This is a genomic window from Mesorhizobium sp. C264A (assembly GCF_040324515.1).
Lineage (GTDB): Bacteria > Pseudomonadota > Alphaproteobacteria > Rhizobiales > Rhizobiaceae > Mesorhizobium.
Genome location: NZ_JAMYVY010000002.1, coordinates 1 through 230,686, shown reverse-complemented (window position 1 = coordinate 230,686; position 230,686 = coordinate 1). Strand labels below are relative to the sequence as shown.

157 protein-coding genes, 55 pseudogenes and 2 riboswitches (1 of these 214 cut by a window edge) are annotated in these 230,686 nt (G+C 58.8%); of the genes and pseudogenes, 100 read left to right on the top strand and 112 right to left on the bottom strand.

Going from position 1 to position 230,686, the window contains the following annotated elements; all coding sequences use genetic code 11:
- Both NKL04_RS20220 and NKL04_RS20215 read right to left on the bottom strand, forming a co-directional pair.
- Positions 1–70, bottom strand: partial view of a tyrosine-type recombinase/integrase gene (locus NKL04_RS20220; protein WP_023703304.1) — the 5' end (the start) only. It extends 116 nt beyond the left edge of the window; the window shows 70 of its 186 coding nt (coding positions 1–70); the start codon lies at positions 68–70; the stop codon falls past the left edge of the window.
- An 11-nt stretch (positions 71–81) separates the two neighbouring features.
- A pseudogene (locus NKL04_RS20215) lies at positions 82–378 on the bottom strand (integrase core domain-containing protein); the annotation flags it as partial.
- A 149-nt stretch (positions 379–527) separates the two neighbouring features.
- On the opposite strand from NKL04_RS20215, the pseudogene NKL04_RS20210 reads away from it, so the two are divergent.
- A pseudogene (locus NKL04_RS20210) lies at positions 528–1,815 on the top strand (IS110 family RNA-guided transposase).
- Positions 1,816–2,006: 191 nt separating this feature from the next.
- On the opposite strand, the pseudogene NKL04_RS20205 reads toward NKL04_RS20210, so the two are convergent.
- Both NKL04_RS20205 and NKL04_RS20200 read right to left on the bottom strand, forming a co-directional pair.
- A pseudogene (locus tag NKL04_RS20205) lies at positions 2,007–2,693 on the bottom strand (leucine zipper domain-containing protein); the annotation flags it as partial.
- On the bottom strand, positions 2,626–3,552 hold the full coding sequence (locus NKL04_RS20200; RefSeq protein WP_023703140.1) for a tyrosine-type recombinase/integrase: 927 nt from the start codon (positions 3,550–3,552) through the stop codon (positions 2,626–2,628). The gene NKL04_RS20200 and the pseudogene NKL04_RS20205, both read right to left, overlap by 68 nt.
- A 127-nt stretch (positions 3,553–3,679) precedes the next feature.
- Between NKL04_RS20200 and NKL04_RS20195 the strand changes: the two genes are divergently transcribed.
- Together NKL04_RS20195 and NKL04_RS20190 are read left to right on the top strand one after the other, a co-directional pair.
- Positions 3,680–4,195 carry a recombinase family protein gene (locus NKL04_RS20195; protein ID WP_352724294.1) on the top strand — a complete coding sequence of 172 codons (516 nt, stop codon included), beginning with the start codon at positions 3,680–3,682 and terminating at the stop codon, positions 4,193–4,195.
- Positions 4,168–5,526, top strand: a complete 1,359-nt coding sequence (locus NKL04_RS20190) for a recombinase zinc ribbon domain-containing protein (RefSeq protein ID WP_198029349.1) — start codon at positions 4,168–4,170, stop codon at positions 5,524–5,526. The genes NKL04_RS20195 and NKL04_RS20190 overlap by 28 nt, the downstream gene beginning before the upstream one ends.
- Before the next feature lie 36 nt (positions 5,527–5,562).
- On the opposite strand, the pseudogene NKL04_RS20185 reads toward NKL04_RS20190, so the two are convergent.
- The 5 genes and pseudogenes from NKL04_RS20185 to NKL04_RS20165 all read right to left on the bottom strand — a co-directional run.
- Positions 5,563–5,778 (bottom strand): annotated as a pseudogene (locus NKL04_RS20185) (IS66 family transposase); the annotation flags it as partial.
- Between the two features lie 382 nt (positions 5,779–6,160).
- Complete coding sequence (locus NKL04_RS20180; RefSeq protein ID WP_023703145.1) at positions 6,161–6,532, bottom strand: response regulator; 372 nt, start codon at positions 6,530–6,532, stop codon at positions 6,161–6,163.
- Positions 6,533–6,795: 263 nt separating this feature from the next.
- The gene (locus tag NKL04_RS20175; protein WP_245271489.1) at positions 6,796–8,034 is read right to left on the bottom strand and encodes a M24 family metallopeptidase; all 1,239 of its coding nucleotides are present in this window, start codon (positions 8,032–8,034) and stop codon (positions 6,796–6,798) included.
- Between the two features lie 449 nt (positions 8,035–8,483).
- Positions 8,484–8,861, bottom strand: a complete 378-nt coding sequence (locus tag NKL04_RS20170; protein ID WP_023703147.1) for a SemiSWEET family sugar transporter — start codon at positions 8,859–8,861, stop codon at positions 8,484–8,486.
- Between the two features lie 259 nt (positions 8,862–9,120).
- Positions 9,121–9,312, bottom strand: a pseudogene (locus tag NKL04_RS20165) (tautomerase family protein); the annotation flags it as partial.
- 509 nt (positions 9,313–9,821) lie between these two features.
- Between NKL04_RS20165 and NKL04_RS20160 the strand changes: the two are divergent.
- The 3 genes and pseudogenes from NKL04_RS20160 to NKL04_RS20150 all read left to right on the top strand — a co-directional run bounded on the left by NKL04_RS20160 (position 9,822) and on the right by NKL04_RS20150 (position 13,609).
- Complete coding sequence (locus NKL04_RS20160; RefSeq protein ID WP_023703149.1) at positions 9,822–10,583, top strand: SDR family NAD(P)-dependent oxidoreductase; 762 nt, start codon at positions 9,822–9,824, stop codon at positions 10,581–10,583.
- A 9-nt stretch (positions 10,584–10,592) separates the two neighbouring features.
- Complete coding sequence (locus NKL04_RS20155) at positions 10,593–11,405, top strand: SDR family NAD(P)-dependent oxidoreductase (RefSeq protein ID WP_023703150.1); 813 nt, start codon at positions 10,593–10,595, stop codon at positions 11,403–11,405.
- A 160-nt stretch (positions 11,406–11,565) separates the two neighbouring features.
- A pseudogene (locus NKL04_RS20150) lies at positions 11,566–13,609 on the top strand (hydantoinase/oxoprolinase N-terminal domain-containing protein).
- 177 nt (positions 13,610–13,786) lie between these two features.
- Here NKL04_RS20150 and NKL04_RS20145 read toward each other — a convergent pair.
- The 7 genes from NKL04_RS20145 to NKL04_RS20115 all read right to left on the bottom strand — a co-directional run bounded on the left by NKL04_RS20145 (position 13,787) and on the right by NKL04_RS20115 (position 22,195).
- Complete coding sequence (locus tag NKL04_RS20145; RefSeq protein WP_023703151.1) at positions 13,787–14,842, bottom strand: GlxA family transcriptional regulator; 1,056 nt, start codon at positions 14,840–14,842, stop codon at positions 13,787–13,789.
- Between the two features lie 203 nt (positions 14,843–15,045).
- Positions 15,046–16,566, bottom strand: a complete 1,521-nt coding sequence (locus NKL04_RS20140) for a trimethylamine methyltransferase family protein (protein ID WP_023703152.1) — start codon at positions 16,564–16,566, stop codon at positions 15,046–15,048.
- Positions 16,567–16,803: 237 nt separating this feature from the next.
- The gene (locus tag NKL04_RS20135; RefSeq protein WP_023703153.1) at positions 16,804–17,571 is read right to left on the bottom strand and encodes an SDR family NAD(P)-dependent oxidoreductase; all 768 of its coding nucleotides are present in this window, start codon (positions 17,569–17,571) and stop codon (positions 16,804–16,806) included.
- 142 nt (positions 17,572–17,713) lie between these two features.
- The gene (locus NKL04_RS20130; protein ID WP_023703154.1) at positions 17,714–18,766 is read right to left on the bottom strand and encodes a quaternary amine ABC transporter ATP-binding protein; all 1,053 of its coding nucleotides are present in this window, start codon (positions 18,764–18,766) and stop codon (positions 17,714–17,716) included.
- A 77-nt stretch (positions 18,767–18,843) separates the two neighbouring features.
- A complete protein-coding gene (gene proX, locus NKL04_RS20125; RefSeq protein ID WP_023703155.1) occupies positions 18,844–19,872 on the bottom strand; it encodes a glycine betaine/L-proline ABC transporter substrate-binding protein ProX in 1,029 nt (342 codons plus the stop codon).
- Complete coding sequence (locus NKL04_RS20120) at positions 19,856–20,872, bottom strand: ABC transporter permease (RefSeq protein WP_023703156.1); 1,017 nt, start codon at positions 20,870–20,872, stop codon at positions 19,856–19,858. Before NKL04_RS20120 ends, proX (NKL04_RS20125) begins: the two co-directional genes overlap by 17 nt.
- A 312-nt stretch (positions 20,873–21,184) precedes the next feature.
- Positions 21,185–22,195 carry a LysR substrate-binding domain-containing protein gene (locus NKL04_RS20115; protein WP_023703157.1) on the bottom strand — a complete coding sequence of 337 codons (1,011 nt, stop codon included), beginning with the start codon at positions 22,193–22,195 and terminating at the stop codon, positions 21,185–21,187.
- 151 nt (positions 22,196–22,346) lie between these two features.
- On the opposite strand from NKL04_RS20115, the gene NKL04_RS20110 reads away from it, so the two are divergent.
- A complete protein-coding gene (locus NKL04_RS20110; protein ID WP_023703158.1) occupies positions 22,347–22,625 on the top strand; it encodes a hypothetical protein in 279 nt (92 codons plus the stop codon).
- On the opposite strand, the gene NKL04_RS20105 is transcribed toward NKL04_RS20110, so the two are convergent.
- From NKL04_RS20105 to NKL04_RS20090, 4 genes and pseudogenes are all read right to left on the bottom strand, one after another.
- Positions 22,552–22,860 (bottom strand): helix-turn-helix domain-containing protein, encoded by a 309-nt coding sequence (locus NKL04_RS20105; protein ID WP_245271490.1) that lies wholly within the window; start codon positions 22,858–22,860, stop codon positions 22,552–22,554. The genes NKL04_RS20110 and NKL04_RS20105 overlap by 74 nt on opposite strands.
- 192 nt (positions 22,861–23,052) lie before the next feature.
- The gene (gene istB / locus NKL04_RS20100; RefSeq protein WP_023699544.1) at positions 23,053–23,829 is read right to left on the bottom strand and encodes an IS21-like element helper ATPase IstB; all 777 of its coding nucleotides are present in this window, start codon (positions 23,827–23,829) and stop codon (positions 23,053–23,055) included.
- 16 nt (positions 23,830–23,845) lie between these two features.
- Positions 23,846–25,398, bottom strand: a pseudogene (istA, locus tag NKL04_RS20095) (IS21 family transposase).
- Between the two features lie 171 nt (positions 25,399–25,569).
- A pseudogene (locus tag NKL04_RS20090) lies at positions 25,570–26,105 on the bottom strand (AraC family transcriptional regulator); the annotation flags it as partial.
- Between the two features lie 189 nt (positions 26,106–26,294).
- Between NKL04_RS20090 and NKL04_RS20085 the strand changes: the two are divergent.
- The 6 genes and pseudogenes from NKL04_RS20085 (at position 26,295) to NKL04_RS20060 (ending at position 33,211) form a co-directional block, all read left to right on the top strand.
- Positions 26,295–26,999, top strand: a complete 705-nt coding sequence (locus tag NKL04_RS20085; RefSeq protein ID WP_023699546.1) for a GntR family transcriptional regulator — start codon at positions 26,295–26,297, stop codon at positions 26,997–26,999.
- A gap of 38 nt (positions 27,000–27,037) precedes the next feature.
- A complete protein-coding gene (locus tag NKL04_RS20080; protein WP_023699547.1) occupies positions 27,038–28,525 on the top strand; it encodes an aldehyde dehydrogenase in 1,488 nt (495 codons plus the stop codon).
- Position 28,526: 1 nt separating this feature from the next.
- A complete protein-coding gene (locus NKL04_RS20075) occupies positions 28,527–29,414 on the top strand; it encodes a dihydrodipicolinate synthase family protein (RefSeq protein WP_023699548.1) in 888 nt (295 codons plus the stop codon).
- A complete protein-coding gene (locus NKL04_RS20070) occupies positions 29,414–30,751 on the top strand; it encodes an NAD(P)/FAD-dependent oxidoreductase (RefSeq protein ID WP_031208903.1) in 1,338 nt (445 codons plus the stop codon). The genes NKL04_RS20075 and NKL04_RS20070 overlap by 1 nt, the downstream gene beginning before the upstream one ends.
- 74 nt (positions 30,752–30,825) lie before the next feature.
- Positions 30,826–31,755 carry a DMT family transporter gene (locus tag NKL04_RS20065; RefSeq protein ID WP_023699550.1) on the top strand — a complete coding sequence of 310 codons (930 nt, stop codon included), beginning with the start codon at positions 30,826–30,828 and terminating at the stop codon, positions 31,753–31,755.
- A 443-nt stretch (positions 31,756–32,198) separates the two neighbouring features.
- A pseudogene (locus NKL04_RS20060) lies at positions 32,199–33,211 on the top strand (IS110 family RNA-guided transposase).
- Positions 33,212–34,036: 825 nt separating this feature from the next.
- On the opposite strand, the gene NKL04_RS20055 reads toward NKL04_RS20060, so the two are convergent.
- Together NKL04_RS20055 and NKL04_RS20050 are read right to left on the bottom strand one after the other, a co-directional pair.
- Positions 34,037–35,911 carry an MBL fold metallo-hydrolase gene (locus tag NKL04_RS20055; protein ID WP_023699551.1) on the bottom strand — a complete coding sequence of 625 codons (1,875 nt, stop codon included), beginning with the start codon at positions 35,909–35,911 and terminating at the stop codon, positions 34,037–34,039.
- Between the two features lie 304 nt (positions 35,912–36,215).
- Positions 36,216–37,783, bottom strand: a pseudogene (locus tag NKL04_RS20050) (NAD(P)-dependent oxidoreductase); the annotation flags it as partial.
- A 393-nt stretch (positions 37,784–38,176) separates the two neighbouring features.
- On the opposite strand from NKL04_RS20050, the gene proX (NKL04_RS20045) reads away from it, so the two are divergent.
- The 7 genes and pseudogenes from proX (NKL04_RS20045) to NKL04_RS20010 all read left to right on the top strand — a co-directional run.
- Entirely contained in the window at positions 38,177–39,148 is a 972-nt protein-coding gene (proX, locus tag NKL04_RS20045) for a glycine betaine/L-proline ABC transporter substrate-binding protein ProX (protein WP_023699555.1), read from the top strand.
- Between the two features lie 171 nt (positions 39,149–39,319).
- Positions 39,320–40,450 (top strand): alcohol dehydrogenase family protein, encoded by a 1,131-nt coding sequence (locus tag NKL04_RS20040; RefSeq protein ID WP_032997134.1) that lies wholly within the window; start codon positions 39,320–39,322, stop codon positions 40,448–40,450.
- Between the two features lie 16 nt (positions 40,451–40,466).
- Positions 40,467–41,582 carry a mandelate racemase/muconate lactonizing enzyme family protein gene (locus NKL04_RS20035; protein ID WP_023699557.1) on the top strand — a complete coding sequence of 372 codons (1,116 nt, stop codon included), beginning with the start codon at positions 40,467–40,469 and terminating at the stop codon, positions 41,580–41,582.
- A gap of 109 nt (positions 41,583–41,691) precedes the next feature.
- Positions 41,692–42,768 carry a proline racemase family protein gene (locus tag NKL04_RS20030; protein WP_084568472.1) on the top strand — a complete coding sequence of 359 codons (1,077 nt, stop codon included), beginning with the start codon at positions 41,692–41,694 and terminating at the stop codon, positions 42,766–42,768.
- Positions 42,769–43,216: 448 nt separating this feature from the next.
- On the top strand, positions 43,217–44,101 hold the full coding sequence (gene purU, locus NKL04_RS20025) for a formyltetrahydrofolate deformylase (RefSeq protein ID WP_023699559.1): 885 nt from the start codon (positions 43,217–43,219) through the stop codon (positions 44,099–44,101).
- 208 nt (positions 44,102–44,309) lie between these two features.
- Positions 44,310–44,624: pseudogene (locus tag NKL04_RS20015) on the top strand (site-specific integrase); the annotation flags it as partial.
- Positions 44,607–44,927: pseudogene (locus tag NKL04_RS20010) on the top strand (transposase domain-containing protein); the annotation flags it as partial. The pseudogenes NKL04_RS20015 and NKL04_RS20010, both read left to right, overlap by 18 nt.
- A gap of 946 nt (positions 44,928–45,873) precedes the next feature.
- Here the strand turns inward: NKL04_RS20010 and NKL04_RS20005 are convergent.
- Positions 45,874–47,206, bottom strand: a pseudogene (locus tag NKL04_RS20005) (IS5 family transposase).
- A 122-nt stretch (positions 47,207–47,328) separates the two neighbouring features.
- Positions 47,329–47,508, bottom strand: a complete 180-nt coding sequence (locus tag NKL04_RS20000) for a hypothetical protein (RefSeq protein ID WP_156951534.1) — start codon at positions 47,506–47,508, stop codon at positions 47,329–47,331.
- A gap of 312 nt (positions 47,509–47,820) precedes the next feature.
- Between NKL04_RS20000 and NKL04_RS19995 the strand changes: the two are divergent.
- The 6 genes and pseudogenes from NKL04_RS19995 to NKL04_RS19975 all read left to right on the top strand — a co-directional run.
- Positions 47,821–48,036 (top strand): annotated as a pseudogene (locus NKL04_RS19995) (transposase domain-containing protein); the annotation flags it as partial.
- A gap of 74 nt (positions 48,037–48,110) precedes the next feature.
- Positions 48,111–48,344, top strand: a pseudogene (locus NKL04_RS19990) (transposase); the annotation flags it as partial.
- Positions 48,345–48,453: 109 nt separating this feature from the next.
- Positions 48,454–49,143 (top strand): hypothetical protein, encoded by a 690-nt coding sequence (locus NKL04_RS19985; RefSeq protein ID WP_023703279.1) that lies wholly within the window; start codon positions 48,454–48,456, stop codon positions 49,141–49,143.
- Complete coding sequence (locus tag NKL04_RS19980) at positions 49,122–49,655, top strand: ISNCY family transposase (protein ID WP_023703278.1); 534 nt, start codon at positions 49,122–49,124, stop codon at positions 49,653–49,655. The genes NKL04_RS19985 and NKL04_RS19980 overlap by 22 nt, the downstream gene beginning before the upstream one ends.
- A pseudogene (locus NKL04_RS32135) lies at positions 49,562–50,251 on the top strand (DDE-type integrase/transposase/recombinase); the annotation flags it as partial. The gene NKL04_RS19980 and the pseudogene NKL04_RS32135, both read left to right, overlap by 94 nt.
- Before the next feature lie 138 nt (positions 50,252–50,389).
- Positions 50,390–50,701: pseudogene (locus NKL04_RS19975) on the top strand (ISNCY family transposase); the annotation flags it as partial.
- Positions 50,702–50,956: 255 nt separating this feature from the next.
- Here the strand turns inward: NKL04_RS19975 and NKL04_RS19970 are convergent.
- A complete protein-coding gene (locus NKL04_RS19970; RefSeq protein WP_023703276.1) occupies positions 50,957–51,184 on the bottom strand; it encodes a hypothetical protein in 228 nt (75 codons plus the stop codon).
- Between the two features lie 460 nt (positions 51,185–51,644).
- Here NKL04_RS19970 and NKL04_RS19965 point away from each other — a divergent pair, with 460 nt between their 5' ends.
- The 5 genes and pseudogenes from NKL04_RS19965 (at position 51,645) to NKL04_RS19945 (ending at position 57,296) form a co-directional block, all read left to right on the top strand.
- Complete coding sequence (locus tag NKL04_RS19965) at positions 51,645–52,862, top strand: arginine deiminase (protein WP_023703275.1); 1,218 nt, start codon at positions 51,645–51,647, stop codon at positions 52,860–52,862.
- Positions 52,863–53,086: 224 nt separating this feature from the next.
- Positions 53,087–53,971: a citrulline utilization hydrolase CtlX gene (ctlX, locus tag NKL04_RS19960; protein ID WP_023703274.1), complete on the top strand. Its 885-nt coding sequence runs from the start codon at positions 53,087–53,089 to the stop codon at positions 53,969–53,971.
- Positions 53,932–54,555: a transposase gene (locus NKL04_RS19955; protein WP_084568650.1), complete on the top strand. Its 624-nt coding sequence runs from the start codon at positions 53,932–53,934 to the stop codon at positions 54,553–54,555. The genes ctlX and NKL04_RS19955 overlap by 40 nt, the downstream gene beginning before the upstream one ends.
- 116 nt (positions 54,556–54,671) lie before the next feature.
- Positions 54,672–55,703 (top strand): IS110 family RNA-guided transposase, encoded by a 1,032-nt coding sequence (locus tag NKL04_RS19950; protein ID WP_031210015.1) that lies wholly within the window; start codon positions 54,672–54,674, stop codon positions 55,701–55,703.
- Positions 55,704–56,017: 314 nt separating this feature from the next.
- Positions 56,018–57,296, top strand: a pseudogene (locus tag NKL04_RS19945) (IS701 family transposase).
- Positions 57,297–57,398: 102 nt separating this feature from the next.
- Here NKL04_RS19945 and NKL04_RS19940 read toward each other — a convergent pair.
- Positions 57,399–58,495: pseudogene (locus NKL04_RS19940) on the bottom strand (IS630 family transposase).
- A gap of 665 nt (positions 58,496–59,160) precedes the next feature.
- Between NKL04_RS19940 and NKL04_RS19935 the strand changes: the two are divergent.
- The 3 genes and pseudogenes from NKL04_RS19935 to NKL04_RS19925 all read left to right on the top strand — a co-directional run bounded on the left by NKL04_RS19935 (position 59,161) and on the right by NKL04_RS19925 (position 61,955).
- Positions 59,161–60,795: a carbamoyltransferase C-terminal domain-containing protein gene (locus NKL04_RS19935; RefSeq protein ID WP_023703221.1), complete on the top strand. Its 1,635-nt coding sequence runs from the start codon at positions 59,161–59,163 to the stop codon at positions 60,793–60,795.
- Between the two features lie 360 nt (positions 60,796–61,155).
- Positions 61,156–61,395: pseudogene (locus NKL04_RS19930) on the top strand (ISNCY family transposase); the annotation flags it as partial.
- A 57-nt stretch (positions 61,396–61,452) separates the two neighbouring features.
- A riboswitch (cobalamin riboswitch) is annotated at positions 61,453–61,651 on the bottom strand.
- A 163-nt stretch (positions 61,652–61,814) separates the two neighbouring features.
- Complete coding sequence (locus tag NKL04_RS19925; protein WP_245271493.1) at positions 61,815–61,955, top strand: hypothetical protein; 141 nt, start codon at positions 61,815–61,817, stop codon at positions 61,953–61,955.
- Between the two features lie 621 nt (positions 61,956–62,576).
- On the opposite strand, the pseudogene NKL04_RS19920 reads toward NKL04_RS19925, so the two are convergent.
- The 15 genes and pseudogenes from NKL04_RS19920 to NKL04_RS19850 all read right to left on the bottom strand — a co-directional run.
- Positions 62,577–62,963: pseudogene (locus NKL04_RS19920) on the bottom strand (ABC transporter permease family protein); the annotation flags it as partial.
- A 21-nt stretch (positions 62,964–62,984) separates the two neighbouring features.
- The gene (locus NKL04_RS19915; RefSeq protein ID WP_023703226.1) at positions 62,985–64,160 is read right to left on the bottom strand and encodes a M24 family metallopeptidase; all 1,176 of its coding nucleotides are present in this window, start codon (positions 64,158–64,160) and stop codon (positions 62,985–62,987) included.
- 151 nt (positions 64,161–64,311) lie between these two features.
- On the bottom strand, positions 64,312–65,520 hold the full coding sequence (locus NKL04_RS19910) for an ATP-grasp domain-containing protein (protein WP_023703227.1): 1,209 nt from the start codon (positions 65,518–65,520) through the stop codon (positions 64,312–64,314).
- 255 nt (positions 65,521–65,775) lie between these two features.
- Complete coding sequence (locus NKL04_RS19905; RefSeq protein ID WP_156951531.1) at positions 65,776–66,036, bottom strand: hypothetical protein; 261 nt, start codon at positions 66,034–66,036, stop codon at positions 65,776–65,778.
- 101 nt (positions 66,037–66,137) lie between these two features.
- Positions 66,138–67,208 carry a Gfo/Idh/MocA family protein gene (locus tag NKL04_RS19900; protein ID WP_031209991.1) on the bottom strand — a complete coding sequence of 357 codons (1,071 nt, stop codon included), beginning with the start codon at positions 67,206–67,208 and terminating at the stop codon, positions 66,138–66,140.
- A gap of 51 nt (positions 67,209–67,259) precedes the next feature.
- A complete protein-coding gene (locus NKL04_RS19895) occupies positions 67,260–68,312 on the bottom strand; it encodes an aldo/keto reductase (RefSeq protein WP_023703229.1) in 1,053 nt (350 codons plus the stop codon).
- 63 nt (positions 68,313–68,375) lie between these two features.
- Positions 68,376–69,161, bottom strand: coding sequence for an aspartate/glutamate racemase family protein (locus NKL04_RS19890; RefSeq protein ID WP_023703230.1), 786 nt, complete (start codon positions 69,159–69,161; stop codon positions 68,376–68,378).
- A gap of 879 nt (positions 69,162–70,040) precedes the next feature.
- On the bottom strand, positions 70,041–70,847 hold the full coding sequence (locus NKL04_RS19885) for an SDR family NAD(P)-dependent oxidoreductase (RefSeq protein ID WP_023703231.1): 807 nt from the start codon (positions 70,845–70,847) through the stop codon (positions 70,041–70,043).
- Positions 70,848–70,963: 116 nt separating this feature from the next.
- Positions 70,964–71,728, bottom strand: a complete 765-nt coding sequence (locus NKL04_RS19880) for an SDR family oxidoreductase (protein WP_023703232.1) — start codon at positions 71,726–71,728, stop codon at positions 70,964–70,966.
- A 522-nt stretch (positions 71,729–72,250) separates the two neighbouring features.
- Positions 72,251–72,689 (bottom strand): annotated as a pseudogene (locus tag NKL04_RS19875) (transposase); the annotation flags it as partial.
- Between the two features lie 95 nt (positions 72,690–72,784).
- A complete protein-coding gene (locus NKL04_RS19870) occupies positions 72,785–73,783 on the bottom strand; it encodes a D-alanine--D-alanine ligase family protein (RefSeq protein ID WP_023703234.1) in 999 nt (332 codons plus the stop codon).
- A gap of 218 nt (positions 73,784–74,001) precedes the next feature.
- A complete protein-coding gene (locus tag NKL04_RS19865) occupies positions 74,002–74,223 on the bottom strand; it encodes a transposase family protein (RefSeq protein WP_280938729.1) in 222 nt (73 codons plus the stop codon).
- 419 nt (positions 74,224–74,642) lie between these two features.
- A pseudogene (locus tag NKL04_RS19860) lies at positions 74,643–74,858 on the bottom strand (IS21 family transposase); the annotation flags it as partial.
- Positions 74,859–74,875: 17 nt separating this feature from the next.
- Positions 74,876–75,016 (bottom strand): annotated as a pseudogene (locus NKL04_RS19855) (helix-turn-helix domain-containing protein); the annotation flags it as partial.
- Between the two features lie 235 nt (positions 75,017–75,251).
- Positions 75,252–75,485: pseudogene (locus NKL04_RS19850) on the bottom strand (transposase domain-containing protein); the annotation flags it as partial.
- Between the two features lie 306 nt (positions 75,486–75,791).
- On the opposite strand from NKL04_RS19850, the gene NKL04_RS19845 reads away from it, so the two are divergent.
- Both NKL04_RS19845 and NKL04_RS19840 read left to right on the top strand, forming a co-directional pair.
- Positions 75,792–75,971, top strand: coding sequence for a hypothetical protein (locus tag NKL04_RS19845; protein ID WP_023703238.1), 180 nt, complete (start codon positions 75,792–75,794; stop codon positions 75,969–75,971).
- Positions 75,958–78,030: a recombinase family protein gene (locus NKL04_RS19840; RefSeq protein WP_023703239.1), complete on the top strand. Its 2,073-nt coding sequence runs from the start codon at positions 75,958–75,960 to the stop codon at positions 78,028–78,030. Before NKL04_RS19845 ends, NKL04_RS19840 begins: the two co-directional genes overlap by 14 nt.
- On the opposite strand, the pseudogene tnpC reads toward NKL04_RS19840, so the two are convergent.
- From tnpC to tnpB (NKL04_RS19805), 7 genes and pseudogenes are all read right to left on the bottom strand, one after another.
- Positions 78,010–79,017 (bottom strand): annotated as a pseudogene (gene tnpC / locus NKL04_RS19835) (IS66 family transposase); the annotation flags it as partial. The gene NKL04_RS19840 and the pseudogene tnpC sit on opposite strands and share 21 nt — an antisense overlap.
- A gap of 44 nt (positions 79,018–79,061) precedes the next feature.
- Positions 79,062–79,889: pseudogene (locus NKL04_RS19830) on the bottom strand (tyrosine-type recombinase/integrase); the annotation flags it as partial.
- Positions 79,882–80,832, bottom strand: a complete 951-nt coding sequence (locus tag NKL04_RS19825) for a tyrosine-type recombinase/integrase (protein ID WP_023703241.1) — start codon at positions 80,830–80,832, stop codon at positions 79,882–79,884. The gene NKL04_RS19825 and the pseudogene NKL04_RS19830, both read right to left, overlap by 8 nt.
- Positions 80,833–80,944: 112 nt before the next feature.
- A complete protein-coding gene (locus tag NKL04_RS19820) occupies positions 80,945–81,388 on the bottom strand; it encodes a tyrosine-type recombinase/integrase (protein WP_352724274.1) in 444 nt (147 codons plus the stop codon).
- Positions 81,385–82,062, bottom strand: a complete 678-nt coding sequence (locus tag NKL04_RS19815) for a site-specific integrase (protein WP_050593622.1) — start codon at positions 82,060–82,062, stop codon at positions 81,385–81,387. Before NKL04_RS19815 ends, NKL04_RS19820 begins: the two co-directional genes overlap by 4 nt.
- 166 nt (positions 82,063–82,228) lie before the next feature.
- Positions 82,229–82,801 (bottom strand): annotated as a pseudogene (locus NKL04_RS19810) (transposase domain-containing protein); the annotation flags it as partial.
- Positions 82,802–82,870: 69 nt separating this feature from the next.
- Entirely contained in the window at positions 82,871–83,032 is a 162-nt protein-coding gene (tnpB, locus tag NKL04_RS19805) for an IS66 family insertion sequence element accessory protein TnpB (RefSeq protein WP_280938730.1), read from the bottom strand.
- 38 nt (positions 83,033–83,070) lie between these two features.
- On the opposite strand from tnpB (NKL04_RS19805), the gene NKL04_RS19800 reads away from it, so the two are divergent.
- The 5 genes from NKL04_RS19800 (at position 83,071) to istB (NKL04_RS19780) (ending at position 88,758) form a co-directional block, all read left to right on the top strand.
- Positions 83,071–83,400 carry a DUF5372 family protein gene (locus NKL04_RS19800; RefSeq protein WP_198029350.1) on the top strand — a complete coding sequence of 110 codons (330 nt, stop codon included), beginning with the start codon at positions 83,071–83,073 and terminating at the stop codon, positions 83,398–83,400.
- A gap of 123 nt (positions 83,401–83,523) precedes the next feature.
- Positions 83,524–83,985: a helix-turn-helix domain-containing protein gene (locus NKL04_RS19795; protein ID WP_023703246.1), complete on the top strand. Its 462-nt coding sequence runs from the start codon at positions 83,524–83,526 to the stop codon at positions 83,983–83,985.
- 286 nt (positions 83,986–84,271) lie between these two features.
- On the top strand, positions 84,272–86,248 hold the full coding sequence (locus NKL04_RS19790) for a recombinase family protein (protein ID WP_023703248.1): 1,977 nt from the start codon (positions 84,272–84,274) through the stop codon (positions 86,246–86,248).
- A gap of 163 nt (positions 86,249–86,411) precedes the next feature.
- On the top strand, positions 86,412–87,965 hold the full coding sequence (gene istA / locus NKL04_RS19785) for an IS21 family transposase (protein WP_023699545.1): 1,554 nt from the start codon (positions 86,412–86,414) through the stop codon (positions 87,963–87,965).
- Between the two features lie 16 nt (positions 87,966–87,981).
- Positions 87,982–88,758 carry an IS21-like element helper ATPase IstB gene (gene istB, locus NKL04_RS19780; RefSeq protein ID WP_023699544.1) on the top strand — a complete coding sequence of 259 codons (777 nt, stop codon included), beginning with the start codon at positions 87,982–87,984 and terminating at the stop codon, positions 88,756–88,758.
- Positions 88,759–88,914: 156 nt separating this feature from the next.
- Here the strand turns inward: istB (NKL04_RS19780) and tnpB (NKL04_RS19775) are convergent.
- Positions 88,915–89,124: pseudogene (tnpB, locus tag NKL04_RS19775) on the bottom strand (IS66 family insertion sequence element accessory protein TnpB); the annotation flags it as partial.
- A 207-nt stretch (positions 89,125–89,331) separates the two neighbouring features.
- On the opposite strand from tnpB (NKL04_RS19775), the gene NKL04_RS19770 reads away from it, so the two are divergent.
- Positions 89,332–90,213, top strand: coding sequence for a tyrosine-type recombinase/integrase (locus NKL04_RS19770; protein ID WP_352724270.1), 882 nt, complete (start codon positions 89,332–89,334; stop codon positions 90,211–90,213).
- A gap of 11 nt (positions 90,214–90,224) precedes the next feature.
- Complete coding sequence (locus NKL04_RS19765; RefSeq protein ID WP_023699561.1) at positions 90,225–91,424, top strand: IS91 family transposase; 1,200 nt, start codon at positions 90,225–90,227, stop codon at positions 91,422–91,424.
- Positions 91,425–91,880: 456 nt separating this feature from the next.
- On the opposite strand, the gene NKL04_RS19760 is transcribed toward NKL04_RS19765, so the two are convergent.
- From NKL04_RS19760 to NKL04_RS19705, 12 genes and pseudogenes are all read right to left on the bottom strand, one after another.
- Entirely contained in the window at positions 91,881–92,888 is a 1,008-nt protein-coding gene (locus tag NKL04_RS19760; protein ID WP_023699563.1) for a tyrosine-type recombinase/integrase, read from the bottom strand.
- The gene (locus NKL04_RS19755; protein WP_023699564.1) at positions 92,885–93,817 is read right to left on the bottom strand and encodes a tyrosine-type recombinase/integrase; all 933 of its coding nucleotides are present in this window, start codon (positions 93,815–93,817) and stop codon (positions 92,885–92,887) included. The genes NKL04_RS19760 and NKL04_RS19755 overlap by 4 nt, the downstream gene beginning before the upstream one ends.
- The gene (locus NKL04_RS19750; protein WP_023699565.1) at positions 93,814–95,052 is read right to left on the bottom strand and encodes a site-specific integrase; all 1,239 of its coding nucleotides are present in this window, start codon (positions 95,050–95,052) and stop codon (positions 93,814–93,816) included. The genes NKL04_RS19755 and NKL04_RS19750 overlap by 4 nt, the downstream gene beginning before the upstream one ends.
- A 141-nt stretch (positions 95,053–95,193) precedes the next feature.
- Positions 95,194–95,310, bottom strand: a pseudogene (gene tnpB, locus NKL04_RS19745) (IS66 family insertion sequence element accessory protein TnpB); the annotation flags it as partial.
- The gene (gene tnpA / locus NKL04_RS19740; RefSeq protein ID WP_023699567.1) at positions 95,307–95,738 is read right to left on the bottom strand and encodes an IS66-like element accessory protein TnpA; all 432 of its coding nucleotides are present in this window, start codon (positions 95,736–95,738) and stop codon (positions 95,307–95,309) included. The pseudogene tnpB (NKL04_RS19745) and the gene tnpA, both read right to left, overlap by 4 nt.
- Before the next feature lie 186 nt (positions 95,739–95,924).
- The gene (locus NKL04_RS19735) at positions 95,925–96,998 is read right to left on the bottom strand and encodes an ABC transporter ATP-binding protein (RefSeq protein WP_023699568.1); all 1,074 of its coding nucleotides are present in this window, start codon (positions 96,996–96,998) and stop codon (positions 95,925–95,927) included.
- Positions 96,995–98,011, bottom strand: coding sequence for an ABC transporter ATP-binding protein (locus NKL04_RS19730; RefSeq protein WP_023699569.1), 1,017 nt, complete (start codon positions 98,009–98,011; stop codon positions 96,995–96,997). The genes NKL04_RS19735 and NKL04_RS19730 overlap by 4 nt, the downstream gene beginning before the upstream one ends.
- Positions 98,008–98,901: an ABC transporter permease gene (locus tag NKL04_RS19725; RefSeq protein ID WP_050593513.1), complete on the bottom strand. Its 894-nt coding sequence runs from the start codon at positions 98,899–98,901 to the stop codon at positions 98,008–98,010. Before NKL04_RS19725 ends, NKL04_RS19730 begins: the two co-directional genes overlap by 4 nt.
- Before the next feature lie 2 nt (positions 98,902–98,903).
- Positions 98,904–99,842 (bottom strand): ABC transporter permease, encoded by a 939-nt coding sequence (locus tag NKL04_RS19720; protein ID WP_023699571.1) that lies wholly within the window; start codon positions 99,840–99,842, stop codon positions 98,904–98,906.
- 18 nt (positions 99,843–99,860) lie between these two features.
- Positions 99,861–101,447: an ABC transporter substrate-binding protein gene (locus tag NKL04_RS19715; protein WP_031208921.1), complete on the bottom strand. Its 1,587-nt coding sequence runs from the start codon at positions 101,445–101,447 to the stop codon at positions 99,861–99,863.
- A 127-nt stretch (positions 101,448–101,574) separates the two neighbouring features.
- On the bottom strand, positions 101,575–103,617 hold the full coding sequence (locus NKL04_RS19710; RefSeq protein ID WP_023699573.1) for a CocE/NonD family hydrolase: 2,043 nt from the start codon (positions 103,615–103,617) through the stop codon (positions 101,575–101,577).
- A gap of 632 nt (positions 103,618–104,249) precedes the next feature.
- Positions 104,250–105,023, bottom strand: coding sequence for an HpcH/HpaI aldolase family protein (locus NKL04_RS19705; RefSeq protein ID WP_023699575.1), 774 nt, complete (start codon positions 105,021–105,023; stop codon positions 104,250–104,252).
- Positions 105,024–106,176: 1,153 nt separating this feature from the next.
- Between NKL04_RS19705 and NKL04_RS19700 the strand changes: the two genes are divergently transcribed.
- The 12 genes and pseudogenes from NKL04_RS19700 to NKL04_RS32130 form a co-directional block, all read left to right on the top strand.
- Complete coding sequence (locus NKL04_RS19700) at positions 106,177–107,319, top strand: amidohydrolase family protein (protein WP_050593515.1); 1,143 nt, start codon at positions 106,177–106,179, stop codon at positions 107,317–107,319.
- 13 nt (positions 107,320–107,332) lie between these two features.
- Positions 107,333–107,791: a Rieske (2Fe-2S) protein gene (locus NKL04_RS19695; protein ID WP_352724263.1), complete on the top strand. Its 459-nt coding sequence runs from the start codon at positions 107,333–107,335 to the stop codon at positions 107,789–107,791.
- A 343-nt stretch (positions 107,792–108,134) separates the two neighbouring features.
- Positions 108,135–109,160, top strand: coding sequence for a carbon-nitrogen hydrolase family protein (locus NKL04_RS19690; RefSeq protein ID WP_023699578.1), 1,026 nt, complete (start codon positions 108,135–108,137; stop codon positions 109,158–109,160).
- A gap of 108 nt (positions 109,161–109,268) precedes the next feature.
- On the top strand, positions 109,269–110,852 hold the full coding sequence (locus tag NKL04_RS19685) for an ABC transporter substrate-binding protein (protein ID WP_352724261.1): 1,584 nt from the start codon (positions 109,269–109,271) through the stop codon (positions 110,850–110,852).
- 395 nt (positions 110,853–111,247) lie between these two features.
- Positions 111,248–112,390: an amidohydrolase family protein gene (locus tag NKL04_RS19680; RefSeq protein ID WP_050593515.1), complete on the top strand. Its 1,143-nt coding sequence runs from the start codon at positions 111,248–111,250 to the stop codon at positions 112,388–112,390.
- A gap of 13 nt (positions 112,391–112,403) precedes the next feature.
- Positions 112,404–112,862: a Rieske (2Fe-2S) protein gene (locus tag NKL04_RS19675; RefSeq protein WP_352724258.1), complete on the top strand. Its 459-nt coding sequence runs from the start codon at positions 112,404–112,406 to the stop codon at positions 112,860–112,862.
- Between the two features lie 282 nt (positions 112,863–113,144).
- Positions 113,145–114,721, top strand: a pseudogene (locus NKL04_RS19670) (ABC transporter substrate-binding protein).
- Positions 114,722–114,723: 2 nt separating this feature from the next.
- Positions 114,724–115,674: an ABC transporter permease gene (locus tag NKL04_RS19665; RefSeq protein ID WP_502903351.1), complete on the top strand. Its 951-nt coding sequence runs from the start codon at positions 114,724–114,726 to the stop codon at positions 115,672–115,674.
- 8 nt (positions 115,675–115,682) lie between these two features.
- On the top strand, positions 115,683–116,507 hold the full coding sequence (locus tag NKL04_RS19660) for an ABC transporter permease (protein ID WP_352724256.1): 825 nt from the start codon (positions 115,683–115,685) through the stop codon (positions 116,505–116,507).
- Positions 116,500–118,137, top strand: coding sequence for an ABC transporter ATP-binding protein (locus NKL04_RS19655; RefSeq protein WP_023702751.1), 1,638 nt, complete (start codon positions 116,500–116,502; stop codon positions 118,135–118,137). The genes NKL04_RS19660 and NKL04_RS19655 overlap by 8 nt, the downstream gene beginning before the upstream one ends.
- A gap of 702 nt (positions 118,138–118,839) precedes the next feature.
- Positions 118,840–120,269 (top strand): annotated as a pseudogene (locus NKL04_RS19650) (M20 family metallopeptidase).
- Positions 120,270–120,612: 343 nt separating this feature from the next.
- Positions 120,613–120,772 (top strand): annotated as a pseudogene (locus NKL04_RS32130) (ISNCY family transposase); the annotation flags it as partial.
- Between the two features lie 2 nt (positions 120,773–120,774).
- Here the strand turns inward: NKL04_RS32130 and NKL04_RS19645 are convergent.
- The 4 genes from NKL04_RS19645 to NKL04_RS19630 form a co-directional block, all read right to left on the bottom strand.
- Positions 120,775–122,196: an aldehyde dehydrogenase family protein gene (locus NKL04_RS19645; protein ID WP_023702749.1), complete on the bottom strand. Its 1,422-nt coding sequence runs from the start codon at positions 122,194–122,196 to the stop codon at positions 120,775–120,777.
- 113 nt (positions 122,197–122,309) lie between these two features.
- Positions 122,310–123,284: an aldo/keto reductase gene (locus NKL04_RS19640; RefSeq protein ID WP_031209833.1), complete on the bottom strand. Its 975-nt coding sequence runs from the start codon at positions 123,282–123,284 to the stop codon at positions 122,310–122,312.
- 144 nt (positions 123,285–123,428) lie between these two features.
- Complete coding sequence (locus NKL04_RS19635; protein WP_023702747.1) at positions 123,429–123,785, bottom strand: non-heme iron oxygenase ferredoxin subunit; 357 nt, start codon at positions 123,783–123,785, stop codon at positions 123,429–123,431.
- A gap of 21 nt (positions 123,786–123,806) precedes the next feature.
- Entirely contained in the window at positions 123,807–125,024 is a 1,218-nt protein-coding gene (locus NKL04_RS19630) for an NAD(P)/FAD-dependent oxidoreductase (RefSeq protein WP_023702746.1), read from the bottom strand.
- A gap of 377 nt (positions 125,025–125,401) precedes the next feature.
- Here NKL04_RS19630 and NKL04_RS19625 point away from each other — a divergent pair, with 377 nt between their 5' ends.
- Entirely contained in the window at positions 125,402–126,814 is a 1,413-nt protein-coding gene (locus tag NKL04_RS19625) for an aminotransferase-like domain-containing protein (RefSeq protein WP_023702745.1), read from the top strand.
- Between the two features lie 401 nt (positions 126,815–127,215).
- Here the strand turns inward: NKL04_RS19625 and NKL04_RS19620 are convergent, their stop codons facing one another.
- A complete protein-coding gene (locus tag NKL04_RS19620; RefSeq protein WP_023702744.1) occupies positions 127,216–127,386 on the bottom strand; it encodes a Y4oE-related protein in 171 nt (56 codons plus the stop codon).
- Positions 127,387–128,643: 1,257 nt separating this feature from the next.
- Here NKL04_RS19620 and NKL04_RS19610 point away from each other — a divergent pair.
- From NKL04_RS19610 to NKL04_RS19590, 5 genes and pseudogenes are all read left to right on the top strand, one after another.
- Positions 128,644–128,919: a carbamoyltransferase C-terminal domain-containing protein gene (locus NKL04_RS19610; protein WP_348529221.1), complete on the top strand. Its 276-nt coding sequence runs from the start codon at positions 128,644–128,646 to the stop codon at positions 128,917–128,919.
- Between the two features lie 13 nt (positions 128,920–128,932).
- Positions 128,933–129,043: pseudogene (locus tag NKL04_RS19605) on the top strand (IS110 family RNA-guided transposase); the annotation flags it as partial.
- A 583-nt stretch (positions 129,044–129,626) separates the two neighbouring features.
- The gene (gene glyA, locus NKL04_RS19600; protein ID WP_023702741.1) at positions 129,627–130,964 is read left to right on the top strand and encodes a serine hydroxymethyltransferase; all 1,338 of its coding nucleotides are present in this window, start codon (positions 129,627–129,629) and stop codon (positions 130,962–130,964) included.
- Between the two features lie 53 nt (positions 130,965–131,017).
- Positions 131,018–132,215 (top strand): annotated as a pseudogene (gene metK, locus NKL04_RS19595) (methionine adenosyltransferase).
- A 105-nt stretch (positions 132,216–132,320) separates the two neighbouring features.
- Complete coding sequence (locus NKL04_RS19590) at positions 132,321–133,313, top strand: adenosine kinase (protein WP_023702737.1); 993 nt, start codon at positions 132,321–132,323, stop codon at positions 133,311–133,313.
- Between the two features lie 192 nt (positions 133,314–133,505).
- On the opposite strand, the gene NKL04_RS19585 is transcribed toward NKL04_RS19590, so the two are convergent.
- Positions 133,506–133,634, bottom strand: coding sequence for a hypothetical protein (locus NKL04_RS19585; RefSeq protein WP_280938725.1), 129 nt, complete (start codon positions 133,632–133,634; stop codon positions 133,506–133,508).
- 220 nt (positions 133,635–133,854) lie between these two features.
- Between NKL04_RS19585 and NKL04_RS19580 the strand changes: the two genes are divergently transcribed.
- The 3 genes and pseudogenes from NKL04_RS19580 (at position 133,855) to NKL04_RS19570 (ending at position 137,504) form a co-directional block, all read left to right on the top strand.
- Positions 133,855–134,154, top strand: coding sequence for a Y4lK-related protein (locus NKL04_RS19580; RefSeq protein WP_023702735.1), 300 nt, complete (start codon positions 133,855–133,857; stop codon positions 134,152–134,154).
- 570 nt (positions 134,155–134,724) lie between these two features.
- Positions 134,725–135,879, top strand: a complete 1,155-nt coding sequence (locus NKL04_RS19575; RefSeq protein WP_031209826.1) for an IS110 family RNA-guided transposase — start codon at positions 134,725–134,727, stop codon at positions 135,877–135,879.
- A gap of 292 nt (positions 135,880–136,171) precedes the next feature.
- Positions 136,172–137,504, top strand: a pseudogene (locus NKL04_RS19570) (ISNCY family transposase).
- 437 nt (positions 137,505–137,941) lie between these two features.
- Here the strand turns inward: NKL04_RS19570 and NKL04_RS19565 are convergent.
- Positions 137,942–138,742, bottom strand: coding sequence for a CmcI family methyltransferase (locus NKL04_RS19565; protein ID WP_023702732.1), 801 nt, complete (start codon positions 138,740–138,742; stop codon positions 137,942–137,944).
- A gap of 1,146 nt (positions 138,743–139,888) precedes the next feature.
- On the opposite strand from NKL04_RS19565, the gene NKL04_RS19560 reads away from it, so the two are divergent.
- The 3 genes and pseudogenes from NKL04_RS19560 to NKL04_RS19550 all read left to right on the top strand — a co-directional run.
- A complete protein-coding gene (locus tag NKL04_RS19560) occupies positions 139,889–140,458 on the top strand; it encodes an SET domain-containing protein-lysine N-methyltransferase (RefSeq protein ID WP_084568616.1) in 570 nt (189 codons plus the stop codon).
- Positions 140,459–140,572: 114 nt separating this feature from the next.
- A pseudogene (locus NKL04_RS19555) lies at positions 140,573–141,686 on the top strand (IS110 family RNA-guided transposase).
- A 525-nt stretch (positions 141,687–142,211) separates the two neighbouring features.
- Positions 142,212–142,446 (top strand): annotated as a pseudogene (locus NKL04_RS19550) (IS630 family transposase); the annotation flags it as partial.
- A 41-nt stretch (positions 142,447–142,487) separates the two neighbouring features.
- Here NKL04_RS19550 and NKL04_RS19545 read toward each other — a convergent pair.
- A pseudogene (locus tag NKL04_RS19545) lies at positions 142,488–142,747 on the bottom strand (hypothetical protein); the annotation flags it as partial.
- A 140-nt stretch (positions 142,748–142,887) separates the two neighbouring features.
- Here NKL04_RS19545 and NKL04_RS19540 point away from each other — a divergent pair.
- Positions 142,888–144,166: pseudogene (locus tag NKL04_RS19540) on the top strand (IS701 family transposase).
- Between the two features lie 505 nt (positions 144,167–144,671).
- On the opposite strand, the gene NKL04_RS19535 reads toward NKL04_RS19540, so the two are convergent.
- A complete protein-coding gene (locus NKL04_RS19535) occupies positions 144,672–145,580 on the bottom strand; it encodes a LysR family transcriptional regulator (RefSeq protein WP_198029337.1) in 909 nt (302 codons plus the stop codon).
- Here NKL04_RS19535 and NKL04_RS19530 point away from each other — a divergent pair.
- Together NKL04_RS19530 and NKL04_RS19525 are read left to right on the top strand one after the other, a co-directional pair.
- On the top strand, positions 145,542–148,196 hold the full coding sequence (locus NKL04_RS19530) for a CoA transferase (RefSeq protein WP_198029336.1): 2,655 nt from the start codon (positions 145,542–145,544) through the stop codon (positions 148,194–148,196). The two genes, NKL04_RS19535 and NKL04_RS19530, sit on opposite strands and share 39 nt — an antisense overlap.
- Before the next feature lie 72 nt (positions 148,197–148,268).
- On the top strand, positions 148,269–149,858 hold the full coding sequence (locus NKL04_RS19525) for an ABC transporter substrate-binding protein (protein WP_023702724.1): 1,590 nt from the start codon (positions 148,269–148,271) through the stop codon (positions 149,856–149,858).
- A 132-nt stretch (positions 149,859–149,990) separates the two neighbouring features.
- On the opposite strand, the gene NKL04_RS19520 is transcribed toward NKL04_RS19525, so the two are convergent.
- The 6 genes and pseudogenes from NKL04_RS19520 to NKL04_RS19495 form a co-directional block, all read right to left on the bottom strand.
- Positions 149,991–150,131 carry a hypothetical protein gene (locus NKL04_RS19520; RefSeq protein WP_023702723.1) on the bottom strand — a complete coding sequence of 47 codons (141 nt, stop codon included), beginning with the start codon at positions 150,129–150,131 and terminating at the stop codon, positions 149,991–149,993.
- Between the two features lie 257 nt (positions 150,132–150,388).
- A complete protein-coding gene (ectB, locus tag NKL04_RS19515) occupies positions 150,389–152,062 on the bottom strand; it encodes a diaminobutyrate--2-oxoglutarate transaminase (RefSeq protein ID WP_502903375.1) in 1,674 nt (557 codons plus the stop codon).
- Positions 152,042–152,962 (bottom strand): annotated as a pseudogene (locus NKL04_RS19510) (ATP-grasp domain-containing protein); the annotation flags it as partial. The pseudogene NKL04_RS19510 and the gene ectB, both read right to left, overlap by 21 nt.
- Positions 152,963–153,081: 119 nt before the next feature.
- Entirely contained in the window at positions 153,082–153,534 is a 453-nt protein-coding gene (locus tag NKL04_RS19505) for a GNAT family N-acetyltransferase (RefSeq protein ID WP_023702721.1), read from the bottom strand.
- Positions 153,535–153,713: 179 nt separating this feature from the next.
- A complete protein-coding gene (gene panD, locus NKL04_RS19500; RefSeq protein ID WP_031209816.1) occupies positions 153,714–154,142 on the bottom strand; it encodes an aspartate 1-decarboxylase in 429 nt (142 codons plus the stop codon).
- 1,159 nt (positions 154,143–155,301) lie between these two features.
- Entirely contained in the window at positions 155,302–156,240 is a 939-nt protein-coding gene (locus tag NKL04_RS19495) for a LysR family transcriptional regulator (protein WP_023702719.1), read from the bottom strand.
- A gap of 90 nt (positions 156,241–156,330) precedes the next feature.
- Here NKL04_RS19495 and NKL04_RS19490 point away from each other — a divergent pair, with 90 nt between their 5' ends.
- The 9 genes and pseudogenes from NKL04_RS19490 to NKL04_RS32125 form a co-directional block, all read left to right on the top strand.
- The gene (locus tag NKL04_RS19490) at positions 156,331–157,779 is read left to right on the top strand and encodes an amidase (protein WP_198029335.1); all 1,449 of its coding nucleotides are present in this window, start codon (positions 156,331–156,333) and stop codon (positions 157,777–157,779) included.
- A gap of 23 nt (positions 157,780–157,802) precedes the next feature.
- Complete coding sequence (ehuB, locus tag NKL04_RS19485) at positions 157,803–158,654, top strand: ectoine/hydroxyectoine ABC transporter substrate-binding protein EhuB (protein WP_023702717.1); 852 nt, start codon at positions 157,803–157,805, stop codon at positions 158,652–158,654.
- Positions 158,655–158,802: 148 nt separating this feature from the next.
- Positions 158,803–159,588, top strand: a complete 786-nt coding sequence (gene ehuA / locus NKL04_RS19480; protein ID WP_023702716.1) for an ectoine/hydroxyectoine ABC transporter ATP-binding protein EhuA — start codon at positions 158,803–158,805, stop codon at positions 159,586–159,588.
- Positions 159,589–160,245 carry an ectoine/hydroxyectoine ABC transporter permease subunit EhuC gene (gene ehuC / locus NKL04_RS19475; RefSeq protein ID WP_023702715.1) on the top strand — a complete coding sequence of 219 codons (657 nt, stop codon included), beginning with the start codon at positions 159,589–159,591 and terminating at the stop codon, positions 160,243–160,245.
- 1 nt (position 160,246) lies between these two features.
- On the top strand, positions 160,247–160,930 hold the full coding sequence (gene ehuD / locus NKL04_RS19470) for an ectoine/hydroxyectoine ABC transporter permease subunit EhuD (RefSeq protein ID WP_023702714.1): 684 nt from the start codon (positions 160,247–160,249) through the stop codon (positions 160,928–160,930).
- A gap of 129 nt (positions 160,931–161,059) precedes the next feature.
- Positions 161,060–162,229 (top strand): M24 family metallopeptidase, encoded by a 1,170-nt coding sequence (locus NKL04_RS19465; protein ID WP_031209811.1) that lies wholly within the window; start codon positions 161,060–161,062, stop codon positions 162,227–162,229.
- A 67-nt stretch (positions 162,230–162,296) separates the two neighbouring features.
- Positions 162,297–163,028 (top strand): aspartate racemase/maleate isomerase family protein, encoded by a 732-nt coding sequence (locus NKL04_RS19460; RefSeq protein ID WP_023702712.1) that lies wholly within the window; start codon positions 162,297–162,299, stop codon positions 163,026–163,028.
- A gap of 183 nt (positions 163,029–163,211) precedes the next feature.
- Complete coding sequence (locus NKL04_RS19455; protein WP_023702711.1) at positions 163,212–164,396, top strand: M20 family metallopeptidase; 1,185 nt, start codon at positions 163,212–163,214, stop codon at positions 164,394–164,396.
- Positions 164,392–164,588: pseudogene (locus NKL04_RS32125) on the top strand (IS1634 family transposase); the annotation flags it as partial. The gene NKL04_RS19455 and the pseudogene NKL04_RS32125, both read left to right, overlap by 5 nt.
- A 96-nt stretch (positions 164,589–164,684) precedes the next feature.
- Here NKL04_RS32125 and NKL04_RS19450 read toward each other — a convergent pair.
- The 4 genes and pseudogenes from NKL04_RS19450 to NKL04_RS19435 all read right to left on the bottom strand — a co-directional run.
- A pseudogene (locus NKL04_RS19450) lies at positions 164,685–165,406 on the bottom strand (aminotransferase class III-fold pyridoxal phosphate-dependent enzyme); the annotation flags it as partial.
- Complete coding sequence (locus tag NKL04_RS19445) at positions 165,291–165,800, bottom strand: integrase core domain-containing protein (protein WP_352724239.1); 510 nt, start codon at positions 165,798–165,800, stop codon at positions 165,291–165,293. The pseudogene NKL04_RS19450 and the gene NKL04_RS19445, both read right to left, overlap by 116 nt.
- Positions 165,734–166,042 carry a DDE-type integrase/transposase/recombinase gene (locus tag NKL04_RS19440; protein ID WP_352724907.1) on the bottom strand — a complete coding sequence of 103 codons (309 nt, stop codon included), beginning with the start codon at positions 166,040–166,042 and terminating at the stop codon, positions 165,734–165,736. Before NKL04_RS19440 ends, NKL04_RS19445 begins: the two co-directional genes overlap by 67 nt.
- Positions 166,043–166,451: 409 nt before the next feature.
- Positions 166,452–166,529, bottom strand: a pseudogene (locus NKL04_RS19435) (hypothetical protein); the annotation flags it as partial.
- Positions 166,530–167,335: 806 nt separating this feature from the next.
- Here NKL04_RS19435 and NKL04_RS19430 point away from each other — a divergent pair.
- The 4 genes and pseudogenes from NKL04_RS19430 to NKL04_RS19415 form a co-directional block, all read left to right on the top strand.
- Positions 167,336–167,773: pseudogene (locus NKL04_RS19430) on the top strand (enoyl-CoA hydratase/isomerase family protein); the annotation flags it as partial.
- Between the two features lie 177 nt (positions 167,774–167,950).
- Complete coding sequence (locus NKL04_RS19425; RefSeq protein WP_084568613.1) at positions 167,951–168,211, top strand: CoA-binding protein; 261 nt, start codon at positions 167,951–167,953, stop codon at positions 168,209–168,211.
- Between the two features lie 96 nt (positions 168,212–168,307).
- Positions 168,308–169,495 (top strand): IS256 family transposase, encoded by a 1,188-nt coding sequence (locus tag NKL04_RS19420; protein ID WP_352724234.1) that lies wholly within the window; start codon positions 168,308–168,310, stop codon positions 169,493–169,495.
- Positions 169,496–169,828: 333 nt separating this feature from the next.
- Entirely contained in the window at positions 169,829–170,071 is a 243-nt protein-coding gene (locus NKL04_RS19415) for a hypothetical protein (RefSeq protein ID WP_156951522.1), read from the top strand.
- Between the two features lie 200 nt (positions 170,072–170,271).
- Here NKL04_RS19415 and NKL04_RS19410 read toward each other — a convergent pair.
- The 3 genes and pseudogenes from NKL04_RS19410 to NKL04_RS19400 form a co-directional block, all read right to left on the bottom strand.
- Positions 170,272–170,394 (bottom strand): annotated as a pseudogene (locus NKL04_RS19410) (transposase); the annotation flags it as partial.
- A gap of 490 nt (positions 170,395–170,884) precedes the next feature.
- Complete coding sequence (locus NKL04_RS19405) at positions 170,885–171,565, bottom strand: OmpW/AlkL family protein (protein ID WP_280938727.1); 681 nt, start codon at positions 171,563–171,565, stop codon at positions 170,885–170,887.
- A gap of 206 nt (positions 171,566–171,771) precedes the next feature.
- Positions 171,772–172,230 carry a hypothetical protein gene (locus NKL04_RS19400; RefSeq protein WP_156951523.1) on the bottom strand — a complete coding sequence of 153 codons (459 nt, stop codon included), beginning with the start codon at positions 172,228–172,230 and terminating at the stop codon, positions 171,772–171,774.
- 1,019 nt (positions 172,231–173,249) lie between these two features.
- Between NKL04_RS19400 and NKL04_RS19395 the strand changes: the two genes are divergently transcribed.
- The 4 genes from NKL04_RS19395 (at position 173,250) to NKL04_RS19380 (ending at position 178,557) form a co-directional block, all read left to right on the top strand.
- A complete protein-coding gene (locus tag NKL04_RS19395; RefSeq protein ID WP_352724229.1) occupies positions 173,250–173,633 on the top strand; it encodes a hypothetical protein in 384 nt (127 codons plus the stop codon).
- A 9-nt stretch (positions 173,634–173,642) separates the two neighbouring features.
- Positions 173,643–174,947, top strand: a complete 1,305-nt coding sequence (locus NKL04_RS19390; protein ID WP_023702961.1) for a lysine N(6)-hydroxylase/L-ornithine N(5)-oxygenase family protein — start codon at positions 173,643–173,645, stop codon at positions 174,945–174,947.
- 502 nt (positions 174,948–175,449) lie between these two features.
- Positions 175,450–176,229 carry a phytanoyl-CoA dioxygenase family protein gene (locus NKL04_RS19385; RefSeq protein WP_023702962.1) on the top strand — a complete coding sequence of 260 codons (780 nt, stop codon included), beginning with the start codon at positions 175,450–175,452 and terminating at the stop codon, positions 176,227–176,229.
- 324 nt (positions 176,230–176,553) lie between these two features.
- The gene (locus tag NKL04_RS19380) at positions 176,554–178,557 is read left to right on the top strand and encodes a class I tRNA ligase family protein (RefSeq protein WP_023702963.1); all 2,004 of its coding nucleotides are present in this window, start codon (positions 176,554–176,556) and stop codon (positions 178,555–178,557) included.
- Between the two features lie 800 nt (positions 178,558–179,357).
- Here NKL04_RS19380 and NKL04_RS19375 read toward each other — a convergent pair.
- The 3 genes from NKL04_RS19375 to NKL04_RS19365 all read right to left on the bottom strand — a co-directional run bounded on the left by NKL04_RS19375 (position 179,358) and on the right by NKL04_RS19365 (position 182,855).
- Positions 179,358–180,815, bottom strand: a complete 1,458-nt coding sequence (locus NKL04_RS19375; RefSeq protein WP_198029344.1) for an NAD-dependent succinate-semialdehyde dehydrogenase — start codon at positions 180,813–180,815, stop codon at positions 179,358–179,360.
- A 171-nt stretch (positions 180,816–180,986) separates the two neighbouring features.
- Entirely contained in the window at positions 180,987–181,250 is a 264-nt protein-coding gene (locus NKL04_RS19370) for an insulinase family protein (RefSeq protein ID WP_023702965.1), read from the bottom strand.
- 1,377 nt (positions 181,251–182,627) lie between these two features.
- Positions 182,628–182,855: a hypothetical protein gene (locus NKL04_RS19365; RefSeq protein ID WP_245260682.1), complete on the bottom strand. Its 228-nt coding sequence runs from the start codon at positions 182,853–182,855 to the stop codon at positions 182,628–182,630.
- Positions 182,856–183,226: 371 nt separating this feature from the next.
- On the opposite strand from NKL04_RS19365, the gene NKL04_RS19360 reads away from it, so the two are divergent.
- Positions 183,227–183,439, top strand: coding sequence for a cold-shock protein (locus tag NKL04_RS19360; RefSeq protein ID WP_023702967.1), 213 nt, complete (start codon positions 183,227–183,229; stop codon positions 183,437–183,439).
- A gap of 210 nt (positions 183,440–183,649) precedes the next feature.
- Here the strand turns inward: NKL04_RS19360 and NKL04_RS19355 are convergent, their stop codons facing one another.
- The gene (locus tag NKL04_RS19355) at positions 183,650–184,123 is read right to left on the bottom strand and encodes a Ros/MucR family transcriptional regulator (protein WP_023702968.1); all 474 of its coding nucleotides are present in this window, start codon (positions 184,121–184,123) and stop codon (positions 183,650–183,652) included.
- A 1,081-nt stretch (positions 184,124–185,204) separates the two neighbouring features.
- Between NKL04_RS19355 and NKL04_RS19350 the strand changes: the two genes are divergently transcribed.
- The gene (locus tag NKL04_RS19350) at positions 185,205–186,287 is read left to right on the top strand and encodes a glycosyltransferase family 10 domain-containing protein (protein ID WP_156951525.1); all 1,083 of its coding nucleotides are present in this window, start codon (positions 185,205–185,207) and stop codon (positions 186,285–186,287) included.
- A gap of 137 nt (positions 186,288–186,424) precedes the next feature.
- Here the strand turns inward: NKL04_RS19350 and NKL04_RS19345 are convergent, their stop codons facing one another.
- Complete coding sequence (locus NKL04_RS19345; RefSeq protein ID WP_023702970.1) at positions 186,425–186,778, bottom strand: hypothetical protein; 354 nt, start codon at positions 186,776–186,778, stop codon at positions 186,425–186,427.
- A gap of 909 nt (positions 186,779–187,687) precedes the next feature.
- On the opposite strand from NKL04_RS19345, the gene NKL04_RS19340 reads away from it, so the two are divergent.
- Positions 187,688–188,743, top strand: a complete 1,056-nt coding sequence (locus NKL04_RS19340) for a cytochrome-c peroxidase (RefSeq protein ID WP_023702971.1) — start codon at positions 187,688–187,690, stop codon at positions 188,741–188,743.
- 438 nt (positions 188,744–189,181) lie between these two features.
- Here the strand turns inward: NKL04_RS19340 and metE are convergent.
- The 6 genes and pseudogenes from metE to NKL04_RS19305 form a co-directional block, all read right to left on the bottom strand.
- Positions 189,182–191,527: pseudogene (metE, locus tag NKL04_RS19335) on the bottom strand (5-methyltetrahydropteroyltriglutamate--homocysteine S-methyltransferase).
- Positions 191,528–191,618: 91 nt separating this feature from the next.
- A riboswitch (cobalamin riboswitch) is annotated at positions 191,619–191,819 on the bottom strand.
- A gap of 178 nt (positions 191,820–191,997) precedes the next feature.
- Positions 191,998–192,222, bottom strand: a complete 225-nt coding sequence (locus NKL04_RS19330; RefSeq protein WP_023702972.1) for a hypothetical protein — start codon at positions 192,220–192,222, stop codon at positions 191,998–192,000.
- Entirely contained in the window at positions 192,223–193,215 is a 993-nt protein-coding gene (locus tag NKL04_RS19325) for an adenosine kinase (RefSeq protein WP_352671565.1), read from the bottom strand.
- Between the two features lie 108 nt (positions 193,216–193,323).
- Positions 193,324–194,499, bottom strand: a complete 1,176-nt coding sequence (metK, locus tag NKL04_RS19320) for a methionine adenosyltransferase (protein WP_023693516.1) — start codon at positions 194,497–194,499, stop codon at positions 193,324–193,326.
- A gap of 53 nt (positions 194,500–194,552) precedes the next feature.
- Positions 194,553–195,890, bottom strand: coding sequence for a serine hydroxymethyltransferase (gene glyA, locus NKL04_RS19315; RefSeq protein WP_023702973.1), 1,338 nt, complete (start codon positions 195,888–195,890; stop codon positions 194,553–194,555).
- Positions 195,891–196,510: 620 nt separating this feature from the next.
- Complete coding sequence (locus NKL04_RS19305) at positions 196,511–196,855, bottom strand: recombinase family protein (protein WP_023702975.1); 345 nt, start codon at positions 196,853–196,855, stop codon at positions 196,511–196,513.
- Between the two features lie 391 nt (positions 196,856–197,246).
- On the opposite strand from NKL04_RS19305, the pseudogene NKL04_RS19300 reads away from it, so the two are divergent.
- Both NKL04_RS19300 and NKL04_RS19295 read left to right on the top strand, forming a co-directional pair.
- Positions 197,247–197,542 (top strand): annotated as a pseudogene (locus NKL04_RS19300) (hypothetical protein).
- Complete coding sequence (locus tag NKL04_RS19295) at positions 197,539–198,015, top strand: type II toxin-antitoxin system VapC family toxin (protein WP_023702976.1); 477 nt, start codon at positions 197,539–197,541, stop codon at positions 198,013–198,015. The pseudogene NKL04_RS19300 and the gene NKL04_RS19295 overlap by 4 nt, the downstream one beginning before the upstream one ends.
- 782 nt (positions 198,016–198,797) lie before the next feature.
- Here the strand turns inward: NKL04_RS19295 and NKL04_RS19290 are convergent.
- The 4 genes and pseudogenes from NKL04_RS19290 to NKL04_RS19275 all read right to left on the bottom strand — a co-directional run bounded on the left by NKL04_RS19290 (position 198,798) and on the right by NKL04_RS19275 (position 202,142).
- Positions 198,798–199,292: a MaoC family dehydratase gene (locus NKL04_RS19290; protein ID WP_031203438.1), complete on the bottom strand. Its 495-nt coding sequence runs from the start codon at positions 199,290–199,292 to the stop codon at positions 198,798–198,800.
- Between the two features lie 863 nt (positions 199,293–200,155).
- Positions 200,156–200,700: pseudogene (locus tag NKL04_RS19285) on the bottom strand (thiamine phosphate synthase); the annotation flags it as partial.
- Between the two features lie 21 nt (positions 200,701–200,721).
- A pseudogene (locus NKL04_RS19280) lies at positions 200,722–200,981 on the bottom strand (thiazole synthase); the annotation flags it as partial.
- Positions 200,982–200,999: 18 nt separating this feature from the next.
- Positions 201,000–202,142 (bottom strand): porin, encoded by a 1,143-nt coding sequence (locus NKL04_RS19275; RefSeq protein WP_023702982.1) that lies wholly within the window; start codon positions 202,140–202,142, stop codon positions 201,000–201,002.
- A 434-nt stretch (positions 202,143–202,576) separates the two neighbouring features.
- On the opposite strand from NKL04_RS19275, the gene NKL04_RS19270 reads away from it, so the two are divergent.
- A complete protein-coding gene (locus NKL04_RS19270; RefSeq protein ID WP_156936069.1) occupies positions 202,577–202,972 on the top strand; it encodes a hypothetical protein in 396 nt (131 codons plus the stop codon).
- A 20-nt stretch (positions 202,973–202,992) separates the two neighbouring features.
- On the opposite strand, the gene NKL04_RS19265 is transcribed toward NKL04_RS19270, so the two are convergent.
- Entirely contained in the window at positions 202,993–203,268 is a 276-nt protein-coding gene (locus NKL04_RS19265) for a hypothetical protein (protein ID WP_023702983.1), read from the bottom strand.
- Between the two features lie 100 nt (positions 203,269–203,368).
- Between NKL04_RS19265 and NKL04_RS19260 the strand changes: the two genes are divergently transcribed.
- The 3 genes from NKL04_RS19260 to NKL04_RS19250 all read left to right on the top strand — a co-directional run bounded on the left by NKL04_RS19260 (position 203,369) and on the right by NKL04_RS19250 (position 206,202).
- Positions 203,369–203,590 (top strand): type IV toxin-antitoxin system AbiEi family antitoxin domain-containing protein, encoded by a 222-nt coding sequence (locus NKL04_RS19260; protein ID WP_348529225.1) that lies wholly within the window; start codon positions 203,369–203,371, stop codon positions 203,588–203,590.
- Positions 203,591–204,075: 485 nt separating this feature from the next.
- Positions 204,076–204,858, top strand: coding sequence for a hypothetical protein (locus NKL04_RS19255; protein ID WP_023702984.1), 783 nt, complete (start codon positions 204,076–204,078; stop codon positions 204,856–204,858).
- Positions 204,859–205,359: 501 nt separating this feature from the next.
- Positions 205,360–206,202 (top strand): N-acetylmuramoyl-L-alanine amidase, encoded by an 843-nt coding sequence (locus NKL04_RS19250; RefSeq protein ID WP_023702986.1) that lies wholly within the window; start codon positions 205,360–205,362, stop codon positions 206,200–206,202.
- Between the two features lie 568 nt (positions 206,203–206,770).
- Here NKL04_RS19250 and NKL04_RS19245 read toward each other — a convergent pair.
- The 7 genes and pseudogenes from NKL04_RS19245 to NKL04_RS19215 all read right to left on the bottom strand — a co-directional run.
- Positions 206,771–207,677, bottom strand: a pseudogene (locus NKL04_RS19245) (IS256 family transposase); the annotation flags it as partial.
- Between the two features lie 165 nt (positions 207,678–207,842).
- The gene (locus tag NKL04_RS19240) at positions 207,843–208,457 is read right to left on the bottom strand and encodes a hypothetical protein (RefSeq protein WP_156933855.1); all 615 of its coding nucleotides are present in this window, start codon (positions 208,455–208,457) and stop codon (positions 207,843–207,845) included.
- A gap of 271 nt (positions 208,458–208,728) precedes the next feature.
- The gene (locus NKL04_RS19235) at positions 208,729–208,953 is read right to left on the bottom strand and encodes a hypothetical protein (RefSeq protein ID WP_023703296.1); all 225 of its coding nucleotides are present in this window, start codon (positions 208,951–208,953) and stop codon (positions 208,729–208,731) included.
- Between the two features lie 50 nt (positions 208,954–209,003).
- A complete protein-coding gene (locus NKL04_RS19230) occupies positions 209,004–209,720 on the bottom strand; it encodes a hypothetical protein (protein ID WP_156951539.1) in 717 nt (238 codons plus the stop codon).
- A gap of 393 nt (positions 209,721–210,113) precedes the next feature.
- Entirely contained in the window at positions 210,114–210,392 is a 279-nt protein-coding gene (locus tag NKL04_RS19225) for a hypothetical protein (RefSeq protein ID WP_023703294.1), read from the bottom strand.
- Between the two features lie 41 nt (positions 210,393–210,433).
- Positions 210,434–210,892, bottom strand: coding sequence for a hypothetical protein (locus tag NKL04_RS19220; protein ID WP_156933853.1), 459 nt, complete (start codon positions 210,890–210,892; stop codon positions 210,434–210,436).
- A complete protein-coding gene (locus NKL04_RS19215) occupies positions 210,889–211,392 on the bottom strand; it encodes a hypothetical protein (protein ID WP_156951538.1) in 504 nt (167 codons plus the stop codon). The genes NKL04_RS19220 and NKL04_RS19215 overlap by 4 nt, the downstream gene beginning before the upstream one ends.
- A gap of 353 nt (positions 211,393–211,745) precedes the next feature.
- Between NKL04_RS19215 and hemN the strand changes: the two genes are divergently transcribed.
- Together hemN and NKL04_RS19205 are read left to right on the top strand one after the other, a co-directional pair.
- On the top strand, positions 211,746–213,176 hold the full coding sequence (gene hemN, locus NKL04_RS19210) for an oxygen-independent coproporphyrinogen III oxidase (protein WP_023756575.1): 1,431 nt from the start codon (positions 211,746–211,748) through the stop codon (positions 213,174–213,176).
- 165 nt (positions 213,177–213,341) lie between these two features.
- Positions 213,342–213,548, top strand: coding sequence for an isopentenyl transferase family protein (locus NKL04_RS19205; RefSeq protein WP_280800265.1), 207 nt, complete (start codon positions 213,342–213,344; stop codon positions 213,546–213,548).
- A 182-nt stretch (positions 213,549–213,730) separates the two neighbouring features.
- On the opposite strand, the pseudogene NKL04_RS19200 reads toward NKL04_RS19205, so the two are convergent.
- The 5 genes and pseudogenes from NKL04_RS19200 to NKL04_RS19180 all read right to left on the bottom strand — a co-directional run.
- Positions 213,731–214,274 (bottom strand): annotated as a pseudogene (locus NKL04_RS19200) (transposase); the annotation flags it as partial.
- Positions 214,275–214,455: 181 nt separating this feature from the next.
- Positions 214,456–214,888, bottom strand: a pseudogene (locus NKL04_RS19195) (carbohydrate kinase family protein); the annotation flags it as partial.
- 192 nt (positions 214,889–215,080) lie between these two features.
- Positions 215,081–215,272 carry a hypothetical protein gene (locus NKL04_RS19190; protein WP_023679698.1) on the bottom strand — a complete coding sequence of 64 codons (192 nt, stop codon included), beginning with the start codon at positions 215,270–215,272 and terminating at the stop codon, positions 215,081–215,083.
- Positions 215,273–216,204: 932 nt separating this feature from the next.
- Positions 216,205–218,739 (bottom strand): two-component system VirA-like sensor kinase, encoded by a 2,535-nt coding sequence (locus NKL04_RS19185; RefSeq protein WP_031210047.1) that lies wholly within the window; start codon positions 218,737–218,739, stop codon positions 216,205–216,207.
- Between the two features lie 641 nt (positions 218,740–219,380).
- A pseudogene (locus tag NKL04_RS19180) lies at positions 219,381–219,757 on the bottom strand (type IV secretory system conjugative DNA transfer family protein); the annotation flags it as partial.
- A gap of 696 nt (positions 219,758–220,453) precedes the next feature.
- On the opposite strand from NKL04_RS19180, the gene NKL04_RS19175 reads away from it, so the two are divergent.
- Positions 220,454–229,333 carry a Ulp1 family isopeptidase gene (locus NKL04_RS19175; protein WP_352724208.1) on the top strand — a complete coding sequence of 2,960 codons (8,880 nt, stop codon included), beginning with the start codon at positions 220,454–220,456 and terminating at the stop codon, positions 229,331–229,333.
- Positions 229,334–229,485: 152 nt separating this feature from the next.
- On the opposite strand, the pseudogene virG reads toward NKL04_RS19175, so the two are convergent.
- Positions 229,486–230,199: pseudogene (gene virG, locus NKL04_RS19170) on the bottom strand (two-component system response regulator VirG).
- Positions 230,200–230,278: 79 nt separating this feature from the next.
- Here virG and NKL04_RS19165 point away from each other — a divergent pair.
- Positions 230,279–230,554 carry an acyl carrier protein gene (locus NKL04_RS19165; protein ID WP_023679571.1) on the top strand — a complete coding sequence of 92 codons (276 nt, stop codon included), beginning with the start codon at positions 230,279–230,281 and terminating at the stop codon, positions 230,552–230,554.
- Positions 230,555–230,686 lie beyond the last annotated feature (132 nt).

Here is a 230,686-nt window from a genome sequence, read left to right as displayed (position 1 = left end):
TCAGGCTCAGACCTTGCGCGACAAGGTGGGTGGCGCACGCGTGGCGAAGTCCATGAGGGCCAAAATGCATCGACTGAACGCCTAGGTGTGGAGCCTCAACAGGTTGTCCTCGGTTAAGGCGAGGCGACTGATGGGTGGTTTTGACTTTAGGCTGCCGTGGGGGCGATGCCAATTATATCTGTGCAGCCAGACAGGCAGTTCGGCGGCGCGGTGGTCGGATGTCGGATAGGCAATGGCGTAGGCCCACTCCCTGAGCGCTGTCTGGATGAAGCGCTCGGCCTTGCCGTTGGTCTTGGGTGTATAGGGCCTTGTCGTGACATGCTTGAGGCCGAGATCGCGGCAGGCCTTGGCGAAGGCCTTCGACCTGTAGCAGGAGCCGTAGCACCTGCGGAATGAAGGAGCGGCGGCGGCCGAGACAGCGGTGCGCGCAGCTTTTCGCTGCAGGCGCGCACCGCTGGAGGCGGCCATGGCCAGTCAGAGTTTCTCTAGAATGTGAATGTTCACAACCCATTCCGGAGAGACCGACCATGACCACTTCAGATTCTACACCCGCCGGCGCGGTGCTGGTAGCGATCGATATCGCCAAGGTTCGCAATGAAGTTCTGATCGAAGACCCAAGCCACAAACGCCGACGCCGTCTGCAGGTCCTCAACAACCGTGCTGAGCACGACCATCTGGTCGAAGTCCTGCAGACGTACGGTCGCCCCGTGGTCTGTGGCTTCGAGGCGACGGGGAACTATCACCGGCCGATTGCATGGCGCCTGGCTGAGGCTGGTTTCGAGGTTCGACTGGTGTCGTCTCTGGCGCTCGCGCGGACGCGAGAAGCGTTGCACAATAGCTGGGACAAGAACGACCCCAAGGACGCGCAGGTGATCCTGCACATGCTCCGAATACAGGCGACGCAGCGCTACCACGATCCGCTGCGCGCCGGCATCAACGATGTACAGGAACTGTCGAAGACACATGAGGCGATCGCCAGGGCAAAGACCGAGATTCAGCACCGGATCCTGACGCACTACCTGCCGCTGTATTTTCCCGAGATCGATCGCTTCCGAGGAAACAGCCGCAGCGATTGGTTCTTCGCCTTCCTCGATGCCTTTCCGACGCCGGCAAGCATCACGGTGCTGACGAAGGAGGAGTTTGTAACAGCAGCTTGGGATGTCGTCGGCAGAAAGGTCAGCAAGTCACAGATTCTAAAGGATATTTACGAGACGGCGCGCTCATCGATCGGACTGCCGCTGCCGCTTGATGCGCCTGCCATTCGCATGTTCCGGATGGTCATTGACGAAGCACGCAATCTGATCCGGCAGCGTAATGAGATTGAAGCGCAGGCCGACGAGCTGTTGCGGCACAGCCAGGATTATCAACTCCTGCGACAAATCCCGGGCATCGGACCGATCAACGCATTGACCATCATTGCCGAAGCCGGCGATCTTCGCCGTTTCGGTCATCATCGCCAATTCCTAAAGTTCTGCGGACTGGACCTCTCGACACAGCAATCAGGCCAATATCGAGGCCAGACCCGCCTTTCCAAATTCGGCAATGCTCGGCTGCGCCGCACCCTGTGGATCGCCGGACAAGTCGCCATCCGCCAGCGGGAGAACGGCTTCCGTCATAAGTTCGAACGCTACATCGCGAGGGATCGCGACAATCCCGATCTACGCCGCAAGGCAATGACCGCTATTACCGCCAAGATGGCGCGTGTCGTGCACGCCGTCGTCAAAGGTGGTTCCGACTACCGGCCCTTCGTTGAAGGGCGGGTGCCAGGTGGAAGAACCTCTGTCAGCTAGGGCCGTGAGGGCATCGCTTCGATGACCCTGTAGATAATGTTCGGGTCTTCCGCCTGGATCAGAAGCTCGTGTTGAGGACGGTGAGGGCCGCCTGCGTGCGTACCCTGTGTTTGCTATGGACGAGACCTTTTCCCTTGCCGGTGGAAGCCGCCTGGTTCGATGACTTGACCAACGTCACGCAGCAAGAGCATGCTGACGAACAGAGAGACCTTGACTGCACGCTCCATTTCCTTCCGCTCTTAGGACGTTGTCGGTCATGACGCGGGCGATCGCGACGCCGAGGCTGGCGTAGTAGGCAACCGCCGCCTTGAGGAAGGCGATGGCGCTTTCTTTTTTCTCGTCGGGCAGGATTTGCGAGAAGGCGATGCGGGAAGCGTCGTCGATGCAGACATGGACGAACTCCCAGCCGGCGCCGCGCGACTTGCCCTTTTGCGGATCGCCGGTGATGCGATGGCCGACCTGGCTGAAGCGGCCGAGCTTCTTGATGTCGATATGGATCATCTCGCCGGGGTGCTCGAGCTCGTAGCGCCGGATCGGTTCGGCCGGTTCGATATCCTTGAGTCGCGACAGCCCGGCGCGCTTGAGAACCCGGCTGACGGTGGCGGGCGAGACGCCGACCTCCATGGCGATGTGACTGCCGGTCCAACGCTGCCGCCGCAGCGCCACGATACGCTCGGCGATCGACGTGGCGGTGGCCTGTGGCATGCGGGCAGGTCGCGAGGAACGATCGATCATGCCTTTGCTGCCCTCGGCCTTGTAGCGCTCGACCCAGCGCGCCACGATCTTGGCCGACACGCCGTAGACGCGCGCCGCATGGGCTTGGGAAAGACGCCCCTCAATGACCGACAGCGCCATCTCCTCTCGACGCAGCGGCGTGAGACGGGCATTCTTGTGGATGTTCATTCGGACCCTCCGGTGAGTGCTGCAGCGTGGTAACTCCAGTCTCCTCGGTCCGGTCCGAATGGACAACCCTCTGAAAGCTCACACCTAGGGCGCTCAGTCGGCTTGCAACCACATGGTACACGGCGCCCGCCGACAGCGGCCGGAACGGGGCCTTGAGGGTGAGGAAGACCTCATGGCGACGGCAGCGGGGGCGCGCCAGCTGAAGGTAACTCACAACAGCGTCGCCGACGGAGGTCAACAGGGGGTAGTATTGCGTCTTGCGCTGCTTGGACCGGGTCACCTTGATGACCTCTCTCGTCCAATCGATGTCTTCGAGACAAAGACCGCGGACTTCGCCGCTTCGCAGTCCGTAGATCGTGAGCAGCTTTAGAATCGCGTGGTCACGGACGTCACGCGCGGTCCTGTCCCTCGTGCTCTCAAGGAGCCGCTGGACATCGGGCCATGCCGGGCCCATCGGCAAAGCTTCTTCCCTGAACAGTCGCGGCGCGTCGATCGCTGCGGCGATTCCGGGGCAACACCATTGTCGACGCTGAGCATGGCGGAAGAACGCCCGCAGGGCGTGCGCGCTCGTCGCTACCGACACCCGAGACCACCCGTCACGACCCTTTACGTGGAGGAAAGCGTCTACGTCTGCAACGGTGATGTCGGCGATCGAAGATTTTTCGACGCCTAAATGTTCGAGGAAAGTCTCTACCTGCCAGCGTTGGTTGGCTAGGGTGCTCGCCGACAAGCCACGCTCATCATGTTGATAGGCGATGAAGTCGTCGACCTTTTCACAATGGGCCTTCGGTTCGTTGGGAGCCGGTTCGTCAAGCTGGCCAAGAAAGCAAAGCCACGCTGCGGCGACGTCGTGGAACAAACGCCGTGACCACTTCTCACCGCAGGCTCTGTTTCGCGCGTGCTGGTATCGGGCCCAAGATTGAGCGGCCGCGTCGATCTCGGCCTGCCTGACGCACCTGCCGCCGGACAGGTCCAGCCGCTCCGCAATGACCAGCAGCTCGCGGGCCGTCTACCATCCGGCGCTGTTCAATGACCGGCTATTGCTCGGGCTGAAGGGCACGATGAGCGAGGCGGAGCTCTATGTCCTGCGCGCCCGGCTCAACGGCGGTATTCGCAATAAAGCGACGCGCGGTGAGCTTCGGCGCGGTCTGCCGGTCGGCTTCGTGTGGGGCTATGCTGACAGTGAAGTTCGTTTCCACCCCGACGAAGCGGTCCGCACAACGATTGCGTCTGTCTTCTCGCGGTTCGCCGAGACCGGATCTGCGCGTCGCGTCTGCTTGTGGTTCCGATCAGAGGGCTTGCGCCTCCCGCTGCAAATGCACCAAGGATGGGAGATCCGCTGGGTAGAGGCCAGTTATACCGCCATCCACCATGTGCTGAGCAACCCCGTCTATGCGGGCGCCTACGCCTATGGAAAGACAAGGCACGAGACGATGCTGACGCATCTGGCGTCCGCAGGAAACGCGTGCGACACTTGCCGCAGTCCGAATGGCAAGTGCTGATCAAGGAGCACCATGAAGGCTTCATCGACTCGCAAACCTATGAGGCCAACCAAGCTCGGCTCGCCGCCAACACCCGCCCCGGGCCCCACAAGGCGGGCGGCGCCGTGAGGGAAGGTTCCGCGCTCTTGCAGGGCCTGGCCAGTTGCGGGCATTGCGGCCGGCGCTTGAAGACGCACTACCGCGGTCGCAACATCACTCCCGGCTATCATTGCGCGGGCAAGACCATCGTCGAGGGCCGCGGCTGCTATTGCCTCAACGTCGGCGGCGTGCAGATCGACGAGGCGGTCGCCAAGAGCTTCCTCGCCGCGCTGGAGCCGGTCAAGCTCGCCGCCACGCTAGCCGCAGCCGAGCGCCTTGAGGCCGACACCGAAGCGGCGCTCAAGCAATGGCGGCTCGGCGTCGAACGGGCGGCCTACGAGGCCAGCCGCGCGGAGCGCCGCTACCTCGCCGTCGACCCGGACAACAGGCCCGTCGCCCGCGGGCTCGAGCGCGAGTGGGCGCAGCGCCTTGTAGATCTTGAGGCCGCGAAGGAGGAACTCGCCCGCCGCCTGGAGCAACGTCCCCGCCTCCTCTGTCGGGAAGAGCGTGAACGCTTGCTCGCCTTGGGAGCTGACCTCGCCACCGTCTGGGATGCGCCGACGACCACGCCGCGCGATCGAAAGGAGCTACTGCGAGCAATCATCGAGGAAGTGATCCGCTCGGTCGACAGGGACAGGCCGGCGGCGCTTCTCACCTTGCGCTGGAAGGGTGGCGCGCTGACCGACCTGGACGTGCCCCTGCCTCGCTCAAGACCGTCGACGGTTCGAACCGATGAAGAGACGCTGGACCTCGTGCGTCGCCTGGCGACTTTCTATCCGGACACGGTCATCGCCGGCATTCTCAATCGACAGGGGCAAACGACCGCCCGAGGCCATCGCTTCGAGGCCAACCGGGTCGCGACCTTGCGCAAAAACTGGCGCATCCCGTGCTTCCAACCCAATCCGGAGGGGGCAGAAGGTGAAGTCTTGACCATCGCGGCGGCCGCCACGGCCCTCAACGTCGCACCTTCGACGTTGCATCGTTGGCTCAACGACGGTCTTATACCCGGCGAGCAAGTCACCCCGGGTGCACCCTGGCGCATCCGCCCGACCGCGGAACTGAAGGCGCGCTTCACCGAGGTGGCCGGCGAGGGCTTCGTCACCATGCAAGAGGCTACCCGCGCCCTGGGTGTGACGCGTCAGACCGGTGTTGCACCGTGTAAAGCGCGGCGAGATCAAAGCCGCTCATGTAACCAAAGGCAGGAAAATAGGCTTACGAATCAAGGTAATAGATCACCAAATCAAGCTCTTTGAACCCACTTAATAAACCTGGGGGCAGTATGAAGCGGCATCCAGCGTCTCGGTGATATCCTCACCCAGCTTGCGCAGCCGATGACCGCCGCAGCAGTGGCAAGCGGTCGGCGCCGGCTCGACCACGCGTTCGCGCGTCAGATGCTCGGGAAAGGGCTGGCGCGCCGGTCGTTTGCGCACATAAGGCGCCACCTCGGTGGTCCGGGCCGCAGCCTGCTCGGCGGCCATCTCGTCTTCCGTCGCCGTGCTCTCGACGTACCCCTCATCCGAACATTCGCGCAGGAATCGGCAATGCGCGCGTGTGGTGGCACCATCGTCCTCGCTAGTCGACTCACTAGGGCAAACATCGCAGGCCGGCCTAAAGGGGAACACGGACCAGCCCTCGTTAGTTAGATTTCGGCCCCACCTCCATCGACCTGCACTTCCTCTCTTCATTTCTCCGCATGAAGAAAGGTTTTCGGCCGTTTGAGGCGGGCGTGACCTCACCCTGTTATCAAGCCAACGATCGGACCGAAAAGCATCAGGAATGTCAGGAATACAAGGCACACGACTAAAGCAAACGCTGCTGCCCGAAGGTCTTCGAACGTCGTCGGGTAATCGTCTGACATAGTGCCTCTGATATGGTCGAAAACGGGTTTCACGCTGAAACAAGAGACTCCATCACCTCGATTAGATGAGCGATATCAATCGACTTCTTAAACCGATCAATGCCTTTGAAACTGTCAGGAATATCGGAACTATTCAGACTCTCGAGGAACACGAATGGTATTTGACGTCGCACTAGGTGCTCGGCCGCGGCGAATGTTGCCTCGCCTTGTAGGTTCACACTAAGGACCGCACCGTCTATCGATGATGAGGACATGATGACGTCGAGAGTGTCCTCGATCGTATCGGGCGGATGGATGACCTTGGCGCCTTCCGTGACAAAGGCGTCCCTCAGCTCCAACGCAAACGTATAGTCGTCCTCTGCGATCAAAATGCTGTAGTCCCGTAGTTTCGGGCCTTCCACGGGGTTTCCTCCAAGGTTGCGCATGCTGGCGTCGCGAAGGACACGAGCCTGGTTATTCCAGATTTCCCAGCTTTCCGGGGTTTCGCAGAAGTCGTCGAGTTTGATCCCTTCTCCTTGAAAAGCGGCAAGTTATTCCGAGAGAACCGCTGGCGCATCTCGTTTTCATTCCCTCAATCGGTCTATAATACCGCAGTGCAGTCCGTTGGGGTTGCGCTAGTCCGGCTGAACTATGTACAAGAGCGGTACTGGTAAGTAGGGCTGGACTAATCCAGCAGACGCTCCTCAAAAGGGTAAGTCGACAGCAGTTCATACCCGTTGGGGGTCACAAGGAGCTGCTCCTCGAGCTTAACGCCGTCTCTTTCCCCGACAGCCCCAATATAGCTTTCAACGCATATCACCATGCCTGCTTCGAGTGTCGCGTCGTACGCTATCGGACCACGGAATAACGGTTTCACTTGTGGATATTCATCGCACATACCGACCCCGTGTATAACGCAAGGGTAGGCCTGCTCTTGGAATTCTTCGGGCACCGGCCAGGCTGACGCCTGTAGACCCTTCATGCTGACGCCCGGACGGATAAGCTTCATGTTCGTCTGCAATTCGTCATAGGCCAGCCGGTACAACTGGCGCTGGCGAGCGTTAGGCCGATCCGTCCCGTAGTAGAATGTTCGTGAAACATCACAGAAATACCCAAATGGGCCTACCATATCTGTGTCGAACCCGACGAGGTCTCCCTCCTCGATGACGCGTTGGGTGGCTTCCTGGAGCCACGGATTAATTCGCGGTCCGGAAGCTAGCATTCGACCCTCATGCCAGCCGCCCTGGTTGGCGAGGTTGGTATAGTTGAGAAGTGCCCAAAGCTGCGCTTCCGTCACGCCCGGCCCCATACTCTCCTGCATACGCGCAATGCCGTGCTCGGCTACTGCACATGCCCAGCGGATGCACGCTATTTCGTCATCCGATTTGATAACCCGTGCCCCCTCCACGATGCCCACCGCATCAATTACCTCTAGACCTCGCTGCAGCAGGGCCTGGGTTAGGCTCGGGTTCACATATTCCACCGCCACCTTTCGGTTGGTGGTCCCGATTTCGCTCAGGAACCCAACGATATCGTCGGCGAAAAGCCTCGCGCCGTCCGCCAGTTCGTTGCCGCCTTCAAAAAACGAAATCGGCCTTCCTTTCCTCGCCCGGTCGGCAGATGACGCAGAACCAATTCCCTGATAAAGAGTGATCGGCCCATCAAGTGGCAAAAAGAGATAGGTGACCGGGATATGCGACTGAAACAAAGGATATGCATTGTAATCCACCGCATACCGTATGGTGATGGGGCTCACCAGCACACACAATGCGACATCAGCTTGGCGCATTGCCGTTCTTAGCCGATCTTTCCGATATCCATCGAGCCTTTTAAAATCGATATCCGGCATTGGTCGAAACCGTCGCAAGTCGCTCCAGCCGTCATTGAGGATAAGCCCATCCGGACCGGAATTGGAATTCGTCATAGAGCCCTCGGACATGCCCGACGATGCTGCTGATCAGTCACCCGGAATGCAACGCTATAGGAAGCGGCGCTCCCTCTTCAAATGAGTATTAGTAGCTGGCCGGATAACCAGGGGTCATAACTAAGTCCAAGGGGTCACAGAAGGCCGCGGGAGGCCGTTCCCGATGTTCAACGCCATGACTCAAGCTTGTCCCCGGCATGTGTTCTTAGCATTTTCAGATCGACGGGATGAAGGACCACTCTTTAGGCGCAACGAGGGAGAAGATATCCGCAAGTCCGCAGCAGCTGGCACGGAAGCAGCCTTGGTGATGGATTCAGTGCGAAGGCCCCCGCTGCAAAAAAGCCGAACGCAAAGGACGCCTGTCGGAAGGCATCCGTTTCTTCTGCCACCCAGCGCTCTTGGTCGTCGACGAGATGTGCATGAGAAGTCGGCCATTGACGCGGTTCACGTCAAAGATTGCGATGCCCGTCATCTCGACCGTCTGCCTCTGGACCGGCCATACGTGCCCGCCTAACACACGGCTCATTGCTTGAGGAGGCCGGGTCGAGAGCATCCGCGATAGCATCTTTCTTCGCGTGAGGGAGGAGTGTCATGGCGAGAATGAAGGCCGAAAGCGCCAGGATCAAGACGTTGGTGATGATAAGCGCCCAGTCGTTCTTGAGGATTCCGTAGGTCAGCCACAAGGCAAATCCCAACACGTTGATGCCGTACATCAGTGCAGAAATGCTGCTCGTGTCCCGGGTTTTGATGATTTTCCAGGCTTGCGGGGTAAAAGCGGTCACCGAGCACAAAGTAGCGAGGTAACCAATAACCGTGACCCAATCCATGGTTTGAGCTTGCCCACTGGCTTTTCCAGGGTGGTAGTCTCCGCAAGAGTGGCGCAGGCTCGTCAACGACACTGAAAGACATTCCTCTCAAGTCTGCGTGGCTTAGTTCACCCCCCAGTGTAGCATCCAAACGCCATATCCCGGCCGAGCCTGAAGACTTCAGGAAGCGGACCGTCTGAATCCTAGTGGCCGTTCCATGTCCACTTCCGTCGCTTGACAACAGACTAACCTCTGACCGAGGAGGTCATAGCGCAGGCCATCACATTCTCGACCACAGCTTACCGCCGGTAGCCCAGTTGCTTGGCTCATATTCATCAAAGACCACATGGACCTGTTCCGGTCTTAGATTCATATTATCACAAAACAGTTTTGTAATCTCTTTGGCCAAGTGTTCTTTCTTATCGTCATCTGACTTGAACGTCTCGACATGGATAACTGGCATATCTTCTCTCCTTCGTTGTCCTCTGCAAACTGTCTTTCAGGTAGTCAGCGGCTTGCCTTCACTCAAAACCCTGCCAATCGGTTACCAAACATCGCGTCATCGCTCTCCAGATCAAAGCCGAGAGCGGGCGGAATTCAGATGGGCCACTCTGCAAAGCGATTTAGATTCCTTGTACGATTGTGACTTCGTCAAAATGACCCAACTGCAATCCTCAAACATTTTGGCCTTGCTGCGCACGTAATCCGCTCGCCGAAATGCCACGGTCCTGAGCTATAGGCGGCGGCGCGCCTCACTTCAAATGAGTATTAGTGGCCAGCCGGATAACTAGGACTCATGAGCGTATCCAAGGCTCGCAAATGGCGGCTCGAAGCCGTCACCGCTGTCCGACGCGCCATGACTTCAGCTTGTTCGGTGCATGATTTTTTGGACACTTGCGGACAGCCCGTATGCGGGCATAGATCACCGAAGAAGGTGCGGGAAAACCGCCAAGGCTCATCACTTTTACGGGGTATCGAACTATGACGCATTCCAAGAAGGTGGTTATCGTTACTGGCGCGACGTCGGGCATAGGGGAGGCCGTATTAGAGGCATTCGCCGCGATCGGGGCGTCGCTCGTTCTGGTCGGCCGTGATCGAGAGCGGGGGCAAAGAGCCTTGGAGGCGGTTCAGAAACTCAATTGTGAGGCCGAACTGAAGTTGGGCGATGTCGCCGACTCAGCGTTTGCTGACCATGTAGTGAATTCCACTGTAGCGCGTTTCGGAAAGGTTGACGTCTTGGTCAACAGCGCCGGGATCATCCGACGTGGAAGCGCCATCGATACTACGGATGACGATTGGCGTCAGACCTTCGACGCCAATGTCAGCGGTGTGTTCTATTTCAGCCGCGCCGCAGTGAAGTCTATGAGGACGACCGGCGGCGGCAGCATTGTCAACATAGCTTCGAATGTGGGGTTGTTTGGCTGTCCCGGGCTGGCTGCCTATTGTGCGTCGAAAGGCGCCGTCGTTTTGTTGACTCAAGCCATGGCACTTGACCACGCAAAAGAGCAAATCACCATCAACGCAGTCTGCCCCGGCGCCGTGGATACGCCCATGCTTGTGTCGGCGCATAGCAAGCCAGTAACTGCCGCCGAGATTATTCAACGAAATGTTGATTCAATACCTCAGGGCCGCGTGGCGACTCCGAAGGAAATTGCCAGCTTGACGCTGTTTCTAGCAAGCGAGGGGGCTAGGCATATTACTGGGGTTGCAATTCCAATAGATGGCGGCGTCACCGCAGGCTAGGAGGGAGTCTTGGGTAATCGGGTAGAAGGTAAAGTTGCCATTGTCACTGGAGGCAATCAAGGCATCGGGCGAGCAATTGCTGAGAGGCTCGCTGAAGAAGGCGCCGTGGTTGTCGTAGGCGATCTCCTTGACCGTCGTTCCGTCGATTCCGACGGCGTCGAGACGTTCACTTTTATGGCGCTCGATGTCACAAAAGAGGTCTCAATTCGCACCTTCGTTGACGGGGTCCTGGAGAGGTTTGGCAAGATCGACGTCCTGGTCAACAACGCCGGTCTGGTCATCCATAAGTCGATCGACGATCAGACTGCCGAGGATTGGGACAGGCTTATGGCGGTCAATCTTCGTGGCCCGTTTTTGATGGCAAAATATGTCGTCCCGGAAATGAGGCGTACCGGCTCGGGCACGATCGTCAACATCGGATCTGTCGAGGGCTTCATGGTCAATCCTTGGCATACTGCCTACGCCGCCACCAAGGCCGGCGTGCATGGTCTCACGCTGGGACTGGCAGTTGATCTCGGGCCGGATGGGATACGGTGCAATACCGTGTGCCCCGGTTGGATCGATACCGACCTCAATCGTGCGTACGTCGAGATGCACCCGGACCGAAGCCTAATCGAGCGGGAATTGGGACAACTTCACCCTGTGGGAAGGACTGGCGTTCCGAAGGAAATAGCCAATGCGGTCCTCTGGTTGGCCAGCGAGGATTCCAGTTTCGTTAGCGGGGAAATGATCTCCGTCGACGGCGCGCGAACCAAAAAGATATCCCTGCCAGCCATCCTGGACGAGGAGTATCGGGCCAAACTGACGAAGGCGCAGGCATAGTGGTGCGTCGGCGTCGAAGGGGTTGCGAGAAGAGCTATCCCCCTGCAGACAAAGAATCCCCCGTTGAGGCGCACGATTTTGTTACACTTGTAGGCGGACAGGGAGTTCTGCATCGGCCAAGGGGTGGAAAAAGCGAACAGCAGCCGAACTGCCATCGGGGATGAGAGCCAAGCCCAACAAGAAACCACTGTTCCTCGGAATCGACACCGGCGGCACCTACACGGATGCCGTACTGTGGTCCGAGACTGAAGGCCCACAGCATGGGCCGAACAAAGGCAAAGTGCTGGCCAAGGCCAAGGCGCTGACCACTAGGCATGATCTCGCCGTCGGCATTTCGGGTGCCGTAGACGCGGTGCTTGAAAAAGCCGGCGCCGACCCGGCAGCGATCAAACTGGTGTCGATGTCGACAACGCTTGCCACCAATGCGCTGGTTGAGGGCCAAGGCGGCAGGGTGGCGCTGGTCATAATCGGCTTTACCGAAGCCGATCTCTGCCCGCGATGGACTGAAGACGGCACTCGGCACCGACCCGGTGGTGTTTTGCCCGGGCGGCCACGATGTCCACGGCAATGCGGCCAGGCTCGACCTGTCCGGTCTCCAAGCAGCCTTGCCGGAACTTGGCGCGTCTGTATCGGGATTTGCTGTCTGCGCTTATTTCGCCACCCGCAATCCGGCGCATGAGCTCGCGGCACGTGATCTGATCCGAGAAAAGACTGGCCTGCCGGTTACCGCCAGCCACGAACTGTCGGCAAAACTCGGCGGACCGCGCCGGGCGCTGACGACGCTGCTCAACGCCAGGCTGATCTCGATGATCGACCGGCTGGTGGCGGCGACCGAAGGCTTCTTGGAAGCGCGCAAGATCGTAGCCCCCTTGATGGTGGTGCGCGGCGATGGTGCGCTTGTGTCGGCGGCCTTCGCCCGCCAGCGGCCGATCGAGACCATCCTCTCTGGTCCCGCCGCCAGCCTGATTGGCGCACGCCACATGACCGGGCTCGACAATGCCATTGTGTCCGACATTGGCGGCACCACCACCGACGTCGCCGTGCTCGACGGAGGCCGTCCCAGGCTCGATCCGGAAGGGGCCACCGTCGGCGGCTTCCGCACCATGGTTGAGGCCGTCGCCATGCGCACCTTCGGCCTGGGCGGCGATTCCGAAGTGACGTTGGAGAGCGGCGCGCTCATCCCGCAGATCCTGATCGGCCCGCGCCGCCTGGTACCGCTGGCGCTGGCCGGCATGGCCCATGGTGAGGCAGTGACGTCTGAGCTGAAACGCCAGCTACGGGCGCCCAATCCCGGCCGTATGGACGGCCGCTTTGCATTCCGCACTGGCGTCCCAGATAGGCTTGCCGCAGGCCTCACCGCTCCGGAAGCGCGGCTCTTCGAGGCGATTGGTGCCGTGGCCGTCCCGCTTGACAAGCTGCTCATCTCGAACGCACAGAACGCAACACTTGACCGACTGGTGTCGCGCGGCTTGGTGCATGTCGCCGGCTTCACGCCGTCGGACGCCGCCCATGTTCTGGGCAAGCAGGCGAACTGGGACGCCGCTACGGCCCGACTCGGCGCCGAGTTGCTTTCCCGCAAGCGTGACGGTCGCGGCCAGCTCATAGCTCCTTCACCGGAAGCACTATCGGAACGGGTGCTGGTGACGCAGACACGCTGGTCGGCCGAATACATTCTCGAAACCGCCTTTGCCGAAGACGGGCTCGACGGCGCGGCCACGGTGGCACAAGCGCTGGTGCAGCGCGCCGTCGATGGCGATCCTGGCATCGCCCACCTGACCGTCGCGCTAGACCGGCCCGTCATCGGTCTCGGTGCTTCGGCGCCGCTGCACTATGCCGGCCTGCCGGCCCTGGTCGGTAATGACTGCGTGGTGCCCGAAGATACCGACGTCGCCAATGCGCTCGGAGCCGTTGTCGGACAGGTCAGGGTCTCGGTCGAAGCACGGGTCAGCCAACCCAAGGAAGGGCTGTTCCGGCTTGCCTCGGGTGAAACCGTGCGCGACTTTCTCGACGAAGCGACGGCGATCGCAACGGCCGAGGCCGATGTGCGGGCGATTGCCGCACAGCGGGCGAGGGACGCCGGCACCGACGGCGCCGAGATCGAGGTCGCAACCGATTTCCGTGTTTCTACCGTCGACGCCCAGCGCATGTTTATTGAGGCACATGTGGTGGCGGTGGCCTCGGGAAGGCCTCGGATTGCGGTTTAGTCATTAAGGGCGGCCTCTCCGAACCTCTCCGCGCAACGCGCAGGAACCTCCGGTGGTCGTTGCACACCCTCTTCGGATGGACCGCGGGAAGGGCTGGCGTTCTTGGCCTCGCCGGGCCTACCTGAAGAAACGGTAGACGACTGGACCGACGATCCTTTGGGCTTTCGTGTGGTCTAGTTAGCCGAGGCCGGGCCCGACCCAAGCCGGCGTCGTCAATCGACACTGCTGAGGTGAAAGACCGTTAAAGGTTCTAAAGCACTTTGCGAAGTGTGAAGGAGACAAAAACCCGCAGGCCATCGCAATATCGATTATGGGCATGCTTGTACCTTCGATCAGGCGCTTGGCATGATCTACACGGATCCGCAGATAATGGCGTACCGGCGGGATGTGAACGTGTGCTGCAAACAAGCGCTCAAGTTGCCGCCGCGACACGCCCGCCCGTCGAGCAACCTCGCTCATGGTCAGTGGGTATTCCACGTTCTCTTCCATAATCCGCATAGCCATCTGGAGCTTATCGCTCACACCGCCAAAGGCGAGCCCCGTCGGCCCGGTCTGCCGGTTCGAACCAGAGCGCTGACCTTCGACAGTCGCGTAGCGGCAAACCTCTTGTGCTGTATACCCGCCCACATGGCTGGCGATGATATCGACGGCCAAATCGAACGATGCCAATTCACCCGCGCACGTCGAAAACTGCCCGTCCTTTACGAATAGAGCGTCTCGTATATGCGGCTGCCTAAACACTTCTGTGAAGGCTGCCAGCCGCGACCAGTGAATCGTGCAGCGTGTGCCTTCCAACAGCCCGGTCTGCGCGAGCAACCATGTGGCTGTTCCAACCGCGGATACCCCAACCCCGTGGCGTGCGATCGTTCGCAAGAAACTGTTGAGCTGTGGCGTCAGGCGCCGCCCCACCGGCTCACCGGCGATAACAGCGACATGCTGCGGCCTCCGGGCGCCTAAACAGGAGATCATCTCGTCTATCGTCACGTCAACGCCAACCGAAAGGCCGCTAGCACCCTCAACAGATCGTTCATCGACTCCCGCGATCCGCCACCGGAACAGAGAGAGCTTCGATACCGTATTGGCGATGCGAAACGGTTCAATGAAGGCGTGAAGCGCCAATTGCGAGAATCCTGGCAGCACCAGAACCACCAAGTCGATTGGCCGGGCCGCCTGTGGAAAATTCTCCGGCATGGTCACCGACTTGATGGTGCTGATATCGGGGCGTACGTTCATCACGATCCTTCCATGCGTTTCACAAAGGGCTGATCGAGGTGTTCTCGAACCGCCAGAAGGCTTTGGCGTGATTTCGGCTATCGTGGCGCGCGATGCCGAGCTGGCCTTGGTTCGGCACGATGGCGATAGGTCGTCCATAGCCCGACTTCGTTGCTGGCTGTGTCGACGTTGCTCGTCACAGCCGTCTCGTATTACCTTGCCGCCTAGAGGACAGCCTCACCGATATCAAGTTCCCGACGTTTCATGAAGTCGAGGAGCGCTTCGTCGACTGCTTCGTCGATCGGCGGCGCTTGATAATCCTGCAGAGCCTGCACAGCTGCATCGCGTCCCCGAGTGTTAGCATCCTTAGCGCCGGCGAATGACCATTGCTCGAAGCTGTCGTGGTTCATCAGGTCAGGCGTGAAAAAGGCCTTCTCGAAATTCTTCAGTGTATGTTCGGTACCAAGATAGTGACTGCCAGGCTCACTTTGGCGGATCGCATCGAGCGTTTCATCCATCTCGCTCATCACTATGCCTTGCCCAAGCTTATAGAACATCACCATCTGCTCTGCATCGAGCATGAACTTGCTATAACTCTGGGTCAGAGCTGCTTCGAGATATCCGGTGGAAGAAAGAACGAAGTTCGCACCGGCGATAAGCGCGCCGTACATATTGCGGGCCGCCTCATAGCCTGCCTGGGCATCGACGAGCTTTGAGCTTGTGTTGCTGCCACTGCAGCGCCAAGGCAGTTTGTAGTGTCTGGCCAGTTGACCCACCAACATATTCATATGGCAAATCTCGGGTGTCCCAGCCATTGGTGCACCGCTCTTCATTGAAACGGTCGCCAACCATTGCCCATAAATGCAAGGCGCACCTGGCCGGACCAGCTGCGCAAAGGCAACACCAGCAAGTGCTTCGGCATTAAGCTGCGCGACCGCGGCCACCGTGCTGGCCGGAGTGCTGGCTCCGCCAAGAACAAACGGGGCAAAGATCATGGCCTGATTGTTTGCCGAGTAAACCTTGACAGCATCCAGCATAGTCGCGTCCCAAACGAGAGGCGAATTGCAGTTGGCAAGCGACACCATCACTGTGTTGCTCCGAACAAATTCCTCGCCGAAGACAATCTTAGCCATAGCAACCGTGTCTTCTGCCCTCTCCCGCGAAGTCACGGCTCCCATAAATGGCTTGTCCGAGTATCGTATCAAACTGTAGTTCATGTGCAGGTGGCGCTTCGGGACGGCTATATCCATCGGCTCGCAAAGAACGCCTCCTGTCATATGCATAGCGGGAGCTTGGTAGGCGAGTTTCGCGAAATTGACGAAATCCTCAATGGTCGCGTTTCGCCGCCTGCCGTCAAGGTCAAGGACGTTTGGCGAACCGTATGCTGGGGTAAAGATAGTCTTTCGACCACCGAGCGTGACTGTCCTGGCGGGATTGCGAGCGTGGACCGTTATATATTCAGGAGCCTTTGCCACCAATTCCAGCAGCTGGTTTCTGTCGATCCTGACGCGATGGTCGGTTACATTGGCGCCCGCTGCGCGCCAGAGTTCGATGGCCTCGTCGTCACGAAATTCGATGCCAATCTCTTCAAGTATTTGCATCGAAATGCCATGAAGCCTAAGCAAGTCATCCGGGCTAAGCAAATCCATATAGGGTAGCCCGCGTTCCAGAACAGGCAAAAACGTTACCGTTCTGTCGGCACGCAACTTCTGCCGAGCGTCTCGGCCTCCAGATCTGGCAGACATTTCTTCAATCCTATTTTACGTCAAGAATATAGGCCAATACAAACGCTGGAACTAACAAAAAAAAGGAATGTAACTTATGAACTGAGGTTATGACCGCAGCGCGTGCCGGCACAGAGGCAGCCCTGAATGCGCAGGAAAGCGAGGACGGGCGCTGCCGGAGGGTGGCTCTCACCGTCCACGACATCAAAGTTTGTCGGAAAGTTAGGCGGGCAGGGGCCACCTGTAGACCGCCTTAGCTCAATAGACCGCCTTGGCTCCAGCGACTTCGAGTGCGGTCCCCGCGATAAAGCGAGCGGCGTCAGAGCTCAGAAAGTACACCGCATCAGCAATATCTTCCGGTGCACCGAGTCGGCCAAGCGGATTTGACTTGCTGAGCTCGGCAACCGCTGTGTCGGGATCGAACCCGCGATGGACAAAGCCTGAGCGAAGCATGGGTGTGTCTATCTCGCCGGGGCAGACGGCATTGATCCTAATCCCATCCCCTGCATGATCACGGCCGAGACATTTGGAAAACGTTGCTACCGCTGCTTTGCTCGCGCAGTAAGCTGCGTGGGTCGGCCCCGGATAAATGCCCCAGGTGGAAGAGATATTCACGATCGAACCGCCGCCATGGTCCTTCATGAAGGCCACGGCCCGTCGGCAGGTGTAAAATATCGATTTCAAATTGATGTCAAAAGTTCTTTCCCAGTCCTCGTCACTTGTTTCGAGGATTGTACCGCGCGTGATGACGCCTGCATTGTTGACCAGGGCATCCAGCCGGCCGGTAAGGCTGATGGCCGTATCGATGAGGTCCTCGCAATATGCCTTGCTTCTCAGGTCGCCATGCTTGGCTAGAGCAGTTTGGTCAATTCGGTTAAGTTCGTCAGTTGTGGCAATCAAACGCTCCTGGTTGGCGTCACCCGCGACTACAAAATATCCGTTAGCGGTGAACTTTCTGCAGATTGCCTGGCCCATACCGCCAGCAGCTCCGGTTACGACCACGGTTTTCTTTTCAGAGTTCTTCATTGCTCGACCATTCAAATCGGGGGGTTCTGGGGTTTACTTCTTTCGACCGTTGCAAGGCGCGAAACGCCTATACGCCAATACAATGCAATGTCTTACATAAAATTACCGGCATAGATCGGCCTAGTGTCCATGCGTAATCTATTTAAAGTCGATCATGCACGCCGCGTAGAAGTAGGGATGCAGTCACGATTCCCACATCCACTCCATTACGATCGACGACCACAAGCGGCATATTTCCATGGCGATGTGACAAGTCGAGCATTTCCTTGATAGGAGCGTCAAGGTTGAGCCGCGGGGCGTCTGGCAGAGTCATGCCCTCTCCGGCACTCGCAAATTCTGCAAGCGGCAACATCACTGACTCGGCCCTTAGGAGCTTCAATCGGCTGCTTCCCTGGACAAATTTTTCAACATAGGGGTCTTTCGGATTTCCGAGAATGTCATCCGCCGAACCGATCTGAAGCATTTTTCCGTCTTTCATGACACCAATATGGTGCCCCAGCCGAACTGCTTCATCCAAGTCGTGGGTGATGAAAAGCGTGGTCTTGCCCAACTTCGACGAAAGCTGTTTAAACTGATCCTGTAATTCGCGGCGAATGAGCGGATCAAGGGCCGAAAATGGCTCATCCATCAACAGAATGGCGGGATCGGCCGCCAAGGCTCGGGCAAGCCCTACCCTCTGCTTCATTCCGCCAGAAAGTTGATCGGGGTAACGGTCCCCCCAACCGGCAAGTTGGACGAGCTCCAGCTTTTCCTCCGCAATCTCATAGCGTTTTCGGACGCTTGCTTTTCGGAGCTCCAAACTCAGAGCCACATTGTCGCGGACCGTTCGATGGGGCAGGAGCGCTACATTCTGGAAAACCATCCCCATTGTTCGGGCACGGAGCTCGCGCATCTCATTTTCAGACTTCAGATTGATGTCTTCGCCACCAACAATGATTTGGCCGGAACTGGGTTTGATCAAACGGTTTACATGCCGGACCAGCGTTGACTTTCCGCTTCCCGACAGTCCCATGACACAGAAGATCTCTCCGGCCTCCACCTTGAAGGAGACACCGGCTACCGCCGCAACGCACCCATGCTTCTCGAGGAGGGCTTCTTTTGAAAGATCATCGCGTTTGATACTCGCAAGGTCGAGCCTCGGACTCGTCCCAAAGACCTTCCAGACATCCTTGAATTCAATGGCATGCGCTTTCAATGGTAAGCTCCACGGTTGAGAGGTGTCGCCCGGCAGCGTAGCGCTTGCCGGGCGAGCATGCTGTCCGCAGTCCCTCGTTACTTAGCTGCCTGTTTTGCTGCAGCTATCCATTTGTTCCACTGGTCGAGGTGGGCTTTCTTCCAAGCCTCAGCATGACCGTGGATGTCGTCGTTGGACTTCTCACCTTTGTGAATAAGAAGGTTCTCATCGTTGATATCTTGAATTGGGACTTCCACTTGCTCGAACCACTTATTTGCGACGGGGTTTTTCTTTAGGAATTCCGTGTTGGCAATCACGTGCTGGGTGTTCACGGAAAATCCCAGGTTTCCGATGCCTGGAACGGTCGTGTTTGCGCCAGCCTGTTCATCGGGCAACGCCGTGAACGGAACCGTGAGCCAGACCACATCTTTTCCATGGACCAAAACCCCCTGTAGCCAGTTGGGTGTCCAGCTGTAATACAGGGTTGGTTTGCCGGACTGGATCCGCTGGATGACGTCGGGAAGCAGAGCGAAATACTCACCCTGCTTGTGCGTTACGGTGTCCCGAAGGCCGTATGCATCGAGGTTATGTTCAATGATGCGTTCGCATCCCCAACCCGGATCACAGCCATACAGGTCTGCCTTTCCGTCCCCATCAATGTCAAACAGTGCCGCCAGCTTTGGATCTTTCAACTGGTCGATCGTCTTAATGCCGTACTTGTCAGCGGTGGCCTTATCGATGGAGTATCCCTGAATCGAGTTCTTAACGAGCGTTCCGACCCGGCGAAGCTTGGCATCCCCGCCAGCCTTTTCGGCAAAGGCGATATGCAAGGGGTACCAGTGGGGCGTATAGTAATCTGCATCGCCGTTCCCAACCGCTATGTGGGCAAGTGGAACCTGCGTGGCCGAAGGTTCGTCAACTTTATAGCCGAGATCCTCGAGACCCATCTTAACGACGTAGGCTTCGAATAATTCCTCTGCCTGGCCAAGATATAGGGGCCTAACGGTGACGCCCTTGCCTGGAAGGTCCTCCGCAGCCACGTATCCAGAATACGTGGCCAAAGTGACAAGGACTGTCATAGCAGCGGCAAGCCGCCGAAACCCTTCGATATTAAACCGATCGCTCATAGTCGCTCCCATTATTATCAGTTAGAAGTTGTGGCCGGCCACTTTCCAAAGCTCCACGCGCCGCCGGGGAGGCATGGAAGGTCTTGACGACACGGGTGAAGAGAGCAGCCGGACCGCGCTGGTGCCAAGCGATATCGGCGTAGCGTCTGCGCTGGGAAATGGCGGATTGAGCCAAGCGATCTAGAATGATTGCGAGAAGGACAATACCCATGCCGCCGGTTGCAGCCAGCCCGATATCGAGGCGACCGATACCCCGCAAAACCATTTGGCCAAGCCCCCCAACCGCAATCATGGAGGCGACAACAACCATTGATAGCGACATCATCAAAGTCTGGTTGATACCAGCCACTATGCTCGGAAGAGCCAGCGGCAACTGGGCTTTGAAGAGCGTCTGCCTGTCGGTAGCCCCAAAGGCATGCATAGCCTCTACCACTTCTTCAGACACCTGCTGAATACCTAGTGTGGTCAGCCGGATAACGGGGGGAAGTGCAAAAACGATCGTAACGATCACGCCAGGTACGTTGCCGATACCAAACAGCATGACTACCGGGACAAGATAGACGAATGATGGTATCGTCTGCATTGTGTCGAGGATGGGCCGGCATATGGCGGCCGCCCTGGCACTTCGAGCAGCAAGTATCCCCACCGGTATACCAACGACGATGCAGAAAAGAACCGCGGTGAAAACGAGAGAGAGGGTCGTCATCGTCTCCCCCCAGATACCGAGAAAGCCGATAATCAGTAGCAAACCGGCGACCTGAACTGCCAGTCGCCATCCGGCTATCTGCCAAGCTACCAACGCAAAGAATAGGATGATAACGACCGGCGGGATGCCGTTGAGTGCGCTGTCAAATGTTCTCAGGAGTTGGTCAATGGGCCATTTCAAGGTTTGAAAAAATGGGCGGTATTGTTGTACAATCCACCCCAAGCCACCATCAACCCACTCACCAAAAGGTATGTGCCAGCCTTTGAACGGGTCTAAAACGTCTTCGACCTTCACAAAACTTCCTTTCAGCTAGACCTGTTGGGGGCTGGCGGCGGAGGGCGTTGGCGCTAAATATTGTCGCCCGCATCACAGCCTCAACCCAATATTTCGTCCGCTCCGGGAGACGGAATGGTACTTTTCGCGGCAAGCTGCCGCTGCCTAGAAGTTAGGGAAATCTTTGCTGAAATCTGCATCGATCGGCTCCCATACAGCTGGACCCTCAGCCCAGGAAGAGGGTATTCCCTCTTTAACGTTTCTAAAACGCTAGCCTCGGAGCAACAGCAAGACAACCGTATAAAAAGTGATGCACCACAGGACTAAATGTTATCAGGCGGAAGGCAGGCTTGGAGGTTCCGCTGATACCTCGCTTGGTGCAACGGCTCCCGCGTTGATGTCTCCCGCAACAGGCGCTGGCGGGACTGGATTGAGATCTGCGACCTGTGTCAGCAGCCAATTGCGGAAAATCTGGACGTCTTCTCGCTCAATTGCCGTATCCGGAATGACCAAATGATGTTTTCTGCCAGTCAGGTAGCTTTCATTAAGAGGCCGTATCAAGGTGCCTTCCTTGAGGTAATCGCTCACCAAATGGCGCCAGCCCAACCCGATGCCGTAGCCTCTAATCACCGACTGCATCATCGTTGGATAGTTGTTGAACGTGATGACGCGTTTGAAGTCGGACGAGATTCCGAACTGTCCAAGCCAGTGCACCCAATCGAAGGGTGACCAAGGGTAGGCGGACCAATGCTGATCGTCCATAACCAGGAGGACCTCGTTTACCAGATCCTCCGGAGTCAGAATACGCGGGGAGTGCGTCTGATATGATTTACTGCAAACAGGGAAGACTTCCTCGCCGAAGAGTTCGGTGGCTGTGAAACCTGGGCGGGCCAGATACCCCATTACCACGGACACATCGAAACCATCCGTCGCCGGCGCCGGGCTGCGTTCGAGGGAGACCAAATGCAGGTCGACCTCTGGGTTGTTCGCAACGAAGTCCCCAATCCGATGACTCATGAAAAGCGTTGCGAACGACATCGGCATGCCGACGGTCAACCGTCGGGCTTTCTGCCCTCTCTTCACGCTGTCAAAAGCCGCTGCAATATGCGCCAGGCTGAGGGTCGCAGCCTCAAACAACTCCTGGCCGGCGGGAGACAATGACACCTTCTGGTTGCCGCGGTTGAAAAGCTGGGTGTCGAGGTGGTCTTCCAGCGTCAAGATATGGCGGCTCACGGCCGCTTGAGTAACTGAAAGCTCATTGGCAGCCTTGGTAAAACTCAAATGCCGCGCGGCGGCTTCAAATGCGCGCAATGCGCTTAGCGGAAGCCGTCGATAATTCAACATGAGAAACGGTTACTCCAGCACCGGCTACTAGATCCTGCGTGCGCACTCGGACCATCTGGTCGAACGCGCGTCGCGTTGGCGGAACAATAGCTTCCTAAGGGCCAGAGCCAAAGCGCAAGCGAGCACGACAGGCTCATCGCCAGCAAACATCATGGAGCGTATCAAAGAGTTTGTCTACAATGTGTTCGGTCAGTTCATGCTGCCCCGCCGCGATCTGTTAATCAGCTGGGCGGTTGTTAGCCGGGCTTGTAAGGCGGGTGCTAAACACCCTGCGCAACTTGCCGCGGCCGTAGGCGATAATATCGAGATGAACGGGGCGGACTGCCGTTCCGGTCACCGAGCATTCGCTGCAAAGCTCAACGTTCAACAGTTTGCGCAGGAAACTCCGAACGCCTCCAGGCAGAAGGTGATTGCCCGTAGGCCCTTTTGAAGACTTTTGCGAAGTGAGAGGCGTTCTCGAACCCGGAGTCGATGGCAATCTCGATCAAAGGAGCGTCACTTTTCATGAGAAGTTGCTTTGCGCGCTCCAACCGCATACGGCGGTATACGACTGCTGGCGAGCTGTTAACCTCCCTGAAAAAAAGTCGTTCGAGTTGCCTGCGGGAAATCCCCAATGCTCCGGCCAGCCTGGAGACTGACAGGGCGTTTTCGACATTCTGCTCCATAAGGATTAGCGCAGCGCGAAGCCTTCGGTCGTGCGCCTCCATCATCAGCGGCCGACGCGGTTGTACCCACTCTGCGTTCCGTACCTTGCGTATTTCGCAAAAACGGGACAGTCGTTCCGCTAAATCGCGGACAGCAGTTTCACTAACTCGCGGACAGCAGGATGGGGTCAGCCCTCGGTTGCCTGGTTGAACTCATTTGCGATTGATTTCGCCGTTTTCGGCGCCGGTCAAGAGCGGCGGTGTTTTTTGCTTTCTCATGCTGTCGCCTTCGAGGGTGAGGCGATGGGCGTTGTGGATGATCCGGTCGAGAATGGCGTCGGCGATTGTCGGCTCGCCGATCATGGCGTGCCACTGGGCGATCGGCAGTTGCGCGGTGATCAGCGTCGATTTCCGGCGATAGCGCTCCTCGAAGATTTCCAGCAGATCGAGACGCTGCTGGTCGGTTAGGCTGTGGGTGCCCCAGTCGTCAAAGATGAGCAGTTGCACCCGAGCCAGTTTGTCGATGAGACGGGGAAAGCGGCCGTCGAGACGCGCCAGGGCGAGATCCTCGAACAGACGCGGCATGCGCAGGTAGAGCACGGAATGGTCGAGCCGGGCGGCCTGACGTCCGAAGGCGCAGGCCAGCCAGGTCTTTCCGGTGCCGGTCTGCCCGGTGATGATGAGGTTCTCATGCGCCTTCAGCCAGGCGCCCTGGGCCAGCGACAGCGTATTGCGCCGGTCGAGCCCACGATGCGCGGCGAAGTCGATGTTCTCGATGCAGGCGTCGACAAAGCGCAGCCTGGCAACGGCGAGACGGTTGGTCAGACGCTTGTCGGCACGCATGGCGGCTTCACGATCGAGCATCAGGCCAAGCCACTCGTCGCGACTGAGATCGTCGGCGTTGCTCTGGTCGGCCAGGTCCCGATAGGCGGCGGCCATTCCGCCAAGGCCGAGAGCCTGCATCTGGTCGAGGGTTGGATGTGTCAGCATGGTTGGTTTCCTTCCTTCATTGATAATAGGAGCCGCCGCGGATGTTGGTGTGCGATGGCGTGGGCTTGACCGGCTCGGCCGCGGGCGGCACACGGTCGAGGCCGGATTTGAGGATGGCTTTGACGGAGGAGTAGGTGATCGCATTGATGGTCAGTGCCCGCGCGCAGGCTGCCTCGAGCCGATCCCGCTCGTAGCGACGGGCCAGCGAGAGGATGCCAAACGCGGAGCGGTATCCCTGCTCGGGATGGGGACGGTCGCGCATCATCCGCTCGACCAGGATGGCGGTGTTGGCGCCGATCCCGGCTGCCTGCCGGATCAGGTTCGCCGGCGTTGTGTTGGCATAGCGCTGGTGCGCCTGGGCATGTGCTCGTTGACGGTGACATGGCCGCAGCGCTGCGAGCGGCGGACATGGCTGGCGACGCGCTTGTGATCATGGAAGAGCTCGACCACCCGGTGAGTGAGCCGCACATCCACGCGCCGCCCGATCAGCGCGTGCGGTACCGAGTAGAAGGTCCTGTCGATCTCGACATGGTAGTCGGGATGGACCTTCGCCGATTTCCACTCCGCATATTCGAACGGCGCCGGCGGCAATGGCGACAGGGCCGTTCGTTCGATCTCCTCGAACAGCTCCCGGCGGCTTTTGCCGACGTGGCGCATGGGGCGGTTGTTCAGATCCTCCAGCAACACCGCGATTGCGGCGTTGAGATCGCCGAGACTGAAGAAGCGCCGGTTGCGCAGCCGGGCCAGGACCCAACGCTCGACGATCAGCACCGCGCCCTCGACCTTGCCCTTGTCGCGCGGCTTGCGGCTGCGGGTCGGCAGGATCGTCGTGTCGTAATGTTCGGCCATGGCGGCGAAGGTCTGGTTGAGCGTCGGCTCGAACCACAGCGCCTTGGCGACGCCGGCCTTCAGATTGTCGCAGACGATCGCCTTAGTTACCCCGCCGAAGAAGGTAAGTGCCCGGCACTGGCCCTCGATCCAGTCCGGCAGTTTCTGGCTGAAGCTGGCATGGGCGAAGGTGAAGGACGACGCGCCCAACACCGCAACGAAGATCTGAGCCTGGCAGATGACGCCAGTATCGGGATCGACGACGGGCACGGTGTGGCCCGCATAGTCGGTCTGCATCACCGCGCCCGCCTCGTGGCGATTGCGGAACGTCGCGCTCGACCGGCGCTGGAAAGCGCCGAACCGGTCGCAAAACCAGGTGTAGCCATAACCATCGGGGTGCGCCGCGCGGTATTCCTGCCACAGAAGCGTCAGCGTTACGCCCTTGCGCTTCAGCTCGCGCGAGATCATCGCCCAATCGGGCTCGTCCAGATCCTGCGGCGGACGGCCAACCCGGCGAAACAGAAGCCGCTCGACCAATGCGTCATTGTCATAGCCCGGCGGCAGCGGCCAGCCTGAGATGCCAGCCTCACGCGCCCGCAACAGATAGGTCGAAACCGAAGTCTTGCTGATCTTCAGCCGTTCCGACACCGCACGCACCGAGAGGCCCTGCTCATGCGTCAGGCGCAGGATCGATCGTTGGTCTTTCACTGTCGTTCGTCTCGCTTGCTTCCGTCTTGGCATGGCCCCTCTCAACCGATGATGAGAGGGCAAAATGCCAGAACGGCGCTCCCGAGAACCGACCGTTATATCCGCCCCAAAAACTGTCCGGGAATTAGCGGAATCACTGTCCCGTAATTACTGAAATCGCTGTCCGCGAATTAGCGGAATGGGTGTCCGCGAATTTCTAAAACACGCACGTACCTTGTCGATCTGCAGCACTTCGAGCGCGTTCCGCTCTGCCGCATTCCCAATGTGCCGTCGCACCAGTTCTGCCGCCAGATCGGCCGTGCTGCTGCCGCCCGCGCACGATCCCCGCGTCGTATCCAAGTTATAGATTCTGTCCGCTCTGACCTTAGATCAGGAAATCGCTCCCGGAAATCGAGGTAATGAAGCCAGCTAACGCAGGTCTCGTGTGCGGCCATAAGATCCGCCTCAGCCAGAATGAACGTTCCGGTGCAGATTCCGATCAATCGCGCACCCTTGGACGTAGCATCACGAAGATACTTCATGGTTTCGTCGTCGACCGACTGACCATCGGTCAACCGTCCCCCAACGACTACAACGTAGTCAAACTCCATCGGGTCCAGGAAGGAAGATGTCGGCGAGACCTGGACGCCGCAGCTCGACGTGACGAGATGTCGGCTGTGCGACAGCACCTCCCAGTCGGCCGTGATCCGACCTGACCTATCAAATTCATCGCTGGCCAGTCTGAGCGTGTCGATAAACATGGCGAAGGCGGTCAACGTGAAAGAGCGGGCTAATATGAACCCGACCTTCAGCCGAACGGAGGGGGCCGATCTGCGCCGAGGTGACGAATGAAACAACCGTTTAGCCTCCACCCGTTGGAACATCGTCTTCCTATCTTGACTCATGCTGTTTGTCTACAATATGTCTATCGTCGAAATTAGGAAGCCACTATGATCCGGGATGAACCTGCTGCCTCGACGGACCGAAAGGGCATTCTTGCTGAAACTCTGGTGCACCGTATCCTGACGATGCAGCTCGAGCCGGGGGCGATTCTCGACGAAGTCGCTCTCAGCGAGGAGTTTGGCCTGTCCCGTCCGCCGGTCCGCGAACTCATGAGACAGATGGCGGGCGAAGGCTATGTCGACCTTGAGGCCAACCGCGCTGCGCGCGTATCCATCATGTCGTACCAGACGCTTCGGGATTTCCTGATCGTCGCTCCGATGATCTATGTCGGAACGACGAAGCTTGCAGCTCTCAATCACAAACCAGCGGACCTCGAAATTCTCAAGCGGACCCAGCAAAAGTTCCGGCAGTCCATTGCCGACGGCCACGTCGAGAACAGAGTGATCTTTAATCACCAGTTCCATCTGAACATTGGGAAGATGGCGCACAACCAGTATCTGCTTCCCAGTCTCAAAAAGCTTCTCATCGACCATGCCCGGATTGGAAAGATCTTCTATCGCCAAAACGGCGGCACACGGATCCAAAAGGACCAGGAGACTGCCGCGCGGCAGCACGATCAGATGATCGAGGCCATCGAAGCGCGGGATGCAGAACGGGCGGGCGAACTGGTGCGCGCCCACCTCGAAGTTTTCAGGAACGACGTGGCGCTCTACGCCGTGCCAAGCGGCATGCAGGGCGAACTCGACGGATAATCATTGTCGGTGTCACTTTGACACGAGGGAGAACAGAAATGCTCAATAAAGTCGACTACAAGGCGCAGGCGAAAGCACTGAAGCTGCCAACCAAGATGATCGTTAATGGGCTGCAGACAGCAGCCCTTTCGGGCAAAACCTATGCAACCCTGAACCCGGCTACTGGTAAGCTTCTGGCGGAACTGCCCGCAGGTTCGGCGGCCGACGTCGACAAGGCCGTCGCTGTCGCCCGGCAGGCGTTTGAAGACGGCCGTTGGTCGAAGCTGACCCCGGCGAACCGCAAAAAAGTCCTTCTCAGGCTGGCATCCATCATCGAGGAAAACGCGCTCGACCTGGCGCTGATGGAGAGCCTGGAGAGCGGCAAGACCATCAGCGATTGCATCAACATCGACTTGCCCGAGGCTATCAACAGCCTCAGATGGCATGCGGAAGCGGTCGATAAGATCTATGACCAAGTTGCACCTGCCAACGACTCCTCTCTCGGATTGATCGTGCGCGAGCCTATCGGCGTCGTCGGCATTGTGCTCCCTTGGAACTTCCCGCTTTTGATGCTCGCATGGAAGATCGGCCCTGCTCTGGCAGCGGGATGCACGATCGTTGTCAAGCCGGCTGAAGAAACGTCGCTCACCACATTGCGGGTCGCGGAGCTTGCAATCGATGCCGGGCTGCCGCCGGGAGTCTTTAACGTCGTGACCGGTGGTGGTCCCGATGTCGGCGAACCAATCGGCCGCCATCCCGACATCGACGCCGTTTCCTTCACAGGCTCTACCGACACCGGCCGTCGCTTCCTGAAATACTCCTCCGAAAGCAATCTGAAGGAAGTGGTCCTTGAGATGGGCGGCAAGAATCCTTGCATCGTGATGGACGATGTTGCCGATCTAGACGCCGTGGCCTCCCACATCGGCAACGGTGCGTTCTGGAACATGGGTCAGAACTGCTCGGCCATCTCACGCGTTTTCGTCCACAAGGATGTGAAGGATCGCCTTCTCGAGAAATTAACGGAGGTTGCCAAGACCTGGACCGTTGGAGACCCGCTCGAAACGGAGACCCGTATCGGTCCGCTTATCTCTAAGACGCATTTCGAGAAGGTCAGCAGCTATCTCGAAGGCGAAGGCAAGGTGGTGGCTGGCGGACGGGTATTCAACGGGACCACGATCGAGCCCACGATCATGGAATTCGACCGTCACGACAGCAAGCACGTTCGCGAAGAGATTTTCGGACCGATCGTTTCTGTGATCGGAGTGGACTCCCTCGCACAAGCGGTCTCGCTCGCCAACGAGACCGAATATGGCCTCGCGGCCTCCGTTTTCACCGCCGACGGCACACGGGCGCTTCGGGCTGCGCGGGCGATCAAGGCGGGGACCGTCACCGTGAACTGTTACGGGGAGGGGGACGCCGCCACGCCGTTCGGCGGTTACAAGCAATCGGGCTTCGGCGGCCGTGACAAGGCTCTCCACGCACATGATCAATATTGCCAGACCAAAACGCTTTGGATCGACCTGAGCAGTTCAAACGAGGGTTTTTGAGATGTCATCATTTGCTTTCTCCGGTCTCAATCTTGCGATCACGGCCCCGTTCGACACAAATGGGCGTATTGATTTCGTGCGCTTCGAGGAACTCATCGAGCGGTATCTGGCCGCGGGCGTCGACGGTATCGTGTTCAGCTCCGGCACGGGCATGCACGTTTATCTGACGCCGGATGAATCGAGGTCCCTCATCGAACGCGGCGCGCGCGTCGTTGCTGGACGGGCCAAGGTGATCGCCCAGACGTCGGCATTGCTTACGGCCGACGTCGTCGAAAGAACGCGGTTCGCAAAGGATTCCGGCGCGGATGGCGTGATGGTCCTTCCTCCCTTTTTCGAGGGGCCGTCGGACGACAACAGCGTATTCGACTTCTACGCCGAAGTTGCAAGGGTAGGATTGCCCATCATCGGATACAATGTGCCCCAGGCAGTCGGTGTACGCATAACGCCGGACCTGCTCCGCCGGCTTTGCGAACTGCCTGAATTCCGCGCCGTGAAGGACAGCAGTGGAGACTTGGTCGGACAGGTCAGGCTGATCGGTACCGGGCTGGACATCATCAACGGGGCCGACCCGCTCGTTCCGTTTTCCCTGTTTGCGGGTTGCTCTGGGCTGATCTGGGGCGGCGCGAATATTGCGCCACGGACCTGCGTTTCGATCGTCAGGGCTGCCCAGGAAAAGCGGTGGGGCGACGTGCAGTCGCTCTGGCGGCTGCTGGAGCCAATCATGTCCCTTCTTTGGGACGGCGACTATGTGCCAAGCGTGTATGCGGCCTCGGAACTCACTGGGTATGGCTGCGGTCACGCGAGGAAACCGTTCCGTCCCCTTTCGACGGACCGGATCGCTGCGCTCCGGGCGGCGCTCGGCGCCCTGGTTGAACAAGAAGCGGTATAATGGCAAGCAAGACCTTTCGCGCGCGTCGCCTTCCCTCTCATGGCGCACAATCCGGCTGGACGGCCTTGCTTCCTTGCAGGACTCCAAGGGCCGAACTGGATAAGACCATCGCCGTCGATGTCGTCATCATTGGCGCGGGCTTCGCGGGGTTGGCCGCCGCTGTGAGGTTGGCGGATCTCGACCCGAAACTGTCCGTTGCCGTCCTCGATGCCGACGCTGTCGGCGATGGGGCAAGTGGCCGGAACTCCGGCTTTTTCATCGATTTGCCCCATGACATTTCGTCGGGCAATTTTGGTGTGGACGCCGTTACCAAAAGCCAGAACGAGATCCTCGTAGCGCGAACAGCCATTCAACATTATGCCCACCTGGCTGAGCAAAATGGGTGGGACAAGGACCTATTCGATCCCAGCGGCAAATACAGCGTAGCCATGACCGACGCCGGGACAGAACATCTTGCCGCCTACTCGTCCAAACTCAATTCAATGGGCGAACCTCACCAGGTTCTTGGGGCTAAGGAAATCGAGAAAGTCACAGGCACGCAAGCTTTCAAGTCGGGACTCTTCACTCCCGGTGCCGTCATGGTCCAGCCCGCCGCGCTGGTGAGGTCCATTGCGGATTTGTTTAAGGACCCTGTTAAGCTGTTCGAACATACGCCCGCCCTGTCAATCCAAACTTCGTCGAGCGGTTGCACGGTGAAGACGCGCAAAGGCGAGGTGAGGGCCGCCCGGGTGATCCTGGCGACTAATGGCCACGCGGAGAGCTTCGGGTTCGGAAGCGGTGAACTTCTGCATGTCTTCACTTACGCCTCGCTCACCGAGGCGTTCGCTCCGTCCGCCCTCGGCGGAACCCGGAAATGGGGGGCGACCCCTGCCGCGCCAATGGGTACCACGGTGCGGCGTATAAATGGGGTAGATGGCGACCGAATTCTTATACGCTCACGCTACACCTACCATCCAAACATCGAAGTGGGCGAAAGCTCGATCAAGAGTGCAGGCGACCTCCATGACCGCAAGTTCGCGGACCGTTTTCCCGAACAGCGGCATTTGACGATGCAGTACCGTTGGGCAGGTGCAATGGCGCTGACGCGGAACTCGGTGCCACTGTTCGGCGAGCTGGAAGAGGGTATTTTCGCCGCCTGTGCATGCAACGGAATAGGTGGGACCAAGGCCACTGCCGCAGGCATCGCTGCGGCTGAGCTTTTGGTCGGACATCAGTCCAAGCTCGGCGATATATTCACCGCTTACGAGAAACCTCAGAGATTGCCCCCACGTCCCTTAACCGATGTGGGGGCACGCTTGAACTTGGCTTACAGAGAATGGCGCGCAGGACGCGAATAGACGTCTTTCGCGGCTGAATTCGCTCTTTGCTGCGAATGTGAACCTAACTCCGCCATCCCCATAGCTCCACGCTCATGTCCGGCGCTCCATTTCTCCTGCTGCAAAACGACGTAATTATGAAACTTCGGCATCCTTTTCTTTTGTTGGACTTCGGACTCGTGGCGATGTGGAGTTCCGGTTATATCGGCGCAAAGCTTGCTGCGGAGACCGAGTCGGTCGTTCTTGTCCTCTTCTGGCGCTTCCTCCTGATATCGTTGGTGCTGATGCCAGCATCCATCCGCCACACCTTCGCGGCCGGCATGCGCTCGCTTTGGGTCAATGGGCTACTGGGTATTTGCGGCATGTTTCTCCAGATCGGTTGCGCAATTGTAGCAATCGATATGGGTATGGCGGCGGGCACAGTGTCTATCATCTACGCCCTCCAACCTCTCCTGACTGCCGCGGTGGCAGGTCCTTTTTTGTGCGAACGCGTCACCGCCCGCGAATGGATAGGCCTCTCTATTGCGTTCATCGGCGTCACGATCGCCGGCGGATATGGCGGGCTTTCGGCCCCCGGGGTTGCATACTTATTAACGCTACTGGGGACAGCCGGCATGGTGGCTGCAACATTAATCGCCAAGGTTTCTAAGGATGCAACTCCAATTCTACCCGCCATAGGCATTCAGAGCAGTTTCGCCGCGGCCTTGTTCCTGCCTTTCGCTATGGCCGACGTCGGTCTGAGCCCACCTTTCCAGGATCTGACATTCTGGTTGGCAGTTGGCTGGTTCATACTATTCTCAACCTTGGGCGCATACGGCTTGTATTATTTGTGTCTGCGGCGATCATCCGCCGTTCACGTCGGAACGGTGCTGTATCTCACCCCTGTGGTCACAATAGCCGCCACCTGGGCCTTCTTCGGCGAACTGATTACGCCATCAAAGCTTGGAGGTTTGGTAATCTGTCTTAGTGGTGCGGCAATTTCGTTGAGCAAGGCTGTTGCAGGTTCCCTGCCAGCCAGCAAATGACTGCCGGTATTGCGCCCTTCAGTGCTTAGCCACCGAAACTGGTAAATTTCACTTGCCGTATATAGGAGGCTCCGCATGCTCCGAGAAATATTTCGAGTTTGGTGCAACCTAGGGTTCGAGATTGCCGCATCGCAGGCACATTCGTCCTCATGTGGTTTCGTTATCTTTCCAAGCGATCATCGTGTTGACGGAGATAGCACAGGTGGACCGCTAACCAATCCCAAAGAGATACATACGACCCGTATTTCAGATACGTGGCGATCCGTATTTCCCTAATCCATGTGTTGATGAGCGTGCGGAATTTGGCGTTCGCTCGCTGCTAGATGGGGTAACGGGCCTCTGGCGCCGCGGCCAGACTTTCGGTCGAGGCGGTCGTCCCTCACAATGATGGTGTGAACGGCGTTATGGCCGAAGCCAGCGCCAAACATCAAGGAGAGACGACCGTGGATTATTATGCCGGGATTGATGTGTCATTGGAATGCTCAAGTGTCTGCGTGGTTGATGGGCAGGGCAAGATCGTGCGGGAAGCGAAGGTGGCGAGCGAGCCGGAGGCGCTGATCGACTGGTTTGCGGCGCTCGAAGTGCCGCTTGCGCGGATTGGCCTGGAGGCAGGCCCGCTGTCGCAATGGCTATTTGCTGGGCTGCAGGCGTCCGGCCTGGCAGTGGAGCTTCTCGAGACGCGCCACGTGCGCGACGCCTTCAAGGCGATGCCGGTGAAGACGGATCGCAAGGATGCGCGCGGCATCGCACAGCTCATGCGGCTTGGCTGGTTCCGCCCCGTGCATTGCAAGTCACTGCCAGCACAGGAAGTCCGCGCCCTGCTGACCACGCGCAAGCTCCTGCAGTCGAAGCGGCACGATGTCGAGATGAGCATCCGCGGGGTCTTGCGCGGCTTTGGCCTGAAGGTCGGCCCGACGGCGCCGAAGACCTTTGAGCGGCGGGTTCGCGAACTGGTCGCCCATCATGACACGCTGGAGCAGATTGCCGAGGCTCTTCTCAAGACCCGAGCCGTGCTGCTGTGCGAGTTCAAGACGATCGAGAAGCGTCTTGTCGGGTTGGCACGTCGCGATGCGCAGGTGCGCAACCTGATGGGCGTGCCGGGGGTCGGGGCTTTGGTAGCGCTGACATTTTCGGCGGCCATCGACGATCCGTCGCGGTTTCGCTCGTCCCGGATGGTGGGCGCCCATTTCGGCCTGACGCCAAGGTGACGGGGCGCATCTCCAAGGTCGGCGACCATGGGGTGCGTGTGGCGCTCTACGAGGCGGCCAACGTGATGCTGACGCGACCGGTCAAGGGCTCGGCCTTGAAGTCCTGGGCGCTTGCGGTGGCGAAGCGGGCCGGGATGCGAAAGGCCAAGGTTGCACTTGCGCGCAAGCTGGCGGTGGTTCTGCACCAGATGATGCGCAGCGCTGAGCGCTTTCTGCCGACAGGCCGTCCTTCGGCAGTCGTGTCGTGAAGCGTTCGATAAGAGGATAAGGATAAGGAGGAACACGGCGGGCATCGACACCAGTTCCTGCCGTTACGACGTCCCTTGCCAGGACGGTGGACCCGGTTAGGCCGCTAAGACGGGAGCAGCTCGTTTGATGACTGCGCGTCCCTAGATTGGCCAGCCGATCCCGATCAGATCCCATCAGGCAGCGGCCAAAGCGCCGACTGCGGACAGAAGCAAGACCCCGGCAGCGGACGAAGTTACGAGGGATTGACAAGTCGAGGCCCGTTACAGAAGCCCGTCTTATTCATTTATTCATGACGCATCCGCGTTTGTTTGCTGCTAAGCGGTGGACAGGTAGCGGCGCGGCGTCTTTTCACCGCGGCTGTGTCTGGACTGGTGAGCGCGCTGGAGAGTGGAAGCTGTATGGTTCGGCGATACCGGCTGCCCCAGCGGTCATGGTTCTGCCGGCAGCAGATTGCTGGCGACGGAACACTTCCTCGGGACAGGCGGCGGCGAAGGCCAGACGGATGCGCGAGACGAGATTTAATTACGAGGGGACACGCCTTGGAGCAATCAGACCGTTTCCACCTGTGCACGGCCTGCGTAGGGAGCATCCAAGATCTACGGCACACTAATCGCCCATTGGATCGCCTCGCGGACGTTGATGTCCTTCAGCTTCGGGTGATCCGGCAATCCGCATTCATGCCGCGAAACCGGCGACGGTCTCGATCCAGCCGACTGTCTCTTCAATGCGCTTGCGAATAGCTGATTGATGGCGTAGCCGATGCGATGGGTATTGCGCCCCGGGAACGTGGTCCGATGGCAAGCCCCGTCCGATTACGGTGCAGACTAATTCAGTACCGTGGATACGAGCGCTTCGGAAACAGGCCCCTGCGATACTCCATCAATAAGGATCTCCGCTGTGACAAGTCTTCGCCTTGGGTCGACCTCGGAAGGCGACGTAGCCCTCAGAAATATCTCGCCTCGTTCCCCTGGTTGAAGCGGGAGGCTTTCAAATCCACCATCCGATGTCCAACCATGCGCCGTTATAAGCCGAGCGCCGTAGACGGCAGTCCGTTCCAGATTGTTACGAATCTTGAGTGTGAAATTCACGCAGCTGCTAGGCCTGACTTCCGAGAGATAGGGCAGCATTCGTACCCAGAACAGATCGATATAATGGTCTGCGGGTTCATCAACTATATTACGGAAGGCTGTTTCTTTACGTTGAATGTAATCCGTGTACTCGTCAAACCTCCGCTGATCCATGGTAATCATCTCTCCGTGGCCTGGGCATAGTAGATCAAACTTCGTCGCTTTTAGCAGACTGGCGCAGCGTCGATGCATGTCCAATTGAAAGCTATTGCGCATGACTGTGGTCTGGAAGGCAGTCGCGCGGTCAATCGCTCCAGTGCCACGGTTGAGAAGGAACAGATTATCCCCCCCAAAAGCGACCCGTTTTCCGTCGATGATGCCCACAATTAACGCGTGGTACTCCGTTTGACCTGGGGCATGGTGAACCTCAAAGTCGAAGCCTCTCCATTGGAATGCTTCTCCATCACGCAGAACACGCTCCACTGCTATGGGTTTATGGAAGCAGCATGGCGTACTTGCCCACGCAGCGGGATCGCTGATGACATCGGCAACACAATCGAGAGCCCAGCACTTCGTCCCGAAATGTTGCTGAAGGAATGGTATTCCACAGACATGATCGTCATGAATATGCGTGGGAATCACGAGTTCGATATTGCGGACTCCATAATCGTCGCGCAGCTGATCGATATGATGTTCAATGAACCGAAGCGCCTGTATGCCATCGGAGTCTGCTTCCCAATGCAAGTGTCCGACTGACGCGAGCCCATAGTCGATGAGCATTGCGTGACCATCCCCACTCAGCACAACGTAAAAGTTTGAACAGGTATATGGCCCGGCCCACAACAAATGCTCTGATATCGGTAGCAGCTTGCTCTCACGAATGGTCTGCTTTTCGTCGAACTTTCTGTTTAGACCGGTTGTGCAAAGGCCACCTACACCTGAAAGTGTTTCGAGCCGTGATTCAAGCTTTTCGATGTCGGACTTCACCTCACTGATGGGGTCTCCGTGCGACGGATACGCTTTCTGTACGTTTTCCTTTTTTAAGGCGAGAATTGATTGCATCGTAAATTCAATGCCTAGGAGATCGCTATAACCATATTCCATCGCGTGAAGCTGGTAGAGCCGTCCTCCTTTCGACATCAGGTCGCCTGTGAAGGCAACTTTCTGTCCATCGATGTCCGCGATCAGGCTGACCATGCCGTACGTATGACCTTTAGCCGGCAATACACGGAGCTCGTATCCCCGCCAGAGAAAAGTTCCGTAGTCCTGAAGCACGGCATCGACCGTAATATTTTCTCCCAGAGAAAAGAATGTACTGCCGTCATTGTAGTTGTCATAGATGCGTTTTGCCTGCCAGTGAGCCTCGACATTTTCGAATAGGTGACGTTCATATTCCGGCACTGCAATTTGTGCCCCTGTGCTCTGTATAAGAGATGTACCCCAGCACTGATCCCTGTGATGATGGGTATGCAGAACCCAGTTGACTCGATCGGTGCCGATTGTGTGAAGATGCTGCAAAATCGCCCCGGACCCGGCGTCGATTAGCAAGCATTCTCGACCGCTTTTCAGAACGTAAACGTTACACGTATCTCGAAATACCCAAAGGTGTTCGGACAGCTGAGTGAGAGACATGGTATCTTTCTCATAGGAACGCAGGTAGCGACGAAACAGCCTTATGCTGGCCGCCTAATTACTATAGATAGCCCAGCGTATAGCTACGGCAGTCATGCAAAAAAGTGATCTGCCGCATGACTTCTTTGGTGACGCTGCTCATCGGGCCAGCTGGTAGGCAAACCGTTCGCCGAGATTCAGTGGATGGATGGCAGGCTCGAACCACCCCGCCGCAGCATCCGTCAGTACCTACGCATGATCGAACTAGGAACTGGAAACCCACCGTTGCGATACGTCGGACATCAAGCGACCGCTGGAGCAAATAGCCTGCTTCGTCGAGGATGCGGCGGTGGTTGAGCAGATCCAGTGCCAGGCCGCTGTGATACCTGCGGACCAGGCTCGCCGCCGCTGCTAATCCGGTGTCGCATCAATCCCGCCGATGACCGCAGCGATCCGTTCGGAGAGCTGACGCAGCGCCTTCCACTGTTCCGACTGATCTGCAAGGGCGTCAAGGCTGGCTGAGGTCGACTTGCCGATGCCGGCGGGAACGGTTGAGCCCAAGTCAACATATCCCTCCGGCAGCGTGCCTTTCAAATTCCGCATCACCTTGAACTGGATTGCATCGAAGATCTGGTCAACAGCCTGCTTGGCGCCTGCGACGCGGGTAGGGTGGTCGGTGTCGGCAGCGACGTGCGGAAGGAGCTCAAGTCTGCCAGGATACCGCTTGTTCAAAGGCAGATAGGGAGTAAGCGGCCCTCTCAACGTGCCATGGTTCCCGTCGCTGAAGATATCGGCATCGACCGCCACATGGCTGACCTTGCCCGACAGCAACGGCGGCGTCGAGTGCATCGATGTCGATAACTTCGTCGCGATCATAGTTGATAAGCACCGCACCATCGGCCAGCCTCGACAGAACCTCATGGTTCACCAGACCAGCATTGCTGAACTTGCCCGTAGAGGTGTCGAGGCGACCAAGACCAACGTGAACCGAGAGGACGTTGCATCCGTCGCCGCTTTGATCGGACTATCGGCATATTCGAAGCCCTCGGCTTCGACCCAGCCGCGATGGCGCTCCCGGGCATAGATGCAAACGAGCATACCAAAGGCCGATGCCAGTTTGGCAACCTCCCTGCCGATATTGCCGTATCCCAGGACAGCCAGCTTCTGCCCTTCAAGCTTTGCGGTCGGGAAATCCTTCAGGTCGCGCCCAGTGTCGAAATTCCCGGCGACGGTCCTTTCATGCAACTCGCCGACGGGTAGGTTCGGAACGACCTTGAGGAGCGCCTTCATCGCCATCTGAGCCGTTGCGCGGCTATTGATACCCGGTGTGTTCATCAGCGGCGCGACGCCACCGTCGCCGTCAGGGCCACCCCACGAGCTCGAGCCCATATCGCCGGTGCCGGCGCCAATCCTGACGCCACCATGCGCAAACACGGACTGCTTGGGAATGAAGGTGGCCGCTGTGATGAGGGCATCGTACTCGCCACGGGCGGTACAGCCCAGAATCTCAGCTTCCGTGCTCAATCCTGGCTGATAGAAAAAGTGGATTTTTCCTCTTTGCAGGGCATTCCGATCTTGCAGCGGACCGAGGTGGAACTTGCCTCCCTTTTCAAAGATGTAGGCTGCGATCTCGCTGCTGTCCGGTATGTTGTTCTCGCCAAGGCGCAGGCCCAGCAAGTCGGCAATCAGGACGGTGTGGGCGCGTTCGGGATCATCCTTCCTGGCAAGACCGACGGCCGAGACGGTGCTGTCGAACCGCTCACCTTGCGCCGCCAGTTCCTCCTCGAGGACGGCAATCTTTGCTCTCCGATAGGAATAGGACAGGTTTTCGAGAAGAAGGCGGATGTCCTCGGGGTCGCGGATGCCCCCGATCCAGGCCCGGTAGTCGCCGGGTCTTGCTGAAGTTGTCTATAACCGGCGGAGTCCTTTGCGCCGACCAGCGACCTAACCTCACCCTACAGCCGCCGAGATGAGTGAGATGTGGCCGAGGATAAGCGAGAATCATGACGGACTAGCTGACGTCAACGACGCCCTGAAACACCGCTGATGGCTGGCGCAGTTTTTAGCGCCGGACGTGGAGTCGCCCAAGACCTTGGAACGCCCGGCAGGGCTAGCGCGGTGCGAGATGAAGCCGAACCGCAGTCATGACTCATGGTTATGCGCCGGACTAAGAAATACTCATTTGAAGTACCGGCACCCGCCCCCTATACGTTTATGTGGGAAATGGTCACGAAAAACGGCCAAAGCCAACCTTTCCAGGCCGCACAAAACAATGGGAGCATACATATGAAATCGATCTTGCGTTCTATCTTGCTTAGTTCACTTTTAGTCTCACCATCTGCTTTCGCAGGTGAGCGGGTCATACCCGCTTGGTCCGCCGCGCCTGAAGAACTCATGCAAACCTATATTATTGATGAGGGCCTACGAGAACTTGGGTATGACGTTGCTGATCCCGCTCCACTGAATATTGAAGTGGCGTACGTTGCCATTAAACAAGGTGACGCTACATTTTATTCAGCCTATGCAAACCCGCTGCATAACGCTTTCATAAAAGAAAACGGCGGAGCAGATGTTATAACTACCCTCGGGCCTTATGCCAAAGACGCACTTCAGGGCTATCTGATCGACAAGAAGACTGCTGATGCTACCGGGATTAAGTATTTGGAAGATCTTAAGGATCCTGAGAAGGCCAAATTGTTCGATATTGATGGTGATGGTAAAGCAGACCTCTTTGGGTGCGATCCGGGATGGGGATGCGAACGTGTCATTGAACATCATCTTGACGCGTACGGGCTGCGCGATACTGTCTCGCACAAGCAGGGAAGTTATTTTGCAATTATACCAGACGCAGTCCAACGCATCAAAGAGGGTAAGCCGACACTTTATTACACTTGGACCCCTTACTGGCTTTCAAGTGTGTTGCAGCCTGGCAGAGATGTTGTTTGGCTTAACGTGAAGAAGACGGACTTGCCGGACGGTCAAACTGCGAACACCACATTTCCCGGCGTTGGGAACGTTGGGTTCTCGAAGATCGACCTGGGAATTGCTGCATCGACGAAATTCGTGAACGAGAACCCTTCCGCGAAAAAATTCTTTGAGCTGCTGACAATTCCTCTCGAGGACCTGAATGCGGAAGCTTTGCGGATCCACGATGGCGAGAAATCCAACGATCAGATCAAACAGCATGCCTCGGAGTGGCTCTCGAAAAATAAAGCGAAGTGGGACGATTGGATCCGTCAAGCCAAGGCAGCGCAGTAAAAGGCTCAAGGCCCGATTAAACCGCCAGCGTATAGTGGATTGGAGCGCGAGCCGAGCCAATGCCTGACAGCCGCTGCCGATCCAAATCGGCAGCGCTAGGGCACTCAGCGCGTCTTAGCGCCCTTTTTGTCTGTTACCGGCTCCGTAAAGTACTGAAAGGACAGCTCGGCCATGAAAAGGGAGATCGAGAGATCATCGGTCGGCTCACCCGTTGCAATTCCAAAAGCGATGACTGGGGTGCTTCTTGTAGGACACGGCGGTTTCGACAAGCTGGTGTATCGTGATGACATCCCAGTTCCGGTGCCCGGACGGGGTGAAGTTCTGATCAAAGTCGCTGCCGCGGGGATCAACAACACTGATATCAACACGCGGATCGGTTGGTATTCGAAGGGCGTTAAAAGCGGCACCGAGGAGGGTGGAGCGCAAGGCTTCGAAAGTTTTCAGGATGCCGACGCAACATGGGCCGGCGCTCCGATGTCCTTCCCGCGAATTCAGGGTATTGACTGTTGTGGTCGTATTGTCGCCGTCGGAGATGACGTGGACCAGGGCCGTATTGGTGAACGCGTCATCGTACGAAACATGCTTCGGTCTTACGTCGACTACCGGCCAATGGAACACTGGGCGTTAGGCTCGGAATGCGACGGGGCTTTCGCACAGTTTACGAAAGCTCCCTCACGCGAGACCCATTCGGTCAACTGCGACTGGAGCGACGTCGAACTCGCATCAGTGCCATGCTCTTATTCAACAGCTGAGGGAATGCTGCATCGTGCCGTAGTGAAGCAAGGTGAGCATGTCGTCATCACAGGCGCATCGGGTGGGGTCGGATCCGCTGCAGTCCAACTGGCAAAACGGCGGGGAGCTGTTGTGACCGCGGTCGCAGGCTTGAGCAAGGCGGAGCAAATCCGAGATCTGGGCGCCGATCGGGTAGTGGCGCGCGGGGACAGTTTAGTCAAACACCTCGGCAAAGAGGCCGTCGATGTTGTCATCGACGTCGCTGCCGGCCCCGCTTTTGCCGATCTCCTTGACGTCTTAAAGAAAGGCGGCCGATACGCCGTCGCTGGGGCCATCGCGGGTCCCATTGTCGAACTTGATGTCCGTACCCTGTATCTGAAAGATCTCACCTTTTTTGGCTGCACATTGTACGACGAAGTCGTTTTCGACAACCTCGTGTCGTACATCGAAAAAAACGAGATACGCCCCTTCGTCGGCAAAACCTACCCGCTAAAAGACATTGTGAAAGCTCAGCAAGAGTTTTTGTCGAAGACTATCAGTGGGAAACTCGTACTCGTCCTTCCCGAATAGAGAAAGAGACGTAAAGATGTCCGAACTGAAGATTGCAAGAATTGATGTCTTTCAAGTGGACTTGCCCTATTCGGGTGGTGTCTATCGATTGTCGGGCGGGCGCGAGTACACGTCCTTCGATGCGACGATTGTGCGCATAACAACGCAGACTGGGCTTGAAGGATGGGGTGAAAGCACGCCATTCGGTCCAAACTACGTTGCGGCTCATGCGCTGGGTGTTCGATCTGGTATCGCCGAGATCGCGCCGCAGGTGATTGGCCTGGACCCGAGACGCGTTGATCGAATCAATGATGCGATGGACACAGCTCTCGTCGGCCATGAGCATGCGAAAACAGCGCTCGACGTCGCTTGTTGGGATCTGTTCGGCAAATCTGTTGGCCTACCAGTATGCGAACTCTTGGGAGGCAGTACAGACGTCAAAATGCCAGTCATTTCCGGTATTTATATGGACGAACCCGAGGACATGCGCCGACGAGTCGCAGAGCATCGGGCGTTAGGCTATGTCGGCCATTCTGTTAAGATTGGAGGAGAGCCTGCAGACGACGCGGCGCGAATTGCTGCATCACTCGCCGACAAAAGACCTGGTGAGTACTTTATCGTCGATGCGAACGGTGGGATGACGGTTGAGACGGCCCTTCGGATGCTTCGGCTGTTGCCGGATGGCCTTGATTTCGTGCTTGAACAACCCTGTGCGACTTGGCGCGAGTGCCTCTCGCTACGCCGTCGCTCCGACATTCCTCTGATTTTCGATGAACTTGCAGTTAGCGACGCGTCAGTCCTCCAATTAGTTGCAGACGATGCCGCAGAGGGATTCGGCATCAAGATCTCTAAAAATGGCGGGCTGACCAAAGGGCGCCGACACCGTGATATTGGCATTGCGGCGGGTTACACAGTGAGTGTCATGGATACAGTAGGATCGGAAATTGCGTTCGCCGCAACTGTACATTTGGGCCAGACCTTCCCAGAACGGTACTTGCGCTGTGTATTTGATTGCCGGAAACTCGTGTCTCGTCAAACCGCTGACGCCGAATTTGAAGTTATCGATGGCCGTGTAGTCGCACCTAAAACGCCTGGCTTGGGCGTTGTGCCTAGGCTGGAGGTTCTGGGAGAACCGGTTGCTAGCTACTACTGACATCTGACATCGACTGCAGTAGGTTTCGCGGGTCAATGTGTTGGGAATGACAGCTCATAACTCCCCCATAACGAAGCTGGCGATTGGCGCTGAGATGGGATGGCTCAATATGTCCAACTCCAAGGGCTATAAGATGCCGGTTAAAACATCCTTCACCGCATATGACTGCCACTGCGAAGGGGATGTGGAGAAAGTTGTTATCTCCGGGCTGCCTGCATTGCCTGAGGGAACTGCGTTTGAAAAAATGAAGTTCTTTCGTGATCACCATGACGACATACGCTTATTCTTTCTACGCGAACCCCGTGGCGGCATGATCCAATGCGTTAACTTCATTGTTCCTTCAGAACATCCTGAAGCAATAGCTGCCTACATCATCGCCGAGGCCGAAGAGTATCCCGAAATGAGCGGCGGCAACACGATTAGTGTGGCAACCACGATGTTGAAGACTGGTATGGTTCCGATCACCGGACCGGTCACCCGGTTCAAACTTGAAGCACCTGCTGGGCTCATCGAGATCGAGTGCGATACCTCAGATGGGAAAGTCGGCCCGGTTCGGTTCATCAATCAACCGGCTTTCGCTTACTGCCTGAACCGGAGCATTGAACTTCCGGGCTTTGGCGAAGTGATCGTGGACGTTGGCTATGGCGGCATGACGTATGTTATCGTTTCCGCCCAGCAGTTTGGTTTCGATCTTCATGCATCCGAGGGGCGTCGGCTCAGCGACTTGGGACAGGAAATAAAGGCAGCAGCAGCCGCGCAAATTCCTGTGTCCCATCCGATGAACCCCGAGTTGCCCGGCATTACACAAACGATGTTCGTGAACCCGATCAAGCGTTCTGACGCGGGAATGGAGTCGAAGAACGCGGTGATCGTTTCGCCGGGGCGTGTGGATCGTTGCCCATGCGGCACAGGAACCAGTGCGCGCCTAGCTGTGATGTATGCCAAGGGCGAGATTGAAGAGGGAGAGCGGTTCACTCACAAGTCGCTCATTGATTCCATATTCACTGCGGAAATCATCGCTACTACACAAGTGGGCCGCAATAGCGCCATCATTTCGGCAGTCAGCGGCCGTGCATGGGTCACCGCCAAATGCTCTTACATTCTCGAGGAAGACGATCCATACCCCACTGGCTATAGAATAACGGACACTTGGCCGGAGATGAAACTTGGGCTGGTCTCCGTATAGGCTGTCCGCGCGCAGGAGCCCCGCCTCTGGGGGCACCCCTGGCATCGGCATGGTCAATGACACCGCTTGGCAAAGCCGGGCCGACAGAGTTGGCAAGAGCCGCAGGCCGATTGGCCTGAAACCCATTGGACGCTCCCGGCCTGCCTATCCAGATCTCATGAATTCCCGCCGTGTGCCTGTAGTGCCGTCCCTATTAGTTGCTGGATTGGGGAGAATCCGCGGCCCATCGCGATGAGCGGCCTGGGCATTGGGTTGCTGACCCCAAATGCCGTCTCGGCATCTATCGTCCCAGATCTTCCGGCTCGGAACGAGGAGGTTTTCCAGTGCCGGAGCCACTCTTGTGATCAACTCGCCCGATGGTTCTAGATCGAAGCGGTGAACGGGTACGCCTAGGGTATCACTCCGTCCGAAGGAAGGTCTGCCCGGTAATGAGAAAGGTGAACTTAAAATGACGCACTATGTACTCACTGTTTCATGCAAATCGACTCGCGGTATCGTAGCGGTGATTGCGACTTTCCTGGCCGGCCAGGGCTGCAACATTGTCGATAGTTCCCAGTTCGACGATCTCGACACGGGCAAGTTTTTTATGCGCGTCTCCTTCATCTCCGAGGAGGGTGTCGGCCAGGCCGACGTGGTGAAAGGCCTTAAGCCGATCGCCGAGGAGTTCGCGATGGATACTGAGATCCACGATCCCACCAAGCGCATGAAGGTGCTGCTGATGGTGTCGCGCTTCGGTCATTGCCTCAACGATCTGCTCTACCGCTGGAAGATCGGCGCCCTGCCGATCGACATTGTTGGCGTCGTCTCCAACCATTTCGAATACCAGAAGGTCGTGGTCAACCACGACGTTCCCTTCCACCACATCAAGGTGAGCAAGGAGAACAGGCCGCAGGCTGAAGCCCAGATGCTCGATATCGTCGAGCAGACCGGCACGGAACTGATCGTGCTTGCCCGCTACATGCAGGTTCTTTCCGATGCCATGTGCAAGAAGATGTCGGGCCGCATTATTAACATCCACCACTCCTTCCTGCCCTCGTTCAAAGGCGCCAACCCGTACAAGCAGGCCTACGAGCGAGGCGTCAAGCTCATCGGCGCAACCGCGCATTATGTCACCGCCGATCTCGACGAAGGTCCAATCATTGAGCAAGAAACCGCCCGCATTACCCATGCGCAGAGCCCCGACGATTATGTTTCGATCGGCCGTGACGTCGAAAGCCAGGTTCTTGCACGCGCCATACATGCACATATACACCACCGCACTTTCATCAACGGCAACCGAACCGTTGTCTTTCCGGCAAGCCCGGGAAGCTTCGCTTCTGAGCGCATGGGGTGAGCTGTCGGCGGCAAGAAGCGTATGGCGAACGAATGCGGCTTCAACTCCATCCAAACGTTGTCGCCGCGAACAACCCAAGGCGAGTTCGCATGCCTCGTGGCCAATTTAACATAAGGGATATAGGACTAAGGCGCTCCGCGATCGCGGAGCGGCAAGGAAGGTCTGGGCCGCCGGCGTGGTGTTGATCGCGTCGTCTGTCGCGCTGGTCATGAGTCCACAAGAAGCTCTCGCTTTGTCTGATGGAGTGGCTGCTTGCAGCCCATTCCATCAGACAAAGGAGGAGTTTGTCATGACCCAACTTCGCCAGCGCATGAGCGAGGACATGCAGGTGCGCAACTTCGCGCTCAACACCCAGCTGTCGTATCTGCAACAGGTGTCGCTGTTCGCTCGCCACTTCGGTAAGTCGCCGGACTTGCTCGGGCGCGAGGACATTCGGACCTATCAGGTCTATCTGGTCAACGAGAAGAAGCTGTCGCCCGGCTCGATTCACACCGCCATTGCGGCGCTGCGCTTTCTCTACACTGTGACGCTCGATTGGCTGCAGGCGCAGAACCGTCAACTCGCCGAACGCGTCGTCAACCTCGAGGAAGAGCTGGCGCTTGCACGACTGCATCGTTTTGCGCCGAAGAGCGAAAAGCACATTGACCGCCTCTTCAATGAAGCCGAACAGGCCGCGGATGAGGACGCCGCCGACAGCGAAGATGGCGATGTCGTTGTCCTGCCGGACACGGGCTTGCCGGCGAGCGAAGGGGCGACGGGAAAGAAGCGCGGCCGCAAGGCCTTGCCGGAAAACCTGCCGCGCGAGCGCGTCGAGTATGACCTTGCGATGTCTGATTCATTGTACACCTCCTTCTCAAGTGTTTGGAAACATTGGGATTTGATTTTGCGCTTCGAGGTGACACGGGCCACCGTTACGCCCCATCGCACGAACTACGGCGTCAGAGTTAAGATCGGCGGCGAGGATTTGGTAAGGAGCGCCGGGAACGACCTGTTCTGCGGGAAGGACTTTAGCTTCGATCAAGCGCCGGATCCGGTGACTTGTGACCCCGCAGTGTTGTGCGGCCTCGCGCAGAGTGAGCCATGTGCCGTTCTTCTCCGCCGAACGATAGGCGTGGATATCGCGCACGCGCCGTATAGAACTCACGCGCTTCGCTGTCCAAGTCTTCCCTTGTGTCGTCGGCATCCGCATTCTGTTCAGCGTGGCGGCGATATCCTCGTCCGACCATCGAGCGGCCATGCTGGTAATCACGGCGATCGCGTCATCGGAAGTGCGGCATTCATGTTCTCCGGAGCTGGGTTTATGCAGTCGAACCTCCGAGTGCTGACCGCCCTTCCAATGGATGGTCAGAACAATCTCACGGGCAACGTCATCAATATTGGCCGTGATCTCGTTGACCAGCGACCGTAGCAACTGCTGGCGGGTGCGCATCGTCACTTGCGGACTTGCCATCATAACGGGCTTGTTGAAGCTCCAGCTCGATCATCCGCTGTTGCTCTGCCCGACCTTCCATGCACAGCCTCTCCGCCGTAAGCGCCGCTCGAGAAGAACTGGGAGGCGACCCTACGCCGCGTTCAAGAGTGCGAAGCCCGGCTGAGCGCCGCAAAGGCGGCCAACGCTGAGCGCCGGCGGGCCTCATCGGCCAGCTCATACTGCCGCCGCTGGCTCTCAAGGTTGTGTTGGACCTGGGTTTGAGTCGATTGGCGAACATAAACCACGGCCTTGCGCTTCAATATCGAAGGAGGCAAAATATCTAGTCGGCCCTGAATAACGGCTAAGGCGTTGATATCCCGAACCCGTGAAGACGGGTGGAAGCATCCGATTTCGCCGTTTTCGGCTGGAGTGCTTGCAGGCACCAGGCAAGCCAAAGAGCGAGAACCGTGAGGATCAGGCGCAGATTTTGGCCTTCGGCGACGAGCAGCGCATTGATCGCATCGCCAGCATGGCCGAGGAGGAAGTTGCGGTCCAGTCGGCCGTCGGTCTTCATGTGACCGATGGTGGCCTCGATGGCCGATCGTCGTTTCAGTTCCCGACACATGGTGGCCGTCAGGCCACGCTTGCGGCCGGCGATCATCACCGATCCCGAGCCGGCATAGTCGTGGCCGCGATAGCCCTTGTCGACGTAGATGCGGTCCGGATCGACGCCGCCTGATCGACCGTTGCTGCAAGCGTGTGGCCATCATACGGATTGCCCTCGAACGCCTTGGCCGCCAGCACTCGCGGTTGGTTGCCGCGATCCCGACCTTGCAGCCGAATTCGTAGGGGTTGCGGGCTTTGCCCTTCGCAATGCAGACCACCTCGGGCGCGTGCAGGGAGTAGACCTTGTTCCTGTCCTTCGGCTTCTGCGCCAAGAGCCGCTCGACGAGCCCGAGCAACCGGGCAAATCTGGCCTCGAGTTCGGCATTGCCGGCGATCTTGCGGCCGACGTCGCGGAACACCCGGCCGAGATAGGTGCGAAGGCGCTTGAGTTCGCGACGCATCCGGCGGAACTGCCGGGCATGCGCATAGCGGCCCGCCCGCACCGCCGCTGCCTTGGCCAGCCGCATGTGGCTCTGCCTGAGCACGATGCCGTACCGCTTGGCCTGACGCACCAGGACCTGGATTGCCTTGAGGTAGAGCCGGCTGTCGGTCGGATGGGCGATCGCCTTCGGCTGCACCGTCGTATCGACGGTGATCCGCTCCAGCGAACCGGGCTTCGCAGTCCCCGTCTCGAGTGCGACATCGACGCTTGCCTTCAGCATTTCCTCCAGCCCCTCGGGCCCGATCCGCTTGCGCCAGCGCGTCATAGTGCTGGCATCGATCGGCGGCTCGTGCTGGAAGAACTCGAAGCCGCAGAAAAATTGCCAATAAGGATTTTCCACCCAACGCTCCACCACTTCTTCGTCGGACAGATCGTGGACGTGCTTGAGGTAATGCTGACCGACCATCAGCCGGGTCGGCTTGGCCGGCCTGCCGACCGGGCGATAAAACCCGCCAAACGCTTCGTCAAAGCGCGACCACGGCATCAATGCCGACAACCGGACCAGCGGATGGCGCGGATTGATGATGGCATCGAGGCGCTCGCGGAACAAATCATTCTTACCGGACGACGGACGGACTGGCAGCATTGCAAAAACACCGGAAAACGACGGGATCAAAGGTGGTTTCCGGCATTCTCCAATACTTCAAACCCGATGGGAATCCCTGCAACGCAACGGGTCCACGAGTTTTTCAGGGCGAACTATCTACGTCAGTCATTGCCGTTCTCCGCCGTTATCGCGCCGGCGGCTTCCATTAGAATCCGCGCCAACCTTATGGTGACCGCGCTTCGTTCGGTGGCCTTGATCCCCTTCAACTCGGGCGGGTCCAGTAGAATGCAGAGCTGGCGCGGCGGGCGGGACGTTAAGATCAGGTCGAATGGCTTCCTCATGACGGTCCTCCTGGACGACGTTGCTGTCGTCTGAGAAACTTCGCCTGAGTCTGTGTCCCTCAAGTAATAGACATAGATCTGTAAGGCCCTCAATGTTTACGTAGGGCTCCCCCATCTGCATTACCGCACAAATTATCGGATCGAAGATCCAAGCCGGCAAGCAAAGCGCCATCCCAGGCTCCACTTCAGCGACGATCGTCTCCATACCCCGCCGCGTCTCATCGTAAAACCGCCGCACACGACGCCCATAAAGCGCGTGCCAGCGATAATGGACTACGAGCTCTTGCTCGATATGGGCAGAATGTCCGCCCGACCACCACTGGCCGGAAAAGTTGGCTGTTCAGCGATACCGTCGACGGAGCCAGGGCCAGCGCCGTCATCTACAGCCTGATGTTGACCTGCCGCGCCTGTGGCGTCGAGCCGTTAGCGTGGCTGCGCCACGTCCTCACCGAGTTGCCTCAACGCGCTGTCGATACTGATATCGACGACCTGCTGCCCTTCAACTTCGCCAAAACCGCCGCAGCCTGATCCGCCCGGACGCGTCCATCTGAAAGCGACCGTCGTTGAAAGGCGGCGTCGACGTGCGGGGAAATGAGCGCTTACAATTGAAAGCCATGTCGCAATGGCTGGGCGAGCATCGTGAGCTTTTGAGCCTGGTGACGCGGGACCTGCGCCGGCACGGTCTCAAGGAGACCGGCCGCGAGGGCCTGCCGGCGGAGGCTGTGCTGCGCTACGCGCTGCTCAAGCAGCATCGCCAACTAAGCTATCAGGAACTGGCCTTTCACTTGGAGGATTCCGCCTCGTTCCGGGCTTTTGCCCGACTGCCATGGGGGTGGTGTCGCATTGCCTCAAGGAAAATGTTACCGCGCGGATTCGTTGCCTCACCTAAAATGTTACCCGTGAAGGCGCATGCCGCCATGATGCCTTCACCACCAGGGAGGCATCATGAAGACGAAGATGACACATGCCATGCGCATGGAACTGGCCAATGCGGTCAGGGATCGCTATGCGGCCGCGACGACCAAGGACAAGCGCAGGATCTTGGAGGAGTTCATCGCCGCGACGGGGTATCATGAAAAGTCCGCAATCCGTGTCCTGAACAGCCACCCTGAGCCGAAGCACCGCCGAACCCGTCAACGCCCGTCGCTCTATGATGAGGCCGCTCGGGGCGCCTTGATTGTGTTGTGGGAAGCTTCCGATCGCGTTTGCGGTAAGCGGCTCAAGGCTCTGCTGCCCATTCTATTGCCGGCGCTGGAACGCAATGGGCATTTGAAGCTCGAGGGGGAGATACACCACAAGATCCTGTCGATGAGCGCCGCGACGATCGACCGCTTGCTCCAGATGCCAAGGCGCACCATGCGAACGAAAAAACCGCCAAGGGTTGTGCCGGAGCCACGGCGGCGCATCAAAATGCGCACCTTTGCTGACTGGAATGATCCGCTGCCCGGCAGCATGGAAATGGACCTGGTCGCTCATTGCGGGGAGGTCAACCGCGGCAGCTACGTTCACAGCCTGGTTCTGACCGACATCGCGAGCGGATGGACGGAGGCCGCGCCCATCGTGGTGCGAGAAGGTACCCTCGTGGTCGTGTCGAGACACTCGACCGGATCCGCATGGGCTTGCCCTTTGCCCTGAGAGCGCTGGATGTGGATAATGGCAGCGAGTTCGTCAACGACAGGCTGATCGAATATTGCCTTGGTCACGGCATCGAACTCACCCGCGGGCGGCCTTACCGCAAGAACGACCAAGCGTGGATAGAGCAGAAAAATGGCGCTGTTGTACGGAAGCTCTTGGGCTATCGGCGCTTTGAGGGCTTGGCGGCGGCCAGAGCGATCACGCGCCTCTACGGGGCATCCCGGTTGTTCGTGAACTTCTTCCAGCCCTCGTTCAAGCTGGCTGCCAAGCAGCGCGACGGAGCGAAGGTGACCAAGCGCTATCATCCACCGCAGACGCCCTGCGAGCGTCTCCTGCAGGAGGAGGCTATCCCGATGGCCGCCAAGAGCAAGCTGCGCGAGATCGCCGGCGACCTCGATCCGCTGAGCTTCTGGAGGAAATGCGAGCTGTCCAGGCTTATCTGGCGGCGCTGGCTGACGGCGAAACACCGCCACCGGCGACATCGGAGCCGCCCAACCTGGCCGCGTTCGTAGCAAGCCAATCGAGCGCCTGGCACGCGGGCGAGATCCGTCCGACGTTCTCCATCGAAGCCAAACCGCGTTACCTGCGAAGTCTACAAAAGGTCTCGACACAAACCCTTATTGCGAGTCCCTCGCCGGCGCTCAAACCGGTGACCCCACCCACTCCTGCCGCGACAGCCGCGAAGATGCAGGAGAAGCCGAAGCCGGTCTACGCCGAGCCTGGCCAAGCCCGCGTCCAGGCGCTCCGCATGGTGTGGCCGATCGTTTCCCGCCGATTGGAGGAATTCCCCAACATCAACGCCACGCAGCTCTTCGAAGAGCTGTGCGTCCAGTTTCCAGGTCGATTTACCCGCAAGCAATATAAAACGCTCGTCCGACGGATCAATCTGTGGCGCCAAGCGGCTCGCGCGCGCGGTGTTGTCGTTGGGCCGAAGACGTATCGCCGGCTCAACGACAAACCGCGCGGTCGACGTCCCGATATCTTTAAGGACCATTGGGAAGAGATGGCACGGTGCCTTGAAGAGCGTCCGGATCAGACCGCACTTGAACTTCTCGTCGAGTTCCAGGTCCGTTATCCCGGACGATACAGCTTGCGCCAGCTTCACACGTTGCAGAAGCGAGTAAGGGCGTGGCGACAACAAGCCGTGCAGCGGCTCATCGGCGGTCAGCAGCCTAGCGCCATCCCTCGCTTCAGATTCCACACGTCTGGCGAGCGGGTAACATTCTTGGTGAGGCAACACGACAGGTGGAGCCCAAAGAAATCAGTCCTGCACAAGACGATCAGCGCGATCCGGGCGCCGACCTGGGAAGAAATCAACAAGGTACTGCTGGCAAGCGCCAGGCGAGAGAAGCTGGAAAGCGGCGGCAAGGTCGTGCGCGTGGACAGCACCGTCACCGCCGCACTCGTCCACGAGCCGAGCGACAGCAGCCTGTTATGGGACGCTGTGCGGGTGATGGTGCGGCTGTTGCAGCACGCGGATGCACTGGGCAGCGCCATCCCATGGCACGATCACTGCCGCGCGGCGAAGAAGCGGTCCCGGGCGATCGAATATAGTAAGACCTTATGTCCTTGCTGGTTGCCGGCTGTGAGGTGGTTCGCCCTACACTGGGCAGTGTTGAAACGAGGGTTGCTCGTCGAGCCTATCCTCATGCCAGGAGGACGAACCATGGAAGAATATAGCGAAGTTTTTGTAGGATTGGATGTTTCGAAGGATCGGCATGCTGTTGCTCTCGCCGAGAGTGGGCGAGAGCGGCAGCGCCAAGACACCGCCAATATCGTCGTGTGATGCGTCTATGGTATGACAGGTCAGCCGTCACTCCGGGTTGCCATAGCGGGACGAGGGCGATGTTTTGTACGCCTCGTGCTCGATGAAGTGCGCGGTCTCGGGCCCCGGCCTGGGCTTGCCGAGGACGGGCCTCCCCTTTTTGTCGACGCAGTAGATCAGGATCGGCAGCAGCAGGCCGTGGTTGGGATTGTCGAGGTCGAGTAGCGATTTCCATTTTTTGATGTTGAGATTGATGGCCGCGTCCCCTGGTACCACGGCCGGGGGTCGATGCCGCCGCTGGGCTTGGTAGCGAATCGGGGCGCATAATCCTGCGGCCTGTCGAAGAGCGCTTCACCGGACTTCACCGGTCTTCACCGGGTGGGTACTGATGTGCGACGCTCATTAAAAGTTAGCCTTCTCTATGTCAGAAGCCCGACAAAATTTTGCCCCTAACAGCAGGCAGAAGCGGCCGGGAACAGGCAAAATTTTGAAATTAAACCATTTTTTGGCTCGGTATGGCTTTTGCTCTCTAACCGGTGACGTTTGCGTAGGAGCAGGGCCATGCGATGTCTGTACCGATGATTTGCTTGAGGGCCTCGCTATCACGAGGTTCTTCTCCCAGCTTTTGGGTGGGGGACGAGCGGGGGGAGCGCCTTCGTTCCGGCCGATCCCTCCATGACCGCCCTCTTGGCGCGATGGCATTGCCCTCGGCCGCTCTGAGGGCAATGCAACTTCCATGATGAGCTTAGGTGTGCATTCCGAGGTCGCCCGGCTGCGAGAAGTACTGGTGCACCGGCCAGGCCTTAGCCTCCACCGTCTCACACCGCGGAACTGCAAGAGCCTTCTCTTCGACGACGTGCTTTGGGTGGAGCGCGCCGAACAGGAGCACGACATGTTCGTGGAGGCTCTGCGCGACCGTGGCGTGTTGGTTCACTCGTTGGACGAACTTCTTTCTACAACGATGGCGTTGCCGGGAGCGCGCCGTTGGCTCCTCGACCGTCGCGTCAATGCTTCCGCTGTCGGGCAAGACATGGTCGATGAATTGCGGGGCTGGCTCGGTGAAATTTCCCCCGATCAACTCGCCACCTATCTGGTCAGCGGGATTTTGGCTTCGGAACTGCCGTTCGAACCGCGCAGCCTGACGGGGCAAACGCTGGGGCCGGAAGATTTCGTCCTGCCGCCATTGCCGAACCAGCTTTTCATACGTGACAGTTCCTGTTGGATCTATGGTGGTGTCTCGGTCAACGCTATGTATTGGCCCGCAAGGCAGCCGGAAGCTGCGAATGTCGAGGCCGTCTACCGCTTCCATCCGCGGTTTCGCGAGGCCAGCTTCACTTACCTGTTGCCCGATGGGACTGACCCCATTTCCAGTCTCGAGGGCGGAGATGTGATGCCGATCGGCGGCGGTGTTGTGCTGATTGGGATGGGCGAACGAACCACACCACAGGCAGTCGAGGCTCTGGCGCGCCGCTTGTTCACGACGGGCGAAGTCACCCGCGTCATCGCAGCACCGATGCCGCGGAATCGCAGCTATATGCATCTTGACACGATCTTCACCTTCTGCGACCGCGACCTCGTGACCATTTGCCTGCGGGCTGTTGAGGTGCTGCAAACGTTTTCGCTGCGACCGAGCCACGCTGGGGGTGTGCTCGACGTCACCAAGGAGACTCGACCGTTCTTATCGGTGGTGGCCGACGCGCTGGGATTGAGGGCTCTCCGCACTGTCGCGACCGGTGGCGATAACTCCGCGGCCGAGCGAGAGCAATGGGATTCCGCCAATAATGTGATCGCCGTCGAGCCGGGCGTCGTGATTGCCTACGAACGCAACGTATACACGAACACGATGTTGAGGCGTGCCGGTGTGGAAGTCATTACTGTCGACGGTGCGGAACTCAGCCGTGGGCGTGGCGGCGCACACTGCATGACTTGCCCCCTGGTGCGCGATCCAATCTGAGTACTCCCCTGTTCGACTGCGTCGGCTTCGAAACCGAGGACTTTTCGGCGCTACGCTAGTACGAGAGCGGCTTTCCGGAAATGATGTTGCCAGAGCCTCCATATGATCGATGACCTACATGAGCGGCCCCTGCGGCATGCTCCAACGCGCTCACTGACCCGATCGGAGTCTTTCCCGTGGTAGCACGTTCAGAATTCTCCGCTCAGGCACCTTCCGCGGTGGTCATGGTCCGGCCGCATCGTTTTACGGTCAATACCGAGACTGCGGCCGACAATCGTTTCCAAATATTGAATGATGATACTGGTGATCTGTCGCCGCTCGCCTATGCGGAGGTCACCCGCGCCGCTGCGTTGCTCCAACAGCAGGGTATAACGGTGCATCTGTTCGAGAGCGAGGATAGCGACGCTCCGGATTCAGTGTTTCCGAACAACTGGTTTTCAACCCACGCTGGCGGTTACGTGGCGATCTATCCGATGAAGGCCTTAAGCCGCCGGCGTGAGCGCCGGAGCGATATCATCGACATGCTGAAGAGCCGATATAGAGTGCAAGAGGTGATCGACTATTCTGGCCTTGAGCCGGACGGCCTCTTCTTGGAAGGTACCGGCTCGATGGTGCTCGATCACATAGATCGGGTCGCCTATGCGGTGAGATCCGAGCGCACCGACCCAATCGCACTTGAAAGGTTCTGTGCCCACTTCAGTTTTGAGCCGATACTGTTTTCGGCGAAGGACCCCAGGGGGTTCGACATCTATCATACGAACGTGCTGATGTGCGTCGCGACCGATTTCGCCATGATCGGGCTCGACATGATTACCGACTCGGGGAGACGGCACGAAATCGTCCATCGGCTCGAACGCACCGGACGCCGGGTAATCGGGCTCACCAACGAACAGATTGAGAAGTTTGCAGGCAATGCGATTGAGCTCCTTGGCGGGAACGGGCGTATCTTGGCCCTGTCCACGACCGCACTGTTGGCATTGACCAAGGATCAGATTGACATGATTAGCGTGAGCGCGCGGCTGCTTCCGGTAGCAATTCCTACCGTCGAGCGAGCCGGCGGTTCCGTGCGATGCACGATCGCTGGCGTGCACCTCACGCCCCGGGGTTAAGAGCGGACCGTCCGCTGCGGACCAACTCGCGGGAACAGGAAGACGCTTCATCGCACGCGCGATCTTCTTGTTCGCCAGCGCACGATGATCGTGAACGCATTGCGCGGACATCTGGCGGAAGTCGGCATTATAGCGCGCTGGGCCTTCCGAAAGTCCAAGAGCTCATTGCGCTTCGTCAAAGAAATACGAGAGAACGCATAGAACCTCTCATGCGGCATTGCATGGAAGTGATTGTCAACCAACTGCACACGATATCCGGGGAAGGATTGGCACTCTCGAACCTCGAACAAGCCATTCACGCCTGGCACAGGCAGAACGAAAGCAGTCGTAGGTTGGAGACTATTCCAGGCATCGGCCCGATCACTGCACTCGTCTTGGCTGCGACAGTGACCAGCCCTTCAGCATTTTCGTCCGGGCGACAATTCGCGGCATGGCTCGGCCTAGTGCCGCGGCAAAATCTCAAAGATGGGCGACCAGTAAATACGACGCCTGCTGATTGTCGGAGCTCACGCGGTCTTGCGCTGGGGCAGAACAACGGATCGGATCCCAATCAGAACATCGAGCATTATGCTCACAACCCCTAGATGCCGTAATGGGCCGGCCTTCGCGAGCATAGCCAGGTTGGGTGGCTGTCCCTCAGAATGATGGTGTTGAAACGGAGTCCGAGTGATCGGCTCCACGCATCACGAGAGGAACAGCCATGGAATATTATGCGGGAATTGATGTCTCTCTGGAAGAGAGCAGCATATGCGTTGTGGACGCGACCGGAACGATCGTGCGCGAGGTCAAGATCGCCAGCGAGCCAGAGGCGCTGGTCCGCTATTTCGACGAACTGGCATTTTGTGTCAGCCGCATTGGGCTTGAGGCCGGACCGTTATCGCAGTGGCTGCATGCCGGGCTTGTTGGCGCCGGCCGCGATGTGGTTTTGCTGGAGACGCGGCACGTGAAGGCGGCGCTTTCGGCGATGACGGTGAAGACCGACCGGAAAGATGCACGCGGGATCGCCCAGCTGCTGCGGATGGGATGGTACCGCCCGGTTCATGCCAAATCGATGACTTGCAAGGATAGCCGAGCCCTTCTTGTTGGACGCAAGCTTCTGCAAGGCAAGCTTCTCGACGTCGAGCTGAGCATCCGCGGGATCCTGCGCGGCTACGGGCTGAAGGTCGGCGAAGTGAGCCGTGGAAGGTTTGAGGCGCGTATCCGGGAACTGACAGCAGGCCACGTCACCCTGGAGACGGTGATTGGCGCGATGCTGGCGGCGCGGGCGGCCTTGTGGAGCGCCTTCACCAAACTCCATCGCGAGATGCTGAAGATCGCGCGTGCTGATAAGGTCTGCCACAGATTGATGAGCACGCCCGGCGTCGGCGCCCTGGTTGCGCTCACCTATCGCTCGGCGGTGGATGACCCGACGCGGTTTGGAAAATCCATCACGGTCGGAGCCTACTTCGGGCTTACGCCCAAAAAATATCAATCAGGTGAGACCGATCGGGACGGCGGTGTCAGCAAGGTCGGCGACGCCATGGTGCGAACCGCGCTCTTTGAAGCGGCGCACATCATGCTGACGCGTGCGACCCGCTTCTCGAGCCTTAAACACTGGGCGCTCGACGTGGCCAAACGCCGGGGCATGAAGCGCGCCAAGGTAGCCCTTGCCCGCAAGTTGGGCGTCGTGCTCCATCGCATGTGGGTGGATGCGACCGAGTTTCGCTGGAGCAAGGCCGCTACGACTGTATAGGAGGTAGAGCAGGTTCGGAGCGATCCGAAACGGCATCGCTTCTACAGAGGTCCCGTCGCTGGGACGAGGGCTTGGCAAGGTCGTGTGTAGTGCTGTGAATGCTTCGGCAAACCACGCTTCCTAGATTGACCTGTCAGCTCTGGATCTGATGGCATAGTGTGGCGGCCTTCGCGCTGACCACGGACAGAAGCATGATCCTGGCGATGAGATATCGTTCAGAGGGGACTTGACGAACGAGGGCCCATTACAGAAGCACTACTTTGGCAGGTTTTTAGCGGCGGGCGAGTTTTTGGAATTCCCAAGAGAGAGTTTGCGTGATTCATGGGAGGTCGGCGTATGGAGGGCCGATCAATGGACTTGGACTGGCAAGCCGATCTCGAGCACTGGCTTCAACCGTTTTTGGCAGGTCTTTCGCATCCAGCTCGGCGCCGGATGTGTCCGCTGTACATTGCCGGTCTGATCGGGCCGGGCGACCGTAAGAGCGTACAACCGATGGCCGCGCGAGCGGGCGATGTCGGCTACGATCAGCTTCATCATTTTGTCGCGGCAGGGGTTTGGGACAGCGCTCCGCTCGAGGCCGCCCTGCTGAAGGAGGCAGATCGCCTGGTCGGCGATGAGGCGGGTTTTCTCGTCATTGACGACACAGCGTTACCGAAGAAGGGACAACATTCGGTTGGTGTCGCGCCTCAATACGCTTCGTCGCTTGGCAAGACATCCAACTGCCAGTCGCTGGTGTCGGTGACCCTGGCCTCACGCGAAGTGCCGGTGATGGTGGGCCTTCGGCTCTTCCTGCCCGACACCTGGACGAATGATCCCGAGCGGATGATGCGGGCGCGCGTCCCGAAGGATCGACAGGTCGCTCTGACAAAGCCGGAGATCGCCATCGAAGAGATCGATCGTGTCATCGCCTCCGGCGCGCGTTTCGGCTGCGTGCTTGCCGACGCGGGCTACGGGTCGAGCAGCTCTTTTCGTCAGGCTTTGAGTGAGCGCAGTCTGCTGTGGGCTGTAGGACTATCGCGACGCCAAAACGTCTATCCGGCCGATGTTGATCTGATCTTCCCGGTCGCGACCACAGGCAGGCGCCGCCAATATCACATCCCGGACCAGCCGCCGGTCTCTGCCGAGGTGATGCTGTCTGGTGAGAGATGGCACAAGATAAGCTGGCGGCGCGGCACTAAAGGTCGGCTGACATGTTTGTTTGCGGCTCGCCGTGTCCGCGTTGCGGATGGTCATAAGCACCGGATGCTCGACAATCGCATGCAATGCATGCCAGGCGACGAGGTCTGGCTCGTCGGCGAACGCCGGTCGACTGGCGAGCAAAAATACTATGTGTCGAACTTACCGGCCGATGCGAGCCTCAAGATGCTCGCCGCCACGATCAAGGCGAGGTGGGTCTGTGAGCAGGCACATCAGCAATTGAAGGAGGAACTCGGCCTCGACCACTTCGAAGGCCGATCATGGACTGGATTACATCGACACGCCTTGATGACCATGATCGCCTACGCCTTTCTCCAAGCCCGCCGCCTCAAAGCAGCGGGACGGAAAAAAAAGAGTCGGCGGACCACCGCCACAACCGAGCATGCCAGCTGTTAGACAAGCAATTCTCGACCTCTTCACGCGGCCGCCGCCCCGCAGATGTCCTCACTGTGAGAAGCTGCTCGCAGACGCCGTCAAACCTAAACTGCCAAAGTAGTGCTAGTCACCTGAATCTGAAGTTCGGTTCATTGTCTTCTGGCAGAAACGCTTGACCGATGCGAGGATCTGGTCGGCGGATTTGACCCACTTGTATGGGGTGGGTTTTCGTTGTGGGTTTCGATGAATGCGTCGATGTCGGCCTCCAGTTCTGCGGTGGAACGGTGTACGCCGCGCTGCAACTGCTTTCGCGTCAGCTCGGCGAACTACCGCTCGACCTGATTGATCCAGGATGCCGACGTTGGCGTGAAGTGAACATGCCAGTGTGGGCGGCGCGCGAGCCAGGCCTTAATCCTCGGCGTCTTGTGGGTCGCATAGTTGTCCATCACCAGATGCACGTCCGGCCCATCGGGCATTTCGGCGTCGATCCGCTTCAGGAAATCGAGGAATTCGGTGGCCCGGTGACGCTTGTAGCACTGACCGATCACCGCCCCGGTGGCAACATCTAGCGCGGCAAACAGCGATGTCGTACCGTTGCGGACATAGGTATGGGTGCGCCGTTCGGTGACGCCCGGCGCCATGGGCAGCACAGGCTGCTCGCGATCCAAGGCCTGGATTTGCGACTTCTCATCCACGCAAAGCACGACCGCCCGGTCCGGGGGCGACATGTAAAGACCGACGATGTCCTGCACCTTGTCGACAAAGAGCGGATCAGAGGAAAGCTTGAATGTCTCGGCACGATGCGGCTGCAGGCCAAACGCGGTCCAGATCCGACGGATGGTGGTATGCGAAAGGCCGCTGTCGGCTGCCATCGAACGGATGGACCAGTGCGTGGCATCCTTAGGAGTGGTGTTCAACGTACGCTCGACGACCTGGGCAACCTGGGTATCGGAGACAGTTCGCGGTCGACCCGCACGATATTCATCTGTCAGCCCTTCAATACCATCCTGTACGAACCGGCGGCGCCACTTGCCAACCGTGTGCTCGTGAACACCCAGGCGTTCGGCAACGTCCTTGCTTTGCAAGCCCTGCGCGCACAAAAGGATCATCCGGCATCGATCCGACAAGGAGCGTGGCGCTTTATGCCGGCGCACCTGAGATTCCAGAAAACTTCTATCCGCGTCGCTCAGAACGACGACGTCCGCCTGCCTCCCAACCATCGATCAAACTCCTGCTCTTGTGACAGAAGCCGAACAAAATGAACCTTACTTTGGTTCCAGGTGACTAGCGGGCGGGCTATTCGGACCTCCGGCTCGACCGGTTTGTCCCATCGAAACTCGAAAAGCGTAGCGATCCGCTCTTCCAGTGAGTGCGGCCTCTTTCATGCCACCTCGTTCGTCTGCCCCAGAAAGACTGCATCGATCTTGTCCCCGATCAGTCACGAGGGGGGCAACGACGTTGCCCTCGTTGGCGACAATCGACAGATCCGGACTTTGTAACCCTACGCAGTTGGAGATTGCCGACCGTCCCTTTTTTTGCAGCCTCATCGGCGCGAGTACCACTGCAAAAGGGCAACTAGGCGAGAGTCAAGGGGGCGTTGGTAAATAGAGGCGAAGCACTAATATGACACAATGGCGTTGCAAAAGCTTAATAAAAGATTATATACACATGTATTTACCATCAGTGGCATGTGCGATATTAACTAACGTCAGATTATTTTGGAAGACGCACAAATGACCATGCGTCAGAAAAACTCTTGACGCGTCACAGTTGATCGGCATCCAGATACGAAAAAGCCCGTACCTGATATAGAGAATGTTCTAGGCGTGAGTACTATTAAGGAATGTTCTGGAAAGAAATATTGTACAAATGGAGTAATAGAAAAATGATCATAATGTCGTTCAAACCGCACCACGATGGCACGATTGTAGCACTGGATGCATCATCATCCGAATTAATATATTCATACGAGGCTGAGAAGGATAGCTTTCCCAGATATTCGACCATTACCGCGACGACGGTCCTGGACGCCGCTGGCAAGCTGGGCGCCATTCCGGATGTCATTGCTGTCGGTGGGTGGTCGAAGACAGGATTCGCCCGCAACGTCTCCGACGCGGCAGGCTACTACGGGATAGCCGCAGGGTCAGAGATTGTCGGCGAGAGGACCATTTTCGGCCGTAAGGCGCACTTCTATTCCTCGACGCACGAGCGCTCCCATCTCTGGGGCTCCTACGGCATGTCGCCTTTCCCCGCCGGGATGCCCTGTTACGCTCTGATCTGGGAAGGATGGTGCGGCGATTTCTATGAAATCGACGAGCACCTGCAGGTGGTGCATCGGGGAAAAGTGATGGCGAATCCTGGTGACAAATATGCTTTCCTTTATGCGCTCGCCGATCCGAAATTCACCTTGCCCAAAGCACCACCACGTATACAAGACGCGGGCAAGGTAATGGCGCTTTGCGCCTATGGGCAGACCGGATTGCCCGACAGGGACGAGCAGGCGCTGATCGATTTCCTGCTTCCGAGCGATGTGTACCCCCTGCCCAAGGAGGATCTTCGGGGTTCGCCCTACTACAACATTGGCGTAACCCATCAGAAGTTCACCAACCTCGCCAAGCGCGTTTCAGATGCCATCTTCGATTCGTTCCACACTTTTGCAAAGAAGAACCTGACAAAGGGCTACCCGCTGCTGATTTCCGGTGGGTGCGGGTTAAATTGCGAGTGGAACCGCAGATGGCTCGAAACGAATCTTTTTTCCGATGTTTTCATTCCGCCATGCGCTAACGATACAGGCTCGGCGATCGGGACCGCAGTCGACGCGATGCGGCATTTCACCGGCAACGCGAAGATCAAATGGAACGTCTATTCAGGCCAGCCTTTCACGCTTGACGAAATTGACCGCACCGGGCTCGAGGTCCATCCACTCGACTACCACCAAGTGGCCTCGGCGTTGCTCAGCGACAAGGTGATCGGCTGGGTACAGGGAAATTGCGAAATCGGGCCACGGGCGCTCGGCAATCGGTCAATTCTCGCGGCGCCTTTCTCCAAGGCAACCCATGAGCGGTTAAACCGGATCAAGAAGCGGGAGGGTTTCCGCCCGATCGCGCCGGTTTGCCTGGAAGAGGACGTCGGGGTCCACTTCGACTTAGCACGCCCGTCGCCCTACATGCTTCTTTTCCAGAAGGTTCTCGATAGCCGGTTGGAGGCTGTCACACATGTTGACGGCACAGCGCGGGCCCAGACAGTTTCGCGGGAGCAGAACCCGCACCTGTTTCAACTGCTTACCTCGTTCAAGGCGAAAAGCGGGGCCGGTGTACTTTGCAACACATCGCTGAACTTCAATGGCACCGGCTTCATCAATCGCGCAAGCGATTTGCTGACCTATGCCCGGGCCGCGGGTCTCGACGGATTCGTTATCAACGATGCCTATTATCTCCTCAAGGAGGCATCGCTCACGGCGTCGAGGGGACAAAAAAGACCGCTTAGTGGAGGAGAAAGTATCCCTCCGCCGATGCTTTAAATAACCCACACCTTTTGCGCTCGCTCGACGCGGCTGCGCCCATCAGACGGTCAACGTCACTTCGGCTGGAGAACCATACCATGACGCATTCCAATAAGGTGGTTATCATTACTGGCGCACGTCGGGGATAGGGGACGCCGTCGTAGAGTCCTTCGCCGCGACAAAGGTGTCACTCGTATTGGTCGGCCGCGATCGAGAGCGGGGCCAAGGAGTCCTAGACTAGTGCGCGTCCATAAACGGCAAGCTGCTGATATTATTGAATGAATCCTGATTTTAGGCAGGCAAGGCCCGGCGGTTTCAGATACACTTCGAGATCAAGCCACTGATTCCAAAGTGTTTCTGCCACCGCCGGAGCCGACAATGCGCCAAGAACGCACCGTCCAAGGCAATATATTCGATCTTTTCGCCACACACGACATCGGCCACGAACTGAAGGCGATGTCGCAGTGGCTGGACGAACAGCACGATCTGCTTGGATTGGTGGCTCGAGACTTGGTTGGATGCAGCGTCACGGCCCCTGGACGGCAAGGCCTACCTGCCGAAGCGGTCTTACGTTGCGCGCTTCTCAAGCAATACTGGCAGTTGACCTATCAGGAACTGCAGGCGCTGGTAGGCCGACAAATGCCGGCACCTGCGGCCACCGAGACACCCCGCCCGTGGACGTTGTTCATCGTGGCAGGTCTCCTGGCTCGCGGGTCATAGCCTCAGCCCGGCTTCCCAAGGCTGTTTGCCTCAGTGCCATGAGTGGGTTGGCTCGCCGCTAACAGTTGCGGGGGCAGCGCCGGCGTCGCACCGGCTTCCCCCTTAGCTCCGCTGCGGGAGTGCCGTACGGAGAACCACGACATTCAGACGATCGCGGTAGCCCGCGCCTTTGTCAAACACCATATAAATAAATGTTTATGTCGTTATGTGAAATCTGTTCGGCATTGTTCGCCTTAGAGGTCGCGTGCGACCCTTCACCATCCGCGAGAAGATATCGACCGCAGCGTCAGCCAGGGCCGGCCGGGCAGGGGCTGTCTGTGCTCCTCATCGACGACGGTAACATCGACCTGCGTGTGGTCGATCTGGACGATCTCGAGCGGCCGCCTCGCGACAAGCTCGCCGGGTGTCGCGGTCACGGCTTTCAGCGCATTGCCGTCGCCCCGCCGTACCGCGCGTAACCGTTCCGGGATAGCCCGTACACGCGCCACTACGGTCCGACGATCGGGAAGCGGGACCTTGGCCTGCGCGCATCGGGAATGCACCTCGGCCACCAGCCGCGTAATGGTCGGGCGGTTCTGGGTCAGGTATATCTCGCGGTGCATCGGGCGATGATCGTCTCGACTTGGCGGTCGAGGAACCGAAGCCCGCTCGGTCGCCCGCTTGACTTGGGCATAAGCGCTCGACAGTGCGATCTTTCCGATAGCGGGCGATCAGCCGGTAGAGCGTCGCCTTGCTCAAACCAAGATCATGAGCCAAACCGATCATGTCCGCGGCGCGCAGCCTGTCATTCCCTTGCTCCAGCTTCAGCTGGATGGCCGTCAGACGGCGGAGGCCCTCATTTCATCGCGCCTGATCTTCCAGGCTTTCGAAAGCAGGATCATCAAGAGACATCTGGCATGAGCCTTACCAAAAGCATGAAGTCTCAGATTCTCAGGTTAAATGCTCTTCGCCAACCAGATTATCAAATTAACTGTCGATTCTCAAATGACGCTCCTGGCGCCAACTCGTTGAAATGCCTCATAACCGATTCTCATCGTTAAATGGCTCCCGACAGCGGCGATGCTCCAGGCAGGGCTGCGCACATAGCCGATGAAGAATTCGGGAACCGAGGTCGAGGCCAGCGCCGGTCCGGAGATCAGCTTGTCGACCCACCCGTTGCGGTAGCGCACCGCGATCAAGCCGAGGATGATCGCCAGCGGCACGGCGACGATCGCCGCCCAGAAGGCAAGGAACAGCGTGTTCCACAGCCTGCCCTTGATCGAGGTCGCGATATCCTGGCCACTCGACATCGCCGTGCCGAGGCCGCCAGTCAGCGTGCCGCCGAGCCAGTGGAAATACCTGAGATAGGCCGGATCGTTGAGACTGAGCTACTCGCGCAGGTTGGCGAGCGACTCCGGTGTTGCCGATTGCCCGAGGATGGCCTGGGCGACGTCGCCGGGCAGGATCTGGGGGCCGGCGAAGATCAGGACCGAAAGGGACTACACAGTTCATGCGGGACGCTCGAAAAGGATGCGCGGGATGTTGCTCATCAGCTCCGCGCTATTTTCAGTAACCAGGACGGTGTCGCTCAACATGTATCTTTCGCCGCGCTCGTAAAAAGCAGACTGGAGGTGGAAGGTCATGTTGGCCACGATCTCAGTGTCGCTGCTGGGCGCCAAGCTCGGGCCGGCGATGGAGTCAATACCAATGGAGTAGCCAATTCGCGACGCCCTCGTGAGGCCGTACGGCCGAAGAGCCGCGTCGTATATGCGGGTGACATCGCCGCAGGTCGCGCCCGGGCGCATCGCGTCGACGGCGGCGTGGAAACCGGCCAGCGCACCCTCATGTAAGTTCTTCCGGCTTGGCGTGGCCGGGCCGATATGAACGACCCGCGTAATCGGAGCCGAATGTCGGTGTCGGCCAGCGGAAAACTCCAGAAAATACTGCTGCCCGGCTGCAAATACATCGTCCATCCACGGCTGGTGTGGCGCGTTGGCGAGCTGGCCACCACGGATGTGTGGTAGCCACGGCAGCGGCCCGCCGGGAACGCTCTCGGTCCCGGTGCAGAGCGCCGACACGATCGCTGCCGCCGCATCGCAATGACGTGTGCCGACGGCGATCTTGTCTATGCCAGCAAGCATCGCCCGGTCTGCTATCGCGGCTGCCTCTCTCATGTACAAAAGCTCCCGTTCGGATTTGACCAGCCCGCACGCTGATACCAAGCCGCTACCATCAAGGAGCTCCTGAACCCCCAGTGCGCCGACAAGCTTGTGGTAGTCCGTCCCGCGGAGCGCAGACCGTTCGACCCCGATACGTGCAGACGCACCGACCTTGTTGTTGACGAACTGCCCGATCAGTTCCCATGCACTGTCCCCGCCGGAGCCACCGACGAAGCTTTCGGAATATCCCACAACCCGGTCATGCGGAAGCCAACATCCGGCGTCGGTCACAAAGTCCGCGTCCATTTTGCGGAGGACGAAATAGGGATCGTCATCCAACGTCACGAGCACAGCCTGCGGCTCGGCACCAGAGAAGGACTCGTACCCAAGGAGATAGCATTGATTAGCCTCTGAGGTGACGACCAGCGCGACCATCCCAGCATCCGACATCAACCCTCGCACTTTATCGAGCCGAGCCCGATACTCCGAAATCTGAAACGCCTGCACAATGTTCTTGCCGTTCATACACAACGTCCTCGTCTAATTTCGTTGTCCGTCACGAGCCTTGTCCAAGGCGAAGGGCCGCGTGTGTTACGGCTCGTGACGAGCCACTCGCGTTACTGATTTCAGCATCCTCATGTGAACTGAAGCCAAATACTTTTACAGTCACTTTCGACTATGGCGTGATGGACCAATGAATCAAGTTGACGGCACGCTGAAGTATCGCCTCGGCAAGAGAAGGACTGGATGAAGCGGCGACGACATGTCCCAAACAGTCTCGAAAATCGCCTTTTTTGACGATCGGCGCCTTGGGTTGAACGTAAAATCTGACCTCGGCGACACCTGATACAGTAGCCGCTTGTCTTTCTCCGTCGATCCAATCGAGCGTGCCATCGCGGTCAGCAACCAGGTATCGCACGGCCGCTGTCTGCGAATGCCTTTTGCGCAAATTCCATTCCTCGCCGATGGCAAGCTTGATGTGTGCCGTGATGAGATCAATACCGTAAGCCAGCTGAACCAGTTGGGGAGTTGGGCTGCCATGAAGGCGCGGATTGACTTCAATGACAACTGGGCCTCGCTTCGTCCACCGGAATTCAATGCCAGTTGGTCCCCAGCCAAGGCCGAGAGCGCGCAAACAGCTCAGCGAAACATCGGCGATACGCTCATGCTCGTCATCGGTCAACGGTGCCGGGTAGGTGCCCCCACGATAGACGAAATGCGGTGGACCACCGAAGTCACCGGTGCCAATTCCAATAATCTGATCTCCCATAATGTCGGCCACATAATAGGGTCCCTGCGCGAACTCTTCGACCAGTAGCTTTGGCGCGGACTGCCACATGAACTGTCCGCCCAACAGATAGTTCGTGTGTTCGACTACCTCATCGGCATCGCGGCACAATCGGACACCGACGCTGCCGCTGCCCACCGCAGGCTTAACTATCACCGGCAGTCCGATCTCCGCGGCAGAAACCTTTACCTCCGCTACGTTGGCCGCCAAGCGATAAGCAGGTATCGGAACCCCTGAGGCCGCGAGAAGTTGACGCTGAGTGTACTTATCGCAGCATTGTTCAATAGCTTCCGGGTTCGGTCCAGGTAGATCGAAGTGCCGACAGAGCTTGCTAGCTGTCGCATAGAACAAATCCTCAGCACCTGTGATGCCAGCGATGTCATAGGTCGCTCGGAGCCGGGAACATTCGCGGATCAGCGCATCCAGATCGTCTGTATCAACACGGATTGTCTCAACCCCTTTCGCCGCGAAATAGTCATACCGAGTTGGATCAGCCGAAAGGGTAATTGGCTGAAGGCCAAGACGCTGAGCAGCCTGGACGTAGAGCAAACCCGAGCCCATTATCGAGCCTCCAAGTAGAATCAGCGCTCTTGCCATTGGCTGTGAACCCCTTCTGTGCGTGCCGTACGGCGGTCTGAAGGATTGGCGGCATCTGTGTAGCCACGCTTGACCTCAGACCTTGCCCGGAGGCTAGCATCGTCAACGATTTTGCAGTGTTAAGAATCTGCGAATTTTTGTTTCGAGTTTTGTTGCAACAGCTGCCGTTCAAAGCTTTGTGTGCGCCTTTGCGACGAGCCGCTCCAGCGCGGCGATCGGGCCTGTATATTGGGTAGGCGTCGCGTTGCTTCGGCCTCAAGTCTGCCAAGAAACTGGGCCGGCCAAGGCGGTCAAATCGTTAGCTGGAGAACCTGAAGGTACAATGTCGGCCTTTTCAATCTGCCACGCCACCTTCATATTGGGCAAGAATGCAAGAATGCGCGTCCTCGCCCAAGCTGTGCCAGCTTGGCCGAACCGCAGCACGGCAGGTTGCCGGTGCGGCGATGATGGCGCGCTCACGCGGACGACATGCCAGTGTCCGAGGCCTTCAGCTCCCAGGCCAAAGATCTTCGCCAAGTGCTTTTCCTATCATCCACCTTATGAAAGTGGATTTGAACCACCCGCGAACGCCGTCGTCACATCACAACGATTCATCGATCACAGGGTGCGCTTTAGCCTTAGTCTGAGCGGTCGATTTCGGGCGTGCTATTGATCGTTTCGACCGATATCACTCGCCCCGTCGTCGCCGACGTGATCGCGGCCTGCATGAGAGCGAGACTGCCAATATTGTCACGCCCCAGGCTGGCGAACGGTACGACCGTGCCGATCTCGACGGCGCGGGCAAAGGTCGCCAAGCTTTCTCTTCGTCCGAACGATGCCATCGCGGGAAGGCCGATCGGCACTACGGGGTGGCCGCGCTTTCGTATCCTGACGTGATCGCCATCCAATGTGACATCACGGTCACCGCGGCAGGTCCAGATGATCTCGCCCTCGGCGCATTCCAAATGCCACTCGCCGCCATACGGCGTCTCCACTCCACCACTAAGCCAATTGCCGCGATAGGTGACGACGGTGCCCCGATCGAAGATGATCGTCGCAGCCGCTGCTGGGGGCTCTCTGAACGAACTCCCTTGCGGCTGCCAAGCGGTACAATATACCTGCCGGGGTTCCTGCCCGAGCACCATACGCATCAAGTCAAAGTGATGGATACCAAGATCCTCAAGAAGGGGCTGTCGTAAGGCGTAAAAAGGTTCATCGGCCGGCGTACAGTCCAGGAACCGCCGGAATTCGATGTGGACTGCGCCTACCGGTCCGAGTACTTGCTCTCTGACAAGCTGGGCAGCACTGATGGCTGCAGGAAAGAAGCGGAAGTTCTGGCTGACCATAAGTGTTAGGTGGTAACGGTCCGCCAAATCAGCGAGGCGCTCCGCCTCGACGGTCGTAGACACAAACGGCTTCTCCACCAATACGTGCTTCCCGGCCTCCAGAGCAAGTTCAACGAGAGAAGCATGGGCCCGGACGTCCGCCGTAACCAAGACAGCGTCGGCATCGATATTCGAGAGTGCTGCCTCCAAAGTTGGAAAGCACCGGTCCGGGCGAGCCCCCAGCCGCAGCTCCACTCGCTCCAGCGCCTCAGGATTCGGGTCGACCCAACCTACCGCCTCGACTTCGGGCACATGAGGTACGACGGTCTCAGCCCAGTCTGCACCCCATTGACCAAGTCCAACCTGAACTATCTTGGTTGGCATGATACCACCTCCTATTTGGACTAGGCGAACTTACGCCAGAAAATAGAGCGATTACGGCTTCAGCACGAAAGGCGCGGGCCGGCGGCCCGCGCTTTGCCTCTCCAGCATCCAGCCGGGATATTCGGAAGGCAGCGCGCTGACCTCATCGAGCTTGGTGAGGTCACCCGGGTCGAGCTTCAATCCGCTGGCGGCGAGGTTCTGTTCGAGCTGATCCATATGGCTGGCGCCGATGATGACGCTCATGACAAAAGGCTTGGCCAGCACATAGCCCAGCGCCACCGTGGCGACGCTGACGCCATGCTTGGCGGCGATCTCGCGCATGGCGGCGACCGCCGCCCAGGCGCGGTCCTCATTGACCGGGGGGAAGTTGAAATAGGCACGGCGACCTTCGCCATTGCTTGGAGCGCCAGGGCCGTATTTGCCCGAGAGCAGCCCGCCGGCCATCGGCGACCAGACCATGAGGCCGAGCTTCTCCTCGTTGAGCAGCGGCACGATCTCGCGCTCGAGATCGCGGCCGGCGATCGAGTAGTAGGACTGGACTGTCTCAAAGCGGGCATAGTCCTTGCGCTCAGCGATGCCCAGCGCCTTGGCGATGCACCAAGCCTGCCAGTTGGAGACGCCGACATAACGCACTTTGCCGCTTGTGACGAGGTCATCGAGCGCGCGCAGCGTCTCATCGATCGGCGTCACCGTGTCGGTGCCGTGCAGTTGGTAGAGGTCGATGTGATCGGTCTGCAGCCGCTCGAGGCTGCCATCGATGGAATCCATGATGTGGCCGCGTGAGGAGCCGCGCTGGTTCGGACCTTCCCCCATCACGCCATACACCTTGGTGGCGATGATCACATCCGAGCGCTTGACGCCGAGGTCCTTGAGCGACTGGCCGAGTAGCCGTTCCGAGGCGCCTAAGGAGTAGACGTCGGCGGTGTCGAAGAAATTGACACCGGCAGCGACCGAACGGCCGACGATCTCGTTGACGCCTTTCTGGTCGAAGCTGGCGATCCGGCGCCACCATTCATCGTCCTCGATGGCGGCGCCGAAGGTCAGGGTGCCGAGGCAGAGTTCGGAGACGAACATGCCAGTATTGCCAAGCTGGTTGTAGCGCATGCTGGGATTTTCCTGAGAGAAGAATTGAATGACATGACGGAAATAGGAGCGGGCCGTGTCGTTTCAGACGTGGCCATAGTGCTCGCGATGAACGACAACTGAAAAGGCGTAGTCGAGCAGCGTACTCCAGGAGAAAATAGGCAACCTGACTTCGCGCTGCACACAGCGCGCGAACGGCTGAAGTCCTGTGCAAACGAAAATCAATGCGCACAGGTCGGGGTTCTTGGAGACGAAGTCCTTACACGCACTAACGAACTCGGCTTCGGCGTGTTCGAAACTGGCCGTGGGAACCGAAGGCCACTTGTCTGCGCTCCACAAATTCTCGAATTCCGGGCACGAATAGTCCTCGGATACTCCCATGAACGCAAGGTTTGACGCCGGATCGATTCCGGCGCTGACGAGATGGTGCTCGGTCAGCCGCCCAGGGAAGGCGCACACAATCCCAACGCGTCTCGTACCTCCGCTCAGCCGCTGCGCGAGAGGTACCTGCAAAAGGCTCGACATAAATACAGGCACCGACACTTCGGCCGCCACCTCTTTTTGGAAATACCCAAAGTGAGCGCATTCAGCGGCGACGGCTCGACACCCCATACGTTCGAGTCGACGCGCAGCCTGCAGTATGGGTTCTAGGCAAGGGGATTTATCCGACTGAATTACAAGCCGATCGAAGTCGACACCTTCGACTACGTCGTATTGGACGGGGAATGGATACCCACTTGCATTCCGTACAGAGCCTGGAAAGCCAGGGTATATCTCATCGAACAGCATGATCCCCAAACCCATGCCGCAACCATATGTACCCGGTTGGGCGCGAATGACATCTATCCCAAAGTCGCGGTTTCCAGACATTTATATGACTCCCAAGCCGAGAATGTAATAGTCATTCTGAGTAGAATTAGCACGCCTTTCGTCGCCATTTCGGGCGACAAGCGACAGTAGCTCTGAACTAACCTTCGTCGGCCTATCCGACAGTTGAAACAGGCATACCTCATATTGCACGCTATAAATCGGTCCAGTGCTGTACTGGGGCAGAAGCCATAATCCATGAACACGACATGCAACGCATATTTCTCCATCAAGGCGCGGATGAATTGAAGGAGACACTGTCACTCGCGATAAGACTGTCGCCAAAACCCGTCGCTCTACGACAAGGAGCTTCAAGAGTCGTGCCAACTGCGGAGAAATATCCTTTGAAAGAGTTTTACGGCTGTTGTTCAATGGCTTGAATGTTCAAATATGACAGCGCAATCAAGTCACGCGGAACATGACCGTGTCTCAGATTCGACAAACCCGACAGTAAGTGTCGGCCGCTGGCCTCAACTGGGCGATGTTGTCCGAGGCCGCAGAGCCTTCCGAGCCGGCAATTAACTCGTTAACCCTAAGTTCAGTGTGGCTCCGCGGAAAAGAGATGTTGAGGATATTATGGCGGAGCTCGGAATGGCGTGGGTACGCTGCGGAAATCGAGCAAGCGTCAGAACGAGCCCCTCGCTTGCCAACCTGACGCGATCCGGTTTCCTTGCTGATGACCGATATGCTAATTGCGAACGGCTTTTTCTTTCACTTTCCTTTCATAGGACAGGAACCCTCGGATGCCCCCGGATCCTGAACCTCCTCCTCGCTGGGACGGCAACACGCGCCCTCATAGAGCGCTCGTGTTGCCGCCCCAAAATATGAGCAGTCCTATCACTGCGCGCTTGGGGCGGAAGGCAAACATCGAAGCATGCTGCATCAGCTCGCGGCATAGCCCCCATCGACATAAAGAATCTCGCCTGTTACGAACGATGCTGCTGGGCTCGCGAGGAAAATGTAAGGCCCAAAATACTCGGACAGATCGCCGCGGCGTCGCATCGGAGTGAGTTCCATTGCGCGGCGCTGATAAGGGGTATCGAGATTAGGATGCACTCCATCCATGAAGTTGTTGATGAACCCAGGTGCGACGGCGTTCACACGAATACCCTTATCAGCCCATTCTACCGCCATGGTACGCGTCAATTGATTGACGCCCCCCTTGCTCGCAGCATAGACAGCCAAGCCCGGTATGCCGAGGGAACTGGCGATCGAAGAAGTCATGATGATGCTGCCGCCGCCTTGTTCCAGCATTGCCTGGGCGGCAAACTTCGCACAATAATAATAGCCCCGCAGATTGGTATCGACGACCTCGTCCCATTCCGGCTCTTCATATGACTGCGCTGGCTTAATGATGTCGATACCTGCGTTGCAGACCATCACATCGATCTGCCCGAACCGGTCGACCGTGCCACCGATCAAAGCTTTGCAATCGTCGTGCGACCGCACATTAGCGCGGATAGCCGTCACGTCGATTCCTTGGCCCGCAAGTTCGGCCTCTGCTTCGGTCAGCTCTTCAACATTGTGCGAGGAAAGGACTATCTTCGCGCCCAATCGTCCAAAGCAGGCGGCGAGCGACTTCCCTAGACCGCGGCTCGAGCCTGAAATGCAGACCACCTTGCCATCGACTCCGAAGAGCTCTTGGTATCCTTCTGCACCAGTCGCATAATTATGAGCTGTATCTGACATAGAGATTACCCAATCCAGCTATGAATACACGCATGTGCGATTGAACGGCCGAGATCGATGACGGCTCTGTTTGCGTTGGCTTCGTTCATGCGATGGCTCCTAGTGCGATGAATGGTTCAGACGGTTGCACTCAGCCCACCATCGATGACGATCAGAGCGCCGCTGACATAGGCCGCGCGGGCGCTGGCCAAGAATGCAGCAACTGCTGCGAATTCCGAGGGATCGCCAAGGCGTCGGGCCGGGGTCCTATCCTCGAGCGCACGGATGGCTTCGGCGTGGTCGCCGAGGCGATTGGCTTCGTGAATCGCGGTGCTGTGTGCTCCAGGAGCAAGCACGTTTACCGTGATGCTCTCCCCCGACAATTCTTGTACGAGCGTGTGGCAGTAAGGCACTAGCCCTGCTCGTGCGACACCCGACAGCGCGAAATGTACCGGAGTCCGTACAATAGCCTCGGAAGCGAGCATCAATATTCGCCCCGCCGGCGAGCGCCGCAGATACGGCAAGGCAGCCGTAACCAGATTGATCGAAGGTAAAAGCACTCGGTCAAACGCATCGTCGAAATCCTTGGGCGTCATGGCCGAGGGCGGCCCGGCAGAAACGCCGCCGCAATTTGTCACCAAGATGTCGATACACCGAAAATGCACCGCTGTTTCCGCAACCCAAGCTGCTGCATCCACGCAGTCGGTTACATCGGTCGCGCGCGCCAGCACTTCGGCGCCTTTGCTGCGCAACCGATCCATTGCTCTTTCTAGCCGCCCCGGATCCCGCCCACAGATGGACAGGCGGCAGCCTTCGTTGACTAACTCCTCAGCCGTGGCCAAACCTAAGCCGCTTGAGGCGGCCGCGACCATTGCCACCTTGCCGTCAAGCCCTAGATCCATCTTTTACCCCCAATTGACATCGCCACGCTTCTTGACACCGTTGCAGTCAGCCAAGCATGTGCCGTGCCAAACGAAAAAATCGGCTCAAACAGTAGGATAGCCCTGCTGACAAAACTTCTGTTTTGCTCTTGCGTCGGATTTCTAACATTTGTGTCGCATGCATGCCGATACGCCTTCCGGTTCTGCAGACAGCGTTGGGTACGCAACTTTGGTTTTTGCCCCCAGGCGAATTAGTCATGTATAGTGTTGGCCGTCACGACGCACTGGGCTGCGTGCCGCCCGATCGCTCCAACGCTCGCCGCGCCAGCATCCCGAAACTGTCGAGCCATTCGAATACGCCAAGGGAGGTCTTCTGCGTCGCGTAACAACAGCATGGCTTTGGCGTTGGGCCCCTGCGGATCGCGTCTCTTGGAGTTCTCTTGTCTTATGACTTTCCAAGCCGTTTGGTCCAGTAAGAGATGCCCGATCCGGGGTGGCCACTCCGGATCGGGCGGAAGGGGATGGATCGAAGTTGTCTAGGTCGTTGAGGACGGCGCAGCCGATGGCGACTTCGGTCTGCTGAACGGGAAGCGACCGTGCCCGCAAACTCCGCCCCGATGATTGACTTGTATCGCCCTATGGCGGTCTCGACCAGCGAGCGTTGGCTGGAACCGTTGGAGTCCTGCCATTTCATCCGGCCGTCTCTGCTGATTGCGGCGATATGGTGGTCCCTTTGGTCTGAAGGGCGATCGTCGATCGGTTCGGCCGCGTTGACGCGAGGGGGGATGACGATGGCAACAGCCGCGCTGTGATTGAAGACTGCGTCCTAAGTTGGCTTTCCATCTTAGGCACCATCGGCAGCAAACTGTCCGATCGGAACGCCAATCTGGTCGAGTGGTGGCTTAACTTGAGAGACATCGCCAGTGTCCCGATTAGTCAGGGTATGGGCAATAATCTCGCCGCTGTCGGCATCCAGTGCAAGGCAGCCACGGCATAGTCTGCCGCTTCAAAGATCGCCAACCGCTCAATCCGGATCCATGCACCAACGCCGGTCTGCGCCTCTTTCGACGCGTGTGCCTAGGGGATGCCGAATCCGAAACACCTGGTGTGGGCGACATTAAGGATACGATTGATCAAGCTTGAGTAGCTGTATCCGGCGGTCATTGCGGCTGTGGGATAACTAGAATTATGCATACTGAGCCCCGCCGGCGAGTTCATCTCTAGGACAAACGGCTGGCCGGAGCGATCAATCCGGAAATCGACGCGGGCATAGTCCCGGCAATGGCAGGCCCGAAAGGTCGCAACCGAAATATCCCGTAACATCGTCTCAAGCCCGCTCTCGATTTGCGCCGGGCAAATCTTCGGCACCGCCGCGGCCGCAACGAATTTCGCGTCCCAATCCATAAGACGCGTTTCGCGGTCGCCGAAGTCGTACTCCACCATAGGCAGAACTTCGAGTTCCTCGTTTCCGAGAAGCGAAACCCAGATTTCCCGCCCCTCAATGTATTCTTCCACGAGCGCATCCTGCGCATACTGGGTGGCGATCACTTCCACGGCCTGTTTCAACTTAGAACGTTCATGTACGAGCTGCAATCCGACGCTGGCGCATTCGTGGCGCGGCTTGACTACTACTGGGAATTGCAGGTCGGCGGCACTCTCGGTGCCGCGACGCATGACGCGAAAGTTCGGTGTCGGCACGCCCTTATCGCGCATAAGCATTTTGGCAACGACTTTGTCGCACGTCAGCCCAATCCCGAGCGGGCTAGATCCAGTGTATGGAACACCGGCCATCTCAAGCATGGCAGCAACGTGGGTTTCGCGCTTTTCGCCCTGAATTCCCTCCGCCAAGTTGAAGACCATTCCCGAGGGGCGGTCGTGCGGACCAGGTGGCATGAATCGCTCGAGCGTGGCGAGTAGTCGTTTATCGCCTTCACATAATAGCGTCTCGTGGCCGCCCTGTTGAAGTGCTGCCACTACGTCTTCTGGCGTGCGGCGCTCCGGCGGCCACGGACAAGGCTGACCGAACCGGTTAATTACACCGTTAAAATCACTGTTCGTCACGATGGCTACTCGCATGAGCTACTCCTTTGATGTTTGCCTGCTGTCACGTTCATTCGCTCTGATTTTGATTGCTTATGGGATCAGCTCTCTGGACCCCGCGCACCGGTACGGCCGGCCAACCGACGAGCATGCAATCGGCGGGCCAACGAACGAGTACGAGGGCAAAACCATGTGTTTCGAGCCGATGCGGAATACTTGCGCGACAGTGTGTCAGGTTCCGAACACAGGCTCCTTCAATCGGAGACAGCTGAACACACAACAGAGGTCGGCGTTGTCACGTTGCTTGAAATGTGGCCGCGCGAGGCCGACACCGAAACGTGAAGCCGGATTTCGACAACCCGTCCCTGCCACGGCAGATCAGCCACCCGGCGCATGTAGTGGCTGTGGACGCGGCCGGTTCGGCAGCCGCAGGAGGGACAGCACGATTCTGTCGCCTTCGGCCGGGCTACAAGCACCACCGTGTCGGCCTGTGGGAGAATTTGGACAATCGAAAGCTCGGGCGAGACCAGCGAGCGGAAGGCATGGAGCACGGGCGAATCACCGGCGTCGACTGCGATTCCGACTCTATGGACTCATTCGCACCGCCCGTGACTCCCGGCACCTGCACCAAATATGCGGAAGAACCCCAGATTGTCGCGCTATAGTTCGACTGTTGAGGCGATCCAGGACTCCTGAATGCGATCGATAGTAAAAGGGCGGATGTAGTCCTTCTCCAGCATGATAATCTCCTAAGGAAACAACGAGAACACCATGCCATGAGCGCTCCGTTATGTTGCCACTAGTGCAACGATAATGTTCGCAAATGCGGGTTTTAAATCCGTTCGCCACATAATGGCGTTGGACACAAAACTGCGATTTTGTTCCCGGGAACAAAATCGGGAACCACGAGTCTGGGAACGCCGTGAAAAAACCGAAACATCCGGACATGCGAGCCAATCCAGTCGGGCAGCGTTTGCGTCCAGCTCGCCTCGGCAAAGGTGTAGCTGGAGGCACCCAGCACCGCCACGAAGATCTCTGCCTCGGGGATCTCGCCGGTCTTGCGATCGACAATCGGGATCTTCTTGCCGGAATAATCCACGAAGACCTTGTCAGATTACCATGAAGCCTGAGATGATGACGCCACTCGTAAAGTCGTTGACGACTGATGCCAACTTCATCTGCCAACTTGCTGACGGGTTCGCCCGCCTCCATGCGCCGGAGAAGCTCCAGTTTTTGATCTTCATCAATGACCCTTTGCCGTCCGGCCATGCCCTAGTTTCCTCTCCTTGCAGGGAAACTGTCCGCGATTTTCTGTGTCTCAGTCTAGGGGTGCACTCCACTGCTGTCCGCCATTTAGCGGAACGACTGTCCCGTTTTTGCGAGATACGCACACGGGCTCGCAGCCGATGCCAGCTCTCGCGAGACGGCTCCGCTCACGGCGCGCACAGAGGACGCGCATGGGTGCGCAGTCCTAAAACCGCTAGATCAGCAGTAAGCGGTGTTCTCAGGCCACGGCCTTGAGCTCGGGAGCCGGGATGTAAGCCCAAGGCAGCAGGTCGTCGATCTGGCTGTTGGGGTGGCCGTTGACGATCCTGGAGAGGACATCGGCGAGATAGCCGAGCGGTTCGACATCGTTGAGTTTGCAGGTTTCGATCAGCGAGGCGATGACTGCCCAGTGTTCGGCACCGCCGTCAGAGCCTGCGAAGAGCGCGTTCTTGCGGTTGAGCGCCATCACCCGTTCATTGTGCCCATGTCGGGGACGAACTGGAAGTTCATTATCGCTGGCATCCATATTTTGGCCGAAAGGTCAGCGTGCGGCGTGTGGAGCAGCGGGTAACTGGCCAGTTTCTCAAGGTGCAATGCCCATCGGGCATTGTCGTATCGATTCCAGGCTGGATGGTGGATTCGGTCGCTTGCGCGGGCATGACATTTGGCCCGCCACAGGTTGATCTCACGGCCTTGTCTGATCTGAAGAGGCTGGTCACGCCGGCCGCTGTTTCCACAAACTTCCCGAGCGAGAATGGAATCGCACGGGAGAAAGTCGATGAAACAGCACAACGTGCCTGCACCGACCTCGGGCAGGCAGATGAGCCTGATATTCGAACCCCACAGGCTGGAGGGGATGAACGAAGTGGAGCGGGCGAAGGCCTTGCTGACGCTCGCTCAAATCCTCATGCAGGCCGCCGGTCTGATCGTCGAGGAGCTCGATGATGACCAGCACTGATCTGATCCCAACTGCGCTCTTGAAGCGCAAGGCCGTCGTCTATGTACGCCAGTCGACGCAGTCCCAGGTCATGACCAACCTGGAGAGCCAGCGACGGCAATATGATCTGGTCGACATTGCGCGACAGCGCGGCTTCGCCGATATCGAAGTCATCGACGACGATCTCGGCCGATCAGCAAGCGGAACAGTGGCGCGCCCCGGCTTCGATCGGCTGGTTGCATGGTTGTGCGCGGGCAAGATCGGCGCCGTATTGTGCCTGGACGCATCGAGGCTCGCACGCAATGGGCGGGACTGGCATCATCTGCTCGAGTTGTGTGGACTTGTCGAAGCCCGAGTCATCGACCACGATGGCGTCTACAACCCCTGCCTGCCTAATGATCGTCTGCTCTTGGGCATGAAGGGAAGCATCAGCGAGTTCGAACTGGGCGTGCTGAAGGCACGGATGCTCGAGGCCGCCAGGTCGAAGGCGCGCCGGGGGGAGCTGCGCCTGGCGGTACCGTTCGGTTACATCTGGCATCGCGAAGCTGGGCTTGGGCTCGACCCAGATATACGGCTGCAGGAGGTAATCCGGTTCATCTTCGCGCGCTTCCGTGAACTCGGCAGCGCGCGCCAGGTATTGTTGTCGATGATAGCGGATCAGATCCACTTCCCTCGGCCTTCTGATGAGGGGCGCATGACCAGCTTCGTCTGGCTGCCGATCCGTTATCGCAATGTCATCGCCGTTCTCAAAAACCCATTTTACGCAGGTGTTTACGTCTACGGCAAAAGCGAAAAGCGAACCTCCATTGTCGACGGACGAGCGCGGCGAAGCTACGGGCATGGCAAGCCTGTCGGAACCTGGGAGGTGATGATCAAGGGTCATCACGAGGGTTATATCAGCTGGGATGAGTACGAGCGAAACCAGAAGCAGCTGGCACTCAACAACTACGGTCGCGCCGGCGGCGTAAAATCGGGCCGCGGCGGGAAAGCGCTGCTGTCGGGCATCATGACGTGTGCACGGTGCGGGCGGCGACTGAGCGTTGCCTATACCGGAAATCCGCAAAGTCGACCTGTCTATCGCTGCGACAAGCCAAACCTGATGATGGGCTTGCCCAGGTGCATGACCTTCGGCGGCCCACGGGTTGACGCGGCTGTTGCGCGTGAGCTGTTGCGAGCGGTAGAACCCTTGGCGATCGAGGCCGCGTTCGAGGCGGAGCGGATGCACCGGGAACGACAAGATGATCAACGCCAGATCCTCGATCTGGAACTTCAGCAGGCCCGTTACGAGGCCAATCTTGCTGAGCGCCGCTACGCTGCCTGTGATCCCGACAATCGCCTGATAGCTGCGCAGCTGGAGAAAAGCTGGGAGACGACGCTGCGCCGCTTGCGGGATCTTGAAACCCGCCAGCCTACTGGCAGGCCACCGGCCATTGAGGTCGATCCCAGTGCCTTCGCCAATATGGCAGAAAACCTGTCAGCAGCTTGGAATGGACCTGACGTGACGATGCGTGCGCGCCAGCAGCTGCTACGAACCTTGATCGCCGACATCATCGTCGATGTCGACGACGCGGTACGGGACGTCGTGCTCATGATCCATTGGCGGGGCGGCCAGCACTCAGAACTGCGGGTTCGCAAGCCTCGAGCTGGCGAGCACGGTTGCGCCACGACCGAAGACGCTTTGGCGGTGATGCGCAGCATGGCCGGTCGCTGGTCTGACGAGCATATCGCCGCCTCGCTCAATCGAATGGGATTACCCACCGGACAGGGAAAAACGTGGACGGCGCACCGCGTCTCTTCTGTTCGGCGCGTGCGTGGAATCCATGCCTATCGATCCGCTGAAAAAGACGGTGAATGGCTCACGATGACCGAAGCAGCAAAGGCTTTAGGCGTCACAAATCACGCGATACGGCGCCTTATCAAAACCGGCGTTCTTCCTGCTGCACAGGTTGTTCCTGGCGCACCCTATCAAATCCGTGCTGACGACTTGGCATCGGGGTCGATCAAAACGGCGGTGGCCCGAAAAGGTCGCCCGTGTCGCGTTGCCGACGTGGACACGCTTCCAATGTTTACAGATACTTGACGAGGGAGTGCATAATGACTCACGCATCGCGATCGGACGGATCGAGCGTTCGACGGTGTTGCTGTCGATCTCGATGCGGCCGTCGTCAAGGAAGCGCGAGAGGCCTTCCCAGCGCGAGAGCGTGTAGCGGATCGCCTCGGCGAGCTTTGTCTTCTGGCTGATCAGACCGAGTTTCTCGCGAAGCCAGGGCTCGAGATCGATGACGATGGCGCGGCTTTTGTCTTGACGCATCGCACGACGCTCGTTGGCCGATCGGCCACGGATGTCATCCTCGATCTTGTAGAGTTCGCCAATCCGTCTGAGCGCCTCGCTGGCGATCGGCGCTGGTCCGGACACGGCCAGTTCATAGAAGCGCCGGCGCACGTGTGCCCAGCAGAAGGCGAGCGTCACGCCGCTTTTGTCGGCCAGCACACGATAGCCGCCATAGCCGTCGACCTGAAGGATTCCGGTGAAGCCCGCGAGATGAGCGATCGGACGCTCGGCCTTTCGGTCCGGCGCATAGACATAGGCGACGCCCGGCGGGTCGCTCCCTTCCCATGGTCGGTCATCGCGGGCATAGGCCCAGAGTTGACCTGTCTTAGTCTTGCCGCGGCCGGGATCGAGCACTGGCGCGGTCGTCTCGTCGGCGAAGAGTTTTGGCGAGGACTTCAGCTTGCCAAGCAGCCGCTCGTGGACCGGACGCAGGTGCCAGGCGGCGCGGCCGACCCAATCGGCGAGCGTGGAGCGATCGAGATTGATTCCCTGCCGGGCGTAGATCTGCGCCTGGCGATAAGATGTTGCGCACGGAATTATGCTGCGGAGGCCCCGGTTCTCCCTGAGTTTCAGGCGATCCCAAGCAATCTCCGCAACATATTTTTCTAAGATCAAATTGCATTCAGGAACGCCATCACACCCTTGTCCTCCTTCCACGGCCTTTGTGGCTGCCATGCTGAGGCATCGCACAACGCCATCGCTTTCGCCTTCATCTCGATATCGATTTCGACGTAGATGTTGGTGGTCTCGAGGCTGACATGCCCGAGCCATGCGCGGATGGTGTTAAGATCGACACCCGCCTGCAACAGATGACAGGCGCTTGTGTGACGGATCACGTGCGGAGTGATCGCCCGTGCCGCAAGCGCTGGTACGTGTGCCGCACATCGCTCGACGAGCCGGTAGACCCCGAACCGGGTATAGCGCTTGCGATGGCGACTGAGGAAGACGGGATCACTGTTTGCACGTCCCTGAATGAGTTTGCCAAGCGTATCCTCTGTGCGTGGCCACAATGGACATTGACGGATTTTGCCGCCTTTGCCGTAAAGGGTGACAAGCGCATGGTTGTCGCCGTGCCGGCCGATCTGGAGACTGTCGATCTGCAATCTTGTTGCTTCCGAGACCCGGGCTCCGGTATTGTAGAGGAACAGCAATAAGGCATGGTCGGCTCGGCCGCGCAGCGTCCGGCGGTCGGGAACCGCTAGCAGGGCCTCCATCTCATCCCTGGTCATCCACGAGATCGGCTGCGGTGCAGCCTTCTTCGTCGCAATCGCGCGGATCTGTGCACACCAGGCAAGATGGGCCGGATCACGGCTGGCGACGAAGCGGGCGAAGGACCGGATCGCCGTCAGGCGTTGGTTGCGGGTCTGCACCGTACAGCCGCGGTCCTCTTCAAGATAGGCAAGGAACTGCAGCACGCGAGTTGGAGCGATATCTTCGACATCCAGACGGTCCGCTGGTTTGCGGACCTTGGCGCTGATAAATGGCAGCAGCAGCGTGAAGCTGTCACGGTAGCTCATTTGCGTGTTGCGGGCGAGCCGGCGCTCAGTAACGATGTAATCAGCCAGGAACCGCCGGAGCCAAGGGCCGAGAGTGCGGGGATCACGCATGGTCTCCTCCATTGACATAGCGGTCGAAGCAGACCGACGCTTCGTGTAGCACCTCCGGCGTCATGGACAGGTAGACGCTTGTACCGTCCAGGTTAGCGTGGCCGAGATAAGTCGAGAGCGCCGACAGCAGCCGTTGCACATCTGCACCCGCGCGGTACCACGACGTCAGCCGGTGCACGGCCGCGGTGTGCCTCAGGGCATGCAGACACGGGGCACGCCGGCCGTCATCCTTGCGATTGATTCCGGCGGCCTCGAGCAGCCGTCTAAATGCATGGTCGACATTGTGCTTCCTCACCTGTGTTCCGTCGCGGTTTGCAAGGAAGGCGGACGCCATCCCTTCGGGCAGCGGACGGTCCGAACGTCGTTCGGCATAACGCCTAAGGGCGTTGGCGAGCTGGGGAGCAACGGGAACGAGGCGGCTCTTGTAGAATTTGGTGTTCCTCACCGTCAGAATGGCTTCCGCAAGGTCGACATCCTTCATGGACAGATGGAGCGCCTCGCTGGTTCGCAGTCCAGCTCCGTACAGGATCAATAGCAGTATACGGAACGTCTCGGCATCGAACCGAATGCCGCGCTTGCGGCTGATACCAATCGCCCCGAAGAGGCGCTGCAATTCTTCGCGGGAGTAGATGTAAGATGGCGCCGATTGCCGCTTTCTCGGTTCTTCGTCCGCCGCCGGTAGCGGCGACAGGGCGGCATATCCGCGGCTGATCGCATAACGGTAAAATCCGGCGAGAGCAGCGTACTTGTTAGCACGCCAACGAGTGAGCGGACCGGTTCCGGCGAGGAATCTTCGCACCTCGCTTTCTGCAACACCATCGCAGCGAACATGCTCAGGGACGTTCTTGCAGAATTGGTACAATGTCTTTGCACTGGTGATAAATCGGGCACCATGGGCTCGACGCCATGCTACATAGTGGTCGATCGCGTCACGGAGGATCATAGCAGCCCCTCCAGATCAATCTCCGCAACCTCGCGAAGGGCGGCGAGCTGCACCTTGGCGTAGATCGCGGTAGCCGCGGTGCTTCGATGGCCGAGATAGTCGCCGACCGCTTTCATCGACAGACCTTGATCAAGCAGGTGCTGAGCGCAGCATGGCGTAACGCATGCGGTCCACGGCGTTTGCCTTTGATTCCGAGACGATCAAGACGGCTGCAAACAATCCACTTTATTACCCCCCGGTTAAGCGGCTTAATCGGGACCTTCATCGTCAGGAACAGGCTCCGATTGATGTGCTTGGGGCGGACCTCGCGCAGGTAACGCAGAACTGTTTGCCCCACGCCTGCTGAAAGCGGATAGAGATGCGTACGTCCGGGCTTGGGGCAGCGCACCCGCAGCATCTCCTGCTCCCAGTCCAAATCGCCGAGCTGAAGGCCGCTGACCTCGCCGGCGCGTAGACCATAGGTGATCAGCAGCGTCAGGATAGCCCGGTCTCGTATGTCGCGAGGACGGTCTCCTTCAGTAGTCGCGAGCAGGCGAATGACTTCATCCCGACTCAATCCTTTCGGAACCGTTCGCCTGGGTAGCGTCGCGGCGGCATGATCCCGTCGGCCAGTCCCGGCCTGCACCATCTCTGCTGCTCGGCGAACCGGACAAATCTACGAAGTTGTCGCGCATAGAGATGGATCGTTGATCGACTGAAGGCGTGCGCGTGACATCGTGCGATAAACTGATCGAAGATGGTGATGCCGACCGAAGCTAGATCGACACCTCTCTCGTCCAACCAGACGAAAAAGAAATCGACAGTCCGGCGACAACCTTCGATGGTGGCAGCCGCCCATCCGTATTCGGAAGACATACGCGTCGCAAAGATAGTAACCTCTCGCGTATGGGAGTGGCGCGCCACCTCGGGCTCCCCCAGCCAACCGATAAAGCGCATCCATCGCTCAGCGTGACCGTCGAATTGACGCCTCGATAGAGGGCGCGACTTGCGTTCGGCAGGTAATGACCATCGCCGGAAACTGCTCTCAATCCTGAGCAAGTTCGAACTGTCATTGTCGTGCAAATCCAGAATCCGCACCAGGTCCAGCTGGTAGGCGGCGATTTTGCACAATGTCTCAAGCTTGATGCCGATTTGCTCGCAATGAGAAAGATATAGAAGCCGCTCCTTGAGCAACGGAGCGGCACGATATCGTGCGATCGCAGACGGCCGGCTAAACAGAACCTCAAACATAATCCAGGTCTCCTTGCTATTGGCGCCTGGATCATGGCATCGATTGTGCTTCAAAAAATTATGTTGCGGAGATTGCTTGGGATCGCCTGAAACTCAGGGAGAACCGGGGCCTCCGCAGCATAATTCCGTGCGCAACATCTTATCGTGTATGTTGATGTCAACATACCCGGTAGAGCGGCAGATGATCGGCATATTTGGACACCAGCACCTGCGCGACGGTGGTCTCAGTCGGCAGGCCGCCTTCGATCAGCCGCGCGGGCGCCGGAGCCTGCACGACAACGTCCTCGCAGGCGCGGCAGGCATATTTGGGCCGGCGCACCACGATCACGCGCAGCTGCGCCGGAACGATGTCGAGCCGCTCGCTCACGTCCTCGCCGATCCGGTGCAGGCCATTGCGACAGCACGGGCAGGCATGGTCCTCGATGTCGACGACCATCTCCGTGCGCGGCAGGTGGGGTGGCAACGCACCGCGATTCGCCCGGCGCTTGGCGACACGCGCCTGACGTTCGCCAGGATCGGGCTGTTCCTTCTCTTCCTCGCCGGCGGCCTCGATCTGCTCGGCCTCTTCGAGCCCCAGCAGCAACTGATCCTCGGGAAGCGTCTCCGCACGACGGCCGAAGCGATGACGCTGCAATTCCTTGATGATCTGGATCAGGCGGGCATTCTCGACGTCGCGCGCCAGGACCATCGCCTTCAGCGCGTCCGGATCGTCGGGAAGCTGGTCAGCCGTCATCGCCATGGCCGGATCAGACCATATTCGTCAACGCCGGGCGACAGTGGAATCCAGGCTGATTCACTTGGTCGCGGATCAGCCTGCCTGCGCCGGAACGCGGGTCCGGCGCGCCTCGTGGACCCGCCGCCAGTCCAGGCCTTCGAGTAGCGCCGACAGTTGCGCGGCCGTCAGCCGCATCATGCCGTCATGCACTTTCGGCCAGCGGAACTCCCCATCCTCCAAACGCTTGTACCTTATCTGAGAATGCAGCCTCAGCCAGCGCAGGTCAGCAGCTAGTGCTGGTTACACATCAGTTTCATCCCCTTTTCGGACGGCAGCTGCCCTGCGTTGGTAAGCGAGGTAACTTGCAGGGCGAACGCTTGCTGTTGCAGACCGACGATGGCGCCATATGGCCGCTTCCCCCTCAATGGACTGATCTTGTGAGCATTGATCCAGAAGTTGTCGCGAGCAACGGGCGCGCGCTCTTTCTGGTTTCGAACTTGATGGAACTGGCCAGCATGGTGGAACACCTTTGTGGCAGATCGACCGCGCGATCGCGAGCGGAGTGTAAGGATAATTATGCCGCTACTGTAAACGAGATTATGCCGCAGGAGGGCTCAGAATGAGCGATGTGTCCCATATTTTCCGGCAATTATCGTCGATTCGATGTGGGGGCATCCTTGATATAAACGAGAACTGCGGTATAAATGTATTTACACATATACTCGATCTCACACTCGGAGCCCGCAATGCCTGCGAAGTACGGCGGCAAGCGATCAAAGATCGATACCCTCATCAACGAGGGCACCTTCAATCCAAACCCCGAGAAGGTGCGCGATCCGAAGTTCCGCGGCAGCGAGTTCTTCGATCCGCACGACGCGGTGCAGGTCAAATACGAGATGCTGCGTCGTGTCTCCATCGACAACGTCTCGGTAACGGACGCTTCCGACGAGTATGGTGTCTCAAGGCCAACCTACTACCAGGCCAAGGCAAACTTCGACACGACGGGGATTGCCGGACTGGTGCCGGCAAAGCCGGGTCCCCGCGGTCCCCACAAGGTCGACGACGAAGTCCTGGCATTTCTGCAGGCGCGGCTGGCCCCGGGCGAACCCGTTCGTGCGCGCGAACTCGCCAAACTGGTCCGCAACGAATTCGATATTGCACTTCATCCCAGGACGATCGAGCGGGTGTTAAAAAAAACGATCCGGTAGACGTTGCCACGGCATCGGCATGTTCATCGCCGGCCATCACGCAGCTGTACGAAGTGCTGCGCAGCGCGGCTCTCGGCGAAGCTCTGCCGCTCAAAGCCCGTAGCGGCCTCATGCTTTTTCTGCGCCGTGGCATGTGGGGATGGGCCCGCGCCCTGCCTGCAGCGGCAAGTCCTGATCAAGAGCAGATTTACCTGTCATTGGTCACCCGACCGGCGCACGGCGAACTCAGCGCCGTCGTTCATGTCCTGGCGACCATCGCCATGAGCATCCACCAACGGAGAGCACCATGAATGTACACCTCAAAGTCCAGTCTCATCACCTCGAACGCAGCGCCTACCTCTACATCCGCCAATCTTCGATGCGGCAAGTCATCGACAATACCGAGAGCGCCATGCGGCAATATGCGCTGCGCGGGCGCGCCATCGCCCTTGGTTGGCGAGAAGAGCAGATCATCGTCATCGATAACGATCAGGGTGAATCCGGCGCATCGGCGGTCTGGCGTGAAGGATTTCAGCGGCTGGTCAGCGACGTCGGCATGGGGCGCGCCGGGATTGTCATGGGCCTGGAGGTCTCCCGTCTGGCGCGCAACAATGCCGACTGGCAGCGTTTGCTGGAGATCTGCGCTCTCGCCGACACTCTCATCCTCGATGAAGACGGGATTTACGACCCGGCGGGATTCAATAATAGGCTTCTGCTCGGCCTGAAGGGAACAATGAGTGAGGCCGAACTGCATGTGATCAAGGCAAGACTGCGCGGCGGCATCCTCAACAAGGCGCGCCGCGGCGAGTTTCGTTGCCCACTGCCAACCGGCATGGTCTACGATCATTCCGGCAATGTGACGCTTGATCCAGACATGCAAGTCAGAGAGACGATCGCCCATTTCTTCGAGACGTTCTCTCGCGTCGGATCCGCCTCCCAGACCGTCAAGGCCTTTCGTCAGGAAGGCATTCTCTTTCCCTCCCGCCTGCACGACAGCCAGACGGTTTTCCGGCCACTGACGCCTTCGACGGCGATGCGCGTGCTGCACAATCCACGTTACGCCGGAGCCTATGCTTATGGCCGCCGTCGCTATCGACGAACCATTGATGGCAAAAAGCTCGTGCGTGAACAAGCTAGTGACGATTGGACGGCGTGTATTCCAGATGCCCATCCCGGCTATATCAATTGGGAGCAGCATCAGGAGAATCTGAGGATTCTAAAGTCGAACATCTGCCATAAATGGAACGCGGCGGTCGCATCACCTCCGCGGGAGGGCTCGGCGCTGCTGCAGGGGCGGGTCGTGTGTGGGCAGTGCGGCAGGCATTTTCACATGCGCTATGCTGCCCGGCGTGGCCGGCAGGAAGCCTGGTACGTTTGTGATCGCGCCCGTAGCAATCGCGGTGAACCCTTGTGCCAGGCGATCGCTGCACCTCCCGTCGACGAAGCCATCGGCATGCTGATCGCCGAGCAGATGACCCCGGCGGCCATCGAACTGGCGATTGAAGTCCGCAAGGAGATCGAAGCGCGACATGAAGAAGCGGACCGGCTGCGCTGTCGCGCGATCGAGCGTGCCCAAACGGAAGCCGATCTCGCCCAGCGCCGTTTCATGCTCGTCGATCCCAATAACCGCCTCGTCGCCGACACGCTCGAAGGCGAATGGAACGGGAAGCTCCGCATCTTGGCTAACGCCCGCGAAGAGCGCGAGCGCGGCCGGGAGCACGATCAATTCATCCTCGATAAGGCCGTCCACGAGCGGTTGGTCGCAATGACGGCGGACTTCAAAAAGCTCTGGACCAATCCAGAGACTCCGAACCGCGAGCGAAAGCGCCTGCTTGCCCACATCATTGAGGACGTCACCCTCCTCAAACTACCCAAGAGAGGCACAACCAAGGCTCATATTCGCTTCAAGGGCGGCCAAACGCAGACGCTCGTCACCATCAGCCCAAAATCGCCCAGCCAGCAGATCAAGACGAACCCCGACATCATCGAATTGATCGACAAACTCCTCGATAATCATATTTTTTCCGAGATCGCAGAGATTCTCAATAATCAGGGATATCGTCCAGGTTCCGTGGCGCGCCGTGACCAGCGCAATGCTCGCTTCACAACCAAACGCGTCACCTATCTCGTTCGCGAGTACAAGCTGAGATCACGCTATGACCGCCTCCGGGATCGTGGGATGTTGACAAAAAAAGAGGCGGCCGCACACCTCAATATCCATGAGCATACCCTCGCCAGATGGGCTGAACACGGCCTCGTCACCAGCCATGCCTGCGTGTTTTAGAAATTCGCGGACACCCATTCCGCTAATTCGCGGACAGCGATTTCAGTAATTACGGGACAGTGATTCCGCTAATTCCCGGACAGTTTTTGGGGCGGATATAACGGTCGGTTCTCGGGAGCGCCGTTCTGGCATTTTGCCCTCTCATCATCGGTTGAGAGGGGCCATGCCAAGACGGAAGCAAGCGAGACGAACGACAGTGAAAGACCAACGATCGATCCTGCGCCTGACGCATGAGCAGGGCCTCTCGGTGCGTGCGGTGTCGGAACGGCTGAAGATCAGCAAGACTTCGGTTTCGACCTATCTGTTGCGGGCGCGTGAGGCTGGCATCTCAGGCTGGCCGCTGCCGCCGGGCTATGACAATGACGCATTGGTCGAGCGGCTTCTGTTTCGCCGGGTTGGCCGTCCGCCGCAGGATCTGGACGAGCCCGATTGGGCGATGATCTCGCGCGAGCTGAAGCGCAAGGGCGTAACGCTGACGCTTCTGTGGCAGGAATACCGCGCGGCGCACCCCGATGGTTATGGCTACACCTGGTTTTGCGACCGGTTCGGCGCTTTCCAGCGCCGGTCGAGCGCGACGTTCCGCAATCGCCACGAGGCGGGCGCGGTGATGCAGACCGACTATGCGGGCCACACCGTGCCCGTCGTCGATCCCGATACTGGCGTCATCTGCCAGGCTCAGATCTTCGTTGCGGTGTTGGGCGCGTCGTCCTTCACCTTCGCCCATGCCAGCTTCAGCCAGAAACTGCCGGACTGGATCGAGGGCCAGTGCCGGGCACTTACCTTCTTCGGCGGGGTAACTAAGGCGATCGTCTGCGACAATCTGAAGGCCGGCGTCGCCAAGGCGCTGTGGTTCGAGCCGACGCTCAACCAGACCTTCGCCGCCATGGCCGAACATTACGACACGACGATCCTGCCGACCCGCAGCCGCAAGCCGCGCGACAAGGGCAAGGTCGAGGGCGCGGTGCTGATCGTCGAGCGTTGGGTCCTGGCCCGGCTGCGCAACCGGCGCTTCTTCAGTCTCGGCGATCTCAACGCCGCAATCGCGGTGTTGCTGGAGGATCTGAACAACCGCCCCATGCGCCACGTCGGCAAAAGCCGCCGGGAGCTGTTCGAGGAGATCGAACGAACGGCCCTGTCGCCATTGCCGCCGGCGCCGTTCGAATATGCGGAGTGGAAATCGGCGAAGGTCCATCCCGACTACCATGTCGAGATCGACAGGACCTTCTACTCGGTACCGCACGCGCTGATCGGGCGGCGCGTGGATGTGCGGCTCACTCACCGGGTGGTCGAGCTCTTCCATGATCACAAGCGCGTCGCCAGCCATGTCCGCCGCTCGCAGCGCTGCGGCCATGTCACCGTCAACGAGCACATGCCCAAGGCGCACCAGCGCTATGCCAACACAACGCCGGCGAACCTGATCCGGCAGGCAGCCGGGATCGGCGCCAACACCGCCATCCTGGTCGAGCGGATGATGCGCGACCGTCCCCATCCCGAGCAGGGATACCGCTCCGCGTTTGGCATCCTCTCGCTGGCCCGTCGCTACGAGCGGGATCGGCTCGAGGCAGCCTGCGCGCGGGCACTGACCATCAATGCGATCACCTACTCCTCCGTCAAAGCCATCCTCAAATCCGGCCTCGACCGTGTGCCGCCCGCGGCCGAGCCGGTCAAGCCCACGCCATCGCACACCAACATCCGCGGCGGCTCCTATTATCAATGAAGGAAGGAAACCAACCATGCTGACACATCCAACCCTCGACCAGATGCAGGCTCTCGGCCTTGGCGGAATGGCCGCCGCCTATCGGGACCTGGCCGACCAGAGCAACGCCGACGATCTCAGTCGCGACGAGTGGCTTGGCCTGATGCTCGATCGTGAAGCCGCCATGCGTGCCGACAAGCGTCTGACCAACCGTCTCGCCGTTGCCAGGCTGCGCTTTGTCGACGCCTGCATCGAGAACATCGACTTCGCCGCGCATCGTGGGCTCGACCGGCGCAATACGCTGTCGCTGGCCCAGGGCGCCTGGCTGAAGGCGCATGAGAACCTCATCATCACCGGGCAGACCGGCACCGGAAAGACCTGGCTGGCCTGCGCCTTCGGACGTCAGGCCGCCCGGCTCGACCATTCCGTGCTCTACCTGCGCATGCCGCGTCTGTTCGAGGATCTCGCCCTGGCGCGTCTCGACGGCCGCTTTCCCCGTCTCATCGACAAACTGGCTCGGGTGCAACTGCTCATCTTTGACGACTGGGGCACCCACAGCCTAACCGACCAGCAGCGTCTCGATCTGCTGGAAATCTTCGAGGAGCGCTATCGCCGGAAATCGACGCTGATCACCGCGCAACTGCCGATCGCCCAGTGGCACGCCATGATCGGCGAGCCGACAATCGCCGACGCCATTCTCGACCGGATCATCCACAACGCCCATCGCCTCACCCTCGAAGGCGACAGCATGAGAAAGCAAAAAACACCGCCGCTCTTGACCGGCGCCGAAAACGGCGAAATCAATCGCAAATGAGTTCAACCAGGCAACCGAGGGCTGACCCCATCCTGCTGTCCGCGAGTTAGTGAAACTGCTGTCCGCGATTTAGCGGAACGACTGTCCCGTTTTTGCGAAATACGCAGCCATGCCTACAACGGACACTACTACCTGTACGAGCTTCCCACGGCAGACCTACCGCAAAAGCAATGCAGCCGCTGGAACCAACTCGTTGATCGCGTCGCCGCGCGTAACCAGTACGAAAGCCAAGCCAAAACCTTCAACTGAAGCCAGAAGAGAGATGCAGTATGAATTCAAATCGTTGGCATAGAGGCAGACGCCGGTGCCGTCCCAGAAGATCAGCTTGATCCGGTCGGTGCGCTTGGCCCGGAAGACGTAGACCGCGCCGCTATGCGGTTATGTGGCGCGCCACATAACATACTAGGACTAACCCGCTCCGCGAATGCGGAGCGGCAAGGAAGGTGTGTGCCGCCGGCGTGGTGTTGATCGCGTCGTCTGTCGCGCTGGTCATGTGTCCACAACAAGCTCCGACTGCGTCAGCATGGGAGTGGCTGCTTGCAGCCCATTCCATCGGACAAGGAGGAGTTTGTCATGACCCAACTTCGCCAGCGCATGAGCGAGGACATGCAGGTGCGCAACTTCGCGCTCAACACCCAGCTGTCGTATCTACAACAGGTGTCGCTGTTCGCTCGCTACTTCTGTAAGTCACCGGACTTGCTCGGGCGCGAGGACATTCGGACTTATCAGGTATATCTGGTCAACGAGAAGAAGCTGGCGCCCGGCTCGATCCACACCGCCATTGCGGCGCTGCGCTTTCTCTACACTGTGACGCTCGATCGGGACTGGGCGCCTGAAGAGGTCCTGCCGTTACCCAAGAAGCCGCAGAGGCTGCCGATCGTCCTCAGTCCCGAGGAAGTTCAGCGGTTCCTCGGTTGCGTCCTCGACGTCAAACACCACGCCATCCTGACCACTTGCTATGCCGCCGGCTTGCGTATTTCAGAAGCGGTGCAGCTGAAGCCCACGAACATCGACAGCCAGAGAATGGTCATCCGCATCGAGCAGGGCAAAGGCCAGAAGGACCGCTATGTGATGCTGTCGCCCAAGCTGCTGGAGATCCTGCGTGACTATTGGAAGATGCGGCGGCCAAAGGAGTGGCTTTTCCCCGGCGATCGCCCCGGCCAGCCAATCACACGGGACGCCGTAGGAGATGCCTGCAAGAAGGCGCATCAACGCGCCGGATTGTCCAAACCGGTCACGCCACACAGTTTGAGACACGCCTTCGCCGTCCATCTGCTGGAGGCCGGTGCCGACGTGCGCACCATTCAACTGCTGCTCGGTCACCGCAGCCTCGCGACCACCGCCCATTACCTGCGGATTGCCACCAACAAGGTGTGCGCCACGTCGAGCCCCTTCGAGCTCCTGCCGCGTCCGGCGCCCACCCCGCCGCCGCCCGCCAAGCCGCAGTACTTCTGAGCGGCGCGGCAATGGCCCGCTCGGTGCCGGAAGTGGCGGATATCTTCCGCTGCTACGGCGAAGCCTATCGCGCACAGCATGACGCGTCGCTGTCGACCGCCCAGCGCCGCGTCATGACGGCGATCGAATTGTGCCGGACCGCCGCACTCGGTGGGCACGTCGAAGCATGTGATCAATGCGGCCACCGGCGCATCGCGTTCAACAGCTGCCGCGACAGGCATTGCCCCCGCTGCCAATCGCTGGCCCGCGCGCAATGGCTGGAGGATCGTCGCGCCGAGCTTCTCGACACCCAGTACTTTCACGTCGTCTTCACGCTGCCGGAGTCCATTGCCGCCATTGCCTATCAGAACAAGGCGCTCGTCTACGGCCTGCTCTTCCGCGTCACCGCCGAGACCCTGCGCATCATCGCCGCCGACCCCAAGCACCTGGGCGCCGAGATCGGTTTCTTCGCCGTGCTGCACACCTGGGGCCAGAACCTGCTTCATCATCCGCATCTGCACTGCGTCGTGCCAGGTGGCGGGTTCTCGCCGGACCGCACGCGATGGATCGCCTGCAAGCCCGGCTTCTTCTTGCCCGTCCGCGTGCTCTCGCGCCTGTTCCGACGATTGTTCCTGGAGCACCTGGAGAAAGCCTTCGACGCCGGCCTGTTGAAGTTCTTCTCTGACTTGCAGGCCTTGAGCGAGCGTGATGCCTTCCGGCGCTATCTGGCGCCGCTACGAAAGGCCGAGTGGATCATCTATGCCAAGCCGCCATTCGCCGGACCCGAACAGGTCCTCGACTACGTCGGCCGCTATACCCACCGCGTCGCCATTTCCAACAATCGCCTCGTCGCCATCGAGGATGGCAAAGTCGCCTTTCGCTGGAAGGACTATCGGCACGGCAGTCGGCAGAAGGTCATGACCGTCGCGGCCGACGAGTTCATTCGCCGCTTCTTGTTGCACGTCCTGCCCGAGGGCTTCCATCGCATCCGCTATTACGGCTTCCTCGGCAATCGCTATCGCGCGCAAAAGCTCGCCTGCTGTCGTGACCTGCTCGGCATGCCAGTTCCAGAGCCGTCGGACAGCCGATCCGCAAAGGACTATCGCGACCGCTACGAGGACCTCACCGGGCATTCCCTCAGGCAATGCCCCGCCTGTCGTCAAGGCCAGATGATCATCATCGAAACATTCGACGGCGTCACCGGACGCCCGCCATACCAGGACACGTCATGAAGCAGGGGCGTCACCTTCCTTGTCATCAGCATCGCGCCAACCCGCTCGGAAGCCAAACTGAGCCGGTCCCGCAAAAGTGTGCGCCGTCGTCACCGGCAACCTCTCTCAGTCAGGGCGCGGCGCCGATCCTCACATGCCGGAACCGATATCCGCGCCGCTTTCGGCGCACGCGACCCCTGCAATCGCTGCGTCCACGACCGCATCCGCGCCCCCGCCATGCCTGTTCATGGCAACGGCCTGATTGAACGCCCATAGCGGCCACCCGTGCGGGCGGCTTAGTCCAACACGTTTTTAGCTCACCGCCGCGATCCACCTCAGCGCAACTCTCGCCACCCGCCTTGCAGCGCGACGCCAAGCTAAAAACGCTCTGCATTATGCGTCGGGCGAGATTATGTGGCGGAGCCTTCCTGGTGCCAGCCTAGGCCCGCCGGTCCGGATTTTTCCGCCACATAATATTTAGATGCTGTTCAGCAGTTGCAGAACGGAGTCATTTGGTCGGAAACGCACGCCGTGAGCGCCGGTGACGCCCGCCTTCTCGAGTCCATTGCGCATCATCTCGACATCCGCTGCGGCATAGCGGTGGGTCGTGGCGACCTGTGCGTGCCCGAGCCAGGCTTGGATCGTCAAAAGGTCCACGCCGGACTGGAGAAGCTTCATGGCGAGGGAGTGCCGGAAGATGTGCGGCGATATGGGCTTGTCGGCCAAGGCCGGCCTGGTAGGCACGGCCTCTGTGGCCGCACGCCGCACGATATGGGTCGCTCCGAAACGAGTCAGGCGTTCGTTGCGGGCGCCGACGAATATCGCTCGCGGCTCGTGATGGGCGATCCCGCGCTCGCTCAACAAGGATGTCAGCGCCCGCGCCAGGTCCTTAGCAATGGGGACGACGCGGTCTCTGCGCCCTTTGCCGCGCAGCAGCACTTGTGGGTGCGGCCGTTCCAACTGAAGGTCGTTTGCGTTGACGCCGGTGGCTTCGGAGACCCGGGCGCCGGTCCGTGCCAGAAACAGTAGAAACGTTCGGTCGCGCCGCCCACGGGACGTCCTCTGATCGGGGGCCGCAATAAGGGCGTCCACTTCGGCCTTGGTGAGGTGGTGCGTCACCTCAATGTGAGCCCGTTTTATGGGAATCGTCAGCACGCGTTGGGCGACACCGAAGGACGCCGGGTCAGCGGCTGCTACGTGATGGAAGAAGGATCGGATGGCCGCTAGTCGGGCGTTGCGCGTGGCGATGACGTTCTTGCGCTTCTCCTCGAGCTCGTCGAGGAAGGCGAGAACGAGGTCTCGATCGAGGTCTTCGAGTGCCAATGCGGCCGGCTTCTTCGCCAATCGGGTGGCGGCAAAGATGATCAGCATGCGCAAGGCATCGCGATAGCTGGCCACGGTCGCGGGAGTCGCATTGCGTTGTTTGGTCAAGCGCCGGCGAAAGTAGGACTCCAGGAGCGGCGCCAGCAGCAGGTGTTCGCTCATGCTGCACCTCCGTCGAGGAAGGCGCGCTCCGCCGCAATGGCGAGAAGATCTGCCGAACCGGTGAGATAGTAGGCAGTGTCGCTGTAGCTGGCGTGACCGAGATATGTGGCGAGCAACGGGAGCAACGCCTGAACGTCTGCGCGCTGCTGATGCCAGAGGCCGAGACGGGTCACGGCGAACCGGTGCCTGAGATCGTGTGGCCTTAATGGCTTGCCGCCATCGAGACCAGCAAGCTTGCGGGCCTCGGCAAAGCCGTTTTGCAGGCCTGTCGCCGAGAGGCGATTGCCACGAGAGCTGAGGAAAAAGGCCTGGTCCTTGGGCATGGGAAAAGCGGCATCCCGTTCATGGACGTAGCTACGAAGGGCAGCCTGGGTCGTCGTGTGAACTGGAACGAGACGGTCCTTGCGGAACTTCGTCTTCCGAATGAGGAGAATCCCGTTGGCCAGATCAACGTCGGAACGATCAAGTCTGACCACTTCGCCTGATCGCAGCCCCGAGCTCGCCAATAATCCGATCAGCGTGGCCATTGTCCGCCCCTTGAGAAGGATTCCCGGCGAGATGCGGCGGCATGCGTCGATGAGTGATGCCAACTCGGCCTCGCTGAGGATTCGCGGAGGCGGAATCGCTCTGGATCTGGGGAAAGCTCTGCGCTCCAAGGCTTCGGTTCGCGCGTCATAGACGGCGAGATATTCGTAAAACCGGCGCAGCACGCCGTGACGACTGACACGGCTGTTGGCGGCGCCGCTGAACGACAGGGCAAAATCCAGCGCCAAAGTTCGAGTGGCAGGCCCATCGAACTGAGCGCGCTCAATGTACCTCACGAAAGCCCGCAACGTGCCGGCTTGCTTGCTGAAGGCATAGCCGAGGGAGTGGCGTAGCTCGATGTAACACTCGGCCTTCTCGCCGAGGAATCGGGCAAAGGCGGTCATGCCACGCCTCCCGGAAAGGGAAGTGCGACCTCGGCAAGTTGCGACGTCGCGACCTTTACGTACAGCGCCGTTGTGTTGATGCTGCGGTGTCCCAGGAGATCGGCGACCTCGTTGATCGGCCTTCGCTGCTTGACGAGCTGGGTGGCAAGACTGTGGCGCAGGAGATGCGCACCTGCGACCTGCCCGAGTTCAACCCCGCCATGTCGCAACCGCTTCCGCACGATCCTCGAAACAGGCGACGCGCATTTGAATGGTGCCACGGGCGGCGTGAAGGACAGGAACAGATACGGACTATCCACCTTCGGTCGAGCGCGCAGGACGTAGTCGGCGAGCGCGGCACCGGCTTCCTCGATGAGCGGGGCCACCCGATCACGCTTGCCCTTGGTGTGCCGGACAAAAACCTCGCCAGTTCGCCAGTGGATATCGTGCAGTTGAAGGGCGCGCAGCTCACCGTTGCGAATGCCCGTGGTGGCGAGCAGCAGCAGGACGGCTCGATCGCGGACGTCAACCGGTGCCGTTGCGCCGATCATATCAATTGCACGCCGAACGTCATCCCATGCAAGGCGCGGCGGCAGATGAGCCAAACGCCAGTGGGGCGTCCTGGGGACGACGCGCGCGAGATCCTGATCGTGGTGGCCAGCCCAATACAAAAACCGAAGAAATGTCCGGATGTGAGAAGTTGCTGCGGTGCGGGTACCGGAGGTCGCCGATAGTGACAGCCGATGTTCGACAGCGGCAAGGACATGCTCAGCCGTCAATGCGTCGAGGTCTTGGCCGGAATGGTGGCGATGGAACCAATCCAGAAAGCGGCGGCTGCCCAGGAGAACGCCTTCGCGAGACTTTGACTCCAGTCCGCACACCCTGCTCAGATAGTCCGAAAAGGAGCTCAGAAGCGGAGCATTCGGATCATTATCTACACTGGGAACAGCAGCAAGGAAGCGTTCTGGAGCCACTCGCCGCGCGTGTCCCAGTGCCGACACTGCTCCAATGCGTGGAGTATCCGTAGTAAACGTGCACAAATAGCTGTCGACGACATCTTGAGAGATAGGCATCGGACCACAGCGCGTTGCGGCAAACTGGCTAAAGCGCGCAATCCGGCTCAGGTAAATCGTGGCAGACGCTCGCTTATAACCAAGGGTGAAAAAATGCTCCGCGAGGCGATCCATCTCGCCACCGAGTGCACCGCTACGCAGGCGCTTGAGCACCCCACAATAGGAAAAATAGAACTCGAGCATTCTGCCCCTCCGGCGTTGTGGCACAGGGGAATCCCGCGCCATGAGAGAGGCATGAAATATTATGTGGCGGAGGCAAGCTGGGTTTGGCCGGCCCGAAAGGGGTCAGGGCGGCTCCGCCACATAATCTCGCCCGACGCATAAGAACGGATCGGCGCCCATCGTCTCGCGCACCAGCGCCGCCAATCCCTCCGCGCCCTTGCGGAAGTCGACCGGCTTCGTCGCCACCATGACCTTGACCGCACCCGTCGGCCCGATCATGACGTCGCCTTCAGCGCGCGGATCACCGCCGCCACCGTCCTGGTATCGGCGCCACGGCCGACCCGCATGGCGATGCCGTCGATCTCAAGCTCGATCATGCCGGCATCTCGGGTGGCTTGCAGTTTCCGCTGCTTTGGTGGACGCCTGGCTACAGGTTCCGGCGCCACAACCGCCGGCACGAAGGCAGGAGAATCTTGCTGCACCGAAGCTGCCTGTTTGCGCGCTTCCCGGCGCCAGGCGAAGACCTGCTGCGGCCTGAGACCATAACGGCGGGCGACCTCGGAAATGATTGCATTCGGCTCCAGCGTCTCCGCGATGATCCGCGCTTTGTCATCCACAGACCAATGACGCCGGCCGCCAGCACCGTTGATCACCTCGAAACGCCGAAGCTGCCGCTCCGGGTCAAGCGTAAGGTCAAGTCCAGACACAAGCCGATCTCCGATCCCAATACAGGATCGGCAACCTCACAGATCGCGACCACTCCCGAAAGGTGGCCCTACAACAGCGCTTACGATCAGCAAGCGATTGCCTGCATTGAGGACTGGGCGGGTCAGGTTGCGGGGCCAACATCCGCAGAACCAGCCATTGAACCAATTCCCAATCCGAGAGGACTCTTAGAGCTTTTCCTGGGCCTGCGGCTCGAGGCCTGCGTTAATCCGGTCGGAAATCTGCGAGACCGGTCGCTCCAAGGCTGCCGCAGTTTCGCAGGTGAGTGGAAAATGACATTTGAAGCGATGCTCCGTGTCATGCGAGTTGGCTGCAGGCTCGGGGAAGACTCGGCGGCAGATGTCTTGCGCGTACTGGCACCGCGGGTGGAACTCGCAGCCGGTTGGCCGTTTCAGCATGCTCGGCACCTCGCCCTTGATTTCGATGCGGTTGAGAACAGCATCTGGGTCGGGCACTGGGTTGGCCGAAAGCAAAGCCTGCGTATAAGGGTGACGCGGATAATCGAAAATGCTTTCGGTTGAGCCGATCTCGACAACACGCCCGAGATACATGATCGCCATACGATCGGCCATGTGGCGGACTACGTTGAGGTTGTGGGTGATGATGAGGATCGCGATCCCGAGTTCATCCTGGAGGCGAGCAAGCAGATTAAGTACCTCGCCCTGGACCGACACGTCGAGCCCAGCTGTGGGCTCGTCGGCGATAATCAGGTCTGGGTTGAGTGCAAGGGCACGGGCGACGCCGACGCGCCGGGCCTGACCGCCGGAAAGCTGGTGGGGATAGCGGCGCCCAAAGTCCGCCGGCAAGCCGACCGTGCGCAACAGGCGCTCCGCTTCGGCACCGGGATCGCGATTGCTCACGCCGTGTATGCGGAATGGCTCGGTGAGAAGCGACTGCACAGTCAGCCGCGGCGAGAGGGAGCCCACGGGATCCTGGAACATCATCGTCATGTGGCGCAGGTAGGACTTTCGTTCGGCCGCTTTGAGACCGATAAGTTCCTGCCCGTCGAAACGAATGCTGCCGCCAACAGCCGGCTGAAGGCCGATGATCGTGCGTGCAATGGTGGATTTGCCAGATCCGCTTTCGCCGACGAGGGCAAGCGTCTCGCCCTTGCGTATTTCAAAGGAGACGCCGCACACAGCGTCAATGAAAGGGTCTGCCGTGCCCGTGGTGAGCGCCTTCAGTGACCCCATGGTGCGGAAGCGGACGCGCAGGTCCTGGACGCTCAGCAGCGCACTCATGCCGCAACCATCCCGGCTCGATCGAGCAGATGGCATCGCGCGACCTGCTCAACAGCGACACGATATTCGCCAGGCGTCTCATGCACGCAGCGATCGAAGGCGTGAGGACAGCGCGGGTGGAAGATACATCCCTTTTTGCTTCCGAGCAGGCTGGGGACCTCTCCGGGGATGGTCGGCAAATTGCGCGTCCGTTGTTTGATCCGTCCAGGGTCGCATTCAAGCAGCGCCCTTGTGTAGGGATGGCCGGGATTATGGAAGATGTCGCGTACAGCGCCCTGCTCCACCACCTCGCCCGCATACATGACGGCAACTCGGTCGCACAATTCAGCGACCACGCCAAGATGATGGGAGACAAACAGGATGGAGCAACCGATCTCCCTTTGCAGATCCTTGAGCAAATGGATGATCTGAACTTCCAATGTAGCATCAAGTGCTGTGGTCGGCTCGTCGGCGATGAGCAGCGCCGGTTTCACCAGAAGTGCCATGGCAATGCAGATGCGCTGGCGCATGCCACCAGAGAACTGATGCGGATAATTCCCGATGCGGCTTTGCGGATCGGGAATTCCGACGCGCTTGAGCATGTCGATCGCAAGAGCGCGCTTTTCACTGCGCCCTCGTTGTTCGTGGTGTTGGATATCGATCATCTGGCTCTCGATCGTCCGGACCGGATTGAGCGCGGTCATCGGATCCTGGAAGATCATGGAGAGGCGATCGCCCATCAGACCGCGTCGCGCCTGGGCAGTCAGCGTAAGCAGGTCGCGTCTTTCGAATATGATGCTGCCAGCGGTAACCTGAGCGTTTTCTGGAAGTAGACCCATCACAGTATAGGCAAGCGTGGATTTGCCGGATCCACTCTCCCCGACGATGCCGACTATCTGTCCGGTCGGCACGTCCAGCGAAACGTTGCGCAGTGCGTGAACACGTCCGCGTGGCGAGCCGAAGTCGAGGTTGAGGTTCCGAACCTCAAGAAGCGGAGCGACCGTCGTATGCGATGTCAGATCGCGGTGTCTCATAGGTCTTTCCGCAGCTTGGGATCGAATATGTCACGCAATGCTTCGCCAAGGAATGTGAAGCCCAGCGTGGCGACGACGATTGGAATACCCCCCGCAATGACGAGCCAAGGCGTCTGATTGATATAGCTGTAGCCATCGTTCAGGATTGCTCCCCAGTCTGGCGTCGGAGGGCGCACACCCATACCGAGAAAGCCCAGACCTGCTTGAAAGGCAATCACCCCCGGCACGTCCATGCTCACAAGGATGAGAAGCGGACCAACCACGTTTGGCAGCATGTGGACGGCAAGGACGCGCATCGTGCCGGCGCCCATGCTTCGCTCCGCGTCAATGTAATCGGAGTTGCGCAGGGCTTGCGTTTGGGTGCGCACGACACGCGCATAGATCGGCATACATGCTATTGCGATGACCAGGATCACGCTGGACATGCTGGGCCCCAATAGGGCGATGATGGCCAAAGCAAATATGATCCCGGGAAACGAGCGGATCGTGTCGAAGAATAGTAGCAGAAGATTGTCGAGCCAGCGCGGCCCGAACCCTGCTATCAGGCCAAGGAGGAGTCCAACGACAAGCGAACTGCCGAGCGATGCAAAGGCAACGAGAAGTGGGATACGACCGCCCATGATCGTACGCGAAAAGGTGTCGCGACCGAGTTGATCCGTGCCAAGAAGAAAATCTGCTGAAGGTCCTGCCAAACGAGGCCCGATCATAATGCGGATGGGGTCATGTGTGGCGATGAGCGGACCAAAGATCGCGCTCGCCACCACGACTAGGACAAGCACCGCGCCAAGCATGCCCAGACGGTTTTTAAGCAGTTGCCGCAGGAAGCCTCCGAGGGCGCCTGGATTGTGCCTTGGGGGAGCTGCTGTATCAATCGTGTCTATGCTCGTCATGATCAGAGCTTTTCCCGAGCCCGCGGGTCAAGGCTTGCATTGACCAGATCGGAGGCCGTTGTTGAAATGACGATAAGGAAGGTGGTGACGATAACAACGCCCATCACAATTGGATAATTGCGCGTATTCACCGCCTGCACGATCAGCGCGCCGATCCCCGGTCTTGCGAACACCACCTCGACAAACACCGCTGCCGACAGCAGCCATGCGATCCCTACGCCCAAGATGGTTACCGTTGGCAAGATCGCAAGCGGCAGAGCGTAGCGATAAACAATGCGCCATTCCGAAATCCCGAAAGAGCGAGCCATTCGGATATGGTTCTCACCCAGCGTTTCGAGCATGGACGCGCGCACCAGTCGAGAGATGTAGCCCACCCAACCGATTCCCATTGCAAAGCTTGGCAGGACCAGGTGGACGAGCCCATCGACAAAGCCCTCGCCAGGCCCGATCGCCGGCAGCCAGCGGAGGGCTACGGCGAAGATCAGCAGTGCATAGACTGCCATGACAAACGAAGGAATGGCGATGGTGGCGACGGCAACGACCCCAACCGCTTGGTCGAGCAAGGAATTGCGCCGCATCGCAGAGTAGCACCCTAGCGGCACCGCGATGGCGGCGGCCCAAAAGATCGAGACCAGGATCAGTTCAATCGTGTAGGGCAGTTGCGCAAACACGATGTCGGCGACCGGCCTCTGGCTGAACACGTCATATCCGAGATCGCCGCGAAGAAGGCCGCTGAAGAAGGTGGCGATCTGCACGATGAACGGCCTGTCGAGGCCCATCTGCCGATGCAGCTGCGCCTGCATTTCGGGCGTGGCGCGCGGGCCGAGCAGAATAGCCGCTGGATCGCCTGGCAGCGAATGGATCATCAGGAACAAAAGTGTCACCGCGGTCACGATGATCGTGACCGCGAGGACCAACCTCTTGCAAAGATAAAACAACATGCCTCAGCCCGCCGCCGCTTAAGCCGGCTTGAAGTCGACATATAAAGGGTAGCCGTGCGGAAGGGTCGCAGCAGCCTGTATCTTAGTCGTGCGGTACACGACAGGACGACCACCGTTTGTCAGGTAACGGTAGGCGCCCGACTCCTCCAAGAGGTCCTGCATTTCGTAATAGAGCTTTGCGCGCTCGTTTGGATCCTCGATCGTCACTGCCTTGGCATCGAGTTCGTCATAGCGGTCACTTCTGAAGCGCTCCCAATTCCAAATGCCCACTTGTGCTTTCACGAACGAGCTCGTGTTGTAATAAGGATCAGGCAGACCGGCGTACTCTTGGATATAGAGCTGCAAATTCTTCCAGCGATCGCCTGCCGATTCCTGACCGATCGTCCAGAAGGAACTTTGGTCCTGGGCATTGACTTGGACCGTAATGCCGATCTGCGACAACTGCGCCTGAATCGTCTGGGCAATTGTCGGGTGAGTGCCACTGTTGGCACAATCGAGGGTTAACTGCAGGTCGCTGACACCGGCCTTGTCCAGGAACTCCTTGGCCTTGGCAAGGTCGCCTTCCGGTGGAACGAGCGCCTTTTCGCGATGCCCGATAATACCTGACGCAATTATCCCGGTTGCCACGTTGGCTTGGCCCGCATAGGCGGTGTCCAGAATCTGCGGCACATTGATGGCCCATTGGATTGCCTTGCGGACATTGATGTCTTTCAGCGTCGGGTTATCCATGTTCATGCCAAGCCAGCAGAAACTGAGCGAGGAATGCTCCTCGACCTTTGTATCGGGTGGCGAATTGCTTTTGAACGTCGCCAGTGAATCAAGACCAATCTGCGTGAAATCAACATCACCGGCTTGATAGGCGCGTTCCGCCGCCTTGGTGTCAGTAATCGGTATGATGCGGATTTCATCAAATCCGGGCTTTGGTCCAGACCAGTCCGGATTGCGGGTCAGCAGCGTGTATTGATTTTGCTTCCACTCCGCGAGCACATAGGGCCCAGAGAAAGCCGGTGGGTTCATGCTGAAACTGCCGCCGTCCTCGGTCGCCTTCATCACCGCCTGCTCGGAAACGATATGACCGGTAGCCCAAGGGAAGGTGACGTTCCAGGCCGGCACAAACGGCGTCTTGTACACGATGACGCCGGTATGATCGTCCTCGATTTCGACATGATCCAATGGGCCTAGCTCCGCCGTGGTCCAATATTTGTGTTGGATGATGCGTTCCAATGAGAACTTGACGTCCTTGGCAGTCATCTCACCATAGCCGCCGGTGAACTCGATGCCTTTCTTCAGGCGAAAGCGAATATGCGTCGGATCGACCTGTTCGATCTTTTCCGCCGCCTCCAGATCCCAACCCCATTCGGATCCCGGCTTGAAACGCGTGAGCTTCGAATAGAGGCACTCCATAACTGGAACTTCGTATCCCGAGGTGTAAAAGCCAGGGTCCAAAGAGGCAAGTTCACCCGGAGCAGCGACCTTGAGTACTTTGCCTTCCGCCGCCCAGATTGCCTGCGAGAGCGGCATGCCGCTAGCGATGACACCGCCCCCCAAGGCAGCCCCTCCCTTTAGAAGAGTGCGGCGGTCTATATTCTGGATAACATCTTTCATAGTTTCCTCCCAATTAGTGAGCTGCTGAGCTACGGCTATTCGCCGTAGTCCTCGCACACGCTTTCCGTGCGTCCACCCTCCCCTGGCTCGGGCCGCGGGGTACGCTCGCCGGCGGTGCGCGGTCGATTCATCCATTCCCCCGGCTCGATCGCGGAATGCGATCATGCCACGTGCGATGATGGACCTGCTCTCCGTCGAGAGTCGCCGTCAATTCGTACTCTGTGACGAAATTGTCGTGCTCCACGTGCATGGTCCCTGTGGCGCTGATCTCGACGTCCCATCCCGGTCGCTGCAACCGGCAGCGCTGTTCTGAATTGCAGCGCGCGCTTGCCGGGTCGTCGGAGCGAATCGAGCAGGTTACCTGAGCCCGCTCCTCGTATCGCAGGCCGTCCGGATAGGTAAGGCTTCGGCTGTAGTTGGGATCGTCGATGGTGATCCGCCACTCGAGGGTTTCCGGGTTGTAGTGCACCTGGCGTTCGGTACCCGGCTCGGTCGTGTGCAGGACGACAGGTATTGCATCGGCCGGCAATGCATCGCCTTGCTCGGGCGGCTCGAATCGCACCGGTTCAGACGGCGCGTCGGCACCGCGCACCGGCAGCACGAGCGCACCGCCAGCCGGGTCGAGTGCGACCTGAGCCGGCACCGGATGCGGCCACATGAAAGGCCAATAGGCGGTGGAGACAGCCAGCCGGATGCGGTGTCCAGCTGGAAACTCGTAGCCGGCCGCGATCATTGGCACGGTCACCTCCAGCACGGATCCGGCCGGCAGATCGACGGCTCGGTCCATTCCCTCACGACGTTGCAGATTCAAGAAGCCGCGAGTGACGAGCGTCGAGGCCCCGTCCGGCGCGACGTCGCACAGCCGCACAATCATGTTGGCCGCCGCCCCGTCGGCATGCACACACAGCTTCGCGGCTGGCATGCCAAGCACGGTGACTGCTTGAGTCAGCGGCTCGGTGTCGAAGCACACCGATCGGTTGTCCTCCTCCCGCTGGTCCGCCGGCAGGTCAGCCGGGCCGCCTTTGGGCATGTTCCTGCCCCCGTCGATTCCGCAGTGCTCGGGCGTATCAACTTGTACTAGGTCCAAACCGACAGCGTCGTGGCAGAACATGTCGCCGAGCCCCATGGTGCACGTGGTGATATTCGGTGACGGCCACGAGGGCTCGGTGACCCATCGACCAAGACGCGTGGTGTAGCTGGTCGCGGGGAGGACCGCGTCCTGGACATAGACACGTAGCGCCGGATCGTCCTCGACACCCGTTTCTGCGTCCTTGAGGTAGCGGTCCCACCAGCGCAGCGTCTCCTGTAGGTACCCGATCGCCGGTCCGGGATTGTGCGCCAAGTTCGGGTAGTGGTGCGCCCAAGGTCCGACGATTCCCTTGACCGGGCTGGACAGATGCTCCACCAACTGGAAGACAGTGTTGCGGAAGAGGTCGTTGAAGCCGCCCACCGCGAGGACTGCCGCCTTGATGGCGCCGTAGTCCTCGCAGACGCTTGCGCGCTTCCAGTACTCGTCGCGCGTCTGATGCCTCAGCCAGGTGGACGACCACGGCTCGAGCGCGTGGAGACGCTGCAGCCACTGCTCCTTCCACCCCGGGCCGACCCGAGTCGGATCCGGCGGACGGGCGCACTCAACTGCCAGCTGCCATGTGCCCCAGTCGATGGTTTCCCCACACACTGCGCCGCCGAAGTAGTGCGCATCGGTGCCATAGAGGTCATCGGAGGAGCAGACTGTGACGATCGCCTTCAGCGGCTCCGGCGCAAGCGCAGCCACCTGCAATGAATTGAAGCCGCCATATGAAATGCCGAACATGCCGACCCGGCCGTTGCACCATGGCTGCGCGGCCAGCCAGTTGATCACCTCGACGGCGTCGGCAAGCTCCTGCGCGGAGTACTCGCCACTCATCAGACCTTCGGAGTCACCCGTGCCGCGGATGTCGACCCGAACCGACCCATAGCCATGGGCGGCGTACCAAGAATGACGCCGCGCATCACGCGGAGCGGTCACGTCGCCCTTGCGGTAGGGTATATACTCAAGCAGGGCTGGCACAGGTTGGTCGATGACCTTAGGCAGCCAGATGCGGGCCGACAGCCGGACCCCATCCGAAAGCTTGATCAAAACATGGTCGCTCACCTCGACCTCAACGGCCGCCGCCAAGGCCGCGCTCATAGGCCGACACCCAGCCCCACTGCGAGACGAGGCGCACAACTCGACGGGATCCAGCGCGAGTCCTCATGGAGGAGGCCCTCGGTGCGTTTATCCGGGATAACATCTTTCACAGCTTCCTCCCATGTCCTGCTTTAATCAGCTGCCGTGAGTTCATCATGTGGATTAGAGGGCCTTGAGCGGGTCGATCCGAGAGATCGTGGTTGTCGCCCTGGGGCGTTCTCACCTCGGTGAAGCTTACGCATAGCGAGTGTTACTGCGCACCAAGTGAGTTGTGCTTGCGAGGACGATGGCAGGTTTTCGGCTTATTAACATATACAGCTTGTGCAGAAATTGGCTATCACAGCAGAATGACCGCTCGGCCGATCGCAGCTAACATCTCACCGGGCGCGATTGCAAAGTTGATTGAATCAAGAATCTTGACCCGGCCGAGATCCTTGGAAACGTCATTCACTTCGATTTGGGAATACGTGGATATGCGTGACTTTGGCGTGGACCCGAGCAGGCAAACTGGACGGAGAAGCATTCGCCTGAATTTAGTTGTATAAAACGAGAAGTTGGGTTGATATCACTTGGGCCGGCAAACCACCAAGTTCTCCGAACGTTTCGCAATCTTAGATGGATCAATGAGCGGTCTACTTAGCGAGAAACGCGTTGTGGAAATCTTTCGCTACAGCGCGGCCGCCCTCTAAAACGAAACTAGGGTCCGATCCGTACGTGAACAAGCTCAGGCCTAGCTCTTGGAACCTCAACAGATAGTCTATGGATGCCACATCGATACCCGATGCAATGCCGTACTTGTTAGCGGCGGCCGCGACTGCCTGACAGGCATCCAACAACTCAGGCGTGAGCTTTCCCGGTTCTATGCCCAAGGAAAGGGCGAGGTCTGCCGGGCCGATAAAGAGCGCGTCAACGCCAGGCGTTGAGGCTATGTCATCCAGATTGTTGAGAGCCTCTCGTGTTTCAATCTGGACTACGACACCCAGTCTAGAGTTGGCATCCTTCCGATATTCCGCATCCTCTTGGTAATAGTTCGATGCTCTCCACGCTCCAGATCCGCGCTTTCCTGCAGGCGGGTATTTTGCGGACGACACAGCATCCATGGCTTCGACACCCGAATTTACCATTGGCACCATGATGCCGTTCACGCCGTGATCTAGCGCCGCTTTTATAAGTTCCACCCTGTTCCAGGCGACTCTATACAGTACAGGCATGCCGTATCGTTCGGTCGCCGGAAGAATATCTAAAAGTTCGTTGGGTGGAATGGGTGAATGCTCGCCATCGACCAGAAGAAAATCTAGATTTGTCTGCGCCAAAGTCTCTGCGACCATCACATGTGGTATCTGCATCCAGGCCCCAATTTGCGGTTTTCCCGACCTGATCGTTTCAGCGAACGTATGTTTTGCCATTTCACGAACCTTTGCGCACCCAAGTGAGTTGTTCTCGCGGGGACGCTGGCAGGTTTCTCAGTTTAATAACATATACAGTTTGTCCAGAAGTTGGCTATCACACCAATGCGATGTTCGCTGTTAATACGGCGTCCGCCACGGCGGAGGGGCGGATAGCCCAATACTGTAGCGCGGAGCGTCGGTCTCGGATCGTGAAGGCCACGCACGAGGCATGTCGGCGCGGCAAGCCCGGACGGTTTCGGCGGGGCGCGGTAGGCCGCAGGTTGGCGTGTTACGTTGTCTGAATTGTAGCCGCGTTATGCCGACACCGCGCTTTTCAGGCAGGCTGTGCACTCACGGCTTCCCACGCGGCCATTGCCTGGCGTCGATGGATCCGAATTCGTCCTGCCGAGCGGTTGGTCTGCGATGGGACGAAGAGGTCTCGCACGGCCGGAGACGATCGACACGAAATGCTGCAATGTGCCGACCGACCGGAAACCTATCGTGTTTGCTCCCGTTCCGGAACGGCGGATGGTCTCGTAAGAAACGATCCCGCGATCGAGCAGCATTTCCTCGACATCGAGCAGGCTCAGATCGAAGCGGAAGTAGAGCCAGACAGCACGCGCTACGATTTCGATCGCGGTGGTTCTTTTAGGTCGGTGCATTCACGGTCATAAGCGCTGCTACCTCAATTTCCTTACCGCTCATTCAATGTAACAACACCTTTACAACTAGGTTAGGCTCTGGCCGGAGCGGCTGATTGCCGACTCCAACTAAGGCTTGATCAAAATGCTGAACTGGTTGGTGCGTGAGGGGCCTTGAGCAGCAGATCCAGCTCTTCGAGTAGTCCAGCCGCACTATGGCCCTTCTCGCCGTTTGGAATTCACCCACGACATGACTACATGTGCGCTGCCAGAAATAACTCATGCGGCGGCGTCGACGCGATGTGATGATGCGCTCGATCTCGGAGGGCGCGCGCGACGTCACGCCTGGTGCCTTCGTGACCGTGACCGACGCTCTGCGCCGCAGGAGGTGCTGCTGAGGGTCTTAAAAGGCACCAGTGTGATGGCCAACTTAGGGGCGAACTGTATATTTCAATGAGCTGACAAAGCTGCCATCGTCCTGACAAGCACACTCACTTGCGTGCGCTTCATGCTTCCGATTGAGAACACGAATGGAGGAAACGATGAATTCCGGGCTAGTCACGAGCAGTCGGAAAAAACTCACAATTGTGGACACCGATGTCCATCACGGCTACCGGGCACAATCGGATCTCTATCCTTATCTCACCAAGTTCAATGCTGAGCGTTTTGCGGAGTGGGGCTTCGGCGGCCTTTCAACGCACCTCTACACCTCTAGCGGAGGACTTCACGGACAAAGGGTGGATTTCGACGCGGAAGAGGCTGGGGACGGATTGGGTACCATTGGCGACGCGCATTATTGCAGCACGCGGTTGCTGGACGCGCATGGTATCGATTTGGCGGTTCTTACCGGCGGTATTGCAGGAGCGGCGAGCGCGCTCCCCGACGTGGACTATGGAAGCGCTCTGTGCCGCGCATTCAACGACCACTCAATGGAGCATTGGATCGCCAAGGATCCGAGGTTTCGGCTTAATCTCGATATCAATTCGCAGGACCCTTTAGGGGCAGCAGCTGAGATCGATAGGCTTGGCTCGCATCCTGCTGTTTGTGGAGTGATGTTCAGTTGTGGCGCACCTAAGCCCTTTGGCCAGCGTTTTTATCATCCGATATACGAAGCATGCGCCCGGCACGGACTAGCGGTGACGATGCATTTCGGTTCAGAAGGAGAAGGTGTCAATCCGCCGCCCTCGGCGGCTGGCTTCCCCAGCTACTACATAGAAAGCCGTCAGCTGCGTCCGCCAGCTTATGCCGTGCACCTGGCAAGCTTTATTTTCGAAGGTGTGTTCGAAAAGTTCCCGACCTTGAAAGTGGCTATGGTGGAAAGCGGATTTGCCTGGGTGGCGCCCTTGATATGGAAGATGGATCTCGACTGGAAGGGGCTTCGGCGGCACACTCCATGGGTAAAAAGACTACCAAGTGAATACCTAGTGGACCATTTCCGTTTTGGCACCCAACCATTGGATGAGCCCGCCGATCCGGAAGCGATAAAGCACATCATCAACTGGATCGGTGGTTCACGAACGCTCATGTTTGCGAGTGACTTCCCGCACTGGGATGCGGATGATCCGATGATGACGTTGTCCGACCAGCCAGAGGATTTGCGGCGACGCATCTTCGCAGAGAATGCCATCGAGACGTACAAACTGTCGCTGCCAGCAATCTCTCAGGCCGCATAGGGAGAATGCACCGGTGGCCAAGAAATATGAAGTTTGTTACGCGGACGAGATTCCGGTTGGCGGGCGACGCATTGTCGATATCGCAGGGCGGAGTGTCGGCATCTTCAACGTCAACAACGAATACTATGCCGTTCGCAACAGTTGCCCACACAAAGCCGCGCCCCTGTGCAAGGGAATTATCGATGGAATGGTCAAAGGCGCAACGCCAGGACAGTTCGAGTACGAGCAAGAAGGCGAAATAATTCGCTGTCCGTGGCATGGCTGGGAGTTTGCGATCAAAACGGGCCAGTCCGTGTTCAATCCACACAAGGTTTGGGTGCGCGGCTATCCCGTGAGTGTGGAGCTTAAGACCTCAAACTGCGCCGAGGCCGACGCGGGTAGCATCGAGGAGGATCCATCGGTCGACACCTACCGTGTGTCGGTCGAGGAAACCAACGGTAACCGTCGACCTACTATCTACATACACCTCTAAGCGACCTTCTAGGGGTGATTCCGGCCGTGAGCCCTTTGCGAAACCCGTACTTGCATCAGAACCGGACACGCGAATGAGGCCCTCGTTAAGTCTGTTGGCACGGGCGCCCGCAGGTAGCTCTCATTGTACGGAGGACGTTTCATAGCGATGGAACGATTGTCCAGCCGAGGTGCGATATCGAAGCATCGAGCCCGAATTCGATAAGCTTAGGTGCGGCGGTTCCCTCTGGGCCGGCGGAATACAGGTGTGCGGGGCTGCCAAAATTGTCGTCATTGTGGACAGTTGTCGATCGCCCTTGGACATAAATCGAGGGCGGCGATCGGCGCAACAAAGGAACTGCGAAATGAGTATCACCAAATTCGCTGCGGGAAACCTGCGCATCACGCATGACAAGAAACGCAACCTGACCAGAATGCTGGAGATGGTCGAGGAAGCCGCAGCTGCGGGCGTGAGGCTCCTCGTCCTGCCTGAGATGGCGCTGCAAGGTTATGCGGATTTCGCCTTTCCGTACGGCGACAGCAATATGACGCGCTGGAAGCAGTATTACGTTCGCGAAGCAGAGCCAATTCCCGGGCCTTCCACGGAAATCCTCGCTCAAGCCGCCAGGCGGCACGGAATGTTCATCCAGTTCGGACTGGCCGAGCGCGCGCTCCATGGCCACGTGCTCTTCAATTCGACTGCACTGGTCGGCCCGACCGGCCTTGTGGGAATCTACCGCAAGATCCACGCTCACGGCGAGTATCCGTATTTCGCCCCGGGCGAAGACCACTCGACGGTCGACACGCCGCTGGGCAGGCTCGCCAGTATCATCTGTTACGATTTGTGCTTTCCGGAACTTTTGCGCAGTTATGCGCTGCAGGGTGCGGACATGTTCCTCATGTCGACGGCCTGGCCGATGTCGCCGTCCGGGCATGATCGCAGTAACGACGACAGTGGCCGGGCGATGGACCTCATGGCCCAGAGCAATGCCTTCTGCAACCATGCCTGGCTGCTCATCTCCAACCATTGCGAGAAGCGCGCCACGCCGCTCGTCAACTACTACGGCGGCACCCAAATCGTCGACCCGTTCGGCAAGGTGGTCGCATATCTCGCCGAGGATGAGGGTCTCGCCATCCATGAGGCCGATATCAAGGGCGAGGTCGAACGCGCGAGAACTGATGGTGCGGCGGGAGTGAACACTAGCTTGTTGCACGATAGGCGGCCGGAACACTACGGGCTGCTAACGGATGTCTCGTATCGGCACGTCGGCAAGGTGGCGCCGTTGCTCCCTGCAGAACGAGCAGACCAGAGAAAGCCAGAACAGCGGGCTCGACGCGCCGGCGCTAAGGCAAAGAATCTAGCGAAAACGGCTGGATCGTCGAGCGTGTAGTTAGCGGTGGCTTTGCAGCCGGGCCCATCGAGATAGTGGGAGGGCCGAACTCGCAGCAATCAATCTAACAGGAGCAGCAATCAACTAAACAGGAAATGGGAGGAAACTATGAAAGAAGTCATTCAGAAGATCGACCGCCGCACGCTTCTAAAGGGAGGAGCTGCCTTGGGGGGCGGTATCATCGCTAGCGGCATGCCGCTCTCGCAGGTGATCTGGGCGGCGGAAGGCAAAGTGCTCAAGGTCGCCGCTCAGGCGGAGCTTGGGTCTTTAGATCCTGGCTTTTACACTTCGAGTTACGATGTTGACGTTATCAACTGTCTCTATTCGAAGCTCACGCGTTTCAAGCCAGGCTCCGAATGGGGCTGGGACCTCGAAGCGGCAGAAAAGATTGAGCAGGTCGATCCCACCCATATTCGTTTTCGTCTGAAGAAAGGCATCAAGTTCACCGGCGGCTATGGTGAGATGACTGCCAAGGACGTCAAGTTCTCATTCGAACGCATCATCAAGCACAAGTATTGGACCACGGCGGATCTAGGCCCATTGGATCATGTCGAAATCGAGGACGATCATACCGGCGTCATCGTGTACAAGACGCCGTTTGTGCCGGCCTGGTACATCACATTCCCTTATAGCGTTGGCCATATCGTTTCCGAGGAGGCGGTGATGAAGGCGATCAAGGACGGCGGCAATTTCGGCATGAAACCGCCGGCTTTCTCTGGCCCCTATGTGCTTGCGGAGTGGAAGCAAAATCAATACGCGCTGTTGACCCGCAATCCGGAATGGTCTGGACCAAAGCCCGGATTCGATGAGATCCGCATCGTACCGATCGTCGATATCAAGACGGCGGAACGAGCCTATCAGGCCGGTGATGTTGATTTCGCAACGATCGGTCCCGATTCACTGGCGACGTTCAAAAGCAATCCACCGCCGGATACCAAGGTTGAGGGCTATTCCTCGCTCCATTTCGTTTGGCTTGGCATGAATATGGATAACCCGAAGCTGAAGGACATCAATGTCCGCAAGGCAATTCAATGGGCTATCAATGTGCCGCAGACTCTGACCGCCGCTTATGCGGGGCAGGCCAACGTGGCAACCGGGCCAATTCCGCCAGGGATTGTCGGACATCGCGAAAAGGCGCTCGTTCCACCGGAAGGCGACCTCGCCAAAGCCAAGGAATTCCTGGAAAAGGCCGGTGTCAGCGACCTGCAGTTAACCCTCGATTGCGACAACATTGGCATCGCCTCGACAATTGCCCAGACGATTCAGGCGCAGTTGTCGCAGATCGGCATTACTGTCCAAGTCAATGCCCAGGACCCCGGTTCCTTCTGGACGATCGGTCAGGAATCGGCAGGCGATCGCTGGAAGGACCTGCAGCTCTATATCCAAAACTACTCCGGTCTGCCTGACCCTTATTACTGCACGACGTCGTTCGTGAAAGCCCAAGTCGGCATTTGGAATTGGGAGCGCTTCCGGAGTGACCGCTATGACGAGCTCAACGATAAGGCAATGACGATTGAGGATCCAAACGAGCGTGCAAAGCTCTATTACGAGATGCAGGACCTCATGGAGGAGTCGGGCGCCTATCGATTCCTGACAAATGATGTTACTCCTGTCGTGTACCGCACGACTAAGATACAAGCTGGGACTCGTCCAGACGGCGTCCCTTTATATCTCGACTTCAAACCGGCTTAGGCGGCGTGAGGCTAAGGTATACTGTTTCATCTTTGCAAGAGGTTGGTCCTCGCGGTCACGATCATCGTGACCGCGAGGACACTTCTGCTCCTGATGATCCATTCGCTGCCGGGCGATCCAGCGGCTGTTCTGCTCGGCCCGCGCGCCACGCCCGAAATGAAGGTGCAGTTTCTAGCATCAGCAGATCCAGGAGGGGGCGCGACGTCACGCCTGGTGCCTTCGTGACCGTAACCGACGCTCTGCGCCGCAGGAGGTGCTGCTGAGGGTCTTAAAAGGCACCAGTGTGATGGCCAACTTAGGGGCGAACTGTATATTTCAATGAGCTGACAAAGCTGCCATCGTCCTGACAAGCACACTCACTTGCGTGCGCTTCATGCTTCCGATTGAGAACACGAATGGAGGAAACGATGAATTCCGGGCTAGTCACGAGCAGTCGGAAAAAACTCACAATTGTGGACACCGATGTCCATCACGGCTACCGGGCACAATCGGATCTCTATCCTTATCTCACCAAGTTCAATGCTGAGCGTTTTGCGGAGTGGGGCTTCGGCGGCCTTTCAACGCACCTCTACACCTCTAGCGGAGGACTTCACGGACAAAGGGTGGATTTCGACGCGGAAGAGGCTGGGGACGGATTGGGTACCATTGGCGACGCGCATTATTGCAGCACGCGGTTGCTGGACGCGCATGGTATCGATTTGGCGGTTCTTACCGGCGGTATTGCAGGAGCGGCGAGCGCGCTCCCCGACGTGGACTATGGAAGCGCTCTGTGCCGCGCATTCAACGACCACTCAATGGAGCATTGGATCGCCAAGGATCCGAGGTTTCGGCTTAATCTCGATATCAATTCGCAGGACCCTTTAGGGGCAGCAGCTGAGATCGATAGGCTTGGCTCGCATCCTGCTGTTTGTGGAGTGATGTTCAGTTGTGGCGCACCTAAGCCCTTTGGCCAGCGTTTTTATCATCCGATATACGAAGCATGCGCCCGGCACGGACTAGCGGTGACGATGCATTTCGGTTCAGAAGGAGAAGGTGTCAATCCGCCGCCCTCGGCGGCTGGCTTCCCCAGCTACTACATAGAAAGCCGTCAGCTGCGTCCGCCAGCTTATGCCGTGCACCTGGCAAGCTTTATTTTCGAAGGTGTGTTCGAAAAGTTCCCGACCTTGAAAGTGGCTATGGTGGAAAGCGGATTTGCCTGGGTGGCGCCCTTGATATGGAAGATGGATCTCGACTGGAAGGGGCTTCGGCGGCACACTCCATGGGTAAAAAGACTACCAAGTGAATACCTAGTGGACCATTTCCGTTTTGGCACCCAACCATTGGATGAGCCCGCCGATCCGGAAGCGATAAAGCACATCATCAACTGGATCGGTGGTTCACGAACGCTCATGTTTGCGAGTGACTTCCCGCACTGGGATGCGGATGATCCGATGATGACGTTGTCCGACCAGCCAGAGGATTTGCGGCGACGCATCTTCGCAGAGAATGCCATCGAGACGTACAAACTGTCGCTGCCAGCAATCTCTCAGGCCGCATAGGGAGAATGCACCGGTGGCCAAGAAATATGAAGTTTGTTACGCGGACGAGATTCCGGTTGGCGGGCGACGCATTGTCGATATCGCAGGGCGGAGTGTCGGCATCTTCAACGTCAACAACGAATACTATGCCGTTCGCAACAGTTGCCCACACAAAGCCGCGCCCCTGTGCAAGGGAATTATCGATGGAATGGTCAAAGGCGCAGCGCCAGGACAGTTCGAGTACGAGCAAGAAGGCGAAATAATTCGCTGTCCGTGGCATGGCTGGGAGTTTGCGATCAAAACGGGCCAGTCCGTGTTCAATCCACACAAGGTTTGGGTGCGCGGCTATCCCGTGAGTGTGGAGCTTAAGACCTCAAACTGCGCCGAGGCCGACGCGGGTAGCATCGAGGAGGATCCATCGGTCGACACCTACCGTGTGTCGGTCGAGGAAACCAACGGTAACCGTCGACCTACTATCTACATACACCTTTAAGTTAGAATATGAGGCCTTCTGCGGACGACCGCAGGCGTGCAGTAGGTCTCACAAAGCTTAACCCTAGGCTCCTTGACTGGCTGGGACGGCCTGATCTCCGGTGGAGGAGCAAAGCGATTTCGCTAATTCTGCCTCTTGTTCGAGGTGGAAAATGCAGAGTCTCGATCGACGCTCGATGGTGGTGATTGGCCGCCGTCAATGATCGTACGACAGCGGTAACCAGGCTACTTCGTGCGGGTAGCAGAGAATAAATCAATGAACGCATGGAAAAGGGGAAATAACATGAAAGAACTGGATTTTCTCAGTGAGCGCGTCGCGAAAGGTAAGCTCTCACGTCGCGACTTTTTAGGTCGGGCCGCGGCACTCGGCGTCAGTGCAACGTTTGCCAACAACCTGCTTGCCACGGCCGCAAGGGCCGAGGTACCCGTCAAGGGCGGATTGCTCAAAGCTGGGCTGCAAGGCGGTGCGGCGACGGACAGCCTCGATCCAGTTCTCCTGACCGATGCGTTTCAATTTATCTTCAGCCGCCAGTGGGGCGAAACGGTTGTTGAACTGGACGCAGATAGAAAAGTGCAGCCGGCACTTGCCGAGGAATGGGGCCCCTCGAAGGACGCCAAGATCTGGACATTCAAAATCCGCAAGGGCGTACAGTTCCATGACGGAAAGGAAATGACGCCTGCCGACGTGCTTGCCACCATCGAGCGCCATGCCGGCCCCGACTCAAAATCCGGCGCGTTCCCACTTTTGCAGGGCATCGACAAGATGGCCGTCGACGGCCAGAACCTGGTCTTCACGCTCAAAGAAGCCAATGCCGAATTTCCGTTCATAATGACTGCACACCAAGTTGTGATCCAGCCCAATGGCGGCAAGGACAACCCGACCGCCGGCATAGGAACCGGGCCTTACAAGGTCACCGTCCACGATGCCGGAGTTCGATCTGGCGGCGAAAGGTTCGGAGGTTACTGGCGCGACAATCGCGGCTTTGCCGATCAGGTCGAGATCGTCATCATCAACGACGGGACGGCCCGCAACTCCGCCTTGCAGAGCGGGCAGGTTCATATGATTAACCGAGTCGATCCGAAGGTCGTCGAACTGCTAAAACGCTTCCCTGCCATCACCATCCGCAACGCCAGCAGCCGTGGCCACTATATGTTTGTTTGCCAGTGCGACACGGCGCCCGTCGACAACAACGACCTGCGTCTCGCGCTGAAATATGCCATCGACCGCGAGGAGATGGTTCAGAAAATCCTGGGGGCTATGGCTCCGTCGGCAATGACACGCCGATAAGCAAGACCTATCCGCTGTTTACCGAAATGGAGCAGCGCAAGTATGATCCGGACAAGGCGGCCTTGCACTACAAGAAGTCTGGCCACTCCGGATCGGTGCTCCTCAACACGTCCGACGTCGGCTTCCCGGGCGCGGTGGAAGCTGCCCAGCTATACCAGGCAAGCGCGGCCAAGGCGGGCATCACCATTGAGGTCAAGCGCAATCCGGGCGACGGCTACTGGTCAGAATTCGACAAGATGCCCTTCAAGGCCAGCTATTTCGGCGGCCGTCCGACCCAGGACATGACGTATTCCCTCGAGTACCAGTCTAAAGCGCCATGGAACGAGTCTCACTTCTCCAACGAGAAGTTCGATCAGATGCTGATTCAGGCTCGTGGCGAGCTCGATGCCGACAAGCGCAAGAAGCTCTATGCCGACATGGGCCAGATCCTCCGCGACGAAGGCGGGTCGATCCTCCCGATGTTCAACGACTTCATCGATGCCACAGGGCCGCGGGTTGGCGGCTGGGCCACGGATGGCAACCAGGAGCTTATGGGCGGCTACGCGCTGTCCAAATGCTGGCTCCAGGCCTGACCATGGTTTCCAAGCTTATTGCCCAGCGCGTTGCGCTGGGCATCCTTTTGCTGGTCGCCGTTTCGGTTTTGATCTTCGCCGGCACCAATCTCCTGCCGGGCGACGTTGCGCAGGCCATTCTCGGCAAAACGGCAACGCCGCTTGCAATCGAGAATCTCAGAAGGGAAATGGGCCTCAACGACCCTGCCTATGTCAGGTATTTCCACTGGCTGTTCGGAATTCTGCAGGGTGACCTGGGCACTGCGCTGACGACCAAGCTCGATATAGCCACGTCCATCAGGGAGCGGCTGTGGAACACGCTGTTCCTCGCCTTCTGGGCCGCCATCGTGGCGGTCCCGCTTGCCGTCATCCTGGGGCTCGTCGCCGTGCATCATCACAACCGCCCGGTTGACAAGCTGATCTCGGGCTTGGCGCTTGCCTCTACCTCGGTGCCGGAATTCTTCATCGGCTACTTGCTGGTCTATTTCCTCGCGGTCAAATTCCAGGTCTTTCCAGGCATTTCAACCGTCTATGACGGCATGCCCTTCCTCGACAGGATGAAGGCGATAGCGCTGCCCTGCACCGCGCTGACCCTGGGCATCCTCGCACATATGATGCGAATGACGCGGGCCGCGATCCTCAACGTAATGCAGTCGGCTTATATCGAGACTGCCGAACTGAAGGGCCTGACGGCGTTCGAGGTTATCCGCGAGCATGCTCTCCCCAATGCCCTTGCCCCGATCATCAATGTCGTGGTCCTTAATCTCGCCTATCTCGTGGTCGGCGTCGTCGTCGTCGAGGTGATCTTCGTCTATCCGGGCATGGGGCAGTATCTGGTCGACCATGTCGCCATGCGCGACGTGCCCGTGGTCCAGGCCGTCGGCCTGATCTTCGCCGCCGTCTATATCTTCCTCAATGTCGTGGCCGACGTGGCGTCCATTCTCGCCAATCCGCGCCTCAGGCATCCGAGGTAAGGAGCACCATGCCAAGACGTATTCCCATCGGCGCGCTGATCGGCCTTATTGTCACCACCCTCTTTTTCCTCGTGGCTATCTTTGCACAGTGGATCGCCCCGTACGGCCTCGGCGACATCGCCGGCGGAGTCTGGGAGACGATATCGGCGAAATTTCTCTTCGGCACCGACAATCTTGGCCGCGACCTGCTCTCGCGCATGATCTATGGCGCCCAGACGACGATCCTGATCGCGGTTCTGGCGACACTGATTTCCTTCTCGATGGGCGCAATCCTCGGCTTCACTGCTGCGGTGGTCGGCGGCTGGTTCGATATGCTGATGTCCCGTTTCGTCGACCTGCTGATGGCAATCCCGACGCTGATCTTCAGTCTCGTGGTGCTCTCGGTCCTGCCTTCGACGCTGGTCACATTGATCCTCGTCATGGGCACTCTCGACGCGACCCGCGTCTACCGCCTGTCACGCGCGGTCGCATCGGACTTGAACGTCATGGATTTCGTAGAGGCCGCCAAACTGCGCGGCGAAGGCAAGTGGTGGGTGATCTTCGCCGAAATCCTGCCGAATGCGCTGTCGCCGCTGGTCTCGGAACTCGGGCTGCGCTTCATCTATGCGGTGCTCGTCCTCTCCGCTCTCTCCTTCCTCGGCCTCGGCGTGCAGCCGCCGGCAGCGGACTGGGGCGGCATGGTCAAGGAGAACAAGGATGGCATCGTCTTCGGCATCCCGGCGGCGCTGATCCCGGCTGCGGCGATTGCCGCGCTCGCCATCTCCGTCAACCTAGTCGCCGACTGGATCCTGAACCGCACCACCGATCTCAAGGGAGGGCGCGGCAATGGCTGATGTTCTGCTCGACATCCGCAATCTTCGCATTGAGGCGACCACCTATCCGCCCGGCGAAGAGCCGATGACGATCACCATTGTCGATGATGTGTCGCTGACGCTCGAGAAGGGCAAGGTGCTGGGCCTGATCGGTGAATCCGGCGCCGGCAAATCCACGATCGGGCTCTCGCCGATGGGCTATGGCCGCGGCGGCGTGCGCATCACCGGCGGCGAGGTCATCCTCAACGGCCGCGATATCCTCAAGCAGGGTAAGAACGGCATCCGCAAACTGCGCGGCCATGAAGTATGCTATGTCGCGCAATCCGCGGCGGCAGCCTTCAATCCCTCCCAGCGGCTAATGGACCAGGTGGTGGAAAGCACGCTCAAGCACGGCTTAGCCAACCGCGCCGAGGCCGAGCGCCGGGCAGTGGCACTGTTCCGCAAGCTCAGCCTTCCCGACCCGGAAAATATTGGCGAGCGCTATCCCCACCAAGTCTCCGGCGGACAATCGCAACGCGTGATGACAGCGATGGCACTCTCCCCCGAGCCGGATCTGATTATCTTCGACGAACCGACCACGGCGCTCGACGTGACGACGCAGATCGACGTGCTGGCGGCGATCAAGGAGGCGATCCACGCCACCGGCGTCGCGGCGCTCTACATCACCCATGACCTCGCGGTCGTAGCGCAGGTGGCCGACGACATCATGGTGCTGCGGCATGGCAAGATGGTCGAGACGGGCCCGGCCCATCAGATCATCAAGGAGCCGAAGCAGGCCTATACTCAGGCGTTGGTCTCCGTGCACCATATCGAGCATCAGGAGAAACAGCCGACGCCCAAACCAGTCCTGTCGGTCAAGAACGTCACCGCCGCCTATGGCCGGGGCGTAATCAAGGTGCTGAAGAACGTTTCCGTCGATATCCACCCCGGTCAGACGCTGGCTGTGGTCGGCGAATCCGGCTCCGGAAAATCGACGCTGGCGCGGGCGATCACCGGCCTGCTGCCGCCGCAGCAGGGCGAAATCACCTTCGACGGACGCAAGCTCTCGAGCCGCCTGGCCGACCGCACGAAGGAAGACCTCCGCACGCTGCAGATGATCTACCAGAGCGCCGATGTCGCGATGAACCCGCGCCACACCGTCGGCACCATCATCGGCCGGCCACTGACCTTCTATTTCGGCCTGAGGGGTGCCGAGCGCGACCGGCGCGTGCAAGAGCTGCTCGAAGAAATCGAGATGGGCACCGGCTTCCTCGACCGCTACCCGGCAGAGCTCTCCGGCGGCCAGAAGCAGCGGGTCTGCATCGCCCGTGCGCTGGCGGCCAAGCCCAAGCTCATCATCTGCGATGAGGTAACTTCGGCCCTCGACCCGCTGGTGGCGAACGGTATCCTGAAGCTGTTGCTCAATCTCCAGCAGATCGAGCAGGTGGCTTACCTCTTCATCACTCACGATCTCGCGACGGTGAAGTCGATCGCCGATACCATCGCCGTCATGTATCGCGGCGAGGTCGTGCGCTATGGGGCGAAGAGCCAGGTGCTGACGCCGCCGTTCGACGACTATACCGATCTCCTGCTGTCGTCCGTGCCGGAGATGGAGCTCGGCTGGCTGGAGAAGGCGACCGCCGGGCGGAAGATGGCGAGTGCGGGGAATTAGCGATGTGGGTCTTCGCGATACCGCCAGTTCAAAGAGGTTCCCCTGCGCCGGTGCCTCCCTCCACCCGCGCAACCTTGCCCGGCCTTCGAGCCGGGCCTTTTCATTCCTTCGCACGCGACAAAATTGCCGTTCCGAGAGAACGCAACGGCAAGCCGGTCGCGCGTGAACACATCGTGGGTGATTACGCAACGGGAGGCTGCACGATAGTGACGAGCATTCTCACGGCTTGCTCGAACCGCACTACTGGCGTTGCGGCGTCGATGCCCCTTCGGATGAATTCGGCTACGGCATTATAACGATGCGTGATCTAAGTTTTGAAGCTGTACTGATTTTGGCACTGTCAAGTAGAACCGAGATCAAAGCAGATTCTGCGTTAGCGTTCCTGTGAGCTTGTTGGACTCCGCCGGCTCGCCTGACAAAAGCAAAGAACCGGATTAGCGCAGACGCGCTCCTTATCTCTGTGTGCATGAGGCTGCCATGGTCACCAAGGGACCTGATGGTGGCGTTGTACTGATGCGATTTTCTGCGATCTGCATCTACCAATGCGTTGGAGCTCGATGCTTACTTTGCTTGGCGGAACCGAGTTCATCGAGAGGACCGCATGTAGATTATCCGGGCGTGGCTCTTCAGAGAGCAGAATAATTCTAACAATCAGTACCTACCCGTTTGAACGACAGCAGTGACTCAAGGAATTCAGTAACTATGGAAAATGACCCTCTCAGCCTTGATGAAATCGTCCGTCACGTGAATGCGAAAGCTGCCGACTACAGCGCCTTAAGCGACCGCATCTGGGCAATGCCAGAAATAGCATTTGAGGAGCATCGCTCGGTTGCAGAGCACATCGCTATGCTCGACCGCGAAGGTTTTCGTATCACCAAGAATGTCGGCGGCATGAAAACCGCCTTCATCGCTGAATTCGGCAAGGGCAGCCCCATAATCGGCATTCTCGGAGAATACGATGCGCTTCCAGATCTTGCTCAAGTCTCGAGTGCAACGGAGCCCAGCTCGACCGAAGGTGGACCAGGTCATGGCTGCGGACACAATCTTCTCGGCGCTGGCTCGGCGCTTGCAGCAGTTGCGTTGAAGGATGCACTCGCGGCTGAAGGTATTGAAAGTACCGTGCGGTTTTACGGCTGCCCGGCAGAGGAAGCTGGAGGGGGTAAGGCCTTTATGGCCAGAGCCGGCGCCTTTAACGATCTCGATGTCGCCTTCTGCTGGCATCCGGCGGTGGTTAACGAAGTGCTAACAAAGTCCTGCAACGCCGCAAAGTGGGCTCGTTTCTCCTTTACCGGTCGCGCAGCGCACGCGGCGGCGGATCCACATCTGGGGCGCAGCGCGCTCGACGCAGTCGAGCTAATGAATGTTGGCGTCAACTACATGCGCGAGCACATGCCCTCAAACGCTCGCGTTCACTATGCCATTATCAACGCTGGCGGTGAGTTCCCTAACGTCGTGCAGGCGTATGCCGAGTCATCGTATTCTATTCGTTCTCCGAACTGGGAAGATGCTGAGCGGGTATTCGCGCGCGTGCAAAAGATTGCAGAAGGCGCTGCGCTTATGACCGAGACATCTGTTAAGGTGCAAATCACTGGCGGCTACTCGAACATTTTGCCTAACAAAGCGCTGTATGATGTTATGTACGAGAACATGCGCCGTGTCGGCCCGCCCCCTTTGATGGGGCTGACTATGAGTTCGCTAAGCAGCTTCGCAAGGTGGCGCTTACGGATGAAGATGCGCTGGCCAGCGTCGCGGGTCGCGATGTTTCGCTTAAGGACAACCTTCTCCACGATAGCCTTCTACCGTTAGGGACAGACCAATTCGAGTTCGGCTCGACAGATGTGGGCGACGTGAGCTGGATCGTGCCCACTGCACAGTGTCAAACAGCCTGTTTCGCCATTGGCACGTCCTTCCACAGTTGGCAGCTCGTCACCCAAGGCGATCTGCCGGCGGCCCACAAGGGGATGATATTGGCTGCCAAGGTCATGGCTTCTACGGCGGCAGATTGCATACGCAATCCAGAGATCATCGCTCGTGCAAAGGCGGAGTTGAAGCGACAAACGGGGGGGCGCCCATACCTCTGCCCAATACCATTGGACGTCACGCCCAGTGATTTGCGTGGGAAGGCGCTATAAAGCCGCGCTCTCAATATTCGCTCACGCGCAAAGCATCGCAACGGGATACAGGGAAGCGCTGGCTGAACTGCTCCCTTATGCCGCAAGGCACACGCGGTGCCTGGTGACGAAGGACCCGAGGCGGACGTAAGAGAGGGTGATCCACCTCGGCGTTGAGAACCCGCGGCCGCCATCTTCAAATCGCCCATCAAGCCGTTGGGTCGAAGATCGTCTTCGCATAGGCGCCGGCCAGGAGTTTGTCGACAATCGCATCAGGGGATCCTCGGTTCTCTGCGTCGGGCCATTGGGGATCATTCTGCTTTCTTCCCACTGCCCGCCCTGACACGGAACCTCTGATAGTCCACTCGGACGTCGGCGGAGATCCCATCCCGCGTCGGGCTTCGTGGCGCGGACCTCGTCGCCCATAGCTCACCGCACTTTTCATGCATTCCTTCGTGCTCACCGACATCGCGACCGGCTGGATGGAATGTGCGCCGCTAATGGGTCGCGAAGGGACGCTGTTGCTTTAGTAGCCCGCGATCGCTTTTGTCTCTAAGAAGTCTTCCATCCCGAATCTTCCCCATTCACGGCCGTTTCCCGACCTCTTGTATCCACCGAATGGCGCGGAATAATCAGCAAACACCCCTTGAATGTTGACACTGCCCGCTCGAACCTGCCGAGCAACGTTGCGAGCACGGTCGACCGATCCAGACGTAACGTAGCCGGCAAGACCATACGGGGTATCATTGGCGATGCGTATCGCGTGCGCCTCATCCTCGGCCTTCATCAGCACCAAAACAGGGCCGAAAATCTCTTCCTGCGCGATTGCCATATCGGACGTTACATCCGCGAAAATGGTTGGTCGAACATAATAGCCTTTATTAAGGCCCTCTGGCAGGCCTGTGCCGCCTGCGGCCAAAGTCGCACCGTCTGCAATACCCCTTTCAATCCACGTCTGAATTCTCTCCCACTGAGTCCGATTGACGACGGGTCCGTGAGTGGTGGCTACCGCTCGCGGATCCCCGACCTTCATCTGCTCCACAGCCATTTTCGCTATGCGCGCGGCCTCCCGCATCTTGGCTGCGGGGACAATCATTCGACTGGGTGCGTCGCATGACTGGCCAGTATTGAGCATCATGTAGGCGACACCGCTGGCGACAGCCTGCTCAAGATCTGCATCATCCAAAATGATATTGGGCGACTTTCCGCCCAGTTCTTGGCTGACCCGCTTGACGGTGGCGGCAGATCGGATGGCCACGTCTACGCCCGCTCGCGTCGAACCAGTGAAGGACATCATGTCGATGTCAGGATGTTCGCTCATTGCAACACCAACCTCAGGCCCCAAGCCATTGACGAGGTTGAATACACCGCGGGGCACGCCAGCCTCATGCAAAATCTCTGTGAAGATCAATGCGCAACTTGGCGTAAACTCAGAAGGCTTCAGGACCATGCTGCAGCCAGCCGCGAGCGCTGGCGCGACTTTGGCCCCGATCTGGTTCATGGGCCAGTTCCACGGCGTAATCATCCCCACTACACCAATCGGTTCTCGCACGATCAGCGACGAGCCGATTGTCTCCTCGAAGCTGTACTTCTCAAGAACACTGCGTATCGTTTCAAAATGGGCCAAGCCCGCTGCAGCGTGTTCTCTGTCCGCAAGCCCCAAAGGTGCGCCCATTTCGTCGGAAATGGATGCCGCAATGTCTGCAAACCTTGAACGGTAAACATCGATAACTCTTCCCAGGAGTGCGAGGCGCTCGTCGCGTGATGTGTTGGAAAAGTCGTTGAATGACCGTTTGGCTGCATCGACCGCCGCATCTACGTCAGCCTGCGACCCGAGAGCTATCTCATACATTGTCTCTTCGTTTGCAGGATTGATTACGGCCATTCGGTTCGGCGACGCGGGCTCCGTCCATATGCCATCGATGTAGAATTTCATGCGCTGAACCATTAACCGCTCCTAAGTTTGATCGACTCTTTTGGGAAATCAAAGACCGTCCGCGATTGAGATTGATTTAAACGTATCGCGTCGCGCGCTCTCGCTGCCGTCCCCGTCGCCTATAGCTAAAGTCCTGAAACTGGATGTGGCACGTACGGCGCCTCGAGTACTTTGACCTCATCTTCCGATAGCTTCACGCCGACGGCCGCGAACGCGTCCTCGAGATGTTGCGGCTTCGTCACGCCGACGATGGGTGCAGTCACCACCGGCTTCGAAAGCAGCCACGCCAAGGCAAGCTGCGCATGAGGGAGGCCTCGCGTTTGCGATAGCGACGTAAGACGGTCGACGACGATCTTGTCCGCTCCTTGCGTAAGGGCGTAATTGCCCGCGCTCAATTCGTCGGTCCGCCCGCGAAGGGTGTCTGGCTCTTCCTGCCAAGGGCGCGCGAGAAGCCCCCCCGCGAGTGGACTCCACGGTAAGACGCCAACACCTTCGCTCTCGCACAGAGGGAGCATCTCGCGTTCCTCCTCGCGATAGAGGAGGTTGTAGTGCGGTTGCATGGAGACAAAGCGGGTCCTACCATGCTGCCCGGCGAGCTGGAGAGCTTTGCAGAATTGCCATGCAGCCATTGAAGATGCACCGATATACCGAGCCTTCCCGGATTTGACGACGTCGTGTAGTGAGTCGAGCGTCTCTTCGATCGGAGTAGCGTCGTCCCAGCGATGGATTTGGTAAAGGTCGATATAATCGGTGTTGAGGCGGCGCAGGCTCCCGTCCACCTCCGCCATGATCGCCTTGCGTGAAAGGCCGCGTCCATTTGGATCGGCCCGCATCGGGTAGTAGACCTTCGTCGCGATCACTACCTCGTCGCGCCGGGCATAATCATGGACAGCTCGGCCCAGAACCTGCTCACTCGCTCCGTGGCCATACGTGTTGGCGGTATCGAAGAAATTGATTCCACCTTCGATCGCCCGCTTGATGATCGGTCGGCTCTGATCCTCGCTTAAACCCCAGCGCCGCTCAGTTAAGCCGAAGCTTAAACAGCCAAGACAGATCCGAGAGACCTTGAGGCCGGTCCTTCCAACGTTGACGTAATCCACCCCGTTCCTCCCCAACTTGAACTGGTCGATGCAACCCACAGATCTCCGATGGCACCTGGTGCGAAAGACGATACCGTCTGCCTGAGGACCGGCATGGCCGTGCGCGGGCACCAACGTGTGTTTCGGCCCTAGCGTTGGCGCGACTCACGTTACGGGAAGACGCACCAGGACTTGGCCGCTTTCCACCTTCGACTCGAACACGGTGATCGGGCAGTCGGCCGGGCCTTGAACCACTTCGCCGGAGGTAATTTCAAATTGAGCACCATGCAAAGGGCACTCGATAAGGGTCCCCTCCAGCCAGCCGTCGGAAAGGAGAGCGAACGCGTGTGAACACACGTTGGTGGTCGCATATACTTTGTTGTCGATCAGGTAAATAGCAATCCGTCTATCGTCGATTTCGACTGGTGTTACGGTATCCTCTTGAAGATCGGAAACGGCGCAAAGAATTATCCATTCAGAACTTTGCAGCGCGGTATCTATGTTCTTTTCTGCTGTTGTCACAGTTCACTCCGATTGCCGTAATTAGCCAGCTGCCAGGTATAGGTCGGACGGATCGACTTCCTCGGCCCGGCTCATAATATCGGGCGATATGGGCTTGGCAGCCTTTGCGTCTCGCCGGAGCTGCGTCATGTCACGACCAGGGTTGACCCCCACGGCGCTGACAAAACGTCCATGGTCATCGGTGCCAATCTCCAGCCACCGTTCGCTCGCGACGTCCCCGACGCGATACAGGCGCGTCGCGAGGGCGGGCAGTCCGAACGACTGGAGGGTTACGCCGCACTGATCGGACCAGAACCAAGGTAGGTCCTGATACTGTGCATCCAGACCGCACATGACTTTTGCGGCCACAACCGCCTGATCGCCTGCCACAGTCCAGCTCTCACTGCGTAGCCGCCGGCCAAGCGCGGGCACAGGATAGTTTGTCACTTCTCCGGCAGCATATATTCCCGGAACGGACGTTTCGCAGCGTGCGTTAACAACGATCCCGTCGGCGGTGTCGATGCCGGCGTCAGCGGCGATTTCCGCATTTGGCCCGATCCCAATGGCAATAAGGATCATGTCAGCAACGGCCGACCCCCCATCCCAAGTCAGAAGGACCTCGCCCTTTGAATTATTCGACATGCGCAGATTTGCACAGTTCAAACGGAGCTCACCACCTTCGCTCGCGTGGCGCGTCGCGACCCATTCTGACAAGGAGAGCGAGGCGCTGCGCGGCAGCAGTCGCGGCGCCAGCTCAAAGACCGTTGTTTGACACCCCAAGCGGCGAGCGATCGCCGATACCTCCAGTCCTATAAAACCACCGCCGACGACTGCCAGCCGTTTGCCATGCGCAAGAACCCCGCGTAATCGCAAAGCGTCTAATTCAGTGCGCAGATAGTGAACTTGTGCCGGGTCCACACTGAAGTTCTCCAAATGCCGGACCCGAGATCCCGTAGCGATCAAAAGCTTGTCGTAGTGTTCCGGATCACCGTTATCAGTATGGACGATGCGTCGAAGAGGGTCGATGAGAGTGGCCTTCGTTCCATCCCGCAAAACGACGCCCTTTGCATACAGCTCAGACCCTTTCAGAGTCGGCCTCTTGCCCTCCAGGAGAAAGTCCTTGGACAGCGGCGGCCTGTCATAGGGTGTCCCGCTCTCGCCATGAATCAGGACCGTGCGCTGCTTAGGACACAGTTCGGCGAGCGTTGTGGCAGCACGATGTCCTGCTAGCCCCCCTCCGATGATAACGACTGTTTCCATAAATCTTCCTCAGCGCCCGGCAACTTTGCACGTTACCAACATGACAAAAGAAACAAAAATCTGGAGATGCACCAGTGTCAAATTCCTGCGAATTCGTTCAGCACAGACGACCCACGAGCCAAAGCAAAACCTCGGAAAGCCTCCTCGCAGAAACTGTGCTCCGCGGAATAGGTGGCTTTTGTGCATTTTGCCGGTCCAGAAGGATCCATATTGTTCGATCGCCGACTACGGCGGTGCAGAAGGCTCTAGCACCGCAACGGATCGGACTGTCACCCATTGTTCGTTTAGAGGTAAAACAGCTTTCTTGTGCAGATACCGCAGGTGCCAGTTACGATATGAACTCCAATCCTCCGACCCATGTTCCGAAGACATCGGCTATGCGCCGCTACGAATTTGTCGTTGACCTCATCAAGCGTCGCATTCGCACGGGGACTTTGAGGGTCGGCGATCGCCTGCCGTCTGTTCGGCAGTTAAGCGAAGATACCGGTTATAGCCCGATGACAGTGCATCATGCCTACGAGCTCTTGGAGGCAGAGGGGGTATGCGAGGCCCGGCCCCGGTCGGGCTTCTATGTCGTCGGTGTGCCGGCGCCAGTGACAGATCCAGGGAACAATACCCACGATGTCGATGGAGAGACGGTAAGAAATCTGCCTGAGGCTTTGCTCCATATTTGGTATTCAAATGAGCTTGGCGCATTCGGCAGCTTCTACCCAAGTCCGGACCTATTCGACCGCAACGACATAGACCGGCTGTTGCGCCAGCTCTTGCGCCAAGGCGAGACCAGGCTTGTTGGATGCGATTCACCGCAAGGCGACGTGCAGCTGCGACATGAAATTTCGCGCCGCGCATCAAGGCGGGGAAGCGTCGTAGCACACGGGGAAATCGTTGTCGGCAACACGGGCATGTCGTGCTTCGATATGTGCCTCAATGCATTTACCAAGCCAGGAGATGTCATTCTTGTCGAAAGTCCTTCCTATTTTCCAATGCTGGCCGGATTGAACCGCAAGAGCCTCTCCGTGGTGGAAATTTACTCCCACCCGCGCTCGGGCATCGATCCCGAACAATTCCTGCATCTTGTCCGCTCTAATTCGGTTCGCGTGGCACTGCTTATGGGCTCCAATCACTATCCCACAGGCGTGACCTATTCCGAGCAAACAATGCGCCGTGTTGTGGAAATTGCTCGCCAACACCAAGTCCTTATTCTCGAAAATGACATGTTCAGCGACCTGAACTACGATGGCAGCAGACAGCCTTCGTTCAAACAACACGATCCGTCCGATATCGTGGTGCAATTCGGGAGTTTCATGGCCTCGCTCCCGCCAGCGTATGGAATGGGTTGGATCATTGCCGGCACCCACACACGACGTTTGATGACTCACCAGTATGCACATGGACTGAACAGCGGTGATGGTATTGTCCAGCGCGCGATCGCCACGTTTCTGGCTACCCGTAGTCAGGATCGACATTTGAGGCAGTTGCGCTGCACACTTGCCGCGAGAATGCAACGGGGCCTCGATTTAATCGCAGAACATTTTCCCAGTGAATGTGTTGTATCGCCTCCCGTCGGTGGGTTCATGTGCTGGGTACGAGGGCCAGTCGGCTTCGATGCTACTAGCGCTTTGCTTCAAGCGATAGAATCCGACTTCAGTTTTCTCCCAGGTCCTATCTTCTCGATCGAGGCCTCCTTCCGAAACTTCGTAGCGCTTAACTTCTCGTTCCCATGGATCGCTCAGAACGAAACTTATCTGGCGAAACTGGGCGAGATGATGCACAGGTCGCTCGGACGGTGATGACCATCAGACGAATCGTTTGAGGCTGCGCCGTCTCGTTCATTCTGCGGCTGTTGCAGGGTTATGACGGGAAATGTGTCGATGAGAATAATCGGTTTCTCGTTCGCCGCGAAGTTGTCGGGGCCGGTTGCTCACTTTTTTCGAGAAGCGCCCACGAAGCAGACACGCGCCCCCTAATCGCTCATCGCTCTGGGGACAGGCTGCTATTCCAACGAGGCACCTGATGGTGACCGTTGTGCTGATGCAATTTGCCGTTATCTGCATCTAGATAACACTCCCCATAATGCATCCACGGCAGATTGCGAACCTCAACGGTGCGCAAGACTGTTCGGATCCGGCGTTGGCGGAATCATCATCAAATCACCCGGAGGCGCCTTCAGTCCGACAGCGTCGTCCGTAGACTAAGCCCACCCGACATGATCCTTTTTTGAAAGTTTCAGAAACAGATTGACCCAGAATCGGTATTCCGGATCGTCCGGGTTGCCAGACGCTTCGAAGGCGCAATAAGCGACCGACGTCACAAGGTCCTTGCCATGCTTTTCGGTCGCTGCTTCTATCGCCTCGTCGTCCATTAATCCCTGCCATCCCTCAACCACGCTGCTGCAATTTCCCATATCGATACCCTCGATCTGCTCGACAAATAAATACCCGATCTAGCCCTGCTCAACAATTTTGCGCGATGTCGATCATAGGACAGCGGCTGCATTTCCAAATGCGCCGAGGCGGCGTCAATATCCATTTCAGAGGATCCTGTTCGCCAGACAAGCTCCATCTTCGCCGGATCCAGGGGCTCGACGGAACCCAACCCGGCCCCCCAGGGTAGGCTCGGCACCATGACCCACGGTTAGAAGCGGAATAGCACGACCACGCTGTTTACCGCTCGCAACGTGCAGCACCGTTATCGGCAAGAACATTGACTGGCACCGCCAATCAGGACATCACCGGCATCAACGCCGATGTGCCGACCGGGGCTGCCATCAGCGCTTCACCTTCCAATTCACACCGACCTCGTGCTTGTGGCTCAACGCGGTCGAGGGCTTCGTCGCAAAACGTCGAAGCGTCGCTCTATCGAGGCGCCCTCCACTCGTCCGCGACCTCCAGGCGGCAATCAACCGCTTCCGCCAATAGCATCACCAGCAACCGAAACCATTCTTGCTAACCAACTAGCCATAAGATTGACTTGTCCGCCATATAATCAGATGGTTTACAAGTATAAAGGAAATTCTTGTTAATTCAATTTTATCTTTGTTACGAGATATTTCAATATCATTTAACGCGCGTGTCGCCCGAGATGCCATATCGACAAATGACCTGATATACGGCCGGTATGCTCTGACGGGCCGCGAGAACTATCTCGATAGTCATGGCTTCGCCGAAACCTGGCAACGCGGCAGCAAGCCGATGACAATGCGTTCTGACCTCGCTTCACTTCACGCCATGCCCGATGCATTTCGTCAGCAGGCTTCCATATCCGAGCCGCTGAACGAACCTCAGCCCGGGCCTGAGGCCCGCTCACGCTTGCCGGACGTATCAGGACCCTCACGAACAAGCCGCGATTTCTCTTCTTCCCGGCGGTGAAAGGCATGCTCGTGGAGCAAGAGCCGTGCATGCGGGCCAGCAGATGGACCCGCCACATATATTGACGCACCATGGTCGGCTTCCTGTGGCAAGAGGTCGGCGGCACTTTCCCGCGATAGGTTGGGTGGAGTCGTATCTGGTACCAGCGATTGTCGGCATAGACGAAGAATAGGCATTGACCTTCATGCTCGGCATCTCGCCAGCAACTCAATCAGCCCTCTGGGGCGCAAATTCACCAAGCCCTCAATGCCATGCCGATGGTATGGGAGCTTTCGCATCCAAAGCCATCAGGTGCTGGGTCTCGATGGCCCCAAGCGCAGAAAGTTCTCGTGAAAGCCGTCACGCGTGTCGATGGAACAGCACGGGCCCAGACAGTTTCTCGGGAGCAGAACCCGCGCCTCTTTCAGCTGCTTACCTCGTTCAAGGCGAAAAGCGGGCTGGGGGTGCCTTGTAACACATCGCTGAACTTCAATGGCACCGGCTTCATCAATCGCGTAAGCTTTCGCAATTCCCAGGGCTTGACGTGACGAAATGCTCCTGGCGATGAACCTCGCCAAGCGGCGCAGCCAGCAGAAAGCCATCGTTGCGCTCACCCGCCGGCTGGCGGTGACCATGCATCGCATCTGGAGCGACGGCACACAGTTCCGCTAAACCAGGACGCAAATCTGCCGGTCGCCCAATCGCGTGCAGCGTTGCAACAGATCCTTCAAAGAACTTCACAGACTCTTAGCAACTCCAGACCACTGGGAGTGGTAAGCAACAACGCAATTGGCTCGAACCTGTGGCATCTGCGGAGACGCCAAATGACAAAGTCAGTAGGACGGGTATCCAGCCGTTCCATATGGACTGACCAATGACGACACTGGTCAGTCGCCTAAGGACTGCAGCACATTTTGATCGCCTTCGAATCCTGGGTCTTTGCGCCCATGCGGACCTAACTGTCAGCGAGCTAGCGGAGATTCTGGGTCTACGTCGCGAGCGGGTTGTGCGACACGTCCGGCTGCTTGCAAGAGCCGACTTTCTTTGCTGCAACAAACAACGTCCGTGGCACTCGTACCATCTCAAAGCAGGCAAGGACGGGGGGCTGGTACAATTGTTGGTCGATCTTCTGCCCCACAGCGATGGCCATCATGAACGGGACCTACAACGGCTCGAAGCGATACGAGACGTGCGGTCGAAGGGACCGCGTGCCTGATCGTGAAACAAATCAATCCAATCGGAGCGCGAAGCTACCATGGACAACACCGCCGACGGCGCCATCGCGCACCCCGACACCTCCGCATGGTCTCCCTTGGCCGCGGTTGATCGCCGCGTTCACGAACTGCTTCTAAGACAGGAGCGGCAGGAGCGGACGACGCTCAAACTCATCGCTTCTGAGAACTTCGCCTCCTCGGCCGTGCTGGAAGCGACCGGTTCGATTTTCACGAACAAATACGCCGAGGGGTACCCAGGTGCGCGCTACTACGCGGGAAACCAGATCGTCGATGAGCTTGAGACCCTCGCCATTGAGCGCTTGAACACGTTATTCGGCAGCGAACACGCCAACGTCCAGCCTTATTCCGGCTCGCCGGCCAATCAAGCTGTCTATCGAGCGCTTCTAAGCCCCGGTGACAAGGTGATGGGTTTGCCAATTCCGGAAGGGGGCCATCTCACCCATGGTTGGGCCATCAATTTTTCCGGAACGGACTACAAGCGAGTCCCCTATGGGCTGCACGAGGAGACGCAGCAAATTGACTACGACCGTTTGCGCGAAACAGCAAAGCGCGAACAGCCTCGGCTCATTTGGGTTGGCGGTACTGCTTATCCCCGTATCTTTGACTACGCGCTGATGGCAGAAATCGCTCTGGAGACGAACTCCTATCTCGTGGCCGACATCGCGCACATCAGTGGCCTGATTGTCGCAGGAGCGCACCCGAATCCCGTGCGACATTGCGACGTCGTCACCAGCACCTCTCACAAGTCGATCCGCGGTCCCCGCGGTGGCTTCATTTTGTCGAGGAACGAAGATCGCTATCAGGCCCTGTACCATCCAAAGAGCAAATACAACCTCGCCAGACGGATAGATCGCGCGGTCTTCCCTCAACTGCAAGGAGGGCCTCATATGAATGTTATCGCCGCGCTAGCTGTCGCTTTGCAGGAAGCCGCAAACGCGGCCTTCCGTAGCTACGGTCACCAGACTGTCAAGAATGCCAAGGCTCTGGCCCAGGCGCTTCTTGAGCGAGGTTATGACCTGGTTACCGGGGGAACTGACAATCACATGCTGATCCTCGATCTGCGTGATCGACCGCTATCGGGCAAGGCCTATGCCGAGCGATTGGCAAAGGCAGGCATCATTACGAACTTCAATATGGTGCCGGGCGACACGAGGGACCCGGCAGTCACTAGCGGAATTCGCTTGGGCACCCCAGCAGTGACGTCCATGGGCATGCGCGAGGGGGAAATGCTGCAGATCGCCGCTTTCATTGACTTGGTCTGCCGCCAGCCCAACGATCCGGATGTTCATGCCTGCGTGCGAAGGGACGTTGCCGACTTCTGCGCAGCGTTCGAGGTCCCGGGCATCACCGACAGGTAAGGCGGGCCAATCAAGATGCTCCATACAACTCCACAACCGAAGCGAGGTATTCCATGGCTAGGCAGTTCGTGTTCTCTTCCGAATCCGTCGGCGCGGGACACCCGGATAAGATGGCCGACAACATCTCGGATGCCATCCTCGATGCGATCCTGCGCACCGATCCGAAGGCGCGCGTCGCTTGTGAAGCGCTGGTGAAGACATGTGAAGCCCTGGTGAAGACAGGGACGGTCGTTCTGGCTGGCGAGATAACCAGCGATGCACGGATCGACTACAGCCAAGTTGCCCGCGATACGATCCTCGATATTGGATACAATGATGAGGCTGTCGGCTTTGACGGCCGGCGTTGCGCCGTCGTTCTGGCCATCACCGAGCAATCGCCCGATATTAGCCAGGGCGTTGACGAGGGTCGGGGGCAGGATCTCGAACAGGGAGCCGGGGATCAGGGCCTCATGTTCGGCTACGCATGCCGCGAGACCGATACTCTGATGCCTTTGCCGATCCAACTCGCTCACTGCCTGACGAAAAGACAGGCGGATGTGCGGAATGCCGGAGAGCTTAGCTGGTTGCGTCCCGATATGAAATCCCAAGTCTCCGTGCGCTATGAGGGCTTTGCGCCCCGTCGCACTGGACACCATCGTCGTGTCGACACAACACGATGAGCAGGTCTCGCAAGAGACGGTCCGCGAGGGCGTGATTGAGGAAATCATAAAGCCTGTCCTACCGACCCACCTGGACACGGAAGGCATCCGAATTCTGGTCAATCCAACGGGGCGGTTCATAGTCGGTGGGCCGCGCGGCGACTGCGGCCTCACTGGACGCAAGATCATCGTCGATTCCTACGGCGGGATGGGGCGTCACGGCGGCGGCGCCTTTTCGGGCAAGGATCCATCCAAGGTCGACCGCTCGGCGGCCTATGCGGCCCGGTATGTCGCGAAGAATATCGTCGCTGCCGGACTTGCGGACGTCTGCGAGGTGCAGCTTGCTTACGCGATTGGCGTGGCCAGTCCGGTTTCTGTTATGGTCAACACTTTAGGGACGGCGAGGGTTGCGGAAAGTAAGATCGAGCGCCTCATTCTTGAGATGTTCGACCTTAGACCGAAGGGCATTATCAAGATGCTCGATCTCTTACGCCCGATATACCGCAAGACGGCGACATACGGCCATTTCGGCCGTGAAGAGCCTGAGTTCACCTGGGAGAGGACAGACAGAGCCGACGACTTGCGTCGCGAGGCAGGACTCGCAGCTGCGTGAGAGGCCGCGCCGAATGGATTGGCAAGCGGAAAGATCAGGCCAACTCGCCAGCTCAGCACCCGGCCGGCGTGGCAGAAGGTCGGCGAGTTCATCGCGGAGACATTGATGCCGGATTATGACGTGCTTTGCATCGGCAATGCCATTGTCGACATCATCGCCCAGTGCGACGAGGAATTCCTCGAGACCAACGGCATCATCAAGGGCGCGATGAACCTCATCGACACCCGGCGCGCCGAACTGCTCTACAGCCGCATGGGCCCGGCGATCGAGGCGTCCGGCGGCAGCGCTGGCAACACGGCGGCCGGCGTCGCCAGCTTCGGCGGCCGTGCCGCCTTCTTCGGCAAGGTCTCCAACGATGCGCTCGGCGAAATCTATGCCCACGACATCCATGCGCAGGGCGTTGCCTTCGACACCAGGCCGCTCATGGGCGAGCCGCCGACCGCGCGCTCGATGATCTTCGTCACGCCCGACGGCGAGCGCTCGATGAACACCTATCTCGGCGCCTGCGTCGAACTCGGACCGGAAGATGTTGAGGCAGACAAGGCGTCGGGTGCCGCGGTCACCTATTTCGAGGGCTATCTGTGGGACCCGCCACGCGCCAAGGAGGCGATCCGGCAGGCGGCGAAGCTGGCGCATGCGGCGGGACGCGAAGTGTCGATGACCCTGTCGGATTCGTTCTGCGTCGACCGCTACCGTGACGAGTTCCTCGAGCTGATGCGCTCCGGCACGGTCGATATCGTCTTTGCCAACAGCCACGAGATCAAGTCGCTCTACCAGACATCGTCATTCGATGACGCGCTGGCGCGGATCCGCAAGGATTGCAGAATAGCCGCAGTGACGCGGTCGGAAAAAGGTTCGGTGATCGTGCGCGGCGACGAGACCGTGGTGATCAAGGCGACGGCGATCCAGGAACTGGTCGACACGACGGGCGCCGGCGACCTCTATGCCGCCGGTTTCCTGCATGGCTACACGACCGGACGCAGCCTGAAGGATTGCGGCGACCTCGGCTCACTGGCGGCCGGACTGGTGATCCAGCAGATCGGCCCAAGGCCTCGGCAGAATTTGCGTCGCGAGGCCGAGCAGGCAGGGTTGCTTTAGGTAGACATTTCCAGGACTAGGTCAGCGTTGCCATGGTTCGAATCATATCAGGCAGTTTCGGCGAGCTTGTAGGATTAGGTGTGGACGAGATTCAAGCCATCGATGTCGGCGATGATGCGCGTTTTGAGTTCGTGCTTTGACGCCAGGTGTATGTGAGGCAGGACGGAGCGGGCCGCAAGGTTTGCAAGGGTGTCATCGCGTTCGGACGATTTCCGCGTCGCGCAACGCATCGCCGGCGTCGAGGGCAGCGGCGAGGTGCAGTACCGGATCGTCGTCAACGCCAAGGCTGGCAGCCAGTCCGCCCTTTGCCCACACACTCATTGTCTTCTGGGTTCCAGAGCCAAAAGAGCGCGTGCGGCTCGAGCGACTGGCGAGGAAAAAGGAATGGGCGGCTCGGATTGACTCACTCCGACTGCCTGAGCCGCCGGCTCTTTCGCTGCGTCCAACCTATGCAAGTGCACACAGGTAGCGAAGTGCGTGCAGGTTCGAGCACAATGAGAGTCGGCAATTTCCACACCGACCACTAACGGAGATATCTGCGATGACCGGCAACATTCGACTAATGAAGGCCAGCGAAATCCCTGCATTCGTAGACAAGGTGATCGAGGCTGGCTGCGATATCTGCGCGATCGGTCACTTAGGCTATTCGCTAGGCGACGTTGACGGGAAGGCACCCTGGCGCAAGGTAAAAAGAATCGTGGAAGAGTTTGGCGATCGTGATCACCTGCTACCGGAGATCGTTGCCCACCTTCGCTCGATCGGTCGGTACATAGAACCCGAGTCGCCGACGAACGAGGGCCGGAGAACGCACCAAACAGGCACTCGAAGTTGGAACGCATAAAGGACCGATCGGCTACGATTGTCGAATCCGGCTCCCGAAGATGCTGGACTTCGGGACCGGCTCGACGCCAACGAACTGACAGCGGCCACCGGGGAGGGGGTCCCGGCTGGATTCGAATTGATCCCTTCGCGTTTTAGGAAGAGGGCAAGCACCACGAGACCGAGGCTCAAGCCCAACTCTCTTGATCCAAGGCCCTATGACGATCCCGGCCGACTGCCTCGCTGTCCACTCCTGCATCTCCGCCTTCGTCGCCCAACCGACGACGCGCCTGGAGAACAGGTCGACGACGGCCGCAACGCCGCAACCGAGCTAGACTAGTTTCCATCCATAAACGCCAACATATTGATATTATTGCGTGAATCGGCACTTTGCGCAGGAAAGGCCCGGCGGTTTCAGGTACACTTTGGTCTCATGCCACTGATTCCAAAGCATAATCTGCAACCGCCGGAGCCGACAATGCGCCAAGAACGCACCGTCCAAGCCAGATCCTATGAGGAGGGTGGATAGCGACCTGCGCTGTGGCAAGGTGCGGTTGCTTAAACACAATCACCTTACCCCTTGGAGAAGCGCATGCCCGTTGCAGCTCACCGACCGAAAGCGCCGACCGCTATCCGCACCGATCTTGGCGCAATTTTCGTCTCATTGGAATTGAGCCGCTCGAAATGGCTGATCACCTCGCTGTCGCCAGGCGGCGGGGAGAAGATGTCGAAACATATGGTGGCGGCCGGCGACGTCGCCGACATGCTGGCGCGCTTTGCCGAAAAGGCAGAGGCTCGGACTGGGCTGTGCTTTCCGATCATCGCAATCCAGGAGGCCGGGCTCGACGGCTTCTGGATCCATCGCGTGCTGCAGGCCGAAGAAATCGAAAGCCACGTCGTCGATCCGGCATCGATTGCAACCTCGCGCCGGCGGCGCCGGGCAAAGACCGACAAGATCGACGGCGAGGCGCTGGTCCGGGCGTTGCTGGCCTACAAGCGAGGCGAGCCGCGGGTGTGTGCGATGCTCCGGGTGCCTACGTCCGAAGAAGAGGACCGTCGCCGCATCACGCGTGAGCGCAAGGCCTTGACCAACGAGCGCGTGCGACACGTCAATCGCGTCAAAGGCCTGCTGTTCGCCCAGGGCGTGTCCGGCTACGAGCCGCTGCGCCGCGACCGGCGGAAGAGATTGGAGGCGCTCAAGACCGGCGACGGCCGACCCTTGCCGGCCCATCTGCAGGCGCAGGTCGGCCGGGAACTCGACAGGCTCGAACTGCTGCTCGAGCAGATCAAGGCGGTCGAGACCGAGCGCGATGCCATGCTCGCGGCCACGCAGGTTGTCTCGCCGGCACCGGCGATGCTGCTCGACCTGAAGGGCATCGGGCCGGAGTTTGCCGCTGTCCTGTGGTCGGAGGGGCTGTCGCGTCACTTCGACAACCGGCGACAGGTCGCCGCCTATGCGGGCCTCGCGCCGTCACCCTGGCAGAGCGGCTCGGTCGATCACGACCAGGGGATATCGAAAGCCGGCAATCCAAGGCTGCGAACGACGCTGATCCAGACGGCTTGGCTCTGGCTTCGCCATCAACCGCGATCGGCGCTCACCTTGTGGTTCCAGGACCGGGTCAAACACAACGGCGGCCGCCTCAAGAAGGCGACGATTGTGGCGCTCGCTCGCAAGCTGCTCGTCGCGCTGTGGAAATACGTCAGCGCCGGCGTCGTCATCGAGGGTGCAGTCATGAAGACCGCCTGATGCGTTAGCCGAACTGAATTCTGCAAATCTTCCGGGACCCGATCAGTCCTGGCGGATCCAGGTGGACGAACCGGGAATATGCATGGCCCTGAAATGGCCGTAAGCTAGAATGGTCTTGTCCTCCTGAGCCCTTGCCCGCCGCAAGCGGGATGTTGGTGCCGCTGTCTTGAACAGCGACCGTATATAAGTTGGATCTGGCTTGGCAACGAGCCGCGTCTTGCAATCGGGCTCAGACCGTGGATGCCGCAACAGCCGACGGAAAGCAAAAATGTCACCCTGACGACAGTTCCGCATTGACGCTCCTCATATAAGTATATTCGATCTTTTTGCCACGCACGAGATCGGCCACGAACTGAAGGCGATGTCGCAGTGGCTGGACGAGCACCACGAATCTGCTTGGCTTGGTGGCGCGAGACTTGGTTCGGTGCAGCGTCAGGGCCACCGGACGGCAAGGCCTACCTGCCGAAGCGGTCTTGCGCTGCGCGCTCCTCAAGCAATACCGGCAGTTGACCTATCAGGAGCTGGCCTTCCATCTGGAGGACTCCGCTTCGTTCCGGGCCTTTGCGCGGCTGCCGTGGTCATGGAGCCCGCAGAAGTCGGTGCTGCAAAAGACGATCAGCGCGATCCGGCCTGAGACCTGGGAACAGATCAATCGGGCGCTGCTGTCGAATGCCCGGCGGGCAAAACTGGAAGACGGCACTGTCGTGCGCCTGGACAGCACTGTGACTTCAGCACTCATGCACGAACCGAGCGACAGCAGTCTGCTGTGGGACGCCGTCCGGATCATGGTGCGCCTGTTGAAGCAGGCTGATGCCTTGGTCGGTAGCGCCGACCTGGCATGGCGCGATCATTGCCGCGCGGCCAAAAAGCGCGCCCGCAAGATCCAGTTCACACGTGGTCGACCCAATCGTGTCCAACTCTACCGTGAACTGATTGCGATCACCCGCGCGACCTTGGCCTATCTGCGGCAGGCAGCGGCGCAATTGGCCGTGGCGAGCAACCCACTCGTCGAACTCTGGCAAGCCCAACTCTGTCACTATCGGCCGCTGATCGAACGCATCATCACACAGAGTGAGCGGCGGGTGTTGGCCGGCGAGTTGGTGCCGGCCAGCGACAAGCTGGTCAGCCTGTTCGAGCCCCATGCCGATATCATCGTCAAAGGCAGCCGCGACACCGAATACGGCCACAAGCTCAACCTGACCACCGGCAGGAGCGGCATGATCCTCGATCTGGTGATCGAGGCGGGCAATCCGCGCGACAGCGATCGATTGCTGCCGATGCTGGAACGCCACATCGCCTTCTATGGTCACGCGCCGCGGCAGGCGGCGGCCGATGGCGGCTTTGCCAGTCGCGACAACCTGGCTACAGCCAAGACCTTGGGCGTTCGCGACATGGCATTCCACAAGAAAGCCGGCCTCAGGATCGAGGACATGGTTAGAAGCAATTGGGTCTACCGCAAGCTGCGCAACTTCCGCGCCGGCATCGAGGCCGACATCTCATGCCTCAAGCGCGCTTATGGCTTGGCGCACTGCACCTGGCGCGGCCTTGATCACTTCAAGAGCTACGTCTGGTCCTCGATCGTGGCCTACAATCTCGTCGTCCTCACGCGCCTCAAGCCGACCTGAATGCCGCCGCTATTGGAATTGCGTCGCACCGGCTAGAGCCGGCCTCGTGGCGTGCGCGTGATCGCGCCCACAACCTTTCTGCTCGATCGCCCAGCGCCCTTGATCCTGTCCATGACGCGCAAAGGCATTCCAGGTAAGGACAAGTGATTGTAAACAAACCAGAATACGTGCGTTTATGGATGGAAACTAGACTAGAGCCATCCTTCGGCCGTCCAGATGTAGGTGAAGTCTGCTATTCCATTTCTGGTTCGGCGGCTGAGGGAGCATCCCAACTCGATGGACGCTTTCGTCCCGGCCGCCCGTGACGGATCTACCCGATCGACACGCAGAAGCGGAGGCACGGGCAGTGTTCGGCAGTTGCCTCCCCGGTGCTCCCTATTAGAGCTGGCGCTTCCTGCGTTTTTGCGAGCCTAAGGGAGCTCTATGTCAAGGTCGCGCTATGACTTTCGAAGCCAAGCATTTGGAGCACAAGTGACATTGATCCCGAACGCATCGGTGTAGTACGTATCAACCAAGAAGCCGGAGTCATCTATCATCTGAAATCCATCGATAACCTCCTTGTTTACTGCAGCTGGGTTGTCTTCAATTATATAGTAGTCACCTGGTGCCATAAATTTATTTAAGTACTTAAATACGGAAAATATTTGTACGTGTGCGTCGTCGACAACAAGCCAAGGGTGAGGGAATCTAGCCAACAAATTTTCGTCAAAGTTGGCGGCATCAGAAAGATCGATTTTATGAAAGGTGAGTAGCGGATGCTTTTTTGCGTTTTCATGGACACAATTAATGTGTAAATCAAATGAGTGTACTTCGCCAGGATCATCGCACAGAGTCGACATATTATCAGCAAACCAAAGTCCGCTGCCGCCCTGGTATGAACCGAGCTCAATAATTGTCCTCGGCTGAAGTTCCCAAATTAGCCGTGGATAGAGAGCGAGGTCGAAAGGAGTCTTGAGAAGTATTAGTCCCTTATAAGTTTTGGCCAACGCTCCAACTCTTGTGGAGCGCTTGTCACCAGTCCACGGGAAGAGAGAAGACATCCATGTTCGGTCGGATGGCTTCGCAAAGCGGCCAGAATCATCACCATTCAGGACGTTGCTAATAGTGTCAAACATTCCCGGCCAGTCAGGAATGATCTCTCGCCACCCCTGATCAAGAAGTCCGTCGGGCTTCATCTGATCGGGGTAATTCTCGTGGGCGGCATCCCAAAAAGCCTTGTACCCGGACGCGAGTTTCATAGGTCTATCTCCATGTTGCATCTGCCTCTCTGTCAGTGCAATCGGCGTGCCACTCGCGGACACCGTTGCGCTCGCTTAAACGAGAGCGAAAATCTGCCTATGCCTACTGGAATGTTCGCGCCTTTGTCGGGTTCGGGACATCATCGACGACTCCCCAGATCAACATTCGCTCCGCCGCGTCGCTGACGGATGACGCCAACTTCATCCAGAGTCGATTTTCCGGGCTGTAGCCGTAGGAGTCTGAAAGAAAGAGGACATCCAAATCCGGCTCCGAAACGCGCCTGGTCCGTCGGCTGCAGCGGTTGCTGGATTAGCTGTCAGCAGCGCCGGGCAAGCCGGCGCCGGTCAGGCTGACGGCGGCCAGGCTCGAATGAATCAGCACCCCGCACAAGGTCAGCACGTTGGGGGTGCCCAGCCTCGTAACCCCTCGCGTTGATGGTCGCCCCGTCCCTGCAGCGACCTTTGCCATTGAGCGATATGCTCAGGGCTGCAGCTAGATCACCGCGAACGTAGATCTGAAGCACGTCCTCCGGCGTGCACGTGTGCGGCCGCGTGGCAAGTTTGATCTCCGCATTGGGGAGGAATTGGCAGCCACCACGTAGGCCAAGACAGCGTACCCGCACGCGCAGCGGCACCTATATCGTGACAGTCTCGTCAAATCCCGATCTCAAATGCACCGACCGGGGGTGCGCCTGCCCGCCCATTCGTCACAGAGGGCACGCAGCGCCGCCAGCTGCTGCTCGCTGCGTCGCAGGGTGGCCCATCGGCGGCACTCGATGAAAAGGCGGCCTCTGCGACTCGCGGGCGGAATACCCGACGCAGACAGCATAGCCGACTCCGATGCACCTCCGACATTTCTGTCGAGTTTGTCGGGTTCGCCTCACTGTTTTGGCCCTTTTCATGTGATGTGTCGAGCGAAATAGCTGAACATCAATGAGAAGACTCTTGCTTCAGCTCGTGTCAGCTGAATGGGCACGAATCTTGAATGTCCTTCGTTGCCGAACCGGTATCTCTAGCCGCCATTGACATGGCAGGCGCTAGAAGGACCGAGAAACCTGCTCCAAGAAAAAGGATCTCTTTCTGCAGGCCAGAAATATCCGGAAAGCCTTAGCTTATCTAACCTTCATACACCAAAGGACCACTGCTATGTCGAACAAGAGAAGAAGGAAACCTTATTCTATATTGAATGACGACGCCGGATGCGCACGAGTAATCAATGCAAGAAACGTAAATATCAGAGATGCAGGAAAAGACAAAGGTCGCGGTGTATTTTCTTCCCGACATTTCTTGCCAGGAGAGGTGGTTATGATCGGCTTGATCGATAAATTTGAAGACGAGAGAACGATATATACAATACAGATCGACTGGAATATCCATGCCACATTCGAGGAACCCGCTGTACTCTCGAACCATTCTTGTAATCCAAATCTAGCGATCGTGCCTAATCGATTTGGAGCCTACGATTTTATTGCTATTCACGAAATCTCTCGTGAGATCGAACTGACCTGGGACTACGCTACCACTGAATTCGATTCGATTGCGGTACAAGTATGTCTTTGTTCATCGAAAAATTGCCGAGGTGCAGCTGGGGGGTTCTCCACGTTGCCTCCTGATCATCCGTTGCTCTCGGCGGGGTATTACGCCCCCTATCTCCAGCGAAACGCTGGACGGTTTCCGAGGGGGATAGGAATGTTTGCAAGCTTGGTTGGCTCCTAGACGTTATGACCGTGGTCTGAGCGGCGGCCCGCCCTTAGTCTTTGCAGCTGTTAAGCAAACGGGGGTTGCTCGGGGAGTGCCCGAGCCGAGCCCCAAGCGAAGAAAGGACGGGCCATGAAGCAAGATAGCGTTTTTTACGTCGGTGTCGACGTGTCGAAGGCGAAGCACGCCATTGCGGTTGCCGAGGGTGGCCGCAATGGGGAGGTCCGGTATTTCGGCGAGATCGAAGCGAGGCCGGCGGCGGTCGAGCGCTTCGTACGCAAGCTGGAGAAAAAGCATCCTCGCCTGCATTTCTGTTACGAAGCCGGCCCGACCGGCTACGGGCTCTACCGGCAGATCGTCGAGCTCGGTCAGCGCTGCGATGTCGTTGCGCCCTCGCTGATCCCCAAGCGCCCGGGCGAGCGCGTCAAGACGAACCGGCGCGATGCGGTCAGTCTGGCGCGGCTGCTGCGGGCCGGAGAATTGAAGGGAATCTGGGTTCCAGACGCGGTGCATGAAGCGGTGCGCGATCTAGTTGCGGGTGCGCTCCGCGGCGAGCGAGGACCTGCGCAAGAAGCGCCAGCACCTTCTGTCGTTCCTGCTGCGCCATGGCCGGGTCTTTACCGGACGCAAGAACTGGACCCGGAGCCATGCCCGCTGGCTGGCGGCGCAAAAGTTCGACCGTCCGGCCCAGCAGATCGTGTTCCAGGACCAGGTCGACGTGGTCACCGATGCACAGGACCGGCTGGAGCGGCTGGATGCGCAACTGGCCGAGCTGGTGCCGAGCTGGTCGATGGCGCCGGTGGTGATGGCCTATCAGGCGCTGCGTGGTGTGTCCTTCATCGTCGCCGTCACTTTCGTCAGCGAAGTCGGCGATGTCCGCCGCTTCGACACTCCGCGGCAGCTGATGGCCTTTCTCGGCCTGGTGCCCTCGGAGCGCTCGACCGGTGACACGGTAAAGCGCGGCGGCCTGACGTTGGCCGGCAATCGCCGCGCCCGCCGCGTCCTGATCGAAGGCGCCTGGGCCTACCGCTATCCCGCCAGGGTGACAGAGCCTATTCGCGTCAGGCTCGAGGGTCTGCCGAAGGCGGTGCGCGAGATCGCCTGGAGGGCGCAGACGCGGCTTTGCGCCCGCTACCGGCGCCTGATGGCTGCGGGCAAGAACAAACCCATCGTCGTTGCGGCGATCGCGCGCGAGATGGCGGCGTTCCTGTGGGCCATCGGCCACCAGGTCGAACCGGTGCGTTGAGATGCAGTGCCCTTCTTCATCGAAGATCAGGATTCCGACAAGCGCGCCCCCGGCGCGGGCGCCGCCGGATTGAAGGCTCTGCCCGCGCCGGATCTCCCGGCGGAAAAACCGGGCAGCACGGTGACGGGATGTGGCCACGGTGGGGAACTCCCGTCCTAACTATGTGGCTGGGCATCAGCCCAACGCCCGATACTAGACAGGGATAGCCCAGGACGGATTACGGAAGTGCGGTAACCAACCCGCGGATAAGAGCTGGATCAACCGTCGTCTCAAGGCCCCATCCCGTCTCCGTGCTGCCCTCATCAATGGCAAGCAAACCTGTGGCAAAAGGCATAGGGCGAAAAAGGTCATCCATCATTCTTGACCACGGTCATAAGAGCTATAGTGCGTCCTGTGACCGATAGATCGATTGTGATGTGACGGCTGCGTTTGGTGCTGTTTCAACATCCACCTCGAGGTGGACGATAGGAAAGGTATTGGGCGGGAATCTTCGGTCGTGGGGTCTTGAAGGCCCCGGACGAGGGCATGTCGGCGCTGCAAACGGCGGCGGCGTGGGAGTGTCCAGCGCGATCCGCTGGATTGCGCGGGCGAAGATCGGCGAACTGGCGCCCGCCCGCAAGGGCAGCCGCCGCGCCTCCAGCCTCGATGCGCATGAAACCTTCATCGCTGGGCTGGTCGAGGCGCGCAAGCACATCACGCTGAACCGATGGTGGGAGCAGCTCGTCGCCGCCGCAGCGCCTTGAGCGTCTGGCTTCGCGGTCAGGTGCCGACGACCTCGTGAAGTGATGCGGTGCTGCTTCGGAAAGTCATGTACGCGAGCACGTCGTGCTCGGCCTTACCATGATAAGGCAGCCTCGGCACTGTGGGCCGAATCTGGTCGGCGCCGGGGACTGTCAGGAATTCCGTGCGAGCGGGCGGTTGAACATTACGCCGCCCACACGGAATTCCTGACAGTCCCCGGCCACGGCACGCCACTGTACGCTTGCGGCCTCCGCTCTCTCCTGGGAGGAGGCGGTGGCGATGAAGGCCGAGACGACGCGGCGACCGCTCTCGGCGGCATGCCCAGTCTTCTCCACGAGGCCTCCATTATCTCGTTGGTCATCGGTGGTTGGTTCGAACCAGATTGCGTCAGCAACCTAACACTACTTTGGCAGGTTTTCAGCGGCGGGCGCGTTTTTGGAATTCCCAAGAGAGAGTTTGCGTGATTCATGGGAGGTCGGCGTATGGAGGGCCGATCAATGGACGTGGACTGGCAAGCCGATCTCGAGCACTGGCTTCAACCGTTTTTGGCAGGTCTTTCGCATCCAGCTCGGCGCCGGATGTGTCCGCTGTACATTGCCGGTCTGATCGGGCCGGGCGACCGTAAGAGCGTACAACCGATGGCCGCGCGAGCGGGCGATGTCGGCTACGATCAGCTTCATCATTTTGTCGCGGCAGGGGTTTGGGACAGCGCTCCGCTCGAGGCCGCCCTGCTGAAGGAGGCAGATCGCCTGGTCGGCGATGAGGCGGGTTTTCTCGTCATTGACGACACAGCGTTACCGAAGAAGGGACAACATTCGGTTGGTGTCGCGCCTCAATACGCTTCGTCGCTTGGCAAGACATCCAACTGCCAGTCGCTGGTGTCGGTGACCCTGGCCTCACGCGAAGTGCCGGTGATGGTGGGCCTTCGGCTCTTCCTGCCCGACACCTGGACGAATGATCCCGAGCGGATGATGCGGGCGCGCGTCCCGAAGGATCGACAGGTCGCTCTGACAAAGCCGGAGATCGCCATCGAAGAGATCGATCGTGTCATCGCCTCCGGCGCGCGTTTCGGCTGCGTGCTTGCCGACGCGGGCTACGGGTCGAGCAGCTCTTTTCGTCAGGCTTTGAGTGAGCGCAGTCTGCTGTGGGCTGTAGGACTATCGCGACGCCAAAACGTCTATCCGGCCGATGTTGATCTGATCTTCCCGGTCGCGACCACAGGCAGGCGCCGCCAATATCACATCCCGGACCAGCCGCCGGTCTCTGCCGAGGTGATGCTGTCTGGTGAGAGATGGCACAAGATAAGCTGGCGGCGCGGCACTAAAGGTCGGCTGACATGTTTGTTTGCGGCTCGCCGTGTCCGCGTTGCGGATGGTCATAAGCACCGGATGCTCGACAATCGCATGCAATGCATGCCAGGCGACGAGGTCTGGCTCGTCGGCGAACGCCGGTCGACTGGCGAGCAAAAATACTATGTGTCGAACTTACCGGCCGATGCGAGCCTCAAGATACTCGCCGCCACGATCAAGGCGAGGTGGGTCTGTGAGCAGGCACATCAGCAATTGAAGGAGGAACTCGGCCTCGACCACTTCGAAGGCCGATCATGGACTGGATTACATCGACACGCCTTGATGACCATGATCGCCTACGCCTTTCTCCAAGCCCGCCGCCTCAAAGCAGCGGGACGGAAAAAAAAGAGTCGGCGGACCACCGCCACAACCGAGCATGCCAGCTGTTAGACAAGCAATTCTCGACCTCTTCACGCGGCCGCCGCCCCGCAGATGTCCTCACTGTGAGAAGCTGCTCGCAGACGCCGTCAAACCTAAACTGCCAAAGTAGTGCTAACCCTATCGAAGACATCGATGACCACCGCTACAATATCCAAGTAGGTGGGTGTCCGAAAGACGAACGAAAGTGAACCCTTCCAAGACACATCGCCGCGCCGAATCCCATCTCCATGAGCCCGCGGCGGCAGCCGATCATCTCGCTCAGTATATCGGCGCCGGGATCGATCTCCAGTTTCGGAAAACGCTCGCTGGTCAGACCGCAAATGGAGCGACACAAAGCCCTCGTTGGTAGCGGGCACGGTCGATGTCCGTCGAGCAGCCCGAAGTGGCAATCGGTGCGCCGTTCTCAACTGCACCCTTGCGTCCCCAACCCGAATTCCACTCGCCACAAGGCAGCCATGGTATAGTCCGCCCCCTTAACGCATCCACTCAAGTTCGAAATCTGAGCACCAATTCCCTAAGATTGCGAGTTTGACACTTCTAACCTAAACCAAGCGACCAACCGCGCCAAAGCGCTGTCGGAACTTTCAACCGATCTGTGCTGTAAATAGTAAGCAGTCTTAAGGTTGGCGACAACAGGACCTACTCTCAGTAAACGTCCTTGAGCCACGAGTTCATTGACCAAGCCCTGCCAACCTAGTCCGACCCCCTCGCCATTCAAAATTGCTTGGAGCATGAACGGATACGCATCGAAGGTTTCACGCCTGCCGAAAGCAGGCGCTGCTAACCCGACTTTTGAAAACCAACTATCCCATGTCAGGTAGCCAGAATCTCCTTGATCGAAATGCAAGAACTTGTCCGGCGGTAAATTTCTCAAGGCAATAGGGTCGCAAAAATCTCTGGGCACCTCTCCCAATTCTCGAAAAGCGAAAGCTGGGCTGCAAACCGGAAACGCCTCTTCAGCAATCAGCGGAAAAGCCGGCCGATCATTGCAGTCACCGAGGTGCCAAACGACGGCAGCATCGACCCAGTTTTGATCGATATCTGCAACTTGATCGGTCGTTATGACCCGCACTCGTGCACCCTGCATCGCCAAACGTAGGCGGGCAAATCTCGGCATCAGCCACTGATCTGCAAAACCGAACGTACAGGCTAAAATCACATCATCCCGAGGAGGCGGGCAGTATATTTTTTTCCAGGTTTCGCGGATGTGGCCGAGTCCGAGGGCAACCGCTGCCCCAAGTTCGCGTGCATTTGCAGTTGGCGTGATCCGATTGTTATTTCGGAGGAATAACCTCTGCCCCAGCCGCTCTTCCAGAATAGAGATATGGCGTGAGACCGCAGGCTGACTGAGATTAAGCGATCGGGCCGCGAGCGAGAAGTTTCCATGACGCACCGCAGCTTCGAGAACGAGCAGCGCGTTCATCGAGCCCGCAAGGTGCCGATCCAACTTTTCCATAACGCATTGTTATTGACGCCATCGAATCTTGTCCAGTGTCGGCTACGAGTTTTCAAGCCTACTCTGAGAGCTGAGAAATTGCATCGCAGCAGGATCCGAATGACGTCGCAGCGCCCCCTCTGTCACATTCGCGTACTTGATTTTGGACATTATCTGGCGGGGCCACTCGTCGGAATGATCTTAGCGGACATGGGCGCCGAAGTTATTCGCATTGACCCGCCTGGCGGTCCCCGGTTGGCGTCGCCAGCCACCGATTTTCTCTCGCGTGGTAAGTCCTCGCTGGTTCTCGATCTGAAGTCCCCGGAGGGGGTAGAGACTGCCCTCGAACTCGTGCGCCGGGCCGACATCACGATCGAGAATTACCGCCCCGGCGTGATGAAGCGACTGGGGCTTGGGCCTGATGATCTGCGGAAGGCCAACCCCAACATCATCAGTCTGTCGCTGCCCGGGTTCGCGTCCACGGATCCAGATCTCGCCCATCTTGCGGCCTGGGAAGCGGTGATAGCTGCGCGCACCGGGCAATTCACCGATATGGGACTGAACCGACGTCTGATGGGCATCAACCCCAGCTTTACCCCGCTTCCACTGGCTTCAGCCTACGGCGCAACATTTGGAGCAATGTCAGTGCTCTTCGCCCTGGGCGCCAGGGACCGCAACGGTGGAGATCACATTGAGGTGCCGCTTGCCGCCGCCCTTCTTGAGGGGCTCGTCTACAACTGCGAGCAAATCGAAAATTATCCGGAGCGTTACAAGTCGCCGCGGGAGATAGAACTCAGTCGGCGCCAACGCGAAGGGTTGCCCATGGACCTGGCGTTCTCGGCTTTGTCAGAGTTCCTTGACCCCTTTTACCGCACCTACGAATGTGCGGATGGGCGCGGCTTCTACACCGTTGCCTGCGATTTCGTCGGGCACCCTCAGCGTGCGCTGAAAACCCTCGGACTTGACGACCTCGCGGAGAGCCTGCCCGATTTCGACGCCTATCTGGACCAGAAGGACTGGCCCGATGAATGGAGCCTGCGCAGCTACCCCGTCAGCGCCCGGGACCGCGACCGCGTTTCATCTGCCATGAAGGCAGCTTTTCTGAAGCGCCCGTCTCATGAGTGGGAGGAACTCTTCGGAGCCGCGAAGGCGCCTGGCACAGCACAGCGGTCCACCAAGGAGTGGCTTGCAGATCCCCATGCCTTGGCGTCGGGGCTGATTTTAGAAGTCAACGACCCGCGCCACGGAAAAATGCGCCAGATGGGCAACGTGGCGTGGCTCGCCGACGACACCGAGGCCGTTAGAAAGCAGCCCGGGCCCGCCACGGATAATCTCCGTCCCCGGCTCGCTACTCTCCTGGCCGAACCAACCCGTGCGGGCGAACGCGTTGAGGGACGCTCGGGTTGGTTAGAGGGTCTAAAGGTGATCGATCTGACCAACGTGATCGCTGGTCCCACCATCGGCTCGACGCTGGCGCGTTTTGGTGCGAACGTCATGCTTGTGCAGCCTGTGCAGCCGTCGGCCGACCCTTGGTGCACGGTGGTGTTCGGCCTACACGCGAACCGCGGCAAGAGAAGCGTTCTTCTCGATCTTAAAACCGCGACTGGACGCGAAGCCCTCGAAAAACTAATTGCCGAGGCTGACGTGGTCACCGCCAACGCCACAGACATGCAACTTGATCGCCTCGGCCTCTCTTTCGTGCGTCTCAAGGCGCTCAATCCCAAGCTCATCCTTCTCCAACTGGATGCATTCGGCGGACCGAACCGGGGGCCGAAATCCGACCATCTCGGCTATGACGATCTCGTTCAGGCTGCCACCGGCGTCATGGTGCGCTTCGGTGGTGGAATGGCGACACCGGAGGAGCATGCTCATTTCGGGACGATCGACGTGCTGACGGGCTTTTGCGCGTGCGTGGCACTCGGGGCCGCACTGGAGCGGCGAAGGGTAACGGGTCAAGGTGGTGTTGCGCGTACATCACTGGCTGCAGCAGGCAATCTTATCCAATCACCCTTCATGTATGACCATCCCGGTCGTGCACCGTTTGACGAGCCTTCGGGACGCGATGTGCGCGGGTGGGGGCCTTTCTATCATTGTTATCAGGCCGCAGATGGTTGGATGTTCTTCGCAGCACCAACAGAGCGGCGTGAGGCATTGCGTGCGAGTCCGTCGTTGGCAGACCTTGCCGACCAGCCGGAAGAAACGCTGGGAGCATTGCTGTCGGCGCGCTTTGCGACCGAAGATGTGCAGCATTGGATCGATGCTTTTTCGGGCTCTTCGTCTACCGCGATCCGTCTCGGGTCACTCCATGCCACGCGCGATGCCGCTTTGACCTTAGAAAGCGAAGGAGAGATCGATCTGAAGCAAGCCACCTTCCGCACCGTTCGGCATGATCGCCATCCAATGGGCAGGTGGGTCGACCTCGTGGCGCCGAATGCGGTGCGCCCCGAAAGGGGTCTCATTTCCATTCCTGGACCGATGCCAATGTACGGGGCGCACACCCGGGAGGTGTTACGGGAGCTTGGATACGGATCCAACGCCGTCGAAGCGATGATTGGCGCAGGGGAGGCAGGGGAGCGTTGGTCCGATAAGTATTTGCCTGAATGAGGCAAAGCGAGGGCGCGTCAAGCCCTCGTCAATGAGTGGGAACATCAACATGGCCAACAGGGAGAAGCATAGGTGTCTAACGAACTCGATTTCCTCAGCCACCGCGTCGCCGCGGGCAAGCTGAGTCGCCGCGATTTTCTTGGCCGGGCTGCCGCGCTCGGTGTCACGGCCGCGCTCGCCAACTCTCTGCTTTCCAACGCAGTCCGCGCTGCTGCTCCCGTTAAAGGGGGCACACTCAAGGCTGGCATCCAAGGTGGGGAATCAACCAACAGCCTCGACCCCGCGATCATTCTCAGCCAGGTGCCGTTCGTGTTTTCCAAGTGCTGGGGTGAAACCCTGGTGGACCTCGCGCCAGGAGGCGGTATCGAATACCTGATCGCCGAGGAAATCGGCAGCTCCAAAGATGCCAAGACGTGGACGATGAAGATCCGCAACGGCATTCAGTTCCACAACGGCAAGGAGGTCACGCCGGATGACGTGGTTGCGACCCTGAAGCGCCACAGCGACGAAAAATCGAAATCCGGTGCCCTTGGAATTCTGAAAAGCATCGACACGATCAAGGTCGATCGAGGCAACGTCGTCGTCGCTTTGAAGGATCCCAATGCCGATCTGCCCTATCTGATGGCCGACTACCACCTTGTCATTCAGCCTAATGGCGGCATGGACAAGCCTGACGCCGGTATCGGTACGGGACCTTACAAGGTGTCGGATAATGAGCCGGGTGTTCGGCATGGCGGCGAGCGCTTCGCAAACTACTGGCAGCCCGACAAATATGGCCATGCGGACCAGATCGAGATTGTTGTCATCAACGATCCGACGGCGCGCATGGCGGCGCTCCAGGGCGGCCAGGTCAACATGATCAACCGCGTCGAACCGAAGATCGTCGACCTCGTCAAACGGATGCCGGGCGTGACCATCCGCGCCGCTTCTGGCCGGGGCTTTTATCCGTTCAATATGTTCTGCGACACCGCGCCCTTCGACAACAACGACTTGCGAATGGCGCTTAAGCTCGCGATGGACCGCGAGGAGATGCTGCAGAAGATTCTGCGCGGCTATGGCACTGTCGGCAACGACATGCCCGTCAACGCAGCTTATCCTCTGTTCGCCGAGGATATCGAACAGCGGAAGTTCGATCCCGAAAAGGCGGCTGCGGCCTATAAGAAGTCTGGCCACAGCGGTTCGATCGTGCTGCGTACTTCCGACGTCGCCTTTCCGGGTGCGGTGGATGCAGCCCAGCTCTATCAGCAGAGCTGCGCCAAAGCCGGAATTAAGATCGAGCTCAAGCGTGAGCCTGGCGACGGCTACTGGGCTGAAGTCTGGAACAAGCAGCCTTTCAGCCTCTCCTACTGGGGCGGCCGACCGACACAGGACCAGATGTACTCGACCGCATATCTCTCCACAGCGGACTGGAACGATACCCGCTTCAAGCGCCCGGATTTCGATAGGATGGTCCTTGCCGCACGGGGGGAACTCGACCAAGCCAAACGCAAGAAAATCTATCGCGACATGGGCGAGATGATGCGCGACGAAGGCGGCCTGATCGTACCCTTCTTCAACCAATTCGTCGACGCGACCGGCAAGGGCGTCGAAGGCTGGGTCGTAAACCCGGCGCAGGAATTGAGCAACGGCCGCGCTCTGGTCGAGTGTTGGCTGCAGGCTTAGTAAAGAGTTACAAAGGACTGGTGAAAGCCAGCCCTTTGTGGCCCAACTGGACTTGGTCCGAAGCACGGTGTCCCGCGTCTGCTACTGAAGTCGTGTTCGCTTTCCCGCACAGTCCGCTCATGCTGGCGAGGCCTACAAGTTAAGCAATTTCAAAGGATCGAACGGGCTCATCGACGCGAATTCGAACGCATGAAAATCCCGCTCTATGGCAACGCGCCTGTTGACCACCAACGACGGCAGGATCACGGGCGCCACTGCGGTGAACACGCGCACGGCTGAATTCCTCGTGCTGCGCGCCAATTCTGCGATCCTATGCATGGGCGCGGCGGGCCGGCTCGTTGGAGGCGGTCCTCGATCAGGGGGCCGAGCACATCGCTCTCGATAATGGCAGGGGCCGTTCCGCGAACTCGGCTAGTTGTCTGCCTCTCGTTTCGCTCATCAAACTCGCCAAATGGGTTGATTGCCCTCGTGCGGCGAGTTCGCGCCCTCTGGCCAACATACCCGCTTCTGATCGGAGGTGAGTTCACCTCTCAAGCCGCCGAGTTCAGCGTGCTGCGGATCACGGTGTCGACAGCGTCTTCGAGGATGTCGAGGCCTTGGTTAAGCTGATCCTCGTCAATGACGATGGGCGGCAGGCATTTCACAACCTCGTCTTTGGGACCAGAGGTCTCGACAATAAGGCCCTTCTGGAAGGCGGTGCTGATGACCTGCCCGGCAACCTCGCCAGACTTGAGATCGATGCCTCGCATCATGCCACGCCCCTTGGCTGACACGCAGCTTGGGTCGTACTTCTGCGCGATCTTCTCAAGGCGGCTTTTCAGCAGATTGCCTTTCTCCCTGACGGATGCTGCAAAGCTGTCTGTCCGCCAGAAGTGCTCTAGGGCTGCGCGAGCGGTGACAAAAGCATGGCAGTTGCCGCGGAACGTCCCGTTGTGCTCTCCGGGCTCCCACTTGTCGAGTTGTCGATCAATAAGGACGAGAGCCATAGGCAGACCATAGCCCGATATCGATTTGGCCATTGTGACGATGTCCGGGCGGAGACCGGCCGCCTCGAAACTGAAGAACGCATCGGTCCGGCCAACACCCGCCTGAATGTCGTCTACGATCAGCAGAGCTCCGTATTTGCGAGCAATGGCCGCCACCTTGCGCAGCCACTCCGTGCCAGCGACATTGAGGCCGCCTTCGCCCTGAACTGTCTCGACAATCACCGCCGCCGGGGCGTCTACGCCGCTGGAGGGATCCGAGAGCAGGCGATCAAGGTAATCGGCGGTGTCTACAGCGGACCCAAGATAGCCGTCATAGGGGAGTCGGGTGACACCGCCGAGCAACTGGCCGGCGGCAGCGCGGTGGTACCGGTTGCCGGTGCAGGAGAGAGCGCCAAGGCTCACACCATGAAAGCCGTTGGTGAAGGCTATAATGTTGGGCCGACCAGTGATCTTGCGGGCTAGCTTGACGGCAGCCTCGACCGCGTTGGCGCCGGTGGGACCGGGAAACTGCACGACATAGTCCAATTGTCGTGGCCTGAGGATCGTCTCGTAGAATTCCCGCAGAAAAGACCCCTTGGCCTCGTTATAGAGATCGAGGCCATGGGTGATGCCGTCGCCCGCAATGTAGTCAGCGAGCGCGGACTTCAGCTCGCGGGGATTGTGCCCATAGTTTAGACTCGAGCAGCCCATGAGAAAGTCGAGATAAGCTGTCCCATCGCGCGCAAACAGCTGAGTCCCTCGCGCCTTTGCGAAAACGACGGGAAAGCTGCGAGAGTAGCTGCGCACTTCGGATTCAAGATGGTGGAAAACCGCAAATTGGTCTCCGCCATCTGATGGATTGCGGTTATTCATCGTTGTTTCGTGGCCATAAGTCGCCGATTTCATGGTTGCGCCGGACTTCGGAAATGACGCCACCGACCATTTAATTAGATCTACGGCGCGCTGCAGTATATCCTCCGTCCGAGGGCGACTGGGTGAAGCAGCGATAATGTGTCCGATGGTGTCGCGGTAGTCGCCCTTCCTCATAATCATCGCTTTAGGTTCTACATCCAACTTGACCTCTACAACACCTGGCACGGCAGCCGCCTGACTATCACCGTCGATCCATTCCAGGGTGCCATCACGATCCGGCAATAGAAAGCGAGCGGCCGCGGTGTTCGAATGCCTTCTGCGCAAATCCGATTCTGCGCCGATGAGAAGCTTGATGTGCTCAATCACGAGGTCGACGCCGTAAGCCAGGTGGACCAGTTGGGGCTCAAGCGCGCCAGCAAGACGTGGATTGACTTCGATAACGACCGGACCACGCTCCGTCCACCGGAGTTCTATGTTTGATGGGCCCCAACCGAGGCCGAGAGATCGCAAGCAGCTTAAGGAAACATCGGAAATCTTTGCATATTCCCGATCCGTTACCGGGGCCGGAAACGTCGTCTGCCGGAAGACGAAGTGGGGCTCAGGGCCAAACTCAACAGCCACAACCCCTATAATCTCATCTGCCATTATCTCGACGCTATAAAACGGCCCCTGGACAAACTCCTCGATCAATATCCTTGGTGTAGTACAGTTACTTTCGCTCAACATTCGCCGAAAATGTTGGACTAGTTCGCCAGCGTTGCGGCATAATCGAACACCAATGCTACCGCTACCCACGGCGGGCTTGACAATCACCGGAAAACCGATCTCCGCAGCAGCACGTTTCACTTCTGTTTCATTCCTGGCCAAGCGATAAGCAGGTACTGGAATGCCCGCCGCCAAGAGAAGCTCACGTTGGACAAATTTGTCAGCGCAACGTTCAACGGAAGTGGGATGCGGTCCCGGTAGACCGAAATGTTGGCAAAGTTTGCCAACTGTCGCATAGACCGACTCGTCACCGCCCGAAAACCCGGTAATCCCGACGATGTCATATGTCGCGCGTAACTGAGAACAAACCTCGATCAGCCTGTCGAGACTCCCAGTCTCTGCGCGAATCGCTTTGGTTCCTTCGGCCGCAAGATAGTCATATTGACCTGGATCAGCCGCAAGGGTAATGGGGTAAAGACCAAGACGCTCGGCCCCTCGAATGTACCTCAGGCCATTGCCTCTGGAATGACCTTCAATGAGGATGAGTGCTCTTTTGCCCATGGATATCCCTCCTTCGGTCTCAAATGGTTGGTGTGTCGCTGCTGATATTGTCGGCGTTAAATTGCTGTTGTTTTCTGCCATGTTAATTGTGACTTCGGGATACGTGAAATATGAACTCTTTAGGTCTCGCTGGCAGTATGATCCTGATCCGAAAATAGCTTTCGAAAAAAATGCCTTCCAAAACCCCGTGGGTAGTTGGACAGATAACCAAAATTGTCATATCCAAGAGATTCATAGAATCGCGGCGCCTGGAACTGATAAGTATCCAGCCACACGCCGACACATCCTCGTCGGATCGCCATATCCTCTGCATGTTCTATCAACTGCGATCCAATTCCTGTGCCTCTGTATTTCTGCGGAACGAATAACAACTCAATATGCATCCAGTCGTAATAGAATTTCGCCCAGAGGCCGCCTATTGTGTGTGCTCTTTCTGGTTCCTTGATGAGTAGCGCAATGGGATCCGGTTTGTACGGAATAGCCCTCGCTGCACTAAAGATTTCTAGGGCATCCGATATGGCCCTGCGGTCTAGGTCGGACGGATGTTCTCTCGGTTCAATTTTCCACTCCATTTGGACTTGCTTCCTGTCTAATTAGCCTGGCAGCTGTCTTGTGCGTCCAAGGTCATGTGTCGCCTTCAGAAACAACGGCATATACCAGTGCAACTCCATGGTGATTCCTTTTCGCGGAGATTGCCGATGTAGATTTGCGGTTGCACGAAGAGAGCTGGATAATACATGCGCCACTTGGGTTAGAGTGCTGCTCTGGGGGAGCCATCGCGTACGGCGAACGTGATCGTCCCGTCCTCCTTAACCTCGGCTTCGTAGAACATACGATCACGGATCGAATTATCGCTGTTGAACGTCAGGACTCGCGGCTTGATCTCTGCGATCTGATGCTCCGGAATATATGCAGAAGAGCAAATAATTACTTCATCTCCAATCTGGCAGGTCCGAGCAGCAGCTCCGTTGAGTACGCAGCAGCGAGAGCCGCTAACACCGTAGATGACATAGGTGCTTATTCGCGCACCGGAATATTTGTTCCAGATGTCCACGAACTCCATAGGAAGAATGCCTGCCTCATTACAGAGAATTGGATCCAAAGTGATTGATCCATGGTAATTAAGATCTGCCTCTGTGACAGAGAGCCCGTGAAGTTTTGCAACAACGACTTTTTTCATTGTACGTGCCTTTTTGCTGCTGTGCTCGTGTTGTTCGAAATTTCGCGGGGTGCGTCATCCTACGAGGAGGTTTACGGCGGAAGGACTAAGCTATGGCGCTTCGCGGATGTGCCTCTCCGACACAAAAAGAACCTGTCCCGATCTGTCATGACATTTCTCGTTCAATTTTGTCGCAGCTCTGCCACATAACAAAGTTCCGTCCAGCGGCTCAGCAGCCCCGCCTATAAACATGCAAACGTAATGCCAATCGGTTGGATGAGATGACGGACGAAAAGTTCCTATAGGTTTCCGTGGCTTAGCCTTTAGCGCCCAAAGACTGCTCCCCAAGTGACTGTCGCAGGCCCGACAAAGCATGTGCTGAACATACGCTGGAGTGCGCGCCCCGCTGTGCTCCTCGCTCCTCGCCGATAGCTCTTTTACGAACCAGCCACGCCGGAACGCAACTAACGCAGACTACTCATGAGCCGTGGGGTTAGTGCGGGCTGAGCGAACGGTCATGCAGTGGTGAGGCGTCTTCGACAACTTCCCCACTGCGTATTGCGCATCCCGCAAGCAGCGGGAGGATTGCTCGATCGCGGATATAGCGCGGCTTGTCGCGCTCGCGTCGGCCATCACACTGCACATCGGGCGGATCCGGGAAGTAAGGCAGGACTCCTGTCGTAGAGCTGAGGGCGGCAAATCAATTCCGCCAGCACACTCTCCCCCCCTCTCCTGTGTAGGCGCAGAGATCTGCTAACAGCCGAAGCTGCGTTGGCGACCGTTCTTCGGCGAACGGTGCGTCATCATTGTAGTGCCCCCCCGCCGGGTGGCCGGCATCAGTCGCCTCACCGCGGTGTAGGCGCCGCTCATAGCCGCGCTCACGGATGTCGCGCGTCAGGCGCACGGGTAGGGGTAAGCTGTGATCCCGTTCGCGCAGAGAGTTGACAAATGGGCCGCTCGGCGCGGTGATGCCAGAGACGCCGCTTCAAGGTGACGCGGGGCGGTCGGGTTAAGATTACGGCGCCGTCCTAATCACGTCACCCCCGCGGAAGCCGCGATACCAACGTCGCCAAGAGCGTGACGGGTACGATCGCGCATGCTGGCCGGTGCTGTGGCCGGTAACGAAATCGTGGCCGATGGGTTCGCCCCTCGATGATCATGGACCGATCGGACCTAAACCCTATCCGACGCCAGAAAAATTACCGTCTCCTACCCGCTCCGTTTCAATTTCGTGGAAAAACATCTGTGCCACGCTGGTGAACCGCCGTAGGAAAGGGGGCTTCGCTGGCCCATACCGATCAACGATTACCAACTGCGGAGCAGGTAGATCCTCGACTATGCGTTTGCGCGTCAAACTATCGCTGTCTGGACTTCCACGACCGAGGGGCCGCATGTTGAGAATTGAAAAACCGAATCCGCAGGCGACTGCGGCCCGCACTGACTCATAGCTACGGGTTCTAAAACCCACTTTTGGCCGTTCTCCAACGATATCGAACAAGGTCAACAAGTACGCCGAAGTTTGCGGCAAGTCGAGAAGCACCAGAGGCAACCGCGCGAGTTCGGTCAGGCTAACTTCGGCATGCTTGGCCAACTCACTCTCAACGTGCAACAGAGCATGCGGGGGAAACCGTGCTAGAATCGCGGCATCCCCAGGAAGCCCTGCGCCTATGTCATAGGTGAGCACGGCGTCGACGGTATTGCCTTCCAGCCACCTTAGGAGTTGTGGCTGCTCGCCCTCGAACAACTGGACCTCAACCCCTTCCTGGTCGATGAAACGACGCAAAAGCTCGGGCATAAAGAGAGCCCCGAAAGGTTCGAAACAACCTAGCCGAAGAATCATAGGCGTCTTGGGGCTGTGCCTCTCCATTGAGCGTGCGAATTCTGCTTCCGCCGCAAGCAGCAGGCGCGCTGAAGCCAAAAAGCGCTGACCCGCAGGCGTCGCGACGACGCCGCGTGAGGGGCGTCGCTCAAACAACCGAGCCCCCATCTCGATCTCAGCGGCGTCGACAGCCGACAAAATGGATGATTGCGAAATCCGGCAGGATCGGGCCGCTGCAGCGATCGAGCCCGATTCTGCAACAGTCGCAACATAGCGGAGCTGGCGGAGAGACATATCCATTAGCTACATCCTATGCATCAAGGCGCACCAAATAATGCATTTTATAGACTTTTCGTTTTCCTGCATACTGCGCTCGCAGGGAGAGGAAACTTGGATTTGAAAACTGCGGGCAGTGGCATGAACTTGCCGGAGATAGGGGGGTCGGAACTTAATCGTTTCGACGCCGGAAGCCTCGCGGCAGCGTATCGAAATAAGCAGCTTTCGCCTGTCGAAATAACCCAGGCGGCCCTCGCGCGAGCCGCTGAAATACAAGGGTCGCTAAACCCGTTCACCTTCCTTGATCCGGAAAATGCCTTGGCGGCGGCTCGCTCCGCCGAACGAAGATGGGCGCGAGGAGAGCCACTCTCGCCGATAGATGGCATTCCCACGACACTGAAGGACATCGTTCATGTGCAGGGATGGACTGTTCGATACGGTAGCCGTACGACCGACCCGGCGCCCATGCATCGCGATGCTCCTTCTGTCGCTCGTTTGCGGAAGGCCGGCGCCGTCTTTATTGGCCAGACCACCACACCTGAGTTCGGCTGGAAAGCGGTAACTGACAGCCCTGCATTCGGGGTCACTCGCAACCCGTGGAACCCAACCCGCACACCAGGCGGCTCCTCGGGAGGAGCGGCCGTTGCGGCAGCCTGCGGGGCAGGCGTCCTGCACCTTGGCACCGACGGCGGGGGTTCAATTCGAATCCCCTCTTCATTCACTGGGATTGTAGGCCACAAGCCCACTTACGGGCGAGTTGCTGCCCATCCTTTAAGTTCATTTGGCACGGTAGCCCACATTGGCCCAATGACGCGCACGGTGGCTGATACTGTTGCAATGTTGGAAGTGGTGTCCGGGCGCGATTTGCGCGACTGGACCCAGCCCCCCATTAGGTACCCGAAGCTGAATGTGTCCCGTCTCGATTGGAAGGGAAAGCGCATCGGTTATTGGAAAGAGCCTTGCGTCGGCAACGTTGAGCCTGCTGTGGCCGCGGCGATTGAAGGCGTTGTGAATGACCTCGAGGAAGCCGGCGCCATAGTCGCGGAGATACGCCTTCCGGGACAGGAAAATCTCCTCGAACTCTTCTACGCTCACTGGTATGTCGGAGCGGCGAACAGGTTAGCTTCGATCGATCCTGAGAAGTGGTCCACCCTCGACCCAGGTTTTCTTAACGCGGCCAGTGCGGGGCAAGGCTATACCGGCGTCGAACGCATGGCTGCGGAGATACGGCGCGCTAAGTTCGGAGCCGCCATGGACGCCTTGCTTGCCGAACATGACTTTATCATCTCGCCGACTGTCCCGGTGCTGCCATTCGAAGCCGGTCACGATACTCCGCCTGGAGGCGACCTGCAAAGCTGGGTCTCGTGGTCTTCATTTAGCTTTCCGATCAATCTCAGCCAGCAGCCTGCTTCAACTGTGCCGTGCGGACTGACAGAGGATGGATTGCCCATAGGCATGCAGATTATCGGCGCACGCGGGGAGGACAGCGACGTCTTAAGCGCTGCGCTATCGTACGAAGAGATGTATCCGCATCGCTTCCTGAGTTGTAACCGAGTAAACTAGCCGTAAAATCCAGAAAAAGGGGAATGGCAATGACAAACCTACGCAAATGCTTTGCAGTCTCAGCCCTGTCGTTATTTATCGCTGGGGCGACTAACATTTCATATCAAAGCGCGTTAGCTCAAACGATTGATGAGGTGAAAGCGAACGGCGCAACGATCGCAATCGCCAATGATCCCCCGTTGATGACCATGAACGCAGACGGTTCTCCGGGTGGTTTGGGACCAGAAATGGATGCAGCTATTCTCGCGGAGGCGGGCATCACCAAGTACTCGGGTCAGGTCATGGAATATGGTGCGATGATCCCCGCACTGCAATCGAAACGCGCCACGCTGTCTACGAGCGGGGCCCTCTACATCAAACCTGAGCGTTGCGAGGCAGTCCTTTTCTCGGATCCGGTCTCGTGCAATGCCGAGGTCTTGATCGTGCCCGCCGCGCTAGCCGACAAGGTGAAAACCTACAAGGACATTGCGGAGCAGGGTCTGACGATTGGCGTATGCGGCGGGTGTTATGAGCAGAAGTTGGCGCTGGCTGCTGGAGTGAAGGAGGACAAAATCGTTGTGTTCCCCGACGCGACCAGCGGCATTAAGCTTCTGACTGACAAACGCATCGACGTCTACGCTCACGACTCCTACACGGGGGCGGCAATGTTCAAAAGATTAGACCCCAAGGAAATGCGATTCGTCCGCCTGGACGACCTCAAATCCTGCGCGGCTGCCGGCTTCAACAAGGATAGCTCCGCCTTGCGCGACGCATACAATGATGGTCTCCGTAAGATTCGCGCCAATGGGAAATATATTGAGGTATTGAAAAAGTACAATTTCGAAGAAGGCGCGCATGTCGAAAACGTAACTACGGAAAAACTCTGCGCCAAGTGAGGCGTTTGTTAACGAGACAGGGACGCACCCCGAAAGTGGTGCTTCCCTTTCCAACAAGTACGGCCACGATACCGACTGGCCGTCTATGAGCCCAGGGACCGAACGTTCTCTGTCGATTTGTGGGCCAACAATGCTTCCGGGAGCTGTCATGGCATCGCCTATGGTCCAATTCACCGACGTGCGCAAACTATACGGCGCGCATCCCGTTCTGACCGATCTGAGTTTCAGTGTGTCGCCTGGAGAGAAACTGGCGCTGATTGGCGCGTCAGGCTCGGGCAAGACCACAATCCTGCGCATTTTGATGACCCTCGAAGAAATTGAAGGCGGCAGTGTCGCCATCCAGGGCTCTCCACTGTGGGACCCTGGCATGGCGAAGCTAAGTACGCGGCAACGCGAAACTCAGCTTCACGAGATGCGCCGAAACATCGGCATGGTGTTTCAGCAATTTAATCTTTTCCCCCATATGACAGTCCTGCGCAACGTGACCTTGGCGCCGATCCTCACTCAAGGGCTTTCTCAGGCAGCCGCCAAGGTTTTAGCCATGGAACTGCTCGAAATGGTGGGCATGGCGCACAAAGCTGACGCACTCCCTGCCGAACTGTCCGGTGGCCAGAAGCAACGTGCGGCGATAGCACGGGCGCTGGCACTGAAGCCAAAAGTCATGTTGTTCGACGAGGTCACCTCGGCGCTGGATCCCGAGCTTGTCGAGGAAGTTCTCAATGTGATGCGCAAACTGGCGGTCGAGACCGACATGACGATGCTGCTCGTAACCCACGAGATGAGTTTCGCCCGCGATTTTGCTGACCGCGTGCTCTTTCTGGACGGTGGGCGCATCATAGAGGAAGGCCCTCCCAAAGACATCTTCTCGAACCCGCAGCAAGAACGGACCAAGCAATTTCTTCACAAGATTGTGGCCGCGGGACTAAGTCTTTAGATGCCAGCGTCTTTTGAATTCTTGCCCATCATTCTCAGTGGCGCGATCTTAACCATAGAGCTCACGCTTATGGGAGGCCTGTTGGCGCTCTTCGTGGCTTTCGTGGTGGGTTTCGCACGCCTCACGAACACTGTCTGGCTTCGGTGGCCGGCCAGGGTATTTATGGAGTTTTTCCGAGGCAGTTCGATGCTTGTCCAGCTGTTCTGGGCCTATTTCGTGCTGCCTTTGGCGGGAGTGTCGCTGACTCCGCTTCAAGCAGGGGTGCTCATCCTGGGTCTTAATTCGGGTGCCTACATGTCCGAAATTGTCCGCGGCGCCATGCTGGCATTGCCACGTGAACAGTTCGAGGCATGTATCGCGTTAAACCTGGGACGTTGGGAGCGACTTAGATACGTGCTCTTGCCTCAAGCCTTGCGGCTGATGATCCCACCCTTCTCGAATAGCGCTGTTGAACTGCTGAAATCAACCTCCGTCGTGTCATTGATCTCGCTTTCGGACATGACTTTCCGAGCGCAGACCGTGCGTGCGCAAACGGGCGACGCGTCGGTACCGTTCACCACCATCCTGATCGTCTTCTTCGTGCTGGCGACGATCCTGTCGTCGCTTTTTAGCGCCGTCGAACGACGACTCCGGCTCACTACAGGACGAAGGACCTAACATGGAATGGGATTGGTCCTTTGCGCTGCAAATTATCCCGCTGCTAGCACAGGGCGTGAAGATAACAGTATACGCCAGTCTTTTGGCGTCTGCGCTCGCCATGGTGGCTGGGTTGGGGATTGCAATTCTGAGGCGCTCGGCCGGCCCTGTCATGGGATCGATCGTTCGGTTTGGCATCGGCTTTGTGCGCGGAACTCCACTTCTGGTGCAGCTTTACTTCACGTTTTACGTCCTGCCCGATTTCGGGATTTACCTGAGCCCTCTCACGGCGGGAGTGATTACGCTAGGCATCCACTATTCGAGCTATACGTCCGAGGTATACCGGGCCGGTATCGACAATATTGATCGGGGCCTCTGGGAAGCGGCCAAAGCCCTGAACCTGACCCGCCTACAGACCTGGCGGTACGTTATCGTGCCGCTGGCGGTACCCCCGATGTTGCCTGCGCTTGGTAACTACATTGTTGCGATGTTCAAGGAGACTCCCTTGCTCTCAGTGATTACCGTAATTGAATTGATGGGCCAGGCACGGATCATCGCCAACATTCACTATCGATACCTTGAGCCGATGACTATGGTGGGACTGTTTTTTCTAGCGGTCAGCGTGCCCTCTGTCATTGCTCTTCACTATCTCGAGAAACACTACGGAGTAGAGCAGAAACGCCACCGTAATATGCGTATATTTTGAAGGCACGCTTGGGTCATTGTCGCGGCGATATGTGTCGACATCGGGGGCCTTCGTATTTTGTCTTCATAATTTTCCGGTCAGCATTGGCTCGGATTGAATTGTTATATCGAAATCTCGAGGAGGCAGTACATGACGATATACAGAGGTCCACAGGCATTCCCACGAACAGAATATTTGGGCAGGCTGGCCGCGGTAAAAAAAGAGATGTCACGGCGCGACCTCGACGCGCTTGTCGTTACTTCCGCCAGCGACATTACCTATCTAACAGGCTATACCGCACTGTCAGGTTACGTGCCGCAAGGACTTGTGGTGCAGATCGCAGAGGAAGAACCGACATTCATTCTGCGCCGTATGGATGCTCCGGCGGCTATCCATGAAACTTTTCTCGATCGCACGAAGATCATCGGTTATCCGGAGGCACTTGTCGGTAACCCTGATGCAGACGGCTACGATACAATTATCGACTTTTTGCTAGAGTCCGGCCTTGGAAACCGCGGGGTAGGGGTCGAAATCAGTAACCTTTTTGTTCAAACCGCGGAGAAATTCAAGAGCCGGTTGCCCAAGGCCAGGTTAGTCGACTGCACCAAAGCAGTTGCCTGGATACGCCTCGTCAAGTCCGATCGTGAGATCGAAATTATGCGCGAAGCGGCTGCGATTTCCGATGCAGCGATACTGCGCGCGGCCGAGGTCATACGGCCAGGGGTGAGGGAGGCTGATGCGATCGCTGAAATTCTGGGCACGCTGGCGCGCGGCGCCAATGGCAAGCCCGGAACAATGATCCAACAGATTGGTTTGTGCTCCTCGCCGCGCACCGGCACCTGTCATATCCCGTGGAGTGAGGACGTTTTTCGTGATGGCTCGCAGATCAACCTTGAACTTGGCGGTGTGCGCTACGGCTATTGTGCCGGCATAATGCGCACATTCTCGATTGGCGCGCCATCTGACCGACTGCGCCGCATCCACGATGCGGAGGTTGCAGGGCTTGAGGCTGCGCTCGGCACGATCCGGCCAGGGAGTACCTGCAGCGATGTCGCCAACACATTCTACCGTACAATTGAGAAGGCGGGTTTTAGAAAAGAGTCACGCTGCGGCTACGCCCACGGTATTGGTTGGCTGGAGCCAACCGCCAGTCTTAAAGACGGCGATATGACGGAACTGAAGGCCAACATGACGTTTCATCTAATGCTGGGAAATTGGATCGATGAGGATTTTGGATACGTTATCAGCGAGACCTTTCGGGTGACCGACACGGGTGCGGAAGTGTTGACTAGTGCGCCACGGCAAATCTTCCAGATCTAAGGCCAGCGCCAGACGCGGGGGAGATCGTAAAGTTGTTTAGGCCGATTGATAACGAGGTTACGAGGCAATGAAAGGCATAGGCTTGATAACGCTCTCTACCGATCCGGTCGGAGAGCACGCCTTCAAGGCGGAGATGGCGAGTTATCCGGTGCGAGTTTTTACAACTCGCACCTCCTATGACGAGGCCGATCATCACGCTGGGGGCTTTATCCCGATACCTGATTGGCCCATTTTGCTGGCAACGCTACCGCCCGGTGATTTGGTGGACTTGATAGCGTTTGCGTGCACCTCCGCGACCATCGCGCTTGGAAATGAGATGCTTGTCAATCATCTAAGCTCGGCGCGAAGCGGCCTTCGCTATACGTCGCCAGGAATAGCGTCAGTCACGATGATGCAACGGTTCGGCATCAAACGAATCGCGTTGCTCACTCCGTACGGCCCAGCTCTGCATAATGAATTCGCGCCGTATTTTGCATCGCACGGGATCCAGGTGATCGCCGCGCATTCACTGTCGGAGCCTATGAACCTTGTTACCGATGATGACGTTGCCCGCGTGCCGATCGAGCGCATCCAATCCGAGCTGGAGAGGCTTTTGGATTCAACGGGTCCATTGGATGCGCTATTTGTCTCGTGCGCGGCCTTCTCGATCGAGCGACGAGACCTTGCGCGAATTGGAGATGTCTTGGGTCACCCAGTGCTGGCTAGCGTAAATTCGATGGCTTGGCATTCTCTGGATCTGCTTGGCGAACACAGTCGCCGCGACGAGTTAGCGGCGGAAATTGGCTTGCCGCGAAATTAGACCAGGCGTCGTTTGGAAGACGATGAGATGGAAGCGGATTGCCCTTCCGGTGATCTGCTGACGCTAGCCATCTGAGCGGTGCCAATGGCGGTCGAACTTTCGCGGGGTTTACCGGCATTCACCCTGCTGCGAAACGACCACCGCTGGGCTTGATCAGATACGTGCCAGGAGGAGAGCAACAATATGAACCCTCGGATCAACAGTGTCCTTACCAGTTCCGAACACGAGGCGCTGCTGGAATTGCGCCACGCGTTGCATCGGGAGCCGGAACTATCGAACAGCGAGTGGAAGACACAACAGCGTATCCGGGAAACATTGGAAAGGTTCGGGCTCATCGACGCGAAGGTGTTTCATGACACGGGGCTTTACATTGACATTGATGGAACAGCGTCGGGACAGAGACGCTCGCTCGCAGTTCGGGGCGACATTGATGCTCTGCCGATAAGCGAGGATAGGGAGGATCTACCTTATCGATCTCGGGTAGAGGGGATAATGCACGCTTGCGGCCACGACATGCATGCTTCAATCGCCATGGGCGTGGCGTTGGCCTTTCATCGATTACGGCACAATTTTGCCGGGAGGCTTCGGGTGGTATTCCAGCCGGCTGAGGAAGCCGAGCCCCTCGGAGGACGGTCTGTTGTGGAAGCGGCCTTGCTTACCGGCTTCGATTGTGCCGTGGGCTTCCATGTCGATCCGTCCATGCCCCGTGGAAAATATGGTGCTCTTCCCGGTGCAGTCACCCAATCCGCAGACCAGTTCAGCATCACTGTGACTGGTAGCTCCGCGCACGGTGCAACTCCGCATGCTGGCGTTGATGCCATCACGATCGCCGCCGCATTTATCAATGAGGTCCAAAAGGTCGTGTCCCGGGAAATGCCTGTAGATGATAGATCAATCATCACTATAGGTACAATTCATGGAGGACATGCAACCAACATTATTTGTCCTTCGGTTGTGCTAGAAGGTACGATCAGGACAAGCAGTCCGGCACGCCGGGCTCAGCTATCCCAACGGGTGCGGGAAATCGTGCAAGGTGTCGCGGCAATGCACCGCGGCAAAGCCGAGTGCGTTATATGTTCAGGTGAGCCTGCAGTGGTAAACGACGCCAATATGGTCAACTGCTTTCGTAGTACGGTGCTGGAACTGGCTGGGCCCGATGCTTTTTCGCAGGACATTTCGCGCAGCGGCAGCGATGATTTCGGCTTCTACGCTCAATGCATACCCTCCATTTATTTCTTGTTCGGCAGCGGCGAGCCCGGCAAGAACTCTGGCCTCCATACACCGACTTTCGCCGTTTCGGACGAAATTCTCATTCCTGCAACTGAGCTAGCCATCACGTACTGTTTTGCCCTGCTCAAGGAACAATGACGCCGAGGCCGAGAAGGACAAGGCCGACCGCCAGGCGTTCATCGCCGGCCTCGAGGCACAGTTCAAGAAGGGCGACAAGGCACTGGTCGGCAACTCGGTCTACCCGCGTTACTTAAAGGCCAGCGGAAAGAACTTCAAGATCGATGTCGAAAGCTTGCCGAGGAAGCCCGGTACGACGCCGCCCAATTCGTCGGTGAAGGCCTCATCGAGCCCCGCCCCGGGTGCCCTGGCCACGAAAGCGTGGCAATTGCCGCGGAATGTGCCGTTGTGCTCTCCCGGCTCCCACTTGTCGAGTTGACGATTAGGCAGGCCATAGCCCGATATCGATTTCGCCATCGTGACGATGTCCGGACGGACCCCCGAAGCTTCGAAGCTGAAGAACGCATCGGTCCGGCCAACACCCGCCTGGATGTCATCGACGATCAGCAGAGCTCCTGTTTGCGCGCAATGGCCGCCACCTTGCGCAGCCACTCCGTGCCGGCGACATTCAGGCCGCCTTCGCCCTGAACTGTTTCGACAATCACCGCCGCCGGCGCGTCTACGCCGCTGGAGGGGTCTGACAGCAGGCGATCAAGGTAATCGGCGGTGTCTACACTAGGCCCCAGATAGTTGTCATAGGGCAGCCGCGTCACGCCGCCGAGCAACTGGCCGGCGGCTGCGCGGTGGTATCGGTTGCCCGTGCAGGAGAGAGCACCAAGGCTCACGCCATGAAAGCCGTTGGTGAAAGCTATGATGTTGGACCGGCCAGTGATCTTGCGCGCTAGCTTGAGGGCAGCCTCGACCGCGTTGGCGCCGGTCGGACCTGGAAACTGTACGACGTAGTCTAATTGTCGCGGCTTAAGGATCGTCTCGTGGAATTCCCGCAGAAAAGACTCCTTGGCTTCGTTATACAGATCAAGGCCATGCGTGATGCCGTCGCTCGCAATGTAGTCTACGAGCGCGGACTTCAGCTCGGGGGGGTTGTGCCCATAGTTTAGACTCGAGCAGCCCATGAGAAAGTCGAGATAGGATGTCCCATCGCGCGCAAACAGCTGGGCCCCTCGTGCCGTCGCGAAAACAACAGGAAAGCTGCGGGCGTAGCTGCGAACTTCGGACTCGAGATGGTTGAAGATCGCGAATTCCTCTGACCTGCCACTGAACTGTCATCCAGTGGCGATTAGAGCCTTGGCCGTTTCTGTTACGCCTCTTGGCGCGGGTTGAGAAACCATAGGCTGCCCGGGTCTCGTAGCCGAGCGAGGAATGAGGCCTCGCGGTGTTGAAGTCCTCCCGCCATTCGGAGATGGTGCTGCGGGGGTGGTCGAGGCCGAAGAACAGGCTCTCGTTCAAGAGTTCGTCGCTCAGCGACCGTTGAAGGATTCGACATAACCATTCTGCATCGGCTTGCCCGGCACGATGTAGTGCCATTCGATGGCGTGATCCTTCGACCAGGCGAGGATGGCGTTCGACGTGAACTCGGTGCCGTGGTCGGAGACGATCATGCCTGGCTTCCCACGCTGGGCGATCAGTTCCGTCAGTTCACGAGCAACCCGACGGCCGGAGATCGAGGTGTCCGGAATCGCGGCCAGACATTCGCGCGTCATGTCGTCGACGATGTTGAGCACACGGAACCGCCGGCCGCAGGCGAACTGGTCATGGACGAAATCCAGCGACCAGCGCGCATTCGGCTTTGCCTCGACCAGGATCGGCGCCGCGTGCCGACTGCTCGCCGCCTTGCCCGGCGCTTGCGCACCGTTAGGTCCTCCTCGCGGTAGATACGGTCAATCTCAGATGCCTCGCCTCGCGCCTGAGCAGGACGAACAGCCGCCGGTAGCCAAGGCGTCGGTGCTCGTTCGCGAGGTCACGCAGCCGACTACGCAGCTCCGTCTCTGGCGGTCGGCGAGACTGGTAGCGGATCATCTTGCGATCGGCGCAGACGAAGGAACAGGCCCGACGCTCCGACAAGCCCGTGACGGCCTGCAGATCCGCGACGGCTTCGCGCTTAACGGCGGCCCTACCGTTTTTTTGACAGAAGCTCGCGCACCGAGGCTTCGAGCATCTGGTTGGCGAGCAGCTTATTCAGCTTGGCGTTTCGTCTTCCAGCGCCTTCAGCCGCTTGGCGTCGGACACGTCCATCCCGCCATACTTGGCCTTCCAGTTATATAGCGTCGCCTCCGAGACCCCATGCTTTCGGGCAAGATCGCCCGCTTCGCACCCGCCTCATGCTCCCGCAGAACTGGGATGATCTGCTCTTCCGTAACCGCTTTCTCTTCATCAGTCCGTCCTTCAATCAAGGCCCGGACTCTAATCTCAGATGGAGGATATTCTCAGTGGTAGGTCATGATCGCAAAAGGGCACTAATAAACCTGGCTGGTCAGGTATTTGCGTGTTAGTTGCAATTGTGGGGGCGAGGCGACACAGGGCCGCGGCCCCGTCTTTGAACGTCGCTCATCGGCTAGTGGCAGGAAGGCGATTACATCGCCGGATGTTCGTTCAAAGAAGGATGAGAACCCCAACTGCTTGACCGCCGATCGCTAAGCTCGTGACCGACATTTCGATATTGTTTTTGTCGGCGTCACCGTCCGGATTTTGCGCGTGACCTGCCGTCGACCGTCGATTCAAAGCTGGGCACGACTGTCTTGCACCAGCAGTGCGCGTTGCTCCCTCCGCGATCCGCGCCAGCAACGAATGTCCGGATGCCTACCGATTATTGCCCTCTAACGATCAATCTATGTGCAAAAGAAGTTAGACGCGCAATATTTTTTGGCGACACTGGAGGGGTCAGCCGCAAGAGAATATCCATGAACGAAGTTGTTTCAAAGCAAGAAAACCAAGCGTTTCACATTACCTTCAACCGCCCAGAGCGGCTGAATGCAGTCAACGAAGTCCTCTGTTAACAAACGTTTGGATGCCCTCCAGTATGCAGATAACGACCCAAATAACGCTGTGGGGTCCTTTCCGGAAATGGTCGATCATTTTGTGCGGGTGCCGATCTAAAGGCCCACAAATCTGGCGTCCGGACGCGCGATGAGCGCGAGGCCTATATCACGCTTGGGCAGCGCGTTTGCGAAAAGATTCAGACGATGAAAACGCCCGTTATCGCCCAAGTGCATGGTTATACCGTCGCGGGCGGAGCGGAAATCGCGACCTCTGCTCATTTTCTGATCATATCTGAGGATGCCCAGCTCGGGTTTCCGGAAGTTGCTATTGGCACCTATGTAGGGGGAGGTGTAACGGTCCGCCTCCCTAGCCTTGTTGGATTAAAAAATGCGGCAAGTCTTTTGCTGCTGGGCAACAGGATAACCGGCGCGAAATGCTTGGAGATTGACCTGGCAACCGCGAGGCTCCGGCAGCGGATCAGCTGGTGGAGCGTAACACCGCGCTGGTGGTGCGACTCGTAAAGAACGCGCCGTTGCCGATGGCCCGCCTTAAGGCGGCGATCAATTTCCCGAAAAGCCCTGAAAGCCTATCCGTGCCGAGGCGGAAGACGTGCTGGCGGTCATGGAAACGAAGGATTGGGCTGAGGGAGTGGCAGCTTTTGCCGAAGGCCGCTCCCCCAAGTTTGAAGGAAAATAGGAATGGACGCCCTCAATAAAGAAACAGCGGTGAGCCGAATACTTGAGCCGCATTCCGTCGCGGTCATTGGCGCATCTGCAGGTCCCTCCAAGCGCGGATATCAGATCATCAACGCATTGCAAAAGGCCGGCTACAGTTATTCAATCCTTCCGGTCAACCCAAAGGGAGGGGCGATCCGGGATTTGCCCGGGTCGTGTCCCATCAGGTGGTGTAGCTCGGGGGTAGCGAAGCCGCTCACGAGCGCGCCGTTAGTAGCGCTGTAGCGAGCGAGCGGCGTGTGGGTGGTCATCGGCGCTTTCCGGTAGGGTTTGGTTGTTGACGCCAACCCATTTCGGAAGGACCACCGATGACCGAACGACATGATGAACCTGCGCACGCTCGTGGAGAAGACCCGGGATGCCGATCTGCTGCGGGAGATGATCGGCTTTGCCGCCGAGCGACTGATGGAAATGGAGGTGGGCGCGGCCACCGGCGCCAGCTATGGCGAGAAGAACCCGCTGCGGCTCGCCCAGCGCAATGGCTACCGCGACCGGGACTGGGAGACGCGGGCCGGCACGGTCGAGCTGCGCATCCCGAAGCTCAGGAAGGGAAGCTACTTCCCAGGTTTCCTCGAACCGCGCCGCATGGCCGAGAAGGCGCTAACCGCCGTCATCCAGGAAGCTTATATGCAAGGCATCTCGATCCGGTCGGTTGACAACCTGGTCAAGGCCATGGGTATGAGCGGCATATCCAAGAGCCAGGTCTCGCGGCTGTGCGAGGAGATCGACGGGAATGTGAAGGCCTTCCTCGTTCGGCCGATCGAGGGCGATTGGCCATACCTGTGGATCGACGCCACTTACCTGAAGGTCCGCCGCGGTGGGCGGATCGTCTCGGTCGCCGTTATCATCGCCGTCGGCGTCAACGCGGACGGCCGGCGCGAGGTACTGGGCATGGAGATTGGCACCTCGGAGGCCGAGCCGATCTGGACAGAGTTCCTGCGCAAGCTGACACGTCGCGGCCTACGCGGCGTCAAGCTCGTCGTCTCCGATGCTCACGAAGGCCTCAAGGCGGCCGTCACCAAGGTGCTGTGCGCGACATGGCAGAGGTGCCGCGTCCACTTCATGAGGAACGTGCTGGCCCATGCCGGCAAGAGCGGCCGCAGGGTCGTCTCAGCCTTCATCGCCACCGCTTTCGCCCAGGAAACGCCCGAGGCCGCGTCCGTACAATGGCGCGCCGTCGCCGACCAGATCCGGCCGAAGGTGCCAAAGCTGGCGACAATCATGGACGACGCCGAGCCCGACGTGCTGGCCTACATGACCTTCCCCAAGGAACATCGCGCCAAGCTCCACTCGACGAATCCGATCGAACGTCTCAACGGCGAGATCAAGCGGCGCACCGAGGTCGTCGGAATCTTCCCGAACGACGATGCGGTCGTGCGCCTCGTCGGCGCAATCCTGCTCGAACAGAACGATGAATGGGCAATGCAGCGGGCCAGATATATGACTCTGGAAACGATCAGCCAGATGAGCGATGATCCCCTGATCAGCCTGCCAGCCGTGGCGCGCTGATCAGCCCGGCCCATGCCGGAGAGCACGGCAACTAATGCCGCCAGCTACACCACGCCGCGGGACACGATCTTTGCCGCCCGTAGTCACCGAAATTGATGCCCCTCCGGAGGGCGGTGATAGTTCGGCCGGCTGAGGAGGTGCCAGATCTTCTTCTCCAGTGCGGCAAAAAAGGGCATCGCGGGTTCCATTATTGTCGCACATGGGTTTGGCGAGCGGGGAGACCAAGCAGCAAGCACGGAAAAGAGATTGCGTGTCGCCTTAGCAGAAAGCGGGGTCCGCATCATTGGGCCCAACACGTCAGGGATGGTAAACTGTACCGTGCAGGCGGACCTAATGGGCCTGCCGGAACTGCCGCCATTGGGACCGGTCAGTGTCTTGCCGCAAAGCGGCAACATGATCGTGACCGTACTCGAGGATAACCGCGCGATTGATGCTCCCGGCTTCGACATCATCGCTGGATTGGGTAACCGGGCTGATGTTGGATATGACGAACTGATCGAAGAGCTTTGCTGCGCAAGAGCACTCGTTCAATTGCAATCTACAATGAAGGTTTCATTGATGGGCGGCGCTTTCTGATACGGGTTCAATTGCTGGGGCTGACGATATCGCTCTGAGGGTGCTGCCGCAAATGGGCGTTACGCTGGTCGACCGCTCGGACGAATTGCTTCCGATAGCTGCGCTTCTGGCAAGCACTCCTCTTCCCATACCAGGGGCTGGGATTGTGGTTCTGGCTGACGGAGGTGGACATGCCACGCTGGCGGTTGATGCTCTATCTCGCGCGGGGGTACCTTTTGCATCTCTTTCTGGGCACCCAGCGCCTCTTCCATCTCGGCCTCAAGCACCTCCTGCATCACCGCACGGAGCACTTCGTGCAATCCATCCGGGTTCGAAAGCAAAATGTCTTTGACGGCAGCGTTGGCGTCTTAACTTCAGTCTGGTCATGGTGGCGTTCCTTCGCGGGAATCGGTGACGTGAACAATCACCAGCCTGCCATGACCGCCCCCTCTCAGCGAATTTGCAAACTCTCAGCACACTACCCCGGCCTTCTTCGAGAGGCTTCAGCGATCTTGCCCCGTTCGGCTTCGCGCCCCTGGCGCGGGGCAGCCTGTCGGCTGTTGTTGGCAAGTACCTGGACGGGTGCAGGCGGGGACGCCCTCAACAGCGGCTTCTTCAAGCAGCCCCGACAATCGGCTGCTATGGGTTGGATGGCCATCGCATAAAGTTGATCAGAACGTTCCTCCGATTCGGACACCTCCCCGCTCAAAGGTTACAAGGCCCCACCCCCCTAATGATCCGGGTCGACTGGCCCGTGCAGCTCCGGCGTGGAAAGGGCGCCCAGGCGCCCTTCATTTCAGATTGGCTGTCAGCAGCCCGCCTTCGCGGTGCGCATCAGAAGCGGTAGGTGACACCTGCGCCTATCAACCAGGGATCGAGCTCCGCCTTTCCCGTCAGCTTCGCGCCGTCGACCGTTACGTCAAAGTCTGGCTTGAGGAACAGCTTCTTCACGTCGAAGTTAACACCCCAGTGCTGATCCACCATGTAGTCGAATCCGACCTGCAGCGCGGTGCCGAATGTATTCTTAACCTTGAGAGCATCGGCACTGCCGGCACCCTGGTTACAGAAGATCGTGTAGTTCACGCCGGCGCCTACATAGGGCTTGAACGCGCCGAAATCGGTAAAATGATACTGCAATGTAAGCGTGGGCGGCAGCAGCCAAACCTTGCCGATATTGCGCAGCGCGCCAATCGCTCCTTGGCCCTCGATGTTGGCGTAGGTGGTGCCGAGGATAAGCTCGGCGGCCATGTTGCCCGTGAAGAAATAGGAGATATCGAGTTCCGGCGTCACAGTGTCCGAATAGGAAAGACGGGAGCCGGGCACTGCATGTACGTAGCCAGAATCCTCAGTGACGACCCCCAAAGCACGCAGGCGGATCTGCCAAGGGCTTGGCGCTTCCGTGACCGAGGCTCCCGCCTGCGGGACGCTCGCCGCTTGCGCAAGGTCCGCCGCGACAGCCTGCTGTCCCGTTACGATGAGGACAACGGCCGCTGTTACTCCCCGTGCCGCGAGCATTTGGTTTCTCGCCATGATATTCTCTCCTTGCTGTTTAGAAATGATGCAGTGGACTACGAAAGTCTTGCTCGAATTGCGTGAGATTGGCGGAGCGCTCCTGCGCAGTTTGCGTGGGACCGCGCAGGATTTCCCCGTGCTCGCAATCGCCGACCTGTACTCACACACAATTAAGTGGGATGACCAAAGGCCTGCAGCTCTGGGGCCGTCTAACGCGCGTGGCCCGGGCGTCGTTCCCGCGTCGTGGTTTCGAGCCGGATCAGCGGACGGCAAGGGTGGTCCCCCCGGGGCCACAGCGCCCGGATTTCCAGCATCTTGCCAGAAATTATAGAGGTACTGACCGGGGCGTGATCACGGGAAACCGTGTCAGGATGGTCTAAGATCGCTTTCAGGGCGTCGTGGTCGCGATCGAACTGTGTTCCACCAAAGTGCCCCAGGGGCCTGGCCGACTGGGTGGGGGCCAAGACAAGTGCCCGTTCGCCTTCTGCATCTTCGAGCCAAAGATAGGCATCATCGTCGGGAGCATTCAGCGTTGGGCGGAAATCGAATACGGTCATGTCCGGATAACGTGACGAATGATGCCGACTGGAAAACAGCCGCAACGTCCTGTCGGCTCGGAAAGGCCCAGTTGTCGCGGCTGCGACTGCATGTTCGGCGAGCTTGATCATGGCATGATTTCTCCTCAGTCCTTGCCGCAGCGCGTTTGCGGATACCCTTGCACGTGTCGTGCCAAACGAGAAAATCATTCCACAACAGTGCTATGGCTCTGATTGCGGGGTAGTCTCATGTCCGACTTTGTCGGAGACCCGACAACGAGTGCAGCCGTGACTGTCTTATAGAACCTCCTGTGCGAGCTCGGTGGGCACTGCGGAATAAGCCGTGAAGCTCACCGCGAAACTGGCCGAGCTTCGGCCGACATCGGCGACGGGATCGATGACCACTACGTCGCCGGTGTCGGGCGCGGCACAGCCTGAGGACTCCGTGGCGGCGATCATCGAATCATTGCGTTTACGATGGCTCCATCCTGGCCCAGCCGTCGGCGCGCAAAAAACTGCTTTGCGGCCTTATCCCTCCGCCTGGATTGAGTCGCATGGCGCACGTGCTTTTGGAACCGGCAGAGTGGTCATAATGCAATTGTCTTCCGGCTATTTTTACCGAGATTCGACAGTCCAGTTGGTGAAGGTCCCATATCGCGCATTCATTGATGCGCTTAGGTCTGCGCATGCGCCATCCGCAACCATCTCATCAAGAGCACCGATCCGACACCGAGAATTGCTTCCCCATGAGAGAGGCCTCGCGGCGGACATGAGTTTGCGTCACTCTTCATGATCGCGGCCTCCGAGGATGTCGGGATCGAGCCAGTGCAACGGCACGATAGGGCGAAGGATCTGGCAGCTCTTGCAACTGCTGAGCTCGATGGACACGGCATATCGCAGGGTTCTGCACTGTCCGTTCATGAAGACTGTGCTGGTCCCCATAAGAGAAGTATTCTGATGCACAGGGTGCCGGATTAGCTATTCGGAAAAAGGCGACATCCGAAGTGCAAATCGGGCGCCGCCCTGAAGCGTCCCCCTCAATGTCGGATTTCGGACAGGATCGTAATCCGCCAACCCATTGTTTAATAAAGTTCCTTCTCTGGCACGGCCCATGCATGGGACTCTGCGAACGCATCAGCGAGACGTCATCCATGATCATGCGCACCGAAAATGCCGTCGCCGTAGTGAACACCGCGCTTTCGCCTGCCATCAAGCCGCCGAAAGGCCGGCGCGTCATGGTCGGGCCGGCGATTGGGCCGGCTTCAAACACCTTAATGGGCCTGCAAAGCGTCTCGCGTGACGGCGACGCGGCATCGAGACGAACGGAAAGACATACGTCGTTGCCCCACGTCGCCGGCCTGACCCCCTCGATTTCACCGCGCTGGAATGCTCCGGTCTACATTCGGCGACGCGAACGCGCTGGACAAATGCTCGCAAACCCGGTCGGGACCGGTGCTCCGAACGTCCGCGAGGGGGCCCAGTGGCTGCGGCCGGCATTCGCCGCGAACAAGCCGCCTAGTGGGAAGACTCTATAGGAGGAAGCAGTGGAGTTATCTTGCGTTGGGATCGGTGCTGGCCCGTCCAATTTGAGCCTTGCGTGTCAGCTACACGAGCAAGTTGGGAAAGGGGCGGTGTTCCTGGATCGGCAGGTCGACTTCCGCTGGCATCCAGGCAGTGCATTCGATTCCTCGGAGCTCCAGGTCAGCCACTTCAAGGACCTGGTCACTCTAGTGAATCCGCGATCAGCCTACACTTTCGTAAACTTCCTGCACGAGAACGGGCGTCTGTATCACTTCCTGAACGCACAGTTCGAAGCCGTGCTCAGAGTGGAGTTCGAACAATACCTGAACTGGGTCTTCCACAGGAACCCACTTGTGCGTGGCGGCGAGACAGTGCGCGAAATCCGCTTTGACGGCGAGTTTCGGGTGCGGACGGATAAGGCGGTTCTCGGCGCCAGAGAAGTCGTGGTCGGCATTGGCAAACAGGCGCAAATTCCGCCTCAGTTCCAGGGCTGGACTGGACGCAACCTGTTCCACTCATCTGTTTTACTGCACATTCACCCTGAGGTGCGGAGAAAGCATGTCTGCGTGGTCGGCGGAGGACAATCGGGAGCCGAGGTGATGTTACATCTTATCGGCCTGCCGAAAGAACGGCGGCCTGCCTCGATCACTTGGGTCTCGCAGCGCGAAAACTATCTGCCTCTGGACAACAGCCCGTTCACAAACGAGTTGTTCATGCCCTGCTTTTCGGATCGTTTCGCGGCGATGAGCGAGTCGCAGCGTAAGCTGCTGCTGCGGCGTTTCGTGCTTGCCTCAGACGGAATTTCGGAAAGCACGTTGCGCGCGATCTATCAGGCGCTCTACCGCCACGCATTTTTCGAGCCAACCCGATCCGACATCACACTGCGGCCGGGCTGCACCGTCTCGCATTGCATCAACGCCGGCGCGGGTCACAGGCTGACCCTGCAGCACGGCATGGTCGAGCTCGAAGAAGTCGCGGCTGATATCGTCATCCTGGCCACCGGTTACGAGAACGCGATCCCAGACTTCTTGGAACCCATCGCGCACCGGCTGGAGCATATCGACAATGAATTAGCTATTCGCGAGGACTTTTCGGTGAGCTGGGACGGACCGCGTGACAGACGCATCTTCGTACAAAACGCGAGCCTCGGGCAGCGCGGCCTGGCCGATCCGAACCTAAGCCTGCTGGCCTGGCGCGCGCGCCGCATCCTCGATAGCCTTCTTGGGCGCGCGCCATGCGCGAACCCCGAGCATCCTGGCTTCATCAGCCATACCTCGATCGAGAACTGGCCCGCCCCCGTAGCCGAAGAAATGGGCAGCGGGATATGACTCGTAAACTTCTGGTCATCGGCGGTGGCATCCTGGGAATGATGTCCGCCTCCGCTGCGAAGGCCGGAGGCTTCTCCGAAATCATCGAGACCGAACAAGTTCTTGGACCAAGCGGCGCATCGCATTATTCTGGGGGCGTTCATTTCCCCTACGGTTGTCAAGACCGTACCAGGTCGCTCACTCGAAAGAGCGCCGTGGTCTTGCCGGCCATGGCTGGGTCGGCGGTCAGCGGATGGTGCCGGCCTTTAGCGATGCGCGTCGCGGCTGGACCGGGTGAACCGATTGATCCGGCCCAGTTTACCGAACCCCTGGACCCGGCTGAGCCTGACATAGGAAGTCTCGCGCCGAGCTTCTGCGGACAAAATCCGTCGGAGCGGAACGCACTTAGCATCGCCGTCCCACATGCATGGGACCGTCTCCGTGGACCCGCAACTTGCAAAGCGCCCGACTGCCCTAATTGGGATGTCCGACCAACCAGTCTTTCCAAAAGGAGGCCTTTCGCATGTTGACTGATACACAACGAGACAAGTGGCAGAAAGACGGATACGTCAGGCTTGAAAGCTTCTTTGCGCCAGCGGCTCAGGAAGATATCTCCAATTTTGTCGAAGATGTGTCATGCTGGGATGTTAGCGATGATAAATGGCTTATGTGGTTCGAGAAGACGACGGACAATCGAAAGATCATATCCAAGATCGAGAATTTTCTCGACTTCCATGATCCATTGCGTCGTTTGCTCTTAGAAGATCAGCGCATAAAGTCAGCAGTCGATGATTTGCTTGGCGAAGATTCGCGCAGGCTCAAGGAATTGCTGATTTTCCACTACCCCGACAGCGGCGGCTATCTCCCGCATCAGGACATTTATCACATTCCACACAAACTCCCCGACCGGATGGTCCATGCGGTGGTTGCCGTAGGCATCGACGACTCCGACCCGGAAAACGGCGGGCTTTTCTTCAGCCCCGGCAACCACAAGAAGGGGGTGTTCCCCATGGATGCCGGTGGGGTGATCGATCCTCCAGTCGCCGAAACGTTCTCCTGGGAACCCGTAGTATGGAAGGCTGGCGACATCTTCATCTTCGACGATTACGCGCCGCACTACTCACGACCGAACAAAAGCAACCGTTCTCGGCGGACACTCTACTTGGTGTTCCAGCGTGCCTCAACCGGTGGGCCGACCCGCGCTGAATATAACGTGCTTAAGCGCGCCCTTAACCCGCCCGAGGGCAAAGTGGCCGATCTCGACAATCTCAAGCCCCCAAATGGCATCTTCTATCGCGATTGAGCTCACGCAGCCAGGCGGAGGCATGCACACGAAACTGATCGACCGCTCAAAAAATGCGCGGACGGTATGGCGGTCTGATTTGCGGGCTCGTGGAGCATCGGACGCTTTGGCACGTGGATTGTGGAGGGGTCACAGGCGGCCTTCTGTGTGCCTACAGCCCGACCTAGCGCCCCCCTTGGTCGCCCGCCTGCCGGCCCAGAGCTGCACTATCCTGGCCGGGCCGCCAACGGGTCGGGCTGCCGTTTCTCTCCATGAAGTGCACTTGAGGCTGTTCGTCGGCAGCCGAAGGTCCGTCCCACTCTTCAACAGCTTAGGTTGATTGTCATGCGCAAATACACGTTTTCTCGAACGGAGCTGTCGCGAGCGTTCGGTATCGACACAGCCACGCTTGGAACGGGCAGTGCTCGCACGGGGTTTTCGTTCGGAAAGGTTGGACCCGGGGTCACATCCGAGCCCCATCGGCACGACGAAATCGAGGCCTTCGTGGTCCTGTCTGGTGCGGGCAAGGTCACCACCGACCTTGGGGAAATCTCGGTCGGGGCCGGCGACGTCGTTCTGTTCCATCCTTTTGAAGCGCATGTGCTGCGCAATGACGGGAACAAAGACCTGGATTTCGTCGATGTCTACTGGCGGGACGGCGAGGCCGCCCTTGATGCCGCTGCAAAGACCACGGCTCCACGCGGGCCGACCTTCGTCTTCTCCGCGCCGCCAACGCCAAATGGCGATCTGCATCTGGGGCATCTTTCTGGCCCCTATTTCGGCGCTGACGTCTATACCCGTTTCCTGCGCATGAAAGGAGTCGAGGCGTATCACCTGACCGGAAGCGACGATTACCAGAGCTACGTCGCGACACGCGCGGCTACCGATCAATGGACGCCTGCAAACGTGGCGCGCTACTATTCCGACGAGATTCGCGCCACGCTCGCACTTCTCGATTGTGACGTCCACAGCTTCCAAGCCACAATGGGCGATGACGGTTACCGCGAATTTCAAGCCGCGTGTTTCCGAACTCTTCTGAGCAGCACGGCGGTAGATCTGCGCCAGAGCCCCGCGCTTTTCGATGCTGTGACAGGCCACTATCTTTATGAGCCGGATGTTAGAGGCCTCTGCCCCGATTGCGGCGGCTCCGCCGCTGGCAACATCTGCGAGGAATGCGGCGCCCCAAACCTTTGCCACGACTTGGGTGCAGCGCGGTCACGGCAGTCTGCCGAAGCGCCGCTGGTCGGCTCCCTCCGCCGTCCGGAACTTGCCCTGGACCGCTGCTACGACAATATCGACCGGCATCTAAGGGCATCAGGCGTCCCGCTACGCATCTTGGATCTCTTCGCGCGCCTACGCCAACGCGGCGGATTTTCAGTACCCATTACCCACCCCTCGGACTGGGGCCTGCCGGCCGAAGGGTTCCCGGGGCAAGTGATCTGGGTCTGGCCGGAGATGGCCTTCGGTTTTCTTTACAACATCCAGGCGCTCGGCCGCTCGGTGGGTCGCGACTGGAATGCGGAGATGCCCGGCAGCGATTGGCAGATTGTCCATTTCTTCGGCTTCGACAATTCGTTCTACCACGCGCTACTCTACCCCGCTCTTTACGCCGAGGTCTTCTCCCACTGGACGCCGCGCATCCACTATCACGTAAACGAGTTCTACCTGCTCGACGGCAAGAAGTTCTCAACCAGCTGCCGCCACGCGGTCTGGGGCAAGGAGGTTCTGAGCCCAAAGACAGTCGACGTCGTGCGCCTTCATTTGGGCCTGACACGCCCGGAAGGGGAGCGGACGGATTTCACGCTGGACGCGCTGCGCCGCACCGAGAACGAGGTGTTCCAAAGCATCTGGCTGAACTGGCTTGGGGCGTTGAACCAGGAAATCAAGCACGATTTTGCCGGCCGTGTACCCGATGCAGGCGACTGGAGCCCGGTCGACCGCGCCTTCTTTGCTCGCATAGAGATCTATCGCGCTGCGATGGAGCGCGCCTATTCGGACGAAGGCTTCTCGGTCCGGCGCGCGGCCACTCAGGTCTGCGAATTCGTGCGCGATTGCGTGATCTACCGCGGGGCGCGAGACTTTGCGGCGGCGCAACGTTTGTATCCCGCCCGCAATCGGACTTCGCTAGCCCTTCAGACGACGGCCGCTGCGATCCTGGCAACGACACTCGCTCCGTTAATGCCCCGGTTCGCCAGAACGCTGGCGCGAGGCATCGATGGCATCTCAACCGAAACATGGCCCCGGTCCGTCCAGCGCCTTGCACCAGGGACGCGCTTTGATCTCAGACCCGTGTTGGTGTTCTACGCCAAGTCCGGCAATCCTCATCTCGATGAGGAGGAAGCACTATGAGCCCAAAGGTGCACCAGTGAGCTGTCCCAATCTCGACCAGATTTGCGCGGCAACCAAAGCCGACCATGCCAAATATGCTGTCACTGGGGCGACCGAAGCCGCTATCAAAGGTAGAGACCAGATTAGCGGACCTGAACCAGCGCGTCGTCGACAACCCTGGCCCGCGCCTTCGAGGACCGCTCGGCCGATCGCTTCCCAGCCCTTGCTGTTCGTGCCGCAATACCGTGTGGGCTCGACTGCGCTGACCAGCCTCTGCGGCATCGGGATTCCGTCCTCCAGCGGGTCAAGGCTGTCATGCGATTCGACCCGCTTGGTCAACCTGGCGCCTGGAACGTGCGCCGATCACCAATGTGAATGCGAATGGCTGCGTGATGCTATCTTCTATTCTGTCCGAGACTGTACCGGCGCGGCATTCAGCCGAAGAACAACTGAGCTACTGACAATCGGAATGTAGCAGGTTCAAATTCGGGTCCGAAACACGATATTGCTCAAAACCAGCGCTCAGCATCCGGCACGGTGCACAAGCTTCCAATCAGACCCGCGCAACGCACAGCCCTTCGTCTGAACTTATTCGGCGAGGGCCGCCAAATCGCAAGCGTATCCTCCTTAACATTCACGAGATCTTCGCCGAAAATGCAGACGCTTGTCGCGGGAGAGATAGATGCCTAAATTATTAGGGTGCTCCTCAGGATTGCGTGTTTGCTCCGGTATGACGGCCCTAATCGAGGAGCGATTCTACAATTTACATGTTTGGGGATCGCTCGCTAGGTACTCGGCCTGTGACCCTGCAAGCCGATGCTTCAGATGCCGCCCATGCAGAGATATTTCATTTCGAGGTAGTCCTCGAGGCCATGGCGGGAACCCTCCCGCCCGATTCCGGACTGTTTTATCCCACCGAACGGCGCCGCTTCCGAAGACATCCGGCCGGTATTTACCCCCACCATTCCATATTCCAAAGCCTCGGCGACACGCCAGACACGCTTCAGGTTGGACGCATAAAAATAGGCCGCGAGGCCGTAGATCGTTTCATTGGCATCACGCACGACCTGATCGGCATCTTTGAAGTGAATAATCGGTGCGAGCGGCCCGAATGTCTCTTCGCGCGCGACGGTCATCTCGCTGGTGACACCGGTCAGGACCGTTGGTTGGAAAAACGTGCCATTCGTGCCGATGCGTTTGCCCCCGCATCGAATCGCGCCGCCTTTAGCTACGGCATCGGCAATATGGGATTCAATCTTGGCCAAAGCCTTCTTGTCGATGAGGGGTCCTATGTCCACTCCGAGCGCGAAACCGTCACCAACTTGAAGTTGGCGAGCCCGTTCAACGAATTTCTCGACGAACTCGTCATGAACGCCCGACTGGAGGTAAAGTCGGTTCGCTGAGACGCAGGTCTGGCCGGCATTGCGGTACTTCGCCTGGATGGCACCATCCACCGCGGCATCGATATCGGCGTCATCGAAGACGATGAAAGGTGCATTGCCGCCGAGCTCTAGGCTGACTTTTTTGATCTGGTCCGAGCACTGGCGCATGAGTAAGCGCCCGATCTCAGTAGACCCGGTGAAGCTGATCTTGCGGACCTTGGGATTTGTGCAAAGTTCGCGGCCGACCGCGTCACCTTCGGATGCGTAGATCAGGTTGACGACGCCTTCGGGAAAGCCTGCCTGATGGGCGAGGGCGAACATTGCTCCAGCCACCAGCGGCGTCTGTTCAGCGGGCTTGAGGACAATCGTGCAGCCCGCCGCCAAGGCTGGCGAGATTTTGCGCGCCACCATCGACACCGGGAAATTCCATGGTGTTATCGTGCCCACGACCCCGATGGGCTGCTTGATCACCAGCATTCGGCGGTCGGCCGATGGTGCGGAGATCGTCTCGCCATAGACGCGATTTGCCTCCTCGGCGTACCATTGCAGATACGCCGCAGTATGCGATATCTCCGACTTGGCTTCCGCAAGCGGCTTGCCCATCTCCGCGGTGAGAATTGCAGCGAGATCGTCGGCGTGGTCGATGATCAACTGATGCCATCGCCATAGAACGTCGCTGCGCTCACGTGCGGTAAACCCTGCCCATCCAGGCTGCGCGACATAGGCCTTGTCGATCGCAGCGCATGTCTCCTCGACACCCATATCGGGTAGTTCTGCCAGCACTTCGCCGGTCGACGGGTTGAGAACCTCAAATGTCCGCTCGCCCATCCGCGTGCCAAGTGCCGGCAGGCGATCGATGGGTCCAAACAGGTCAGGGGATCGCAGGTGACGGATCATCGGCAGGCACAGGGGCAATATCCGATTCCTCCTCAACGCGGCAGGTGTCCATAGCAGGTGCGGTGTGTATTCCGGACGTAAAGGTTCCTTATAGGGCCTCGGCCATACAGCTAGCAGACCACGGTACCCAAGTGGGAGGGAGAATACGCTACAAGACGCCTAGCGGTTCTACTAGTCGGGCTCGACCGGTCGGTTGCGCGGTGGCAGGTCCGGCCCGCGCGCAACCTTGCCATAGGTCTTCGCGGCCAGCGCCTTCACCGTCTCAGGCTCTGCGTCGCCGGCCACCACCAGCACGGCGTTGTTCGGTCGGCGGTATTCGTTGCACATCGTGAACCGATCGGTGCCGTTCAGCTTCTCCATCTCCCGCGTCCAGCCGTTCACCGGAATGCGGTAGGGCTGATTCGGCCGCAACGTCGCGTTGACCTCCTCGTCCACCAGACCTGAGGGTCCGTCTCTCTGCGCCAACGGCGCTCCTCCAGGATCACGTTTCGTCGGTCTCGATATCATCGTCGTTGAGAATGAGGTTGAACATGCGATCGGCCTCGAAGCCCATCATCTCGCCCAAAGCGATTTATAGGCAATGAGGGCGGTATTGTAGCCGCTGACTGAGACGGCTCCGTCGAACTCGCTGTCGGGGCGGTTGGGCGTCGCCCTGAAGATCAGACGCTCGAGGGAAGGGGCAAGTTTTGCCCGGTGGCTCGTCGGCGCTGCGGACCTTATGCCAGATCATGTGAGTGACGATTTGCGCGGGGTCATGTCGACCGTTCCATGCCATCATCGAGCAGGAAATCTTGCCGCCGTCGGTGGCGGCCAGAGCCGGAGCGGTCGTCGCCAGGCCAGGGCGGTGGCAGTGAACGACGTGCGCAGCCAGGGGGTGATCGATGGCTCCGGTTGGAAAGGCAAGTCTCGAGGCAGTGATTTGTTCCTCATTTTCATGAACGGGCTGCGTCTTCGATCCCGTGGGAGGATCGCGGGCAGGCCGAGCCAGATGAATCATGCGGCCAGGGCTCACTCGAGCCTCATCTTGGGATGAGCCCAGGAGACCGGCGGCGGTGTTCTTGGGGGGATGGTCATTGGAGGGATTTTCCTTGATCCGCGACGCCTTGCGGACGACCACGCATGCACCGTGCCAGATCAGAAAACATTCGAGGCATGTGGACAAGTCAGTCTGACATGTTGTGCATCCGACATTGTGGGCCATCGAACAGGGCTGAAGGCGACGCGAGCACGGCTGAGAATATCTTCTTCATTGGAAGACGATTGGGCGCGCTGCTGGGGAAGGGGGACGGGATGCGCTTCGAAGGCCGCTGCACCGACGGTCAGAATTGAAATGTTGTCGCTCCAGCGGACCGATGTCCTCGACAGTCAGACCGGGCGGTGCTGAAGGGTAGAGGCGTGAGCAGCGTAGCTAAGTGGGCGCGGACCCAGCTCGCGCGCGAAGACGGACCTGAAAAAAACGGCGGGTGGCGACATTCGCGAGGCGCTGGAAAACGAGGTCGTAAGACTGGGCGGGAAAAACGATGCCGTTGCTGTCTTCTGGCGTGATGGCCTGCCGCGAGGCGGTTGAACAGTGATGAGTTGCTGCGGAAAGGGGAGTGTTTTCGCGGGACCTTGGTCAACGTAAGAAACAAACGTCGAGCTCGCCTTGGATGGGGCATGCAGCACATTTGCCGCTGCAGGACAGCAGCACGGAAGCTGTCCGCGCTTGCCGTCGTCCATGGGAACCAAACAGCAGAATTTAGGATTTCATGTGCATAAAATACCGCCTGGTGCGCTCGGCTGCAAATGCACCCTGGCGAGTGGTCGCTTAGGTCAAGAGCATCGCGTGAGTAACAGCCTTACCTTGCTCAATCTGATGCGCGCTAACCGCCTCGCCGGATTGTGGAACTGCTCGCGGGTGGCTTCTACCACAAACAGCAAGGTCATGAAATCAAGCAGGAAGTCGTCAATCGCTTGGGCGATTGTTTCTGACTTGCCCTTGAACTGGTCCAGCAAAACGCGCGCGCTATCGATCGCTTCCACGCTGGTCGCATCGATCAACCCCTCGACCCTCTTGAAACAATGCAACTCGAAACTCCTTAAGGCGCTCCCAAGGTGTTATGCACGAAGGCAGCTCCGTGAACTACCCGGCCTTTTGACCTGGCGGCACGAGCAGCGGTCGGCCTTACGTCCCGCGCCTCCAAACACGAGCCATCGACGTGGCGCTGAGGAGCGTTGGAAGAAATTTGGGCGCTTCCGGCCACGCTCGAGCGGTAGATAGGACAGTGCTTGCTGGCGGCTACGCCCACAATGGAGTGCGCCAGCTGATCGGGGCTTAACAATTTTTCGCTTTTTGCTGCGCCCAACTCTCGGCTATGACTCGGACAGGCCTAATGGCCGCCCACGTGCATTGTAGAAGAAGGAACAAGTATATGACGACTGGAACGGTAAAGTGGTTCAACAGCACCAAGGGGTTTGGATTTATCCAGCCCGACAATGGCGGTCCGGATGTTTTCGTCCACATTTCCGCTGTCGAACGCGCGGGCCTCTCGACCCTCGCTGACGGCCAGAAGATCAACTATGAGCTCGAGCAGGATCGCCGCACTGGCAAGTCCTCCGCTGGCAGCCTCAGCAAAGCTGGTTGAAATTTTCTCCTGCGTCCTGGCAAGAGTAGGCACGTAGGTCCTCACGGCCGCTCGATGGGACCGAGCAAAAACTGAGGCCAGCAGATTGCTGCATGGGTCGCGAATTCCTCATGAAACAAGTTGTTGGAAAGGAAGGCGGGGTTGGCCCCGCCTTTTTTATGCGACGCCCAGATTAAGCCGACGGCTGCAACGCTGCAGCAATTGCCGCAATCAAGCCGCGACCTTCTTGCGAGTTCGCTTCGTCGGCACCGGCGCTTCCGGCTCTTTCGGCGCTTTCGGTTTGCGGCCGAGCCCCATCGTTTTCGCCAGTGACGAACGCTTCGCGGCGTAGTTCGGCGCCACCATGGGATAATCCACCGGCAGGCCCCATTTGGCCCGATATTCACCCGGCGTCAGCCCATAGTGGGTCGACAGATGGCGCTTTAAAGATTTGAATTTCTTCCCGTCTTCAAGGGAGATGATGTAGTCCGGTGTCACCGACTTCCTGATCGGGACTGCAGGCGTAAGGGCAACCGGCTCTTGTGCAGAGATACCTCCGGCCGTCGCTCTCAGAGCCGCATGCACTTGGCCGATGAGGGCAGGGAGATCCCCCACCGGGATCGGATTGTTAGACACGTAGGCCGACACGACGTCGGCGGCAAGCTCAATGAGGGTGTCGACGTTTTTTCCGGCTTCTTCTGTCATGAAACTCTCCAGGCGGTGAAACATAGTCAGCGAAGCGTCGCTTCATAGGGCCGGTTGCCGCTGAAAGCAACAATGTCTCTGACTGCGTTATTGCCAATGCTCGTCCAGAAGCGACATCGATGCGCCATATTTCGCGGCGTGACCGCTGAGCCACTCGTTATTGGCGACCCTGCAGAGGTGCGTGGCGCGTGCCGCTCTAACTTAGCGCCGAAGTTGCTAGTAGCCTTGAGGCTAAGCGCGCTGTTTTTGCTCGCTTTGCTTCTTTGGACTGTGAAATCGAGCGATAGTGATCGCTTGATGGTGGGCGTCAGGGACGATGGAACAAACGTTCATTGGCAATGGCCAAAGATGTAAGTTCATCGCCGGTGAGCCGCTCTTGCAAGGGGGCTGGGAACCGCCGCTGATAAACCTAGGACATCAATGTATTTCGAGGCGTTTCTTAGCCGGTCCTGGAGAGGCGGCAATGGCTGCGGATGACACCTGTTCCACGATATCAAACAGCGCGGCGACACGGGCAGCTTCTCGAATCTGGAGCGGCTTCTCGCACGCTGGCGCCGCGCCGAGAGGCCGGGCGAGGACAGTGAGTCGCCTGCTTCAACCATAAGCATCAACCAGCCAGCGACGCGTCCTCATACGGAATCCCTTGACCGGCCGTGTGATCTCGCGGGTAGTCGCCGCGTCCCTCTGGATCAAGCCTCGGGATGTGCTGACGATCAACCAGGCCAGAAGGTCGACGTCCTGAAGCAGGGATGACATGAGTTTGCCACTATGCGCAGGCTTGCCATGCCCTTCCGCGGCATTTTGCGGGGCCTGTGAGTTGGGCAAGCTCGGCACTTCGATCGACTTGGCGTCACCCGGCTCATCGCCATCACGCGTTTCGGTCTGGTCCTACGCCGTGACGTTGACCCCGTTCGCGATGCCATTGAACTGCCGTGGAGAACGGCCGAGGCGGAAGGGCTGATCAACCGCCTGAAGACGATCAAACGTATTATTAGGCAGCGCCGGCTGCGAACTCCTTAGGCACGCATGCTGCCACTCAGCCGGCCTAATCACCACACGAAGCGAGGAAGAACCTGGTCAAGTGCAAAGCGACAATTGCCTCGACAGCAGGTCCCGGAAGGTTTATGCTGCCCGATATTACCGCAATCCTGAATGGCGATTGAGTACCTTCACGAGTGAAGGGAGTGGAACTGCTTTGTCGGCCAAATTGTTGACGGAACGCCCGGCGCCCATTGTTGCTACATGTCTAGATTCTTGGGGCGTTTTGGATGATGCAATCCACCACCTCACTCCAAAGGGCAGTGGAATCTGGAACAATGTCGCTTTTGTACGCACGACATCCTTCGTGCCCGATTGGCATATTGTCTTTAACTCTGCTTCTCTTTTTGGGCTCCCTGTTGATATCGAGGCGAGCCCCAACAGGACAATTTTTGCAATCGGCGAACCGCCGACGAAAGCTCATCGTGCATTTCATGAAGGGCAGGGGAAAAATACTATCGTCCTTACGTCTGACGCAGAGCTGGTTGCTCGGCAGAATGCAGCTCGCCGATTCGTTTTGTCTCCACCGATCACTCGGTCTTGGTCTGTAAACAAGACATATGACCAACTTCTGGTCAGCGAAGTCATGGATAAGCCACTTCGGCTCTCATGGATTACCAGTAACATCGCCCTGCTTAAAGGACATCGGTATCGGCTGGCGTTTCTGGAACGGCTAAGAAAGGAGCTCGATTTTGACCTGTTCGGCCGAGGTTTTCGGCTGATTGGAGATAAATGGAACGCACTCGCACCTTATCGCTACAGTATAGCGTTCGAGAATACTCGTGCTGATTACTATTTTACAGAGAAGCTTATGGACTGCTTCGTCGCTGAAACAATGCCGATCTATTACGGCAGCCCGGCAATCACGAGGTTCTTCCCTTCGGACTCTATGGTTCTGATTGACCCAGAGGACAAGAACGTAATCCAAAAAATTCAAGAAATTATCAACTCAGACCTCTGGAAGGAACGTCGCGGCGCAATAAGAGAGGCGAAGCGGCTAGTCCTCGAGAAATACAATACGTTTGCCTATCTCGCGGGCTTCATCGAAAGCGTTCAGGATAAACCCTTACCGCCAGAAATTATACACATCGAATCGCCTGAAGTTGATTTTTCGATAGACGAATGAAGTACTCCAACGCTCGCTCCGCGTGCCCGGCGGTTGGTGGTCTCACGAGATCGGTGCGGAACGCCCGGCGGAGAATGCCTGCTGCGCAAACGGGCCGGCACGGGCGCACAAGGTCATGCGCCCCCGGCTGCCGCTAATCAGACGAACTGGGGAAGGCCAGGAACGGAATTGAGGACCTCGTCCACGAGTTCGTCGCCGGCATGTTCCTTGGCGCAGGCGATCGTCTCGTTGGCGAGGGCGGCGATCTTTGCCATGCTGAGACCCTCACCCATCAATTGCTGCCCGAGCCCCATAAGGCCGCCACCCTCTGGGTCGTCGCCATGATACTTCGCTACTAATTCCGAAGCTCCCGGAATGGCCTCGATCATGCGCGCGCCGGGACCGTCGGCCGCGTGGCTCCGCAGGAAACCCAGCATTAACCCAACGGCCTTCTCTGCGACAGCCGGGCCGATGCCGGCACCAGTGGCGATGCGCGGTAAGATTTCTTCCATGCAGGGTCTCTCTCTCTTTGATTACGTTTACAAGGGGCCGGTCCGGCGCCGCGCCTTTGGCCGACCCACAATTGAACTCCACAAAATAGGCCAGCGGAGGTGCTATTGCGCCTAAAACCGCCTCTGTCAACGCAAGCTGCGTCGGACGTGCGTGTTTCCCAAACCGAAGATCATTCCAATTCACTTCATTACGCACTGGCAACCGCACAGTTCGCGGTGGCTCGCTTATGAGCCAATGCCCCGCGCCCGTCAAATGATGACGACAACATGGTCATCGCCTAGGATCTGTGGATCAAGGTGTGAGGCAGTTGCAGCGGGTGGACCTGCTCAAGCGCCGCGCCATCCTCGCGTGATGGGATGTTCGTAGAAGCGGAGCTATATGCCGGTGTGACGATCGATGAAGGCAGAACGGCTATTCCGCTACGACCTCCATACTGTCGCATAGACCGTCGCTGCTTAGGTATTGAAACCGCCATCGCTGGTGACATCACAATGTGCAGTCGGCGGGTGTCGACAAGGCCGATTCACGCAATCAGCAGGTCAGGAGGAACGAATGAACCCTGACGTTTCAGAAGCTCACTTTTCGCAAGGCGTGCAGCGCACATCGTGCAAGAGATTGCCAGTCTTGCGGATGCTGTCGACTTTCTCAACCTTGGCTGGAAGATCGCAGTGACCGAATCTACGAAGCCGCCCTCAGGGCGTGCTTTGATGCATAAAACCGGTTGCCAACCAGGGATACTCCTCCTCCCTGAAGTCCAATCGAGAAGAGCGATCACTTCCAAGAGGGTCCCAGCTCAGCTGCGAAAACAGGTGTGAGACCCCGTCCTCTCCCTCAAGCTGATCTAGCTCAGGGCGTTCATGAGCCGCAGATCGCATAATGGCTGCGTGGACGACGCAGGAAGACCAATTATGAAAATCCTATTCAGTACGATGGCTGTCACCTTGCTGGCACCGACCGCCTTTGCTGCGGATTGGATCCCAACCGACCTCAGAGATACGGCATTGGCCACCTTCACGGCTTTGCCATCCACCACGCCGACAGTCGCCAATAACCCGATCACCCCGGAAAAGATCGCTCTCGGCAAGGCACTGTTCTTCGATCCACGCGTCTCGGCGTCAGGCGTCTTGTCGTGCAATTCATGCCACAACCTGGCCACCGGCGGCGACGACAATCACGAAACCTCGATTGGCCATGGTTGGCAGAAGGGACAGCGCAACGCGCCGACTGTACTGAACGCTGTCTTCAATATCGCCCAGTTCTGGGATGGTCGTGCCGAAGACCTGAAGGCTCAGGCGAAGGGACCGGTCCAAGCCGGGATCGAAATGGCCAATACACCGGGCCAACTCATCGCCACTCTCAAGTCCATGCCGCAATATGTCGAGTGGTTCGATGCAGCTTTTCCGGCTGAAGCTGATCGGGTCACCTTCGACAACTTCGCCAAGGCGATCGAAGCCTTCGAGGCGACACTGGTCACACCTGCCCCGTTCGACAGCTTCCTGAATGGTGATGAGGTTGCCATGACTTCCGAACAGAAACAGGGCCTGGTGCTTTTCATGGACAAAGGCTGCTCGTCCTGCCATGCCGGCATCAACGTTGGTGGGCAAGCCTATTACCCATTCGGCCTCGTGGAACGGCCCAGCGCCGAAGTCCTGCCGGACAAAGACAAGGGCCGATTTGAGGTCACCAATGCAGCCGACGATTCCTATGTCTTCCGCGTGGCGCCGCTGCGCAACGTTGCACTCACCGCGCCATACTTTCATTCGGGCAAGGTTTGGGATCTGAAACAGGCCGTCGCCATTATGGGGACCACCCAGCTCGGCGTAGTACTGGCGGACGAAGAAGTTGACCTGCTTGTTGCCTTCCTCAACTCGCTGACCGGAGAGGCACCTGACGTCGCCTATCCCATCTTACCCTCAGAAACGGTGACAACGCCCCGGCCTGTAACGCAGATCTCAGGAAAATAAGGGCCAATCGGCTGCGGACTCGCAATCGAAAATGATTGGCGATTTTTACTTGGCGACACGAATTGCGACGTCCATCTCCGAATTGGCGGGACGCTAGCGATACCCGAACCCTGCCACCTCGCCCGTAGTCTGCGCGATCAACTGGGGGCGGACAGACGCAGCACCATATATTGTCGCTGCCTGAGCGAACGCGCCAAGCAGTCTACTTTGAGAAACGACGCGTGTCCGATTTGTTCGAGGCGCGGGGCCTGTATGTCCCCAAGGAACCAATATTATAGCGTAGTGCCACATTTATATTTCTGCGGGATTAAGACACGTGCCGTAGGGAAATTGCACATTTGCGCCGAGTGGCTCATTTCCAAGAGTGTGCCGGTTTGGCATGTTCACGGCCGACAGGAGCCAGCCGGTAGCTCACCACACGGTGAGGAAGGAGAAGCCTCAGGCCACTTTCTCCCGGAGCGCGCGCGCTGCAGCGACCATGTTCATGAGGGCAGGGCGGACCCTCCCATTTGCGTGTTTTGAGGCCACAGTCCGGGTTTACCCACAGTTGGCCGTCGGACAGTCGCTCGCGGGCAAGCATGATTAGGTCCGAAATCTCGCAGACCTCCGGCACACGTGGTGAGTGAATGTCATAGACGCCGGGACCGATCTCGTTCGGATATTTGGAGCTCGTGAAGGCGTCCAGCAGTTCCATCTTGGAGCGCGACGTCTCAATCGAAATGACATCCGCATCCATTCCAGCGATCGCGTCGATGATCTCGTTGAACTCCGAATAGCACATGTGGGTATGGATTCGAGTCGCGTCCTTTACACCCGTTGAAGCGATCCGGAAGCATTCGACAGCCCAGTCGAGATAGGCTTTCCAGTCAGATTGGCGCAGTGGCAATCCTTCGCGAAACGCGGCCTCATCGATCTGGATCATCCTTGCGCCGGACCTTTCGAGATCCGTCACTTCGTCGCGGATGGCGAGCGCGATCTGGCGGCAGGCTTCGGAGCGGGGTACGTCGTCTCGAACAAAGGACCAGTTGAGAATGGTCACTGGGCCTGTGAGCATTCCCTTCACGGGCTTTTCCGTAAGCGACTGGGCGAATTGCCACCAGCGCACCGTCATCGGATTGCGCCTCGATACGTCCCGAAGATGATGGGGGAACGCACGTAGCGCGACCCATAGCTTTGCACCCAGGCATGCTGAGTGAAGGCGAAGCCGGACAGCTGCTCGCCGAAATACTGTACCATATCGTTTCGTTCGAACTCACCGTGCACCAGCACGTCCAGCCCGATCTCTTCCTGCCAACGAATTGCTGACTCGATCTCCTTCTTCAGGAAAATCTCGTAATCGACATAACTGAGCTGGCCCTTCGCATGAGCGGACCGCGCGCGGCGTACCTGCGGCGTCTGCGGGAAGGACCCGATTGTCGTCGTCGGGAACGGCGGCAGCCCGAGCGTGCCGGCCTGGACTCTGGAGCGCTCGCCAAAAGCGCTCTCTCGTCGTTTCATGCTATGGTCAATGCTGGCGATCCACCCCTCAACAAGCGGGTCATGGATCTTCGTGGACGTCAAGCGAGTGGCGGCAGCCTCGGCAGAAGCTTTCAACGCGGCTGCCACCGCATCCCTGCCTTTGGAAAGGGCCCGGGCCAGCAAGACCAGCTCGTCGGTCTTCTGGGCCGCGAAGGCGAGCCACGACCTGATGTCGGCCTCGAGTTCCGTCTCCATGCGCAGGTCAATCGGCACATGCAGCATCGAGCAAGAAGGCGCGATTTCGACGCGGTCCAAGGGCCAGCCGGCGACGATCGGTTTGATGCGGTCGAGAATGGCGGGCAGGTTCGCACGCCAGACGTTGCGGCCATCGATCAAGCCGAGCGAGAGCACCAGATCCTTCGGAGCGAGCCGACCCACCGTTTCCAGCTGCTCGGGAGCGCGCACGAGATCAATATGCAGGCCGGCCAGGGGCAGAGAAACCGCGGTTTCGAGATTGTCTCCCAGCGACCCGAAATACGTAGCCAGCATGATCTTCAGCTCGGGCGCGGCTTTCGACAGCTGGCCATAGGCGAATTCGAACGCAGCTCGTTCGTTCGGGTTCAGATCGAGGACAAGCGCTGGCTCATCGATCTGCACCCAGTCGGCTCCCGACAGCTTCAGCCTCTGCAGGACTTGCTCGTAAACGGGCAGCAGCCGCGGTAGGAGCGCGATGGGACCGAATCCTTCGGCACGCGATTTCGCCAGCTTGAGGAAGGTGATGGGTCCAAGGATGACTGGGCGTGTGTGAATGCCGAGAGCTTTAGCCTCGAGGAAGTAATCGACCGGCTTCGATGACGAGAGGGCGAACGTCTGATCATCATCGAGTTCCGGCACAATGTAGTGGTAGTTGGTGTCAAACCACTTGGTCATTTCCATCGCGGTTACACCAGGTCCATGAGCCTCCTCCTGGTGACCAGCGTGTCCACAATCCTCCGTCTGACCCTGATTGCCGCGCGCCATTGCGAAGTAGATGTCAAGTGGGACCTCGCCGCTATTCCAGCCGTACCGGGATGGAATGGCCCCGACCATGGCTGCGGTGTCGAGCACATGGTCGTAAAGCGAGAAGTCGTTCGACGGGATTTTCGACACGCCGCGATCGCGCTGCTCTTCCCAGCTAGCGGCTCGGAGCGCCTTCGACGTCGCAAGAAGGTCGCCAGCGGACGATGTTCCGGACCAGTAGCTTTCGAGGGCGAATTTCAGTTCTCGCCGACGACCGAAGCGCGGCACGCCGAGCGTTGCTACAGGAATTTGCTGAGAGACAGTCATGTCATACCCCGATGGTTGGGGGCGTCGGTGACAAGGAAGGCGCTAGCAGGCCGGCACGCCGGTTGCAGCGGCCACCGAGACACCCCGCCCGTGGACGTAATTCGCCGTGGCAGGTCTCCTGGCTCGCGGGGTCATAGCCTCTACCCGTCTTCCCGAGGGTATTCGCCTCAGTGACATGAGTGGATTGGCTCGCCGCTAACAGTTGCGGGGGCAGCGCCGGCATCGCACCGGCTTCCCTCTTAGCTCCGCTGCGGCAGCACCGTACGCGAGAACCACAACAGCAGACAATCACAGCAACCCGCTCTTTGTCAATGACGCATAATGAAATGTTTATGTCGTTATATGGTCGCGTTTTACGCCTTTGTCTAGCATTGTGAAATATTCAGTCTGCTGCCCGCATTCGGCATCGTGGGACGTGATCGCAAGTCAGGTCCGACCGACGCCGCGAGTTCTCCGTTACCTCAGGAACCTTACTGGCCCCCCAAGCTGAGCTTCTGGAAAATGCTGGTGACGATCTGGAGGACGGTGAATGCCGTCATGGCAAGCACGCCTTGCACCGCTCCTCCAGCGAGCTTCACGGCAGCAGCATGGGTCAGTTCTCCGAAGCGAATGGCTGTCGCTATCAGCGAGCTTTGACACAGTTCCGCCACTGCGGTCATCGCGTCAGTAGGGCGGCTGGTTGGTTGCCCGCGCATCTACAGCAACCCAGCCCCTTCCGCCTCGCGGCGCAAATTCTGCCTTGGCCTTGGGCCGATCTGCTGGATCACCAGGCCGGCCGCCAGCGAGCCAAGGTCGCCGCAGGTCTTGAGGTTGCGGCCCTGCGTGTAGCCATGCAGGAAACCGGCGGCGTAGAGGTCGCCGGCGCCGGTGGTGTCGACCAACTCCTTGATGGCGGTCGCCTCGATGACCACGGTCTCGTCGCCGCGCACGATCACCGAGCCTTTTTCGGAACGGGTGACGGCGGCAATCTTGCAGTCCTTGCGGATCTGAGCCAGCGCCTCGTCGAAGGATTTTGTCTGGTAGAGCGACTTGATCTCGTGGCTGTTGGCAAAGACGATGTCGACAGTGCCCGAGCGCATGAGGTCGAGGAACTCGTCCCGGTAGCGGTCGACGCAGAACGAATCAGACAACGTCATCGACACTTCGCGCCCGGCCTCGTGTGCGAGCTTCGCCGTCTGCCGGATCGCCTCCTTGGCGCGCGGCGGATCCCACAGATAGCCCTCGAAATAGGTAACCTTGGCGCCGGATGCCTTGTCGGCCTCGACATCCTCAGGGCCAAGCTCGACGCAGGCGCCGAGATAGGTGTTCATCGAGCGCTCGCCGTCGGGCGTGACGAAGATCATAGAGCGCGCCGTCGGCGGCTCGCCCTTGAGCGGCCTGGTGTCGAAGGCGACACCCTGTGCATGGATATCGTGCGCATAGATTTCGCCCAGCGCATCGTTGGAGACCTTGCCGAAGAAGGCGGCGCGTCCGCCGAAGCTGGCTACGCCGGCCGCCGTGTTGCCGGCACTGCCGCCGGAGGCCTCGATCGCCGGGCCCATGCGGCTGTAGAGCAGTTCGGCGCGGCGCGTGTCGATCAGGTTCATCGCGCCCTTGATGATGCCGTTGATCTCGAGGAATGCCTCGTCGCACTGGGCGATGATGTCGACAATGGCATTGCCGATGCAAAGCACGTCATAATCCGGCATCAATGTCTCCGCCAAAAAACCCGAGCCGGCTTCTCGCCACGCCTGCCAGGCGCGGGTCTGCCCGGTGGAAATGGGCTTTCCGCTTGCCGATCCGTTCGCCGGCGGCTCTCACGGGGCGGCGAGTCCTGCCTCGCGACGCAATTCGTCCGCCCTGTCTGTCTTCTCCCAGGTGAAATCAGGCTCTTCACGGCCGAAATGGCCATAGGTCGCTGTATTGCGATATATAGGGCGTAAGAGATCAAGCATCTTGATAATGCCTTTCGGTCTGAGATCGAACAACTCAAGAATGAGGCGCTCGATCCTGCTTTCCTCAACCCTGGCTGTCCCGAACGTGTTGACCATGACGGAAACCGGACTGGCCACGCCGATTGCGTAAGCAAGCTGCACCTCGCACACGTCCGCAAGTCCGCTAGCGACGATGTTCTTTGCGACATAGCGGGCTGCATAGGCAGCCGAGCGGTCAACCTTGGACGGGTCCTTGCCCGAGAAGGCGCCGCCGCCATGACGACCCATCCCGCCATAGGAATCGACGATGATCTTGCGTCCAGTGAGACCGCAGTCGCCGCGCGGCCCGCCGACTACGAACCGCCCCGTCGGGTTGACCAGAATTCTGATGCCTTCCGTCTCCAGGTGGGTCGGCAGGACAGGCTTTATGATTTCCTCAATGACGCCCTCGCGGACAGTCTCTTGCGAGACCTGCTCGTCATGTTGCGTCGACACGACGATGGTATCCAGGGCGACCGGGCGCAACCCCTCATAGCGCACTGAGACTTGGGATTTCATGTCAGGACGCAACCAGCCAAGCTGTTGTGCCTTCCGGACATACGCCTGCCGTTTCGTCAAGCGATGAGCGAGCTGGATCGGCAAAGGCATCAGGGTATCGGTTTCGCGGCATGCGTAGCCGAACATGAGGCCCTGATCTCCCGCTCCCTGCTGGAGGTCTTGCCCTCTTCCCTCGTCAACGCCTTGGCTGATGTCGGGCGACTGCTCGGTGAGGGCATGAACGACGGAGCAACGCCGGCCGTCAAAGCCGACGGCCTCGTCGTCGTACCCAATGTCGAGAATCGTATCGCGCGCAACTTGGCTGTAATCCACCTGGGCATCGCTGGTGATCTCGCCAGCCAGAACGACTATCCCTGATTTTACCAACGCTTCACAGGCGACGCGCGCCTTGGGATCTGTGCGGAGGATGGCATCGAGGATGGCATCCGAGATGTTGTCGGCCAACTTATCCGGGTGCCCCGCGCCAACCGATTCGGAAGAGAACACGAACTGCCTAGCCATGAATACCTCGCTTCGGATGTTGGATGTGGTATGGGCATTTTGCTTGGCCCACCTTACTTGTCGGAGATGCCCGGGACCTCGAACGCAGCGCACAAGTCGGCAACGTCTCTTCGCACGCAGGCATGGAGATCTTCGTCGTCTGGCCGCTGGAGGACGGAGTCAATGAAGCCAGCAATTTGCACCATTTCCACATCGCGCATGCCCATTGACGTCACTGCTGGCGCCCCCAGGCGAATTCCGCTTGTGACCGCCGGATGCCGCGGGTCGCCAGGCACCATATTAAAGTTTGTGATGATTCCTGCCTTTGCTAGTCGCTCGGCATAGGCCTTGCCCGATAGTGGCCGATCGCGAAGATCAAGGATCAGCATGTGATTGTCCGTCCCCCCGGTAACCAGGTCATAACCTCGCTCAAGCAGTGCATGTGCCAGAGCCTTGGCATTCTTGACCGTCTGTTGGCCGTAGCCTCGGAAGGACGGGTTCGCGGCTTCGTGCAAGGCAACCGCTAGCGCAGCGATGGCATTCATGTGAGGTCCGCCTTGCAGGTGAGGGAAGACCGCCCGGTCTATTCGTCTGGCGAGATTGTATTTGCTCTTTGTATGATACAGGGCCTGATAGCGATCTTCGTTCCTTGACAAAATGAAGCCACCGCGGGGACCGCGGATCGACTTGTGGGACGTGCTGCTGACCACGTCGCAATGGCCCACGGGATTCGGGTGCGCTCCCGCGGCAATCAGGCCGCTGATGTGCGCAATGTCGGCTACGAGATAGGAGTTCGCTTCCAGGGCAATTTCTGCCATTGCCGCGTAGTCAAAGACACGCGGGTAAGCGGTTCCGCCGACCCAGATGAGCCGCGGCCGTTCCCGCTTGGCTGTCTCGCGCAAGCGGTCATAGTCAATCTGCTGTGTCTTTTCATCTAGTCCATAGGGCACGCGTTGATAGTCAGTTCCGGAAAAGTTGATGGCCCAACCATGAGTCAGATGGCCCCCTTCCGGAAGGGGCAAGCCCATGACTTTGTCACCGGGACTCAAAAGCGCACGATAGACAGCCTGGTTGGCCGGCGAGCCGGAATAAGGCTGGACATTGGCATGCTCGCTGCCAAATAGCGTTTTCAGGCGCCCAATGGCCAGATCCTCAAGCTCATCAACGATCTCGTTTCCAGCGTAGTAGCGCGCGCCGGGGTACCCCTCGGCGTACTTGTTCGTGAAAATCGAGCCGTTCGCTTCCAGCACGGCCGAGGACGCAAAGTTCTCTGAGGCGATGAGCTTGAGGGTCGTCCGCTCCTGCCGCTCCTGTCTCAGAAGCAGCTCGTGGACGCGGCAATCAACCGCGGCCAAGGAAGACCGCCCGTGGGTGTCCGGCTGTGCGATTGCGCCGTCTGCGGAGTTGTCCATGGTAGCTTCGCGCTCCAATTGGATTGACCTATTTCACGATCAAGCACGCGGTCCCTTTCGGCCGCGTGTCTCGTACCGCTTCGAGCCGCTGCAGGTCCTGTTTATGATAGCCCTCGCGATGGGGCAGGAGATCGACCAATAATTGAACCAGCCCGCCGTCGTTGGATCCTGCGTTGAGATGGTACGAGCGCCACGGAGGCTGTTCGTTGCAGCAAAGAAAATCGGCTCTGGCGAGCAGCCGGACGTGTCGCGCAACCCGCTCTCGACACACGCTCAGAATCTCCGCTAGCTCGCAGACAGTTAGGTCCGCATGCGCACAAAGGCCCAGGATTCGAAGGCGGTCAGGATGCGCTGCCATGCGTAGGCGACTAACCAGTGTCATCATGGCTCAGGACCAAGTCCTACCGAATTTCTCATTTCGCGTTCTCCGCAGAAGTTGCGATTTCGAAGGGTTGTCCAACGACCGGACAAATCTCGGTGGCCGTGACGACCGTCGATATCCTGTGTCGAACAAACAAATGGGCGCTCTTCTTGCCTTTAGCCGAAATTGCAAGCAGTTCGGCCAGTCGAAGAAGCGGGGCCACGGTTTGGAACCACTGACCTCAGACGTTGCAATAAGCCTACCATTCACAGCTAGCCGGAGTTGCTAAGAGTCTATGAATTTCCTTGAAGGATCTGTTGCAACGTTTGCCCAGCCTGGCCTGCTCCCGGTTTGCAGCGGTCATGGTCAGGCGATCCATCGCCTCTGCGAGCACGATCAGGAATTTGCCCTGCATCGCATCGCTGATCAGCTCCTGAAGGCCGGGACGCAACAGCGACCCGCCGCAGATCGCGCGGTGGGTATTGCTGTCGACGACTGTCCAGCCTTGCTTTTCAGCACGCAAGCAGCAGAGCCGCAACTGATCCTCGATCGAGGCGTCTCGGTGATTGTCAGTTGAGTAGCGAGCGCCAAGCGCGACCTTCATGAGGCGGCCCCTTACTCCGGGACGCGGTCTCGCGTCTGGCTATCCGTTTCGGCTTGAACGAAATCCCGTGCGGCCTGTCGCGCCAGCAGCCGGACCAGATTGACGAAGCGTCGATCGGGCTTCGGCGACGCAGACACAGCCGATTCGCGGGCCGCGCCGGCGACCACACGAAGCTTTTCGGCTGTTGCCGTTTCGGCGCGCTATGATCGCGTTCCTGTCCTGACGCGAAATACTCCGTTTCGAGACAATGATGCCAAGTCACAGTGCTTCGACAAGCTGGAATTCTATCAATAACGCGCGTCGCGCAGGAGCCAGTGCTGGCCGATGACGGGGCACATTGTGCTCCGAAGAAGCCATGGCTATATATCCGGATAGAGAACGGAGGCACGCGATGGGCAACACTGCACAGAAGAGAGCAATTATCGCTCTCGCCTGGCTGAGCGCGGCATCGCGCGGTTCGAGATCCAGGCCTTCGACGCAGACCGCGATCTACTGCGAACTCTTGCCCGAAAATTAACGGAGAGCGGGCCGGATGCCCGACAGCTTCGTCGGACCATACAGCAAGCCGTGGCGGGTGAGCCACCGAAAGCGGGCAGCATTCTCGCCGCGTTGCGTCGCTCGCCTCTGGTTGGCTCCAGTCTCGACCTCAGCCGGCCGCGCGAAGAGGGGCGTAAGATCGACCTGTGACGCGCTACCTTCTTCATACCAATATCATCAGCAACGTCATAAAGCCGGAGCCTTCGGGCTCGTTGCTGGCCTGGATGGGCGCGCAGAAGGACGAAGACCTCTTCATTGCTTCGCTTACTGTCGCCGAAATTCGCCGAGGCATCCTAGAGAAGCCGAAGGGGAAAAAGCGCAGCAGCCTTGAAACTTGGTTCGAGGGCTCCGAAGGCCCGCAAGCGCCGTTCGCTGGCCGCGTGCTATCGTTCGACGAGAAAGCTGGCCTCGTGTGGGCGCGGCTGATGGCCAACGGCAAAGCCAGAGGCCGTTCGCGGAGCGCCCTAGACACAATCATTGCCGCTGTAGCCGAAGCCAACGAGTGTGTCGTAGTGACCGACAATGAAAAGCACTTCGAGGACGTTCAGATAATCAACCCGCTCCGTAGCTCTGGAAGCCAAGCGGGTGATGATAGCTCCAACGGTCCGGCCGTTTCAATTTGAGGATTTCAGCGGCACGGAGTCCGAACGTCTCGTGTTCGCCTACCTTTAGCGATGGCTGGATTGATCTTACTTAGTTCGGCCAGGGACGTCTCTTCCAGTTCCGCTTTAATGCCATCCCGGTTCATCTAGTCAGCTCGATCTACCAACAGTTCGCACGCACGAGCGCCAGGGACTGCGCGATACGCGTGTCGAGCTCGTCCATCTTACACTCGATCTCGTCTTCGAAGGCCCTCTCGCCAAACGCCACTGTAGTCCATCCCGCGTGCGCCTCAGGGGCCTTCTCATCGAGGGTTTCTCGCCACTGGTCTGGCGCGCTACCAATGGCAAGTTCGCCCGCTGGGAACTCGTCGGTCTGCACTCCCAGCTCTGGGCATCCACATCAACTGCGGAGCTCTTCATAGCCGTGTTCTTCCTTTAGCTGGCAGCTCTCGAGCTCGACGAGCAGCCGATCAGCGACACCCGCGACCTCAAGTTCGACCCGGTTGACTCGATAACACCCTATTGGCAGATTCAGTCGGGGAGGATCTGCCCACTCCGATCACAAGCCGATCTTTCGACCCCGTGGTCGGGAATTCTCCATGGACCTTCGTGAAGAAGGAATGCAGCGCCGAAAGCCGAAGCGCTTCCGATACATCGAAGCCCCTTCCGAGTCGGAGCCCCGATTAGGCATTCCTGCCACTCTATCTAGCCGACCCCCGTGGCCGCGTTGCCGATCGGTGCGCACTAGTCGCCTACATCGCCCCGGCACGTGAAGATCGTCTCTGCTGATGCTCTTGAGCAATTCAGGCCGCCTCCGGCTGGCGTTTGATCAGCGTCAGCGTCAACCAGCGCGCGGTCAGCGCCGGCTTTTTCGAGCCCTCGATCTCAATCGTCACGCCCAGCGCCGTCTGCACCCAGCCCGACGGCCTGACCTTGACGTCGGCCAGTACGAAACGGGTGCGGATGCGAGATCCGGTTTTCACCGGCGCCAGGAAGCGCAGCGATTCGAAGCCATAGTTGACACCCATCTTGCAGTTTTCGAGCGGCCGCATGGTCTCGAAAGTCATCGCCGACAAAAGCGAAAGCGACAGGAAGCCATGTGCGATGGTGCCGCCGAACGGCGTCTCGCGCTTGGCGCGCTCCGGATCGCAGTGGATGAACTGGTGGTCATCGGTGGCCTCGGCGAACTGGTCGATCATCTGCTGCGAGACCACCCGCCACGGCGACACGCCGACTTCCTTGCCGACGCTGGCCAGAAGTTCGTCGAGACTGATCGGTTCCACGCTAATGTCCTCCATTTCAACCGTCCGAAGCGCGAGCGGCTTCATTCCGAACAGTGTCAGCCCATGCTGCACCGACTGCCGGCCATCCATCGGCAGGATGGCGCCGGTGAGATGACTGCCGTCACGGCTGTACGAATAGAACGTTCCGCCGGCAATCTCATCGGCGCACCGATGCGCCCGATCCGAACATGGCCGCAGACGGGCTGGCTTGTACCTCGGTCGCGGTGCGCGTCCTACAGGCCAACGAAACAGCTCGTCTTGCTACCGGTGATCATTCCGCCGGCGCCGCTATGCGGTATTGTCGCAGATTGATAAAATCAATTGTCTGGATAGTAACCATCCGTGTTTCGAATTTGGAGGAGTCCAGCAGACGGGGTGGCTTGTGGTCCTTGTTGAAGCGCGCCGGCCTCATTCACCGGTAGCACTGAGCCGGCAAGAAGCGCCAGTTCAATGACATTGGGTGTCGACACGGCAAAGCGGCATCAGATGCTACTTCATGATGCGGGATGGCGCTTGCTTCAAGAACGCTCGGCCTGACGTGGAAGCCAGCACCGGATCTGGATTGCCGGTGCGCGGATATTCGCGCAGCACAGCGGCAACCGCAGCGACGATCGATCTCAGCCGTTGCGAGCATGCCGATCTTGGTGGCGGCCACTCTGTTAGGCTGAAGCGTAGCGCGCATCTGATCCGCCACCGGACGGGGTTGCGTAACTTGGATTTCCAGGCGTGTTCATGGGTTTGCACCGTCAGCGCGCTGACAGCAAGGCAGGTGCGCACGCCACTGGAAGCGATCGTCTGGATCTCGCGGGCAATTCCAGCCCCCACCGTGGTGTCTGACCCGACAGCAACGAGCACATGCGGTTCTCGCCTCGGCGCCATTGCTCTGGTCTTTCGATCCATTCTCGCGTGCGCGCTTCTGGGGCGTCGTTCAGCGCAAAGTCGGTGACCACGGCTGCGCTTTCCGCGCCAGCCTCAAAAAACGCCTTCGAGACGGTCAGGTTGAGGCCGCCGATGCAGACCAATGGGATCGGCGCGACCTGGTGCTTCCACCGCTGATCCGCTCGAGTCCTCGCGACGCCCATTCATCTTCTTGAGGCTGTTGGATAGACTGGGGCGAGCGCCACATACTCCGGTTCCGCCACTGGCGCCGTTTCCAGTTCGGTGTGATCGTGGATCGACAGGCCGAGCTTCAATCCGACGTATTTCATCGCCAGCATCGGCGGCAGCCAAATCCTTTTGACCAAGATGGACGAAGTCGCAGCCTTCCTCGATTGCCGTGCGCCAAATGTCGTTGACTCACTTGGCAACCATGGACCGCGCAGGCGTCGTTCGCGCGGCGGATTTCCGTCTGCAGTCCTTTCTCGTCCATATCCTTTATCCGGAGCTGCACCAGACGGACGCCGAGCGGCACCAGCCGGTCAATCCAGCCGGCACGTCCACGACTTCATGAGAAGACGGCCCTGCCGATCGTCGGTGGGTAGCGCCGTTCGAGCATTCCCGAGCTGAAAGCTTCACGACCGGCATCGATCGCTTTGCCGAACGCACGCGCCATGCCGACCGGATCGGCCGCCCTCGGGACCGCCGTGTTCAGGAGCACGGCGTCAAACCCGAGCTCTATGACGGTCGCCGCGTACGACGGCCGAGCCGTGCATGCACAATCAACGGAATGTAGGGGGAATGTCCGCGCATCAACTGGACCTCGGAACTCAACGCTTCATCGCATTAGAATGAGCGTTCGAAACGCAGGATACCGCCGACACTGCTCTTCTTGTTGGCATTGGTCCAGTTCACTTCGGAAGCTTTCACCTTTCCGACGGCGGAGCCTCCGTAGCGGTCATAGTCGAGTTCAGCCGTAACTGTGAAATCGGGAAGGAACGCATAGGCGACGTTCGCAGCGACACCATAGTTGTTGAGCTGATCACCCGAGAGCTGAAGGTTGAACGAAGCTGACTCGGTGAGCTCGTAACCGGCGCCAGCCCAGAAAGCCCAGTTCCCACCCCAAGGTTTATAGAAACCGCGACCATGAGCGTCTACCGAATTCGTCGAGCCGTAGTTGAGCTGGCCATGGGAACCGTAGCCCAACATTCCGGATAGCAATAGTTCGTTGGTGACATTGATGTCGACACGGACCTTGGCGGCCACCGATTCGTAGTTGCTATCATAAGCTGCAACGCCGGTGATCGCTCCCCAGCCATGTGCGTATTTCAAGCCGCCTACTATGTGGGGAGCGTAGCTGTCGATTGTGCCGACCACGTCCGAGCCTTGTTCCAGCGAAACCACGGCCGAAAAGCCGTTCCCTGCGTCCAAGTAGTACTGAACCACATTGGTATCGAAAGCGCCGTACGGAGCCGGCGTCTGGTTCAGTACATCACCCGCGCAGCCAATAAACATGTCGAAAGCCGACCGGTCCTTACCAACTCGCAGGCCACCAAGCTGAATCCAGGCGATAGTCAGGCCGCTGCCTCCGTTCAAGGCATAGGACCGAGAACTGTCCGAAACCGATGTCTGGTGGCTGCCGAAGTTCACGCGGGTTTCGGTGTAGGTCTTCAACGTCCCGCGCTCGGTCTCCTGGCCGGTCCAGGTTCTCAATGTGAAGCGTGTGTTGTTTTGCCACGCGCTCTGATGCTCACCAGTCCTCACATCCGAGGTTCTTGAGTGGTCAAACAATCCGACGTTGTAACGGACAGAGCCGCCGATTCGCACGCAGGTCTCGGTGCCTGAAATGTAGACGTAGCCCGAGCCGTAGACGTCGCAGATCTTGACGTACTCAGTCGGGTCAGGCTCGGCGGCGGTGCTGACGGCGCGAGCGTTGGAAACGGCAATCAGTGCCGCAGTTGAGCCGAGGAGGAGGCTCCTAGTGGTCATTGTCGATCTCCGCTTTAATAATAAAGTGATGGACGCGAGTGATTCTGTGAACAGCTTTGAAACGTGCGCAGTTTTGCTGCGCCGTCAGCTAAGCCCTGAAGGAAATCCTAGAATGTACTCTGGTGATTGTTGTCCAATATTTGGTTTTAGCTGCCGATAACATAATTTTCGCCGAAATGGAGGTATGCAAAATTTCGTACAATCATCACAGTCAACTCAGCTGGTAGAGGTAGGCGTCACAAAGGGTCCTGCATTCGACCGCAAATGACGTGCCAGCCTGACGACCAGCTGCGGCTTGAAGCTCAATTGTGCGGGCGGACCTTGGTTCGCACTTCCTTGTTTTTGCCTTGCGGATCCACCCAAGCACGAACGGAAAACGTTCGGCTACAGTTCGACTGTTCGCTTCGCGACAGTTTCGTTCAATGGGGACAGCATTGTTTGTGGTGAGCCCGACGTTGAGGCATCATGCGGCGGCACCGCTCGGCACGACGCCGTCATGTTGGCGAGCTGATGCTCGACAACTACGCGCTGCAGCTTTGCACCAAACAGCGCTCGGCAATAAGTCTCGACCAGCGCTCAAAGTCCCGATAGGTCCGGCCGTTAGGATGGAGTGCGCAGGCCACCCCTTCACGCTGGAATTCTTCGAATGTGATGGCGATACGCTTTATCGCGTGAAGATCATCTGTTCGCGGATTGTCGAGCAGAAGACCGAAGTTCGGGGTCGTTACAAGCGCGATTCCAAGTTCCTTTGTCCCCCTAATGATGGCGGTGCGCTGCTCGCCAAGGGTCCACCACGGTTCAATCCGATGATCGTGATTGACGCCGGTTAGAACAATGTCAGCGGTGGCGTCTATGTTGTATGTGCGACAGAGGTTTCGCGCGTTTCGAAGTGAAGCTTCCCGTGTTTGAAATCGATGAGATCGGGCAAGCGCCAGGCGAACACTTTGCCAGCGAGCGGCGTCGTTCGACTGCTTCCATGGTAGATGAGCGGCACGATATCCGCGCTCAATTGGGCAGAACAAACGGCCGTGCGTGGAATGTCCTCAAATCCGAAGCCGCCAACCTCGCGCATCTGCTGCACAAAGAGCTGCGGCTTATGCCGCCGCCAATGCTCACGATTGGCCAAATCTTTGGAAGTTGGCTCTCCGGGATCGATGAATCTGAGAAATACGAATTCGCCATAGCGCTACTCCGGGACGCGGCACTGCCGCATCAAATGCGAAAACGTGATCGGGACCGCGCGGAAGCGCTACACCTCGCAGGGGCGTCCACCATCGCTCCGGAATCGCGCCGTTGCTCTGGCGCAAGAACGCGGCGAGGTACGGACTCGCGATCTCACCGACGTCGGCATCCCACGGTGCTACCTCTCCCGGATGTGCGAGGAAGGGCTGCTCGTGAAGGTCGGCTATGGGCGGTATCGAGCCGCTGCCTACGTTGAAGCGAACTGAGCTGGCTAGGCGAGTGACTTCAGGATGACCCCGGAAGTATTATCAAAGAGATCGTTGCGGAAAATTCAGATTGGCATGTGCTCAAACGTGATCCAGAATTTCCGTTGAGCAAAGTTGGTAGTGAAAGCGCGTGACCTCGTCGGCGTGTGGCAGAAGGCGATTTCAGCTGTGATTGACAAGACCGCGCCTGCTGGTCGCTGAACGGTCAGCGACAAGAGGCCTGGCACACTAGCACACGTGAGTTCAGGGCTCATGAAAGGGTAATGCTCAACAATCCTGCTCAATGAACGTCGTAATGAATGACGAGCTTGTTCTGAGTATTTAACAGGTGAGCGATTTCAGGGGCGTGAATTCGGTTCATTCAGGTTGTAAGGTCCAAAAAGGTTGCAACTTACTACCGACACCGTCCCGTCATCGCGCAATTGCAATTCGATCTAACCGGCTTATTCTGAGCTGTCGGGGAAATGTTACAGCGGAGGGAAACCGTGAACGATTTGCTGAACAAACCGGCTACGCCCAGGTCAAGACATTTCAATCTGAAACTGGCTGTCGCAGCCGTGTCTATCACTTACGCGCTTTTCGGCGTCTACGGCAAATCCTTCGGCGATGCATTCTTCGGCATCATTCTGGCGCTCATAGCCTTCCTCGACGAGTATGGATTTGACACGAACCGTTATGTCGATGCGGCGCGGCAAAAGTTGCAAAGGTTCTATCGGCAAGGTGATAAGATCGCGCGGGTTCTCGTCTTCACTATCGGAGTCGGTGGAACCGCTCTGATCGTGGACTGGATATTCAATCTCAACGTCATCCCGATCGATGCGGTCGATCCATGGATAAAGCGTCTGGCGCCGGCGCTGGTCATTGCCGCGACAACGCTTTTTCTCGTGACTTTCTTTTCCAAGTTTTTCTATCAGCTCAACGTCACCGTCGCGGATCGAATATCGAACCGGATTGAGATCACGCTCTACCTGGCCACATCGCTCTTTATTGTTTCGAACATCGTCTTCTGGATCGGGATTAATGTCGAAAACGCGCTTCCCTCCTCCTCCACCGATCTGAACAGGTATGATCCAGGGCAATGGGCAGATATTTCTCCGTGGTGGCAGAATTTGCTTCTGTCCCTTGTCCTAATCTCCCTGGTTTGGCTGACCGCCAGCTTCATTTGGGCCTTCTCGCGCTACGCGGAATATTATTGGCGCGACGTACCGCTGAACTGCAAGCCCAAGAGGGCTCAGAACCAGGACGGCAGAAGTACGAAATCCAAGTAACAGCCGCAGGTTGGCGGCAGCGATTGATCATGTTCGACCGGAATCGCCGGTGTTAGATAGGAGTGGCTTCTTCGATGTAAAAATGAGCGAACTTCTTGTGGTTGCGTGGAGCCTGAGGTCGGTAAGGTCCGAACCCGGCGCACTGCGGGACGTCGCTGAACTCAAAGCGTGCGTTGACGGTGGGATGGACTACAGCCTCCGGATTGATCTCTCGGAGTTTGGCCTTGTAGCCTAGTTTGGCGGTCAACCATGAGAGCCACGTAGGGGTCCGGCAAACAAAGGCCTGTGATCTTGAGCCGAAGCCAGGGCTTGTTGGCTCACTTGGCTTCGCCCAGTTCCAGCCTCAGCTTGTGCAGGAAGGTTTCGAGAGTGCCCTCGTCTTTCGGCCAATCCGTTGGCATAGACGGTCTTTAAGGCGGAGTCCTTGTAACGGACCGTGCGGCTACGAGCCGGCCTCGGCTACTATGCTAGTATCGGGGATTTATTTGCTAGGAGTGGGACATGGGCATTAACGATATTTCGACAGATCCATTGGCTGACCTCGAGGACGCTTGTGACCTTATGGATGGCAGTTGCGCCGGGCGCACTCACTTCATCCTCCACCAGACCGTGGACGGAAAGCTCACCTACGACACAGTGAAGCCTTGGATTGGGAAAAAGCGTAACAAGTCGCACGCGGTAATTCTCAAAACGGGAGAGGTGGTCCATTTGTGGCCATTCCAAGAGACGAACGTGTGGGCGACGAAGGCAGAGTCCGGCTTGAAGCCAAAGAACGGAAAGCTGCCTAAGTTCGACCTTAAGGGCAAGGCAATTAACATTGAAATAGACTACGAGGAGGGGGGCTCTCCGAACTCGGCGCAGTACACGAGCCTAGCGGCTTGTTATATTGGCGCTTGCCGTACGGTCGATCGAGTTCTCACGATCGTGCCACATATAGAAATCGATCGCGGGATTCCGGACGGCCACAGTGACCCGCAGAACTTCAATTACACGGGATTCTACGAGCGATTGAACGATCTGGGCGTGGACATGGATCGGGTTCCTCGGTTCGACCATGACCGATATTGGGCAAAGGAGTCGTACAAGGTCCCGTACGCGGATGATTGGTTTTCATGGCCACCGGTGCTGACCGGCGACCCGCATGCCAAACCCAAGGGGGTCGAGCGAGTGGCGAGCCCGCACGGCGATCAGCGCGAGTGGGCAGGGATGCTGTCGAAAGATGCCAGCTTTCACCTCGTTTCAACTGGCGCGATTGGGGTCAAAGAGTTCGATCGCCTTATTCGAAGACTTGAGCAGGAGAGGGAGATTCTTGCCGAGGAAACCGAGGAGCGGGATGAAAACTGAGACGACCACGCGCCACGATCTTCCAAACGTTGATCATTACTGGGGCAGCGGCATTCTGAGGCGAGCCAGTGCTCGAGAAGGGTTCGCCGTTCTGCGCGGGCAATCGGGTGTATTTTGGGAATGGGCACGAATGGCGGGCGGGAGCTAGCATCTTGTGAGTCATCTAGGAATTGCTGAAACTCCGAGCGCAAAGATGCCACAGGTGGGCTGCTGATAGCTACGCCTGAAGGAGCGCACTTCAGACAGTCGCTTATCGATGTATGAAGTTAGGTCCTTGATATAAACGCCTTTGGCACTCTTCTGGCTTCTTTCCTGCTCTGGCTAGCGGAAGCTCAATTTTTCCAGCGCTCACTGTACGAAAAAATTGGTGAGCGTCTGTTGTTCGGCAGCCATCGGCAAGCGCTCAGAGGCGCCGAAGGCGCGTTCGTCATGTTGCTCCCATCTGGGCGCCGTCGCCCGATTGCAAAGGAGCAAAGGGCGTGATCGCAAGCTAGTCGAGGCGCTCGGCAAGGCAGCTCCGCCGGTTGTGTGCGTCAAGTTTTGCAAAATGGGGCGGCCATGATGCTGGTCATGCGGCTTGGCGCAGAGCGAGCTTCTTGTGCTCGCGCAGCTCGTCCATGTTGATGTATCGGTTGGCCTCCATCCAGTTTTCATTGGTCTCGACGGCCAAGGCCCTGACCAGGCGCAGGCAGCTTTCGGTATTGGGGAAGATGCGCACGACATAGGTGCGCCGGCGGATTTCCTCGTTGAGCCGCTCCAGCATGTTGGTGGATTTAAGATGCTTGTGGTGCTGTCTCGGCAGCCTGAAGAAGGTCAGGGTTTGTTCGATGGCATCCTCGGCCCAGCCTGTCAGGCGCGGATAGCGTGCCGACCATTTGGCAAGCCATGCGGCAAGATCAGCCCTGGCCTCTGCGAGATCGCGCCGGTCGTAGAGCCAGCGCAATTCCTGCAGGCAGTCGTCGCCGTGCTTCCTCGGCAGATGATCGAGCGCGTTCCTGAGGAAGTGCACGTAGCAGCGTTGCCGGGCGGCTTCGGGGATCACCTCGCCGATCGCTACCACCAGGCCGGCGTGATCGTCGGACACAACCAACTCGACGCCCTTGAGGCCGCGCGCCTTGAGGCCGACGAGGAAGTCCCTCCAGGCCGAGCGGCTCTCGCGATTGGCCATCTCCACGGCCAGGATCTGGCGCCTTCCGTCCCAGTCGATACCGACCGCGATCAGCACCGCCTGGCTCATGACAACACCGGCTTCACGCACCTTCTCGTAGCGCGCATCGAGGATGAGGTAAGGAAACGGCTCTTGAAGGGGGCGCATGGCAAAGGCAGCGAGGCTCTCGTCCAGCCGCTTGTTGATGGCCGAGATCGACGAGGCCGAGAAGGCATGGCCGCACAGTTCTTCCGTGATCGCCTTCATCTTGCGGGTCGACACGCCCTGCACATACCTCCGCCAGCGTCGCCACCAATGCCCGCTGCGCCGCGAGGAGGGCAGGGCGCTGAACAGCCGCGCTTCGAAGGCGAGGCCGCGTTCGAGTCGCATCGAGCACCCTAGTGCGATGGCATCAGCAAAAATCAAGATCGCTCGGCTGCGCCTCTCGTTGCGTTTCATGATTGGAATCGCACTGGCCACGTGCAACTCACCATTAGCTCGCCGGCGGCGTTGGTCCAATTGATACGCACCGCATGATGGCCGAGGGCACGTCAGTGTGCGTGAAGCCCTTGAGAAGTGGCGCGAAGTCACGCCTTGGCATAGTCGGGTCGGACGGCATGGGCGCCAAATGTACGCGCGGGATCTCCTCGATGCGCTCCTCAATCTGATCGTTCAGCTCGGCCCTTGCGTAGCGCGGATGAAGGTCCGCTCGCAGTTGGATCACCATGCCAGAGACCGCGTACTGCCCCAGTCGAACACGATCGGGGTTCCACAGAGGAAGCCGCCCGAAACCCGATGCGGTGAATTGGGCGTCAACCGCTGTCCCAACCTGATCGCCGTAGTCGAGGGGAGTAGTCATATCTTTCTTGAGGAACTCGCCAAGCGTCAGCTTCGCAGCCAATTGAACTGCCTCGGCTGGCAAGCCCAGTCCCTCGCTGTCGCGCAAATCAAGGAGCATCGGCTCGCGCCCATGACTGCTCCAGCTGGAGAATTCCCCGATCATCTGGAACAGCGGGTTGATGTCGGGCAGCTTGTCGTCGTTGACGTCCGCCTTGTTGCGCTCGATCCGGACCCGCACGCGCGCGTAGCGCCAGGGTTCGTCCAGCACAACCACCCTCAGCACAAGCGATCCTGCGGCTTTGGATCGGCATCGAGATCCATGATTTCGGCGGCCAGCACCGCGCCAATCCCTTGCGGCCATTGATTCTCGAGCCGCTGCGCGGCATCCGATTTGCTGGGGCGTGAAGCCGGCCACGACAGTCGTGCTGTTACCCTTCTGCGATGCTCGCTTGCCGGAGTCCACGACCGGCGGCGCCGGGACCAGGAGCCCATCGTCGGCAGTCGTTGGGGCCAGCCAGTCGCGGAGCTGCTTCTCAAGGTTAGCACGCGAGATCTTGGCGGGCTTCGGGATCACGCCGCTTGGTTTGCGACCCGCAGACGCTGGTATGCGAACAGTCGCCGAGTTCACCCTCGACGGCGTATGTCTTTGGCGCGACGGCATCCTCGTCCACGAACGGGCTGTCGCCAATCTCGACCTCGATGCGGATGCGGTCATTGTGGAATGGGCCTTCGGAGCCCGAGGACTCCTCGTCACCCTCCAGCACGAAATAGTGCTCGGAGGCATAGCTCTCGAGATGCCACCAGCCGGGCGCGGCTAGCCCATTGCTGTCGGCTGGATCAGCCCTGTCAGGGTTGGATTGCGGCGCTTCGCTCTTAGCCCTGTGCCGCCCGAGCCGAAGGCCACCATCTTCTTATCATCGAGACGACCTTTCAGGAGGTCGGCCAGCTGATCGTTCAGGGGCCGCATGGGCGTTGTCAGATTCACCGGCAGCGGCGCGCGAGGCGGTCCGCTGTCGGCGCTGGGCTTCTGCTTCACTGGCGTCGCGGGCCGACGTCGCGAGGGCAGCAGGTAGAAGCGCCGGGTGTTCGGGGCGACCGGTTCGGTCCAGTTCGGGTTCCAATGCACGACATCGGCTTCGATCTGGCGGGCCGGGGCGAGGCCATCGTCGAAGCGATTATGCTGCTCGATGACGTCCTCGCCGCTGCGCGCTTGGGCATCGCCGCGCTGGCGCAGTTTCGCGCCGCCCGACCCAAGCACAACGCCAGGTCCGCCGCGTGTCCACAGCGGCCGCGGCGGGTCAAAAACGCTCCCATCGATCTCGAACTCGTCATCATATCGGGCGTCGTCGAGTATATCGACAACGTAACGCCCCGCCACAGCGTTGTGGAACAGAGGAAAGAGGAAACGGTCGACATCAAAGCGCGACGGGTCGCTAGCGGTCTCGCCTGGCGCGGGTGCGGGATGGATCTGCTTACGCAATTGCAAGGAGTAGAGCCGTTGGGTACAGGAATCGGGTTCGAAGATCGCCACTCCGAAGCCCTTGGTCGTGGCGAAGAGCCCCGGGGTATGATGAGCAGGCTCTTCAGCGTCATCGAAAGATGGCCGGCCAGCTCTGCCGAAAGGTCCTTGACGTGTTCGAACAGCGCGTCGGTACCCGAAGCTGGGTCGTCATTGTGCACATAGGTCACCAGCGCGGCCATGCGTGCGGCCACGTCGGGCAGGAGAGCCCGCACGGTGTTGCGCAGGCCAAAGGCGTCGGCGGGCGAGTCGGAGCGGCGAGCGCAGCGCGGGCGCGGCCCGGATCGCACGCAGCCAGTCGAGGCGTTCGCGCAGTGAGGTCTTCATGCTGGCCGAGACATATTTGCCCAGCTCTGTGGCCGCCCCGTCATGCAGATCGGCAAAGGTGTCGCCTTGCAGTTCCGGTTAGATGGCGACCTCGTTCTTGTCGACTGCAAGGCCAAATCCAGGCGTGGCCTGCGGCCGCATTGGGTCGGCAATGCCCGCCGGCACCACCGCATCGCTCGGGCGCTCCAGGCGAAGGCCGAGGCGCAGCACGTCGCTGCCGTCAGTGACAGGGCTTGCGGAGCCCAGTCCGCTCCATCCAGCCGGGCACGGTATCGTGATCGTCAGCCAGTCGTCTTTCACGCCAGAGGCGAAGACCTTGACGGCGGCTTGGAACTTGTCGAGCGGCTGGCGCAGCAAGTCCCGAAGGATCTTGAATTCATTAGGCGAATCAGACGCTTTTAGCGCGCGCTTGTGTGTTCCAACCTTTGCCACGTTTGCGGTGAGGGCGCCGCTCTGCGACGGCACGCCCCCGCGCGGGCATCGGCCTCATAGGCCCAGCGCTGCAACACCAGTTCGGCGCTGCCGCGGTCCACGGCCAGAATCAGGTCCGCCAGCGGCTCATAAATGGAGCGGAGCGCGGTTGGCCTTGCCTCGCCATTGTCAGCCGGCGCCAGAGCCTTCTTGAGGTATTGCCGCAAGAAACCAAGTTCGAAGTGCGCAGGCGAGAGATAGAACCGCCAGCCCATCAGCGGCAGTTCGCTGCCATGGTCGTCCCGCAGCGCAGCTGTGGCAGGGGTTTGGATATCGGTTGCAAGCGGCAACATCACCGTCGGGGCCGTCAACGGGTAGCGCTGCGTGTATTGATGTTGCAGGTATCCGTCGAGCGTCCAAGCCAATTGCGGGGTCAGGTAATTCATGAAGCGCAGCGTTTCGCTCGCCAGCCGCTCCGTCTCGGCGTCGCGCTCCTCGCCGCGGGCGTCCTGTGTGAAGAATGCGACAGGAAATAGCCAAAGAACCGCCCGCTCGGAGGAGGCGCTGCGACCAGCCAAGGCGCCGTGGCGGGCAGGTGGCCCGCGGAAGGCATCGGCACCGCCGCATCGGGATAGGTGAGGAAGGTCACGACACGTCCGGAACGGCTCAGTTTGGGCGCGCGGGCGATGACTTCGGGATCGTCGCTCGCCGGCGCAAGCTTCAGCTGGTTGAAGTCACTCAGCTGTGCGAGCACGGGCCGGTTTGCAGGTGCATTATACGGGGAGGGCGTGTAGGCGACTTCAAAGCGGTCGAGCACGCGATCGGTCGAGGCGCTCCATCGGCTGGTAAACGCGCCTTTCAAGATGCAGATCGGGGCTCGTTCCGCGCCACCGGTTTTGAGGGGCGCCAGTCCCCCCAGGATCCGATTGAAGAGCGGATCCGTCACGCTTGCCACCGGCAACACCAAATCGACGCTGGCGCCCTGGTCAAGGAGGTCCTTGCCCCCCGGCGTCGGCGCGAAGAGCCGCTTGAGGGCCCGGAGCCGGCCGGACGCTCGCAGCGTCGACGCATCCGGCGAGCCGACGAGATTGGCGTAGTTGGTCGATTCCCAGTCATCGGCGTCCGGGGCCTCGTAAACGTCGTTCAGGGTGCCGTAGCGCGAAGTGATGGGCAGCGGCGCCTGTGGCCCATTGCTAAAAAAGATCTAGATTCGAGCCCAACGGAACGGACTGACATAGCGCAAGGACCCAGGCGGGCGCGGTGGGTAGGGTTGGTTGTTATCAGTATGGGATTGTGCCTTTGCAGACCACGAAATTTCGAGAGGCCCGGCTGCCTTGGTACACTATCTATCCGGCTGTGTCGGAGTTCTCCGGGGCGGTCGGCGCCGAGGCTTATGAGGCATGGCTCAGGAACCTGCCGGCTGAGGATCCGGTGTCACTCTATCTGCACGTTCCGTTCTGCCGATCAGCCTGCTGGTATTGCGGCTTCCCAACCACCATCACCCGCCATGATGCGCCCATCCTCAACTATCTGGCGGCGCTGCGTGACGAGATCCGTCTGGTTTGTGAGCGAGTGCCGAAGACGCTGCCCGTGAGCGACATACATTTCGGCGGCGGAACGCCGTCTCTCATCGGACCAGCCGAGTTCCTCGCTCTGATGGAGTTCCTGCGATGCCGCTTCGCCATCTCGAAAACAGCTACGGTCGCCATCGAGATCGATCCACGCACGCTCACGCCCGAGATGGCGGAAGGCTTGGGAGCGGCCGGCGTGAACCGCGCGAGCCTGGGCGTACAGAGCTTCGATCCCATTGTTCAAAAAGCGATCAACCGAATCCAGAGCGAGGCCCAGACGTCGGCTGCCGTGGAAATGCTGCGCCGGCATGGAGTAAACCGGATCAACTTCGACCTCATCTACGGCCTGCCGCGTCAAACGGTGGAGTCGTGCGTCGAGACGGCGAGGGCGGCGGTCGCCATGCGCCCCGACCGGCTTGCCTTGTTCGGCTACTCGCATATCCCATCCCAAATAAAGAACCAGCGCCTCATCGAGGCGGAATTTCTTCCCCACAGCGCTGCCCGCGCTGAACAGCATGCGGCTGCCGCCGTGACGCTGGTTGCCGCCGGCTACCGAGAGATCGGGCTCGACCATTTCGCCTTGCCGCACGACGAGCTCGTGCTGGCACAGGAAACAGGTCGCCTGCGACGTAACTCGTTGGGCTACTCTGCCGATACCTGCAGAACCCTGATCGGTTTCGGCGCGTCGGCTATCGGCCGCTTTGGCCAGGGGTACGTTCAAAACGAAGTTACACGGGATTTCTACATCCGGCACATCGCAGCTGGCCGACTGGCGACATCGAAGGGCCATCGCCTCACAGACGACGACCGCCTGCGAGCCGCAATCATCGAGCGATTAATGTGCGATTTCGAGGCTGACGTGCCGGCAATCTGTGTCGCCCACGGATCTGATTTGATCCGTCTTCGCGGTTCAGATGAGCGTTTGGCGATGCTGGCCAAGGTCGGAATAGTGGACTTCGAAAACGGTTTTGTCCGCGTACGGCGGGAGCATCGCTTTGGGATTCGCGCTGTCGCTGCCGCATTCGATGCTTTTAGGGATGGCCTTCCGTATCCCGCAGGTGAGGGCAAGCACACAACACGGAAGCTAACACAGGGAGTATCTTTGCCGGAGAGAACGAGCTGCCATCGTGCGGTGCCCGTTAGTAGTGAAGCGCCCTAAAATGTCGACATAGGCGTTGGTGAACTGGACCGAACCACGAGAACAGCCTATCCAGTTTGTTGTCGGCAGTTAGTTCGAAAACAAGGGCTTCTAAGCGGTAAACACATGCTAATCCATTTGATTTACGGGCCGACCTGCAGCGGCAAGACAGACGTTTCAATTTAAATTGCACGAGAGGCCGGACGGCCGGTCATTGCGTTGGATCGTGTACAATGCTGTCCTCAAATCGCTACGGGCAGCGGGCGTGCCTCGGATCCCGAACTGCAATCTACCCAGCGGGTTTACTTGGATACGCCTCCTGACCGCGGGCACATCCACGCCGTGACTGCCCGTCGTAAGCTGATCATGCACGTGGGTGAGCTTAGATCTTAGCCTGGGCTCACTCGAAGCCGGCTCGATCTCCCTTCTTAATTCACATGGCGCGAGTCAGCATCGGGCTGGCGCTTTCAGTGGCATGTAAGGCGGTTGCGGCTCGGCAACTCCGATGCCTTTGTAGAGAGAGCAAAGCGGGTTGTGTGCGTCAAGTCCTGCAAAATGGGGCGGCCATATGCTGGTCATGCGGCTTGGCGCAGAGTGAGCTTCTTGTGCTCGCGCAGGTCGTCCATGTTGATGTATCGGTTGGCCTCCATCCAGTTTTCATTTGGTCTCGACGGCCAAGGCCCTGACCAGGCGCAGGCAGCTTTCGGTGTTGGGGAAGATGCGCACGACATAGGTGCGCCGGCGGATTTCCTCGTTGAGCCGCTCCAGCATGTTGGTGGATTTGAGATGCTTGTGGTGCTGTCTCGGCAGCCTGAAGAAGGTCAGGGTTTGTTCGATGGCATCCTCGGCCCAGCCTGTCAGGCGCGGATAGCGTGCCGACCATTTGGCAAGCCATGCGGCAAGATCAGCCCTGGCCTCTGCGAGATCGCGCCGGTCGTAGAGCCAGCGCAATTCCTGCAGGCAGTCGTCGCCGTGCTTCCTCGGCAGATGATCGAGCGCGTTCCTGAGGAAGTGCACGTAGCAGCGTTGCCAGGCGGCTTCGGGGATCACCTCGCCGATCGCTGCCACCAGGCCGGCGTGATCGTCGGACACGACCAACCCGATGCCCTTGCTTTGACGGCAGCGCTGGCGGTCTTAACTTCAGTCTTGTCATGGTGGCGTTCCTTCGCGGCAATCGGTGACGTGAACAATCACCAGCCTGCCATGACCGCCCCCTCTCAGCGAATTTGCAGAACTCTCAGCACACTACCCCGACGTACTCACCCGGATAGTCCCGGCGATCCAGACGACCTGCTGCTGCCGTGCCGGAGCGGATCAGCTCGACGAACTCGTCGCGGTAGGGGTCGACGCAAAACGAATACGACAGCGTCATCGACACTTCGCGCCCAGCGGCATGCGCCAGCCGCGCGGTCTGCCGGATCGCTTGCTTGGCGCGCGGCGGGTCCCCCAGATAGCCCTCGAAATAAGTGACCTTGGTGCCCGAAGCCTTGTCCGGTTCGACATCGTCGGGCCGAGTTCGAAGCAGGCGCCGAGATAAGCGCTCGCCATCGGGCGTTACGAAGATCATCGAGCATGCCGTCGGTGGTTGTCCCACTAGCGGTTCGGTGTCGAAGGCGACGCCCTGGGCGTGGATGTCGTGGGCGTAGATCTCGCCGAGCGCGTCGTTCGACACCTGCCGAAGAAGCGGCGCGCCCGCCGAAGCTGCCTACGCCGGCGGCGGTGTTGCCGGCGCTGCATTGCCGATGCAAAGAACGTCATAGTCCGGCGTCAATGTCTCCGCTTGGGAACCCGCCGGCCTTCTTACCACGCCGGCCGGGCGCGGGTCTGGCAAGTGGGCTTTCCTTTTGCCAATGCGTTCGTTCCCGGCCCTCACGGGGCGGCGAGTCCCTGCCACCTGAGGCTACATGGCGGCCGTGGAGATTACCTCAGCAGCGGCGCCCGATCGGAAACCTCAGCACCTCCGCGCTTTGGCGTGGCTGCTTGAACTCTTCGACGGCAACCGCCTCAATCAGCAGATCCAAGGCTTCTCGGCCCCTTTGACTCATCGGGTCATCCCCACAAAGGTAGTCATACGCTCGATCTAAATGCCCTCGGGCGGCGGAAAAATCGCTTGTCATATCATAGAACCCTCTCCATCCGCCCGCATTGCCGTTTACGAGGTGAAGGTGGTGCAATCGTCAATATATACAGACAAATTTGAATTAAGTCGGTGATGATCATAGAGGTCGAGTCCCCGACCTGATAGCGCCATCGAGCCCGCCGACGACCACTCGCTGGCGCTCACGGGCGCGGCGCTGAGTAGTGAAGCGCCGTAAAATGTCGACACAGGCGTTGGTGAACTGGACCGAACGACGAGAACAGCCTATCCAGTGTGTTGTCGGCAGTTAGTTCGAAAGTCCTGCTACACCCGATCCGATGCCTCTCAACGCCGAGGCCGCACCTCCGTGCCGAAGCCGGCCTCCCCAATGGTGGGTCGAGCCTTCGCTTACCCCGTGCTTGCCTCACAGATCCGCGACCGAGAACCCAGCCTCATGCTCCCGCCCTGCCGGGGCCTAGGTCCATCAAGCATGAATGGAACACGTCGGAACCTGGGACATCGCTTGCCCGGCCGGGCGGCGATAGCCTTGTCGGGGCAGGCGAGGAGCCGTAGCCGAGTGATGAGCGCACAGGAGAGTCTGGCGTGAATGGGGCGATGATTGTCAAGCTTTGCTTTTCGTCAACCATCTTGCATGACCGATTGGCGACCATCTCCTCGCCCAGACCCTATATTACCCGTCGCCTGTCGCCGCCAGCGCGCAGTGACTTGTCAAGGATGGAGGCCCGCAGACCCCATCGCGCGGCGACTTGTCCTTGACGGTCACGAGCACTGCGGCAGGTTTGCTGTGGTCGGGGAGCCCTTCCTTGGGCGGAAGCCGACGACACTGTTCGAGGGGAACTCGCCATGAGCCGGGTGCGCAGAGATCGTCCGACGCTCTTGTATTTGCTGGATCCCAGCCGGCTCCGCCTCCGATTGCCTCGGTAGCTCGGTAGCCTGAGCGCGTCGGCGGCATCATGCCATTATCATCCTACGGATTGCATGCTCCATCGTCCTGGACGAGACCGGTTTGGCTAGCCAAAGGACGAAGGTCTGATTACCAGATGTGATCGGCATGGGGTCGCTTCCACCAACGACGATGATGGGCACCGTCATCAGGGTGGTACGTACGGCTTCAGGCTGTCCTGGCCCGAGGGAAGTCGCTTGATCGAAAATTAGGAGGTCGGCTGCCTTCCCGCTCTCGATCCAGTCGCAAAGACTTTCGAAGGTCGCGAAGCCGACAGGCTTATAACCAAGCGCGGCGATCTTATCGTTGTAGATCTCCAACGCTGCTGGATCGGACTCCACGACTGCAATGATTTCTCCATTGCCAAGTGATCCATCGTATGGACCGGAAGCGCTATCAGCTCTGACCTGCTCCTCAGCGCAGGCCGGTAAGTAGAGATCGAAGCGTGTACCTCGGCCAACAGCCGAGGTGACGTCAAGGCATCCTGCGAGCGCGCTCACATGGCGGTCCACCGCAGCAAGACCCAGTCCGGTCCCGCCGACGCGAGAGCGCGTGGTAAAAAAGGGCTCAAAGATGTGCGGAAGCACCGAACTTGCGATTCCTTGGCCATCGTCGCTGATGGAGAGGAGAACGTAATCTCCCGGTTTCAAGGTGCCCTTAGCCACGGGCTTCGTTTGACAGACGTGAGCGCGAGAAACGCTAATCTCGACACGGCCCTCATTCAAGAGAGCCTCCGACGCGTTCTTGCATAGATTCATAAGGATTTGCTGTATCTCGGTCGGGCTGCCCTCGATCACCGTTTGCCACTCGTTGATCTTGAAGTTCAACTGAACATCCGCACGAAGTGTAACCCGCAGCAATGGCGCGAGATCCATTACACTCTCCGAGACGTCGAAAGGCATCGTCACGCGCTTCCGAGTTCGGCTTAGTGACAAAATTTGATCAATAATCAGCTTGGCTCGGTTGCTGGCCAAGATAATTTGGCCGATGTGGCCCCGAATTCTCGAGGGGCGGCGCACAAGACCTTTAGCCATCTCTGCGTAGCCGACTATTGCTCCTAGAACATTATTGAATTCATGTGTAACGCCGCTTGCGATTGTGCCGACCGCCGTCAGCCTTTCCGCATGCTCCCATCGACTCTCAAAAAGGTTACGTTCCGTGTGTACACGTTGCATTTCAAGATGGTTGCCTAAACGCACAGTAGCGCTCGCCAGAACCAGGAGGTCGTCTGTGGAGGGTGGTGAGCGATCTCCTTCAAAAACAAGGATACAAACCGCAGCCTGCTGATCGGAGGCCCTGCAACCAACAATTTGACAAACACCGGTAGTGCCTACGGCAGTCCGAACCACTTCCGACGCCGGAACGACGCGAAACACTGGCTGTTCCGGGTGTACAAGTGAGACGACTTCATGGATTAGCGTGGCGTTCCAGACGCGCATGCGCTTGTTCGCGACAAAGTACTCGGTATTCCTGCTGATACTCGGATCCACCAGAGCAAGCGCGCATTGATCTGCATCGAAAACGCATTGAATGAGTCTAAGCGCTGCTTCGGTGGAGAAGCGCCGCGAAGCCTTCGTTGCTTGACTGTCGATGAAACAAGCTTCGATCTCACTCATCGCCGCTTCAAGCTCTAACCGCCTTTCCAACCGGTTCGTCCGCACATGCAGCGTGGAGGCTCGAATGGTCGCAAACAAGCAGAGGCATATGGACACCAAGCCAAAGAAAAGTCGTGTACGCTGCGCTTGCGCGCTGGCGAAGCTGTAGGCTTTCAGATGTTCTCGCTCCAATTCGGCAGCCTTGGCGAACGTGTCGAAGGATGGGATCCGATTGACAGCGCGGTCCAACCTCAACATTGAGGACAGGATAGCGCGGCCCTCGCGGGCAACATCCTCCGTGACTTGGTCCTGGCTAGGAGGAAGTCGGCGGAGAGACTGATCGATTTGTAATGCGAGGCTGAATCCCGGTCTGGCCGAAAATTGAAGGATCAGATTGGAAAATTCAGGCCTGTTCGACACTCCCCCCCGAAGGCGATTAGCCGAGCGAGCAAAGCGTACCAGAGAGCTTTGCAGAAGCTCATTTTGCGCGGCCGAGGCCGAGATGGCAGCTTCTGTGTTTTCGAGGGAATTTTTGAGCTGTGCAACCAACCTGGAGTGCACCCCGGAGCTCTCATTGGGCGAGATCTCAACAAGGCGTTGGTAGTTTTGAAGGTTCCTTTTTAATGCTTGCCCGGTAGAAGCAACGGAACGGAAGTCCAATACCATGTCTGCGCGGGCGACGTCTCGCTGGAGCAATGCGTAGTTGATCTGAATCGTCCGCAGTTCGCTTAGGACCGCCTCGTTGATCTGGGGGTCTTGCCACTGTATCGCGACCAAGAGCGCGACCGAGGCCACTAGGGCCATTACAGAAGCTTTGTCGGTACTGAGCCATTTTTCCCAAACGAACGGCGTTTGATCCGCGGTGCGTGCCTTGCGAAGGTCCGATTTGAATTCTAGCTCCCCATCGCGTCGGTGTGCGGCCGGATGCTGCTGGAACAGGAAAGCCAAGTGTACCTCTCCCCTCAAATAGGCGGTGTAGACGCCGTTGCACTCTGCCCCCATGGCCCGCTGACCTTCCATTGATTCGCGGGCGTTTCGACCTCGACGGCGAGGCGGCAGCACAAGGCGGGCAACTGATCGCAGTTTTCGGAACTGGTCTTCCGAGAGATCATCGAAGGGGCATACAAGCGCACGCCTGCAGCAGCCGAGGATGATACCGGTCGGTCAAACGCAACTGGCGAGGGCCGGATCTGCTGTTGGCTGGCAGCTAACACTGGCGGGGCGGCGGCCTCAACTCCGGCGTGCCTAGAGCCGGCTGCTGCGAAAGCGTCCGACACGCTTCCCTTGGGGTCATCCCGTCCGGCGGGCATCCTTGGATCGCTGAAAAAAGACGAGGCGGCTTGATGATCCTGCCCTCGCTGAAGCACCTCGCGAAACCCCTTTTCCAGTCGCAGAAGCTCATCTGGACCGGTAGGCGGCTCGTCAGCTCGACCATCGAACAGCGGCCGGAGCGCCTCGGACACGTGCTGCTCAAAGCCCACTCGCCGGGCCTGGACCGCTTGCCCGTCTTCCAAGCCGGCGTCCTGCACCTGCGACAAAGCTGTTACACGGGATGGATTACTATTTCGCGGGTTCATACTAGCCTCACATCAAACTGTATCGTCAAAGTCCTGCGCCAATTCACACAGCGGGTCATCGAGTTGAGATTCTGCGGAGAGCGCCTCCTCTGCTCCCGTCAAGGGCGCCGGCTCCGGGAGGGCGCCTGTCTGGCTTTCAAAGATGCGTTTCAGAATGCGATCCGAAAATATCGCACCTTCCTCAATTTTAATGGTGGCAGACCTTTGATGAGAACAATCTCGTAGTCGTCATCGAGCAGCCGAACCTGTTCGGGACGCAATAGCGGTGCACCTTGATGTGAATTCTGAATGTTCCAATCGAACGTTCGCGCCTGGCCGTAGGAAATCGATTGGGCTTGAAATGTGAATCCACCGATAGCTTTGGAAATGTAGTTCGGAGTCTCGTCATCTACCTCGATGTTCCTAGAAGCGCGCCGGCAGCCCGGGCGGGGGGCTTGGGGTTAGACTGCCAGCGCACGCCACTCATAAAGAGCGGCCTCTTTTCGCGGTTCGGACACCCATAGTCAACCCGGCAACGTCTGGATGCCCGCTGTGCTTTTTGCAGAGCGGCGATGCCGGGCATATCGGCCGATCCTGTCTAGGATGGTGTGGCCACTCTCGTCGGCCGAGTTGATGCTCCAGCCAGTATCGCCTTGCCGACCAGCATGAGTTCGCCGTTAGCAATCCATCGTTGCGAGCCGAGACCGAGGTAAAAAGCGCGTGTTATCGACTATGTAGCTGACGCTCCCGCTGACGCAGGGTTCCCGCCATTGCCTCGAGGACTACCTCGAAATGAAATACCTCTGCACGGGCGGCATCTGAAGCATGGGCTTGCAGGGGCTCGCAGACCGGTAAACCAGCGAGCCATCTCCAAATATGTGAATTGTGGATTGCTCCTTGACGGGAGCTGAGGGGCGGCTCCGCAAGCCTTACGACGCTCTTTGCGAGCCGTAGCTGCCGAGCTGGCAAAAGGCCGGGCTACGTCGCGCCAGCGCAATCGGCGCGCAGAAAATTAGGCCTACCCGCTCCGGGACCGCGGACCTCGTCAGCTTCTCGTAAGTATGCCCGAGTAGGTTGCTCAGCTGATCTGTGGACGTGAGGCTAGCGTGAACCGGCACAAATTTGACCTATCCAATGTAACAGGTTGGCGGCAGGTGCAGCCCCCGGCAACTCAAGAGCAAGCGGCACAGGCCGGGCAAGAGGGCTTTGAGCAGCGCTCGGGCGAGGCGCGCCAAGCCGCTGCCCAAATTCCCGCCCCCGGCGTTCCGGCTCTGCCAGACCCGTTCCATCCTCATCCGTCTCAGGGAGACCTGAGCCTCATCGAAGGCGCGGCCCCATGGGAAGCGCAGCCCATGATGCAAGGGAGCGGACAAGAACACGCCGCGGCGCCGTACGCCGGAGGCAGTGGGTCGATGCTAGGTGCCTCGGTGCTGCAGCCGGGTCACTCAACGGCGCGCCATCATCATGCGCCGGATTCGTCAGTGGGTGATCTGAATCCTTCCGCACCGTTCGAGTTGCGTGACCATGCTCGTTCCCCCGTGCCGGCGGCGGTGCAGCCAGATCCTCCAGTAGTGGTCTCCGACGGTCGCGGCTGCAAGCGTCCTCTTTATTCCAACGATGCGACCGTTGTCGAAGGGCTGAGGTCACTCTACGCGGGTAAGGCCAAGGAGGAAACGGTCAAGCGCCATGTAAATTCTCTTTACGGCTTTGGTCGTTGGCTCTTTAAAAATAACAAGCCGGGATTTGCTGCTCGGCTTCACGAGGAGTCGCTGGATGAAGATCTCAAGGAGTACGAGAGCAGTGGTGGCTCCTCGACTGTGGCTGTGGCACTGCGTCGTCTCAGAGAGTCGGCGGGCGGAGTGCCAATGGTGGGCCGCGCTGTCCTGAATCCCGACCCTGCCGACGCCGTGCTCATCAAAGAGTACAAAGCGGCTCTCATCAAAGAGTACAAGGGAGCGCCTGCGACCGGGCCGAATCGCCAAACCATTCACGACTATGGAGCTACTCTTAGACGTTTCAGTGAATACCTGGTTGAAAACAACAAGCCGGGGATTGCGGCTCGGCTTCACGAGGAGTCGCTGGATGAAGATGCCAAGCGCTATAAGGACTCCAGTGGTGACCGGAGGATCATTGCACTAGCTCAACTCCGGAAGTTCCTGCCGTCCGCCGCACTCGGGCGCGAAATTGCCCTTGCTGCTCGTCCGGAAGACGCAGTCGGCATGGAGGCTCGTGCCATTGGGGACGCCGCTGCGCAGCACCGCGGGCCGCAGAAGGCATTGGGTCGGCCAGAGAAGCTCCCTGGGGAAGCTAATGAAGACGCCGCTGTTCTGCCATCGTCTTTCGTACCAACTGGGCACCATCACCAAGCCTCGGATCCCGCAGAGTCCTTTCGTCCCCTGATCTGGCGCGACGGCGACCAGCGCGCGCCGGACGAGCGGATCGCTGCACAGGACAGGAGCAACCTGCTACCAAGCGAGGAGGTGCCGCTGAGGCCACCGGAATTCGCTCCGCCCAGCTTGCGGGCGGAGAATTCCGCCTCGCCAGAGCTCTTTCCTGAGGGGATGTCCCCCGCGGTCGAAGGGTTTTTTGGTGTTTTCGGCGACCCCAGCGGGCGGGTGCTCGGCGCATTGCAATTGCTAGGCGACGAACATATCCACAGGGATTACCAGCTCCTGGAGCAGGAGTTGCAGGGGAACAATCCAGAACTCGCCGCCCGGACGCGGTTCGTGGATCCCCTCGTAGCCAATTATCATCTGCGCTTGGGCTCCGAGAGCGACAAGCTAAGCGCATTCCAGCGCATCGTCCATAATCAGAACGGTAACGACACAGCCGACTTCCTGTTCGTGCCAGTGAGCGATGGCGGTAAGACTCTTGCGGAGCGCGGCAAACATTGGTCGCTGCTGTTCGTTGATCGCAGCGACCGGGAACGGCCGGTTGCCTATCATTATGACTCCGTCAGCGGATGGCATGACAAGCTTGCAAAACACCTCGCAGAAAGGCTGGGCGCCAGCCTGGAGACCCGCGTGGACTTACCCCGCATCGCCCAGCAGAGCAACGAGTGGGATTGCGGAGTCTACGTGGTGGACGGCACGCGGGCGCTGGTTGGGCGATTGCAAAGATGGCAGCCAGACCTGCCAGACCTGCCAGACCTGAACCTCAACAACCTCGTCGTCAATCGGCAGGCACTACAAACCCGACTCATGGGTGACGATACATCTGGAACGGCAAATTATCTCACGAACTTTGAACTCATGGACCGACAGGCGCGAGACGCGGTTAAGGAAAGCCCCGTTGGGACGTTTCACCAGCGGATCAAGCGGCTCGGCCAGTCAGCGCGAGCGTTGCACGACAGAGCCCTGGCTCCAGTCGCGCCGGACCAAGGCAACCCAGACTCGGTGTTCGTACGGGACGTTGTTCCCGGGGAAACACGCCATCATCATGCGCCGGATTCGTCAGTGGTTGATCTGAATCCCCCCGCACCGTTCGAGTTGCGTGACCATGCTCGTTCTATGCCGGCGGCGGTGCAGCCAGATCCTCCAGTAGTGGTCTCCGGTCGCGACAAGCGTCCTCTTTATTCCAACGATGCGACCGTTGTCGAAGGGCTGCGGTCAGCACTCTATGCCGGTAAGGTCGGGGAGCGCACGGTCACGGACCATGTAAATTCTCTTCTCGGCTTTGGTCGTTGGCTCTTTGATAATAACAAGCCGGGATTTGCTGCTCGGCTTGACGATCCGTTGCTGGATCAGGATCTCAAGGAGTACCAGCGCGAGAGTGGCTCCTCGAACGTGGCTAGAGCACTGGGTCGTCTCAAAGAGTCGGCGGGCGGAGCGCCAATGGTGGGCCGCGCTGCCCTGAATCCCGACCCTGCCGACGCCGTGCTCATCAAAGATTACAAAGCGGCTCTCATCAAAAAGTACGAGGCAGAGCCTGCGACCGGGCCGAATCCCAAAACCACTCAGGACTATGCGGCTACTCTTAGACGTTTCAGTCAATACCTGCATGAAAACAACAGGCCGGGGATTGCGGCTCGGCTTTACGAGGGGTCGCTGGATGAAGATGCCAGGCGTTATTTGGACTCCAGTGGTAACCGGTGGATCAGTGCACTAGCTCATCTCCGGAAGTTCCCGCCGTACGCCGCACTCGGGCGCGAAATTGCCCTTGCTGCTCGTCCGGAAGACGCAGTCGGCATGGAGGCTCGTGCCATTGGAGACGCCGCTGCGCAGCACAGCGGGCCGCAGAAGGCATTGGGTCGGCCAGAGAAGCTCCCTGGGAAAGCTAAGCAGCTGAGCGAGATCGGCAATTCAGGCGCTCGCGTGCTGATGCAGGCCCCCACCCATCAAGTGGGTGCATTGCCATGGGAGGCGCAGCCCATGATGCTGGGGGACGAGCACCTGGCACCGCATACCGGAGGCAGTGGGTCGATGCTGGGTGCCTCGGTGCTGCAGCCGGGTCACTCAAGGGCGCGCCATCATGATGCGCCGGATTCGTCAGTGGTTGATCTGAATCCCCTCGCACCGTTCGAGTTGCGTGACCATGCTCGTTCTGTGCCGGCGGCGCCTGCCGGGCCAGCGTTCGCCAGGGCTGAGGAGACGCCCTCCGCGGTTGGCGAGGCCGCGGTGGCCGAAAGGTGGGCTCGGTTGCAAAAGCAAATGGACGAACCAGTGCATGATCCCGGCCCTCAAGTGGATACATCGCCATGGGAGGCGCAACTCATGGTGCAAGGGAGCGGACAAGAACACGCCGCGGCGCCCTACGCCGGAGGCAGTGGGTCGATGCTGGGTGCCTCGGTGCTGCAGCCGGATCACTCAACGGCGCGCCATCATCATGCGCCGGATTCGTCAGTGGTTGATCTGAATCCCCCCTCACCGTCCGAGTTGCGTGACTCTGCTCGTTCTGTGCCGGCGGCGCCTGCCGGGCCAGCGTTCGCCAGGGCTGGGGAGACGCCCTCCGCGCTTGGCGAGGCCGCGGTGGCCGAAAGGTGGGCTCGGTTGCAAAAGCAGAAGGTCGACGCTGATTTGTCGGGATATTTCGACTCGATTCCGCACGCGGACCTTCTACGATCGCCATGGGAGGCGCAACTCATGACGCAAGGGAGCGGACAAGAACACGCCGCGGCGCCCTACGCCGGAGGCAGTGGGTCGATGCTGGGTGCCTCGGTGCTGCAGCCTGGTCACTCAACGGCGCGCGATTCGTCAGTGGTTGATCTGAATCCCCCCGCACCGTTCGAGTTGCGTGACCATGCTCGTTCTGTGCCGGCGGCGCCTGCCGGGCCAGCGTTCGCCAGGGCTGAGGAGACGCCCTCCGCGGTTGGCGAGGCCGCGGTGGCCGAAACGCTGGCTCGGTCGCAAAAGCAGATGGTCGACGCTGATTTGTCGGGATATTTCGACTCGATTCCGCACGCGGACCTTCTACCATCGCCATGGGAGGCGCAACTCATGCAAGGGAGCGGACAAGAACACGCCGCGGCGCCCGACGCCGGAGGCAGTGGGTCGATGCTGGGTGCCTCGGTGCTGCAGCCGGGTCACTCAACGGCGCGCCATCATGATGCGCCGGATTCGTCAGTGGTTGATCTGAATCCCCCCGCACCGTCCGAGTTGCGTGACCCTGCTCGTTCTGTGCCGGCGGCGGTGCAGCCAGATCCTCCAATAGGGGTCTCCGGTCCCGACAAGCGTCCTCTTTATTCCAACGATGCGACCGTTGTCGAAGGGCTGAGGTCAGCATTGGAGAGCACGGTCAAGCGCCATGTAAATTCTCTTCTCGGCTTTGGTCGTTGGCTCTTTGATAATAACAGGCCGGGATTTGCTGCTCGGCTTCACGAGGAGTCGCTGGATCCGGATCTCAAGGAGTACGAGAGCAAGAGTGGCTCCTCGGACGTGGCTAGAGCAGTGGGTCATCTCAAGACGTGGGCGGGCGGAGCGCCAGTGCTGGACCGCGCCGCTGTCCTGAATAATCCCGACCCTGCCGACGCCGCGCTCATCAGAGATTACACAGCGGCTCCCATCAAAGAGTACAAGGCAGCGCCGACCGGGCCGAATCCCGCTACCATTCAGACCTATGGATCTGCTCCTAGACGTTTCAGTGAATACCTGGTTGAAAACAAAAAGCCGGGGATTGCGGCTCGGCTTCACGAGGGGTCGCTGGATGAAGATGCCAAGCGCTATAACAACTCCGGTGGGATCAGTGCACTAGCTCATCCCCGGAAGTCCGAACTCGGGCGCGAGCTCCCTGGGAAAGCTAATGAAGACGACGCTGTTCTGCCATTGTCTTTCGTGCCAACTGGGCCCCATCACCAAGCCTCGGATCCCGCAGGGTCCTTTCGTCCCCTGATCTGGCGCGACGGCGACCAGCGCGCGCCGGACGAGCGGATCGCTGCACAGGACAGGAGCAACCAGCTATCAAGCGAGGAGGTCCTCATCAACCGTGAGCATGATACAGCGGAGTTGAGACCAGCGAAGAGGCAAAGGCCCCTGAACAGTCGTCTGCAGGACGTTGCCACTGAGCCGCAGCTGAGCGAGATCGGCAATTCAGGCGCTCGCGTGCTGATGCAGGCCCCCACCCATCAAGTGGGTGCATTGCCATGGGAAGCGCAGCCCATGATGCAAGGGAGCGGACAAGAACACGCCGCGGCGCCGTATGCCGGAGGCAGTGGGTCGATGCTGGGTGCCTCGGTGCTGCAGCCGGGTCACTCAACGGCGCGCCATCATCATGCGCCGGATTCGTCAGTGGTTGATCTGAATCCCCCCGCACCGTCCGAGTTGCGTGACCATGCTCGTTCTGTGCCGGCGGCGGTGCAGCCAGATCCTCCAATAGGGGTCTCCGGTCGCGACAAGGGTCCCCTCTATTCCAACGATGCGACCGTTGTCGAAGGGCTGAGGTCAGCTTACGCGGGTAAGGTCAAGGAGAGCACGGTCAAGCGCCATGTAAATTCTCTTCTCGGCTTTGGTCGTTGGCTCTTTGACAATAACAGGCCGGGATTTGCTGCTCGGCTTGACGAATCGTCGCTGGATCAGGATCGCAAGGAGTACGAGAGCAGGGGTGGCCCCTCGGAGTACGAGAGCAGGGGTGGCCCCTCGATCGTGGCTAGAGCACTGGGTCGTCTCAAGACGTTGGCGGGCGGAGCGCCAGTGGTCGACCGCCCTGTCCGGAATCCCTACCCTGCCGACGCCGCGCTCATCAGAGATTACACAGCGGCTCTCATCAAAGAGTACAAAGAAGCGCCTGCGACCGGGCCGAATCGCGGTACCATTCAGGTCTATGGATCTACTCTTATACGTTTCAGTGAATACCTGCATGAAAACAAAAAGCCGGGGATTGCGGATCGGCTTCACGAGGGGTCGCTGGATGAAGATGCCAAGCGCTATGTGAACTCCGGTGGTAACCGGAGGATCAGTGCACTAGCTCATCTCCGGAAGTTCGCACCCGGGCGCGAAATTGCCCTTGCTGCTCGTCCGGAAGACGCAGTCGGCATGGAGGCTCGTGCCATTGGGGACGCCGCTGCGCAGCGCAGCGGGACGCAGGAGGCATTGGGTCGGCCAGAGAGGCCCCCTGGGAAAGCTAAAGACGGGCGGGTGCTCGGCGCATTGGAATGGCTAGGCGACGAACATATCCAGAGGGATTACCAACTCCTGGAGCAGGAGTTGCAGGGGAACAATCCAGATCTCGCCGCCCGGACGCGGTTCGTGGATCCCCTCGTAGCCAATTATCATCTGCGCTTGGGCTCCGAGAGCGTCATGCTAAGCGCATTCCAGCGCATCGTCCATCAGAACGGTAACGACACAGCCGACTTCCTGTTCGTGCCAGTGAGCGATGGCGGTAAGACTCTTGCGGAGCGCGGCACCCATTGGTCGCTGCTGTTCGTTGATCGCAGCGACCGGGAACGGCCGGTTGCCTATCATTATGACTCCTACAACGGATGCAATGACACGCTTGCAAAAGAGCTCGCAGAAAATCTGGGCGCCAGCCTGGAGACCCGCGTGGGCGTATCCCGCATCGCCCAGCAGAGCAACGTGGTGGATTGCGGAGTCTACGTGGTGGACGGCACGCGGGCGCTGGTTGGGCGATTGCAATCGCAGCCAGATAACCTGAACCTCAACAACCTCGTCGTCAATCGGCAGGCACTACAAACCCGCCTCAGGGGTGACAATACATTCGGAACGGCAAATAATCTTACGAACTTTGAACTCATGGACCGACAGGCCCGAGACGCGGTTAAGGAAAGCCCCGTTGGGACGTTTCACCAGCAGATCAAGCGGCTCGGCCAGTCAGCGCCAGACGTTGCTCCCGGGGACCCATTTAAATTTCAAAGTCTTGAGAGCAAGGGGGACGCCGCTGCGCAGCGCAGCGGGCCGCAGGAGGAATACAGTTGGCCAGAGTATCTCCCCCCTGGGAAAGCTAATGAAGACGACGCTGTTCTGGCATCGTCTTTCGTGCCAACTGGGCCCCATCACCAAGCCTCGGATCCCGCAGGGTCCTTTCGTCCCCTGAGCTGGCGCGACGGCGACCAGCGCGCGCCGGACGAGCGGATCGCTGCACAGGACAGGAGCAACCAGCTACCAAGCGAGGAGGTCCTCATCAACCGTGAGCATGATACAGCGGAGTTGAGACCAGCGAAGAGGCAAAGGACCCCGAACAGTCGTCTGCAGGACGTTGCCACTGAGCCGCAGCTGAGCGAGATCGGCAATTCAGGCGCTCGCGTGCTGATGCAGGCCCCCACCCATCAAGTGGGTGCATTGCCATGGGAGGCGCAGCCCATGATGCAAGGGAGCGGACAAGAACACGCCGCGGCGCCGTACGCCGGAGGCAGTGGGTCGATGCTGGGTGCCTCGGTGCTGCAGCCGGGTCACTCAACGGCGCGCCATCATCATGCGCCGGATTCGTCAGTGGTTGATCTGAATCCCCCCGCACCGTCCGAGTTGCGTGACCATGCTCGTTCTGTGCCGGCGGCGGTGCAGCCAGATCGCCCAAAAGTGGTCTCCGGTCCCGACAAGGGTCCTCTTTATTCCAACGATGCGACCCTTGTCGAAGGGCTGAGGTCAGCACTCTATGCCGGTAAGGTCGGGGAGATCACGGTCAAGCGCCATGTAGATATTCTTTTCGGCTTTGGTCATTGGCTCGTTGAAAATAACAAGCCGGGGATTGCGGATCGGCTTCACGATTCGTCGCTGGATCGGGATCGCAAGGAGTACGAGATCTGGGGTGGCGGCCCCTCGGCCGTGGCTGGGTCACTGGGTCGTCTCAAGACGTGGGCGGGCGGAGCGCCAGTGGTGGGCCGCCCTGCCCTGAATCCCCACCCTGCCGACGCCGTGCTCATCAGAGAGTACACAGCGGCTCTCATCAAAGCGTACGAGGCAGCGCCGACCGGGCCGAAACCCCGTACCGTTGAGGTCTATGGGTCTGCTCTTAGACGTTTCAGTCAATGCCTGGTTGAAAATAAAAAGCCGGGGATTGCGGATCGGCTTCACGAGCGGTCGCTGGATGAAGATGCCAAGCGCTATATGAAAACCGCTGACATCAGTGCACTAACTCATGTCCGGAAGTTCGCACTCGGGCGCGAAATTGCCCTTGCTGCTCGTCCGGAAGACGCAGTCGGCATGGAGGCTCGTGCCATTGGGGACGCCGCTGCGCAGACCGCGGCACAAGCTCATGGCCACGCAGGAGAGCAGGGACCCATCTCTCGAGCTCAACAAGTCGCGCCAGCGCCGCTTGAACGGCACTTGGGCAAGAAGCGTGAGGCCCAGGACGGACTGACGAGTACACTTGACAGGAGCAACCTCGTGAACAGCGGGGGCGTCATCATAAACAATGAACATTACACAGCGCTGTTGAGACCGGCGAAGAGGCAGAGGACTGATAATCCGCAAAGCCGCGCCATGGGGCGGCAACTGAGCGAAGCAACCACGACGTCCATCAGCCAAGCCTCCGATCAAGCCCGAGCGGACCTAATGGCTTCCTTCAGAAGCAGGGAGCGCTCCGACGCGGGGCGTTGAGCTCCATGGCTGGGGTCAAGCAGAACAGCTCTCTTGACGACAGAGGCGCTGATGCGATCTCCGGACCGGTAGCTCTCGCTGTAATTGATCAGGCTGGTACTGTTGGAAGGCTTGATCAGCCTCGTCACCCCAATCTCCAGCATAGCTCACTGTCACGCGGCCAACGTGCCTCCGTAGCTAACATCTACGTCAGCGTTGAAGAAGTACCCTGCGGCACGGGATGTTTTGACCAGGCGAGGGTTGGCCGCATCAGCCTCCAGCTTTCGGCGCAAGCGCATGATTAGGACATCGATACTTCGATCGTACACCTCTTCTCCACGCACACGGCTCGCGAGCAAAAGCCGTTCTCTGGATAGCACGTTGCGGGGGTTCTCCAGAAATGCGATCAAGAGATTGAACTCACATGCGGTAAGCTTGACCTCGCCACGCTCCGCACAGATCAGTCGCCGCTGCTTCACGCTGAGCTTCCAGGCCCCAAAGCGAAATGAGCGCTGCTCTCTGGTTCGCGGACTAGAAATGCGCTGGCGTAGCGCTACTCGAATGCGGGCCAAGAATTCGCGCATCCCGAAAGGCTTGGGAATGAATCGGTTGCGCCGAGCTCCAGTGCAACCACTTTTTCCGCCTCATCAAGCCGGTCGCCGCTGATCACTATGATAGGAACATCCGATTTTGTCGCCAGATTGCGGACGATCGCAAGTCCATCCTCCCGGCCTAGGTTAAGGTCAACAACCACGAGATCGACTGGCTCACGTGAAAGAACATAGTCAAACTGCTTGCTATCGTGGACTGCGGTTACCTTCAGGGCATGCATCGGCGATGAGGCGCCGCATTGCGGCATCATCGTCAATGACAAGAACATGTTTCAACGGCACACCTCGTTTTGGGGGTTGCGCCTCGATCAGGGTTGCATTACCTGAATCTGCAAGCAAAAGGCATGTATTACTGATGACATTACTTGAAATTGAACAACTGGTTCTCAAAACCCTCAACGCTCTAGTTGCCGAAAAAGTAGAGGTGTCGATGACAACCAGAATGCGGGATCTCGGCCTCGACAGCCTCGACTATAACGAGCTTGCTACGGCGATCGAGAGCCGACTTGGCTGGTTTGTCGACGATTACAAGCTCTGGCAATACGAGTCCGTAAGGCATGTCGCCGACGCCGTCGCCAGTCAGGAGTTGCGCACCGCGGAACCACCAGCAGTGCGACAAGTGCTGGAGTAGTGCTGTAGGCACAGGTTACGGTGAGGGCAGCTTGGGCGGCGGTAGCTATTGCCATTGCTCCGCTGTGGTTTCTATTCGTGACTGGTGTGTTTGAGAACTGTTGGGTCAGCCCGGTCAATGTCGCAGTGCCGA

Excerpts from the sequence above, each read along its gene's own strand:
- NKL04_RS19380 (WP_023702963.1), top strand. The coding sequence starts at position 176,554 with ATGCGCAAATACACGTTTTCTCGAACGGAGCTGTCGCGAGCGTTCGGT.
- NKL04_RS19870 (WP_023703234.1), bottom strand. The coding sequence starts at position 73,783 with ATGCGAGTAGCCATCGTGACGAACAGTGATTTTAACGGTGTAATTAAC.
- NKL04_RS19575 (WP_031209826.1), top strand. The coding sequence starts at position 134,725 with ATGCCCGTTGCAGCTCACCGACCGAAAGCGCCGACCGCTATCCGCACC.
- ehuD (WP_023702714.1), top strand. The coding sequence starts at position 160,247 with ATGGAATGGGATTGGTCCTTTGCGCTGCAAATTATCCCGCTGCTAGCA.
- NKL04_RS19885 (WP_023703231.1), bottom strand. The coding sequence starts at position 70,847 with ATGTCAGATACAGCTCATAATTATGCGACTGGTGCAGAAGGATACCAA.
- glyA (WP_023702741.1), top strand. The coding sequence starts at position 129,627 with ATGGACAACACCGCCGACGGCGCCATCGCGCACCCCGACACCTCCGCA.
- NKL04_RS19680 (WP_050593515.1), top strand. The coding sequence starts at position 111,248 with ATGGAGGAAACGATGAATTCCGGGCTAGTCACGAGCAGTCGGAAAAAA.
- NKL04_RS19980 (WP_023703278.1), top strand. The coding sequence starts at position 49,122 with ATGGGCTTGCCCTTTGCCCTGAGAGCGCTGGATGTGGATAATGGCAGC.
- NKL04_RS19665 (WP_502903351.1), top strand. The coding sequence starts at position 114,724 with ATGGTTTCCAAGCTTATTGCCCAGCGCGTTGCGCTGGGCATCCTTTTG.
- NKL04_RS19385 (WP_023702962.1), top strand. The coding sequence starts at position 175,450 with ATGTTGACTGATACACAACGAGACAAGTGGCAGAAAGACGGATACGTC.
- NKL04_RS19325 (WP_352671565.1), bottom strand. The coding sequence starts at position 193,215 with ATGCCGGATTATGACGTGCTTTGCATCGGCAATGCCATTGTCGACATC.
- NKL04_RS19425 (WP_084568613.1), top strand. The coding sequence starts at position 167,951 with ATGGACGCCCTCAATAAAGAAACAGCGGTGAGCCGAATACTTGAGCCG.
- NKL04_RS19685 (WP_352724261.1), top strand. The coding sequence starts at position 109,269 with ATGAAAGAAGTCATTCAGAAGATCGACCGCCGCACGCTTCTAAAGGGA.
- NKL04_RS19725 (WP_050593513.1), bottom strand. The coding sequence starts at position 98,901 with ATGACGAGCATAGACACGATTGATACAGCAGCTCCCCCAAGGCACAAT.
- NKL04_RS19360 (WP_023702967.1), top strand. The coding sequence starts at position 183,227 with ATGACGACTGGAACGGTAAAGTGGTTCAACAGCACCAAGGGGTTTGGA.
- NKL04_RS20140 (WP_023703152.1), bottom strand. The coding sequence starts at position 16,566 with ATGTCTGCCAGATCTGGAGGCCGAGACGCTCGGCAGAAGTTGCGTGCC.
- NKL04_RS19445 (WP_352724239.1), bottom strand. The coding sequence starts at position 165,800 with ATGGCACTACATCGTGCCGGGCAAGCCGATGCAGAATGGTTATGTCGA.
- NKL04_RS20000 (WP_156951534.1), bottom strand. The coding sequence starts at position 47,508 with ATGAGGAAGCCATTCGACCTGATCTTAACGTCCCGCCCGCCGCGCCAG.
- NKL04_RS19355 (WP_023702968.1), bottom strand. The coding sequence starts at position 184,123 with ATGACAGAAGAAGCCGGAAAAAACGTCGACACCCTCATTGAGCTTGCC.
- NKL04_RS19985 (WP_023703279.1), top strand. The coding sequence starts at position 48,454 with ATGAAGACGAAGATGACACATGCCATGCGCATGGAACTGGCCAATGCG.
- NKL04_RS20145 (WP_023703151.1), bottom strand. The coding sequence starts at position 14,842 with ATGAACGTACGCCCCGATATCAGCACCATCAAGTCGGTGACCATGCCG.
- NKL04_RS19900 (WP_031209991.1), bottom strand. The coding sequence starts at position 67,208 with ATGCCAACCAAGATAGTTCAGGTTGGACTTGGTCAATGGGGTGCAGAC.
- NKL04_RS19690 (WP_023699578.1), top strand. The coding sequence starts at position 108,135 with ATGAGTATCACCAAATTCGCTGCGGGAAACCTGCGCATCACGCATGAC.
- NKL04_RS19505 (WP_023702721.1), bottom strand. The coding sequence starts at position 153,534 with ATGGAGTGGAAAATTGAACCGAGAGAACATCCGTCCGACCTAGACCGC.
- NKL04_RS19455 (WP_023702711.1), top strand. The coding sequence starts at position 163,212 with ATGAACCCTCGGATCAACAGTGTCCTTACCAGTTCCGAACACGAGGCG.
- NKL04_RS19535 (WP_198029337.1), bottom strand. The coding sequence starts at position 145,580 with ATGAACGCGCTGCTCGTTCTCGAAGCTGCGGTGCGTCATGGAAACTTC.
- NKL04_RS19340 (WP_023702971.1), top strand. The coding sequence starts at position 187,688 with ATGAAAATCCTATTCAGTACGATGGCTGTCACCTTGCTGGCACCGACC.
- metK (WP_023693516.1), bottom strand. The coding sequence starts at position 194,499 with ATGGCTAGGCAGTTCGTGTTCTCTTCCGAATCGGTTGGCGCGGGGCAC.
- istB (WP_023699544.1), top strand. The coding sequence starts at position 87,982 with ATGCTGACACATCCAACCCTCGACCAGATGCAGGCTCTCGGCCTTGGC.
- istB (WP_023699544.1), bottom strand. The coding sequence starts at position 23,829 with ATGCTGACACATCCAACCCTCGACCAGATGCAGGCTCTCGGCCTTGGC.
- NKL04_RS19415 (WP_156951522.1), top strand. The coding sequence starts at position 169,829 with ATGGGCCTGCCGGAACTGCCGCCATTGGGACCGGTCAGTGTCTTGCCG.
- NKL04_RS19750 (WP_023699565.1), bottom strand. The coding sequence starts at position 95,052 with ATGCTCGAGTTCTATTTTTCCTATTGTGGGGTGCTCAAGCGCCTGCGT.
- ehuA (WP_023702716.1), top strand. The coding sequence starts at position 158,803 with ATGGCATCGCCTATGGTCCAATTCACCGACGTGCGCAAACTATACGGC.
- NKL04_RS19345 (WP_023702970.1), bottom strand. The coding sequence starts at position 186,778 with ATGGAAGAAATCTTACCGCGCATCGCCACTGGTGCCGGCATCGGCCCG.
- NKL04_RS20040 (WP_032997134.1), top strand. The coding sequence starts at position 39,320 with ATGAAAAGGGAGATCGAGAGATCATCGGTCGGCTCACCCGTTGCAATT.
- NKL04_RS19165 (WP_023679571.1), top strand. The coding sequence starts at position 230,279 with ATGACATTACTTGAAATTGAACAACTGGTTCTCAAAACCCTCAACGCT.
- NKL04_RS19890 (WP_023703230.1), bottom strand. The coding sequence starts at position 69,161 with ATGTCTGGAAACCGCGACTTTGGGATAGATGTCATTCGCGCCCAACCG.
- NKL04_RS19625 (WP_023702745.1), top strand. The coding sequence starts at position 125,402 with ATGCGCCGCTACGAATTTGTCGTTGACCTCATCAAGCGTCGCATTCGC.
- proX (WP_023703155.1), bottom strand. The coding sequence starts at position 19,872 with ATGAGCGATCGGTTTAATATCGAAGGGTTTCGGCGGCTTGCCGCTGCT.
- NKL04_RS19395 (WP_352724229.1), top strand. The coding sequence starts at position 173,250 with ATGATCATGCGCACCGAAAATGCCGTCGCCGTAGTGAACACCGCGCTT.
- NKL04_RS19275 (WP_023702982.1), bottom strand. The coding sequence starts at position 202,142 with ATGACCACTAGGAGCCTCCTCCTCGGCTCAACTGCGGCACTGATTGCC.
- NKL04_RS19715 (WP_031208921.1), bottom strand. The coding sequence starts at position 101,447 with ATGAAAGATGTTATCCAGAATATAGACCGCCGCACTCTTCTAAAGGGA.
- NKL04_RS19580 (WP_023702735.1), top strand. The coding sequence starts at position 133,855 with ATGACCGGCAACATTCGACTAATGAAGGCCAGCGAAATCCCTGCATTC.
- NKL04_RS20115 (WP_023703157.1), bottom strand. The coding sequence starts at position 22,195 with ATGTTGAATTATCGACGGCTTCCGCTAAGCGCATTGCGCGCATTTGAA.
- NKL04_RS19700 (WP_050593515.1), top strand. The coding sequence starts at position 106,177 with ATGGAGGAAACGATGAATTCCGGGCTAGTCACGAGCAGTCGGAAAAAA.
- NKL04_RS19585 (WP_280938725.1), bottom strand. The coding sequence starts at position 133,634 with ATGAGTGTGTGGGCAAAGGGCGGACTGGCTGCCAGCCTTGGCGTTGAC.
- NKL04_RS19720 (WP_023699571.1), bottom strand. The coding sequence starts at position 99,842 with ATGTTGTTTTATCTTTGCAAGAGGTTGGTCCTCGCGGTCACGATCATC.
- NKL04_RS19190 (WP_023679698.1), bottom strand. The coding sequence starts at position 215,272 with ATGACAAGCGATTTTTCCGCCGCCCGAGGGCATTTAGATCGAGCGTAT.
- NKL04_RS19655 (WP_023702751.1), top strand. The coding sequence starts at position 116,500 with ATGGCTGATGTTCTGCTCGACATCCGCAATCTTCGCATTGAGGCGACC.
- NKL04_RS19560 (WP_084568616.1), top strand. The coding sequence starts at position 139,889 with ATGTCGAACAAGAGAAGAAGGAAACCTTATTCTATATTGAATGACGAC.
- NKL04_RS19735 (WP_023699568.1), bottom strand. The coding sequence starts at position 96,998 with ATGAGTGCGCTGCTGAGCGTCCAGGACCTGCGCGTCCGCTTCCGCACC.
- NKL04_RS19895 (WP_023703229.1), bottom strand. The coding sequence starts at position 68,312 with ATGCGCTACAACCAGCTTGGCAATACTGGCATGTTCGTCTCCGAACTC.
- NKL04_RS19375 (WP_198029344.1), bottom strand. The coding sequence starts at position 180,815 with ATGATCCGTCACCTGCGATCCCCTGACCTGTTTGGACCCATCGATCGC.
- NKL04_RS20055 (WP_023699551.1), bottom strand. The coding sequence starts at position 35,911 with ATGTCTCTCACTCAGCTGTCCGAACACCTTTGGGTATTTCGAGATACG.
- NKL04_RS19565 (WP_023702732.1), bottom strand. The coding sequence starts at position 138,742 with ATGAAACTCGCGTCCGGGTACAAGGCTTTTTGGGATGCCGCCCACGAG.
- NKL04_RS19460 (WP_023702712.1), top strand. The coding sequence starts at position 162,297 with ATGAAAGGCATAGGCTTGATAACGCTCTCTACCGATCCGGTCGGAGAG.
- NKL04_RS19935 (WP_023703221.1), top strand. The coding sequence starts at position 59,161 with ATGATCATAATGTCGTTCAAACCGCACCACGATGGCACGATTGTAGCA.
- proX (WP_023699555.1), top strand. The coding sequence starts at position 38,177 with ATGAAATCGATCTTGCGTTCTATCTTGCTTAGTTCACTTTTAGTCTCA.
- NKL04_RS19825 (WP_023703241.1), bottom strand. The coding sequence starts at position 80,832 with ATGATCCTCCGTGACGCGATCGACCACTATGTAGCATGGCGTCGAGCC.
- NKL04_RS20070 (WP_031208903.1), top strand. The coding sequence starts at position 29,414 with ATGGCAAGCAAGACCTTTCGCGCGCGTCGCCTTCCCTCTCATGGCGCA.
- NKL04_RS19405 (WP_280938727.1), bottom strand. The coding sequence starts at position 171,565 with ATGCTCGCGGCACGGGGAGTAACAGCGGCCGTTGTCCTCATCGTAACG.
- NKL04_RS20030 (WP_084568472.1), top strand. The coding sequence starts at position 41,692 with ATGTCCAACTCCAAGGGCTATAAGATGCCGGTTAAAACATCCTTCACC.
- NKL04_RS19710 (WP_023699573.1), bottom strand. The coding sequence starts at position 103,617 with ATGAGCGCGGCCTTGGCGGCGGCCGTTGAGGTCGAGGTGAGCGACCAT.
- NKL04_RS19620 (WP_023702744.1), bottom strand. The coding sequence starts at position 127,386 with ATGGACGACGAGGCGATAGAAGCAGCGACCGAAAAGCATGGCAAGGAC.
- NKL04_RS19400 (WP_156951523.1), bottom strand. The coding sequence starts at position 172,230 with ATGATCAAGCTCGCCGAACATGCAGTCGCAGCCGCGACAACTGGGCCT.
- NKL04_RS19645 (WP_023702749.1), bottom strand. The coding sequence starts at position 122,196 with ATGGTTCAGCGCATGAAATTCTACATCGATGGCATATGGACGGAGCCC.
- NKL04_RS19305 (WP_023702975.1), bottom strand. The coding sequence starts at position 196,855 with ATGAAGGTCGCGCTTGGCGCTCGCTACTCAACTGACAATCACCGAGAC.
- NKL04_RS19915 (WP_023703226.1), bottom strand. The coding sequence starts at position 64,160 with ATGAACGGCAAGAACATTGTGCAGGCGTTTCAGATTTCGGAGTATCGG.
- NKL04_RS20065 (WP_023699550.1), top strand. The coding sequence starts at position 30,826 with ATGTCCGGCGCTCCATTTCTCCTGCTGCAAAACGACGTAATTATGAAA.
- NKL04_RS19220 (WP_156933853.1), bottom strand. The coding sequence starts at position 210,892 with ATGAATTACCTGACCCCGCAATTGGCTTGGACGCTCGACGGATACCTG.
- NKL04_RS19765 (WP_023699561.1), top strand. The coding sequence starts at position 90,225 with ATGGCCCGCTCGGTGCCGGAAGTGGCGGATATCTTCCGCTGCTACGGC.
- NKL04_RS19630 (WP_023702746.1), bottom strand. The coding sequence starts at position 125,024 with ATGGAAACAGTCGTTATCATCGGAGGGGGGCTAGCAGGACATCGTGCT.
- NKL04_RS19465 (WP_031209811.1), top strand. The coding sequence starts at position 161,060 with ATGACGATATACAGAGGTCCACAGGCATTCCCACGAACAGAATATTTG.
- NKL04_RS19290 (WP_031203438.1), bottom strand. The coding sequence starts at position 199,292 with ATGGAGGACATTAGCGTGGAACCGATCAGTCTCGACGAACTTCTGGCC.
- NKL04_RS20105 (WP_245271490.1), bottom strand. The coding sequence starts at position 22,860 with ATGGAGCAGAATGTCGAAAACGCCCTGTCAGTCTCCAGGCTGGCCGGA.
- NKL04_RS19790 (WP_023703248.1), top strand. The coding sequence starts at position 84,272 with ATGAATGTACACCTCAAAGTCCAGTCTCATCACCTCGAACGCAGCGCC.
- ctlX (WP_023703274.1), top strand. The coding sequence starts at position 53,087 with ATGGTCCGGCCGCATCGTTTTACGGTCAATACCGAGACTGCGGCCGAC.
- NKL04_RS19420 (WP_352724234.1), top strand. The coding sequence starts at position 168,308 with ATGATGAACCTGCGCACGCTCGTGGAGAAGACCCGGGATGCCGATCTG.
- NKL04_RS19760 (WP_023699563.1), bottom strand. The coding sequence starts at position 92,888 with ATGAGCGAACACCTGCTGCTGGCGCCGCTCCTGGAGTCCTACTTTCGC.
- NKL04_RS19910 (WP_023703227.1), bottom strand. The coding sequence starts at position 65,520 with ATGGCAAGAGCGCTGATTCTACTTGGAGGCTCGATAATGGGCTCGGGT.
- NKL04_RS19250 (WP_023702986.1), top strand. The coding sequence starts at position 205,360 with ATGGGCATTAACGATATTTCGACAGATCCATTGGCTGACCTCGAGGAC.
- NKL04_RS19530 (WP_198029336.1), top strand. The coding sequence starts at position 145,542 with ATGACGCACCGCAGCTTCGAGAACGAGCAGCGCGTTCATCGAGCCCGC.
- NKL04_RS19730 (WP_023699569.1), bottom strand. The coding sequence starts at position 98,011 with ATGAGACACCGCGATCTGACATCGCATACGACGGTCGCTCCGCTTCTT.
- NKL04_RS20035 (WP_023699557.1), top strand. The coding sequence starts at position 40,467 with ATGTCCGAACTGAAGATTGCAAGAATTGATGTCTTTCAAGTGGACTTG.
- NKL04_RS19840 (WP_023703239.1), top strand. The coding sequence starts at position 75,958 with ATGACCAGCACTGATCTGATCCCAACTGCGCTCTTGAAGCGCAAGGCC.
- NKL04_RS19755 (WP_023699564.1), bottom strand. The coding sequence starts at position 93,817 with ATGACCGCCTTTGCCCGATTCCTCGGCGAGAAGGCCGAGTGTTACATC.
- NKL04_RS20085 (WP_023699546.1), top strand. The coding sequence starts at position 26,295 with ATGATCCGGGATGAACCTGCTGCCTCGACGGACCGAAAGGGCATTCTT.
- NKL04_RS19795 (WP_023703246.1), top strand. The coding sequence starts at position 83,524 with ATGCCTGCGAAGTACGGCGGCAAGCGATCAAAGATCGATACCCTCATC.
- NKL04_RS19965 (WP_023703275.1), top strand. The coding sequence starts at position 51,645 with ATGATGAGCTTAGGTGTGCATTCCGAGGTCGCCCGGCTGCGAGAAGTA.
- NKL04_RS20195 (WP_352724294.1), top strand. The coding sequence starts at position 3,680 with ATGACCAGCAGCTCGCGGGCCGTCTACCATCCGGCGCTGTTCAATGAC.
- NKL04_RS19495 (WP_023702719.1), bottom strand. The coding sequence starts at position 156,240 with ATGGATATGTCTCTCCGCCAGCTCCGCTATGTTGCGACTGTTGCAGAA.
- NKL04_RS19705 (WP_023699575.1), bottom strand. The coding sequence starts at position 105,023 with ATGGCAAAACATACGTTCGCTGAAACGATCAGGTCGGGAAAACCGCAA.
- NKL04_RS19660 (WP_352724256.1), top strand. The coding sequence starts at position 115,683 with ATGCCAAGACGTATTCCCATCGGCGCGCTGATCGGCCTTATTGTCACC.
- ehuC (WP_023702715.1), top strand. The coding sequence starts at position 159,589 with ATGCCAGCGTCTTTTGAATTCTTGCCCATCATTCTCAGTGGCGCGATC.
- istA (WP_023699545.1), top strand. The coding sequence starts at position 86,412 with ATGCCAAGACGGAAGCAAGCGAGACGAACGACAGTGAAAGACCAACGA.
- NKL04_RS19880 (WP_023703232.1), bottom strand. The coding sequence starts at position 71,728 with ATGGATCTAGGGCTTGACGGCAAGGTGGCAATGGTCGCGGCCGCCTCA.
- NKL04_RS19815 (WP_050593622.1), bottom strand. The coding sequence starts at position 82,062 with ATGTTTGAGGTTCTGTTTAGCCGGCCGTCTGCGATCGCACGATATCGT.
- NKL04_RS19770 (WP_352724270.1), top strand. The coding sequence starts at position 89,332 with ATGACCCAACTTCGCCAGCGCATGAGCGAGGACATGCAGGTGCGCAAC.
- NKL04_RS20160 (WP_023703149.1), top strand. The coding sequence starts at position 9,822 with ATGACGCATTCCAAGAAGGTGGTTATCGTTACTGGCGCGACGTCGGGC.
- NKL04_RS19330 (WP_023702972.1), bottom strand. The coding sequence starts at position 192,222 with ATGCGCGGGCAACCAACCAGCCGCCCTACTGACGCGATGACCGCAGTG.
- NKL04_RS20135 (WP_023703153.1), bottom strand. The coding sequence starts at position 17,571 with ATGAAGAACTCTGAAAAGAAAACCGTGGTCGTAACCGGAGCTGCTGGC.
- NKL04_RS20175 (WP_245271489.1), bottom strand. The coding sequence starts at position 8,034 with ATGACGAATTCCAATTCCGGTCCGGATGGGCTTATCCTCAATGACGGC.
- NKL04_RS20110 (WP_023703158.1), top strand. The coding sequence starts at position 22,347 with ATGGAGCGTATCAAAGAGTTTGTCTACAATGTGTTCGGTCAGTTCATG.
- NKL04_RS19610 (WP_348529221.1), top strand. The coding sequence starts at position 128,644 with ATGCCGATGGTATGGGAGCTTTCGCATCCAAAGCCATCAGGTGCTGGG.
- glyA (WP_023702973.1), bottom strand. The coding sequence starts at position 195,890 with ATGGACAACTCCGCAGACGGCGCAATCGCACAGCCGGACACCCACGGG.
- ehuB (WP_023702717.1), top strand. The coding sequence starts at position 157,803 with ATGGCAATGACAAACCTACGCAAATGCTTTGCAGTCTCAGCCCTGTCG.
- panD (WP_031209816.1), bottom strand. The coding sequence starts at position 154,142 with ATGAAAAAAGTCGTTGTTGCAAAACTTCACGGGCTCTCTGTCACAGAG.
- NKL04_RS19845 (WP_023703238.1), top strand. The coding sequence starts at position 75,792 with ATGAAACAGCACAACGTGCCTGCACCGACCTCGGGCAGGCAGATGAGC.
- NKL04_RS19955 (WP_084568650.1), top strand. The coding sequence starts at position 53,932 with ATGCACGATCGCTGGCGTGCACCTCACGCCCCGGGGTTAAGAGCGGAC.
- NKL04_RS19590 (WP_023702737.1), top strand. The coding sequence starts at position 132,321 with ATGCCGGATTATGACGTGCTTTGCATCGGCAATGCCATTGTCGACATC.
- NKL04_RS20170 (WP_023703147.1), bottom strand. The coding sequence starts at position 8,861 with ATGGATTGGGTCACGGTTATTGGTTACCTCGCTACTTTGTGCTCGGTG.
- NKL04_RS19950 (WP_031210015.1), top strand. The coding sequence starts at position 54,672 with ATGGAATATTATGCGGGAATTGATGTCTCTCTGGAAGAGAGCAGCATA.
- NKL04_RS20075 (WP_023699548.1), top strand. The coding sequence starts at position 28,527 with ATGTCATCATTTGCTTTCTCCGGTCTCAATCTTGCGATCACGGCCCCG.
- NKL04_RS20080 (WP_023699547.1), top strand. The coding sequence starts at position 27,038 with ATGCTCAATAAAGTCGACTACAAGGCGCAGGCGAAAGCACTGAAGCTG.
- purU (WP_023699559.1), top strand. The coding sequence starts at position 43,217 with ATGACGCACTATGTACTCACTGTTTCATGCAAATCGACTCGCGGTATC.